The organism is Phycisphaerales bacterium (assembly GCA_016699835.1).
Lineage (GTDB): Bacteria > Planctomycetota > Phycisphaerae > Phycisphaerales > UBA1924.
The window spans coordinates 3,111,598-3,342,283 of record CP064987.1; the positions used below are offsets into that span (position 1 = coordinate 3,111,598).

At 65.0% G+C, this 230,686-nt stretch carries 187 protein-coding genes, 7 tRNA genes, 1 other RNA gene and 1 pseudogene (2 of these 196 running past the window's edge); 121 read left to right on the plus strand and 75 right to left on the minus strand.

Annotated features, from left to right (window positions below; genetic code table 11):
- On the plus strand, positions 1-531 hold the 3' end of the coding sequence (locus IPK69_12900) for a peptide ABC transporter substrate-binding protein (GenBank protein ID QQS08859.1). 1,416 nt of this gene lie to the left of the window's left edge; the window shows 531 of its 1,947 coding nt (coding positions 1,417-1,947); its start codon lies beyond the left edge, outside the window; the stop codon is at positions 529-531.
- Positions 532-823: 292 nt separating this feature from the next.
- Here the strand turns inward: IPK69_12900 and IPK69_12905 are convergent, their stop codons facing one another.
- On the minus strand, positions 824-1,282 hold the full coding sequence (locus IPK69_12905) for a prepilin-type N-terminal cleavage/methylation domain-containing protein (GenBank protein QQS08860.1): 459 nt from the start codon (positions 1,280-1,282) through the stop codon (positions 824-826).
- A gap of 529 nt (positions 1,283-1,811) precedes the next feature.
- Here IPK69_12905 and IPK69_12910 point away from each other — a divergent pair.
- A complete protein-coding gene (locus tag IPK69_12910; GenBank protein QQS08861.1) occupies positions 1,812-2,654 on the plus strand; it encodes a hypothetical protein in 843 nt (280 codons plus the stop codon).
- Positions 2,655-2,776: 122 nt separating this feature from the next.
- Here the strand turns inward: IPK69_12910 and IPK69_12915 are convergent, their stop codons facing one another.
- On the minus strand, positions 2,777-5,020 hold the full coding sequence (locus IPK69_12915; protein QQS08862.1) for a hypothetical protein: 2,244 nt from the start codon (positions 5,018-5,020) through the stop codon (positions 2,777-2,779).
- Positions 5,021-5,481: 461 nt separating this feature from the next.
- On the opposite strand from IPK69_12915, the gene IPK69_12920 reads away from it, so the two are divergent.
- The gene (locus tag IPK69_12920) at positions 5,482-6,060 is read left to right on the plus strand and encodes a response regulator (GenBank protein ID QQS08863.1); all 579 of its coding nucleotides are present in this window, start codon (positions 5,482-5,484) and stop codon (positions 6,058-6,060) included.
- 26 nt (positions 6,061-6,086) lie between these two features.
- Here the strand turns inward: IPK69_12920 and IPK69_12925 are convergent, their stop codons facing one another.
- Both IPK69_12925 and IPK69_12930 read right to left on the minus strand, forming a co-directional pair.
- Positions 6,087-7,145 (minus strand): LacI family DNA-binding transcriptional regulator, encoded by a 1,059-nt coding sequence (locus tag IPK69_12925; protein QQS08864.1) that lies wholly within the window; start codon positions 7,143-7,145, stop codon positions 6,087-6,089.
- Between the two features lie 51 nt (positions 7,146-7,196).
- Positions 7,197-7,745 carry a collagen-like protein gene (locus IPK69_12930; GenBank protein ID QQS08865.1) on the minus strand — a complete coding sequence of 183 codons (549 nt, stop codon included), beginning with the start codon at positions 7,743-7,745 and terminating at the stop codon, positions 7,197-7,199.
- A 229-nt stretch (positions 7,746-7,974) separates the two neighbouring features.
- Here IPK69_12930 and IPK69_12935 point away from each other — a divergent pair, with 229 nt between their 5' ends.
- Positions 7,975-8,505: a hypothetical protein gene (locus IPK69_12935; GenBank protein ID QQS08866.1), complete on the plus strand. Its 531-nt coding sequence runs from the start codon at positions 7,975-7,977 to the stop codon at positions 8,503-8,505.
- A 6-nt stretch (positions 8,506-8,511) separates the two neighbouring features.
- Here the strand turns inward: IPK69_12935 and IPK69_12940 are convergent, their stop codons facing one another.
- The 3 genes from IPK69_12940 to IPK69_12950 form a co-directional block, all read right to left on the minus strand.
- Positions 8,512-9,864: an FAD-dependent monooxygenase gene (locus IPK69_12940; protein QQS08867.1), complete on the minus strand. Its 1,353-nt coding sequence runs from the start codon at positions 9,862-9,864 to the stop codon at positions 8,512-8,514.
- Between the two features lie 44 nt (positions 9,865-9,908).
- Positions 9,909-10,745 (minus strand): hypothetical protein, encoded by an 837-nt coding sequence (locus tag IPK69_12945; protein ID QQS08868.1) that lies wholly within the window; start codon positions 10,743-10,745, stop codon positions 9,909-9,911.
- A gap of 275 nt (positions 10,746-11,020) precedes the next feature.
- Positions 11,021-12,346: a VCBS repeat-containing protein gene (locus IPK69_12950; GenBank protein ID QQS08869.1), complete on the minus strand. Its 1,326-nt coding sequence runs from the start codon at positions 12,344-12,346 to the stop codon at positions 11,021-11,023.
- A gap of 327 nt (positions 12,347-12,673) precedes the next feature.
- On the opposite strand from IPK69_12950, the gene IPK69_12955 reads away from it, so the two are divergent.
- A complete protein-coding gene (locus IPK69_12955) occupies positions 12,674-13,285 on the plus strand; it encodes a sigma-70 family RNA polymerase sigma factor (GenBank protein QQS08870.1) in 612 nt (203 codons plus the stop codon).
- Positions 13,286-13,323: 38 nt separating this feature from the next.
- Here the strand turns inward: IPK69_12955 and IPK69_12960 are convergent, their stop codons facing one another.
- Positions 13,324-14,826, minus strand: coding sequence for a family 1 glycosylhydrolase (locus IPK69_12960; protein QQS08871.1), 1,503 nt, complete (start codon positions 14,824-14,826; stop codon positions 13,324-13,326).
- Between the two features lie 189 nt (positions 14,827-15,015).
- Positions 15,016-18,327: a hypothetical protein gene (locus IPK69_12965; GenBank protein ID QQS08872.1), complete on the minus strand. Its 3,312-nt coding sequence runs from the start codon at positions 18,325-18,327 to the stop codon at positions 15,016-15,018.
- 119 nt (positions 18,328-18,446) lie between these two features.
- Between IPK69_12965 and purD the strand changes: the two genes are divergently transcribed.
- The gene (purD, locus tag IPK69_12970; protein QQS08873.1) at positions 18,447-19,901 is read left to right on the plus strand and encodes a phosphoribosylamine--glycine ligase; all 1,455 of its coding nucleotides are present in this window, start codon (positions 18,447-18,449) and stop codon (positions 19,899-19,901) included.
- A 36-nt stretch (positions 19,902-19,937) separates the two neighbouring features.
- Here the strand turns inward: purD and IPK69_12975 are convergent, their stop codons facing one another.
- From IPK69_12975 to dnaG, 4 genes and pseudogenes are all read right to left on the minus strand, one after another.
- Positions 19,938-20,408: a hypothetical protein gene (locus tag IPK69_12975; protein ID QQS08874.1), complete on the minus strand. Its 471-nt coding sequence runs from the start codon at positions 20,406-20,408 to the stop codon at positions 19,938-19,940.
- A gap of 281 nt (positions 20,409-20,689) precedes the next feature.
- A complete protein-coding gene (gene pdhA, locus IPK69_12980) occupies positions 20,690-21,853 on the minus strand; it encodes a pyruvate dehydrogenase (acetyl-transferring) E1 component subunit alpha (protein ID QQS10486.1) in 1,164 nt (387 codons plus the stop codon).
- Between the two features lie 203 nt (positions 21,854-22,056).
- Positions 22,057-23,931: pseudogene (locus tag IPK69_12985) on the minus strand (sigma-70 family RNA polymerase sigma factor).
- 105 nt (positions 23,932-24,036) lie between these two features.
- Positions 24,037-25,971 (minus strand): DNA primase, encoded by a 1,935-nt coding sequence (gene dnaG, locus IPK69_12990; GenBank protein ID QQS08875.1) that lies wholly within the window; start codon positions 25,969-25,971, stop codon positions 24,037-24,039.
- Between the two features lie 364 nt (positions 25,972-26,335).
- On the opposite strand from dnaG, the gene IPK69_12995 reads away from it, so the two are divergent.
- From IPK69_12995 to clpX, 5 genes are all read left to right on the plus strand, one after another.
- The gene (locus IPK69_12995; GenBank protein ID QQS08876.1) at positions 26,336-26,611 is read left to right on the plus strand and encodes an acylphosphatase; all 276 of its coding nucleotides are present in this window, start codon (positions 26,336-26,338) and stop codon (positions 26,609-26,611) included.
- Positions 26,612-26,684: 73 nt separating this feature from the next.
- Complete coding sequence (locus IPK69_13000) at positions 26,685-27,431, plus strand: HAD hydrolase-like protein (protein ID QQS08877.1); 747 nt, start codon at positions 26,685-26,687, stop codon at positions 27,429-27,431.
- A gap of 59 nt (positions 27,432-27,490) precedes the next feature.
- Positions 27,491-28,246 carry a hypothetical protein gene (locus IPK69_13005; GenBank protein QQS08878.1) on the plus strand — a complete coding sequence of 252 codons (756 nt, stop codon included), beginning with the start codon at positions 27,491-27,493 and terminating at the stop codon, positions 28,244-28,246.
- Positions 28,247-28,254: 8 nt separating this feature from the next.
- Positions 28,255-28,605 (plus strand): hypothetical protein, encoded by a 351-nt coding sequence (locus IPK69_13010; GenBank protein ID QQS08879.1) that lies wholly within the window; start codon positions 28,255-28,257, stop codon positions 28,603-28,605.
- A 239-nt stretch (positions 28,606-28,844) separates the two neighbouring features.
- Positions 28,845-30,161: an ATP-dependent Clp protease ATP-binding subunit ClpX gene (gene clpX, locus IPK69_13015; GenBank protein ID QQS08880.1), complete on the plus strand. Its 1,317-nt coding sequence runs from the start codon at positions 28,845-28,847 to the stop codon at positions 30,159-30,161.
- Positions 30,162-30,247: 86 nt separating this feature from the next.
- On the opposite strand, the gene IPK69_13020 is transcribed toward clpX, so the two are convergent.
- The 11 genes from IPK69_13020 to rpsU form a co-directional block, all read right to left on the minus strand.
- Entirely contained in the window at positions 30,248-31,447 is a 1,200-nt protein-coding gene (locus IPK69_13020; GenBank protein QQS08881.1) for a phosphoglycerate kinase, read from the minus strand.
- A gap of 20 nt (positions 31,448-31,467) precedes the next feature.
- Positions 31,468-32,076, minus strand: a complete 609-nt coding sequence (gene atpH / locus IPK69_13025; GenBank protein QQS08882.1) for an ATP synthase F1 subunit delta — start codon at positions 32,074-32,076, stop codon at positions 31,468-31,470.
- Between the two features lie 56 nt (positions 32,077-32,132).
- Entirely contained in the window at positions 32,133-32,738 is a 606-nt protein-coding gene (gene atpF, locus IPK69_13030) for a F0F1 ATP synthase subunit B (GenBank protein QQS08883.1), read from the minus strand.
- A gap of 75 nt (positions 32,739-32,813) precedes the next feature.
- Positions 32,814-33,104: an ATP synthase F0 subunit C gene (locus IPK69_13035; protein QQS10487.1), complete on the minus strand. Its 291-nt coding sequence runs from the start codon at positions 33,102-33,104 to the stop codon at positions 32,814-32,816.
- Between the two features lie 107 nt (positions 33,105-33,211).
- Entirely contained in the window at positions 33,212-34,177 is a 966-nt protein-coding gene (gene atpB / locus IPK69_13040) for a F0F1 ATP synthase subunit A (protein ID QQS08884.1), read from the minus strand.
- The gene (locus IPK69_13045; GenBank protein QQS08885.1) at positions 34,174-34,674 is read right to left on the minus strand and encodes a hypothetical protein; all 501 of its coding nucleotides are present in this window, start codon (positions 34,672-34,674) and stop codon (positions 34,174-34,176) included. Before IPK69_13045 ends, atpB begins: the two co-directional genes overlap by 4 nt.
- Before the next feature lie 133 nt (positions 34,675-34,807).
- A complete protein-coding gene (locus tag IPK69_13050) occupies positions 34,808-35,245 on the minus strand; it encodes an AtpZ/AtpI family protein (protein ID QQS08886.1) in 438 nt (145 codons plus the stop codon).
- Entirely contained in the window at positions 35,242-38,142 is a 2,901-nt protein-coding gene (gene alaS / locus IPK69_13055) for an alanine--tRNA ligase (protein QQS08887.1), read from the minus strand. Before alaS ends, IPK69_13050 begins: the two co-directional genes overlap by 4 nt.
- A gap of 119 nt (positions 38,143-38,261) precedes the next feature.
- Positions 38,262-41,084, minus strand: coding sequence for a sodium-translocating pyrophosphatase (locus IPK69_13060; protein ID QQS08888.1), 2,823 nt, complete (start codon positions 41,082-41,084; stop codon positions 38,262-38,264).
- Between the two features lie 192 nt (positions 41,085-41,276).
- Positions 41,277-43,814: a sodium-translocating pyrophosphatase gene (locus IPK69_13065; protein QQS08889.1), complete on the minus strand. Its 2,538-nt coding sequence runs from the start codon at positions 43,812-43,814 to the stop codon at positions 41,277-41,279.
- 310 nt (positions 43,815-44,124) lie between these two features.
- Entirely contained in the window at positions 44,125-44,319 is a 195-nt protein-coding gene (gene rpsU, locus IPK69_13070) for a 30S ribosomal protein S21 (protein ID QQS08890.1), read from the minus strand.
- A 170-nt stretch (positions 44,320-44,489) separates the two neighbouring features.
- On the opposite strand from rpsU, the gene IPK69_13075 reads away from it, so the two are divergent.
- From IPK69_13075 to IPK69_13085, 3 genes are all read left to right on the plus strand, one after another.
- Positions 44,490-44,900 carry a hypothetical protein gene (locus IPK69_13075; protein ID QQS08891.1) on the plus strand — a complete coding sequence of 137 codons (411 nt, stop codon included), beginning with the start codon at positions 44,490-44,492 and terminating at the stop codon, positions 44,898-44,900.
- Between the two features lie 74 nt (positions 44,901-44,974).
- Entirely contained in the window at positions 44,975-47,002 is a 2,028-nt protein-coding gene (locus IPK69_13080; protein ID QQS08892.1) for a hypothetical protein, read from the plus strand.
- The gene (locus IPK69_13085; protein ID QQS08893.1) at positions 46,999-48,192 is read left to right on the plus strand and encodes an HD domain-containing protein; all 1,194 of its coding nucleotides are present in this window, start codon (positions 46,999-47,001) and stop codon (positions 48,190-48,192) included. Before IPK69_13080 ends, IPK69_13085 begins: the two co-directional genes overlap by 4 nt.
- A 201-nt stretch (positions 48,193-48,393) precedes the next feature.
- On the opposite strand, the gene IPK69_13090 is transcribed toward IPK69_13085, so the two are convergent.
- Positions 48,394-49,530 (minus strand): citrate synthase, encoded by a 1,137-nt coding sequence (locus IPK69_13090; GenBank protein QQS10488.1) that lies wholly within the window; start codon positions 49,528-49,530, stop codon positions 48,394-48,396.
- 324 nt (positions 49,531-49,854) lie between these two features.
- On the opposite strand from IPK69_13090, the gene IPK69_13095 reads away from it, so the two are divergent.
- Together IPK69_13095 and IPK69_13100 are read left to right on the plus strand one after the other, a co-directional pair.
- Complete coding sequence (locus tag IPK69_13095; GenBank protein QQS08894.1) at positions 49,855-51,063, plus strand: rhomboid family intramembrane serine protease; 1,209 nt, start codon at positions 49,855-49,857, stop codon at positions 51,061-51,063.
- Entirely contained in the window at positions 51,060-51,695 is a 636-nt protein-coding gene (locus IPK69_13100) for a hypothetical protein (protein ID QQS08895.1), read from the plus strand. The genes IPK69_13095 and IPK69_13100 overlap by 4 nt, the downstream gene beginning before the upstream one ends.
- A 12-nt stretch (positions 51,696-51,707) precedes the next feature.
- Here IPK69_13100 and IPK69_13105 read toward each other — a convergent pair whose 3' ends face one another.
- The 3 genes from IPK69_13105 to efp form a co-directional block, all read right to left on the minus strand.
- A complete protein-coding gene (locus tag IPK69_13105; GenBank protein ID QQS08896.1) occupies positions 51,708-52,487 on the minus strand; it encodes a hypothetical protein in 780 nt (259 codons plus the stop codon).
- Positions 52,488-52,627: 140 nt separating this feature from the next.
- Entirely contained in the window at positions 52,628-53,173 is a 546-nt protein-coding gene (locus IPK69_13110) for a hypothetical protein (protein QQS08897.1), read from the minus strand.
- A gap of 49 nt (positions 53,174-53,222) precedes the next feature.
- Positions 53,223-53,777: an elongation factor P gene (efp, locus tag IPK69_13115; GenBank protein ID QQS08898.1), complete on the minus strand. Its 555-nt coding sequence runs from the start codon at positions 53,775-53,777 to the stop codon at positions 53,223-53,225.
- A gap of 284 nt (positions 53,778-54,061) precedes the next feature.
- On the opposite strand from efp, the gene IPK69_13120 reads away from it, so the two are divergent.
- Positions 54,062-55,213 carry a nitroreductase family protein gene (locus tag IPK69_13120; GenBank protein QQS08899.1) on the plus strand — a complete coding sequence of 384 codons (1,152 nt, stop codon included), beginning with the start codon at positions 54,062-54,064 and terminating at the stop codon, positions 55,211-55,213.
- A 22-nt stretch (positions 55,214-55,235) separates the two neighbouring features.
- Here the strand turns inward: IPK69_13120 and IPK69_13125 are convergent, their stop codons facing one another.
- Complete coding sequence (locus tag IPK69_13125) at positions 55,236-56,717, minus strand: radical SAM protein (protein ID QQS08900.1); 1,482 nt, start codon at positions 56,715-56,717, stop codon at positions 55,236-55,238.
- 127 nt (positions 56,718-56,844) lie between these two features.
- Positions 56,845-56,988, minus strand: a complete 144-nt coding sequence (locus tag IPK69_13130; GenBank protein QQS08901.1) for a hypothetical protein — start codon at positions 56,986-56,988, stop codon at positions 56,845-56,847.
- A gap of 81 nt (positions 56,989-57,069) precedes the next feature.
- Here IPK69_13130 and IPK69_13135 point away from each other — a divergent pair, with 81 nt between their 5' ends.
- Positions 57,070-58,995, plus strand: a complete 1,926-nt coding sequence (locus tag IPK69_13135; GenBank protein QQS08902.1) for a collagen-like protein — start codon at positions 57,070-57,072, stop codon at positions 58,993-58,995.
- Between the two features lie 3 nt (positions 58,996-58,998).
- On the opposite strand, the gene IPK69_13140 is transcribed toward IPK69_13135, so the two are convergent.
- From IPK69_13140 to IPK69_13150, 3 genes are all read right to left on the minus strand, one after another.
- Entirely contained in the window at positions 58,999-61,692 is a 2,694-nt protein-coding gene (locus IPK69_13140; protein QQS08903.1) for a serine/threonine protein kinase, read from the minus strand.
- Between the two features lie 220 nt (positions 61,693-61,912).
- A complete protein-coding gene (locus IPK69_13145) occupies positions 61,913-63,013 on the minus strand; it encodes an MCE family protein (GenBank protein QQS08904.1) in 1,101 nt (366 codons plus the stop codon).
- Positions 63,010-63,951: an ABC transporter ATP-binding protein gene (locus IPK69_13150; GenBank protein ID QQS08905.1), complete on the minus strand. Its 942-nt coding sequence runs from the start codon at positions 63,949-63,951 to the stop codon at positions 63,010-63,012. The genes IPK69_13145 and IPK69_13150 overlap by 4 nt, the downstream gene beginning before the upstream one ends.
- 254 nt (positions 63,952-64,205) lie before the next feature.
- On the opposite strand from IPK69_13150, the gene IPK69_13155 reads away from it, so the two are divergent.
- The 8 genes from IPK69_13155 (at position 64,206) to IPK69_13190 (ending at position 73,388) form a co-directional block, all read left to right on the plus strand.
- Positions 64,206-64,640, plus strand: a complete 435-nt coding sequence (locus tag IPK69_13155) for an NUDIX hydrolase (GenBank protein QQS08906.1) — start codon at positions 64,206-64,208, stop codon at positions 64,638-64,640.
- Positions 64,637-65,686, plus strand: a complete 1,050-nt coding sequence (locus IPK69_13160; protein QQS08907.1) for a hypothetical protein — start codon at positions 64,637-64,639, stop codon at positions 65,684-65,686. The genes IPK69_13155 and IPK69_13160 overlap by 4 nt, the downstream gene beginning before the upstream one ends.
- Positions 65,687-65,902: 216 nt before the next feature.
- A complete protein-coding gene (locus IPK69_13165; protein ID QQS08908.1) occupies positions 65,903-66,772 on the plus strand; it encodes a rhomboid family intramembrane serine protease in 870 nt (289 codons plus the stop codon).
- A 105-nt stretch (positions 66,773-66,877) separates the two neighbouring features.
- Positions 66,878-68,116, plus strand: a complete 1,239-nt coding sequence (gene tgt / locus IPK69_13170) for a tRNA guanosine(34) transglycosylase Tgt (protein QQS08909.1) — start codon at positions 66,878-66,880, stop codon at positions 68,114-68,116.
- Between the two features lie 254 nt (positions 68,117-68,370).
- Positions 68,371-68,877 carry a preprotein translocase subunit YajC gene (yajC, locus tag IPK69_13175; GenBank protein ID QQS08910.1) on the plus strand — a complete coding sequence of 169 codons (507 nt, stop codon included), beginning with the start codon at positions 68,371-68,373 and terminating at the stop codon, positions 68,875-68,877.
- Between the two features lie 93 nt (positions 68,878-68,970).
- Positions 68,971-72,423: a protein translocase subunit SecD gene (gene secD, locus IPK69_13180; protein QQS08911.1), complete on the plus strand. Its 3,453-nt coding sequence runs from the start codon at positions 68,971-68,973 to the stop codon at positions 72,421-72,423.
- Between the two features lie 34 nt (positions 72,424-72,457).
- The gene (locus IPK69_13185; GenBank protein ID QQS08912.1) at positions 72,458-73,084 is read left to right on the plus strand and encodes a LysM peptidoglycan-binding domain-containing protein; all 627 of its coding nucleotides are present in this window, start codon (positions 72,458-72,460) and stop codon (positions 73,082-73,084) included.
- A gap of 34 nt (positions 73,085-73,118) precedes the next feature.
- Entirely contained in the window at positions 73,119-73,388 is a 270-nt protein-coding gene (locus IPK69_13190) for a DUF5076 domain-containing protein (protein ID QQS08913.1), read from the plus strand.
- 234 nt (positions 73,389-73,622) lie between these two features.
- Here IPK69_13190 and IPK69_13195 read toward each other — a convergent pair whose 3' ends face one another.
- The 3 genes from IPK69_13195 to IPK69_13205 all read right to left on the minus strand — a co-directional run bounded on the left by IPK69_13195 (position 73,623) and on the right by IPK69_13205 (position 77,184).
- A complete protein-coding gene (locus tag IPK69_13195; protein QQS08914.1) occupies positions 73,623-74,630 on the minus strand; it encodes an alpha-ketoacid dehydrogenase subunit beta in 1,008 nt (335 codons plus the stop codon).
- A gap of 86 nt (positions 74,631-74,716) precedes the next feature.
- Positions 74,717-75,874 (minus strand): pyruvate dehydrogenase (acetyl-transferring) E1 component subunit alpha, encoded by a 1,158-nt coding sequence (gene pdhA, locus IPK69_13200; protein ID QQS08915.1) that lies wholly within the window; start codon positions 75,872-75,874, stop codon positions 74,717-74,719.
- A 197-nt stretch (positions 75,875-76,071) separates the two neighbouring features.
- Complete coding sequence (locus IPK69_13205; protein QQS08916.1) at positions 76,072-77,184, minus strand: hypothetical protein; 1,113 nt, start codon at positions 77,182-77,184, stop codon at positions 76,072-76,074.
- Between the two features lie 48 nt (positions 77,185-77,232).
- On the opposite strand from IPK69_13205, the gene rnpB reads away from it, so the two are divergent.
- From rnpB to IPK69_13230, 5 genes are all read left to right on the plus strand, one after another.
- An RNA gene (gene rnpB, locus IPK69_13210) (RNase P RNA component class A) lies at positions 77,233-77,694 on the plus strand.
- 164 nt (positions 77,695-77,858) lie between these two features.
- Positions 77,859-78,632 carry an SUMF1/EgtB/PvdO family nonheme iron enzyme gene (locus IPK69_13215; GenBank protein ID QQS08917.1) on the plus strand — a complete coding sequence of 258 codons (774 nt, stop codon included), beginning with the start codon at positions 77,859-77,861 and terminating at the stop codon, positions 78,630-78,632.
- A 251-nt stretch (positions 78,633-78,883) separates the two neighbouring features.
- On the plus strand, positions 78,884-79,108 hold the full coding sequence (locus IPK69_13220; protein QQS08918.1) for a hypothetical protein: 225 nt from the start codon (positions 78,884-78,886) through the stop codon (positions 79,106-79,108).
- Positions 79,090-79,350 carry a hypothetical protein gene (locus tag IPK69_13225; protein QQS08919.1) on the plus strand — a complete coding sequence of 87 codons (261 nt, stop codon included), beginning with the start codon at positions 79,090-79,092 and terminating at the stop codon, positions 79,348-79,350. Before IPK69_13220 ends, IPK69_13225 begins: the two co-directional genes overlap by 19 nt.
- A 269-nt stretch (positions 79,351-79,619) precedes the next feature.
- A complete protein-coding gene (locus IPK69_13230) occupies positions 79,620-80,483 on the plus strand; it encodes a hypothetical protein (GenBank protein QQS08920.1) in 864 nt (287 codons plus the stop codon).
- Between the two features lie 21 nt (positions 80,484-80,504).
- On the opposite strand, the gene IPK69_13235 is transcribed toward IPK69_13230, so the two are convergent.
- A complete protein-coding gene (locus IPK69_13235) occupies positions 80,505-82,025 on the minus strand; it encodes an aminomethyl transferase family protein (protein QQS08921.1) in 1,521 nt (506 codons plus the stop codon).
- 82 nt (positions 82,026-82,107) lie between these two features.
- Here IPK69_13235 and IPK69_13240 point away from each other — a divergent pair, with 82 nt between their 5' ends.
- From IPK69_13240 to IPK69_13250, 3 genes are all read left to right on the plus strand, one after another.
- Positions 82,108-82,656, plus strand: coding sequence for an EamA family transporter (locus IPK69_13240; GenBank protein ID QQS08922.1), 549 nt, complete (start codon positions 82,108-82,110; stop codon positions 82,654-82,656).
- Between the two features lie 150 nt (positions 82,657-82,806).
- On the plus strand, positions 82,807-85,854 hold the full coding sequence (locus tag IPK69_13245; GenBank protein ID QQS08923.1) for a DNA translocase FtsK 4TM domain-containing protein: 3,048 nt from the start codon (positions 82,807-82,809) through the stop codon (positions 85,852-85,854).
- Positions 85,855-86,156: 302 nt separating this feature from the next.
- A complete protein-coding gene (locus IPK69_13250) occupies positions 86,157-87,962 on the plus strand; it encodes a hypothetical protein (GenBank protein ID QQS08924.1) in 1,806 nt (601 codons plus the stop codon).
- A gap of 174 nt (positions 87,963-88,136) precedes the next feature.
- Here IPK69_13250 and rpsG read toward each other — a convergent pair whose 3' ends face one another.
- Positions 88,137-88,634, minus strand: coding sequence for a 30S ribosomal protein S7 (gene rpsG / locus IPK69_13255; protein QQS08925.1), 498 nt, complete (start codon positions 88,632-88,634; stop codon positions 88,137-88,139).
- A gap of 212 nt (positions 88,635-88,846) precedes the next feature.
- A complete protein-coding gene (locus IPK69_13260) occupies positions 88,847-89,224 on the minus strand; it encodes a 30S ribosomal protein S12 (protein QQS08926.1) in 378 nt (125 codons plus the stop codon).
- A gap of 422 nt (positions 89,225-89,646) precedes the next feature.
- On the opposite strand from IPK69_13260, the gene IPK69_13265 reads away from it, so the two are divergent.
- The gene (locus IPK69_13265; GenBank protein QQS08927.1) at positions 89,647-90,603 is read left to right on the plus strand and encodes a hypothetical protein; all 957 of its coding nucleotides are present in this window, start codon (positions 89,647-89,649) and stop codon (positions 90,601-90,603) included.
- 93 nt (positions 90,604-90,696) lie between these two features.
- Here the strand turns inward: IPK69_13265 and IPK69_13270 are convergent, their stop codons facing one another.
- The 5 genes from IPK69_13270 to IPK69_13290 form a co-directional block, all read right to left on the minus strand.
- Positions 90,697-91,143 (minus strand): SRPBCC family protein, encoded by a 447-nt coding sequence (locus IPK69_13270; protein QQS08928.1) that lies wholly within the window; start codon positions 91,141-91,143, stop codon positions 90,697-90,699.
- Positions 91,144-91,224: 81 nt separating this feature from the next.
- Complete coding sequence (locus IPK69_13275; GenBank protein ID QQS08929.1) at positions 91,225-91,653, minus strand: hypothetical protein; 429 nt, start codon at positions 91,651-91,653, stop codon at positions 91,225-91,227.
- A gap of 441 nt (positions 91,654-92,094) precedes the next feature.
- Positions 92,095-92,168 (minus strand) — tRNA-Val (locus IPK69_13280).
- Positions 92,169-92,410: 242 nt separating this feature from the next.
- Positions 92,411-94,123: a hypothetical protein gene (locus IPK69_13285; protein ID QQS08930.1), complete on the minus strand. Its 1,713-nt coding sequence runs from the start codon at positions 94,121-94,123 to the stop codon at positions 92,411-92,413.
- 246 nt (positions 94,124-94,369) lie between these two features.
- A tRNA-Phe gene (locus IPK69_13290) sits at positions 94,370-94,442 on the minus strand.
- A gap of 95 nt (positions 94,443-94,537) precedes the next feature.
- On the opposite strand from IPK69_13290, the gene IPK69_13295 reads away from it, so the two are divergent.
- Positions 94,538-95,386 carry an ABC transporter ATP-binding protein gene (locus IPK69_13295; GenBank protein ID QQS08931.1) on the plus strand — a complete coding sequence of 283 codons (849 nt, stop codon included), beginning with the start codon at positions 94,538-94,540 and terminating at the stop codon, positions 95,384-95,386.
- A gap of 8 nt (positions 95,387-95,394) precedes the next feature.
- Here IPK69_13295 and moaA read toward each other — a convergent pair whose 3' ends face one another.
- The gene (moaA, locus tag IPK69_13300) at positions 95,395-96,492 is read right to left on the minus strand and encodes a GTP 3',8-cyclase MoaA (protein QQS08932.1); all 1,098 of its coding nucleotides are present in this window, start codon (positions 96,490-96,492) and stop codon (positions 95,395-95,397) included.
- The gene (locus IPK69_13305) at positions 96,489-97,175 is read right to left on the minus strand and encodes an MOSC domain-containing protein (GenBank protein QQS08933.1); all 687 of its coding nucleotides are present in this window, start codon (positions 97,173-97,175) and stop codon (positions 96,489-96,491) included. Before IPK69_13305 ends, moaA begins: the two co-directional genes overlap by 4 nt.
- A gap of 87 nt (positions 97,176-97,262) precedes the next feature.
- Here IPK69_13305 and IPK69_13310 point away from each other — a divergent pair, with 87 nt between their 5' ends.
- The 4 genes from IPK69_13310 to IPK69_13325 all read left to right on the plus strand — a co-directional run bounded on the left by IPK69_13310 (position 97,263) and on the right by IPK69_13325 (position 101,460).
- Positions 97,263-97,949: a (2Fe-2S)-binding protein gene (locus tag IPK69_13310; protein QQS08934.1), complete on the plus strand. Its 687-nt coding sequence runs from the start codon at positions 97,263-97,265 to the stop codon at positions 97,947-97,949.
- Between the two features lie 78 nt (positions 97,950-98,027).
- Entirely contained in the window at positions 98,028-100,148 is a 2,121-nt protein-coding gene (locus IPK69_13315) for a xanthine dehydrogenase family protein molybdopterin-binding subunit (GenBank protein ID QQS08935.1), read from the plus strand.
- Positions 100,145-101,149 (plus strand): FAD binding domain-containing protein, encoded by a 1,005-nt coding sequence (locus tag IPK69_13320; protein ID QQS08936.1) that lies wholly within the window; start codon positions 100,145-100,147, stop codon positions 101,147-101,149. The genes IPK69_13315 and IPK69_13320 overlap by 4 nt, the downstream gene beginning before the upstream one ends.
- 32 nt (positions 101,150-101,181) lie before the next feature.
- Positions 101,182-101,460: a hypothetical protein gene (locus tag IPK69_13325; protein QQS08937.1), complete on the plus strand. Its 279-nt coding sequence runs from the start codon at positions 101,182-101,184 to the stop codon at positions 101,458-101,460.
- A gap of 21 nt (positions 101,461-101,481) precedes the next feature.
- On the opposite strand, the gene IPK69_13330 is transcribed toward IPK69_13325, so the two are convergent.
- Positions 101,482-101,964 (minus strand): methylated-DNA--[protein]-cysteine S-methyltransferase, encoded by a 483-nt coding sequence (locus IPK69_13330; protein ID QQS10489.1) that lies wholly within the window; start codon positions 101,962-101,964, stop codon positions 101,482-101,484.
- Positions 101,965-102,092: 128 nt separating this feature from the next.
- Here IPK69_13330 and miaA point away from each other — a divergent pair, with 128 nt between their 5' ends.
- Positions 102,093-103,073 (plus strand): tRNA (adenosine(37)-N6)-dimethylallyltransferase MiaA, encoded by a 981-nt coding sequence (gene miaA, locus IPK69_13335; protein ID QQS08938.1) that lies wholly within the window; start codon positions 102,093-102,095, stop codon positions 103,071-103,073.
- Here miaA and IPK69_13340 read toward each other — a convergent pair.
- The gene (locus IPK69_13340; GenBank protein ID QQS08939.1) at positions 103,057-106,224 is read right to left on the minus strand and encodes a hypothetical protein; all 3,168 of its coding nucleotides are present in this window, start codon (positions 106,222-106,224) and stop codon (positions 103,057-103,059) included. The two genes, miaA and IPK69_13340, sit on opposite strands and share 17 nt — an antisense overlap.
- Before the next feature lie 351 nt (positions 106,225-106,575).
- Between IPK69_13340 and topA the strand changes: the two genes are divergently transcribed.
- Both topA and IPK69_13350 read left to right on the plus strand, forming a co-directional pair.
- The gene (gene topA / locus IPK69_13345) at positions 106,576-109,446 is read left to right on the plus strand and encodes a type I DNA topoisomerase (protein QQS08940.1); all 2,871 of its coding nucleotides are present in this window, start codon (positions 106,576-106,578) and stop codon (positions 109,444-109,446) included.
- Positions 109,447-109,451: 5 nt separating this feature from the next.
- The gene (locus tag IPK69_13350; protein ID QQS08941.1) at positions 109,452-109,901 is read left to right on the plus strand and encodes a hypothetical protein; all 450 of its coding nucleotides are present in this window, start codon (positions 109,452-109,454) and stop codon (positions 109,899-109,901) included.
- Positions 109,902-110,073: 172 nt separating this feature from the next.
- On the opposite strand, the gene IPK69_13355 is transcribed toward IPK69_13350, so the two are convergent.
- The gene (locus IPK69_13355; protein QQS08942.1) at positions 110,074-111,003 is read right to left on the minus strand and encodes a prepilin-type N-terminal cleavage/methylation domain-containing protein; all 930 of its coding nucleotides are present in this window, start codon (positions 111,001-111,003) and stop codon (positions 110,074-110,076) included.
- Between the two features lie 804 nt (positions 111,004-111,807).
- Between IPK69_13355 and IPK69_13360 the strand changes: the two genes are divergently transcribed.
- On the plus strand, positions 111,808-112,269 hold the full coding sequence (locus tag IPK69_13360; GenBank protein ID QQS08943.1) for a RidA family protein: 462 nt from the start codon (positions 111,808-111,810) through the stop codon (positions 112,267-112,269).
- A 12-nt stretch (positions 112,270-112,281) separates the two neighbouring features.
- On the opposite strand, the gene IPK69_13365 is transcribed toward IPK69_13360, so the two are convergent.
- The 7 genes from IPK69_13365 to IPK69_13395 form a co-directional block, all read right to left on the minus strand.
- Entirely contained in the window at positions 112,282-114,273 is a 1,992-nt protein-coding gene (locus tag IPK69_13365) for a hypothetical protein (GenBank protein ID QQS08944.1), read from the minus strand.
- 55 nt (positions 114,274-114,328) lie between these two features.
- Positions 114,329-114,916, minus strand: a complete 588-nt coding sequence (locus IPK69_13370; GenBank protein QQS08945.1) for a hypothetical protein — start codon at positions 114,914-114,916, stop codon at positions 114,329-114,331.
- Positions 114,913-115,587, minus strand: a complete 675-nt coding sequence (locus IPK69_13375) for a hypothetical protein (protein ID QQS08946.1) — start codon at positions 115,585-115,587, stop codon at positions 114,913-114,915. The genes IPK69_13370 and IPK69_13375 overlap by 4 nt, the downstream gene beginning before the upstream one ends.
- 6 nt (positions 115,588-115,593) lie before the next feature.
- Positions 115,594-116,088, minus strand: a complete 495-nt coding sequence (locus IPK69_13380) for a hypothetical protein (GenBank protein QQS08947.1) — start codon at positions 116,086-116,088, stop codon at positions 115,594-115,596.
- A gap of 281 nt (positions 116,089-116,369) precedes the next feature.
- On the minus strand, positions 116,370-117,023 hold the full coding sequence (locus IPK69_13385; protein QQS08948.1) for a hypothetical protein: 654 nt from the start codon (positions 117,021-117,023) through the stop codon (positions 116,370-116,372).
- A 155-nt stretch (positions 117,024-117,178) separates the two neighbouring features.
- Complete coding sequence (locus IPK69_13390) at positions 117,179-118,672, minus strand: hypothetical protein (GenBank protein QQS08949.1); 1,494 nt, start codon at positions 118,670-118,672, stop codon at positions 117,179-117,181.
- Between the two features lie 50 nt (positions 118,673-118,722).
- Complete coding sequence (locus tag IPK69_13395) at positions 118,723-119,613, minus strand: 3-hydroxybutyryl-CoA dehydrogenase (GenBank protein QQS08950.1); 891 nt, start codon at positions 119,611-119,613, stop codon at positions 118,723-118,725.
- 129 nt (positions 119,614-119,742) lie between these two features.
- Here IPK69_13395 and IPK69_13400 point away from each other — a divergent pair, with 129 nt between their 5' ends.
- The 3 genes from IPK69_13400 to IPK69_13410 all read left to right on the plus strand — a co-directional run bounded on the left by IPK69_13400 (position 119,743) and on the right by IPK69_13410 (position 121,268).
- On the plus strand, positions 119,743-120,057 hold the full coding sequence (locus IPK69_13400; GenBank protein QQS08951.1) for a tetratricopeptide repeat protein: 315 nt from the start codon (positions 119,743-119,745) through the stop codon (positions 120,055-120,057).
- Positions 120,058-120,225: 168 nt separating this feature from the next.
- The gene (locus IPK69_13405) at positions 120,226-120,828 is read left to right on the plus strand and encodes a hypothetical protein (protein ID QQS08952.1); all 603 of its coding nucleotides are present in this window, start codon (positions 120,226-120,228) and stop codon (positions 120,826-120,828) included.
- Between the two features lie 2 nt (positions 120,829-120,830).
- Entirely contained in the window at positions 120,831-121,268 is a 438-nt protein-coding gene (locus tag IPK69_13410; protein ID QQS08953.1) for a rhodanese-like domain-containing protein, read from the plus strand.
- Between the two features lie 42 nt (positions 121,269-121,310).
- On the opposite strand, the gene IPK69_13415 is transcribed toward IPK69_13410, so the two are convergent.
- Positions 121,311-124,253, minus strand: a complete 2,943-nt coding sequence (locus IPK69_13415; GenBank protein QQS08954.1) for a hypothetical protein — start codon at positions 124,251-124,253, stop codon at positions 121,311-121,313.
- A 287-nt stretch (positions 124,254-124,540) separates the two neighbouring features.
- Here IPK69_13415 and IPK69_13420 point away from each other — a divergent pair, with 287 nt between their 5' ends.
- Positions 124,541-126,817, plus strand: a complete 2,277-nt coding sequence (locus IPK69_13420) for a DUF5110 domain-containing protein (protein ID QQS08955.1) — start codon at positions 124,541-124,543, stop codon at positions 126,815-126,817.
- 20 nt (positions 126,818-126,837) lie between these two features.
- Here the strand turns inward: IPK69_13420 and IPK69_13425 are convergent, their stop codons facing one another.
- Positions 126,838-127,896, minus strand: a complete 1,059-nt coding sequence (locus IPK69_13425; protein ID QQS08956.1) for a polyprenyl synthetase family protein — start codon at positions 127,894-127,896, stop codon at positions 126,838-126,840.
- 56 nt (positions 127,897-127,952) lie between these two features.
- Between IPK69_13425 and IPK69_13430 the strand changes: the two genes are divergently transcribed.
- The 20 genes from IPK69_13430 (at position 127,953) to prmC (ending at position 153,691) form a co-directional block, all read left to right on the plus strand.
- On the plus strand, positions 127,953-128,369 hold the full coding sequence (locus IPK69_13430) for a VOC family protein (GenBank protein ID QQS08957.1): 417 nt from the start codon (positions 127,953-127,955) through the stop codon (positions 128,367-128,369).
- A gap of 178 nt (positions 128,370-128,547) precedes the next feature.
- Entirely contained in the window at positions 128,548-129,519 is a 972-nt protein-coding gene (locus IPK69_13435) for an enoyl-CoA hydratase/isomerase family protein (protein QQS08958.1), read from the plus strand.
- Between the two features lie 438 nt (positions 129,520-129,957).
- Positions 129,958-131,244 carry a hypothetical protein gene (locus tag IPK69_13440; GenBank protein ID QQS08959.1) on the plus strand — a complete coding sequence of 429 codons (1,287 nt, stop codon included), beginning with the start codon at positions 129,958-129,960 and terminating at the stop codon, positions 131,242-131,244.
- A 66-nt stretch (positions 131,245-131,310) separates the two neighbouring features.
- A complete protein-coding gene (locus tag IPK69_13445; protein QQS08960.1) occupies positions 131,311-132,990 on the plus strand; it encodes a type II/IV secretion system protein in 1,680 nt (559 codons plus the stop codon).
- Positions 132,987-134,237 carry a type II secretion system F family protein gene (locus IPK69_13450; protein ID QQS08961.1) on the plus strand — a complete coding sequence of 417 codons (1,251 nt, stop codon included), beginning with the start codon at positions 132,987-132,989 and terminating at the stop codon, positions 134,235-134,237. The genes IPK69_13445 and IPK69_13450 overlap by 4 nt, the downstream gene beginning before the upstream one ends.
- An 18-nt stretch (positions 134,238-134,255) precedes the next feature.
- Positions 134,256-134,699 carry a type II secretion system protein GspG gene (locus IPK69_13455; GenBank protein ID QQS08962.1) on the plus strand — a complete coding sequence of 148 codons (444 nt, stop codon included), beginning with the start codon at positions 134,256-134,258 and terminating at the stop codon, positions 134,697-134,699.
- A gap of 25 nt (positions 134,700-134,724) precedes the next feature.
- Positions 134,725-135,285, plus strand: coding sequence for a type II secretion system protein (locus IPK69_13460; protein ID QQS08963.1), 561 nt, complete (start codon positions 134,725-134,727; stop codon positions 135,283-135,285).
- 11 nt (positions 135,286-135,296) lie between these two features.
- A complete protein-coding gene (locus IPK69_13465; protein QQS08964.1) occupies positions 135,297-135,767 on the plus strand; it encodes a type II secretion system protein in 471 nt (156 codons plus the stop codon).
- Positions 135,764-136,741 (plus strand): prepilin-type N-terminal cleavage/methylation domain-containing protein, encoded by a 978-nt coding sequence (locus IPK69_13470; GenBank protein ID QQS08965.1) that lies wholly within the window; start codon positions 135,764-135,766, stop codon positions 136,739-136,741. The genes IPK69_13465 and IPK69_13470 overlap by 4 nt, the downstream gene beginning before the upstream one ends.
- Complete coding sequence (locus IPK69_13475) at positions 136,738-138,108, plus strand: general secretion pathway protein GspK (protein ID QQS08966.1); 1,371 nt, start codon at positions 136,738-136,740, stop codon at positions 138,106-138,108. Before IPK69_13470 ends, IPK69_13475 begins: the two co-directional genes overlap by 4 nt.
- Positions 138,105-139,901, plus strand: a complete 1,797-nt coding sequence (locus IPK69_13480) for a PilN domain-containing protein (protein ID QQS08967.1) — start codon at positions 138,105-138,107, stop codon at positions 139,899-139,901. The genes IPK69_13475 and IPK69_13480 overlap by 4 nt, the downstream gene beginning before the upstream one ends.
- Positions 139,901-140,512 (plus strand): hypothetical protein, encoded by a 612-nt coding sequence (locus IPK69_13485; protein ID QQS08968.1) that lies wholly within the window; start codon positions 139,901-139,903, stop codon positions 140,510-140,512. Before IPK69_13480 ends, IPK69_13485 begins: the two co-directional genes overlap by 1 nt.
- Positions 140,509-141,300 carry a hypothetical protein gene (locus tag IPK69_13490; GenBank protein QQS08969.1) on the plus strand — a complete coding sequence of 264 codons (792 nt, stop codon included), beginning with the start codon at positions 140,509-140,511 and terminating at the stop codon, positions 141,298-141,300. Before IPK69_13485 ends, IPK69_13490 begins: the two co-directional genes overlap by 4 nt.
- A complete protein-coding gene (locus IPK69_13495) occupies positions 141,297-143,816 on the plus strand; it encodes a hypothetical protein (GenBank protein QQS08970.1) in 2,520 nt (839 codons plus the stop codon). The genes IPK69_13490 and IPK69_13495 overlap by 4 nt, the downstream gene beginning before the upstream one ends.
- A 92-nt stretch (positions 143,817-143,908) precedes the next feature.
- Positions 143,909-145,225: a hypothetical protein gene (locus IPK69_13500; GenBank protein QQS08971.1), complete on the plus strand. Its 1,317-nt coding sequence runs from the start codon at positions 143,909-143,911 to the stop codon at positions 145,223-145,225.
- Positions 145,226-145,307: 82 nt separating this feature from the next.
- Entirely contained in the window at positions 145,308-146,111 is an 804-nt protein-coding gene (locus IPK69_13505; GenBank protein QQS08972.1) for an SDR family oxidoreductase, read from the plus strand.
- 179 nt (positions 146,112-146,290) lie between these two features.
- Positions 146,291-147,841 (plus strand): histidine ammonia-lyase, encoded by a 1,551-nt coding sequence (gene hutH / locus IPK69_13510; GenBank protein QQS08973.1) that lies wholly within the window; start codon positions 146,291-146,293, stop codon positions 147,839-147,841.
- A 117-nt stretch (positions 147,842-147,958) separates the two neighbouring features.
- Positions 147,959-149,689 carry a urocanate hydratase gene (hutU, locus tag IPK69_13515; GenBank protein QQS10490.1) on the plus strand — a complete coding sequence of 577 codons (1,731 nt, stop codon included), beginning with the start codon at positions 147,959-147,961 and terminating at the stop codon, positions 149,687-149,689.
- Positions 149,690-149,711: 22 nt separating this feature from the next.
- Positions 149,712-152,678 carry a DNA polymerase I gene (gene polA, locus IPK69_13520; GenBank protein ID QQS08974.1) on the plus strand — a complete coding sequence of 989 codons (2,967 nt, stop codon included), beginning with the start codon at positions 149,712-149,714 and terminating at the stop codon, positions 152,676-152,678.
- A complete protein-coding gene (prmC, locus tag IPK69_13525; GenBank protein ID QQS08975.1) occupies positions 152,675-153,691 on the plus strand; it encodes a peptide chain release factor N(5)-glutamine methyltransferase in 1,017 nt (338 codons plus the stop codon). Before polA ends, prmC begins: the two co-directional genes overlap by 4 nt.
- Before the next feature lie 23 nt (positions 153,692-153,714).
- Here the strand turns inward: prmC and IPK69_13530 are convergent, their stop codons facing one another.
- From IPK69_13530 to IPK69_13540, 3 genes are all read right to left on the minus strand, one after another.
- Positions 153,715-155,160 (minus strand): PQQ-dependent sugar dehydrogenase, encoded by a 1,446-nt coding sequence (locus IPK69_13530; GenBank protein ID QQS08976.1) that lies wholly within the window; start codon positions 155,158-155,160, stop codon positions 153,715-153,717.
- Between the two features lie 208 nt (positions 155,161-155,368).
- Positions 155,369-156,934, minus strand: coding sequence for a hypothetical protein (locus tag IPK69_13535; GenBank protein ID QQS08977.1), 1,566 nt, complete (start codon positions 156,932-156,934; stop codon positions 155,369-155,371).
- A gap of 76 nt (positions 156,935-157,010) precedes the next feature.
- Entirely contained in the window at positions 157,011-158,432 is a 1,422-nt protein-coding gene (locus IPK69_13540) for a phosphomannomutase/phosphoglucomutase (protein QQS08978.1), read from the minus strand.
- 328 nt (positions 158,433-158,760) lie between these two features.
- On the opposite strand from IPK69_13540, the gene IPK69_13545 reads away from it, so the two are divergent.
- The 17 genes from IPK69_13545 (at position 158,761) to IPK69_13625 (ending at position 179,293) form a co-directional block, all read left to right on the plus strand.
- Positions 158,761-158,832, plus strand: a tRNA-Thr gene (locus IPK69_13545).
- Positions 158,833-158,974: 142 nt separating this feature from the next.
- Positions 158,975-159,057 (plus strand) — tRNA-Tyr (locus IPK69_13550).
- A gap of 233 nt (positions 159,058-159,290) precedes the next feature.
- Positions 159,291-160,457, plus strand: a complete 1,167-nt coding sequence (locus IPK69_13555; GenBank protein ID QQS08979.1) for a hypothetical protein — start codon at positions 159,291-159,293, stop codon at positions 160,455-160,457.
- Positions 160,458-160,537: 80 nt separating this feature from the next.
- Positions 160,538-160,822: a hypothetical protein gene (locus IPK69_13560; protein QQS08980.1), complete on the plus strand. Its 285-nt coding sequence runs from the start codon at positions 160,538-160,540 to the stop codon at positions 160,820-160,822.
- Between the two features lie 965 nt (positions 160,823-161,787).
- Positions 161,788-162,507, plus strand: a complete 720-nt coding sequence (locus IPK69_13565) for a hypothetical protein (protein QQS08981.1) — start codon at positions 161,788-161,790, stop codon at positions 162,505-162,507.
- Positions 162,508-163,330: 823 nt separating this feature from the next.
- Positions 163,331-164,263, plus strand: coding sequence for a DUF4236 domain-containing protein (locus tag IPK69_13570; protein QQS08982.1), 933 nt, complete (start codon positions 163,331-163,333; stop codon positions 164,261-164,263).
- Between the two features lie 3 nt (positions 164,264-164,266).
- Positions 164,267-165,037, plus strand: coding sequence for a protein phosphatase 2C domain-containing protein (locus IPK69_13575; protein QQS08983.1), 771 nt, complete (start codon positions 164,267-164,269; stop codon positions 165,035-165,037).
- Positions 165,034-167,052 carry a hypothetical protein gene (locus IPK69_13580; GenBank protein QQS08984.1) on the plus strand — a complete coding sequence of 673 codons (2,019 nt, stop codon included), beginning with the start codon at positions 165,034-165,036 and terminating at the stop codon, positions 167,050-167,052. Before IPK69_13575 ends, IPK69_13580 begins: the two co-directional genes overlap by 4 nt.
- Positions 167,053-167,118: 66 nt before the next feature.
- Positions 167,119-169,395 carry a TerB N-terminal domain-containing protein gene (locus IPK69_13585; GenBank protein ID QQS08985.1) on the plus strand — a complete coding sequence of 759 codons (2,277 nt, stop codon included), beginning with the start codon at positions 167,119-167,121 and terminating at the stop codon, positions 169,393-169,395.
- An 8-nt stretch (positions 169,396-169,403) separates the two neighbouring features.
- Complete coding sequence (locus tag IPK69_13590; protein QQS08986.1) at positions 169,404-170,789, plus strand: ATP-binding protein; 1,386 nt, start codon at positions 169,404-169,406, stop codon at positions 170,787-170,789.
- 14 nt (positions 170,790-170,803) lie between these two features.
- Positions 170,804-173,044: a DEAD/DEAH box helicase gene (locus IPK69_13595; GenBank protein QQS08987.1), complete on the plus strand. Its 2,241-nt coding sequence runs from the start codon at positions 170,804-170,806 to the stop codon at positions 173,042-173,044.
- Between the two features lie 815 nt (positions 173,045-173,859).
- Positions 173,860-174,111 (plus strand): helix-turn-helix domain-containing protein, encoded by a 252-nt coding sequence (locus IPK69_13600; GenBank protein QQS08988.1) that lies wholly within the window; start codon positions 173,860-173,862, stop codon positions 174,109-174,111.
- The gene (locus IPK69_13605) at positions 174,108-176,225 is read left to right on the plus strand and encodes a DUF3987 domain-containing protein (GenBank protein ID QQS08989.1); all 2,118 of its coding nucleotides are present in this window, start codon (positions 174,108-174,110) and stop codon (positions 176,223-176,225) included. The genes IPK69_13600 and IPK69_13605 overlap by 4 nt, the downstream gene beginning before the upstream one ends.
- Positions 176,225-176,488, plus strand: a complete 264-nt coding sequence (locus tag IPK69_13610) for a hypothetical protein (GenBank protein ID QQS08990.1) — start codon at positions 176,225-176,227, stop codon at positions 176,486-176,488. Before IPK69_13605 ends, IPK69_13610 begins: the two co-directional genes overlap by 1 nt.
- Complete coding sequence (locus IPK69_13615; protein QQS08991.1) at positions 176,485-176,982, plus strand: hypothetical protein; 498 nt, start codon at positions 176,485-176,487, stop codon at positions 176,980-176,982. Before IPK69_13610 ends, IPK69_13615 begins: the two co-directional genes overlap by 4 nt.
- A complete protein-coding gene (locus tag IPK69_13620) occupies positions 176,979-177,668 on the plus strand; it encodes a hypothetical protein (protein ID QQS08992.1) in 690 nt (229 codons plus the stop codon). Before IPK69_13615 ends, IPK69_13620 begins: the two co-directional genes overlap by 4 nt.
- A gap of 137 nt (positions 177,669-177,805) precedes the next feature.
- Positions 177,806-179,293, plus strand: coding sequence for a site-specific integrase (locus IPK69_13625; protein ID QQS08993.1), 1,488 nt, complete (start codon positions 177,806-177,808; stop codon positions 179,291-179,293).
- 44 nt (positions 179,294-179,337) lie between these two features.
- Here IPK69_13625 and IPK69_13630 read toward each other — a convergent pair whose 3' ends face one another.
- The 3 genes from IPK69_13630 to IPK69_13640 form a co-directional block, all read right to left on the minus strand.
- Positions 179,338-180,264 (minus strand): S49 family peptidase, encoded by a 927-nt coding sequence (locus IPK69_13630; protein ID QQS08994.1) that lies wholly within the window; start codon positions 180,262-180,264, stop codon positions 179,338-179,340.
- A gap of 12 nt (positions 180,265-180,276) precedes the next feature.
- On the minus strand, positions 180,277-180,486 hold the full coding sequence (locus IPK69_13635; protein ID QQS08995.1) for a hypothetical protein: 210 nt from the start codon (positions 180,484-180,486) through the stop codon (positions 180,277-180,279).
- A gap of 371 nt (positions 180,487-180,857) precedes the next feature.
- Positions 180,858-180,929, minus strand: a tRNA-Gly gene (locus IPK69_13640).
- A 243-nt stretch (positions 180,930-181,172) separates the two neighbouring features.
- On the opposite strand from IPK69_13640, the gene argH reads away from it, so the two are divergent.
- Positions 181,173-182,564, plus strand: a complete 1,392-nt coding sequence (gene argH, locus IPK69_13645) for an argininosuccinate lyase (GenBank protein QQS08996.1) — start codon at positions 181,173-181,175, stop codon at positions 182,562-182,564.
- Between the two features lie 142 nt (positions 182,565-182,706).
- Here the strand turns inward: argH and IPK69_13650 are convergent.
- Together IPK69_13650 and IPK69_13655 are read right to left on the minus strand one after the other, a co-directional pair.
- Positions 182,707-182,778 (minus strand) — tRNA-Gly (locus IPK69_13650).
- Between the two features lie 257 nt (positions 182,779-183,035).
- Entirely contained in the window at positions 183,036-184,919 is a 1,884-nt protein-coding gene (locus IPK69_13655; GenBank protein ID QQS08997.1) for a thioredoxin family protein, read from the minus strand.
- A 199-nt stretch (positions 184,920-185,118) separates the two neighbouring features.
- On the opposite strand from IPK69_13655, the gene fliM reads away from it, so the two are divergent.
- The 8 genes from fliM (at position 185,119) to IPK69_13695 (ending at position 197,123) form a co-directional block, all read left to right on the plus strand.
- Entirely contained in the window at positions 185,119-186,135 is a 1,017-nt protein-coding gene (gene fliM / locus IPK69_13660) for a flagellar motor switch protein FliM (GenBank protein ID QQS08998.1), read from the plus strand.
- Positions 186,136-186,651: 516 nt separating this feature from the next.
- A complete protein-coding gene (gene nusA, locus IPK69_13665) occupies positions 186,652-188,019 on the plus strand; it encodes a transcription termination/antitermination protein NusA (protein ID QQS08999.1) in 1,368 nt (455 codons plus the stop codon).
- Positions 188,020-188,102: 83 nt separating this feature from the next.
- A complete protein-coding gene (gene infB / locus IPK69_13670; protein QQS09000.1) occupies positions 188,103-191,030 on the plus strand; it encodes a translation initiation factor IF-2 in 2,928 nt (975 codons plus the stop codon).
- Between the two features lie 15 nt (positions 191,031-191,045).
- Positions 191,046-191,441, plus strand: coding sequence for a DUF503 domain-containing protein (locus IPK69_13675; protein ID QQS09001.1), 396 nt, complete (start codon positions 191,046-191,048; stop codon positions 191,439-191,441).
- Positions 191,438-191,848: a 30S ribosome-binding factor RbfA gene (gene rbfA, locus IPK69_13680; protein QQS09002.1), complete on the plus strand. Its 411-nt coding sequence runs from the start codon at positions 191,438-191,440 to the stop codon at positions 191,846-191,848. Before IPK69_13675 ends, rbfA begins: the two co-directional genes overlap by 4 nt.
- Positions 191,848-192,672, plus strand: coding sequence for a hypothetical protein (locus IPK69_13685; GenBank protein ID QQS09003.1), 825 nt, complete (start codon positions 191,848-191,850; stop codon positions 192,670-192,672). Before rbfA ends, IPK69_13685 begins: the two co-directional genes overlap by 1 nt.
- Positions 192,669-196,346 carry a hypothetical protein gene (locus tag IPK69_13690; GenBank protein ID QQS09004.1) on the plus strand — a complete coding sequence of 1,226 codons (3,678 nt, stop codon included), beginning with the start codon at positions 192,669-192,671 and terminating at the stop codon, positions 196,344-196,346. The genes IPK69_13685 and IPK69_13690 overlap by 4 nt, the downstream gene beginning before the upstream one ends.
- A gap of 39 nt (positions 196,347-196,385) precedes the next feature.
- Complete coding sequence (locus IPK69_13695; protein ID QQS09005.1) at positions 196,386-197,123, plus strand: YebC/PmpR family DNA-binding transcriptional regulator; 738 nt, start codon at positions 196,386-196,388, stop codon at positions 197,121-197,123.
- Between the two features lie 38 nt (positions 197,124-197,161).
- Here the strand turns inward: IPK69_13695 and IPK69_13700 are convergent, their stop codons facing one another.
- The 3 genes from IPK69_13700 to IPK69_13710 all read right to left on the minus strand — a co-directional run bounded on the left by IPK69_13700 (position 197,162) and on the right by IPK69_13710 (position 198,443).
- Positions 197,162-197,689, minus strand: a complete 528-nt coding sequence (locus tag IPK69_13700; GenBank protein QQS09006.1) for a hypothetical protein — start codon at positions 197,687-197,689, stop codon at positions 197,162-197,164.
- Positions 197,690-197,862: 173 nt separating this feature from the next.
- Positions 197,863-198,099: a hypothetical protein gene (locus tag IPK69_13705; GenBank protein QQS09007.1), complete on the minus strand. Its 237-nt coding sequence runs from the start codon at positions 198,097-198,099 to the stop codon at positions 197,863-197,865.
- A gap of 155 nt (positions 198,100-198,254) precedes the next feature.
- Positions 198,255-198,443, minus strand: coding sequence for a hypothetical protein (locus tag IPK69_13710; GenBank protein QQS09008.1), 189 nt, complete (start codon positions 198,441-198,443; stop codon positions 198,255-198,257).
- Between the two features lie 396 nt (positions 198,444-198,839).
- On the opposite strand from IPK69_13710, the gene IPK69_13715 reads away from it, so the two are divergent.
- The gene (locus IPK69_13715) at positions 198,840-199,832 is read left to right on the plus strand and encodes a hypothetical protein (GenBank protein QQS09009.1); all 993 of its coding nucleotides are present in this window, start codon (positions 198,840-198,842) and stop codon (positions 199,830-199,832) included.
- Positions 199,833-199,978: 146 nt separating this feature from the next.
- Complete coding sequence (locus tag IPK69_13720; GenBank protein QQS09010.1) at positions 199,979-201,889, plus strand: proline--tRNA ligase; 1,911 nt, start codon at positions 199,979-199,981, stop codon at positions 201,887-201,889.
- A 23-nt stretch (positions 201,890-201,912) separates the two neighbouring features.
- Here IPK69_13720 and IPK69_13725 read toward each other — a convergent pair whose 3' ends face one another.
- Positions 201,913-202,212, minus strand: coding sequence for a hypothetical protein (locus IPK69_13725; GenBank protein QQS09011.1), 300 nt, complete (start codon positions 202,210-202,212; stop codon positions 201,913-201,915).
- Between the two features lie 383 nt (positions 202,213-202,595).
- Here IPK69_13725 and IPK69_13730 point away from each other — a divergent pair, with 383 nt between their 5' ends.
- Entirely contained in the window at positions 202,596-203,111 is a 516-nt protein-coding gene (locus tag IPK69_13730) for a GNAT family N-acetyltransferase (GenBank protein QQS09012.1), read from the plus strand.
- 36 nt (positions 203,112-203,147) lie between these two features.
- On the opposite strand, the gene IPK69_13735 is transcribed toward IPK69_13730, so the two are convergent.
- Positions 203,148-204,044, minus strand: coding sequence for a hypothetical protein (locus tag IPK69_13735; protein QQS09013.1), 897 nt, complete (start codon positions 204,042-204,044; stop codon positions 203,148-203,150).
- A gap of 253 nt (positions 204,045-204,297) precedes the next feature.
- Between IPK69_13735 and IPK69_13740 the strand changes: the two genes are divergently transcribed.
- Positions 204,298-205,281 (plus strand): acetyl-CoA carboxylase carboxyltransferase subunit alpha, encoded by a 984-nt coding sequence (locus tag IPK69_13740; protein QQS10491.1) that lies wholly within the window; start codon positions 204,298-204,300, stop codon positions 205,279-205,281.
- Positions 205,282-205,342: 61 nt separating this feature from the next.
- On the opposite strand, the gene IPK69_13745 is transcribed toward IPK69_13740, so the two are convergent.
- Positions 205,343-207,319: an acyl-CoA dehydrogenase family protein gene (locus IPK69_13745; GenBank protein QQS09014.1), complete on the minus strand. Its 1,977-nt coding sequence runs from the start codon at positions 207,317-207,319 to the stop codon at positions 205,343-205,345.
- 211 nt (positions 207,320-207,530) lie between these two features.
- Between IPK69_13745 and IPK69_13750 the strand changes: the two genes are divergently transcribed.
- Positions 207,531-207,746, plus strand: a complete 216-nt coding sequence (locus IPK69_13750) for a hypothetical protein (GenBank protein ID QQS09015.1) — start codon at positions 207,531-207,533, stop codon at positions 207,744-207,746.
- 55 nt (positions 207,747-207,801) lie between these two features.
- Here the strand turns inward: IPK69_13750 and IPK69_13755 are convergent, their stop codons facing one another.
- Positions 207,802-208,284, minus strand: coding sequence for a hypothetical protein (locus tag IPK69_13755; GenBank protein ID QQS09016.1), 483 nt, complete (start codon positions 208,282-208,284; stop codon positions 207,802-207,804).
- 482 nt (positions 208,285-208,766) lie between these two features.
- Between IPK69_13755 and IPK69_13760 the strand changes: the two genes are divergently transcribed.
- Positions 208,767-209,321 carry a DUF1801 domain-containing protein gene (locus IPK69_13760; protein ID QQS09017.1) on the plus strand — a complete coding sequence of 185 codons (555 nt, stop codon included), beginning with the start codon at positions 208,767-208,769 and terminating at the stop codon, positions 209,319-209,321.
- A 16-nt stretch (positions 209,322-209,337) separates the two neighbouring features.
- Here the strand turns inward: IPK69_13760 and IPK69_13765 are convergent, their stop codons facing one another.
- A complete protein-coding gene (locus IPK69_13765; protein QQS09018.1) occupies positions 209,338-210,279 on the minus strand; it encodes a DUF1731 domain-containing protein in 942 nt (313 codons plus the stop codon).
- Positions 210,280-210,406: 127 nt separating this feature from the next.
- Between IPK69_13765 and IPK69_13770 the strand changes: the two genes are divergently transcribed.
- The 5 genes from IPK69_13770 (at position 210,407) to IPK69_13790 (ending at position 213,744) form a co-directional block, all read left to right on the plus strand.
- A tRNA-Met gene (locus IPK69_13770) sits at positions 210,407-210,480 on the plus strand.
- 531 nt (positions 210,481-211,011) lie between these two features.
- Positions 211,012-211,251 (plus strand): hypothetical protein, encoded by a 240-nt coding sequence (locus tag IPK69_13775; GenBank protein QQS09019.1) that lies wholly within the window; start codon positions 211,012-211,014, stop codon positions 211,249-211,251.
- A 26-nt stretch (positions 211,252-211,277) separates the two neighbouring features.
- Complete coding sequence (locus IPK69_13780) at positions 211,278-211,766, plus strand: DUF2924 domain-containing protein (protein QQS09020.1); 489 nt, start codon at positions 211,278-211,280, stop codon at positions 211,764-211,766.
- A complete protein-coding gene (locus tag IPK69_13785) occupies positions 211,763-213,352 on the plus strand; it encodes a recombinase family protein (GenBank protein ID QQS09021.1) in 1,590 nt (529 codons plus the stop codon). Before IPK69_13780 ends, IPK69_13785 begins: the two co-directional genes overlap by 4 nt.
- On the plus strand, positions 213,349-213,744 hold the full coding sequence (locus IPK69_13790; protein ID QQS09022.1) for a hypothetical protein: 396 nt from the start codon (positions 213,349-213,351) through the stop codon (positions 213,742-213,744). Before IPK69_13785 ends, IPK69_13790 begins: the two co-directional genes overlap by 4 nt.
- A 3-nt stretch (positions 213,745-213,747) precedes the next feature.
- Here the strand turns inward: IPK69_13790 and IPK69_13795 are convergent, their stop codons facing one another.
- Complete coding sequence (locus IPK69_13795) at positions 213,748-213,906, minus strand: hypothetical protein (GenBank protein ID QQS09023.1); 159 nt, start codon at positions 213,904-213,906, stop codon at positions 213,748-213,750.
- Between the two features lie 173 nt (positions 213,907-214,079).
- Here IPK69_13795 and IPK69_13800 point away from each other — a divergent pair, with 173 nt between their 5' ends.
- From IPK69_13800 to IPK69_13875, 16 genes are all read left to right on the plus strand, one after another.
- On the plus strand, positions 214,080-215,720 hold the full coding sequence (locus IPK69_13800) for an SAM-dependent DNA methyltransferase (GenBank protein ID QQS10492.1): 1,641 nt from the start codon (positions 214,080-214,082) through the stop codon (positions 215,718-215,720).
- A 612-nt stretch (positions 215,721-216,332) separates the two neighbouring features.
- Positions 216,333-217,814, plus strand: a complete 1,482-nt coding sequence (locus tag IPK69_13805; GenBank protein QQS09024.1) for a restriction endonuclease subunit S — start codon at positions 216,333-216,335, stop codon at positions 217,812-217,814.
- Between the two features lie 3 nt (positions 217,815-217,817).
- Positions 217,818-219,677: a type I restriction endonuclease subunit R gene (locus tag IPK69_13810; GenBank protein ID QQS09025.1), complete on the plus strand. Its 1,860-nt coding sequence runs from the start codon at positions 217,818-217,820 to the stop codon at positions 219,675-219,677.
- The gene (locus IPK69_13815; protein QQS09026.1) at positions 219,602-220,975 is read left to right on the plus strand and encodes a DUF3387 domain-containing protein; all 1,374 of its coding nucleotides are present in this window, start codon (positions 219,602-219,604) and stop codon (positions 220,973-220,975) included. Before IPK69_13810 ends, IPK69_13815 begins: the two co-directional genes overlap by 76 nt.
- 27 nt (positions 220,976-221,002) lie before the next feature.
- Positions 221,003-221,365, plus strand: a complete 363-nt coding sequence (locus IPK69_13820) for a helix-turn-helix transcriptional regulator (protein ID QQS09027.1) — start codon at positions 221,003-221,005, stop codon at positions 221,363-221,365.
- Positions 221,365-222,072, plus strand: a complete 708-nt coding sequence (locus IPK69_13825) for an ImmA/IrrE family metallo-endopeptidase (protein QQS09028.1) — start codon at positions 221,365-221,367, stop codon at positions 222,070-222,072. The genes IPK69_13820 and IPK69_13825 overlap by 1 nt, the downstream gene beginning before the upstream one ends.
- A gap of 66 nt (positions 222,073-222,138) precedes the next feature.
- Positions 222,139-223,314, plus strand: a complete 1,176-nt coding sequence (locus IPK69_13830) for a hypothetical protein (GenBank protein ID QQS09029.1) — start codon at positions 222,139-222,141, stop codon at positions 223,312-223,314.
- A 109-nt stretch (positions 223,315-223,423) separates the two neighbouring features.
- Positions 223,424-224,257 carry a hypothetical protein gene (locus IPK69_13835; GenBank protein QQS09030.1) on the plus strand — a complete coding sequence of 278 codons (834 nt, stop codon included), beginning with the start codon at positions 223,424-223,426 and terminating at the stop codon, positions 224,255-224,257.
- Between the two features lie 215 nt (positions 224,258-224,472).
- Positions 224,473-225,051: a hypothetical protein gene (locus tag IPK69_13840; protein QQS09031.1), complete on the plus strand. Its 579-nt coding sequence runs from the start codon at positions 224,473-224,475 to the stop codon at positions 225,049-225,051.
- Between the two features lie 76 nt (positions 225,052-225,127).
- Complete coding sequence (locus IPK69_13845) at positions 225,128-225,430, plus strand: hypothetical protein (GenBank protein QQS09032.1); 303 nt, start codon at positions 225,128-225,130, stop codon at positions 225,428-225,430.
- Between the two features lie 98 nt (positions 225,431-225,528).
- Positions 225,529-226,353 (plus strand): ATP-binding protein, encoded by an 825-nt coding sequence (locus IPK69_13850; GenBank protein ID QQS09033.1) that lies wholly within the window; start codon positions 225,529-225,531, stop codon positions 226,351-226,353.
- Positions 226,354-226,412: 59 nt separating this feature from the next.
- Positions 226,413-226,883: a DUF669 domain-containing protein gene (locus tag IPK69_13855; protein ID QQS09034.1), complete on the plus strand. Its 471-nt coding sequence runs from the start codon at positions 226,413-226,415 to the stop codon at positions 226,881-226,883.
- A 71-nt stretch (positions 226,884-226,954) separates the two neighbouring features.
- Positions 226,955-227,251, plus strand: a complete 297-nt coding sequence (locus tag IPK69_13860; protein ID QQS09035.1) for a RusA family crossover junction endodeoxyribonuclease — start codon at positions 226,955-226,957, stop codon at positions 227,249-227,251.
- A 274-nt stretch (positions 227,252-227,525) separates the two neighbouring features.
- Positions 227,526-229,217 carry a DEAD/DEAH box helicase gene (locus tag IPK69_13865; protein QQS09036.1) on the plus strand — a complete coding sequence of 564 codons (1,692 nt, stop codon included), beginning with the start codon at positions 227,526-227,528 and terminating at the stop codon, positions 229,215-229,217.
- A gap of 14 nt (positions 229,218-229,231) precedes the next feature.
- Positions 229,232-229,624 (plus strand): hypothetical protein, encoded by a 393-nt coding sequence (locus IPK69_13870; GenBank protein QQS09037.1) that lies wholly within the window; start codon positions 229,232-229,234, stop codon positions 229,622-229,624.
- A gap of 3 nt (positions 229,625-229,627) precedes the next feature.
- A protein-coding gene (locus tag IPK69_13875; GenBank protein QQS09038.1) for a DUF3987 domain-containing protein crosses the window boundary here: on the plus strand, positions 229,628-230,686 show its start. 1,128 nt of this gene lie beyond the right edge of the window; 1,059 of the gene's 2,187 nt are visible here — the first part of the coding sequence; the start codon lies at positions 229,628-229,630; its stop codon lies off the right edge, out of view.

Genomic DNA, 230,686 nt, shown 5'->3' on the forward strand with positions numbered 1-230,686 from the left:
GCGGACGCTGGGCACGCCAACGGCCAAGGCCTTCCCGTCATCGAGATCCTCCTCAACAAGCAGGGCGGGCACGAGTTGATCGCCCAGGCCGTGCAGCGGGATTGGCGTTCGATCCTGGGCGTCGAGGTTCGCCTGGAGGTGAAGGAGACGCGTGTCTTCCGCGACGACCTCAAAAACGGCAACTTCATGGTCAGCCGCGCCTCGTGGTTCGGGGACTATGGCGACCCGCAGACCTTCCTCGACATCAACCGGACGAACGACAACAACAACGATCGGCAGTATTCCAACCCGGCGTACGACGCGCTGCTGGTGCAGAGCGAGCGGGCGACGACGCTCCGTGAGCGGTACGACCTGCAATCCCGAGCCGAGCGGATGCTGGTGGAGGAGGAGTTCCCCCTCGCGCCGATCTTCCGGTACATGAACGTGCTGCTCTTCGACGCCCACGAGGTGCGGGGCGTGAGCGACCACGCGCGTCAGATCCAGGACTTTTCGCGGGTGTCGATCGACCGGGGCGAGGGACGCGAGGAGTAGGCAGGCCATAGGACGCGAGCCGCCTCGAACAGGGTTTAGGCTCAGGTGGTCCTATCGGACGATCTATCCGGATCGAGAGCCGCGTTCGGCGTGGTGGTGTCGTGAATGCGTGAGATTCATGTCCGCGACTCGGAGACGTAGTTGCGAGTCGAGCGGCCCACTCCCGCAGTCGGCGAATTCAAGGTGAGGTGGAACAGGATCCAGTCCGGGCGGCAAGTCCGACGATCGGCACGAAAGACAACCGGCCCCCGTGAGGAGGCCGGCTGCGAGAGACACAGAGTTGAGCACGAACTCAGTCGGTGGTCGTCGCGGAGATCGCGCCGGTGGCCTCGTTGAAGTTCGAGGCGTAGAGCTGGTTGGGAATCGGGGCCGTCGTGGCCGTAGCGGTGGAGAAGACCCAGGCGGTCGTCGCGGAGCCGGTGGCGTCGGCGACGGAGACCGAGGACCGGGTGCCGGTGCCGGTGAAGGCAGGATTATCCGGAGCCGACTTGACGTAGTTGCCGTTGATCATGTCGGTCCAGCCGGTGGTGGCGAACGCCGGATAGGCGTTGTTGTTGCGAGCGGCGTAGAGCTCGATCTGGTTCTGAAGGGTCTTGAGCTGGCTCTTGAGGTTGCCGGCCTGGGCGTCGTTGGTCGCGTTCGTGAACTGGGGCACGACGATGGCGGCGAGGATGCCGAGGATGACGACGACGATCAGAATTTCGACGAGGGTGAACGCCTTATTCAACTTACGAGAACGGAAACGCATCATGATGCTCCTTCGAAATGGGACCCGAAACGTGGCCCGTGCGACGCGTCCTTCTGGCCGCCGTTGCCACACACAATCACGACCCAAAGCGAACGCCGCGTCTGGGCCCAATCTCGGAATCGGGCGCTCTCGCGTCCGACCGACCAACGCCGCGGCGATGAACTCGCCCGGCGAGAGAAGAGATCGGTTGCGGGAGGCATGATTTCAAGCGATGGGGGATCGGGTAGCGTCCGGCGTGCGGGTTGTGCCGACTGGGCGGGGGTTGCGTGTCGCCCGTGCTGGAGTGTGGGGACGTTGGGCGGGATTCTCGGGCGTGGCACGCTAAGGCCAACTCGCCAGTATGACACCCGCGAGTAGACGCGGGCCAGGAAGTGTGGGGGAAACCCTTGGAATCTCTGGTCCCGCACGCGACAGGCCGGTAGACTGGGTCGCCCGGAAAACACACTCGTCTGGGCGTGCTTTGTGGGGATCCATGGTTCGGGCCACGTGACGGCTTCGTGCGCGGGGCTCTTATTGCGAAGGAGATGAAGAAATGAAGGGACTGGCTTTGGCGTTGGCGGTCGGGTTGCCCGTGGCGATGGCGGGGGCTGCGGAGACCGTGGTCTTCCAGAACAACTCGGACAACGGCTACTTCACGCCGTTCAACACTGGCAACGCGACGACTGTGACGTATGGCGACAGCGGGTGGCTCGGGTTCATCGGCGACGGCACACCGACCTTCACGTGCAACCGCATGGTTCTCGGGCTGGCGACATTTGGGAGCGACACGCCCGGCTCGGCGGAACTGGTCTTCACGTTCAACGACGGCGACCCGAGCGGGCTGGTCTTTGGGCCCGGAACGGAGTTCTACTCGACGACGATCAACATCGACCTTCCCGCGGCTCCGATCGCGGGCGGCCAGGCGACGTACTTCGATCTCAGCATCCCCCTGCCCTCGATCGTGACGTCGGCGGGCTTCAACAACATCGGTTGGAGCGTGTCGTTCAACAACTGGGTGTACGACGGTCAGTTCGGGTTCCAGGTGAGCACGGCCAGCGGGCAGGCCGTGGGGTTCTACACCAGCAACGCGTCGTTCAACGACGGCTCGTCGTGGAGCCTGTTCTCCTTCGGGCCCGACACCAACACGGGCGTGGCAAACTTTGTCGCGACGATCTACGAGGGGCAGGACTGCGTGGCCGACGTGGACGACGGCTCGGGCTTCGGCATCCCTGACGGCGGCGTCACGGTGGACGATCTTCTGTACTACCTCAGCATCTTCAACGTCGGCGACCTCGGCGCGGACGTGGACGACGGCAGCGGGACGGGCGTTACCGACGGCGGCGTGACAATCGACGATCTGCTGTACTTCCTCGTGCGGTTCAACGCCGGCTGCTGAGGCGGGCGAATCGTGTGTACAAAATGATGACGGCCCCGGGAGTGGATCCCGGGGCCGTTTGTGTTTGGTGAACCTTGAATAGAAGATTCCGGCTCGGAGAGCCAGCCTGCCCGTGGGCGTGGCTACTTGTTGAGGATGAGGGGGACGAGGTCGGTGTTGGGGACGTTGAGGGCGCCCATGAGGGCGGCGGCGGCGGTGCCCTCGTCGCCTTGGGCGTTGCTGAGTTCGATGGCCTGGCGGACGTGGCGCGATTCGAGCATGTTGCCGAAGCGGCGGGCGCTCTCGGCGGTCTGCGTGAGGAGGGCGACGCGCTCGTCGCCCGAGGCCTTGAGGGCGGCGTCCATCAGGGCGCGCTGGGCGCGGTCCACGTTGACGCGAGAGAGGATCTCGGCGACGTTCACGCGCGTGGTCGAGGAGACCTCGTCGTCGGTGAGGACGCCGATGAGCGTGGTGGTGGCGTCGGCGATGTTGAGGGTGGTGTTGCCGCTGATCGCGAGGTCGCGAAGGGCGGTGACGGAGCGGGCGGAGTAGGCCTTGGCCTCGTCGGCGGTGATGGGCCCGCCCGAGGCGGTCTCCATGAGTTGCGTGAGCGAGGCGGCGAAGTTCGAGGGCGCGATGGAGAGGGGACGCGACTGGACGAGTGGGTCGCTGCTGTAGCGCCGATTGAGTTCGATGTAGCCCTGGTTCGAGGAGAGCGCGAGCACGGGCGTCGCGACGAGTTTCACGTCGGCGCGGATGTTGCCCAGGAGGTCGGGCGTGCGGTTGGCGAGTTCGTCGTGAATCACGATGACATCGACGGTGGGGACCTCGGCAAGGCCCGCGGCAAGGTCGTTCACGGTGCGTCCCGGAGCAATCACGCGATAGCCGGCATCCGCGAGCATCTTGCGGAGGCTCTGCTGGGTCTCGGCGTCGGGCGCGAGGACCGCGGCGATCGGCTGGACCGTTTCGCGGATGGCCGACGCGAGCGTGGGTACGACGCGCTCGACCCCCGGGAAGGTCTGGGCGGGCTGCGTGCCGGCGATGGCGAGGGCGGCCTCGAACTGGACCCGGCGATTGGGGAAGGCGACGGCCTGGGCGAGGGGGAGGCCCTCGCCGGTGGTCATCGCCGAGGCGCCCGAGGTCTTGGCGAGCGCGTCGATGGATCGGCGGGCGAGTGGGGCGTTGCGAGCGGCCATGGCGCGGGAGAGGACTACCTGGTCGATCCGCGGGCCGGCGGCAACGGCGTAGTACATCGCGTCGCGCCGGGCCTTGTCGCCCGTGGTCGGGTAGGCCGGGTTGTCGTATCCCTCGGGGGACTGGATCTCGCGGCGGAGATTGGCGCCGACCCATTGGGCAACGGCGCTCTGGCTGTCGTGGTTCTGGTCGAGGGCGTGCTCGGCGAGGCGCATCGTCATCGCCTCGTGGAAGACGGGGGACTTGATCGCGGTCATAAGCAGGCCGGCGCGCGGGTCATAGGTCCAGAGGAGTTGGTCGTCCTCACCGGGGAAACTGGTGACCTCGGGGCGCTCGTCGTAGTAGAGGTCGGCGAGTTGGACGTAGAGGTCGCCGGCGGAGAGGCCGCTGTCCCCACCGAGTTTGGTGATGGCGCGGCGGCAGGCGTCGGCAACTCGGGAGTTGGTGGAGTTTGCCGCTACGTCGCTGAGGAAGGGGATGCTGTGGCGGTGGGGGACGGTGCCGAGGACGTCGGCGACGGTCTCCTGGTGTTCCGGGCGGAGGCCAAGGAGGGCAGTGGAAAGCGGAATAACCGCCTGGCGTCCCATCTCGGAGATGACCTTGCGGACCTCAAACTGGCGCTCGGGCTTGTTCGCGTCGAGGAGGGCGCCCAGGAGTTGGGGCATGGCGTACTCGCCGGCATACTTCAGACGGTCGATGGCGCGGAGTTTGCCCCGGAGGGAGCCGGTGAGGGCCTCGATGTTCTTGGCGACCTGCTCGGGGTCACGGGCCCGCTCGAGTTGGCCCTTGTCGTAGGACTTCTGGATGTCGCCGGCGACCGAGGCCAGTTTGGGGTTGCGTATGGCGCGGGCGACGGTGTTGTCGAAACGCTGGACATCGCCCAGGCTCTCGACGAGCGTGACCATCTCGACGTTGGAGAGTTTGCGGTCGAGGAGTTCCTGCCCATAAGCGCCGGCGGCGGCGTCGTTGTCGATCAGGACGAAGTGGAGGAAGTCGCTCAGGAGCGCCTTATTCGTTGGACGGGAACTCGACGAGGCGGAATCCTCGGTCGGGGCGTCGCCGGCGGCCTGGGCGAGCGTGGGGAAGGCGAGCCCGGCGCCGAGCGCCATCGCCAGCACCAGCGACATCGCGCCGCTTCGCTTGAGGCCCCGGGTCGTCACGCCGTCACGAGTGTTGTTGAGAGAACGATCCACGATGAACTCCTGGCTATCAGTGCGGTCTTCGGTCGCGCCCCGAGATCTGGCCCCGGGGTCGAGTGCGAGCGGCCTCATGCCGCGTGTGGTCCGATCGAACCGGTGCGAGTGGCGGGCGATGGAGCCCAAACACCCGACACGACCAGAACCCGTACGGCTGGCCGAGACTCTCCCTCTGGAGATTCGGGCAGCATGGTAGCCGGTCCATGGCGTGTTCTGGCGGAATGTACCGGACGCGGGCGGGTCCCGTCAAATGGGGAGGGGCCTGATGTCCGTGCAGACCTGTACCCGGGAAAGAGGCGATCGGTTCCGTGTCGGGCGGAAGTGGTCCCAGAACAGTAGTTGGGGCAATTGGCCGACTGTGCCGTCAAGTCGGGTTGCGCGAACGCCGATGGTGGGTTCGCGTCGGCCCCTTCGTTTCGGGCCGGGTTGGTGGTGTGTGTTGTCTTTGAGGTGCATCGATGGCCATTGAAAAAGAAGTTCTGACGACGGGCGAGGTCGCCAAGATCTGCAACGTCGCTCCTCGGACGGTTTCCAAGTGGTTCGACTCGGGCGCCCTCAAGGGATACCGCATCCCCGGGTCCCGCGACCGGCGCATCCCCAGCGGCGAACTCATGAAGTTCATGAAGGCCCACGGGATCCCGCTCGAAGGCCTCGCCTCGGGGCGCACGCGTGTCCTCATCGTCGACGACGAGAAGGACATCACGATGACGCTCGAACGCATCCTGACCGAGCAGACGAGTTACGAGGTCAAGACGGCGGCGGGCGCGTTCGCCGCCGGCATGGAGGCCGAACGCTTCCGTCCCCACGTTCTCCTCCTCGACATCCATCTGGGCGAGGGCGACGCGAAGCAACTCGCCGACCAGATCCGCCGCAACGAGCACCTCCAGCACACCAAGATCATCGCGATGAGCGGCAAACTCACCGATGGTCAGGCGCAGGGCCTCCGCCCCAGCGGGTACGACGGGTTCCTCAAGAAGCCCTTCCAGGTCCGCCAGGTGGTCGAGTCGATCGAGTCGGCAATGACGCTGGTCCGCTGAGTCGTCACGCGGGCGATCGAGAATCCTTAGAACGACATCGCGGTGCTGCTCTCGCGCACGATGAGACGCGTCGGCAGTTTCAGGAACTGCACGGGCGCATCGCGGTGCTCCATGCGCTTGGTGAGCATGTTGATCGCCGCCGCGCCGACCTCGACCATGGGGAGCGCGACCGACGACAAGCGCGGGCGGATGATGCTCGCGATGCGCGAATCATCAAACCCGACGATTCGGAGTTGATCGGGGACCCAGACGTGGGCGTCCTCGGCAGCCCGGATGATGCCACAGGCGATGGTGTCGTCGCCCGCGAGCACGCCCGCGCCCTGGAGGTTCCCCGTGCGGAGCGTCCGCAAGGCCCACTCTTTGCCCCACTCGAAGGTGTACTCGCCGCTGGAGATCTGGTCCGGGGTGACGCGCCAGCCGTGCTCCTGGAGCACCTGTGTGAATGTGCGGAGTCGCTGCGACGCGTCGAAGTTGTGCATGGGCCCGCCGACAAAGTGCAGGCGGGAGGGCTCGACCCAGCGGAGCAGATGCTCGACGGCCTCGCGCGTCCCCTTCTCGTTATCGAGGATCACGCTGTCGAGTTCTCGCTCGCGCATGTCGGTATCGATCACCACCGTGGGCAGGGGCGACTCGACGGCTTCCTTTGTGAATGGATCGCTCTCACTGGCGATGAGGATCGCGAGCCCATCGACGAGTCCCGCGCCGAGCATCCGCTGGCGTCGTACACCCCCAGACTGGTTGGGGGCGACGGTGGTGACGAGCAGGTGATACCCCAGGCGTGCGGCCTCGGCATCGGCGCCCTGGAGGAGTTCGGTGAAGAACTCCCCGTGGTAGGCCGGCAGCGCGAGACCGATGACACGGCTCTCACCGCTGCTGAAGGCCTGGGCGAGGGGACTTGGTGAGTATTCGAGTCGGCGTATGACCTCGAGGACGCGGGCCGCCGTGGCGGGCGAGACCGCCGCGGGGTTGTTCATCACGCGGCTGACGGTAGCGATAGAGACACCGGCGGCGGCCGCGACCTCCCGAATGGACGACGCGGGCTTGCCGCCCTCGTTCTTGGCCCGTGATTCCCCGGTCCCCGACATCGCGTCGATGGTAGCCGGGATTGCCGTTGGGGTTCGCCCTCGAGTCGGCGTTCAATCTTTCACGCCAAGATCGGTGTGCCCCTGCTCTTCGAGCGTGTGGATCTGATCGAGGGCCTTGGAGGCTTCGGCACCCTTGCCATCGATGATGGCGAGTTCGACCTCGGCCATGAGTTTCAGGCAGGTGGCAAGTTTCGTGCGGTACTCGCGTGCCCACTGCTCTTTCTGGGCCTCATCCGTCGCGTTCTCGAGAATGTTCTTGGGCAGGGGCTGGCCCTTGGCGTTCACGCAGTTGCGCTGGATGTCGTTGATGAGTCGGAGGTTCTCGTCCTTCTTGCTCGCGTCGGCGACCTGGTCGCGGAGGGTGCGCATCGCGCGGTTCATGCCCTTCATGGAGGACTCGATGCTCTGGCCGCCGGCGCGATCACCGCGGCCACGCTCACCGGGTTGACCACGATCACCTGGTTGGCCTCGCTCGCCGGCGGGGCGCTGGGGCGAGCGTGGTGACTCACCCGCGGGCTGCAAGGCGATGGCGGCCGTGAGGAACGAGCAGGCGAGAAGGCCGGCGGTCAGAGACGAGACGACGTGGGCGCGACGATTCATGGTCACCTCCAGAGTGCGCCCCGGATCGCACGAGCGTCCTGGGGCATATTGAGTTCGAGGCGATAGTACGGACGATCGCCTGTGAGGGGTTTCCCCTGCTCAGGCAACTTGAATGCTCACCTGTGAGCGGCCATATGGCAAGAATGGAGTGTAACTACCGAAGAAGGCTGATGCCGTCCGACGCGAGTTTGTTGATTGGCGGCGATGATCCGGCACCAAAGGAGAAGTCATGTTCCAACTTCCACCGATCCCGTCGTGGGACGCGCTCCATCCGATTGTGGTCCACTTCCCCATTGCGCTTCTGTTGTTCGTTCCCGTCTTTGTGGCCCTCGGGGTATGTGTGCCACGCTGGCGTGTTGCGATGTGGAGCGCGGCGTTCGTGACGCTGCTCGCCGGCGTTGCCTTCGCGTTCGTGGCGACGTCGACCGGAGATGCCGCCGAGAAGTTTGCCGAGGGCTCTCCGGCCGTTGACCGGCTGGTCCACGAGCACGAGGAACTCGCGGAGAAGGCGCGGAACGCGTTCGTGGTGCTCGTGCCGATGCTCGGGGCGTTGTTGGTATGGGCGTGGCGCGGAAAGAGCGCGAAGCGATGGCCTCTCGTGCTCGCGGGCGTGGTGTATCTCGCACTGCACTCAGGGGCGTCATTGATCCTGGCGAACGCCGCGCATCAGGGCGGGTTGCTCGTGCACGCGTATGGCGTGCGGGCCGATATCAAGGCGCCGCCGCTGCCGGTGTTCGACGAATCGATCGACGAGGACTGATGCCGACTATCGCCCCATGCTCAGGCCGAGGGCGAGGAGCGTGATCGCCGCAGCAAAGGCGATCGCGACGACCGTGCCGCGGATGATCGAGGATTGCTTTCGTGCGCGCGCCCTGGCCTTCGCGTAGGGAATCGTCGAGAAACTCACCATCGTGTAGAGCGAGCGGTAGACGCCGGGGAGGATCGCCTCAAGGGCGTGCTCGGCCTTCTTCTTCAGGCGGAACCAGGGCGAGGCGACCTTGTCGCGCATCTCGATGAAGTTCTCGAGGGCCATGTCGGCGATCGCGTCGGCATTCTGTTTCCGTGCGGCCTCGAATCTCGGCAGGACCTTCGCGAGGTCGCCCTGCTCAGCGTCGAGCATGTCGATCAGGCACGCCACATCCTCAAAGGCGCAGTTCATCCCTTGTCCATAGAACGGCACGATCGCGTGGGCCGCGTCGCCCAGAATGCAGACCTTGGCCGCGTGCCGCCACGGCCAGCAGCGCACCGTGACCAGCGAACTCGTGGGGTTGGAGATGAAATCGTCCACGAGCGTGGGCATCATCGGGACGGCGTCCTTGTACTCGCGCTCGAAGAACGCGCGGACCTCGTCTCGCGTCCGCAGGTTCGCGAAGGAGTGGGGCCCATCGAAGGGCCAGAAGAGCGTGCACGTGAAACTCTTGTCGGGGTTGGGGAGAGCGATCATCATCGACCCGCCGCGGGGCCAGATGTGCAGGGCGTTCGGCTCCATCGCGAACTCGCCGCTTGATGTCGGCGGGATGTGCAGTTCCTTGTAGCCGTGCGCGAGGTACGACTGGTCATAGTCGAATCGATCCTGTTTCTGCATCCGCGTGCGCACGGCGGAAAACGCGCCGTCGGTCCCGAAGATCGCGTCGGCGTGGACGGTCTCGAGACGAGTGCCGTTCGGGTCATCGACACTGAAGGTGGCGCTCGGCGCGTCGAGGTCCACGTCCTCGCAGCGATGGGCGAAGTGGAGCGTGACGTTGGGGTGCTTCTCGGCCTCGTTGGCGAGCGTGAGGTTCAGCCCGCCGCGGGAGATCGAGTTGATCGCGTCCTTGCCGTCTTTGCTATAGGCCTGGAAGGCGGTGCCGCCCAACGGATCGTGGAGGACGCGCCCGCGCATGGGGATGGCGTCCTTCATCACGACGCGATCAAGCCCGACGCGTTTGAGCGCGTCGATGCCGCGGACGCTAAGGGCGAGGTTGATCGATCGCCCGCCGATGAAGCCCTTGGCTCTTGGGTCGGGGCGGCGTTCAAAGACGCGGACGCGATAGCCTCGTTCGCCCAAGGCGCACGCGAGGAGCGCCCCGGCCAGGCCCGCGCCGACGATGATGATGGATTTGCCCTCGCCGTATCGCATGGGCGGGATGGTACGACCGCCGCCCGTTCGCGAGGCCGATCGTGTCAGCACCCGGCCTGGAAGTGGTCGAGGAAGAAGAGCAAATCGTTGATGTCAACGGCGTGGTCGCGGTGCCCGGTGCCGGTGCCGTCGTCGAGGTCGGCGTGGTTGTCGCCCTGCGCGAAGACATCGACAAAGTAGAGGAGGTCATTGATATCGACGGCGCCGTCCTCGTGCCCGTCCATGGTGCCGTCGTCGAGGTCGGCCTCGCAGACGAAGGGCGAGAGTTCAAACTCATACTCACGCTCGCTGAGCGATGCGGAGGAGGAGAGTTCCAGTTCGACGACGAAGCGGTACTGCGCCGCAGGGAGGTCGAGCGAGATGCTGATCGGCTCGAACGCAGATCGCCCGTTGGTGTAAATGATCTGGTTGGTCTGGGCGTTGGTGAGCGTCACCGTGGCGGTGTTGTCCGCGGCAGGCCCGAAATCGAGGGCCGAGCCGACCAGCGTGAAGGGGAAGTCGACGGGAAGGTTGAACGTGGCGTCAACGAGCGTCGAGGCGGTGCCCGCGACGACCGGGCCGCCGCCGCCGCCCGCGCCGCCTCCGCTCAGGCGGCACCCGACCTTGACGCCGTCGCCATCGAGCGTGCACGAGATCGACGCAACGGCTCGATTGATAGCTTCTTGCCCCCCGACGGTAACGGGAACCGTGCGCTCGACAATGGCAACAAAGGGACCAAAGTCGGGCGCGAGCGAGTTCACCCCCACACCGTCCGCAGTGGTTGCCGTGATGGACCGGGTCTGGTCTTGGAAGGTGACGACGGGCACCACACCCTGGGCGAGAGCCAAGGTGGATCCGGCGCACAGGCCGAGCGAGAGAACGATGGTGCGAATATTGGTCATGGCTTCACCTCGTTTCGTCTGGGCTTCATCGAGTCCTCATCGGGAGCGGTCTTCCACGGCTGGCCGGCCCCTTCAGTGTACCGTGCAATGCCTGTTGGGCCAAGGATTTGACGCAACTCATTCTCACACAGGCTCATAAGTTCATGCGGTAGCAGATTGCCGAGCATGTCAAGATTCTCAGGTACGAACAAAACACTTCCCAAGGTGGGAGCCTCGGGAAGTGCTCGTGGTGGACTCGTGGGCCAACTGGCCGCACGAAAAGGGGTGGAGGGAGATCAGCACCCGGCGCGGTAGCGGTCGAGGTAGTAGAGCAGGTCGTCGATGGTGACGCCGCCGTCGGGGGTGCCGGTGCCGCTGCCGTTGTCCATGTCGCTGGCGACATTGCCGCTGCGGAAGAGAGATATGTAGTAGAGGAGGTCGTCGATCGTGACGCCGCCATCGGGAGTGCCCGAGCCGGTGCCGTTGTCCACGTCGGCGGGGCACGTGGAGACGCTGGCGTTGTTGACGAAGAGCGAGACGTTATCGGAATCGCGGTTGGTGACGACGAAGTCCGGCGCGGTCGAGCCGGCGAAGTTGCCGATGGCGATCGTGTCGGGATGCGTGCCCGTCGCCATCAGGTTCGCGACGCCGAGGGTGGCGCCGAGGTTCTCGAAGATCGAGAGATTGTTCGAAGACTGGTTGGCGGTGAGGACGTCGAGGTCGCCGTCGCCATCGAGATCTACGAGGCGGGTGCTGTCGGGATCCTGGCCCAGTGTCGGGAAGTTCGCGGGTCCGGCGAAGGCGTTGCCCTGCGAGGTGAAGACGCTGATGAAGTGGAGGTTGGCCGAGTCGCCACTCGTTGCCACGGCGAGATCCGCCATCCCATCGCCGTTGAGGTCGCCGCCCGCGATTCCCTCGGGGCGGACCTGGCCGCCGACGCTGAGCGTGGTCCAGGTGGAGAACGACCCTGCAGTGTTGCGATAGACGGTGACCGAACGATCGCGGTGGTTTGTGGCGGCGAGGTCGATGTCGCCGTCGTTGTCGAAGTCGCCCGCGGCGGCGGCGCGCGGCTCGTCGCCGGTCGCCTGGGTCGTCGCGGTGAATCCGCCCGCGGTGTTGAGCACGACGCTCATCGTGTTCGAGTCGCGGTTTGCGACAGCGAAGTCGGGGCGGGAGTCGCCGTTGAAATCGGCGGAGACCAGCCCACGGGCGTTGCTGCCAAGCGTCGCCGTCGCGCCCTGGGTGAAGACGCCGGCGCCATTGTTCATGTAGGCCCGCAACTGGTTGATGTTGTGGAGGACGACGACGAAGTCCATCGTGCCGTTGCCATCGATGTCGGCGGCGGCGAGGTCGCGGGTTCCCGTCCCCGCACCCGTAAAGATCGTCATCGGCGCGCCGAAGCCGGCACCCGATCCAAAGTGCACGAGCACGCGATCGGGATTGTCCACGGAAACGATGAGGTCGGCGAAGCCGTCGGCATTGAAGTCGGCGATCGCCGCACCGGCCGGCCTCTGGAACGCCGCGAGCGTCCCGGACGAGGAAACGGTGACGGCGGCGCCGGCGGTCCCGGCGAGCACGAGCGAGGCGGCGAGCGAAAGAACGGCAGTCTTGGACGTGGTCATGATCGGGCTCCTGTCTTCCTGAGGGTTCGCAAGGGGCTGCATCGAATCGCCCAGGCTCCAAAGCCCGGGCGGGTCCCCAATGGGCGGCTATCGTGTCCTGCAAGGCCGGCTCGTGGGGGACATGGGGACATGCGGGGTCTATCGCCTCGGTGTGTCAGATTCGGACCCGGGAGGCCGAAAGTCGGGCGGAAATATCCGGAGACTCGGTGCTGAGCAACTCATGATGCCCATTCACCGGGTTGATTCCCTGCATCTGACACACGCGATGAGCCGCGTTCGCATGCACACGTAGAGGAGAGTGGAACCGCATCGCGAGGAGGACCCGCCATGACCGTCGATCCGACCAAGAACGTGACGCAACTCCTCGCGAGGGCGCAGAGCGGCGATCGCCAGGCGACCAACGAACTCTTCCCGGTGGTCTATGACGAACTGCGTCAGATCGCCTCGGGATTCATGGCCAACGAGCGCGCGGGGCACACACTCCAGCCCACCGCGCTCGTGAATGAGGCCTACATGCGCCTCGTCGGCCCGACCGAGGTGACGTGGGAGAATCGCGCGCACTTCTTCGGGGCGGCTGCCCGGGCCATCCGGCGCATCCTCACCGATCACGCCCGCGCCAAGGGGAGCCTCAAGCGAGGTGGGAACTTCGAGCGACAGTCCCTCGACACGATCGCCGACACGTTCGCCTCACACGAGCCGATCCCGGGAGAGGACACGAGCGTCGATGGGCTGGACCTTGTCGAACTCGATGCCGCCCTCACGCGCCTCGACGAGATCGACGAGCAGAAGGCGCGCGTGGTGGAACTCCGGTTCTTCGCGGGACTGACCTCCGAGCAGACCGCGGCCGCCCTTGGTGTGAGCCTCAGCACCGTCGCCCGCGATTGGCAGTTCGCGCGGCTCTGGCTCCACCGCGAACTCGAGAACGCCAAGAACGAGTGAAGCCGCGATTCAGTTCGCTGTCTCACTGATCGTTCACGTTAGCCGGTCCACGTGCGGTCGAGCGACGCCCCCCTCGAGCGGATCACCTCCGCGTACCACTTCGATGACTCCTTGGGCGTGCGCTGGAGCGTCTGGTAGTCCACGTGGATCAGGCCGAAGCGTTCCTTGAATCCCTGCTGCCACTCGAAGTTGTCGAGGATTGACCAGTGAAAGTAGCCCTGGATGTCGGTACCGTCGGCGATCGCCTGGCGGATCGATCGCAGGTACCGCCTCGTGTAATCGATGCGCCCAAAGTCGCGCACACGTCCGTCGGCATCGACCCAGTCCATCGACGAGAGACCGTTTTCGGTGATGACGATCGGTACCTTGTATCGCTCGTAGAGGAACTTCGGCCCGTAGTAGAGCGCGAGTGGCTCGATGAACCAGCGGATCGCCGTCTGCGGATGCCCCCAGGGGAAGGGCACGACCTCGATGCCGCCCGTCGCGCTCCGGCGGACGCGATCGGCGTCGTAGATATTCACGCCATAGAAGTCGAGCGGCTGACAGATCTCGCGAAGATCGCCGGCGTGGTGCAATCGATTGAGCACGCGCCGACCCGTCGCGGACTTCTCAAGTTCGGGCGTGTAGAGCGCCAGGCCGTCCGCTGGATACTGCCCGAGCACGACCGGATCGGCGAGCCAGGTGTTGTTCCAGAAATCACGCGATCGCACGCCCAGCGTCGCCTCGCGGGCGGCGGCCACGTCCTCGGGCCTTGGCTTCAACGTCGCGGCATCGAGCAGCCCATTGTTCGTTCCCGGCGGTGGAGCGGGGACCTTGATCCGACCGATCGGAGCCCAGCCGACCTTGGGCGTGGTCTTCGCGGCGGTCCTGATCGCCATCGCGCCCTGACCGTGAGCGCGGAGCGCGTTATGAGCCGAGATCAATCGCTCGGCGTGTCCCTTCCGTGCGTTTGAAGTCTGCAGCCCCTCGTGCTCACTCGGGCCAAGGAAGATGTGCGGCTCGTTGATCGTCATCCAGTGCGAGACGCGATCTGACAGCCGCTCGACCACGACGCGGGCGTAGTCGGCGAACCACGACGCGATGTCGCGATTCTGCCACGCGCCCTTTTCCCACAGCGTGAGCGGCATGTCCCAGTGGAAGAGCGTGATCCACGGCGTGATGTTCGCGGCCAGGAGCGCATCCACGAGCCGGTCATAGAACGCGAGACCCGCCTCGTTCACTGTGCCGACGCCGTCGGGCATCACGCGGGGCCACGAGATGCTCAGGCGATAGGCCTGCAGTCCCATGTCGCGCATCAGCCCGACATCTTCGGCGTATCGGTGGTAGTGGTCGCACGAGACATCGCCGGTCTGGTCCTGGAAGACGTTGCCGGGTGTCGAGACCTGTCCTGGGATGTCGCCCGTCGAGCCACGCGCGACGCGGTCATGGCAGAACGCGTCCCAGTTGCTCAGGCCCTTGCCATCGCTGGCGTGCCCGCCCTCGACCTGATACGCACTCGACGCGGCCCCGAAGACGAAAGATTCTGGAAATGCCTGCACCATGTGCTCCCTGCAGTCTCGTGCCAAACAACTACATACTTCTTGTGGCACAGGCGTCCCGCCTGTGTCTTCTCAATCTACATCTTCTCGTGGGGCAGGCGGCCCGCCTGCCTCTATTTTCTACTCTTTGACTCGTGGCACAGGCGTCTCGCTCGTGCACTCCAAACTTCCTCACCTGGCACTATCTCAAACTCAATACCGAATCTCAACTCGCACGCTGTTTCCCGACGGGATCGAGCCAATCACGATCGGCCGAGTCGCGTCCCTCTCCTCACCATCCACAAGTACAGATCTCGGCGGCGAGGGGTGGGGGAGTGCGAGTTCCAGGCCGCCCGGCGGCGACACGCCATTCTTCGAGAACACCGTCACGACCGCACGATCGCCTGTCGCGTCGGCGTAGTTCGCGGAGAGCACGCCAAAGTGTGTCGAGAGTTCGGTGAAACCGACGCCATCCTCGTTGCTCGCCCACTCGTGGGGCACACCCGCGAACAACACGAGCGATCCATCTGCCCTCGACTCGTTCTTCTCGTACACGAACATCGAGCGGAATGAGTTCAGGTAGTCCGACCCGCACCACGTGTGGGGCATGTCGCCGATGAACCTGGGCGTGTCGGCGTCGCGAAAGACGACCTCGGCCCAGTGGCGGAACCCCGGCGGGCGCTGGTGCCCCATGTACCAGCCCAGCACGCGGTTCGCCCGCACACGCTCGCCAAGTCGGACAAGGCTCCCGACATGACGGAGTTCGTAAGGCGTGTAGGCGTCCCACGTACTCGACGCCTCACGTTCCGTGAAGTTGTCCCAGTAGCGGTCGAACGTCCGCAGGTACGAGGGCCGGAGTGTCTCGTTCACGGCGTCGCACGGCCAGACCGCGATTGTCGTCGAGGTCGAGTCGAAATCGCCGAGTTCCACGCAACCGGGCACGTAGTCGATGCCATGCGCGGCTTGCACGAGTTGGATGGACGCCGTGAGATCCTTCTCGAAATCGTCGGCGAACGTATTCCACGCGCCGGCGGTTTCCTTCTCACCCACAAGATCGGCGATCCGTGCGGCATCACGCAGCCCGCGCAGCGTGAAGAAGTCGTCCCAGTAACTGTGCATCGGCTTTGACGAGTACCCCTCGTGCGAGATCGACTCGGGCACCAGCCCGCGGAACGCGCGCACGGGCACGGCAGGTTTGCCGGGCTCCTGCCTCGTCGCGTCGGACTCGAACTCGGGCGTGAGCCGGGTCGCGCGGATCGACTCGATATGCCCCACGACCTTTCGAACCTTGGGGAACATCCGCTCCAGAAATGCCTTGTCGCGGGTGTACTGGTAGTCATCGAGGATCGCGAAGATGAACTCACCATGCGAGTCGTTCTCGGTCACCGGCTCAGGCCCGCGACGATCGACGACGCAGGGCACCTTGCCGGATTCGAAGAGGTGATCCGCGTACCACTCGAGAAACTCGCGCGTCTCGTTGTGGAAGCCGAACGCGTGCAGCGCCGCCGACGTGAGGCACCCGTCGCGAATCCACGATCGCTCGTAACTCCGTGATCCCGGCTGGATCGCCGGCCCGTCGCGGTTGATGAGGATGAAGGCGAGTTGGGAGTACGCCGTGTCCACCAGTGGCTGCGCAGATTCGGGGACGATGAACTTCACCTGCTCGATGCGATCTTTCCAGGCCGCGGACATTTCGTTGCGTGCCGCGATGTACTCGTTCGCGGTGATCGCACGCGACTCTCCGCCGGCAACCATGGGCACAGTGATATACACCTCGAACGCGCCAACCCGGCTGGTCCTGCGGCGCCACATCGCCGCCAGTGATGCCGCTCCGAGTTGGTCATGAGTGCTTGTCGACGAGTGTTCGACCGATGTCGGCGGCTCCACCCCGACTTCGCCCGAGGCCAAGGCACGCATCACGACTTGATCCGGCGGTGGTGAGACGCGGAATGCCCAGCCTTGGTGCGAGTCCTCGACGTTCACTCTGAATTCGTCATCGCCCTCGCGCTCTATCGACGACACCTTCGCGGCCCCGCCTGGGTTATTGAGAAACTGCCACGGCGGATTCACCTGGAACGGCCGGAGCGCGAGCGCCGGTGTCACGACCGCATGGTCACGGGCGGCCATCTCGAACTCGTACCGCGCCATGAGCACGGGCGTCGTCGCGTGGGGAGTGACAAACGCTTCGATATGGATCGTGTCGCCCTCATCGCTCGCGAGCGTCACGCTGGCGATCGGCAGATGACCCTCGGCCAACGTCGCGGCCTGAGGATGGAACGCGACCATGTGAGCACGCTTGCCCTCGTCGGGGCCTTCCTCCACGAACAGCACCGGCTGCAGCGACGGACCCAACTTGAACGCCTCGATCCGACCATCCGTCGCGATGAGCGCCTCGTTCTCATGCTCGGGCGCGCCGAGCACGGTCCAGTACGTCTGAACTCCACTGCACGCCGCAGGGAGTGTGCCCGCGGGCACGTCACGGGCGACACTCGCCCAGAAGGCGTTCATGGAGACGCCATAGTCCGGTTCGCGCACGCGGATCGCCCGGATCGAAGGCCGTGTTTCACCCAGTTCCATCACGAGCCGCACACCCTCGGCCTCGCCATCCTGCATAGGAGTGCGCGTCGTGGAGTTCGCGAGCAGATCCGCGTACGTGCCCACAATCTCCCATCTGGCGTTCTCACCAACTCCAACGCTCGATGTCTCGACGCGGACCGACTTTGGAGGGGTTTCCCACTCGATCTCCACCCCGCCGAACTCGCGCGTGCCACCGAAGTCGATCGTGACGATGGGCGATCGATCCTGTGGTGCAGGCTGCCAGGCCTCGAACGGTCCCTGCCCGGCATGCTTGACATTGAGCACACGCTGCACGAGCGACACCATCCGGTGGGTGCTCGATGCTGTCGCGCGCATCGCCGGCGGGTTCGGATTCGTCGGCGGCAACTCGCGAAAGGTCACATCATCCAGCCACACCGATCCCCGGCCGCCCTCGGCCGAGGCAATCGCGAACTGGATTCTGGAAACGTTTTCAGGTCGCAGCGTGTGATTCGGCCCCCACGCGAACTCAAAGCGCCTCGCCTTGTAGCGCAGCGTCGTCCACTCGCGCGGGAACTCGAACCGGCGCTTGTTCACCCACCAGACGCTCTCGCTCTCGGGTGTGCCGTGCTCGCCCGGCTCGATGTCGAGGAGTTTGAACTCCAGGTTGTTTGCCGGTGCATCTCCGCGGAGGCGGGCTGTGAACTCGAAGTTCTCCGGAAGGGCGCGCGCAAAGTCGCGCTGCACGATGCAGTATCCACCCCCGGTGACAAAGTTGAAGTCGAGGCGCAGGCACCGCCCGCTCGGCGCGTCGTCGGCGTGGACCTTCAACTCGACGCCCTCGGCCGTGATCACCTTCCACGTCGCGGGGTCGTCGCAGGAGTCCACAACAATGGGCTCGCCCGCGCGCGCGACGCCGGCGAGGACGACCGACATCGTCACTGCCGCGGTCATGGCCCGCCATACCACCGAGACCTTCGGAATTCGCATGGTCCACGCCTCCGCCTTGGCGACCCTCGCGGCTCACGCCGGGCAAGATTGCCGCTAACGGTTGAGGTTAGGAGCCACCCTCGTCTCCTGCCGACGCTCTCCAGGCGGTACCATCGGGGATGCCAAACCCGTCGGCGCTCCCGCACTCTCTCAATGTCCTCCTGATCGGTGGCGGCGGGCGCGAGCACGCGCTCGCCCGCAAACTGGTCCAGTCGCCACGCCTCGGCACGCTCTGGATCACCCATCCCGACAACCCGGGCCTGCGCGAACTCGGCAAGCCCGTCGATGTTCCCGTGAGCATCCGCGAGATCTATCGCCTCGAGCAGTTCTGTACGCGTGAACGCATCCATGTCGCCATCATCGGCCCAGAGGATCCGCTCGCGGAAGGATTCGCCGACAAACTCCGCGGCGTCGGCGTGCTCGTCTTCGGTCCCGGCGCCGAGGGCGCCCGCCTCGAGGCCGACAAGGCGTGGGCCAAGCAACTCATGCGCGGGGCCTCCATTCCCACGGCCGAGGGACGCTCCTTCACCGATCCCGAGGGGGCGAGGCGGTTTTTCGAGTCACGCATCCAGGCCGACGACGACACGCTCGCCGCGCTCTGGTCCAAGGCCGATCAGTATCGAGATCCCGCCGAGCGTCGCGCGTTCATCAACCAGCAGATCGAGCGGGAGAGCGCGATCCGCAAGGCGTACCAACTCGCCCGCCCGGACCTCCCCGTCATCAAGGCCGCGGGCCTCGCCAAGGGCAAGGGCGTCATCGTGCCCGGCACTCTTCTTGAGGGTCTCCGCGCGATCGAGGACATTGGCGTGCGCAAGGTCTTCGGCGAGGCCGGGCGACAGATCGTCGTCGAGGAGCGACTCGCCGGTGTCGAGGTCTCCGTCCTTGCGATCACCGATGGGCGCACCATCCTCGTGTTGCCTCCCTGCCAGGACCACAAACGCCTCGGCGACAACGACACAGGCCCCAACACCGGCGGCATGGGCGCCTTCTGCCCCTCACCGCTCATCGATGACGGACTTATGTCGCGCATCGAGGGCGAGATCCTCGTGCCAAGCGTCGATGCCCTCCGGCGCGAAGGAATCGACTATCGCGGCGTGCTCTACGCCGGCATCATGCTCACGCCCGCTGGACCCAAGGTCCTCGAGTTCAACTGCCGCTTCGGCGATCCCGAGTGCCAGCCGCTCATGGCCCGACTCACGAGCGACCTTCTCGAACTCGTCGTCGCGACATGCGAGGGAAGGCTCGACGAGTGCGAGGTCACGTGGAACGCCGCGAGCGCCTGCTGCGTGGTCCTCGCGAGCAGCGGCTATCCCGAGAAGCCCCGGCTCAATATCCCCATCCACAACATCGACAAGGCCGAGGCCCTCCCGGGCGTCGCTGTCGATCACGCCGGGACCAGACTCAACGAGCGCGGCGAGGTCGTGACCGCCGGCGGTCGAGTCCTTGGCGTGACGGGCCTGGGCCCAACGCTCGAGGCGGCCCGCGCCAAGGCGTATGCCGCCTGCGACCTCATCGAGTTCGAGGGGAAAGTGATGCGTCGCGACATCGGCGCGCCCTCACGCGTCACGCGGTAAGCCTTCCGACTCGCCGGGCAATCTGGTCGGGACGCTTTAGTCCTTCTTCTTGGGCTTGGGAAGCGACTTGGCCCCCGAGACGCGCGCGCCCAGCATCACGCCCAACCCCGCGATGCACGAATCGGCGAGCATGAACCAACCGGGCTTCGCGGGCTGGTCCACCGTGTCGATCACGCCCGTCTTCTCCGCGATCATCGTCGTCGAGGCGTGCGCCTGCGAGACCATCGGCGGGAGATACCGCTCACCCAGGCTCAGCACGACAACGAGCGCCGCGAGCGCGATCGCCGCCTTCGGCTGCTTGGTGATCGCCGCCACGATGATCCCGCCAATACATGCGGCGATCAGCGAGACGATCATGCTCGCCGCCATCCACGCATTGGACGCGATCCCCGCACCGTCGGCCTTCATCGACTCGGGCATCACCTGCCCCGCGATAGCCATCGCCACCGCCGCAATCACGCTGATCACAAAGACGCTCACGAGCACGCCCACAAGGTTGCGAACCATGATCGATTCCTCCCACTCGCGGTCGATCGCGTCTCCCAAGGAGTCGGGAACACGCCGCCGCTTCCCACGGTCATCGACCCCGACATGGCCCCAATCCGATGCGAACCCCCAATCACGGGCCGCCGAGTCGCGCACGCTTGCCCTACTCGCTCGGCTCAACGTCCGGAAACGCAGAGAACCACACGCCGCTCACATGAGTCCGAGAAGGTCGAACCACGTGAAAGTTGGAGATTCCGCACAGGAATCCCGGCCATGAACGTCCGGGACGAGAGCGCCAAGACTCAGAGCAGCGGGTTCTTCGAGCCGTGCGTGTACTCGCCCATCGGGCTCATGTTGGGCATCGGGTTCAGCAGCACGTCGGTGTACAACTCGCTCATGTCAGGCACCGGCGAGGCCTCGGCAAAGTCCACCGCCTTCTTGGCGATCTCCTTGAGTTCCGTCTGCATGTCCATGAACATCGCCTCGGAGAGGACGGGCCGCCCGTCGGATCCCTTGCGCTCGCTCATCAGGTGGTGCGCCAGGCGATCGATCGAGTCCCGCGATTTGAACTCGTCGACCTCTTCCTTCGTGCGGTACTTCTGCGGGTCCGACATCGAGTGCCCGAGATAGCGATAGGTCTTGAGATCGACAAAGGCCGGCTTCTGGTTCTCGCGGCACCAGTCGGCGAGCGGCCTGAAGTCGTCGTAGAGGTCCATGATGTCGAGCCCGTCGATCGTCGCGCCACGGATGCCATACGCGTCGGCCTTCTTGGTGAGGTCGTGCGCCATGGTCGTTCCGCGGGCGATCGCCGTTCCCATCGAGTAGCCGTTGTTCTCGACGATGAAGATGACGGGGATGTCCCAGAGGCCCGCGAGGTTCATCGCTTCGTGGAGCGCGCCCTGGTTGAGCGCGCCGTCGCCGAGGAACGCGAGCGCGACCTTCTTCTTCGCGGGCCCGCCGTGCACGCCGGTCTTGAGGACCTCGAGTTCATACTTGGCGGCAAAGGCGAGGCCCAGGCCGACGGGCGTCTGGGCGCCGACGATTCCGTGCCCGCCGAAGAGCCAGTTGGGCTTGTCGAACATGTGCATCGACCCGCCCTTGCCCTTGGCGCAGCCGGTGATCTTGCCATACATCTCGGCCATGCACGCGCCGGGGTCCATGCCGCGCGCCAGGGCGTGCCCGTGGTCGCGATACGCCGTGATGATCGGGTCGTCGTGGTTGATCGAGGCGACCGTGCCGACGGCGACGGCCTCCTGCCCCGTGTACAGGTGGCAGAACCCGCCGATCTTTGCGTGTTGGTATGACTGAGCGCAACGGTTCTCGAACTCGCGGATGAGCAGCATGTCGCGCAGCCATTTCACCAGCGTCGCGGGGGGCAGCAACGACGAGGGGCGACGCTCGGCGTCGGGAATCCGACCCGGGTCCTTCAGCGGCACCCCAGCGGAACTGGCTTTGGGATCGGACATGGCGGCTTTGATGCTCTGGGTCATGGGGCGTCCTGCGCCCGTCGGCCTTCCTCGTGCAAACGCTTCCAGTATGCACATCGACCGAACGGACGAGAAAGTCTAGGGAAACCCCTAACTCCCGGGCCATGGTGTTAATACAGAACGGGTTCCGTTAGGGGCATCTGCGCGTCCCCATGCCAGAGTCCGTGATCAGGCTCGTTCGATCACATCTCGCCGTTCGGGGTGTCCGACGGTGCCGCCGCCTTCGATCGCGTTCTACGGACCGTCACCTCGACACGGACCACTCGCGAGGTCGCCTGAGGATCGGAGTGGACGAAGCCCTCGAGTTTCCGCGCTCGCACTGGGTGCTGGAGCTTGCGGATCGCCTTGGCCTCGACCTGGCGCACACGCTCGCGCGTGACCTTGAAAATCCGCCCGACTTCCTCGAGCGTGTAGGTGTATCCATCGCCGATGCCATAGCGCAACTTGATGATCTCGCGCTCGCGATAGGTCAGCGTCTTCAGCACGGCCTCGATGCGACCGCGGAGCATGTCCTGGGCGGCGACATCGGCCGGCGTCAACTGCCGATCGTCCTCGATGAGTTCGCCGAAGGAACTGTCCTCGTTCTCGCCCATCGGACGATCGAGGCTGACGGGGTGCCGGCTGATCTTCAGGACGCGCCGGGTCTCCGTCGCCGAAAGCCCGGCCTTGTCGGCGAGTTCCTCGACCGACGGCTCGTGCCCGAACTCCTGCAGGATCGCCTTCTGGATGTTCCGCAGTTTCGTCATCGTCTCGATCATGTGGACGGGGATGCGGATCGTCCGCGCGTGGTCGGCGATAGCGCGCGTGATCGCCTGGCGGATCCACCACGTCGCGTACGTGCTGAACTTGTAGCCGCGCTTGTACTCGTACTTGTCCACCGCGCGCATAAGCCCTGTGTTCCCCTCCTGGATGACGTCGAGGAACGACAGCCCGCGGTTGCGGTATTTCTTCGCGATCGAGACAACGAGGCGCAAGTTGCCGCCGGACAAGTCTCGCTTGGCCTGCTCGTACTCCCAGAAGACCGTTGCGATCTCGCGGATGCGCCGCACGAGGGTCGCGGGATCATCGAGGACGAGCGAGCGCATCCCCGCGAGTTCCTCGCGCAGGACCTCGATATCCTCGGGCTCGTACTGCTTCTGGAGGCGGGCGAAGCGCCCCTTGGCGCGGGCTTTGCCCGTGGCGATGCGGATCTCCTGCTCGAGATCGACCATCTTCTTCGCCATCGAGCGCAGTTTGCGCATGAGCGGGATGATCCGCCCGGTGCGCACGCAGAGTTCCTCGCTCAGGATCGCCATGCGCCCGCGACGCGACGCTATCCGGGCGGCGATCTGGCTCACGCCCTTCTCATCGCCCGCGGCACGGGAGTTCTCCAGATTCGTCCAGTCGTCGCGATTCGCGGCAAGGAGGAGATCGATCGTCTTCAGGTTCTCGGGGAGACGCTTGAGAATGCGATCACGCGAGTTTTCTTCGGAGGACGACAGCCGCATCGTTCGATCGAACGGCAGCCGCCCCTCGAGCACCTGGCGCGCGATGTCCGCCACGCCCGCGATAATGTGGTCGCATTCGAGGCATCGCCGACGGAAGACCATCCGCGTGAACTCGATCTTCTTCGCCAGTCGCACCTCCTCGTCGCGCGAGAGGAGAGGGATCGAGCCCATCTGCGAGAGGTACATCCGCACGGGATCGTCGAGGCGCGTCCCCGCGACCTCGGTGGCGGCCTCGATCAACTCGCGGTGCAACGCGGCGGCCTCGGCGTCCTCCTTGCTCTCGGGCTCCGGGCGCGTCGCCGCATGGAGTTTGGCGCGCAGGGCGGCCGACTCGCCCTCGCGCTCGCCGCCGGCGACGGTCATGGCGCGCTGGCCCTTGGCGTTCGTCGCGTCCCCGGCCATCTCGCGCGACGCCCGGAAGGCCCGAGCGCGATACTCCAGTTCGTCGACCAGTTCGATGCCCACGTGGTCGAGGACGATGAGCAGGTCGTGGACGCGCGCCGGGTCGACCATCGCGTCGGGCATCGCCGCGTTGAGTTCCTCGTAACTGATCCAGCCGCGCGAACGCCCGGACTCGATCAGGCCGTAGACCGTTGGATGGAGATTGCCGATCACGTTCCACTCCTCTTCCACTGGCACGCACACACCACACCGACCCACACATCGCAAACACACTCACACCCTTGGCTTGGGAAGCACGCGTCGATCGCCGCCGATCTCCGTGTGCAATCGCCTCTGCTCCTGGACCCGCGCCTCCAGCGCGGGCTTCAACTCCGCCTCGCCTCCTGCGGGATTCCCCGACGCCCGATCGAGCCGCAGCCTCGTCCGGCAAGCCTCGAAATGAGCCAGCAACTGCTCGGCATTCCCCAGCGTCTCCGAGTCCATCCGGGTCCGCAGCGAGATCGCCGCGTCCTTCAGTTCCAAATCCTCCGTCGCCGAGAGCACGTGCGCCAGCGTCGGTTCGTCCCCGGCCAGCCCGAGATCGTGCACCGTCCCCGCGAGCCGCGCCACAGTCGGATCGGCAAACGTCGGCGGCGAGAGCCACTCGTGCTCCGCATCACTCATTCGCGACCACAGCGCGCCATCGCACAGCACGCACCCAAGCATGTGCTCGCCCGGCGTGAGCGTCCCGCGTGAGAGCCTCGCGAGCGAAAGCCGCCGAGATTGCTCCTGCGCATCCGGGCCATCGCTTGCGGTAGTTCGCTTGCCTCGTCCCATCGGGATGGCGCGCCGGATCGTGGATTCGTCCAGCCCCGCGAGCCCGGCGATCTGCCGCACGATCAACGCCTGACGCACCGGCGGCACATCCGCAAGTCCCAACTCCGCGAGTCGCGCCAGTTCCTCGTCGATCGCCCGCGACAACGCCGCCACCCCGGCCCCATTCAACCGCTCGCGAAGCCGCGCGAAGCGGAACGTCAGCAGGTCCTGAGACGCCGCGATCGCACGCTCGAACACCTCGCGACCCTCGGGCCGCTTCAGCAACTCGTCCGGATCCTTCGCGTCGGTGAACCGGTTCAGCGTGCAGATCTTCACGTCCAACGGCTCGGCAAAGAAGACCTCCACCGCGCGATCGGCCGCCCGCTGCCCAGCCTCGTCGCCATCGAAGAGCAGCACCACGCCGTCGCACAACCGCCGCAGGATCGCCGCGTGCTCGCGCGTGAGTGCCGTGCCCAGGGTCGCGACGGCGTTCGTGAACCCGCCCTGGTGGCAGGCGATCACGTCGGTGTACCCCTCGGTGATGATCGCGATGCGTGTCTGCTGGATCGACTTCGCCGCGTGGTGCAGCCCATAGATCGTCGCCGACTTGCGGAAGACGCGCGTTTCGGGGGAGTTGAGATACTTCGGCTCGTCCTCGTCGTCCACGCGTCGCCCGCCGAACGCCACCACGCGACCGATCTGGTCGTGGATGGGGAAGATCAGGCGATTCCGCAGCGTGTCGTAGCGCCCGCTCCCGTCGTCGCGCGTCTTGATGAGCCCCGCGTCGAGAAAATCCTGCGGATCAAGCCGCAACTGGGAAATGCGAAGGCACAGCCCGTCCCACCGATCCGGCGCGAGCCCGACCTGGAACTGCTCGACCATCTCGCTCGCGATGCCCCGACGTTCGATGAGGTCCCGCCCCGCCTTGCCGTGGTTCGCGTCGCCAAGGATCGTGCGGAAGAACTTCAGGGCCGTCGCGTTCGCTTCGTACAGGTCCGACCGGCTCGGACCCTGCGGTGTGGTCCCTTCACGCGAAGACACCGGCGTCAACTCCACGCCGAACCGCTCCGCGAGATACATCAGCGCCTCGCGGAACTCCATCTTGTGGAACCGCTGCACGAAACTGAAGACATCGCCCCCGGTGCCGCAGACGAAGCAGTGGAAGATCCCCTTCGCCGGCACGACGTTCATCGACGGCTTGTGGTCGTCGTGGAACGGGCACAAGCCGACAAACTCTCGTCCGCGCGCCTTGAGCGAGACGTGCTCGCCCACCACGCGCACGATGTCCGCCGCGTCGCGCACACGCTCACGATCCGAGTTGTCGTGGAAATGCCCCGGCACAAATCGTCCCGTCGCCCCGCCACTCGGACGCACCTCTCGCGAGGATTCCGACTGGTCGAGACCACCACCCACGCATCTGGAATTGTGTTCAACGACCGAGAACGAGCCACGACCTCTGGACGGCCAATCATGCGGGCGTCCGAACGACGGCCCGCTCACATGCACCTTGCTCTTCCGAATCGCCCTTCGGCGACGCGGCGTGTCCAGAGGACGGGATATCCACAGGCGAGGTCACGAATCTTCTGCGGGGCTTTATTGGCCGAGCCTTTGCCCTTGCGCAGCACGGAGGCGCCTGCATCCGGTCCACTAGAAACGTAGCACAGGATTCGCCGAGTGCCAACAAATCCGTCAACTTTCGCCCACTCAATTCTTTTCGGACCACTCGATTCGCCCATCTTCACCCCGATCAACACCATCGATTCGCCAACAATCCGCCATGCATCGTCGCCGAGCCGTCTACTTTGGTCGCGTCCAGGGCGTCGGCTTCCGGGCCACGACCAGGGACCTTGCAAATGGGTTCGCCATCGCGGGCTGGGTCCGGAACGACCCTGCACCTGACTTCTCGGTCACGCTCGAAGCGCAGGGCGACGAGGCCGAGGTCTCGCGATTCCTCGCCCGCCTGAACGAGGTGCTCGCCCGCAACATCTCGACCCAGCACCACGCCCCGATCCCAGTGGTCGAAGGCGAAACAGGCTTTGTGATTCGCCGGTAGGTCAATACTTCACCGCCGTTCATCGTCCCAGATTCACCAACACCAATCCACGCACCGCACGACTCCATTCGCCATGCACCTGCTCCTCTTCGACATCGACGCCACCATGCTCAAGTCCCAAAGGGCGGGCCTCCGCGCCATGCACGCCGCGGGGCGCGAACTCTTCGGCGACACCTTCGAGATCGATGGCATCGACTTCGCGGGCCGTCTCGATCCGCTCATTCTGGGGGACATGCTCGAACGAAACTCCCTTGACGCGTCGCCCGCGAACATCCATGCCATGCGCGGGGCGTATCGCCGCCACCTCGAACCAATGCTCAAAGCCCCCGGCTCGGCCTACGCGCTCGCGGGTGTGCTCGAACTTCTCACACTCCTGCGCGCGCGACACACCGAGTCGGTCCTGGGCGTCCTTACCGGAAACTTTCCTGAGACAGGCCGCCTGAAACTCCACGCCGCGGGCATCGATCCTTCGTGGTTCCCCGTGCACGCCTGGGGCGACGACTCGCCCCATACGCCCCCCGACCGCGAGCATCTCCCGCCCATTGCCACGGCCCGAGCCAAGTCCGCAGGATTCGGCGTCACGCGAACGACGATCATCGGCGACACACCGCACGACGTCCGCTGTGCGCGCGCTCATGGGCACCGTGTTCTGGGCGTCGCCACGGGCGTGCACACCACCGCCGACCTCCACGCTGCCGGGGCAGACCGCGTCGTCGAATCGCTCGCCGACGCCCGTGATATCGCGTCGTGGCTGCTCGACGCATCCCCGCTTGACAAGGCTCACGCCACCCGAACACCACCCCGCGCCGCGGCGACCTAAAGTCCTTCCCACGCCGCCACCATCGGCGCCACGAATGCCCTCCACGAGGAGCCTCCTCGATGAGTTCCGACAGTTACAAGGCCCTGTGCACCGATTTCTACGTCAACCAGAAGTTGAACGTGAAACTCGAACTCCCCAAGACACGGGAGACGGTCCTCGAGTTCTTCGAGCGCATCCGCCGCCAGTTCTCGCACATGGCGAGTTTCCGCCGATTCCGCGATGAGCTCGCGCTCGAGTCGCCCCAGTCCGACATGCCGCACCGTTGGCTCGCCTGCCGCGCCGCCAACATCCGCTCGGGATGCGTCAACCCCGCCACCCTCGCCGAGGGCTACGCCCTCCACAAGAGCGTCCTCTCCCTCGCGCCGGTCTATCTCTCCGTGACGGCCCTCGACGTGGACTACATCGAACTGATGTATGGCTTCGACCTCGCCGCCGGCGGGAACCACGACGCGATCGTCCTCGAAGCCCTCATTCCCGGCTCGCCCCTCGCGACGCTGCTCGATGTCCCCGGCGCGATGCCGATCGATTGCCAACCCATGATCGGGTTCGCCCTTGGCAGGCCCGGCGATCTGGAGGTCCACTTCGAGGTCAAGACCAGGCCCTCGCCCTCGTCTCAACCGAAGGACCCCGCGGACGGGCAAGACCCGATCTCGGTCTATCTCACGCTCCGAAAGTTCGGGCCCGTGAACGACGTCGCCGACCTCCCCAAGATCTTCGACAAACTCTCGGGGATCGGCGAGGAGTTGCTCGAGACGCGCGTCGTCCCCGGGTTGCTCCTGCCCATCCGCGAGGCGATCGCCTCGGGCAACGCCTGACGCCGACCATGATCGGGACACTTCTCGCGAGCCAGACCCACGCGCCCTCCCAGTGGCTCCTCTCGCCAACGCTCGCGGTGCGCGACGAGACGAAGGTGCTCGAGGTCGCTATGTGGCTGGGCGTCACCATCGTCCTCGTGCTCGTGGGTGCTGGGATAGGCTGGTGGATCGTCCGACGCGCCAAGCGCGGCCTATCCGAGTCCGGCGATCACGGGATCTTCGAGGATCTCCGCCGAATGCGTGACCGGGGCCAGATCACGCCCGAGGAATACGACGCGACCCGCCGGGTGATGGTCGAGCGGCTGAAGAACTCTGGTTCGGGAACCAACGCTTCCTCAGAAACGAAACGGACCCGATAGGAACGCCGCCCACTCGGTCGGCGAACGTCCGGGTGTCTGATAATGGTCGAGAAGCAGCGACGATTGTGCCGATGAGGCGGTCCCTGCGGACGAAACGTCTTGACGCCGCCTTTGCGCGACGCGAGGATGCAGCCTGCGGGAGCGTGCGTCGATAGACTTGCAGCAGTTCGGCGGGCGCAGCCGAACCTACTTCCAGGCCCCCATGACCGGGGCAACACTCCTTGGGATGAGAGGCGAGCATGGCGAAGCGGACGGACGGGAATGACGGCGGGGCAAACGGCGGCGACGCGGGCTCCTTCCGCGGGCGGAAGGTCACGACCTGCTCGTTCTGCGGCAAAACCAGCCGTGACGTCGGGCCCATGGTCGAGGGACCCAACACCGTCTATATCTGCACCCACTGCACCGAGTTGTGCCAGAACATTTTCCGCCAGGAGAAGCGCCGCGTCTCCTCGGTCAGCCACTCCCTCCGCGAGATCCCCGCGCCGCGTGAGATCAAGGAATACCTCGATCAGTACGTGATCGGCCAGGACCTGGGCAAACGCTCCCTCGCCGTCGCCGTCCACAACCACTACAAGCGACTGCTCCACCTCGAGTCCGCCGAGGCCGGGTCCGTGGAACTCGACAAGTCCAACATCCTCATGATCGGGCCGACCGGCTCGGGCAAGACTCTCCTCGCCAAGACGATGGCGAAACTCCTCAAGGTCCCCTTCGCCATCGGCGACGCGACGACCCTCACCGAGGCCGGCTATGTCGGTGAGGACGTCGAGAACCTCCTCCTCAAACTCCTCCAGGCCGCCGACTTTGACCTCGAGGCCGCCCAGCGCGGCATCATCTACATCGACGAGATCGACAAGGTCGGCAAGACCTCCAACAACGTCAGCATCACCCGCGACGTCTCGGGCGAGGGCGTCCAGCAGAGCCTCCTCAAGATGCTCGAGGGCACCGTCAGCAACGTCCCCCCACAGGGAGGCCGCAAGCACCCCGAGCAGCAGTACATCCAGATGGACACGACCAACATCCTGTTCATCTGCGGCGGCTCGTTCGTCGGGCTCGACGACATCATCCGCCGGCGCATCGGCAAGTCACGCATCGGCTTCAGCGTCACCCAGCGCGAGACCGACGACGGCGTCGAGCAGGCGAAGATCCTCGGGCAGGTCACCCCGGACGACCTCATCGAGTTCGGCATGATCCCCGAGTTCGTCGGTCGCCTCCCCGTGCTCGCCCCGCTCATGCCCCTCTCCGCCGAGGCGCTCGTCAGCGTGCTCACCGAGCCCAAGAACGCGATCGTGCGTCAGTACCAGCACCTCTTCTCGCTCGAGGGTGCGAAGATCACCTTCACCAAGGGCGCCCTCCTCGCGATCGCCCAGAAGGCCGTCGCCCGCGACACCGGCGCCCGCGCCCTCCGCTCGGTCATGGAGGAACTCATGCTCCCCATGATGTACCACCTCCCCGACATGGACAACGACGGCGTGGAATATCGCATCGACGCCGACGACGTCGAGAATCCCAAGCCGCTCACCGACCTCCGCGTCGCGAAGCGCAAAGAGTCCGCATGAGTTCATGGACCATCCCTGAATGAACAACGCCGCGTGAGTGTCTCTCACGCGGCGTTTGTGTAATAGCAATCGTGTGTTCGCGTGCCCTACGCGTCGAGCAGTTCAACCGACTCGAACTTGTGCCCCTCGAGCATTTCCAGGCTCGCCCCGCCGCCCGTCGAGACGTGGGACATCGAGTCGGCGAGGCCGAACTTCTCGACCGCCGCCGCCGAGTCCCCGCCGCCGACGATCGTCGTCGCGCCGAGTTTCGTCGCCTCCGCCATCGCCTTCGCGACGGTCTTGGTGCCCACGGCAAAGGGGGCCCACTCGAAGACGCCCATCGGCCCGTTCCACACGACCGACTTCGCCGCACGGATCGCCTTGGAGAACGCGGCCTGCGAGTTCGGCCCGATGTCCAGCCCCATGAACCCGTCCTTGATCGTCTCCTGCACCTCGATCGTCCCCGAGAACTGATCGAACTGCGTCGAGCAGACGTGATCCGTCGGCAGCAGGAGTTCGGCCTTGCGCGTCGCGGCGAGTTCGATGATCCGCTTCGCGTCGTTCAGGCGGTCGGTCTCGACGCGGCTCGTGCCCACGTGCTGCCCGAGCGCCTGCAGGAACGTGTACGCCATCGCCCCGCCGACGATCACCGTGTCGGCCTTGGGCAGGAGGTTCTCGATCGCGGGCAACTTGTCCGAGACCTTTGCACCGCCCAGCACCACCACAAACGGGCGCGCCGGGTTCGCGATCGCCGACGAGAGATACTTGATCTCCTTCTCGACGAGGAACCCGCACACGCGGGGCTTTCCCTTCATCGCGTTCGGGACGGCGACCATCGACGCGTCAGGACGGTGGCACGTGCCGAAGGCGTCGTTCACGTACACATCGGCCAGCCCGGCGAGTTTCGCCGCGAACGCCGGATCGCCCTTCTTCTCCCCCTTGTGGAAGCGGAGGTTCTCGAGCAGGACCACCTCGCCGGGCTTCATGCCCTGCACGGCCTGGGCCGCGGCGGCATCGGTGCAGTCGTGCGACGGGAATCCGACGGGCCGCCCCAGGATCTTGCTGAGGTGCGCGGCACAGGGCTTCAGCGAGTGCTCGGGCTCAAAGCCCTTCCCCTCGGGGCGACCTAGGTGCGAGACGAGGATCGCCATCCCGCCGCGCGAGGTGACCGAGTCGATCGTCGGGACGGCCGCCTGGATGCGACGGTCGTCGGTGATCGTGCCGTTCTCCAGCGGGACGTTGAAGTCCACGCGGATGAGGACGCGCTTGTTCTTGACGTCCACGCTGCTGATCGTCTTCTTCGCCATGAGTGGGTCCAAACTGGCGATTAGTCGCCGAGGATGCGGTCGAAGTGGGCCCGGAGCGAGGCTCCGCCGTCGCGGGCGATCTGGTCCTTGAGGGTGCGGAGTTTCGTCGCGACGGAGCCATCGACGAGTTGGTCGCCGATGCGCAACTTCACGCCCCCGATCATCGACGCGTCCACGTAGGGATGCGTCACGACGTCCTTGTGCAGCGCCTTGGAGAGGCGGTCGCGGATCTGTCCGAGGTCATTCGGCGAGAGCGGCTCGGCCGTGAAGACATCGACCTCGACGCGCCCGAACTTCTCCTGCACGATCGCGTCGAACGCCGTCGCGATCGCCGGCAGGTTGGGCAGGCGCCCCTTCTCGTTTAGCACGTGGATGAACCGGAGCACGAGCGGCGAGACGCGACCCTTGAAGATCGAGTCGAGGCTGGGCGAGCGCGTCTTGGCGCCCAGGGCCTGCGACGAGAGAAACTCGGCGAACCGAGGGTTCTCCCGCGCCAGTTCGAGGATCTCCTCGATCTCCGCGAGCGTGGTCTCCACGTTTGAGCGCCCGCCGGCCTTGTCCGCCAGTTCGTACAGGCTCTTCGCGTAGTTCTGGGCGACGGTGTCGGGCTGGGCGGCAGAGAACGGCATGGTCGGGCCTCGGGTTTCTGTTCTACAGCGGTTGGGACTCGCGAAACACACGCCGATCAGCGGCCGGCCGTCTCGAGTTGGCGGATCGACTCCTCCACCAACGACTGCGTGTCGCCCGAGTTGATCGAACGCTTCAGCACCTTGCCCGCGACTGTCGACGCGAGCGACGCCGTCTGCGAGTAGACCTCGGCGATCGCGGCCCGCTTGGCGGCCTCGATGTCACGCATCGCCTTCTCGCGCATCTGCCCGAGTTCGGCGTCGGCCTTGGTCTTCAGTTCCGCCGCGATCACCTGCGCCTGGGCGCGGGCCTTGTCGATCTCCTTCTGCGCCTCGACGCGAGCCTGGGCGAGCGACTGCTGGTACTGCTCCAGAGCCTCCTTCGCCTGCACCTTCGCCTGCTGGGCGGCGTCGATCTCGTCCTTGATCTTCTTCGCCCGCTCATCCAGACCCCTCGCGATCGTCGGCCAGACCTTGACCGCGAGCACCGCAAAGACCACGAGGAAGATCACGACCGCCATGATCCCCGTGATCGTGCCCTCTGGAATCCCGGGCATCGCCTCGAGCGGCTTGTGAGCGGCGTGAGCATCACCGGCGGCGTGCCCAGCCTCGGGCTCAGCCATAGCGAGCATCACGTTCGCGAAGAGTGTCGGAGAAAGCATCATCGGTTCGACTCCGTGAGTGTTGATTCGATCGCGAGAAACCATCGGCGGGCGCGCTTACGCCCGCCGAGGATTGGATTACTTGGCAAGGAAGCCGGCGGCGACGGCGAAGAGGGTCGCACCCTCGATAAGGGCGGCCGCGAGGATCATGTTGATCTGGATCTTGCCGGCGGCCTCGGGCTGACGGGCGATCGACTCGACCGCGCCCTTGCCGATCAGGCCGATGCCCAGACCGCCACCAACCACCGCCATGCCCGCACCAAGCACGGCCAGGCCCTTGCCCGTGCTGGAGGCGGCGGCCGCCTCGCCCGCCTGCGCGAGCACGTCGGTCGACGTCGCAGCAAGAGCGGCGGCTGCGGTGAGGAACATGGCCTTGGAACCTGCGAGAATCTTCATTTCAAATCGTCCTTTCAATCGTCACGGGCGGTTGGATCGCTCCTCGGAACATTCCCCGAAGGAGCAGTGGGGGCCGTTATTCACGCGTGGGCGTGCTCGTGCCCGTGGGCATGGGCGTGCCCGTGGTCGTGCCCATGCTCCGAATGTTCGTGGGAATGGTCGTCGTGGTGGTCCATCAGCGAGATGAAGACGGCCACGAGGAACGTGAAGATGAACGCCTGGAGGAAGGCGACAAAGAGTTCGAGGAAGAAGATCGCCATCGCCGCGAAGAAGGCGATGATCGAGACGCCCCCCTTGATCGGGGCGCCGACGCTCTCGACGTTCCAGATGGAGAAGAAGCCCAGCAGCGTCGCGAGCAGGATGTGCCCCGCCGTCATGTTCGCGAAGAGACGAAGCGCCAGAGCGATCGGCTTGATGAGGATCTGCCCGGCGAACTCGAGCACGAAGATGAGCGGGGCCACGATGAGCGGCGCGCCGCCCGTCAGGTGCTTCAGGTACCCGCCGATCCCAAGGCGGGCGATCGCCGCCACGTTGAAGACGATGCACGCGAGGATCGCCAGCGCGCCCGTGACCCAGATGTTCTGCGTCGCGGTGCCGCCGATCGGCGTGATATGGGCCTCGGCCCAATCCTTGTTGAGCAGGTGGACCACGTCCATGATCGGGAGCAGGCCCAGCAGGTTGTTCACGAGAATAAAGAAGAAGAACGTCCACAGGATCGGCATGTACGTGCTCGTTCGGTCGTGGAGCAGCGGCTTCACAACGTCATCACGCATGTACACACAGATCACCTCGATCATGTGCGCGAATCGACCCTTGGTGACGTAGCGATCCGTCCCCTGGCTCTCGGGTCCCGTCTTCACCTTCGACGCGACATACAGCCCGACGACGATCAGAATGATCCCGCTGAGGACCAGGTTCCCCATGTTCCCTGACCACATCCAGCGCCCGTCGTGCCCGATCCTGAACGGATGGTCATACACGTGCTGCGAGGGGTCCGCGGCCAGCGTGGCGTTCAACAGAATCGATTGGATCGCGTGCGATATCACGAGTGAACGCTCCCGCTCAAGGTTCGAACGCCCGGGACGCTCCGCGATGCCGCGAACGCCCGCCGGGCCTTGTCCATCCGCGACAGCAGATACACCGCCGCGCCCGACTCGATCACCAGAAAGATCACCAGGCCCACGACCAAAGGCAGCCACAGCGTCTCATCACGGATCGGCCGGTCCGCCAACATGGTCAATCCGGCCGCCCCGCCCATGACAATCATCGCCCGCACCATCGACGTCGCGAGCACGATCATGCCCCACGATTCCCCGCTCCCGCGGATCACCACCGGCGCAAACGACACGAGCACCCCGGCCCCAAGCGCAATCAGCATCACCGACCGGGTCGCCGCGCTCGTCGGCTCATCGAGCACCCGAGCCATGAGCACCGCCGCCCCGAGAGCCAGCAACCCCGTGACAAGCACCACGCACGCATACAGCCCGCGAGGCGGACGGGCCGCGTCGGGCAGAGGCCGGGATGGAGCGATCACGTCGGGCATGACTTCAAAGACTGCGGTGTACGGAACTTGGCCGGATTTGGTTGGGCCGGGTTTGGGAGGTCCAAACGTGGGCGAAAGGATAGCCCTCGGCACGCCAAAACGCCACGCCCGTGATCACCGTTTCTCCTCGGAATCACCACTTGCCACCGCCGCCATCGCCCCTGTTCCGCCGCCGCTCTTCCGTGGCTTTCCGATCCTCCCGGATGCTCGCCCGCACGATCCGAACGAACGCCATCACAAACCCCGCGCCCAGCCCGATCATCACGCCCCAGGGCGAGGTCTTCGCCCAGCGATCAACCAGATACCCCACGACCACACCCCCCAGCACCGTCCCGACGAAATCGAACGCCGCGCCCCATGCCTTCGCCGCGTCCGCCCACGATCCCTTGGATTCCCCCGTCGCCATCGGTGCGGGCGTGGGCCTCGTCAGCACCTCGGGAATCTTCAGCCGAGGATCCTCCTCGGGCGTGTCCGCCGGATCGGGCACGCTCGGCCAACGCTCACCCGGCTGATCCCCCGCCAGATCATCCGGCTGCACATCGCGATCCTCGAACCGCTCTCGCTCGCTCATGTCAGCATCCGGAAACCCGCGGCCCGCGCGGTGGTGACCGCCTCCTTCACCTTGCTCACGTCCGTCCCGCCGCCCTGCGCGTTATCGTGCTTCCCGCCGCCCTTCCCGCCCACGACGCTCGCCGTCTCGCGCACCCATTGCCCCGCGGTCAGCCCACGCTTCACGAGCGCGTCGGGCACCGACGCGTGGATCGCGACCTTTGCATCAGGCCCATCGTCCGCGCTGATGAGCATCACCGCGCTCGAGGGACACTTGTCGCGCACGAGTTTCACCGCCGCCTGGATCGCCGCGCGGTCCTCGCCCACGTCGAGCGTCCCGACGATCACCGGCTCGAGCGACGTCGCCGCTATCTCCGCGATCTGCCGAGCCTGGTGGATCGCCTGCTCCCGCTTCGCCTCGGCCACGGCCTTCCCCGCCGACTTCAACCGCTCCTGCAACTCGCCGATCATCGCCCGCGCCCGCGACTTCTCGCTCACGGGCATCACGATCTGATCCAGTTGCGTGAGGAGCGCCGACACCTCGGGCGCCAGGGCTGAGTCGGGTAGGAGCGACGACGCGCTGATCTTCGCCAGCACCAGCTCGCTCGCCTTCATCGCCTCCGCCGCCGCCTCGCCCGTGAGTGCCACAACGCGCCGCACGCCCTTCGCGACGGCCTCTTCCCCGATGATCGCGAACGCGCCGATCTCTTTCGTCGATTCCACGTGCGTCCCGCCGCAGAACTCGATGCTCACCTCGCGCCACGCCGGGTTGTCGGGCGACGCCAGCAGATCATCCACCGGCTGCCCGATGCTCACGACGCGCACGGGGTTGGGATACGTCTCGCCAAAGACCGCGCGCAGCCCGCTCACCTTCCTCGCCGGCTCCAGTTCCGCGAGTTGCGCGTACACCGTGAAATCATGCCGAATCTGATCCCGCACGAGCGACTCAACCCTGGCGAGTTCCTCGGGCGACACGGGAGAGTTGTGCGAGAAATCGAAGCGAAGACGATCCGGCGCGACCAGCGACCCTTTCTGGTGCACGTCCTCGCCCAGCGTCGCGCGAAGGCCCAGGTTCGCCAGGTGCGTCGCCGTGTGGTTCGAGGCGATCGCCCCGCGCCGCTCGCGATCGATGTGCAACGACACCACGTCGCCAACGCCAAGGTCGCCCCGCGACAGGTGACCGATGTGCAGCACGTACCCGCCGAACGTCTGCACGCTCTCGACGATGAACTCCCCGCCCCCGGATCGCTCATGCACGGCCGACTTGGCCATGCTCTCGACGCGCAAACGCCCGGCGTCGTGCTCCTGCCCGCCCTGCGTCGCATAGAAGTTCGTCCGCTCGAGCACGATCCCGATCGGGTGCGACTTCTGCGCAACGGTGGGCCGCGACAACTGGTCGAACGTGTGCCCATTCCAGATCGCGCGGACATGAGCCGTGACGTCGTGCGGCGTGTACTTCAGCGAGTCGTCCGTCGTGTCCACGCCCATGTGCGACAACTTCGCGACTTGCTCCCCCGAGAGTTCCAGTTTCGGCGTGGCCCCCGCGCCCTTCGCCCCGCCCGATCGCGAGAGTTCCTCCGCTTCCTTGCGCTTCGCCTCATACCCTGCCATGTCCACCTTCAGCCCCTGCTCCTCGGCCATCAGCGTCGTGAGGTCGATGGGGAAGCCGTAGGTGTCGTACAACTTGAAGGCGTCTTCGCCCGAGACGGTTTTCTTCGAAGAGTTCGCCGCGACCTCAGAGAAGAGTTTGATCCCGCGATCCAGCGTCCTCCCGAAACTCTCCTCTTCATCGAGGATCACGTCGATCACCTTCTGCGGGTTCCTCTTGAGTTCCGGGAACGCCTCGCCAAAGCGATCGACCACCACCGGCACGAGTTCCGCGAAGAACCCCGTCTTCGCCCCGAGCATCTGCCGCCCATACCGCACGCCGCGTCGCAGGATCCGGCGCAGCACATACCCGCGCCCCACATTGCTCGGGACGGCCCCATCCGTCAGCGCAAACGTCAGCGTCCGGATGTGGTCCGCGATCACACGATACGCCGTGTCCACGCCGCCCTGGTCGTGCGCGCCGAGTTTGCCCATGTACGGGCGTGCCCCGGTCAATCGCTCGATCGCCCCGAAGATCGGCGTGAAGACGTCCGTGTCATAGTTGCTCCGCTTGTTCTGCAGGATGCTGACGAGCCGCTCCAGGCCCATCCCCGTGTCCACGTGTTTCGCGGGGAGCGACTTCAGCGTGCCATCGCTCTCGCGATTGAACTGGATGAAGACGTTGTTCCAGATCTCGATGACGTCCGGATCGCTCGCGTTCACGAGCGACGCCGCGTCGCGCCCGCCGATGCGATCGAAGTGGATCTCTGAGCAAGGCCCGCACGGCCCCGTGTCCCCCATCTCCCAGAAGTTGTCCTTCATGTTCCCGGGAAGGACGTGCGACGCGGGCAGGTGCTTCCGCCATAAATCCCGCGCCTCGATATCCGGCTCAAGCCCCGCCGCCGGGTTCCCCTCGAAGTACGTCGCGTACAGCCGCTCCCTCGGCAGGTGGTACACATCGACGAGCAACTCCATCGCCCAGTCGATCGCTTCCTGCTTGAAGTAATCGCCGAAGGACCAGTTGCCGAGCATCTCGAAGAAGGTGTGGTGATACGTGTCCTTGCCGACGTCGTCGAGGTCGTTGTGCTTGCCGCCGGCGCGGATGCACTTCTGGCTGTTCGCCGCACGCTTGAGGCCCGCGAGCGGGCTCCCGGGTTGGACCTGCCCGAGAAAGATCGGCTTGAACTGGTTCATCCCCGCGTTGGCGAACATCAGCGTCGGGTCGTCGTGCGGGATCGTCGGCGACGACGCCACAAACGTGTGCCCCTTCGATTTCACAAAGAAATCAATAAACGTGCGGCGGGCCTGATCGACAGTGAGGAAGTGCGACATGCGTGGGAAAAGCGTAGGTGACAACCCCGCCACATCGGCGAATCGTCCGCGCGACAGGACCTACCCACCCTCGTGGCACAGGCGTCCCGCCTGTGTCTACTTCCTCGACCGCCTTCCACTCATTCAAACCCAAGCATCGCACCCACCGCCGGCCCGAACTTCACCACAAACCCGGCAAAGACCACCGCCACAATCGACAGCAACTTGATCAGGATGTTCAGTGAAGGCCCCGAGGTGTCCTTGAACGGATCGCCCACCGTGTCGCCGACCACCGTCGCTTTGTGGTCGTCCGAACCCTTGCCATACACCCGCGTCGAGCCTTTCCCCAGCGCCCGCAGTTCCTCCGCCCGCGCGAGCAGCGTCTCGCGCACCTCTATCGGCAACTTCTCGCGCATCGACGCGTCTGTCACCAGGTCGTCCGCCGTGATCTTCCCATAACTCTCGATGAGTTTCTTCGCGTTGTCCCACGCCCCGCCCGCGTTCGCCATGAACACCGCCACCGCGAACCCGCTCGTCAGCGCCCCCGCTAGGAGCCCGATCACCCCCGGCACGTTCAGCACCACGCCCACACCGATCGGGATCACGACCGCGAGGATCGAGGGCAGGATCATCTCCCGCTGAGCACCCGCCGTCGCGATCGACACGCACTCGGCATAGTCCGGATACTCCTTCCCATCGTGCTGGATCCGCTTGGGCCACATCTCCGGGTTCGAGATATCCCCCTCACTCATCCCCTGCCCGCGCAGCGCCTTGCGGATGATCGCGAACTGCCGACGGCACTCGCCCATCATCGCGTACGCCGCCCGCCCGACCGCCGACATCGTGAGCGCACAGAACAGGAACGCCACCATCGCCCCAAGGAAGAGCCCGCCCAGCACGCGAGGGTTGGTGAGCGTCACGTCATAGAACTCCAGCACGTCCTTCACCGTCGCGTTGTTCGTCGAGACCACCGAGAACTTCAGCGTGTGGTCGTGCTCGCCATGCCCGATCGTCGCCCGAAGGTCGTACTTTCGCGCTCGCTTGGGTTCCGGATCGAGTTCATCCCCCGTCGCGTGCAGCCCCGTCACAAAGAAGTGCTGCCCCGGTGTGAGCACATCATCCAGATGCTCCTCGCCCTCCAACTGTCCCATGTCCACCAGCAACGCACCGTCGGCATAGTTGATCTCGTGCCCCTGGTGCATCGGATACACCACGCGGAACCGACCGTGTCCGCCATAGAACGCATACGGCACAATCTCGTTGCTCACGACCGCCTCGCCCTGCTTGATGTCCAGGCACTGGCTGTGCAGTTGCGTCTGCACCACCTGCACGTACGCGGCGAGGAGCGCCATCGCCGTCAGCGCCGCCGACCCGATCGCGAATCCCTTGCCCGTCGCCGCGGTCGTGTTCCCCAGCGAATCGAGCATGTCCGTCCGCTGCCTCACATGCGGCGGCTGCCCGGACATCTCCGCGTTCCCGCCCGCGTTGTCCGCGATCGGCCCATACGCGTCGGTCGCCAGCGTGATGCCCAGCGTCGCGAGCATTCCCACCGCCGCGATCGACACGCCATACAGCCCCAGAAGGAAGTTCTCGTTCCCACCCGCCGCCACGAACGCCACGAGGATCGCCACGACCACCGCGAGCAGTGACGCCCACGTGCTCTTCATGCCTTCAGCGATCCCCGCGATGATCACCGTCGCCGGGCCCGTCATCGCCTGCGTCGCGATTCTCCGCGTCGGTGGATGCTCATAACTCGTGCAATACTCCGTCCACTGCGCGATCACCAGTCCCGACACCAGCCCCGCGACGATCGAGATCCCCAACCGGTACCACGGCACCATCCCTGGAATCGACGCCTCGCCCAGCAGCAGATACGGAATCCCAAACGCCGCGAGTATGATCACCGCCGACGCGACGTACACCCCGCGGTGCAGGCTCTTGAGCAGGTCGCTGAACGACGCGCCCTCCTTCGTCCGCACGACGAAAATGCCAAGAATCGACGCGAGAATCCCCGCTCCCGCCAGCGCGAGGGGGAGTGCCGCCAGCGAGATCCCGTGCTTCACCATCTCGCTCGGCGAGAGGTGGTGCATCGCGAACGTCGCCGCCGTGCCCAAAGCCGCGGCCGCGAGGATCGAGCCGTAGTACGACTCGTAGAGATCCGCCCCCATGCCCGCGACGTCGCCCACGTTGTCGCCCACGTTGTCCGCGATGGTCGCCGGGTTGCGCGGGTCATCTTCGGGAATGCCAGCCTCGACCTTGCCCACAAGATCCGCCCCGACGTCCGCGGCCTTGGTATAGATCCCGCCACCCACTCGTGCAAAGAGCGCCTGCGTCGACGCCCCCATGCCGAACGACAGCATGATCACCGTCATGTCCTGCAGGCCGCTTCGAAGCCCGAGCGTGTCGCCGATCGACAGCAGCACAAAGAACCACACGCTGACATCAAGGAGCGCGAAGCCCACGACGTTGAGCCCCATGACCGCGCCCGATCGGAAGGCGACGGTGAGCCCCTCATTCAGTGACTCCTTCGCCGCCGCCGCCGTCCGCGCCGAGGCCGACGTCGCCATGCGCATGCCGAGCCACCCGCAGATCCCCGAGAAGAGGCCCGCGATCGGAACGCCGATCATCGACAGCCAGTGTTGCAAGCCCAGGAGATATAGAACGCCCAATGCCGCGATCAGCATCACGAACACGATGCCGACGACGCGATACTGCCGGGCGAGGTACGCCATCGCCCCCTGCCGCACCGCCGCCGCGATCCGGATCATCTCGCTGTCGCCCTCGGGCTTTTTCAGGACTGACGCCCCGATCAGCCTCGCCGCGACGAGCGCCACCACCGCGCCCACCGGCGCCAGCCAGTACGCGCTCGGCACCTCGCCGAACTTCCCCAGCGTCGGTGTGATCGCGAGCGTGAACTCGCCCGAGGCGAACATGGTCATCAACGGCGTCGGCATGTCGAACATGGAGCGACTCCTCAAAAAATTACGGCAACGTATCGGCGACTCGCGAACGCCCGGCGCTCGCTTGGAAACTACATGAAGGCCCATCGTACGTCCCGCTCACGCGAGATTCGACACGCATCTTCTCCTACAAACGAAAACGCCCCGCCGAATCTCGACGGGGCGCGTGAGTGCTGAGAGAATCGAGATGCCGACTTACTTCTCTGCGCCGATCCGCATCCCGTAGAACGAACGCCACACGAAGAATGCCGAGACCAGGAAGAAGACCCCGGCCAGAACGTGCGTCAGGTGCGATCCATCCTTCGACAGGCTGATCGCCAACTCGACCGCGAGCAGGCCGAAGAGCGTCGAGAACTTGATGACCGGGTTCATCGCGACCGACGAGGTGTCCTTGAAGGGGTCGCCGACCGTGTCGCCCACGACCGTCGCCGCGTGGAGTTCGCTCCCTTTGCCCTTCCCGGCCTTCTTCAGCCCAGGGTCGGTCTCGACGATCTTCTTCGCGTTGTCCCACGCGCCGCCGGCGTTGGCCATGAAGATCGCCTGGAAGAGCCCGAATAGAGCCGTCGAAACCAGGAAGCCAATGAAGAAGAACGAGTCATAGAACGCGAACGCGAGCGTCGCGAAGAAGACGCCCAAGAAGATGTTGAACATGCCCGCCTGCGCGTACCGCGTGCAGATGTCCACGACGCGCTTGCTGTCCTCGACGCTCGCCTTCGTGGTGCCCTCGAGTTTGATGTTCGCCTTGATGAACTCCACCGCGCGATACGCGCCGGTCGAGACCGCCTGCGTCGAGGCCCCCGTGAACCAGTAGATGATGCAGCCGCCCGCCAGGAGACCCAGCAGGAACGGCGGGTGCATCAGGCCCAACTTGTCCATGTCCTGCGTCAAACCGTGCGTCAAGCCGACGATCAGCGCGAAGATCATCGTCGTCGCGCCCACGACCGCCGTCCCGATGAGCACGGGCTTCGCCGTCGCCTTGAACGTGTTGCCCGCGCCGTCGTTCTCCTCGAGGAAGGCCTTGGCCTCCTCGAACTTGGGCTCGAAGCCAAACTGCTGCTGGACCTCGTTGCGGATATCCGGGATCGTCTCGATGGTCGACAACTCAAAGACACTCTGCGCGTTGTCGGTCACCGGGCCATAACTGTCCACCGCGATCGTCACCGGGCCCATGCCCAGGAACCCGAACGCGACCAGCCCGAACGCAAAGACCGCCGGCGCCACCATGATCCCGCCCAGGCCCATCTGCGCGATGTAGTACGCCACGCCCATAAGGACCATGATCGCGATGCCCAGCCAGTACGACGAGAAGTTGCCCGCGACAAACCCCGAAAGGATGTTCAGGCTCGGCCCGCCCTGCTCCGATGACGTCACAACCTCACGCACGTGCTTGCTCTCGGTCGAGGTGAAGACCTTGACCAGTTCGGGGATGATCGCCCCCGCCAGCGTGCCACAGGTGATGATCGTCGACAACTGCCACCACAGTTCCTTGTTCCCGTAGATGTCCGGGATGAGGAGGTACGACGCGATGTACGTCGCGACGATCGAGATCCCCGAGGTCAGGAAGACCAGGACCGTCAGCGGCTTCTCGAAGTTCATGTGGCTCGCGTTCCCGTACTTCGCCTTCGCGAGCGCCTGATTCACAAAGTACGCTCCCGCCGACGCGATCACCATGATGATGCGCATCGCGAAGATCCACACGAGCAGTTGCACCTGCACCGTGCTCGCCGCCGCCGTCGCCGCCGCGGTGTCCGTCGCCCCGTTCAGGAACTTCGGCATGATCGCGAGCATGATGAACGAGATCAGCGCGACGCCCGTCACGCCATACGTCTCAAAGCCGTCCGCCGAGGGGCCGACCGAGTCGCCCGCGTTGTCACCGACACAATCGGCGATCACGCCCGGGTTCCGCGCGTCGTCCTCCTTGATCTTGAAGACGATCTTCATGAGGTCCGAGCCGATGTCGGCGATCTTCGTGAAGATGCCGCCCGCGATACGCAGCGCCGCCGCCCCCAACGACTCGCCGATCGCGAACCCGATGAAGCACTTCCCCGCCACCGCGTTCGGGAGGAACAGCAGAATCACCAGCATGATGAGCAGCTCGACCGAGATCAGCGCCATGCCGATCGACATGCCCGCCTTCAGCGGCACGTCATAGCAGGGCCACGGCTTCCCGCGGAGCGCCCCGAACGCCGCCCGGCTATTCGCGAACGTGTTCACGCGAATCCCGAACCACGCCACGCCGTAACTCCCGGCGATGCCGATCAGCGAGAAGATCGTGATCATCACCATGTCGCCCCACGCCACGTGACGCAGGAACTTGAAGTACACCAGCATCGCCGCAGCGACGAACGCCCACAGGATCAGCAGGAACTTCCCCTGACGCAGCAGGTACGCCTTGCACGTCTCATAGATCAGTTCCGAGATGTCCAGCATCGACCGATGCACAGGCATCCCGCGGAGTTTCATGAAGATCCACATGCCGAAGACCAGCCCCAGCCCGCAGACCACAAGCCCGACCATCAGCAACTGGTGCCCCGAGTACCCGCCCAGGAACTCCGCCTTCACGGTCGTGTTCGTGAAGTCGGGCATCACGATGTCCAGTTCGCCGCCGCCCGCGTGGGCCTCCTCGGCCGCGACCGCGCTCGGCGCAGCCACGAACATCGCCACAATCAATGGCAACGCCAGAACCAGACCTCGCGTCAATCCTTTGACCAGCCGGTTGAAACCAAACGCCATGGGGTGATCTCCAAGTTCTGTCCGTCAAGTCCTGCCCGTGTCTCGGGCGTGATCGGCAAACCCTCGCCGGGCCGCCGTCGATTCGTTCTCTTGATGCCACAATGGCAACCACAGCCAGCGCCAACCCGCGACGCCATCCATGGGGGAGGGGGGGCAAGCCTGTCGGGCGACTCCGCCCGGCCCTCGCCTGTCCAACTCAAACACAGTGGGGCGCGTCCCGCGCTCCCGCACACGGCAGGCCAGTTCTCTCCAAAAGGCCCACCAATCAGAAAAAACCGATGTGACCATCAAGTCACATCGGAATCACGCCTTACTTGATCGGATCGCCTTTCAAACGGCGATTCAGGCTCTTGCGGTCCGCACGCCGACGACGCTCCGAGGGCTTCTCGAAGAACTCGCGACGCTTGATGTCCTTGGTGAGACCCTCGCGGTCGCACAACTTCTTGAACCGCCGCATCATCCCCTCGACGGACTCCCCGCTGCGCGCCTTCACCCGAATCGCCATGAATACCTCTCGATCGTCTCTGGTGTCGTCGGCCCAAACCATGGACCAACCCCTCATCCCAGGGCCATGGCCCCAATGTGAGGGCAGTAGTAAAGGGCACTCCCCACCAAGGATCAAGCATCACGCCCCGACCTGACGTACCATCCGGTGCAAACACCGGAGTCCCCACCATGCACGGATGCAAGGCCCTCGTTCTCACGTCCATCACCATCGCGACATTGACTGCGCTCGGAGCATGCGCCCCCCAACCCCAATACCAGGGCAACTCCGGCCTGATTGCTACGTACAAAACCAGAACGCTCGTCGCCGACCTCCCGGCAAGCGCCAGCGTCCCTGCCGTCATCGCCGCCGCACAAGATAACTTTATCGGACGCGGATACTCCATTCCAACGTCATCCACAACCGACGATGTTGGGATGGTGGTCGGTATCCCACCCCGAACCAGCGATTTCCCCCGCGTCGTCGTCCGGGCCACCGCCCAAGGCGACCATACCCACGTCGAGATCATCAACGAGCCGCTCCCCGACCAGTCGCTCGCCCGCTCGGTGCTCGATGGCATCCTCGAGCAACTCGGCCTGTAGTTCCATGACTCCTGCTCAATCGGGCCCACGATCTCACCGATAACCCGAATAGGCGATGAATCGCCATCGGGACCATGGATCAGAACGCCCAGAATCCTCCCACACCTCTCGCCGACCTCGCGCGGGCGTGGTTGCTCGCGCTCCTGCGGTGCGCGCAGTCGATGCGCCTCTACGACAAAGACCACGCGGCCACACGCCGTGCCGTGGACGATGTCATGGCGACGCTCGACGTGATGCGCGCGCACCAGGAACTCACCATCCGCTGCGTGGACTCGGCCTTCAAAGTCGCGTCGGCAACCAGCGCGGAACAGGCGATCAACGAATCCAAACTCGCCGATCTTGCTGCCAGGCTTGGCGCGGCCAACATCACCGCGGTTCGTGTCAAGACCGACCTCACCCCGGGCGAAATCCCCGTGCTTGCGGAGGTGCTCGACCGACTCTCGACCGGGAAACTCTCGATCGCCGACGCGCGCACACGCCTGGCCGACGCGTCGGGCGCCAAAGTCCAGATCGTTGCGGTGCGCGATGGCGATGTGGCGCTGCGCGAGTGGGATGGCACGGTCGACCAGGCCGACGACTGGAGCCGGGTGCTCGAGCGATTGGCCTCGGGCGTGGCCGACACCGCCGAGATGGCACGCCGTGTGGAAGCCGGTATCGGTGCGGCGTGGTCGTCGGGATCCTCGGCCGGGTCGCCGCTGGTCTCGGCGGCCGAGGCGCTCCGAGCGGTTCCCGAGGAGCAACGCGCCGTAGTGATGACACAGTTCGGCGCGCTCGTCGGTGAACTCGACCCCGCCGTGCGAAAGAAGATGTTGTGGATGGCCGGCAAGGACGCGAGCCACACGCGAGCCGTCGCGGACCTCGCCGAAGTCCTCCCGGCCTCCGACGTTCTCGACGCGATCAGCAGCGGCGGGCTCCCCCAGGGCGGCACCGCACGCCACTCCCTCCGCGTGCTCTCGAAACTCGTCCAGACCGAAGGGGCGGCCACGCAGACGGGCGCCCGCCTCCACAACGTGCTCAGCGAGTGGTCCAACCAGGCCGAGAGCATCTCGGGAACCGATGAGCAACTCCGAGCCGCGGTGGCCGTCCTCCTCAAGGCATCGGAAGGCTCGCCCTTCAATCCCGATGACTATGAGGTCACGCTCAACCAGATCGCGTCGACAGGCTCTGGTGAAGAGTCCACGCTTCGGGCGATCGTTTGGGACGATCTCGGGGAGCACGTGCTCTCGATCGCGCGATTCCTCGCCACGACGGAGATGGATGTCGAGAGCATCGGCGCGCTCGCCGTCCGAGTCGCGCCGCGCGCCGATCGGCTCCTTGCCGAAGGACGCTTCGATCTCCTGCTCGAGGCCATGGCCATGCCACGGAGCGGCGAGACCACGGACGAGTTCAATCGATCCCGCGAGATGCTCCGGGCTGCGGTTGCGTCGCGTGTCGATTCGCTGATGCAACTCGTGTCGCACGAGGGGCTGACGCGGGAGCCCGCGCTCGAACTGCTCTCACGCATCGAGCCCCGGATCGTGCTCGCCCACGCCGTTGCAAGCGACGCGAAGATCCAGGTTGTCATCATTTCGGCCCTGCGCGACGCGGGCACGGACTGGATGCGGCTGGGAGAGGCGGTCGCGAAAGAATCGCCCACGGTCGCGCTCCTGGCCTCGCGAAGTGGAGCCTTCCACGACGACGAGGTGCTCTCGCTTGTCAGCGGCGTCGTGCCACACATACCGGCCAACGTCCGGCGCGACCTGCTCCTCGAACTCGACATCGCGCATGACCACTGGCCCCTTGCGCTCATCGGCTGGGGCATCCGGACCGACGACGAGGTCCTCCAGTCGCGGATGATCGATCGGATCCGTGAGACGCATTCCGATCGTGCGGTCCCCATTCTCGAGCAGTATCTCCGCGAGGACTTTGGTGTTGAGGTCTCGGGCACAAACTTCGAACTCGCCGCGAAAACACTCGCGGAATACGGCGAGGCCGGCGCGGTCGCGCTCGAGTCCATCGCCGATCAGGTCCGTTCGCGATTCGGCCTGTGGTTCTACACGCGCGTGTTGCGCCTTCGAAAACTCGCGCGCCAGGCGCGGGCCGCGGGAAGGAAGGCCGCATGATCGATCGCGCCGATGCCGCCCTGAGCGCCCTCCAGGCCGTCGCCGAGTCGCGCCTGCTCTATGGCTCCGACCACAAGGTCTATGGCGAACGCCTCGAGAGCGCTCGGGTCGCCCTCGAGACCTGGCTCGCCGAGGGAGCCGCGACGGCGCTCCTCTTCTCCGATCGCGTCGTGGTGGGGGAGGCGTCGATCCCCTCGGGCACTCGGATTCTTGCGGGAGTCCTTGGTCGACTACAGCGACTCGGCGTCGCCGCGGTGACGTTCCTGCCCGGCGTCACCCAGGCCGAGATCGAGTCCCTGATCGTCAGTGTCGAGACGGCCACCGACTCCTTCTTCCGCGGCTCGGCCCACGTCCACCTGCGCTCCATCGCCGCGGGAGTGCCAGCCAACGAGCCCGGTCAACGCACCAATCTCACCTCACCGCGAGGAACTTCCACACTCGCCAACGACAACGCATCTGGCCCCATCGGCACGATCGATGAATCCACACGAGGCGCCTTCGTCCCCGAGAACGTTGCCAGCACCCTCCAGAACGTCATCGTCCCCCTCGCGCAGAGCGGCGAGCTCGACGCCGGCGGCGTCACCAACCTTGCCGCGAGCCTCGCGGGCGAGATCGCCAACAGCCGGACGACGATGATCTCCCTCGCCGCGGTCCGCAACCACGACGAGTACACGTTTGTCCACACGATCAACGTCTCGATGATGTCCGCGGGGCTCGCCGAGGCGATCGGACTGCGACCGGACCATGTCCACGACATCACCTGCGCGGCGCTTCTCCACGACGTGGGGAAGCAGCGCGTGCCGACCGAGATCCTCAACAAGGCCGGGAAACTCAACGACGAGGAACTCGCGATCATCCGACGCCACCCCATCGACGGGGCCAAGATTCTTCTCGGGCGAAAGGACGTCCCCGACGTCGCCGTCGCCGTGGCGCTCGAGCACCACATGCACCGGACGGGGGGTGGGTATCCGAGTATGCCCGAGGGCTGGACGATGCACGTCTCCAGCCAGATCGTCCAGGTCGCCGACGTCTTCGACGCGCTGCGGACGCACCGCCCGTATCGTGCCGCGCTGCCCTTGCATGAGTTCAAGGAACTCATGCTGAAGGACTCGCCCCGGATCTTCGATCCCGAGCTGCTCAGCGTCTTCTTTGAGCGTGTCGCCTCGCGAACCTCACGCGAAGCGGCCTGAAGGCGAGCACACGAACACGGATCAATCAAAGACGCCCACTCAATCGCGTGGCATGGGCGTCTTGCCTGTGTCTGCATCTCTTCCACGCACCTAGTCCCTATTCCCAAATGGCACCACGCGGAGCGTGGTGGTACCCGGAACAGAAAACGCCGCCCGCATCAAACGGACGGCGTTCAACGTTGATTCAGTTGTGATCGCGTCTTAAAAAGGCCGCTCGCCCATCGGCGTGTACCGAACACCGTGCGGCCCGACGTACTCGGCCTTCGGACGATACAGGCGATTGTCGCTCAACTGCTCGATCACGTGTCCCGCCCAGCCCGCGATGCGAGAGAGGGCGAACATCGGCGTGAAGAGATCCAACTGCAGCCCGATGCAGTGATACGTCGTCGCGGAGTAGAAATCGACGTTGGGGTAGATCCCCTTCGCCGCCTTCTCGCGGAGCATCACCTGCTCGATCGCCTGGCTCTTCTCGTACAGGCTCTGGTTGCCCGTGTCCGTCGCCAACTGCTTGGCGAGCGTCTTGAGATAGGTCGCGCGCGGGTCGTACGCCTTGTACACGCGGTGCCCGAACCCGGCGATCTTCGCCTTGTTCGCGAGTTTGTCCTGGATGATCCCCTCGACCGACTCGACGCTGGGGATCTGGTTCAGCATGCGCATCACGTCCTCGTTCGCCCCGCCGTGGAGCGGCCCACGCAGGGAGCCGATCGCCGCCGTGATCGCCGAGTACATGTCGCTCTGCGTGCTGCTGACCACGCGAGCCGCGAACGTCGAGTTGTTGAGCCCGTGGTCGGCGTGCAGGATCATGCACGCGTCGAACGCGCGGACCATCGTCGGCGTCGGCTCGGTGCCGTTGAGCATGTACAGGAAGTTCGCCGCGAAGGAGAGATCCTTCCGGGGCTGTACTATGGGTAGCCCGCGGCGAATGCGGTCGTACGCCGCCACGATCGTCGGCGTCTGGGCCAGGATGTTCAGGGCCTTGTTCCGCAGGGCGGGAATGTCGATGGAGTTCGGCTCGGCATCGTGCAGCGCGAGCGACGAGACCATCGTCCGCAGCATGTGCATCGGCTGGGCCGTCTTGGGAATCGTCTGGAGGCGGGCCTCCATCCCGTTGGGGAGGTCATACCGCGAGCGGAGATCGCTCGAGAACGCGTCGAGTTCGCTCTTATTGGGCAGGCGGCAGTTCCATAGAAGGAACGTCGTCTCCTCAAACGTCGAGTTCCGTGCCAGGTCGTCGATCGCGATCCCGACGTACTCCAGCACGCCCTTCTCGCCGTCGATGAACGACATCTTCGTTTCCGCGGCGACGACGCCTTCCAGTCCCTTCGAGTAGTTCCCCATCGTCTTCTGCTCCGCCATGGTGGTTCCTTTGCTCTCGCGTGTGCAATTCCGCCCCCAGCGCCCTTGGATCCCGCTCGGTGGTTCCCCGAGAGGGCGAATGGTCGTGTCTCGGTCGCGGCCGAGGTGAGACGGAGAGGGCGACCTACACAGGCCCGCCATCCCGCTCGATTCCAGCATCGGCACGCCCAAGGTGGCGCGTTGGTCCCGAGAAACCCATCTACCCGAGGGTGTACCGACTATAGGAAGGTGGTGGGGTGCGGCGGGCGCGGAGGGCATCACTCAGGCCCGAGAACCGTGATCGGGCCCGTGCCCATAGCATCGTCGGTGATCATTCCGATCGGGACAGATCGACCTCTCAAGCGGCGGACCTTCGTCACGTACGCCCTCATCGCCGCCAACATCGCCGTCTTCGCGGTCGAGTTGACCCAGCGCCACGCGAACTCGGGGAGCCTGAACGAGGTCAACTGGATGCTCGAGCAGTTCGACCTGGGGCGTGAGACCCGCAGGGACTTCTGGCGATTCATCACCTACCAGTTCCTCCACGATCCCTACGGCTGGATGCACATCGTCGGGAACATGCTCTTCCTCTTCGTCTTCGGGCCGAATCTCGAGGACCGCCTCGGTCGCCTGGGGTTCCTTGCGTTCTACCTTGTCGGTGGGATTCTTGCCGGGCTCGCCCATATTGCCGTCTCGCCTCATCCCGTGCTCGGAGCGTCGGGAGCCATTGCCGCCGTGACCGGGGCGTATCTTGTCCTCTTTCCAAAGACCTCGATCAAGATTCTGATCTTCTTTTTTCTGATCGGGATCTACGAGGTCCCCGCGTGGGCCGCGGTGGTCTTCGCGATCGGCCGCGACATCCTCACCGCGACCTCCGTCGATCCCGACGTCTCGTGGCAGGCCCACCTCGGCGGCTACGCCTTCGGCATCGTCGTCACCCTGCTCCTCACCGTCACCAAAATCCTCCCGCGCGAACGCTGGGACCTCATCGGGCATCTCGGCCACGCCGCACGCCGGCGCGAGATCCGCGACGCCGCCCGCACCTACGAGAACCGCCAGAACCACGTCAAGGCAAAGGAAACCCCAGAAGACCCGCGCGTCGAACTACTCGCGGCACGAAGGGCCGAGGTCTCCACCTTCCTCTCCAGCAACGACGTGTCCGCGGCTACCGACGCCTACGCCAGACTCCTCGTCGAGTTTCCAGACGCCTCACGCAACGCCACCCTCACACGCCAGAACCAGATCCTGATCGCCAACGAGTTCTTCCGTGCGGGGCGATATGCCGAGGCGCTCCGCACATACGAACTCTTCGCGAGCGCCTACGCGAGAGACCCGCAAACGCCGCACGTCCGCCTTGTCGCGGCTCTTATCCGCGTGCGATACCTCTCTCACGAAACCGACGCCGCTCGGCTCGCGGCCCACTCGGCCGCGCGCGAAGATTTGCGCGCCGCCGCATCCAGACTCGACGCCGACGACGCCGAACTTGCCCGTCAACTCGAAGCCGAACTCCTCCCCATCCCGGAATCCAAGCCATGAGCAGCAGGCCGCGCGTTCGTGTGAAAATCTGTGGCGTCCGCGACGCGGACGAGGCCTGGGCCGCCGTCGATGCCGGCGCCGACGCCATCGGGTTCCACTTTGTCGAAGGCCGGCCAACCTCGATCGATCCCGTCGAGGCCTACGAGATCATGGCCGATCTCCCGCCCTTCGTCTCCAGCGTCGGCGTCGTCGAGAACTGCGCCATCGACGACTTCTCCGACATCGAGGAAGACTGCCCCACGGCCCTCTCCCAACTCGACGGCGTCGAGAACCCCAAACTCGTCATGCAGTGCGGCCCGGGCGTCATCAAACGCGTCCGCTGGTCCGAACAACCCGCCATCGGTGAATCCGAGGACGCCGACCCGATCTCCACCTGGGACGAACTCGACGAGGTCGACGCGATTCTCGTGGTGCCCGAATCAGAATGGACCAACGCCGCGATCGATCGCCTCGCACAGCGCGTGCAGTCGTGCGCCAAACCGGTCCTGCTCGGCGGCTGGACCGCGTACTCGTTCAAGCCAAAGTATGTTCGGGACGCCATCGCCCGCGTTCAGCCCTTCGCCGTCGATCTCGTCCTGGGTGAAGATGACCCCGACGCCACGATCGAGCGATTCATCGAGGCCGTGCGCTAACTCCATCGCGGCCTATGGCAGCGTGACGCCCTTCGCCTCGACCGTGAGCGCCCGCGTCTCGAATCCGGTCCGCAGGTCGAACACGACCGTCGCGTCTTCCTTGGGTTTCCCCGGGAACATGAACGTGCACGTTCCCATGCCCCACATGCTTCCCTGAGATTCCATCGTCTCGCCGTCGCTGACAAACGCGACCTCGGCGATGGAATCATGGAGCGACTCGGGCTTCATCTCGATCTGCACCGAGTTTCGCGACATTTTCACGCGGGCCTTCGCCCCCGAGCCGAACGTTTCCGACGGCAGATCGATCCACTCGCTTCCGGTCGCCGTCAGCCCGGCCACCGTGACCTTGCTCACGTCGCGATACAGCGTGATCTCGGAGGTCATCGAGAGATCGAACGTCGTCGCCGAACGGGCCGCAGGAAGGAGCACGATCGGCACCTCGCCCTTCTGCTTGTCGTCATCGAACATCATGCCCATGTACTGGGCCTTGCCATTGAACCCTGGTTCGACCTTGGTCAGATCCGTCCCGCTGTTGTCAACGGCCTTGATCGTGGTCGGCTCCTCGACGTTCAGCACCTTCATCCCCGCGGGCACGTCGAACTTCAGCGTCAGGGTCAGGCCCGGCTTGTCGAACATGTTGAAATCGTCCTCGCCCTTCTTCGCCGTGGCGTGCACGCGAACTTCCTTCAGTCGGACGATTCGAGCGGTCATCGACTCCGCCGTCGAGGCGAGAAGTGACGCGGGCTTCGGAGCCATCGCCAGCCCGCCGGCGGCGATCAGCAAGAGGCTCAACGACACATTCAGAATCGTGCGGCACCGTCGTGTGTGAAGACCGAGAGTGGGGGAGGTGTTCATACCACACCCATCGGCTTGTCACGAGGCCCTCATCCACTCGGAGAGTGTTCAGAGTCCGTGCAATGTGTGACACGGTCCTAGGTCGCGCGAGCCTCGGCCGCTTCCCACGCCTCCAACACCACGAGCGTGACCCCAGCGACCGGTCCCTCGGCATCAACCACGACGTGGGCCAAGGTCCGATAGAGCCCATCACGCTGCTGGTACACCTCGTGGACCTCACCGATCGCGTCCACGCCGAGGATCGCCGGGCGAGTCTTGATGTCTGTTCCACGCAACCGCTCACAAAGCGTGTCGGGACTCGCGTGGAGGTACACCAACAACGCCCGGCGATCGTCGCGCCAACGAGTCAGTCGTGCCGAGGCCCCGGGAGCCGTTGGGGTGCCGCCGCCGAGGGACAGCACGGATCGATCGTGCGCCAGGACCGCGTCCGCCATCGCCTCGCACTCGGCAAGGCGGAAGGCCTCCCACCCACGCGTCGCGATCGCCTCCGCGGCATCGACAGCCTGAAGCCGAACCGCGGTCAGCATGTCCAGATCGAGAAATGGCACGCCCGAGCGTCGGGCAATGGCAGAGCCCACAGCGCTCTTCCCCGAGCCTCGAAGCCCAAGCAGGACGAGTATCACGCCACGCTCTCCGAGGACCTTGGATACAAGAACGAATACAGGACGGTGGTCAGGCCCGCGACTGGTACGAGCCGTCTGCTGTGCTGATGCGCAGCGCCTCGCCCGGCTTGATGAACGCGGGCACCCGCGTCACGAGCCCCGTCTCCATCGTCGCGTCCTTTGTCTGATTCGAGACCGTCGCGCCCTTCACTTCGGGCGGGCAGTCCTTCACCGTCAACTCCACCGCGGGAGGAAGTTCGAGCGTCACGGGGTTGCCATCGTGGAGCAGCACGATCGTCTGCGCGTTCGGGCGGAGGAACTTGAGCGCATCACCCAGCACGTCCTCGGGCATCACGAACTGTTCGTATGACTCGGTGTCCATGAACGTCGCGCCCGTGGAGTCGGAGTAGAGATACTCCATCGTCCGCCGATCGAGATCGATCACCTCGATGTCGTCCGATGAGCCAAGGCGACGCTCGAGCGACTTGCCCGAGAGGATCTCCTTGTACTTGATCTGGATGAACGCGCGGAGGTTCCCGGGCGTGCGGTGCTCGACGCCCGTCAGCACCGCGAGTTTGTTGTCGATCTTCACGCCAAGGCCCTGTCGAAGTTCGGTCGCTTTCATGCTCGATCCCACCTCATGGTTCGTGTCAACGTCGCGTGTTCGTATCTCGTTCGTGTCCGGGCCGATTGCAAATGCCGGTCCAGGTCGTTCCGGCGATCAGTATCGAGAAATCGGCTCGGGGAAACGGCCCCAAGAATAGGCGCGAGTATGCCGAGAAGGCTTCGACGATTGCCTCGCGCCTCCATCGCCTTGCAGACTTTCCCCCGCGCGGTACACTGGTTGCGGATGTGAAGAAGGAGCCGTCGTCCCGGCCGGGTGTGTCCGTGTTCACGGAAGAAGCCCAGATGCCCTCCACACGCACGCCAGATCCACGCAGCGCCGACGCCGGACTTTTTCTCGACTCGGCCCCGCCTGCCAAGCGACTCCACTATCTCCTCAACTACGCCATCATGGCTCCGAGCGCGCACAACGCGCAGCCCTGGAAGTTCAGAGTCGCCGAGCACCATGTCGAGTTCCACCACGACCACGAGCGCATCCTCCCCGTCGTCGATCCGCACGGACGCGAGAGCCTGATCTCCGTCGCCTGTGCCGTGGAATCATTCCGGATCGCGATGCGGCGCTTCGGGCTTTCTGATCAGGTCGAGTGGAATCCCAGTGCCGCGCCTCATGAACCTGTCGCCATCGTCCGCATGGAAGGCCGGCACACTCCCTCGGCCCAGGAACTCCGCCTCTTCGACGCCATCCCCAACCGTCGCACCAATCGCATGGCATTCGATCCCAGGCCTGTCGCCACCAGCGAACTCGACGCCCTGCGAGCCATCGTGCACGGGGCGCACCACGACGGCGCGCCCACGACGGTGCGCCTCGATGCGACGAGCGACGCCTTCGCCAAGCACGAGATCGCCGAACTCGTCGCCCAGGCCGACCGCGTCCAGTTCGCCGACGAGAAGTTCCGCACAGAACTCGCCTACTGGATGCGACCCAACGACACCGACAAAGGCGACGGCCTCCCCGCCTACGCCCAGGGCATGTCCGGCCGCGTCTGGGACATCCTCTCCCACGCCGGACCCTTCATCATGCGCACGTTCGACGTCGGCAAGGGCCGAGCCGCGAAAGACCGCCAACTCGCCGAAGGCTCCCCCGCCCTCGCCATCATGCACACCGACGCCGACGATCACGCCGCCTGGCTCGCCACCGGCGCCGCCATGACCAGACTCCTTCTTGCCTCCACATCCATGGGTATCTCCGCCTCATACCTCAATCAACCCATCGAGGTCGAGACTCTCAGGCCGAAACTCTCGGAACTGATCGCCACGCGTCTCTCGGGACGCTCGATCAAGAATGACTTTGAGGAGGAGAGCGATCTGCCCGACGCGAATCAATCGCCGACGATCAATCCGCAGATTCTTCTGCGTTTGGGCTATGCCGACTACACCCCCGCCACGCCTCGCCGCCCTCTCGCCGACTTCATCATGGATGGCAGCGAGATCGAGTGATCGGCAACATATTGCAGTGAACTCACGTCGCCCCAACCGTCAGCGTCGCGGGCCCACCAGCCGTTGATGCCTGCTCGGTCTTTGATTCACGGTGCAGCCGCCGCGCCCGGTGCGTGGACCAATCTCTCACCTGCAAGTCCGGTGATTCCGCCCCTGCCTGCACCCGCAGCACGTCGTACGAGTTGTCCCGTTGCGCCGGCACAAACCCCGCATCCCGGATCAATCGGCACAACACCGCCTCGTCCAGGCAATACGTCGTCCCCGCCGACGACACCACGTTCTCCTCCATCATCACGCTCCCCATGTCGTTGGCGCCATAGAACAGCCCCACTTGCCCGACATGCGGCCCCATCGTCACCCACGAACTCCCGATCGAATAGACATTGTCCAGCACCAGCCGCGAGAGCGCCTGCGTCCGCAGATACTCGGTCGCCCCGCTCATCCGCACGCGCTTGCCAAACAGCGACGCCGTCGGATACGTGGTCCGGTCCATCTCGTCGAACGCGAAGACATCCGCCGCTCGCTTCCCTGCCGGCTGCGCGCCTACGCCACGGCCAAAGTCCCACGCCCGCGCGACCGCATCGCCCGGGAACTCCATCGAGAGTTCACGCGCATCCGCGCCCCAATCCGGCACCCGACCGAGCGGCGTGTTCTCCCGCTGGAACGGCCACGAGATGAACGCCTTGTAGTGCCCCGCCCCGTTCACCCCCTCGCGCAGCGCCTTGTCCTGCCACTCGCGCACCAGCAACATGTGGTGCACGCGATCGGCGTACCCCTCCACGTGCCCGAACATCATCGTCGCGCTCGTGAACATTCCGAGCGTGTGCGCGACATACATCACCGTCAGCCAACTCTCCGCGTCGCACTTGCCCAGGCCGATCTTCCGCCGCACCGGGTCCGCAAAGATCTCGCCACCGCCGCCGGGCAATGAGTCCAGCCCCGCGTCGCGCAATCGCGACAACACCCACCTCACCTTCGCCTCGAACGTCGCACCAGGCGGATTGAAGAAGTGCACAAACTCCACCATCTCCGGCGGGCTGAACGCGTGGATGTGCACCCCCGGGAACTTCTCCTTGATCGATCGCAACAGATCGATGTACCACTCCAGAGGCAGGTCCGGATTCATCCCGCCCTGCATCAGGATCTGCGTCCCGCCGATCGCCACGAGTTCCGCGATCTTCTCGTGGATCTGCTCTTTGCTCAGCGTGTAGGCGTCGCTCTCGTCGCCATCGCGCCGGAACGCGCAGAACGTGCACCTCGCGTTGCACACGTTCGTGTAGTTGATGTTCCTGTCGATGATGTATGTTCGCAGACGATCGCCATGGATCACGCGGCATCGCGCGTCCGCCCAGCGCCCGATCTCGTGCAGCGACGCGCCATGCCACAGCGTCATCGCCTGCTCCGTCGTCAGCCGAGCCTCTCCCATCGCCACACCGCGAAGAAATCCCTCGTCGCGCGCGTCGTGGTGGGGGAGTTCCTTCGGTGCGGTGTACAGCGCGCCCATGGGCAAGAGTCCTTCCAATGTCGGGGCCGAATATCGCCCCATGAAGACCGCCATGACCCGGGCTTGCCCCCCAATCTCCAGCCACGGGTCACGGAACTTTCAGAAAACATTGAAATCGTACCCGCCCCTAGGCCTTCTGTCGCCCGGTGGGGTCGCCAATGACGCCCACGTTCATCTCCAGTACGCCCATGGCGAGTCCCCGCACCGCCCGCACGATCGGAATCTCCCGCCATCGAGTTATCGCCCGCGGCTCGACCCATGGCCCGCTCACGCCGATGCCATCCGTACCGGGCAGAGGTTGCCCCAGTTCGGTTCGTTCGCCTGTTGAGAACTACAGACCCGGAGTCCACCCATGCACGCCCGCGTTTGGTGTCGTCTCGCTGCCATCCTTTGCCTCGCCGCCCTCCCGCGTCTCGCCCACGCCGCTGAACCCGTCTCCACCGAGTTCACCTACCAGGGAGTCCTCGGCGTCGGCATCTCCCCAGCCAACGGCTTCTGCGACTTCCGATTCACGCCCTACTCCAGCGCCACCGGCGGCTCACCCTTGCACGCCGCCGTCGAGGCTACTGGAGTCCAGGTTCGCCAGGGCGTCTTCTCGACCAAGATCGACTTCGGCACAGGCGTTTTCACCGGCAACGCCATCTGGCTCCAGATCGACGTGCGCAGCCCCAGCGGCGCCGGCGGCTACACCAGCCTCACGCCCCGCCAACCCGTCAACGTCGTTCCGTATTCCCTCTACGCGCTCAACTCACCCGCTGGCGCCCAAGGCCCCGTCGGTCCCGCTGGACCACAAGGACCACAAGGCCCCGCCGGTCCTATCGGCCCGACCGGTCCCGCCGGCGCGCAAGGCACACAAGGTGCGCAAGGACCTCAAGGCCCCGCCGGCGCGCCCGGACTACCAGGCCAATCCGGTCCCGCAGGCCCGGCTGGACCGGCCGGCCCTTCCGGTCCATCCGGGTTCAATGGCATCCAGGGTCCCGCAGGCCCCGCCGGTCCCGCGGGTTCCGCTGGCCCCATCGGCCCGACAGGCCCGCAAGGCCCACAAGGTCCCGTGGGAGCGACCGGTCCCGCCGGGGCTGCCGGCCCCGCGGGGGCCTCGCCCTTCGTCCTCACCGGAAACGACGCCCATTTCACCCAGGGCAAAGTCGGCATCGGCGTCAACCAGCCCCAGCACCCGCTTCACGTCATAACGAGCGAGGCCCGCGCAGGCGTCTTCGAATCCTCGCTCGCCAGCGGCGTTGCCCTCTCCCTCGCCGGCAAGTCCGCCAGCAACGCCGGTGTCGGCATCCTCGGCTGGGCCAGCGCCACCTCGGGCGAGACCTATGGCGTGCACGCGCAATCAGACTCCACCGGCGGACGCGCGATCCTCGGATGGGCCACCGCTACCACAGGCGACGCCTGGGGTGTCTATGGCCGCTCAGACAGCACCGCCGGCACCGGCATCGACGGCTACGCCACCGCTCAGACCGGTCTCACGACAGGCGTCCTTGGAAGAAGCGATTCCTCCACCAACGACGCCACAGGTGTCTATGGCGTCGCCGCTGCTCTGTCCGGCAACGTCATCGGCGTCTGGGGAGCCGTGCAAAGTCCCGCCGAGGGCGCCACCGCCGTCTACGCCACCAACTACGCCGAGAACGGCCTGGGCTTCGGCATCTTCGCCGCCTGCGCCAGCGTCGAGGGATACGCCCTCTATGCCGACGGCGACATCGGAACCTCCGGCAACAAGGCCTTCATGATCGACCACCCGCTCGACCCCGAGAATCGAATCCTCATGCACTACTGCAACGAGGGCCCCGAGCCGACCAACACCTATCGCGGCAACATCGATCTCGACTCCTCGGGCGAGGCAACCGTCGAACTCCCCGACTACTTCGAGGCCATCAACCGCGATCCGACTTTCCAACTCACACCCGTCGGCGCACCCATGCCCACGCTCTACATCGCCGACACTGTCCGCAACAACCAGTTCCGAATCGCCGGCGGCGTTCCCGGCGCCTCCGTCTCGTGGACCGTCACCGCGACACGCAACGACGCGTGGCAGAAGTATCGCGGAGCGCCGAAGGAGATCGCCAAGCCCGACGCCTGGAAAGGACGACTCCTCTCGCCCAGGGCGTGGGGCCAGTCGCCAGAGCAAGGCATCAACGCGCGCCCGCGCCGCGTCCTCGACACGCCACGCCCGCAGCCCCAGCCCGCCGCCGCGCTCGTCCCCGAGACGCCAGCGGACGATCCCAGCACGTTCCCCGCGGTGATCATGCAGCCCACCACAGAGACGCCCTGATCGTCAAGCCGTTCGAGGCCGCGGCCCGCTGAATCCCATCGCCAGCCCCAGCGCACCGATCGCCACGACCACGCCGAGGAGCGAGATCGTGCTCGAGAAATACCACGCGCTCGCGTCGGTCGTGATCGGAAACGTCGTCAGCAGGAAATACACGAACATCCCCACGATGAGCGCCACCAGCCCGAACCGCGTCAGCACGTGCATGCACGCCGCCGCGACAAGCGTCGCATACACAAAGTCGATTACGGCCATGGACCACAAGGGGCCTCCCGCCTTGGCTTCAACGCTCCCGATCGTCGCAACCACGACCCCGATCGATAGGACCACAATCCCGATCGCCAGCCACGTCCGACGAACCGCCAGACGCACGCCCACGAACGCGATCAGCAGCAGCATCGCGGCGATCAGCGATCGCAAGAAGAGCGTCGCCCCCAGCCCGATCGACTGCCGCGCACCGGCGAGCGCGTCACGAAGGAGATCGCTCGACCCGATCAGTTCCGGCTCGGGAAGTCCCGAGAGCATCGGCACAATGTGACGCAACTGCGTCAGCACCGTCACGCCCACGCCCGCCGAAACACCCACAACCAGGTTCACCCCCAACTGCGAGTCACGCCAGCGACCCGCGAGCAGATGCGACCACGCCACCATCGCCTGGGGCCAGTGCCGCCGGACATACGGTTCGGCCGCCACATAGAACACCCAGAACGTCAATGCCGTCACCGACCCCACACGCCCGCAGCGCGCGAGCAACTCCGCTAGCGCGACCGAGTCGAGCATCGGGTCCGACAGCATGAATCGCGCAAACGCCGCGATGAAGAACGCCGTCACCGACATCCGGATTGCCCCGCGACGATCCGCAAGCCCACCGTTCACATTTCGCCACGCCAGGATCGCCCCCACGACGAGCCCCGCGGCAAGGAGAAACGGCCCGGCGACTCGCGCAGACCGAAACACACGTGGCATCCCCCCGATCTCCTCAAAGAACACCGATGCCGACGCCCACTTGAGTTCCACGATCCGAAACGACGTGATCTTCCCCTCGTACGACGAGATCGCCACACGGACCCGCTCGTCGGGCAACTCCGGATACACCCCCATCCACGCCCGCCGAAGATCCGAGTACGTCGCCGGCTGTCGAACCGGTTGAACCTCCGTGAATCGATCAATCTCCAACCCGGCGCTCTCGAACGCCAGCGCCCAGTTCGCCTCTCTCGGCGCGGCCGATACCACCGGGCGCGCCTCGCCCACGGCATCCAGATCCAGCAGCGTCGTTAGCCGGAAAAAGTCCCGCAATCGACCCGAAGCGTCGAGCCTGACCGACGTGTCCCCAGACACCTCGAACGGCGGGTCACGCATGTCCACACGTTGACGCTCGTTGTTCGTCACCAGCGGCAAGTCCCGCTCGCGATACCAGAAGTCCACAGGACTAGGCCGCGCGCGCTCGAGGATGTCCCATCGCGTCGCGCCCCGATCATCCCGCGCCATCGCGCTCACCAGTTCCTCGTAATAGTCAAAGTGCCCCACCGAGTACGCCTCGGGTGTGTACCCAAACGAGGCGATGATCTCGCGAGCGCGATCCACCAGCACCTCGCGAGGCTTGGGCAGATGGACCCGTGGCATCAGCATCGTGTTCCCCGCCAGCGTCACGACCACCACCAGCAGCATCGCCGTCAGAACCGATGTCAGCAGGAGCGCCGTCCGCTCCAACACACCCGGCGCCCGCGCCCGCGCCAAGAGATCCGGCGAGGGCATCAACCCCGCGCCCACCGCCGCCCCCAGGATGTCCCCTCCGGGAAGCATCGCCGCCACCTCGAGCGCGCCCGCCGGCCGATGCTCCGCATCCCGATCGAGGCACTCCAGAATCACACGCTCCACGCCGGTGTCCAGCGTTGGAGTGCCCAAAGACGGTGCCGCGATGGGCCGCTTCTGCAACTCGCGCAGTTCCGAGATCGTCTTGGGCGAGTACACCGCCCTCCCCGTGAAGATCTCGTGAAGCACCAGGCCAAGTGAATAGATGTCCGATCGCACGCTCGGCGGCTTGCCATCCAGTTGCTCGGGCGCCATGTACGCCGGTGTCCCCGTTCGTCCATAGACGTATCGCAACTCGTCCGCAAGGCCCGCCAGCCCGAAATCCGTGATCTTCACCTCGCCCTTGCTGTCGATCATCACGTTCGCGGGCTTCAAGTCTCGATGCAGCACCCCCTGCGCGTGCGCCGCCGCCAGACCAAAGCACACCTGCTTCGCCGCCGTCGCCCCCTTGTCCGCCGGCAAACGCCCGATCTTCGCCAGCAGTTGTGCGAGCGTCTCGCCATCCACATACTCCATCGAGATGAACGTCCGACCACGATACTCCCCTATGTCATGCACCCGGCACACATTCGGATGGCTCACACGCCGCGCGAGGCGCACCTCGTTCAGCATCAACTCCCGCGCCCGCTCGTCCGACGCCGCGGGAAGAAACTTCAGCGCCACCGTCTGCGACAGCGTCCGGTCGTCCGCCCGGTACACCTCGCCCATCCCGCCCGTGCCCACGCGCGACACGATCCGATACCGACCATTCACGAGCAATCCCGACGGCAAAGGCTCATCGAGCGACACCGTCGGGCGAGAATGTTGGTCCCCTTCGTCGGGCATCGGGAGCGCCGCCGACTCGTCCATCGCCGGGTCAACATGATCCTGCTTGCTCAGCCGGGGCAAGGGCGTCTCGCCACGAATTCTCTCGGCGCTATCACCCAGGCCACCCACCCCGGAATCAAGCAACGCGCCGCACGAGTTGCAGCGCACAACTCCTGGCACAATCACGCTGTGGCATTTCGGGCACAAACTCGTCGAGGCCGTCACGGCGTGAGCATAGCCCGATGTCCCACACGCCCTGTTGCGTCCACGGATTCTTCACAAACGTGACCGAAATACGGGACTACACGCCAACCTTGATTCCCTCGGCCTTCAGCTTCTCGACGAGCAACTGCACCTCCACCAGCGTCCGCTCCAACTGCGCCGACGCCGACCGCACCGAGTTGTACAGATCCGGGTTCTTGACCAGTTGCCCCGCCGTCCCCTCACCCGCGTTCACGCTCGAGAGCAGCGTCGCCAACTCGCCCGAGGCGGCGTCGATCCGCGACAGCGTCCCACGCAACGTTCCCAGTGTCTCGCCGGCATCCTCCCGGATCGTCGCTACCTCTCGTCGAAGCGATTCGCCCGTCCTGCTGACCTCGCTCCCGATGTTCGTGGCCGCCGTCTCGACCGATTCGCCCGCCTTCTTCCACGACGCGATCACGCCCTCCATCTCCTGAAGGCTTGCCTGGGCGCGTTCCAGGATCTCCACAGTCCTGGACTTCAGGCCGCTCTCCTCGCCGATCCAATCATTCGTGTTCGCGAGCGCGGCATCGAGTCGGGCAACGACCGTCGCAATATTGGGAGCCTTCCGCGCTGCCGGATCCACCGCGTCCACCTCGCTCGGCATACGCGGCGCCAGCAGATCATTCAACCGCTCGCCCACCTCCGTATACGCCAGCGCCATCCGATCGATGTTCCGTGCCGTCGCCGTCAACTGCTCCAGCGGATCCTGAACCGCACCAGTCAAGTCGCCAAGCAGCGAGCGCACCCGGTCGTACCGCTTCACCTCGTCCTTGGGGTCCAGGGTCGCCGCCAGTTCCGCCTCGGTCGCGTCCAGCGGAATCACGAACTCCAGAGAGGCCTCGCCGACAAACGACCGCTCGATCGAAGGAAGCGCCGCCGCCGGAATCCGCGACGCCTTCTGCACGCGCAGCGTCAACTCCACGCCGCGCTCCGGAAGCGAGAGGTTCTTCGTCCGAACGATCTGACCGACTTTCACCCCGCTCACCGTCACCGGAGAGGTCTCACGCAGTCCCCCGGCCGTCGGAACAATGACGCGCACGTCGTACGTCGGCTCCGCGAAGTTCGCCAGCGTTCCAAACAGCATCAACATGATCGCGAGCCCGCTCAGGCCCACGATCGCCGTCAACCCCGTCAACAGGTCCCGTGTCCGTGCGTTCATCGTCTCTCGCTCCCCGAGTTCGGCTCGCCGCCGCCCGTTCCATCGTCCTCGATCGGTTTGTAGGCCGCCTCCTCCACCCGCACACGCACCGACGCGACGTCCGCCGGCGTCGCCACGTCCTCGTCGCCATACCGCCCGGCCAGAAACTGCTGCACACGCGGGTTCGACGAGGCTTCCAGATCGGCAAACGTCCCTTGCGCCGCGATCGTCCCTCCATGCAGCATCACCACATGGTCCGCGATCTTCTTCGCCGATTGCAGATCATGCGTGACCACGATGTTGGTCACGCCCATCTCCCGCTTCAACTTCAGGATCAACTCGTTGATCCCGTCCGATCGGATCGGGTCCAGCCCCGTCGTCGGCTCATCGAAGAGCACCACCTCGGGGTCCAGCACCAGCGCCCGCGCGAGCGCCACACGTTTGCGCTGCCCCCCCGAGAGTTCTACCGGCAACTTCGTCTGCGTCCCATCGAGGTCGACTGTTTGCAACGCCCGCGCGATCCGTTCACGCCGCTCGTCGGTCCCGAGCCGCGTGTGCTCGATCAGCGGGAACTCGATGTTCTGCGCCACCGACATCGAGTCAAAGAGAGCCCCCATCTGGAACAGCATCGCCACGCGCAGCCGGATCGACGTCAGTGCCCGCTCGTCGAGTTGGTCCACCCGCGTCCCAAGCACATGCACCTCGCCCGAATCCGGCCGAAGCAGCCCGATCAGATGCTTCAGCAGCACCGACTTCCCGCACCCCGATGGACCGAGAACCACGGTGGTCTTCGCCCGCTCGATCGTGAGGTTCAGTCCGTCGAGAACCACCTGAGAACCAAACGATTTGTGAACGTCGACCAACTCCGCAACCGTCGAGTCCGCGTTCAAACACGCAGCGACACTCGAGGCCCGTGCCTCGAGAACTTCATCCGTGCGTTCTCCAATCCCTCGGCTCATGACAGGTCCTTGGACGCAATACTTCTGTACCATTGATCGTGATGAACCCGCGGCCCGATGCACAAGCCCGCACACACGTCGGCCCACAAGCCCGCGCACAAGTTAGTGCCCGTGAGCATAGGCCCACGCTGGAACGCACTCTCCTCATTCGCGACGCCAAGTTCGATGTCGAACGTGTCGATTACGTCTCATCACGAGGCGATCCCATCTCGCGAACCGTCGTTCGCCATCCCGGGAGCGTCGTCCTCGTCCCCATGCCCACGCCCGATCGCGTGGTCCTCATACGCACGTATCGCCCCGCCCTTGACGCATGGAACTGGGAGTTCCCCGCAGGAACGCGTGGGCCCGACGAGCTCTACGACGACTGTGCCCGCCGAGAACTCGCGGAAGAAATCGGGGCCGCGGCCGCAACCCTCACCGAGATCGCCCGGTTCCATCCTGGTCCGGGGATGACCGATGAGTTGATGAAGGTCTATCTCGCCACCAGCATCACCATGGGGAGCCAGCACCTCGAGCCGGACGAGGACATCCGCCCCGTGGAGATGAGCACGCACGACCTCGAACGCATGATCGACACCGCCGACATCATCGACGCCAAGACGATCGCCGCGTGGCACATCACGCGCCGATACCTCGATCGTCATCGCCACGACGGCCCACGCGCCACGCCGGGGAGTGTCGCCCCATGAACTCGCACGCGCAGAATGCCACCTCCGTCTCCAAGCCCCGCGCTCACGCGCCCCTGTACAGCGGCTGGGACGAGTTCCTCGGGTGGATGGTCCCCCTCGTCCCCATCAAGGCCGGCTGGGTCGGCGTCCACATCCTCGTTCTCGCTTGGATCGCCACCGAAGCCGCCGTCGCCGCCCTCACGCACGGCGCCGCCGGCGCGGCCGAACAACTCCTACTCCTTGGTGCATGGATGGGCGTCGTCCTCGCAAGAGAGGTCGCGCGCGCCATTGTTCTCCGACTCATCGGCGGCATCGAAACCAACTGCGCCATCTGGCCCCTCGGCGGCCTCGCCCTTCCCCTCCCGGGCCTCTCCGCACGCCCCATGATCGCCGAATGCGGCGGCGTTGCCTTCGGGTTCCTCATGATTCCCCTGATCGCCCTCTGGGCCATCAGCCTCGGTCTCGACACGCGTCTCCTTCTCACCTGGCCCACCGATCCGCGGGCCGCGGGACTCGTCGGCTGGCCGAAAATCGTCTGGTGGCTCCATGCCGCCAATCTCAGCGTGCTGGCCATCAATCTTTGCATCCCCATGCTCCCCCTCGACGCAGGCCGCTGGCTCCACGCCTGGCGCTCCCGTCGCGTGACCACCGCCGAAGCCGCGATGACGACCGCCCGCGCCACGTGGATCATCGCCTCGCTCATCTTCATCGTCGCCGCCGTCGCCGGCGAGACCCGAGTCCTCCTCGTCTCCACCATCGCCGGCCTCGCCGGTGCCGCCCACTGGCGCCGCGCCCTCTTCTTCGCCGAGGGTCTCGGCTCCCCACACCCAACCCGTGATCACACACTCTCGGACGATCCAGATTCCTTCCACACCTTGTCGGATCACTGGCTCGATCAATCGAGTTCCGATCTCGAGCCAGGCACGCTCCCCGAGGTCGACGCCGTCCTCCGGAAAGTCTCCACGCAAGGCCTCGCCGCTCTCTCCCCCATCGAGCGCCGAGTCCTCGAGGCCGAGACCACCCGCCTCCGCGCCGCCTCACAGGAACACCAGGCCCCAAATTCCTAAAGTACTCCGCAAGGGAACCGGTTCTCCGCCCGCGGCATCAAGGCCTCGCTCGCGTCCGGCCGATCATCCCTCAGTTCTTGACACGAACGCACCTGTTCGACCGCGCAAGGAGGCGCTCGCGACCACATGGGCATCGCCGAACGAAACTACGACCAACGCCCAGGAGGCAAAGGACCATCCATGATGTGGGGAGGTCCGGGCCGTCGACCCCTCTCCATGACCGTCTGGATCATCATCGTCAACGCCGCCGTCTTCTTCGGCTCCGCTCTCCTGGGACCACGGGCCGTCGATCTCTCCAGGGAATACGGCGCCTTCTCCACCCACACCTTCCTCAAACTCGAAGTCTGGCGCCTCCTCTCCTTTCAGTTCCTCCACGCCGACATCACCCACATCCTCTTCAATATGTTCGGCCTCTGGATCTTCGGGGCCATGGTCGAGGAATACCTTGGGCGAAAAAAATACCTCGCTTTCTACCTCGTCTGCGGTATCTGCGGCGGCCTGATGTTCCTCCTCCTCAATCTCGGAGGCGTCCTCTTCACCAAAGCCGGCTTGCACCCACTCCCCGGTCTCCTCGTCTACAAACTCCAGTCCCCCCTCATCGGCGCCTCCGCCGGCGTCTTTGGCGTCATCATCGGCGCCGCCTACATCCGACCCAATGAGCAGATGCAACTCCTCTTCCCGCCCGTCACCCTCCCCTTGAAGTGGCTCGCCTATGGCTACGTCGCCATCGCCGCCATCAATCTCCTCACAGGCTCCGCCAACGCCGGCGGCGAAGCGGCCCACCTCGGCGGCGCCCTCGCCGGGTTCATCTTCGTCCGCAACAACCACCTCCTCCGCGACTTCTTCGACATCATGGAGGACTCACGCAAAGCCCCAGACTCCCGCTCCACCTCCTCTCGCGATCCAAGCCGCAAAGGCGGCCTCGCCTCATCCCTCAAGAAACTCGTCGGCGCCAAGGAAATCACCCAGCAGGAAGTCGACGCCATCCTCGACAAGATCAAAGAACATGGCATGGGCAGCCTCTCCGACGCCGAGAAGAACAAACTCCGCAAGTTCAACGAGCAGGGCGGCATCAAAAACGGCTAACGAGGCCTCATCCCTTACCAACTCTCGTGGCACCGGCGTCTTGCCGGTGTCTCCTCCTTCTACATCTCCTCTCATGATCCGCACTCCGCGCCGTACCCTCCCCGCGTGACCGCCCTCTCCTTCTCCATCCAACATCGCTCCGCAACCACAGGCGCCCGACACGCCCGCGTCACCACGCCCCACGGCTCCTTCGACACCCCCGCCTTCATGCCCGTCGGCACACGCGCCAGCGTCAAGGGAATCCTCCCCGAGCAAGTCGCCGCCACGGGTGCTCAGATCCTCCTCAACAACACCTACCACCTCATGCTCCGACCCGGCGCCGAACTCATCCAGCGACTCGGGGGCGTCCACACCTTCATGAACTGGAACCGCCCCATCCTCACCGACTCCGGCGGCTACCAGGCCTTCTCCCTCGCCGACACCAACTCCATCGACGACGACGGCGTCACCTTTAAGTCCGTCGTCGACGGCTCGACCATTCGCATGGCCCCCGAGGACGCCATCCGAATCCAGAACCAACTCGGCGCCGACATCATCATGGCCTTCGACGACTGCCCCCCCTCCGAGAACGCCCTCGAGGATGGCCGCCCAGATCCCTCCGCCGACCCACGCCTCACCTCCGCCGTGAGACGCGACACCAAGCGGGGCCGATACGACCACGCCGAGCGCCTCGACATCGCCAACGAGCGCACCGTCCGCTGGCTCGAGCGATGCAAACACGCCCACGCACGCTCCACCGACCAATCCCTCTTCGGCATCGTGCAGGGCGGCACCGATCTCAACCGTCGCACATGGTCCGCCACGCGCATCACCAACATCGATCTCCCCGGCTACGCGATCGGCGGCGTCGCCGTCGGCGAAGACTCCGACGACATCGCCCGCGTCGTTCGCCACACCGCGCCCCTCCTTCCCGAAGACAAGCCGCGATACCTCATGGGCGTCGGCTACGAGCGAGACCTCCTCGCCGCTGTCCGCGCCGGCGTCGACATGTTCGACTGCGTCCTCCCCACTCGAAACGCGAGGAACGCCAACGCCTTCACAAGCACAGGCCAGATCCGTCTCCGAAATCAGAAATACGCCGATGACCAATCCGTCCTCGAACCAGGCTGCGACTGCATCGCCTGCACCGGCGGCGAGAACCCCCTCGCCGCCCCGCGCGGCTTCTCCCGCGCCTACCTCCGACACCTCTTCCAGACCGGCGAGATGCTCGGGCCCATCCTCATCACGCTCCACAATCTCCGCCATTTCCAACGCTTCATGCGCGACATCCGCCAAACCATCACGACCGATGACTGGCAGGCCCTCGTCGCCCGCTGGCCCATCGCCGCCGACGGCCTCCGTTGACCGTTCGACTTCCGTACGGCATTCTCAAGATCCCGGGTCGTCTTTTGGTCTGTGCCCTCGAACAATGCAGGCCCACCGGGATCCGACCCAAGGCCCCCTCGTCACGCCGACGCAGGGTCCTCGCGGTTGTTCCTGAGTGGTGCATTGGATGTTGCGCCGCGTCTGAATCTCTCAGCGTCGGTTGAGCCACGCGATCCATGTTCTGTTGTCTCGTTCCTGAAAAGTGAAGTGCCCGTAGAAAGGTGGATGTTGGAATGCTCGATCAGGTGACCGGTCTCTCTTCCGCATGGCTGGCGCTTGCCCAGGATGCTCCCTCCGGAGGCGCCAACGCCGTCGGCATGCCCGGCGCAACCGCACAACCCGCCGGACCCGCAACGACCACACCAGGCGCCGCGCCCGGCACGGGCGCGCCCACCGGCGGCGGAACCTCCACGCCCTCCAGCCCCTTCGGCGGCATCTTCCTCCCGATGATCGTCGTCCTCGGCGTCATCATCCTCATGCAGGTCTTCGGCGGCCGCAAGCAGAAAAAACAACGCGAACAGTTGATGGCCAATCTCAAGAAGAATGACCAGGTCTTCACCACCGCCGGCATCATCGGCACCATCGTGAAGATCAACGAGAACGACGTCGTCCTCCGCGTCGAGGATGGCCAGATCAGGTTCTCCAAGTCCGCCATCCAGGGCGTCATGTCCTCCTCTCCAGGGGCCAAGGCAGACACCACCGCCGAACTCAAGCCCGAAAACTCACACGCCAACGCCTGATCGCTACACCAGCCAACAAGGCCAGACCCGCCGGCGACGACTGCTCCGCCGACTCTTCGCGTCACCCACACGCTCGACCATAAAGCCTGCCCCATGAACAAACTGATCACCAGAGTCCTCATCGTCGCCCTGGTCCTTACCTTGTGCGTTCTCTCGATCCTCCCCGTCGAGAAGAAACTCAAGACAGGCAAGGACCTCGCCGGCGGCGTCACGCTGACCTACGGCATCCAGATCGGCCCGGGCGAAGACCGCCAGGCCGTCCTCGATCGCACCATCGAGACCCTCAAACGCCGCATCGATCCCCAGGGTCTCATGGAAGTCTCGATCGTCGCCGCCGGCGACAACCGCATCGAGATCACCATGCCCCTCCCCAACGAGCGGGTGAAGGGACTCAAGAAGGCCTACGACGAGAAACTCACCACCCTCGGCCTGAGCGCCATCGACGCCGGACGACTCAATCGCGCCCTCGCCCTCGACAAGCCCGCGCGCGACGCCGAACTCGCCTCCATGTCCAAGGACGACGTTGCCATGGCCGGCCGCCTCCAGAAGGCCGCTGATACCTACGACAAGGTCCAGCGCCTCCGCGCCGAACTCGCCCCCCTCACCGACCCCGCTCAGATCGACACCAAGGCCCTCGAAATCGCCGCCGCCGAGATCGAACTCGACGCCGCGCGCAACGAGGTCCTCAAGAGCGTCATCAGCCCGCGTGAGGTTCGCCGAGCCCTCGCCCTCTCCAACAAGGAGAGCCAACTCCAGGCGCCCGATGGCACCTTCGTCCGCATCCCCAGCCCGCGCGAGGCCGCCATCACGCGCCTCAAGGCTGACCACCCAGGGGCCACCACTTCTCTCGAGACCATCATCGCCGCCCACGAGGCCTTCGCCGCCGAACGAACCACGCTCGACGATCCCTACGAACTCGTCCGCCTACTCAAAGGCTCAGGCGTGCTCAGTTTCCGCATCTCCATCAAGCCCGATACGCTGACCGAAGAGTCCCGCCTCCGCCAGGAACTCCGCGAGCGCGGCCCGCGAAACGTCCGCTCCACCAACGCCGTCTGGCTCAAGATCAACGAACTCAAGGGCTGGTACAACGACTACCCCCAGTTCCAGGCCATCCAGGCCGACCCCGTCGGGTTCTTCAAGTCGCGCGGCTACGTCGTCGAGCCCTACGACGGCGAGTACTGGATGCTCGTCTCCGACGCCTCCGCCGACAAGATCTCCACCGCCGATGGCTCCTGGCAGGTCGCCGCAGCCGGCGAAGGACGCGACGAGCGAGGCCTCCCCAACATCACCTTCCAGATGGACGCCATCGGCGCCCAGAAACTCGGAGCCCTCACCAGCAAGCACGTCGGCGACCAGATGGCCGTCGTCCTCGACGACCAGATCTACACCGCACCCAACATCAACTCCGCCATCTCCACCAGCGGGCAGATCCAGGGAAGTTTCACCTCAGAAGAGATCCAGTACGTCGTCCGCGTCCTCTCCGCCGGTTCCCTCACGAGCAAACTCACCGAGGATCCACTGAGCATCGAGTCCGTCGGCCCCGAACTCGGCGCCGACAACCTCCGCCAGGGCTTCCGCGCCGGACTCATAGCCCTCCTCATCGTCGGCGGATTCATGATCTGCTACTACTTCCTCTCCGGCATCGTCGCCGTCATCGCCCTCGTCTGCACCTCCATCATCATCCTGGGCATCATGGCCCTCAACCACGCCGCCTTCACCATGGTCGGCATCGCCGGCGTCATCCTCACCTTCGGCATGGCCGTCGACGCCAACGTCCTCATCTACGAGCGCATCCGTGAAGAGCGAATGGCCGGAAATGACCTCAAGACCTCGGTCCGACTCGGGTTCAGCAAGGCCCTCTCCTCCATCGTCGACGGCAACATCACCACCCTCATCGTCTGCATCGTCCTCGCCGCCAAGAGCCTCTCCACCCAGGAGGTCCGGGGCTTCGGCATTACCATGGGCGTCGGCGTCCTCGCCACACTCTTCAGCGGCCTCTTCGTGACCCGCGTCGTCTTCGACGTCCTCACCAACGTCCTCAACATCCGCAAACTCCCGATGCTGCCCACGATTGTTCCCGCCCTCCAGCGGGTCCTCACTCCCAACATCGACTGGATGAAGTTCCGCTTCTTCTTCTACACGCTTTCCACCATCCTCGTCGGCACGGGCGTCGTCATGGCCATCACGCGCGGCTACGACATGCTGGACACCCAGTTCCGCGGCGGCACCGCCGTCACGCTCGATCTCAAGGGCGGGCAAGACGGCCAGCCCATGACCATGACCCGCGCCGAGGTCGAAGGCCGCGTCCACGTCCTTGGCGAGGGGAAGTCCAAGGACGACTCTCTCGCCCCGCTCTCCACCGCGAGCATCGCGCCGATCAACCCCGCCGCCGACGGCGTCACCTCCAACCGCTTCAAGATCACCACCTACGCCACCGACCAGAACGCCGTCATCGATTCCGTCGTCAACGCCTTCTCCGACGTTCTCGACATCAAGCCCGCCCTCGAGTTTGTCGGCTCCGACATCAAGGACGCCGCCCGGGCCCCGGTCTTCGTCGTCCAGCGCCCCGGCGACCTCGGCTCGCTCATCAATCGCCCGGGCCTCTCCACCGACCTCTCGCCATACGTCGGCGGCGTCGCGATCGTCATGAGCGATCTCTCGCCCAGCCGGCCGTACGCCTCGCTCCGCGACCGCTTCGAGGCCGCGCGCCGCGTCGGCGACTATTCCGACACCCTCTCGCGCCAGCGCGAACTCGTCATCATCGACGGCGATACGGCGAGCGTGAAATCCGCGGTGCTCCTCGTCAAGGATCCCTCCGCCAGCCCCTTCGACGACGCCCAGCGCTTCGAGACCGAGGTCGTCGAGCGCGAGTGGACCTTCGTCCGCGAGACGCTGACGACCCAGCGCACGCCCGCGAGCGTCCAGAGCGTCGGGCCGGCCGTCGCCAGCGACTTCAAGGCCAAGGCCACCGCGTCGATCTTCGTGAGTTTCATCGGCATCACCATCTACATCTGGATCCGGTTCAAGAGTTTCCGGTACTCCCTCGCCGCCCTCGTCGCGCTCCTGCACGACGTGCTCAGCGTGCTGGGCCTGATCGCCCTCGCCGAGTTCCTCGTGACCAATCCGTCCACGAGCGCCTTCGCGACGAAACTCGGGTTGATGGAGTTCAAACTCGATCTGAACATGGTCGCGGCGATGCTCACCGTTGCCGGGTACTCGCTCAACGACACCGTGATCGTCATGGACCGCATCCGCGAGAACCGCGGCAAGTTGCCCTTCGCGACCAAGTCCATGATCAACCATGCCATCAACCAGACGGTCAGCCGAACGATCATCACCTCGGGCACGACGATTCTCGCTGCAGCACTCCTGTATCTCTTCGGCGGCGAGGGCGTCCGGGCGTTCAGTTTCGCGCTCTTCTGCGGGATCTTCGTGGGGACCTACTCATCGGTCGCTGTCGCCTCGCCGCTGGTCTGGTCGTCGCGGCAGGACCTCGAGTATCAGCGTGGCCTGGATCGGGGAGAGACGGCGTCACCGACGGCCTGATCCCGTGCGTTGAGTTCGCGGCTATGGTCTTCCCATGCCCGCCTCGGGACGAGTTGCGATTCTGCTCCTGACGCTCATCGGCGTGTGGACGCTGGTGTTCTGGTTGTGGGAGCCCAGCCGCCCGAGGGTGACGGCGGCGAGCGGTGAGGCGCCCGTCATCTCGAACGTGAGTGGCGAACTGGTCGCGCGCAACGGCGAGTCGATCGCGCCCGAGCCCTTGGATCTGTCGCGGCCGCAGGCGGTGGTCCCGCCCTCGATGCGTCGGCACGTGATCCAGAAGGGGGAGACGCTCGCGACGATCTCGAGGGGGTATTTTGGGAGCGAGTCGTACGCCGAGGCGATCGCGCGGGCGAACCCGACGCTCAGCCCGCCCGATCTCAAGGCCGGTCGCGAGATCCTCGTGCCGATCGAGCCGTCGAACATCCGCGGGCGCGTGCTCGACACACAGACGACGCGCGAGGCTTTGGCCAAGGACGAGTCGCCGGCTCCGATTCCGGAGTATGTCGTGCAATCGGGGGACAGCCTGTCCACGATCGCGAAGAAGGTGTACGGCAGTTCGCAGCACGCCGAGTTCATCTTTGAGCAGAATCGGGACCGTCTCCGCAACCGGAACATGGTGCGTGCCGGTATGACCTTGAGGGTGCCCGCTCTGAGGCCGTAGGTGTGCACGTCTGTGCACGTTGGAGGTCACGATCATGTCCACGAACGACGCCCTCCCGATCCCCGACGCGGCGAAGGAGGACCCGAAATCACTCGAGTTGATCCGGATCTGGATCGCCAAAGGCGATCAGGAGGTGATCCTCCGGCCCGATGTGTGGGAGGCCGGCGCACTGGGGGATCATGCTCTGCGATCTCATGCGGCACCTCGCGAACGCGTACGAGGAGAGCCATGGGTACAACCCGGTGAAGACGTTCGCGCGGATCAAGGAGATGCTGGATCTGGAGTTCGCCTCGCCGACGGATGAGCCGATGGGGGGGCTGGTGGACGAGGACGAGTGATCGCGTGTGGAGGGGCGCGGCAGGGCGGTGGTGAGGGATGGGTTGAGGTTGTGGGAGAGAGATGGAGAGTAGAAGAACGTAGAGGCGGACGGGTCGCTGCTCCATAAGAAGTGGGTAGAAATGAAGGCACCGCTCTAGAGATCGGTGCCACCCAAGACCATGCCACCAACGAACCGCATGAAGAGAGGCGGGCTACCAAACTAGTACGCGAGGCACTGCGTGACGGCCTCGGCGACTTTGTCGGCGTTGGGGATGTAGTCGAGTTCGAGTTTGTAATACGGCATGATGACGTCGAAGCCGGTGACGCGCTGGACGGGGGCGCGGAGGTGGAGGAAGCAGTTCTCCTGCAGGCGTGTCGCGATCTCGGCGCCCAGGCCACAGGTCTTGGCGGCCTCGTGGACAACGACGCAGCGGCCGGTCTTCTTGACGCTCTCGATAATGGTGTCGGTGTCGAGGGGGGAGATCGTGCGGAGGTCGATGAGTTCGACGCTGACGTCCTCGGGCATGGCGTCCATGGCCTTCAAGCACTGGAAGACCATCGCGCCCCAGGTGACGATGGTGATGTCGGTCCCCTCGCTGATGACCTTGGCCTGGCCGATGGGGATCTCGTACTGCTCCTCGGGCACCTGCTCGCGGAAGGAGCGGTAGACGTGCTTGGGCTCGAAGAAGACGACGGGGTCGGGGTCTCGGATGGCCGCGGTGAGCATGCCCTTGGCGTCGGTCGGTGTGGAGGGGCAGAGGACCTTGAGCCCCGGGCTGTGGGCGTAGATCGCTTCGGGGGAGTCGGAGTGGAGTTCGGGCGCGTGGATGCCGCCGCCCCAAGGGACGCGGACGACCATGGGGATGGTGATGGCGCCTCGGGTTCGCGTGCGGAAGCGGGCGGCGTGGTTGACGAGTTGGTCGTAGGCGGGCCCAAGGAAGCCCTCGAACTGGATCTCGCAGACGGGGCGCATGCCGTTCATCGCGAGGCCGATGCTGGTGCCCATGATGCCGGACTCGGCGAGGGGCGTGTCGATGACGCGCTGGGGGCCGAAGAGTTTCTGGAGGCCTTCGGTGACGCGGAAGACGCCGCCATTGAGCCCGACGTCCTCGCCGAGGACGACGACGCGGTCGTCACGCTCCATCTCTTGGGCGAGGGCCTCGTTGATGGCGTCGACGAGGGTGAGGCCATCGGTGGATTGCTTTTCGGTGCGGGTGTGCTTGGGCATGGTGGGGTCCTGGAGTTGGGAGCGTGTGAAGAAAGAGGAGGTTTGGTAGACACAGGCGGGACGCCTGTGCCATGAGAGGGAGTAGGTCAGTGCTGGTGGACGGGGTGGTTGAGTTGCTCGGCGCCGATCCCCTGGCCGAGGCTGTGGGTGCGGAGGGTTCGCTTCTGGAGTTCGAGTTCTGCGGGGAGCGCGGCGTACATGCAGTCGAACATCTCGTCGGTGGTGGGCTTCTCGATGCCCTCGGCCTGCTTCACGACGTCGGCGACCATGGCCTTGGCGTGCTCCTCGAGTTCGGCCTGCTTGGCGTCGGTCCAGAGTTTCTGGGCCACGAGGTACTTGCGGAGGCGGATGATCGGGTCCTTGGCGACCCAGGCGTCGACTTCCTTCTGGTCGCGGTAGCGGCGGGCGTCGTCGGCGGTGGTGTGGTCGGCGAGGCGATAGGTCACGGCCTCGATGAAGGAGGGGCCGCCGCCGGAGCGGGCGCGGTCGAAGGCGTCCTTGCTGGCCTTGTGGACGGCGAGAAGGTCGTTGCCATCCACCTGGATCGTGGGCATACCGTAGGCGATGGCTTTTTGCGCGACGGTCTCGCTGTTCATCTGCTGCTCGCGTGGGACCGAGATCGCCCACTGGTTGTTCTGGCAGAAGAAGATGCAGGGGACCTGGAAGGCGCTGGCGAAGTTCATCGCCTCGTGGAAGTCGCCCTCGCTGGTGGCGCCGTCGCCGAAGTAGGTGATGGCGCACTTGGGCTCGTTGCGCATCTTGAAGGCCCAGGCGATGCCGGTAGCGTGGAGCATCTGGGTGCCGATGGGGATGCAGAGGGGCGTGATGTTGACGCCCTCGGGGATCTGGTTGCCGCGTTCGTCGCCCATCCAGTGCAGCAGGATGTAGTGCATGGGCATGCCATGCATGAACAGCGCGGCATTCTCGCGATAGCAGGGGACGAGCCAGTCGTCACCGCGTTGGGCGGCGAAGGCGGAGCCGATGGCGCAGGCTTCCTGGCCCTTGTTCTGGGGGTAGGTGCCCATGCGGCCGGAGCGTTGGAGTTTGAACGCGATCTCGTCGAGGGCGCGGCAACGGATCATGAACTGGTAGAGTTCGAGGATCTCGTCGTTATTGAGCAGGCCGTGGTGGCCGAGGCCTTTGCCCTGGCCGATCTCGTCGACAAGGGCGGCGTCGAGCGTGCCGTGCTCGTCCATGATCTGGAGATAGTCGATGGCCGCGGAATAGACGGTCTTTCTGGGCATGGTGATACCTCTCGCTTTGGGGCCGGGATTGTAGGGAGTGGGGGCGGGATGGGCCGAGCGTGCCAGAGGCACTCTGCGTGATGGAGTGGCAAGCAGCCCGACCGTGAGGGAGGGCTTTCAACAGTCAGCATCGGCGCATTGAGCCCTCCCTGACGGTCGGGCTACATGTTTCGACACGTCATGTGCCGGCGATCGACTCAGGGCTTGGAGAGCAATCGGCGCACGCGTTCGGGGCTTTCGGCGTGGCCTGTGCGCATGCTGAGGAGCGCGGCCTGCGTGATGGGGAGGACATTGGCGAGATCGGGGGATTCGGAGGGGCGTGAGGTGTCGAGCATTCGCGCGAGGGATTCGGCGAGGAGTGTGGTGGAGGTGCTCGGGTGATTGTCGGCGTCGGCAGGTGAAGGTGGCGCGTCGTCTCCGGGTCTGATGTGGAGTGATCGTGGTGTGAGGTGCACTTCGGAGGTGGTGGTGAGGATGGTGGCGTGCCAGTCGTGGGTTTGGGCCATGTTGCTGGCGTGGATGGTGGCCGTTGCGCCGTGGGGAGTTCGTGCGAGGAGTGTGGCGTCGCCGTGGAGGGTGAGGAGGGAGTCGCCGCTGGCGAGGTGGAGGGGGGCGCGTGCGGAGTTGGAGGACGTGGTGGAGTGTGTCGTCGGCGATGGCGGCGTGTGGAAGGCGATGGTTTCTTCGGGCTCGCCGAGGATGGCGCGGAGGAGGTCGAGGGCGGCGAAGAGGAGGGCACCGGCGGGGGCGTGCGTGGGTGGGGCGTGGATGGTGAGGCTGAGGCTGCGGATGTGGCCGAGATGCTCGTCGGCGAGGGCGTCGAGGAGGGCGCGGGCTGTGGAGGTGGCGTGCGGCATGCCGAGGACACGCGGCGGACTCGGCGGGATCGGCTGCATGAGCGTGCCGGGGATGGGGAAGGTGCTGACGCAGAGGCAGTCGCGGGCGGAGATGAGATCGAAGGCGGGGCGTGTGGCGGGTGTGTGGAGGGAGTCGGTAGAGAGGAGGAGGACGAGTCCAGAGGGAGTGGCGGGTGAAGAGGACGGCGTGGATGATGGCTCGAGTGCAGAGGTGAACTCGGCGAGGCCGGCGCGGAGGTCGTCGAAGCGTTTGGTGGAGTGGAAGAGGTCGGCGATGGGCGTGGCGGCGCGCGGGGCCGGGGGCGTGCCGAGGTGCGTCACGCGCAGGGCGATGTTGAGCGCGGCGTGATCGCGGGCGAGGATGGTGTTGGTGTGCTCGACGAGCGCGGCGGCGAGGGTCGCCTGACTCGGGTCGAGCCAGAGGGCGACGGGGATCTCGCGGGGAGTCGGCACGTGGGAAGCGTAGTGGGGAGGTGGGGCGATGAACCTATGATCGGTCGGCCCGCGTGGTGAGGCGGCCGCGGCGGAAGGAAACTTCCGACGAGGAACGTCCGAGCACGGCAGGACACGGTGGTGGGTAACGCCCACCCGCCTTGGGCCTTGCCGGTCATCGAGAGGTGGCCGTCGAGCGACGGGGCGAGGGACAGTGCCACAGAGAAGAGACCGCCGATGGCCCGCGATTCGTCGCGGGATCAGGCAAGGGTGAAACGGTGGAGTAAGAGCCCACCGCTCTCGCGGCGACGCGAGGGGCACGGCAAACCCCACCGCGTGCAAGGCCAAGCAGTTTCCTCCGGGGTGCACTCGAGAGAGCCACCTTTGGGCGCTCGTCCGGCGTGATCGCAAGATCGGGGAACGGGTCGGCTGCTCCTGATCCCGTCGGCAACGCCGGGGCGAGAGAAATGGCCGCCACCGGTCGTGTGAAAGCGATCGGGACAGAACTCGGCGTACGGCCACGCGTCGTCTATCGCGGGCCCCGGTGAACAAAGCCGGGGCCCGCGGCCGTTTTGGATGAAGATTCTTCTCTTTCCGGCCGGATTCGGTTGGCACTTTCCGAATCCTGGTGCACATTCCTCTCGGTGAGACTGCCTGATCCCACAACCCGCCCCCGCCTGTGCCTTGTCCTTGTCATGGGCCTCGCCGCCGTCGCGCCGGCATGGGCCGTTCCCCCCGCCCCCCCCACGCCCTTCACCGACCCCAACTCCGGCATCGAGTTCGTCCGCATCGACCACGCGAGCAACCCGGCCTACGACGGGTTCGATCCCTTTGGCAATCGCGTGCGGGGCCGTGGCTCGGTCTCGTACGAGTACTCGATCGGGAAGTACGAGGTCACGAGCGGGCAGTGGGCCGAGTTCTTCGACGCGGCCCTGAACCGTGCCGACGGCCCCATTCCCTGGGTAACGGCCCCCTTCACGACGGGTGGCACGGCCAACCCCATGCTCCCCACCGGCGGGATCACCTGGCGCACGGCGGCGGTCTACTGCAACTGGCTGACCAACAACAAGAGCCTCGACCGCTCGGCCTTCATGAACGGGGCCTACGACGTGAGCACCTTCGGCTACGTCGGGCAGACCTTCACCGATCAGTTCACGCACAACGAGGGCGCGACCTACTGGATCCCCACGTGGGACGAGTGGCTCAAGGCCGCTCATTACGATCCGTGGCGGGACAACGGCGATGGGACGACGGGCGGGTGGTGGCAGTACTCGACCTCGAGCGATGTCGCGCCGATCTACGGCCCGCCGCCGGGGTTCGTGAATGGCAGCCCGCTCAATCAGGCCAACGCCGGGTTCCTCGCGGCCAATCTCTCTGATCAGTTCCGCATCCCCCTCGGCGCCTACGACGTCACCAGCCCGTGGGGCCTCTACGACACGGCGGGGGCGACCATCGAATGGACAGAATAGGTTGGTGGTCTCTCATCATCAACCGGTCTTCTTGTACGTCTCAACGATGGTTCTTCATGGGGAAATCTTGGAAATCTCGCCGCGGACGTGATCTGGTCTGCCGCTGGTTCCGTGCCAAGCGAAGTGGGTTTCCATCACGGTTTTCGTATTGCCAGTTCAATCCCAAGTCCCTCAACGATTCTTGTGCTCGGAGCATCAGGAATCTTCATGACGCGTCGAGGGAGACGGTTCACACAACGGAGTGGATAATCATGAGAACTCGTTCTAGATGTCTGATCGCAGGTGTCGGCATGCTGATCCCGGCGGCACTGGCAACCGCACAGCCCATCGCGGTGCGGATCGGCGATCTCGTCCCGGGTGGATGCGGAAGCGACGTCGTCATCGACCCGAACAATCCGGGGCTTTCCAACTTCGCGTCGGGCGGGTGGCGTGGGACGGGCGCTTCGCCCGCCCCACGATGGGGCACCCGGCTCTGACGCAGGGCTCCCGCGCTCGTTTGCAGACCTGCGGCGCTCTGGCGCAGGCCTTCCGCGCTCCATGGCAGGGCTGCGGGACTCTCGCGCAGGTCTACAGCGCTCTCGCGCAGATCTCCCTCGCTACTTTGCAGGACTGCGGCGCTCTGGTGCAGATCTCCCGCGCTCCGTTGCAGGACTGCGCCGCTCTCGCGCGGGCCTGCGGAGGTGTCGGGCGAGCCTCCTTTGGGGTCCGGGACGCGTGAAGAACGGCCTTTCTGGCGTTCCATCGCGTGTTTTGGGCTTTGGATGGGTATGGGTGTGGGAGGGCTCTGATTCGGACGTAGGTGCCGCGAAATGCTCACCCACCTCCTCTCCCCCCCCCCCGAGTCGGCCCACCCCATGGCTGATCTCTCCGCCCGAGGCGATGGCTCAAGGCAGCCATCTCTCGGGGCGCCCATCCCAACTTGCAGAGTTTCATGTATGTGGTAGGGTGATGGGGCCGGGCTGACGCTCGGCCACGAGGAGAACAGAGATGCAGACGACACGGCACGCGCGGCTGGTGGTGGTTGCTGGTGGGCTGGCGATGGCGGGTGTGGGGTTGAGTGCGGAGGGGGCGCTGACGCTGCTGCCGCTGGGGCCGCAGTTGGGGACGCACGCGGGGAACCTGGTGACGGGTGGGAGTTTCGAGGCGGGGCCGCCGAGTGCTGTGGTGCTGTGGGCGACGGGGACGACGGGGACGCCGTTCGCGGTGCCGCCGGGATGGACGTCGTCGGGCGGGCCCTCGAACTACGCGCGGTGGGGGCACGACTCGACGTCGCCCTTGAACATCGCGAACTCGGCGGTGATCCCCGACGGGGTGAAGGCGCTGTACTTTGGGAACGCGCAGGGCGGGATGGTGAACATGCTGCCGACGTTCACGCCGGGTGGCGAGGTGACGTTCGCGGGAACGCCGACGGTGGGGACGTCGTTTGGGCCGCCCGTGGTGCTCTCGCAGACGATCAACACGCACCTCTCGCCGGCGCCGAGTTATCTGTTGAGTTTCTGGGTCTCGGGCGAGAACGCGATCGGCGGCGGGGCGTACGACGGGATCTTCGGGCTTCGGGTAACGAACACGCAGGCGGGGGACCCGATGCGGTACTTTGCGGCGCCGGCGGGTGGAGGTTTGAGTCTGTATGGGGACCAGTTGCGCCTGGAGTTCAACTTCACACCTTTGAATCCGTCGCTGCCTGTGACGGTCGAGTTTTACAACTGGGGGCACTTCTCGCTGCCGTGGGGCGGGACGACGGAACTGGTGCTGGATGATGTGATCGTGAACGCGATCCCCGCGCCGGCGTCGGCGGTGCTTGTGGGGGCGGGGGGCGGAGTGCTGGCTTTTGGTCGGCGGCGTCAGAAGTAGAGTGGTTGGCGTGTGGGTGGATCAGGATCGTGTGCCGTTGCTGGCCGGCCAGAATCGGAGCGTCGCCTGGACGTCGCCGATGGTGGGGGTTTCGTCGTTGGCTTCGGCCGCGAGGGTGGCGAGGCGCGTGCCTGCGGAGGTGTGCGTGGCCTTCACCTGGGCGAGGGCGATGGGGGCGGCGCCGAGCATGGGGCTCACGGTGGAGGAGGTGATCGTGCCCACCGCCCCGGCCCCCCCTCGTGCGGACTTGGCGGAGTTCTCCGCGGGGAAGAGGGCGTCGCCGGCCATCGGGAGGTGCGGCTGGGCCATCGAGGCGGTCGGGGGGGGGGGCGACGGCACGTCGATGGATGGAACTGACATTGGTGGGAGAGATGGGGAGGGGGGGGGGGGGGGGAACTTGAGCGCGACGAGCGTCTGCTTCATCGCGCCGCGGGCGTGCATGCGGGCGACGACCTCCTGGCCGAGGTAGCAGCCCTTCGTCATGCTCACGCGCGTGGCGAGGACGCCGGTCTCGTTGGGGAGGGACTCTGGGCCGAAGTCGATGTTGTAGAGCGGCGTGCCCGCCTCGATGCGGGCGATGTTGAAGGCGTGCCACCCGGCGGGCTTGAGGTGGATGCGAGCGGCGTCGGATGAGGATGCCTCCACTCCCCGGATCGCGCGTTCGAGGCCGGCGCCCTCTTCGCCAATCTCGAGTTCGCCATCGATCGGAAAGGGTGGTGCGATCTCGAGGGCGCGCTCGTGGAAGGCGAGGGCGGCCTCGACGGGGACGAAGAGTTCGACGCCGATCTCGCCGGTGGTGTCGGCGCGGATGGCGACGACGCGGGCGGGCGCAGCGGACTTTGGGGGTGTGAAGTCGAAGGTGATGGCCTTCATTTCGCCGGTGCGCAGCGGGGCGATGGGGCTTGTGTCGATCTCTTCTTCGTCTTCTCCGGCCGCGCTTCTCGCGCCAGGGGTTGCGTCGGCGAGCCGTTCGAGGAGATCGAGGGAGGTCGGACCGTGGAGGGCGAAGCGGTGGAGGCGTTCGCTGAAGTCGATGATCTCGGCGTCGTCCATGACGATGTAGGAGCGGAGGGCCGCGGCGGCGCGAGAGGCGGCGTGGATGTCGACGTCGAGGAGCACGACGCCGTCGCCCGAGTTGACGCCGGCCTTGTTTGCTTCACACCACGGCCTGCTCGCGAGGTTGGCGAGGAGCAGGTCCGCGTCGACGCGCCCCTTGCGATTGAGGACGAAGGAGCGTGCCGCGGCGTTCGTAGGGAAGGCCGCGGGGCGGAGGTCCTGCGTGAGCATTCGGTTGAGGAAGTCGAGCCGGTCGGCGCCCGTGACCATGAGCACGCCGCGGTGGGGAAGGTCGAGGAGGACGCAGCCGCGTCGGAGGGCGGCGTACTCGAGTTCGATGCGGCCGAAGGTCTCGACGACGAGGATCGGCTCGGACGACGGCCCGATACTCGACGGGGCAACAGCGGATTCCGCGGGCGGGCCGTAGATCGCGAGGGAGGCCTCGCGCTCGACGTGGAGAGAGTGGATGGGGCTGGTGCGGGCCATGAGTGTTGAGGGGGACGCGTTTGGTGTCCTTCGGCAGAAGATAGCCGTGCTGGGCGGATCATGAGGTGTGCTACGGTCGGTAATGCGAGCGATTCTCTTTGCGGTTCTGGCTGGGCTTTCGTGGGGCGTGGGGGAGTTGTTCACCAAGAGCGTTCTGAAGACGGGGCAGGTCGGGCCGATGGGTGTGCTGCTGGTGCGGGCACTGGTGACGGTGCCTTTGGCGATCGCGGCGTTTGTGATCGCGACGCGGGTGATGCATGCCGAGACGCAGGCTGATTTCTGGAAGACGGCCGAGTCGCTCACGCTGCGCAAACTCGCGCTCGGGTCGGCGGTCTTCGCGGGGTTCCTGGGAGTGTTCTTTTTCTACCTCGCTCTGGCCCAGCCGGGCGGGGACATCTCGCGGGTGAAGCCGATCGCGTTCACGCTGGCGCCGGCGACCGCCGTGCTGCTGGGGTGGCTGGTGCTCGGTGAGTCGGTGTCGCGAGTCCAGTGGTTCGGCGTCGCAATGGTTCTCGGGGGCGTGGTGCTGGTGACAGTGGGGCACAAGAGTGGGGCTGGTGCCGCCACCACGCAGAGTTCAAGCGGGCAATCCGTTCGGTCTTTGGACCCATCGGCGAGGGTTGACCCCTAGTTTCCAGCGAACAGGGGCGACCTGCCGATCTAGGAAACGATGGGAAGCGCAAGAAAAGCAGTGGCCGCGCGCGCGTCCGGCTCTACGAAGGGAGCCGGGCGAAGGGCGAGGTCGTCAACAGTTGGTGGGGGCGGGGTTGATTGGAACCTCGTGGGCCAACGGCTGTTCCTGATCGCGCTCATTGGGGCGTGGGTCTTTGTCGTCGGGAGCCTGATCGGGTTCAATGCCGGTGATCCGCCGACGCATCTGGTCTCGCCCGCGAACAACCCGGTCAAGAACTGGTGCGGCGGCGTAGGGGCGTGGACCGCGTATCACATGATCTGGGTGCTTGGTGCCGGGGCGTATGTGCTTGTGGGAGTCGTGGGGATCGGGCTGTTCTGGGCGCTGGTCTCGGAGCCGGGGCGCGGGTTCTGGCGCGAGATCGCGAACGTGGCAGTGCGGGCGTTGGGATTGTCCTTGATGGTGGCGGCGGTGGCGTCGGCGCAGGCGCTGCTCTTCCCGAGTAGCGGGCCTTTCCCCGGGCTGGCCGGTGGCAAGGTCGGCGTGGTGGCGATGGCGGAGTTGGTGCAGCGGTTCGGCACTTTGGGCAGCGGGATCATCGCGATGCTGGCGCTCATCGTCGGCGCGGTCGTGTGCCTCGATCAGTGGATCATCGCGCTGGCCTCGTGGGGATGGCGTGTGACGCGCGAGCGCGGGGCGCCGGCGTTGGCGGCGGGCGCTTCGACAGCGGGGACGATGGGCGTCCGCGCGGGTGCGGTGGCGATCAATGCCGGTGGACGTAGCGCGGGCGGATTGTGGAAAGGCTTTACGAGTCTCTTCGCGGGGCGGAAGAGCCGCTCGCCGCTGCTGGTTCGCACGGATGATCTGGATGACCAGCGTTCGCTGGCGAATGGCGTGGGCGCGCCTACGCGACGCCGACGGGGCAAGTCGCTTGATGATCTCGTCTCGACGATCCAGGGCACGGACGAGGTGGATGAGGAAGAGACGCTCGACCGCGATGAGATCGGCGAGGCGCGAGTGCCGCACGATCTCCGTGAGGTGTCGGTTATGGCCGACGACTCCGACGAAGAGAGCCATGACGACGCCGATGGGGCCGAGGAAGCATCGAGCGATACGGCTCCCGCGGCCAAGGGGACGACGACGGAGGAACTCCGGGCGAAGATCGCGAAGTTGCCGGTGGTCTTCGGGCAGAAGGACAAGCAGATCGCGACGGATGCGGATCTGTCTGGGCTGAGGTCGCAGGACGGCTCTGAGGAAGAAGCGGGCGAGCAGAACGCGCCGGCTGCGGCGATGGCGCAGCGAGCGCAGGACGAGAATGCGACGCCGGTGCCTCCCGCGCCGCCGCCGAAGCCGTATCAGTTCCCAGGGCTGGATCTGCTGGAGAACCCGGAGGAGAACTTCAATCTGAAACTCGAGGAGTACGTCCGTGAGCAGGCGGCGGCCTTGGAGTCGGCGCTGGAGCAGTACCGCATCGATGGCAATGTCGTCGGCATCGAGTCTGGCCCGGTGATCACGCTGTTTGATGTACGTCTGGCGCCCGGGACGAAGGTGGCGCAGATCCAGGCCGTCAGCAGCGACATCGCGCGGGCGCTCAAGGCGATCAACATCCGCATCGTGCCGAACCAGGCCGGGCGCGACACCATTGGCATCGAGGTTCCCAACGCGCACAAGGAGAAGGTGCGTCTCAAGGAACTCATGAGCCAGACGGATCTGACGGAGAAGATGCGTCTGCCGATGTTCCTGGGGAAGGACGCGAGCGGGCAGCCGCTGATCGCGGACCTGACGCAGATGCCGCACATGCTGATCGCGGGCACGACAGGCTCTGGCAAGAGCGTGTGCATGAACACGATCATCATGAGTTTCCTGTACACGAAGAAGCCGAGCGAACTGAAACTCGTGCTGGTGGACCCGAAGATGGTCGAGATGTCGCAGTTCCGCGACATCCCGCACCTGATGTGCCCGGTCGTGACGGAGATGGGCAAGGCCGCGGCAATTCTCGAGTGGGCGACGGTGAAGATGGATGAGCGGTACGAGTTGCTCGCCGAGGCGGGATGCCGGGACATCGCCTCGTACAACGACCTTCCCTTCGACGAACTCAAGGAGCGGCTGGGCGTCACGACTCCCGAGCAGGAGGCGAAGGTCCCTCGCAAGTTGCCCTACATGGTCTTCATCATCGACGAACTCGCCGATCTCATGATGACGGCGAAGGAGGTCGAGAGCCACATCATCCGCATCGCGCAGAAGGCACGAGCGGTGGGAATTCACCTGATTCTGGCGACGCAGCGTCCGCAGGCGAACGTGGTGACGGGGCTGATCAAGGCGAATATGCCTTGTCGCATCGCGTTCAAGGTGGCGAGCGGGATGGACTCGCGGATCGTGCTCGACCAGAAGGGCGGCGAGTTGCTCTTGGGACATGGCGACATGCTCTTCCTCTCGCCGCGCTCGAGCAAACTCACGCGGTCGCAGGGGACGCTGGTGGACGATCTGGAGATCCGGCGCGTCGTGCGGTTCATGCGGGACATCGCCGGGCCTTCATTCGAGCGGCAACTGTTGCAGATTCGTCGCAGCGAGGACGGCTCGGGCCTGGGCAACCTCAACGACGAGGACCGCATCCTCCAGAGCCAGAACAACTCGTCGGCGTCGCTGGCGGCGGCGCAGGAGGATCCGCTCTTCCCGCGGGCCGTGGAGATCGTGCTGGAGACGCGTCGCGGGAGCGTGAGTTTGCTCCAGCGGCGGCTGGCGATCGGATACACACGGGCGAGCCGCCTGATCGACCTTATGGGGATCGCGGGGATCATCTCCGATCACAAGGGGTCGGTCGCGCGGGATGTGCTGATCACGATCGACGATTGGGAGACGATGAAGCGGTTGGCGAAGGAGCAGGGCGGTTCGCTCGAGGCCGACGGGCCCGACAAGAACGCGAGGCTCTTTGACGATTCATCCTCTGGTTCGGACGACGCCGAGGCGGCCATGGAAGACGATTCGGTTGAGGACGAGGAGGAAGTCGAGGCCACGATCGACGACGAACACGAATCGGCGGAGATCGAGGACACGGACGACTCCGGCTCGGATGATGGGGATGAGGAGTCGGAGGAGGACGCCGACGAGGAAGATGGGCCGGAGTTTGTCTCTGAGGACGAGGAGTACGAGTACGGCGAGGAGGAGGAGGAGACTCCTCTTGGGCGAGATCGAGAGTGAGGCGAGGCGGTGGCGTCGATCGGGGTTGGTTTGGTATTGGGGCGAAGATATGGGATTGGTGGAATCGTTGCACGCGTGTCACCAAGTAGGTGATTGGAGTCCGCGAGCGAGAAGCGTGTTGCTGGCGTGAGCGGTGTGTTGGCGCGGCCTTTGGAACAGCCCAGAGTGTTTTGAGGACACTTGGCTCCCGGCGGCGACTACTGTTGACTGAATGCTTCGTGATGCGGGCGCATCCGCATGCTCACGACGGACGCTTTGCCCTCTTGTAGGGCTTCCAGAAAGGGACGGAACAGATGATCGGTATGCGAACGAACTCGGGATTCTCGATGAAGTTGGCGGTTGTTCTTGGGCTGCTCTCGGGGGCGAGTTGTGGTCTTGCCGACCTTCCCAAGGCGTTGGACCTTGTCCCTGGGGACTCGCCGATCGTGCTGAGCGTTCGGAACGTTGGGCAGTTCAAGGATCGCGTGCAAGGGCTGATGGAGACACTCAAGGTCCCCCAGGATGAACTCGACGGGTTCGGCGATCTGGAAGAGGCGATGGCGCTTCCGGGGATTCATCGCGGCGGCTCGATGGCGATGGTCATCTATCCACCCGAGAAGATCGCGAATCCTGAGGAGGACGGCATGGTCGAGGATAAGGCGCGGGCCTCGTTTATCCTCATTCCCGTGACCGACTATGCGGCGTTCGTGACGGCCGGCGGAGGTGATCCGAACGCGGCGACGAGCGAGATCACGTTCGGTGAGTTTACGTCGCAGATCCGCAAGGCCGGTGACTCGTTCGCGGTGATCTGCGACAATGCGGAAGACCTGGCGAAGTTTGTTCCGGCGTCGGGGCAGATCGGGGTGCACGGCACGACATTGGGGCGCGTGGGGATGCGGATCGCGGACGCGAGCGACGCGTTTGTCTATGCGAATATGGGACCACTCCGCCCGCTTCTCGAGAAGGGCATCGCCGAGGGGCGACAGGCGATGAAGGAGCAGGCCGAGAATCCGGAGATGGGCGAGATGATGGCGGGCGGGGTGGACATGGTGGAGATGATGGGGTCGGTGTTTGATATCGGTGAGACGCTCGTCCGTGACGCCCAGGCGGCGGTGATTGGGATGAAACTCACGGACGCGGCCGGGGCGATGGACTTTGGCATCCAGTTCACGACAGGCTCCGAGACGGCCGGATTTTTCAACAGCGCGGGTGACTCGTCGTCGCTGCTGGGGATGCTGCCCAACCAGCCGTTCGTCGCGGCATACTCGATGGACATGCACGACGCGAACCTCAAGCGAGCGATGACCAAGTGGCTCGAGTTCAGCCGGCAGTTTCAGGGAGAGGTATCGGCGCTCTCGTTCGGCTTTGGGCCCGAGATCATCGCGCTCGCCGATGGTCAGGCCGCCACGCTCGGGACGGTCGATCTTTCCAATGGGCTATTCTCCAAGTGGAGCCAGATCTACGTCTCCAAGGATCCGAAGGCGCTCCGCTCGGCGTTCATGAACGTCGCGAAGCAGATGGACGGCGCGACCCAGCAGGGCATGACGTTCAGAACCACCTATTCCGCCGAGACCAAGGAGATCGCCGGTCGCATGGCCGACGTCTGGACCATGGGCATGGACGTGGACCCCGAGAGCGAGATGGCGATGGCCATGCAGATGGTCGGGCCGATGCTCTTTGGGCCCGAGGGTCAGATGAAGGGGTACGCGGCGACGTTCAAGAAGGGGCTGGCCTTCACGATGTCGCCGAACACACCCCTGCTCACCGCGACCATCGAGGCGGCCGAGGGCGGCCCGGGGCTGGGCCTCAATGCCGACGTCGCGAAGGTCGCAGAGATGCTTCCCAAGGGGCGCACGATGGAGATGTACCTCGGCACGCGTGAGATCACCCAGTCCATCCACGACGCGATGATGGCGTTCATGGGCGAGGCGCCCTTCGAGGTCCCCGAGAAACTCTCGCCGGTTGGGTTCGGCGCGACCACGAATGACGGCGGGATGCACATGCGGATCGTGTTGCCCAGCGACGTGCTAGCCTTCATGAGCGAGATGATGCAGCAGTTCGACGGGCCTGGGATGGAGGACGAGATGGACGCCGAGCCGGCCGAGCCCGCGGGCGCGCCGAGGTTCTGAACCCTACACCATCTCGTGGGGCAGGCGGCCCGCCTGCCTTCTACTCAATCTACATACTTCACCTCTTCACGACAGCACATCACCAACGAAAAACGCGGAAGCCAACCTCGCTTCCGCGTTTGTTTTTTGTGCGGCGCGTTCCCTGAACCTTTCGGTTTGGGAATCGGTCTCGATTCAGTTCGCGAAGTGGGCGAAGGCGCGGTTGGCCTCGGCCATGCGGTGCGTCTGCTCGCGGGTGTTCATGGCCTTGCCTTCCTTCTTTGCCGCGTTGTACAACTCGTCGGCAAGTCGGGCGGCGACGGGGCGGCCTCGCTCGCCGCGGACGGCCTCGAGGATCCAGCGGAAGGCCAGCGACTGCTGACGCTTGCGGTTGACCTGCATCGGCACCTGGTAGTTCGCACCGCCGATGCGCTTGCTGCGCACCTCGACGAAGGGCTTCACGTTCTCGATCGCCATGCGGAAGATATCGATCGCCTCCTTGGGGGCGGCGGGGTCGGTCTCCTTGGCGAGTTTGCCCTGGATGTTCTCGAGCGCGTCATAGACGACTCGCTGGGCGACGGATTTCTTGCCGTCGTACATGATGCAGTTGATGAAGCGGGAGAGGACCAAATCGCCGTGACGGGGATCTGGCTTCAACTGCGTGGGAGCGGCGGTAAAACTCTTGCGGCCCATTCTCGAAACTCCTTGGCTGGGCGGGGTGGAAAATTCCATCCCGCGTCACTGTTCACCGCGCCGGTCCGGGCTCCCATTGAAGTGGGGGAATTCGGTCGCGATTACTGCCTCTTGGCCCCGCCACGTCGGCGAGACCTCCGATTGTCGAAACTCGAAACTCAGCGGGCGATCGTTTCCGACCGCCCGTGATTGGATGCTGTGTGTTTGAGGGCTTAGCTCGCCTTGCCGCGCTTCGCGCCGTACTTCGAGCGTCCCTGCTTGCGGCCGTCGACGCCCTTGCAGTCGATGGCGCCGCGGACGATGTGGTAGCGAACACCGGGAAGGTCACGCACGCGGCCGCCTCGGACGAGGACGATCGAGTGCTCCTGCAGGTTGTGCCCTTCGCCACCGATGTACGCCGAGATCTCCTTGCCGTTGGAGAGGCGGACCTTGGCGATCTTTCGGAGGGCCGAGTTGGGCTTCTTGGGTGTGGTGGTCTTGACGACGAGGCACACGCCACGCTTCATCGGGGCGAGATCGAGTTCACGCACCTTCGACTTGGCGGTCGAGGCGGAGCGTGGCTTGCGGACGAGTTGGTTGATCGTGGGCATGGTCGGTTCTGGCTCAGGCTTCTGTGGATCAGGGACAGATCGATCGGGGCAACCGCCCGGCAACCCGAACACGTCGGGGCAAGCCGGGTAGGGTCGGAATAGTAGCGGTTCCCGGCGGGAGGGCAATGGCGGGTGAGAGCACGAGATCGACTACACGGTCACGGTTTGGGCAGAGTTAGGGTGTCGGCTTGCCATCAGTCCAAGTTCTTGAACCTCTGCCCCGTTTCACCAAAAGTTAATCCTTTCCTCAGTGTCCGTTCTTCGCCGCCTACCAGACTTTGGTGCCTTTCGGCGTAAAAGGTTGAACGGGCGTTCGGGCCACAAGATGCCCCACATGCTGAAGTCCGGCGAAACGGAGTAGGGGGCGGGTTTCGGCGGCGCGAGTTCAGCGCCATGCCCCCATTCAACTGTACGATCTCGATATGACCTTCAACGGCCAACCCGTGTCTCTCACGCCCTACAAAATGATTGCCGTTGGCATACTCGTTTTCTCGCTCACCGCGTGGCTGATCCACGACGAACGAACCGGGTCACTTCTTGCCACGATGACGCCGGCATCGTTCGAGGCTTCATCAGGTACCGGTGAGTATTCCGATGCTGGACACGAGGCTCTGCTCAACGGGTTGTCCAATGAACATGATGCGGCACCCATGGCGTCGACGCTCCGTCTTCTCAGGACGCGTGAGTCTCGACAATCGTTGGAGAACGACGCGCCGCTCGAGGCGACGTTCGTCGGTACCGAAGGAGGCCCGCCGCACGGCAACTGGCTCGCCATGGACCTGACGCTCGAGAACGTGCCCGCAAAATCTCGACTTGTGAGCGTGGAGATCGTCTCGGCGAGCGTCATGGACGACATCGGCACAGATCTCCTTGCGGCGATGGTCAAGGATGTGGGCGCCAACCCGAAATCGTGGACCGATCGCTCGCTCCTGATGCACGACACAGCACCCTCGGTTCGATGGTTTGTCGCTGTGCCGCCGCGTCGGGCCCGCACGATCGACGCGACGCTCATCGTGAGGATGCGAGTCGCGGCATCAAAGGAGACCATCGTGCTGGCACCGACGAGTACATGGACCAAGATCGAGAGTCCATCGCTCGAAGGATTGAGCGCGGAAGCACGCTGGTCCAGCCCGTCTGGCATGGGACCATATTTGGATATTCGTCCGCGCGGCGTTGAAGAACTGGTCTACTTCATCGCTCCACGCCCGCCGCAGTTCAGGGGTAGGGCCCACTACACGAGCGCCGATCGAATCGGGACGCAGTTCCTCCTCGCCAAGGGCACTCCCGAGGGGGCGGATGTTACTCTGCAGATTCTCGCCGACATCACGACCGTCGAGGCGACGCTCACGCTTAACGGGCACGCACTTCCGGGAGAGTGAGCGGTTAGACGATGCGGATGTGCGCCACGTGTTCCGAGTCAGGATTGCCACGGACCCGGTCGCGTCGTCGATTGGACTCGCGCCGCCCGCTGCCTACTCCACCTCCGCCTCCACCAGCCCCGCCAGCATCTCCAGCGATTCCTGCCATCCCAGTGTGCAGATCTCGACCGGGATGATGCTGGGGATCTTTTCTTGCGTGATGATGACTTCCGTCCCGCACGAGACCGGCCGCAGCGTCGTCGTCACGCGCATCTCGCCGGGAAGGTTGGGGTCGTCGAAGCGGTCGGTGACGACGATCTTCTCGTTCTCGACGAGTTCGACGTACGTCCCGCCGAAGGAGTGCGTCATGCCGGACCCGAGGCTGGCGAAGGACATGCGGTAGGTGCCGCCGACTTTGGCCTCGTGCGAGTGCACCTCGCCGACGTATCCATGCGGCGGCATCCACTTCACCATCGCTCGCGGATCGATGAACGCCTTGTAGACGCGCGACGCCGGGGCCTTGAGGACGCGGTGGAGGCGGACGGTGTTGCCGGTGGTCATGAGGGGAGGGTAGGGGTGGGGGGAGTGAGCAGGTGAAGAGGTGAAGAGGAGAGGACTTGACGTCGACTGTTTCGTGTGTGTTTAGCCGCAGCCAAGATCCATGATGAAGTCGGATTCTGGCCGTACACGCTCCAAGGGCAGTGCCAGTTCTTTCGCGACGAGCGCCCGGGTTTCTTCCAGTATGCGAACTTGGGCGAGGAGTCTCTCGCCGGCGCTTGTGCATCCGTTGTGTGTGTAGACTGGTGCGACGGCTCGTGCGAGGTCGTCCAGGGTCTCGATCCCGAGGGGAAGATGCGTTGAGAGCCTCGCGTTGGCAATGCACAAGGCCGCGATCCAGATGAGCAGAACAGAAATCGAGAATGAGAGCGAGGTTGCCCCAAATGCGACCCATGACGCCACAAAGAACAGTACAAAGAGAAACACGGAAACTCCTGAAACCCAGAGCATCACCCCATCAACTCGAGGGCTGGCGATCAGTGTCGGGATTCTCCGGTTGGATTTTCGGAGCACCTTCCACGCTCGCCGTCGTCGAGATGGGAAGACCTCGTCAACACGCGTTCCGGGCCGAATGTTGCGGCGCCCGAGCCCCGTCATGGTGGCGATCTGACGTCGGAGTTCGAAGAACTCGTGCATGGTCGGGCACACGCTGGAGGACCGGGGAAGTCGCGACCAGATCAGGGCCGAGAGATCCGCGACCGTTCGCACGTGCTCGAGTTCCGCATCCGGCAGCGAGACACCGAATCGGTCCTCGGCCTCCATGACCATCTCGACGACTTCGAGCCCCATGCGTTCATGGTATCGCCGAGTGCTCAACGTCCGCTGCCACTGTGCACCAACGATTCGCTCGCACGGATGGGCGTTTCGTCGTTCGATGTGTTTGGAGGGCCTGCTTCGCGGTAACCAGGGTTGTTCCACGAGGAAGAGCGTGGAAGCCGGCGGAGAACGGGCAAGTGGGCGATACTGGACTCGAACCAGTGACCTCTTCCATGTCAAGGAAGCGCGCTAGCCAACTGCGCTAATCGCCCGGGTTGTGGCCGACGGTCTTTGGTGTGTGGGTGCCAAGCAGGGCAGGGCAAAGACACACGCCTTGGATCGGCGGGGCGGATTATACCGCTTCTGGGTCGGCATGCCAGAGGCGTGTTGTTGGTCCATGGAAGGGCGGGCGGACCTCCAAGAATACCGGCGTTCCCCGTGAAGGAAACGCCGGTGAAGGATTCGTTGGCATGCACCTGCGCGGAGTCAGGCGGTGCATGTCGAAGGTTTCGAGTTAGCGGCGACGACGCGCCGTGAGGAGACCGCCGAGGCCGAGGAGGGCCAAGGCACCGGGGGCGGGGATCATCGTGCGGACGACGATGCCCTGATTGGTGCCGGTAGCGCCATTGATCGTGAAGGAGGCCCAGCCCGCGTCGGAAAGGGCGTTGTTGCCTCCCTCGCCGTTGGCGGACAGGTTCTGGTTGAAGCCGGAGGCGGTGAGGCCGAAGTAGGAGTCTCCCTCGCGGCAGACGAGCATGAGGCCCTCGACCGGATCCCAGGCCCAGAGGCTGCGATCGCTGGCGGTCGTGACGCCCGCACCTGTCATGGTGGAGACAAAGAGGATCTGGTTCTGGTTGTTCATGACGACGTTCTGGGGCGTGCCGAAGAACGCATCGGTGATGCCCGGGACGGCCATGCCCTCCTGAACGATCAGAGAATCGGAGGCGCCGCTCACGTCGGAGAGCCAGAGGCCCGAGTCGTTGGCGGCGGTGATGCCGGCGAGGGCATCCTGGACGAGCGTGCCGGCCCAGGCGACCTTGTTGTTGTTGTTGATGTTGAAATCGTTGATGGAGAATGAGTTCAACGCCGCGCCCGCGACGCCGGGGGCCGAATCGCCCTCGCGCTTGAAGATGGACGTGGTGCTGCTGCTGCTGTCATAGGCAAAGACGGCGGTGTCGTTGGTGGTGGTGACGCCCGTGCCGGCGAGTGAACCCGCGGGGAAGAAGATGCCGACGCCGTTGTTGTTGAGGGACTGGCGGCCCGTGGAGAAGATCGGGAAGAGCGTGCTGGTGGAGACGGGGTAGGTGAGGTCGCCGACACCTGTGGCGCCGCCCTCGCGAGCGAAGGTCGTGAGGGACGAGCCGTTCCAGAAGTTCATGATGCCGTCATTCGACGTCGTGACGGAGCCGGTGACCTTGAGGCCGCCGATCTGCATGACTTGGCCCGAGCCGTTGAGGAAGGCGGTGCCGATAGAGTTGTGCTGCTCGCCGCCGCCGAGGCCCGCGTCATCCCCGCGACGCATGATGAGTGTGGCGCCGGTGGGGCTCATGACGTACATGCCGGAGTCGTTGGTGCCCACGGCCCCGGTGTCGCCGACGTTCGCCGTGAACGACGAGTTGACGAGGGTCTGGCCCGCGTTGTTCATGCGGTTCATGCTCCCGGAGGTCGAGTCCGGGGCCGAGGAGAAGACGGCGCCGGCAGTGCCTGGCGCGGTCTGGCGCTGACGCGCGGTCAGGGCGAGGGAACCGGCGGGGCCCGTCCAGATGAAACGGTTGTCCGAATTGGTGCCGCTTGAGGTGATCGTGCCGCCGGTTCCGGTCCCGCCGAGCCAGAGATTGCCGTTGGGGCTTGTGGAGAGCGAGTTGGTTTGGAACGTGGTGACGATGGCGCCTGGGCCGCCGGAGTTCGAGTTGTCGGGGGTGGCGCTGACGCCCTCGCGGACCATAAGGCTGACCGAGCCAGGGCCGCCGAAGAAGTAGCCCTCGTCGTTCGAGGTCGCCGTGACGACGGTTCCGTCGTTATTCATGCGCCCGCGGAAGGAGACCATGCCGTTGTTGTCGATGGTCGGGGCCTGGAAGCCCGAAGTCGAGGTGAACCACGTCGCGCCAGCGACACCCGGAACCGCGTCGCTGGTCCGCATGATCTGATCAAGGAAAATGGGGCCGGCGTGGGCGAGACCGCTCGCCATGCCAACCACGCCGATCATCGTCGCGATACGAATCTTCATTACGTCTCTCCTCCCGGCCGTTCTGTGGCCGTTGTCATTTGGGCGGAACCGCCCAGGTCATGTCTCTCGAGGCCGTTAGACCTCACGTCATCAAAATCGTACAACAAGTTTCCGAATGGCACAAGAGCAATGTGGAGTTTTCTCTAGAGAAAGTGTGGCCTAGTGAAAACACTGGGCTGGCTCGGCGATGTGGATATCACCGCACCTAGGGCGAAAAACAGAGTCTCGATATCAATTTGGGGGAAATGGGCAGAGCCGGACTTGAACCGGCGACCCTCGCATTTTCAATGCGATGCTCTACCAACTGAGCTACCTGCCCGGCTAGGAGGCGTGGCCTCGAAGCGGTCCCAAGCGTAGGCGAGGCCGAACGCCCGTCAACCCCGCCATGGTTGATCGGGTCGGCTAGCATGGGTTGTGACGCCCCATCCAGCCGCGCTTCTCGACGTCAAGGACCTCAAGACCCATTTCCCGATCCGCTCGGGCGTGCTGCAGCGCGTGACGGGGTGGGTGAAGGCTGTGGACGGCGTGTCGTTCGAGATCGAGCGGGGCGAGACGTTGGGTCTCGTCGGCGAGTCGGGGTGTGGGAAGACCACCGTCGGGCGATCCATCCTGCGTCTCATTCCGCCCACTGGCGGCGATGTGCACTTTGATGGGGAGGATGTGCTCTCGTCGCGTGGACCGCGGCTCAAGGCGCTGCGGCGGAAGATGCAAATCATCTTCCAAGATCCTGGGTCTTCGTTGAATCCGCGGATGCGCATCGGATCGATCCTGGCCGAGCCGTTGATCGTGCACGGGATGGGCGGGCCCAAGGACGAACTGCGGCAGCACGTCGAGGAGTTGCTTGTTCGATGCGGCATGCCGCGTGCGGCGGCGGACCGGTATCCGCACGAGTTCAGCGGCGGGCAGCGTCAGCGGATTGGCATCGCGCGGGCGCTGGCGCTCAAGCCGAGTTTCATCGTGTGCGACGAGCCGACGAGCGCGCTGGATGTGTCGATCCAGGCGCAGATCATCAATCTCTTGTCGGATCTGCAGAATGAGTTCGGATTGTCGTACCTGTTCATCAGCCACGACATGAGCGTGATCCAGCACGTGTGCAAGCGGATCGCGGTCATGTACAAGGGCAAGATCGTGGAGATGGGCGAGCGCGACCAGATCCTGCACGACGCGAAGCATCCATACACCAAGGCGCTCCTGAGCGCGGTGCCCGTCGCCGATCCCAGGCGCACGCGTGAGAGGATCGTGTTTGAGGGGATGGCGAGTTAGACGCGTCTTCAGCCGCCGATGGCGGACATTGGGCGGGTGGGCTGTTTGAACGACGACGATCGGATGCCGTGGCCGGGTTGCTTGCGCCACGTCGCGTCGAGGAGGATCGTGGCGAGATCGTCGTCGGATGCGCCCGCGCGGAGGGCGGACTTCAGGTCGTACTCGGTGGTCGAGAAGAGGCAGGGGCGGACCATGCCATCGGCGGTGATGCGGAGGCGGCTGCACGCGCCGCAGAAGGCGCGCGTGACCGGAGCGATGACGCCGACGGTGCCTGTGTTTGACGATGGAGCGTCGGCGAAGGCGTAGCGCTCGCTGGTGGCGCTGTCGCACTCGCGGTCGATGGGGACGAGCGGCCAGACTCGCGAGACTCGTTCAAGGATCTCATCGGCGGAAACGAGACGGGATTCATCCCAGGCCCGGGCGGAATCGAGGGGCATGGCCTCGATGAAGCGGACATCGATGGGGTATCGGCGGGCGAGGGCCGCGATGTCGGCGACCTCGTCCTCGTTGAATCCGCGCATCACGACGGCGTTGACTTTGACCGGCGTAAGCCCGGCGTCGATGGAATGCTCGATCCCCCGGAGGATGTCATCAGGAGTGCTCGTGCTGCGTGTGAGCCTTGCAAAGCGATCGGGGCGGAGGCTGTCGAGGCTGATGGTGATTCTGGACAAGCCGGCCGACTTCCACGCGGCGAGCGAGCGAGGCGTGAGAAGCGAGCCGTTGGTGGTGATGGCGATGTCGCGAACGCCGAGGGAGGCGATGCGGGAGATGATCTCGGTGAGTCGTGGGTGGACGGTCGGCTCGCCTCCGGTGAGGCGTATTTTGGTGACGCCGAGGGAGACGCAGACGCGGGCAACGCGTTCGAGTTCTTCGGGGCTGAGGAGCGTGGAGGCTAAGGCGAAGCGAACATCCGGCTCCATGCAGTAGACGCAGCGGAAGTTGCAGCGATCGGTGATGCTGAGGCGGAGTTCGTGGATGGTGCGGCCATGGGAGTCGATGAGTCGATCCCGCTGGAGAGGCCTCGAATGAGATGGGCTATCTACGTTTGGATCAATGTCCGAACGCGTGAGGCGTGACTCATCCAGAAGAGGGAGGGCGTAACTCATGACGCCTTCCCGGCGGCGAGTTCTTCGCGACGCTGTTCGAGCCAGGTCCGCCACTTGGGGCTGAGCGATCGGCACTCCAGGGCGCGAGCGATCCGCTCAGCGTTGTCGTTCTCGAAAAATCGGATGCGGACCACCTCGGCGACGCTGAGATGGGCGGCGTCGGCACGAGTCTGGCGGATGGTATCGCCGGCGCGGACGCGGCCCTCTTGGATCACCCGGGCGTAGAACCCGACGTGGTGGGACTCGAGGAATCGCTTGGGGAACTCCATGTCGCCCATGGCGATCCCGAGCATGGAGCAGGGTGTGCGCGGCATGCTGACCTCGATCTCGGCGCCTTCGGTGCCGACCGCGAATCGATCGCCGATGTGGACCATGGTGTCGCTCATGCCCTCGAGCGTGAGATTCTCGCCAAAGATGCCCGGCGAGAGATGAAGAGGCGTGCCGATGGACGCGGGGAGCGGCGCTCCGGATTCCCATCGCTCGTAGACATCGCGGTCGATGCAGTAGACCGCCATTTCGGGGCCGCCGTGGTTTTTGGTGTCGGCGACATAATCGCCCTCGACGCCTGTGGCGGTGAGGCGGACGGGATTGGCGGTGGGTTTCTTGAAGATCCCGGTGGATGTGGGCTTGCCGCGCTGCTCGACGGTCTTGGGGACGGCGATATTGACGGACACAACTCGCATGGCGCACTCTGCTCGAAAGGACAGTATACTGAACGTGTGCGGGCCGCACGCGAATCGGCGGGCGACCCGCGAGTTGGAGGTGCCACGATGGGGAACGAGAAGGACCTGGGGCATTCCCATGATTCGGCTCCGCGTAACGACGCCCATGGCGTGTCGCGGCGCTCGTTCATGAAGACACTGGGGCTGTCGGCGGCCGGGGCATCGATCGCGGGAAAGGCAACGGCCAGGCCAGGTGGGCCGGCGAGTGCCGCCGAGGGGGACGAGATTCCGATCAATGGGCCGGGACCGGTGTCGGTGACGCTCAAGGTCAACGGCGGCGAGATGAAGACCAGCATCGAGCCCGCGACGACGCTGCTCGAGACGCTTCGAATGAACCTCGGGCTGACGGGGGCGAAAGAGATCTGCGACCGCGGCTCGTGCGGCGGGTGCAGCGTCATGGTCGATGGGAAACTCACCGCGTCGTGCATGATGCTCGCGATAGACGCGATCGGGAGCGAGATCACGACCGTCGAGGGGCTGGCCAAGGGTGACCGGCTCGATCCGGTGCAAGAGGCGTTCATCAAGCACGACGCCCTGCAGTGCGGATTCTGCACGCCCGGGTTTGTCGTAGCGTGCCGGGCGTTACTCAATGAAAACCCCAAGCCGACGCTCGACGAGATCAAGCATGGGATCAGCGGGAACATCTGCCGGTGTGGGACCTATACGAACATCTTCAACGCGTGCCTCGAGGCGTCGGGGCAGGCCCCGATTTTGGATGGGCCTGTGAACGGTTGACCGACGCCCGATTTGTTGTCTTGCTGCTCACCCGTGTTTCCGATCTTCGCATTGAACTGGCGTACGAAGGAATCAGCCATGTCCGAGACGAGCCAACCCACGGTGATGCCCACCACGAACCGTCCGCAGAACGCGAACGCCGCGATCAACGCGGACACGTCGCGTCTGGACGGCGTGGCAAAGGTGACCGGGCGGGCGAAGTACAGCCGGGATTACTTTCTTCCCAACGGCCTCTTCGCCGCGTTCATCCGATCGCCGTATGGCAAGGCGACGCTGGTCGATGCGGACGAAGCGGCGGCGAAGGGTGTGCCCGGCGTCGTCGAGGTTGTGCTTGACGATCGCAAGGAGGCGAAGTATCAGGGACAACCGGTCGGGTATCTGCTGGCGGACTCGCCCAACGCGATGAAGCGAGGGCTGAAGGCGCTCAAGGCGAAGTGGGAGTTCGAGGCGAAGCCCGGCTCGTGCCTTGAGGAGGTCGAGAAGATCCGCCCCGCGATGGAGAACGACTCGGCGAGCGGCACGTTCGAGAAGGCCGACCATATTCTCGAAGCCGAGTATTCCACGCCGATCCAGACGCACGTCTGCCTCGAGACGCACGGGAGCGTGGCGGACCATCGCGGCGAGAGCGCGACGGTGTACACCTCGACGCAAGGGACCTACGCGGCCCGCGACGGACTGGCGGGAGCGGTGGGCTTGAAGGAATCCGAGTTCGAACTCGTCTGCGAGTACATCGGCGGCGGATTCGGATCGAAACTCAACGGCGCGGGCAAGGAGGGTGCCCAGGCCGCGAAACTCTCGGCAAAGCACAAACGACCAGTGTACCTCTTCTGCAACCGCAAGGAGGAACACCTGGACACGGGCAATCGCCCCTCGAGCCACGTGAGCGTGAAACTGGCGATCCAGAAGGATGGCACGATCCTCGGCGGACAGATCCACTCGTGGGGCGGTGCGGGCGCCGGTGGTCGCGGAGGCGGTACATCGATGCCCTCGGGTCGCTATCGCTTCGGCAGTCGCGGCGATCTCGAGCGGACGCACGAGGATGTCGCGTTTGCCGGTGGCGCACCACGACCCATGCGGGCGCCGGGCGCGCCGCAGGGGGCGTTCGTTGAGGAACTGATCCTCGACGAGGTCGCGACGATGTGTGACATCGATCCGATCGAACTTCGCCTGAAGATCGGCTCGAACAGCGAGGATCGCGGCGACATGATGAAGGAGGCAGCCCGGCTCATCGGGTGGGACAGGCGCGTGAAGACGGGTTCGCAGATCGGCGTGATCCGACGCGGATTTGGAATCGGACAGTGCAGTTGGCACCAGAGCCCCGCGACGGCCGACGTCGAGGTCATCATCAATCGCGACGGCTCGGTCGTGGCGAAGTCAGGAAGTCAGGACATCGGGACGGGGACTCGGACGGCCGTGGGCATCGGCGCGGCCGAGGGGCTTGGTGTGCCGCTCGCGGCGATCTCGGCGATGGTCGGACGATCGTCGTATCCGATCGGGCCGAACTCCGGCGGCTCGGTGACGCTGGCGAATGTCTATCCCGCGTCATTCCGCGCCGGCGAGGACGCCCGCGATAAGTTCCTCGCGTTCCTTGGCTCGTCGCTGGGTGTCGAGGCCGGGCTGCTCTCGATCAAGGGTGGCGAGGTCTTCAACGATGGAAAGAAGATCCTCTCGTGGAGCGACGCGTGCGCCAAGATCGGCGACGCGATCGTGGGCCGCGGACACAACGATCAGCGCACACGAAGGGCCGACGAGGGCGACGGGCACAGTTCGGGGGTCCAGGCCGTTGAGGTCGAGGTCGACACAAGCACGGGCGTCGTTCGGGCGAAGCGCGTCGTCGCGATCCAGGCGTGCGGGCGGGCGGTCTTCCGCAAGGGGGCCGAGAGCCAGATCATGGGCGGCGTGATCCAGGGCCTGAGTTTCGCGCTCTTTGAGTCCAAGATCATGGATCGCTCAACGGGCACGATGGTGAACCCGAACATGGAGCAGTACAAGATCCTGGGGCCCGACGACATGCCGCACATCGTGCCGGTGCTGTGGACGAAGAATCAGACCAGTCCGCGATCGCTCGCCGAGCCGCCGGTGGTGCCGACGGCCGGGGCGCTGGCGTGTGCGGTCTTCAACGCGATCGGCGCGCCGGTGCGGTCGCTCCCGATCACGCCCGACAAGGTTCTGGCCGCGCTCCGCGGAGGTGCCCAGTGAACGAGTTCTCCTTCGCCACGGTCCGGTCGTATGAGCAGGCGGCAACGCTCCTCAAGGACAAGCGATTCTCCCTCCCCATGCTCAAGGGCGGCGGGATGGACATCGTCGATCACCTGAAGGAAGGTCTCGCCGAGCCGGACCTGCTCATCAATGTGAAGCGAGTTCGAGATGGCGAGCCGATCACGCTCTCCACCAAGGCCGGGAAGCCGGTCCTGCGGATCGAAGCGTCGGCAACGATGGCCGAGATCGCGAGCAGCCCGATCATGCTCGAGCACGCGCCCGTGGTGGCGAACGCGGTGGGCAAGGCCGCAACACCCCAGGTCCGTAACGCCGCGACCGCCGCGGGGAACCTCTTGCAGCGACCGCGCTGCTGGTACTACCGCCAGAGCGAGTTCGATTGCCTGAAGAAGGGCGGCTCGCGCTGCTTCGCCGCCGAGGGCGAGAACAAGTATCACGCGATCTTTGGCGACGGGCCCTGCCACATCGTCCACCCGTCGAATCTCGCCCCCGCGCTGCATGTCTGCGACGGCGTGGTGCACCTTGCCAATAGCACGCGAGAATCCATCCGCGTCTCCGAGTTGTATCACATGCCCGACCGCGGCATCCGTGACGAGCACAACCTCCAACCCGGCGAGATCATCACGCACATCACGCTCACGCCGCGCCCCCGCAGCGGGTTCTACGTCGTGAAAGAGAAGCAATCGTTCGACTGGCCCCTGGTCTTCGCGTGCGTAGCGATCGAGTCCGAGAACGGCTCGACGAAGTTCTCGTCCGCGCGGGTCTGCGCCGGGGCCGTTGCTCCGACGCCGTGGCCCATGCCGGAGGTTGAGAAAGCCCTCATTGGCGTGGACGCGAAGGACGACGCGGCTCTTGCCAAGGCCCTCGCCTCATCCACTCGTGGCGCCAAGCCCATGACCCAGAACGCGTACAAACTCGATCTGCTTCCCGTTGTTCTCGCGCGAGCCACGCGACTTGCCGCTGGTTTGTCCGCCCTTGCCTGATCTCGAATCGTGTCCAACCCGGAGCGTCGCCCATGCCGAACGCCACATCGAACGCCACGCCGCTCTTTAGGCCCGTGCAACTCCAGGTCTCGTGCCGGAACCTTCGGCACAAGATGATGTACTGCGACGAGCGCCAGTCCTCGCCGGGCCTGATCGACGACACGTCGGACACACGCGTGTTCTTCTGCATCAAGACGTTCGACGCGCTGGGCCCTGATCACGAGCCGGTGTGCCCGAAGTCGTGCACGCACTCTCGGGCGTGTTATCACGAATCGCCGGCGGCATCGCCAAACGCCGACAACATCGCGTGATCTCGCCAACGCGTTCGAGATTCACGACCACAAAGGGTCCAACGCGCCCTCGTGCCGGAGCAGCCATTCCTTTCGCCACACGCCGCCGCCGAACCCGGTGAGTGTGCCATCGGCTCCAATGACGCGGTGGCAGGGGACGATGATGGGGATGGAGTTCGCGCCGTTGGCCGCGCCGACCGCTCTCGAGGCGTTCACGTATCCGACACGCCGGGCGAGTTCGCCATAGGAGATCGTCGTGCCGAAGTTGATGGTACGAAGTTCTCGCCAGACGGATTGGCGGAAGAGCGTTCCAGCGGCGTCCACCGAGACCTCGAACTCGCGCCGCGTGCCACCGAAATACTCGTGGAGTTCACGTGTCGCCTGATCAAGGACTCGCCGCGCCAAGTCGTTGCCACAAGGTGTGGGATCTCCCGGCGTGGCGTCGAACTCGATCGCGATCACGCCGCGAGCCGATGCACGCACCAGTAGCAGTCCGATTGGTGTCTCGATCGTCTCGGACGCCACCGACAACGCTGGTTCGACGCCGCGTTCGATACCGATAGATCGTGCCTCGATGCGTATCTTCGCCGGTGCGCTCTCCATCGCGTCTCCTCCAACAATCCATCGTGCCGAACGAATCGCCAATACTCCCCGTGATCATTGGCCCCACGGCGTCGGGAAAGTCCGACCTTGCCGTTGAACTCGCGTTGCACTTCAATGGGCGCGCCCGTCCGGCCGAGATCCTCTCCGCCGACTCGGTGCAAATCTTCCGCCACCTCGACATCGGCTCGGCCAAGCCCACTCTCGACGAACGCCGCGGCGTGCCGCACCACCTGATCGACCTCGCCGAGCCGACCGAACGGTTCACCGTCGCCGATTGGCTCGGGGCGTGCAACAGGAGGATCGATGAGTGCCGCGCTCGCGGCGTGATCCCCATCGTCGTCGGCGGGACGCATCTCTCGATCAAGGCCCTGGTCGATGGGATCTTCGAGGGGCCGGCGGGCGACCCCGAGTTGCGCGCGCGCCTCGCCTCGCTTCCAGCCGAGGAACTCCGCGCCAAACTCGAGGCCGCCGACCCGGACGCGGCCGCACGCCTCCACCCCAACGATCTCCGCCGCACGATCCGGGCGCTCGAGGTGCACACGTTGACCGGTCGCCCGATCTCGCGGCAACAAACACAGTGGGACGAGTGGACTCCACGAGAGACAAGTTCCGAAGCCGACACGCCGCAGACGCCCGGCGCCCGTCGGCGTGAGGCGCAACTGATCATCCTTCACTGGCCGACGGAACTCCTCAATCGCCGCATCAACGCACGCGTCAAGGTGATGATGGAGCGTGGCCTTCTCGACGAAGTCCGATCGCTCCACGAGCGGGGACTCTTCGGCCCGCAGACGTGCGAGGCTTTGGGATACAAGCAACTCCTCTCCCACCTGCGTGGCGAGTGCCCGATCGAGGACGCCGTCGAGAAGATCAAGATCGAGACTCGCCGCTTTGCGAAGAATCAGCGGACGTGGCTTCGCCGCTTGTCGGCCCCAACTCCGGGCGCACCGAGACCGATCGTGATCGACGCAGAGACCTTGCCCCGCGATCGGTGGCCTGAACTCGTGCTCGATTCGCTCAGCATCCGGCGTTGAAGCGGGTGATGAAGTAGAGCAGATCGTCGATCGTCACGGCGTCGTCCATGTCGCCGGTTCCCGTGCCATTATCGACGTCGGCCTCGACATTGCCGGCGTTGAACAGACCCAGGTAGTGGATGAGGTCGTCGATGGTGACGGCGCCGTCGGGAACTCCCACCCCCAAGGCATTGTCGACGTCGGCGGCGCAGACCGGTGGATATGGCGGCTCGTCGACCAAGACGAGCTCCTGGGCGATGAGACCCGAGTCCTGGAAGACGAGATAGCGTGCACGCTGAGCGAGGAGTTGACGCCGCTGGTGGGCCGAAAGCGTTGGCTCGAGCCAGGGATCGACAAGAACGGTCAGCCCAAAGTTGTGATGGTGCGGTGTGCCGGTGAGGGCGTCGGTGTTGTGGATCACGATGGGCTGTGTGGTGACACCGGTGATGGTGGCCTCGCCAAATCCGACGACGGGAGCGGTGTACCCGGCGACAATCTCCGCGGGTGCACCGCGGAGTGAGAACGTGGTGTCGATGGTTTCACCGCCGGCCGCCGTCTCGTTCCAAGGTGAGAACGAGAGGGGTTCGAGTTCGCGGACCAGCCCGAGGCCGACGCCATCCTCCAGCGTGGTGTCGAGGCCTTCCCAGGTGAGAATGGGCTTTGGTGTAGAGTGTCTGACACCCAGCCCGAGGACTCGATGCCCGCCGCTGGTTCCATGGCCAAAGTCCGAGGCGAGGACGATGGGGCCCTGTTCGACGCTGCGTCGGAGGGGGACATCGGGAATGGTGAGCGAGTAGACGCGATCCTGGACGCGCCAGGAGTGTGTGGCCGTGAAGGTAGTTGGGGTGAGCGTGCGCGTGTATTGAGCCTCGGGGAGCGTGGCGAAGTGGCCATCGATGTGCGAGGCGCCGCTGTTGGTCTTGAGGTCGCCCGTGATGGAATGGAGAAGGCCACCCTGGTTCACGACCTCGTCGGTGAGCCATTGTGATTTGACGGCGATGTCCAGGCGCGTCTTGAGGCGATGCCTTCCCACCGCGTCCCAGCCCTCGCCCTCATAGGTTCGATACGCCGTCGGCTCGCCCAGCATGAACGGCACCAGCGTGGGCGTCGTCGAGGCCTGGGGAAGCGGCCTGACCTGCTTGATCTCTAGGCCCTCGACGCCCGGCCCGCCGGCGATCGTGGTCTTCTTGAACTCGAAGTCAAGGTGATGGTCGGCGGGGCCGCCCTCCTGCACGAATCGTGCAGAGGCTTCGGCGAGAAGATCCGCGAGGCGGGTGTAATCCGCCGGATAGTCCATGACCATGTGCCCGAGTTGGGTGAGGTTCGAGTAGGCACGAATATTGGTGTACGTGCCGAAACTCAGTCGATCGATCTCGACTTCCTCGGGGATCTGGCCCGGTTCGGGGTTGGTGACGGAGTTGGCGCCGGGCTGGAGCGTCACGCGGATGCTGACGCTGCCCGCGAGCCCGCCACGGCGTTCGACGATGGCGACGCCATTGGCAAGCTCGGTGTCGTCGGGGAAACTGTGATGGACGAGGACGCCCATGCCGACCTCGTGCTCATGGACCCCCAGACGCAGACGCTGCACAAAGGCGTTGTCGTTGTAGAACGAGGCGTAGACACGTTTGATCGCCCGGAAGACGCCACGCTCATTGGCCTCGGTGGGGTCGCACACGCTTGGGCCGACGGTGTCGGCGTCGAGGTCGTCCTGGAGACACCCGGAGTACGAGTCATAGAGGCCCGCGCCGGTGTACGACGCCGAGTCCTCAACATTGGTCGAGGAGCGGAACCGGATCTTGGTCTCTGGGTCGAGTTCATAGACGGGGCTTTGGAGCGTGGTGATAATTGCGTTTCGCAGCGCCGGCGAGAAGTCGGTCTGGCTGCCACGGATGAGGTCGCGAATGCCCGAGAGCGTGGTGGCGAGTGAGGCCGGCTCGGGTGGCCATGAGTAGCCGCTGAGCCGATCGTCGATCTCCTGGCGGAGAGTTCGTCCATTGTCGAGCGTCTGAGCCATGAAGGCGTTCCAGAGGTCGAATGTGAACGCGAGGCCCGGGCGTGTGGATTCGGGGATGGAGCGTCGCAGGAGGCCGTAGTTCGCGGCCTTGCCGCCGACGCGCGCGATGTCCGCCGGCGTGAGCAGATCGACGCCCAGCGCAACGGCGCCGGTGGACTGCATTGGGGCATATTGGAGCGGTGTGACGGCCTTGAGTTCGAGGAGTTCCGCCCACTGGACCTCGGTGATCGACGCGCCGGAGACCACGTCCACTCGAGGTCTGCCGAAGTCTTCGCTGGTGCGAAGGACCACACGCGTCCCGACTTTGGCCATGGCGGCCTGCTGAGCGGCGGGATCGATGATCGCAGCGAAGGGGGTGCCATAGGTCCGCGCGAGGATCGCGACATGGGAGTTTGGCGTGGCCGGTGCAAGGCTCACGATTCCCGCCAGGAAGGGCAACTCGGCGGGAACACCGTCGGTGATGAGGATGTCATCGGGTCCGATGTCACCACGTGCGTAGGCCTCGCCAATGTCGCTCGCGGCGACGTGCTTGAGCGTACCGATCGCCCAGCCCTTGGTGTAGACGCGATTTCCCGAGGCCCAGCGCGAGATGCTGGAGACGGGGAAGCCGTTCGCGGCTAAGAATGCCGCGTCCTGTTCGGCGGCGGCCTGCTGCTCGAACGCGGGCATGTAGAACGCGAGGCGATCAGGAAGATCGAGACTCGCGGCGACGGCCTGGAGTTGGGCGAGCGCCTCCTCCCGCGTGTACGCATCGCGACGCACGAGTTGGATGCCATATTCCGGAGTGCTCCAGTTCCGGCCGGTGGGGAAGAGCACGGCGCCAATCATCGCCTGCTGACCCGTCGCGTGGAGAGTGGCGGCGTCGTACTGCGCGCGCGTCATGCCAAGCAATGGGCGCAGCCAAGCCGAGCCGAAGTCGTAGTGGAAACGGATGTCGCGCGAGTTCTGGTAGTAGACGGTGCGGTGCGTGCCGGGTGCGGGCGTCTCGCAGGCGAGCATGGTGAACTTCACCCACTGGGCGTCGGCGCCTGGCTCTCCATAGACGACGAAGCTGTCGAACGGATCCGACAGAACGGATTTCCACGCGGAACCGGCGATCGCGCCGCACTGGCCCATCGTCTGGGCGCACCACATCACAGCGGCCAACGCGACAATCATCCTCGACAAACGCATCATCGCTTTGCCTCCCGGGCTTCGAGCCTGTTCCCCACGATGCGTCGTCCGCCGGCTTCGACCACTTCATGGTCGAGGCTCTCACCCCCTGCCAGTACGCTCAATGGCGTCTGTCAACACGGACACTCTCAGCCTAATCGAACTTGCTTCATGGTGCCAACGGTCATGCCGCAGAACTCACTGATTGTGACAATCCCAATGCACGAATACCGTACGTAATACGAACACATCGGACTTTCCTTGACATTCTGCCACACGCTCCCTTTCCTGTTCCCGCCGGTGGCATCATCTATATGTGTTCGCTGTTGCCGTACCCAGCCTTGACAAGCATCCCCTATGGCCAAGAAACCTGCCTCGAAATCACCCTCGCGCACCAAGAAATCGGCCGCTCACAAGGCGGAAGGTTCGGCGACCGCCGCGACCAAGGCTCCCACGAGATCGGCCGCTCGAGGGCGACGGCGCGGGCCGGCCCGCGGGACGGGCTTCAGCACGGGCGACGCCAAGAATCGGCACCTGGTGATCGTCGAGTCGCCCTCGAAAGCGAAAACCATCAACAAGTACCTGGGCAAGGACTACCTCGTCCTCGCCTCGGTCGGGCACGTCCGAGACCTTCCCAGCAAGAACCCCAAAGGCGTCAAGGCCCCGGTCCCGGGCGTGGACCTGGAGCACCGCTTCAAGCCGACGTATGTCGTCAGCGAGGACAAAGAGAAGGTCATCAGCGATCTGAAGCGGGCGGCGAAGGAGACACTGTCCTCGGGCCGCGAGGTCTGGTTCGCGACCGACTTGGATCGCGAGGGCGAGGCGATCGCGTGGCACCTGGCGCAGGAACTGGGGATCAGCGCCAAGACGGCGAAACGCGTGATCTTTGCCGCGATCACCAAGGGCGAGATCGAAAAGGCCTTCAGCAATCCGCACCCGATCGATGAGGATCGCGTGAACGCGCAGCAGGCGCGACGGATCCTGGACCGGATTGTGGGATACCAGGTCTCGCCGCTGCTCTGGAAGAAGGTCGCCCGCGGTCTGTCCGCGGGGCGCGTGCAGTCGGTTGCCGTACGACTGGTCGTCGAGCGCGAGCGGGAGATCCGGGCGTTCATCCCCGACGAGGAGTGGTCGATCGGCGCGAACTTCGCACTCACGCAGAAGGACGCCGAGAAACTCGGCCCCGGGTGGCGGGCGTTCCTTGCGACGCGCGACGAGAAGAAGAATCCACCGACGGTCAAGGCCCAGAACGCGTGGCTGTCGGACCACCACGCCATCCGCGCCGACCTCGTCGAGTACAACGGGAAGAAGTTCGATTCATCGATCCGCATCGACCAACTCCTCGGCTCGATCGCGGACTTCACGTCGGACGCGATCCGCGACCGGCTCGAGCGTGCATCGGCGGAGTTCTCGACCCCCGAGAAGCACGATCTGAGCAAGGCCATCACGAGAATCGCGGATTCGCTTGGCCTGCGCGACGCGCGCGCCACGCTGCGCGACGAGCCGACCGGTCGCGGGCCGGCACGATGGGTCCGCACGATCACGGGCAACCCCGACCCATCGCTCAAGTGGCTGGTCGATTCGATCGAGACCAAACGCACAAAGGTTCGCCCCGCCCCGCCCTTCATCACGTCCACGTTGCAGCAGGCCGCCTCGAGCCGCCTCGGATTCGGCGCCCAGCGCACCATGCGGGCCGCCCAGCAGTTGTACGAGGGCGTCGACATCCCCGGCGAGGGTCCCGTCGGCCTCATCACCTACATGCGTACCGACTCGACGCACCTCTCGGGGGATGCCCTCTCGATGGCGCGGACATACATCGGCTCGACCTTCGGCGACAAGTACCTCCCCGAGAAGCCCAACTTCTTCACCAGTTCCAACAAGGCCGCACAGGAGGCCCACGAGGCGATCCGCCCGACCAATCCCGCGTACACGCCCGATCGCGTGCGCAACTCGCTCTCGCCCGACCAGGCGCGCCTCTATCAACTGATCTGGGAGCGATTCGTCGCCTGCCAGATGACGCCCGCCGAGTGGGACTCGACGACGGCGCTTATCAAGGGCGGCAAGCCCGGCACGACCGCCGTCTTCAAGACCTCCGGTCGCGTCCTCATCTTCGACGGGTTCTATCGCGTCTCGGGCGTGCCCAAGGGCGACGACCTGAACCTCCCCGCGCTCTCGACCCAGCAGCCGCTGCACGCCTTCGACATCCAGCCGAGCCAGCGGTTCACCTCGCCACCGGCCAGATACTCCGAGGCCTCGCTCATCAAGGTGCTCGAGGCCGAGGGGATCGGGCGGCCATCAACGTACGCGTCGATCATCTCCGTCATCCAGGACCGCAACTACGTGGAGGCGCTCGAGCGGCGCTTCTACGCGACGGACCTGGGCGAGGTCGTGACCGACAAACTCATCGAGGCCTTCCCCAACATCCTCGACGTCGGCTACACGCGCGAGATGGAGTCGCAACTCGACAAGGTCGAGGAAGACCACCTCGACTGGGTCGACATGCTCGCGCGGTTCTATGGCCCGTTCAAGCGATCGCTCGAAGAGGCCGAGACGACGCTCAAGCACGCGAAGGCGGAGACGACGCCCGCGCCCGACGAGTACAAGTGCCCACAGTGCGGCAGCCCGCTGGTCTATCGATTCGGAAAGAACGGGCGGTTCCTCTCGTGCTCGACGTACCCAGAGTGTAACTACGCCAGCCCCGTCGATCGCGAGGGAAAGCCGCGCCCAGCCGCCGAGACGGTCGATGTCGCGTGCCCGAAGTGTGGCAGCGCGATGACCAAACGTGTCGGTCGTTTCGGGCCGTTCCTCGGCTGCTCGAAGTATGGCGACAAGACGGCACCCTGCGACGGCATCCTGAATCTCGATCGCAAGGGTCGCGTCGTCGCGCCCTCGGCCCCGGCGTACGCCACGGACATCCCCTGCCCGACGTGCGAGAGCCCGCTGCATCTGCGCACCGGGACGCGCGGGCCATGGCTCGGGTGCTCGCGGTTCCCCAAGTGCCGAGGCCGCGGGAAATGGAACGATCTCCCCGAGGAGAAACGCGAGGAACTCCTCAAGGCGCTCCAGGCCCACGAGAAGGCGAACCCCGTGCCGGTGATCAAGACCATGTCGGGGAGGGCGCTCACGGACTCGAATGGCAAGCCCTTGCCCAATGCCGAGCCGATCGGGGTCAAGCCGGATGAGGAGCCAGCCGAGATGGAAGACGCGGCGGAGGAGACGGCGGCGTAATCGAGGTGTCACCCCTCCAGATCACCATCCTGGTCATCGCGTTCGTGGGCACTGACCTGCTCGTCATATCCTTTGTACTCTGGAGCGTGACCGGACAGATCCGCGAGTTGGCTGGGCGATTCCCCGCGCGCGACGCTTCGCCCGATGCGGTCACGCGCCGGTTCCAGTCCTTCCGCTTCGGGAGCGTCAGCCTCGGCGGGAGTTTCCACGTTGGCGTCGATGAAGCGTTTCTGCACCTCCAACCCACGTGGCTCGCGCGTCGCCTTGCGATTCCGGCGATGAGCATCCCATGGGATGAGATCCGACTTCGCGATGCCACGCCTCGGAAGTTCAAGGGCATCCTCGGCCTTCGGGCCACCATCGGGACCGGTCCGGGTGCGATCGACCTCAGCGGGCCGGCGTGGTGCCTGGAGTTTGCCGAGGCGGGCAAGCCGGCTCCTCGCGAAACTCTCTGACGGCTTCACTGGGCGCGCCTCACGATCAGCAACCATCAATCGCAAACGCCGGGTTCGCGATCGGCCGGAGTGCCAGCAGTCTCCATGACTTCGTGGTCGGCTTGCAGACAAAAAGAAGCACCCCGCCTTTCGACGGGGTGCCTTGAAGTGCTTCGAAGTTCGCGTAATGCGATTAGTCGATGAACTGGGTGACCGTCAGGGTCGTCGTGCCGGTGACGGAGACGATCGGACGGATCCAGTTGTTGCGCTGGGCGAGGGCGTTGGCCGCGGTGGCTTCCTGGACGGTGGTGGAGGCCTCGTTCTCGCTGACGAAGAGGTTGTCGGCGCGGCTGGTGCTGGTCGTGCCCGTGCCGAAGGTGTAGGTCTTGGTCTCCGGATCAGGACGGGTCTCGAAGATGACGGAGTTGTCGTTGTAGGCGATGTTGCCCTCCCAGGTGTTCTTGCCGCCGTGGATGGTCAGCGTGTTGGAGGGGGTGGTGGTGGCGGTGAGCTGCCAGACCTGTCCGGAGAGGGTGTAGGTCGGACCGCGGTTGCCGATGATGGCGTCGGTGGAGGAGAAGGAGTCCGTCCACTTGGGGAGGCGGTTGCCCATGAAGACCATGGTGCCGTAGGAGCAGGATCCAACACCTGCGGTGGCGCCAGCGCGGAGCGGGCCCGTCTCGGCGCCAGGTGTGGCGCGGAAGGTGGGATCCCACAGGGCGTTCTGGACGTTGGCGGCGCCGACGGGGTTGTTGTACTGGTAGCCGCTGTCCACGCGGATGGAGCCATTGGACTCGGCGGGGCTGACGCAGAGTTCGGGGCTGAAGAAGGAGTTGAAGATGAGGTAGGAGATGACGTTGCTCGTGGTGTTCTTGTTCTGGGCGGCGACGTTGAGGGTGGTGTTGCCCTTGTCGAGGTCGCTTGGGATGGGGAAGTTGCCGCTGTTATTGCCGGCGCTGGTGGCCATGCCCTGGTGGATGCCGCGGATCTGCGTGCCGTCCTTCAGCTGGCGAGCGGTGGCGCGCGCCTTGCCGAGGGCCGGGAGGAGCAGACCGATGAGCAGCGCGATGATCGCGATGACCACGAGCAGCTCGATGAGCGTGAATGCCTTGCGATTCTTCATTGAATACTCCTGAGTGTTCATTCCGGCGTTCGCACCGTGCGAAGACCGGTATCCCTACCAACCCTCCGACCCCACGTGGGAGAAACTGGGAGGGAACCCGACGATCTGTTGCGTGGCGGCCGTGGATTGCTGGGCCTGACTCGTGTTCCCCCGCGCTCGCGACGCGGCAGGTGCAACGGTTCAGGGGGCAGTCCCGGCCGACCATCGGCCCGACCTCACCTTGGCCCGTGATTCCGAAGGGAATCGCGTTCAAGGCGACCTGGGTGGAAACTCCAAGAACCCCCGGCCGATCGTCGACGCCGGAGTTCAGATTGGGAGGAGTCCCCATCCATTCCAATTTGTCGGCAGGTTCCCGTTTCTCTCGAGCGTGGATCATTCGGCGGCCGTGAAACCGCCCATGAGTGCGTCACGATTCGTTCATATCGCTCGAAAAGTCCCAAGAACCTCCACAGACGCGAACCAGACGAACAAGATTTCCTGAACCCAGCCAACGAGACCCGTGATCCTCATCCCGAGTCTCGATCGTCAAGGCTCACTCTTCCCCACGCTCCTGTGCCTCCGGTCGCGAGCCGTGTGGTCCAGGGAGATGGGTAAGGTACACGAATCGATACGCCTGTCAACCACGGCGGTTGCCGGAATCTGGGACCCATCGGGGATCCGGCCAGACCGTGAGGAAGGCCGCGGACTCGATCCATATCCTTGTTCTCGGCCTGTGAAGGATGTGAAGTTGGGAAATTCGGCGAGAACCTGCACCTAACTCGCTGTGCCGAAACGACCTGCGAACGATTTGCGAACGGAGGACCCATGAGCACGATTGAGACACGACTGGCGGAACTTCATGTGACCATTCAGTCACCTGGTGCGCCCGCCGGTTCGTATGTTCCGGCGGTTCGTACGGGGAATCTGGTGTTTCTGTCCGGACAGATCCCGAAAGTGGGGGGGCAGATGCTGGCGAGCGGGGCCGTGCCGTCGAAGGTGAGCGTGGAGAAGGCGCAGGAGTGTGCGCGCGCGTGCGTGGTGAATGCGCTGGCGGTCTTGAAGGCGGAACTCGGCGACCTCGATCGGATCCGGCGGATCGTCCGCGTCGGCGTGTTCGTGTGCAGCGATCCGGGGTTCACGGATCAGCCGAAGGTCGGGAACGGGGCGAGCGATTTTCTGGTGAGCGTTTTTGGGGAGCGGGGCAAGCACGCCCGGGCGGCGGTGGGAAGCGTGGCGCTGCCGCTGGGGGCGCCGGTGGAGGTGGAGATGATCGTGGAGGTGGAGTGAACTGAAGGCGAATCATGGCGAGTTTGGCATGGGGTAGAGGGGCCAGTCGTCGACGGCGTCTTTGTGATCGATGAAACTCCTGATCGCGGCGTCATCGAAGGGTGTGGCGGCGTGATCGTCGATCTTGTTCGGGCCGATGGAGTAGAGCACGTATGGATGCTTGGTGTTGGTGGAGCGGTGATAGCCGAAGGTGACGCCGGTGTTGGGATCGATGGGTGCCTCGGTGAGGAACGCGGGGACGAGTTCGGCGAGGGTTTCTGGGTAGGAACCGTGGGCGAGGCGGTGGCGTTCGAGGGCGATCTGGACGAGGAGGGTGTCGCGGGCGAGGTGGGCCTTGTCGGCCGTGGCGAGGTTCGATGGCTTGGCGAACATGGCGCTGGGGTTGGTGAGGACGAATCGGCTCGCGTGATCGATGGCGGCATCGAGCGGCGTGAGGTCCCGTTCAAAGGCTCGGGTTTCGGAGGCTCGTGTGAGTTCGGTGATGAGCGTTTGCATCGCCTCCATGTTGCTCCAATAGGTGCCGAGGCGAGTTGGTTTTGTCATGGCGGAGAGCGACCAGCCGAGATCCTCGGCTCCTTTGCCATAGATGCCGAAGCGTGCCTTTGCCGGCGTGGAGAAGAACTCGGCGATGTAGTCTTGCATCCATGGATCGAGAAGGGCCGGTGTGGGTTCAACAGCGGAGGGGATCAAGAGTCCTTGGCGGTTGTGGGCGGCGAGAATCGCATCGAGCGTTGTCTCGTCGGGCGCGAGTGTGGGGAGGCTTTCGATCAGGATTTCCAGTGCGGGGGAATCGAGTGCGGCTTGGAGGATGACGGAGTAGGAGCCGAAGAGTCGCTTGAGGAGAAGGTGGTGCTCGTAGGCTTGAAGGAAGGTGGGGAGATCGCGATCCGTGGCCGCGAGACGGAGGCGTGCGGGGACGATTCGGACCAGATACCAGGCGGTTGTGCGAGTTGTGGATGAGTAGTTGACGGTCTTCTCGGGATTCGCTTCCAGTATTCCGGTTGACTTGGGGCGCAAGGCGGCTTCGTCAAGCAACGTCCAGATCTCGGCGTGGTCGTAGGCCTTGAGGAGGCGGAGGGCCTGGTCTCGCATGAGAACCTGATCGGCGACCGGCCAACTCCCTTTGTCCCAAAGAGATTGATGAATGCCGACGTAGGCGAACTCTGGAGTTGCCGGCCGGCCGTCGCTGAGCCTCGCGACCTCAGTTGAGGGTGACGCGTTGATATCTTCGATTCGCGCGAGGGCGATGAGAATCGAATCCCACGCGTCGGGTTGGGTAGTGTCGGCCTGGATCGGGTCTGCGGCTCTGATCGCCTTGAGGAGATCGGCATTGGTGACTCGATTGGCGCGAGCGACCGAGGCCTGATATCGGAGGAAGATCTCGTAGAGGCCCATGCCGACACCGGGGAGGAGGACGAAGAGGACGAGGAAGGCGATCGCGGCTCGCTTGGTGAACTTTTTTCGTGCCGGCGTCCAGAACTCACGGGCGGAGACGGTGGAGGCGTCGGGATTGAACTGGACGTGGCCCTGGTCGTTGGTGACGAGTTCGCCGAGGGAGGGGTCGACCTCGGTGAGCGTGCCGCACTCTGGGCAGGCGACCTCGTGTTTCGCGTTGACGGCGAGGCCGAGGAGGGAGTAGGTGCAGTTGGAGCATCGGCCTCGGCTTCTGAGGACTTTTCGGACTCGGAGGCGGAGGAGGAGATCGCGGGCGATGATGCCGGCGAAGGGGCCGAGCACGACTGCGAAGATGAGCGTGGAGTAGACGGCGATGTCTTGACGATCCATCGCGTTGGTGTTGCTGCCGTAGACCTCTGAGAGGATGTACATACACAGTGTGGCCGACCCGATGAGGGTTGCCACGCTCAGGAGCACGACGAGGACGATGCGAACGGACCGCACGACGGGCGTGCCGACGGCGGCCTTGAAGAAGCGTTGGCATTGCTCGTCGGTGTAGGGATCGAGTTCGGGGAAGGCTCGCCAGATCTTGTTGCGGAGGAGTCGCATGGTCCTGATGGTACAGGAACCCGGAGTATGAGGTTGAGGGGGCTTTCGGCGACGCTCACGCGTGGTCCGTGTCGGGGTGATGGATGCTCATGTTGCACTTGGGACAGCGCGTGGTGCCGACGGCGTCGATGATGAGGCCGACGAGGGAGACGCCGCAGTGGAGGCACTTGGTGTGGATGCGTGGGTTGCGGACGAGGGCGTAGAGGGAGGGGTCAACCTTGGAGCGTGTGCCGCACTCTGGGCAGAGGACCTTGCCGCTGGTGTCGATGGGGAGTCCGACGAGGGAGTACTGGCAAGCGCCGCAGGTTGCTCGTTCGTCGAGGAGTTTGCGGATGAGGATTCGGAGGGTGATGTCGCGGGTGATGAAGCCGCCGAGGGCGAAGAGGAGGATGCCGAGAATGATGGAGGCATCGAACGCGAAGTCGGATCGGACGTTGCCGGCGTCGAGGAGGTCCTTTGCGAGAACAAGTGCTCCGACGAAGAGCGCGCCGCCGAGGACGATGTACAGGATGGCAGCGCCCGTGAAGATCCAGACGTTTCGGCCGGATCTTGATGCCTGGTCGACGAAACGCCGCGCCTGATCGTCCGGGTATGGATCGAGTTCGGGGAAGGCGCGGTGGAGTTTGAGGCGGAGGAGTCTCATGGGTGCGTGGGATTGTTGTCGGCGGGCTGTTTGGGCGAGGGGGCGATGAGTGTCGATTCCGGTTCGAGGGGAACAACTGTGCCGCACTCGGGGCAGAGGATCGCGTCGCTGACGGTGGGTGTGAGTCCGGCGAGGGCGTACCTGCAGGCTGGGCAGTGGCTCGGAGGTGTGGGCGGGCGTGGGCGTGGTGGGGGGATGTTGATCATGCCGCACTCGGGGCAGATCTCTTCGCCGCGTTCGTTGATGGGGACGCCCACGAGTGGGTATTTGCACTCGTGACATAATTCGGAGTGGGCGAGCACGGCGTCAATTGACTCGCGGAGGATCTTGTTTCGCATCGCAAGAGCGAGAAGCGTTGGTACGCCGACGAGAATACTCATATATATTGAGAGTTTGAAAGCAGCAAACCACCACACGGGGCTCGAGAAGTTCCAGACTCCCTCGTTTGGCGCGAGATTTGCAAGCCCTGGGCTGTGAATGGTTGGTCGCGTGATGGAGTCGATGAGGACGTTGAAGTAGGCGGTCAGCAGCAACCAGACCAAGAGTGGGAAGGCCCGCCGCATGATTCGGCATTCTCTCGCCGCGACGTTGATGACGTGTTGGCGCTGGTCGGGTGGAAGAGCCTTGATCTCATCGAAGTAGAGCCACGGGTTGGAGCGGGGGAAGTGCATGGCGGGTCAGGTGATGAATCGGGTGAGCGGGGTGCCGCATTCGGGGCAGGTGACGAGGAGCTGATCGTCGGGGATGAGTCCCTTGAGTGAGTACTGGCACTGCGGGCATTCGCGGGGTGGTGGAGTGGTGGGTTGATCGATGCCGAGGACTTGCTTGATGGCGCGGTAGTGGATGGCGTTTCGGATGGTCAGGCCGAGGAGCGCGGGGCCGCCGACGAACACGGTCACTCCTGTTGACAGCGCGAACGCCGCGAACCACCAGTCCGGGTTGCTGAAATCCCACTGGCCGTAGGACGTGATCGGGCATCGCGAACACCCAAACTCTGGCAGGATGAGCACGGCCAGCATGATCCATGTGAAGCCGGTGACGATGGACGGCACGAAGAATCGACTCGGCGTGCACAACTTCGCGGCTTGCTGGATCACGTTCTGCTGCTCCTCGGGCGGGAGGGTCTTGATCTCGTCGAAGATGAGCCAGGGGTTGGAGAGGGGGAGGAGCATGGGGACCTCGGTCCATGGGACGTCCGCCGGGCGTGGGTCCGTCGTGTTGGCCCTCTCGAATGGGTGGAGAGGAACGGATGTCGGCCGCCGCGTCGGGAAGGGCGGGGGGTGCGGGGGCAGAAGAGATGTTCGAACCCTCACGAGCCGCGTGCACGCGGGAAGAGACTGGCGTGCACGGCACGAACTCACACACGAACACCTCACGATTCGCGTGTGGCGGCGGGGCGGTTGCCGGGAGTTGTCACGGCTGGGTCACGCGGGAAGACGCGTGGTGTGGGTGTTCAGGCGTTGATATCGCCCACGCCGAGTCTGTAGGCGGACATGATGGCGAGGAATCCCCAGAGGATGTCGAAGAGGCCGAAACTCTGGAGGAACGCGGAGACGGTGAGGGTGGAGGAGAAGTCCTTCCACGACTTGAGGCTCTCGTCGCGGGCCGTGGCGATGGCCTGTTCCTGCTCCTCGGGCGTGAGCGCGCTCCAGCGGTCGTTGGCCTTCTTCTGGATGTCGGGCGGGAAATCGGTGATGGACTCTGCGTCGTCGGAGGACTGGATGCCGTTGCGCCAGGCGACGGGCTTGCCATTCTCCTCGATCTCGACGGCGAGTTCGTAGGCGTAGTCGAGGACCATCGACTCGGCGTTGGTGCCCTCGGTGATCGACTGGACGACGTTGGCGTTCATGGTGTGTTGCATGGCGGCAACGGCGCCGTACTTTCCCAGGACGATGGCGGCGACGGCGATCAACGCGGCGAGGATGCCCGTGGCGGAACTGCGTTCTTCCTGGGCGCCGAAGTGCATCGCGAACCCGACGGCGAAACCGATGCCCCACGCGAGGATGCCCCACTCGGAGTTGGCCTTCCAGGAGATGACGGCCCAGAGCGCGGCCCCGGTAAGCCCGGCGAGGACGGCGAAGATCGTTCCTTTGGTGATTCCGGACATGGATGGACTCCCGTGGGGGGGCTTGGTGCAGTCGAATGGCAGTGATGGTACCGCAAGTCCGGGTCTCGTGCACAATTCTGTATGGGTCATCCCGAACTGGAAGAATGGGGAGTTCGGCGGTGAGGGATGCTTAGAACATTTACGAATGGCTTGGGCTACTTCGTCTCGAATGTGAAGTCGAATCCCGCGCCGGAGTACTCGAAGAGATCGATCACTCCGGGCTTGATATGGGTTGTTCCCTCGTTGTCGATGCTGTCGCTGCCGACGGACCAGATTCGGAACGCATCGATTCGGGGCTCCCCGCCGGTCGTGCGCGTGAGGGGGAGGTAGCGCATCGGTCTTCCCGACCACGGGTCGATGGGGATCGCGTCGATCCAGGCGGGAACGAGTTCGGTGAGGTCCTTGGGAAAGTGCCCGTTCCGTTGTTCGAAGCGATGGAGGGCCAGGGCGAGACGCGTGATCCGGCGGCGAGCACGGGCCTCGTTGAGTTTCTGCACGAAACGTGGAGCGATATCTGCAAAGTCGAGGATGAGGCGCTTTGCATCTGAAAGATCCGGCGCACGATCCTCGAATGACCCCTTCTCATTCGGCCACGCATCGAGCGTGCTCCAGGCGATGAGCGCGTCCACTTCGGCGTTGATGGCGGCAATATTCTCGCGATAGGCACCAAGGATCGAAGTCGAGCCTTCGTCCTCTCCGCCGATGTTCTCGATGTCCACGAGTTGCTCGATGGCGGGGTCGTCCATGCCGCGTCGGACGCGAGAGAGGTCGGCGAAATGGTTGGCGACCATGAGTTGCATGGAGGTCCTCAATCCGTTGAGGATGACGGCCGAGTCGGCCTCGGGTAGGCGGTCGATCTCGAGAGCCACTGCGTCGAGGAGCGCGGGTGAAGGCATTGCCGCGGCGATCTCGAGTGCAGCCTCTTGATTCTGCCTGATCATCGAATCGGTCACGAGTGCGGCAAGAAAGTTGGGGATCGAGTTGGCTGCCTCGATGAGGGCGACGTTCGCGAGGAGAGGATCGAGGATCTCGCGGGTGTCGAGGGAACCGGACCGGCTCCGGGCCGCCTCATCGATCGCCATGCTGATCCGCGCCCGGTTCACGCGGGGGAGTTTCCGCAGGAGCGAGAAGTGGCTCAACGATTTCGAGAGGTCCGTGACGCTGTCGGCGAGTTCAACTCCGCGGCTGGTGATAGGGGCCTCGCCGATCGTGACGAGGTCGCGAAGGAAATCCTCGGTCTTCAGCGTCTGCATGAATCCGAGGGCGAGCGCTCTCGACATCGCGTCCATCGCACGCTGCTCGTCGTCGGCGTTCGCTTCGGGTGATCGAGTGAAGATCGATGAAGGGTCGACGTAGACCTCGCGGCCACCGGGCGTTCGCGCCGAGTGCGTCTTGGTGTACTCGGCAAGGATGGAGTCGTACCGCGTGCCGAGATCCCTGAGTCTCGTCCATCTTGTGATCTGGCCGGGCAACGGCACAGGGGCGAGGGCGTCGCACTGGGCGATGAGATCCGCGCGGAACCTTGGCAGGTCGGCCTTCGCCCGGGCGACCTGGCGGCGGAGCGAGATTTCATGGGAGCCGAAGTAGGCGCCTACGCCAGAAACAGCGAGAACAGCAATGCCGATGAGTAGCCGGTGTGTTCGTCCCATGAACAATGATTGCGGGGCGAGGGGAGCGAATGACTGGATCACCCGAATTTCTACTTCTTCGCCGGATACTCGAAGACCCCGCGGCCCGCCTTGTCGCCCAGGCGGCCTGCTGTGACGAGTTGCTTGAGGAGGGGGCAGGCGCGGTAGCGGTCGTTGTTGAGGCCGTCGGCGAGGACGTTCATGATGTTGACGCAGGTGTCGAGGCCGATGAAGTCGGCGAGGCGCAACGGGCCCATGGGGAAGTTGCAGCCGAGGGTCATGATGCCGTCGATGGCCTCGGGCTCGGCGACGCCCTCCATCCAGGCGTAGAAGGCCTCGTTGATCATGGGCATGAGGACGCGGTTGCTGACGAAGCCCGCGCGGTCGCTGGCCTTGAGCGGTGTCTTGCCCATCGCTTCGGCGAGGGCGATGGTGCGGGCCGTCACCTCGGGTGAGGTTTGCAGGCCGGGGATCACCTCGACGAGTTTCATCAGCGGCACGGGGTTGAAGAAGTGCATGCCGACGACGCGGTGGGCGGTCTGCCCCGCAGCGGTGGCGATCTGGGTGATGGAGATGGAACTGGTGTTGGTGGCGAGGACGACGCGCTCGTCGGGGAAGATCGCGGCGAGTTTATTGAAGAGTTCGTTCTTGACCCGTGCGTCCTCGACGACGGCCTCGACGACCCAGTCGCTGCCACGCAGGGCGTCGAGATCGGTGACGAAGGAGATGCGCTTGAGGGCGGCGTCGGCGGTCTCCTGAGGGATCTTGCCCTTCTCGACGAGTTTGGCGAGGGAGCGCGTGTGGACGGCCTTGCACTTTTCGATGGCGCCGGGGAAGGCGTCGAAGACCTTGACGGCGATGCCGCTGGTGGCGGCGACCTGGGCGATCCCGCCGCCCATCTGGCCTGCGCCGAGGACGGCGAGTGTTTTCACGTTGTGGTTGGTGGTCTGATTCGTGGTCATGGCGGAGTTTACGCCCTGGGTGTGCGGGTGGTGACGGGGGGTAGGGGGGTGGCATTCGTGTAGGTGCGTGTGCAGGCCCTCCCTTACGGTCGGGCTTCATGCTTGCGGGGGTTGCACTACGATGGTCGCGTGCCGAGTATTGAGCAACTTGAGCGACTGCTGAAGGTGGATGAGAACGACGCCTTTGTGCACTATGCGCTGGCGATGGAACACACGAAGGCCGGTGAAGGGAGTCTTGCTCTGGCGATTGAGCACTTTGACCGGTGTCTGGCGATCGATCCGAACTACCTTTATGCGTACTACCACAAGGCGCGGGTGCTGATCGAGGCCGGGCGGAACGGTGAGGGGGCCGAGATTCTGCGGGCGGGGTTGGCGAAGGCTCGCGAGGCGCGGGACGGGAAAGCGATGGGCGAGATGGAGGGTCTGCTCGACTCGATCTCGTGAGATTGCCACGCCGGTGGGATGTGGGTGGAGGTTCAGGGCAGGGGACGGAGCCGGGCGATGCCGGCAACATGTGGTGTGGCGGCTGCGAACAATGACTGGTGCCTGCCCGAGGGCCACGTCTGACGGGCGGACTCTGTGGGGCCTCTTGAACAGTTGGATCATGCGACGATGAAGAGTGTGATGATGAACTCGACGACACGGCTTGCCCTCACGTCCGCGAAGCGCACGGGCGTGATTCTGGTGGCGGTTTCCATGCTGGGTGGGTGCCTGGCGGACAACGCCGGGGCGCTCGGTGGGCGGCGTGAGTTGCTGGTCATGCACGATCGGGCGGCGATCGCCGGCGTGGACGATCCCGCGGCGTCCGTTCCCACTGACGGCGTCTCGGTGACGGGCCTCTCACGCGACAACTGGGCGATGATGGATGTTGTCGTGCCCGTGGATCGGATCCGGCGCATGCCGACGTACACGTCGGTGCCGCCGCATGAGGTGACGTCCACCCGGGCGGCGTATGCGTTCCCGACGGCGGGGAGCGCGATCGAGAATCCTGATGCGTTGACGTGGACGAGCGTGGACGAGGCGCTGATGAGCCCGGTCTATGCGTTGTGGGATCTGGTGCGGATGCCGTACGCGATGTACAACCGCTCGCCGGGGCGGATTGATCCGCGTGGGGCGAATCAGGGGTATTGGCGGGCGCCGGTGACGGATCCGTCGCGGGCCTCGGACGCCTCGAAGAAGCCAGGGACTGCTTCGACACCGATGGAAGGACTGTGACCATGGCGACTGCTCGACCGAAACTTCAAACCAATGGCCTTCCGATTGGTGAGAGCCTGCGCGAGGGGCTTGAGATCGCGCCGTGCGACTTCGCGGAACTGATCAATCACTCGGCCACGCGCGTGGCGATCGTGGATGTGCGACTCAAGGAAGAGTTCGATGCGGCGCGCGTGCCGGGGTCGATCCATATTCCCGTGGACGAGATCGAGCGTCGGGCCGACGAGGTGCGTGAGTTGGAGGCCGATGTCATCGGGGTGATGTGCCATCATGGCGTGCGGTCGCTGCGTGCGGCGAGTGCGCTTCAGGCGCTGGGCGTGCCCCAGGCGCGGTCGATCTATGGCGGGATTGATCTCTGGTCGTGGGCGGTGGACCAGGGCGTGCCGAGGTATGAGCGCAATGGAGCACGCGTGTGGCTCGTGGATCCCGCGACGCCTCAATGATGTTTCTCACACGGGCGTATGGACATCATCGGAGGAGTGGGCTCAGCACCCGGCGTTGAATCGGGTCAGGTAGTAGAGCAGGTCGTCGATGGTGACGCCGCCGTCGGGAGTGCCTGTGCCGGTGCCGTTGTCCACGTCGGCGCCGATCGCGCCCGCGTTGAAGATGCTGAGGTAGTAGAGGAGGTCATCGATGGTGATGCCGCCGTCGGGCGTTCCCGTGCCGCTACCGTCGTCGACGTCGGCGGGGCAGAGGTTGACGAAGATCTGGAACTCGGTGGCGCAGACGCGGGCGTTCTCCTGGACGGCGAGGACGACGATGCGATTGGTGCCGTGGACCAGCCCGGTGACGGCTCGGCTCCACTCCTGGCGATCGACGCGAGTGGCGGCGTTTGAGGTGGCGACGAGCGTCGTGGGATCGAACGCGGGGTTCGGATTCACGAGGACGTGGACGCCGGGGGAGGAGACGCTTCCGACGACCGCGGGGAGAACGGTGCCATCGACCGATCGAATTGTGGCCTGGAGCGTCGTGGTCGTGTACGGCCCGGGGGGAAGCGCGAGTTGGACGGTGGGGCACTCGCGGTCGATGTAGACCACCTGGCGGAACTCGCGGAAGAGCGGGGCCTCGTTGCCGCTGCGCTTGCGGAAGGCGATGACCGAGATGTAGTTCATCCCCTCGGGGAGTTGCGTCGCGTCGATGGTCTGGGCGTATTGGCCCATTGTGTTGGCGGTGTTCGCGAGGGGCTGGTGGAGCGTGACGAACTGCTCATACCCCGGGACGACGGCGTTGGTGTGGTCGATGTCCACGCCGCCTGAGTTGTTCCAGTCCTGATAGCCCTGATTGATGCGGAAGACGGCGTTGTCGTCGGCGTTGTCGTTGTTTGCCGCGCCGGCGTCGCCGTTGGTGGTGGTGAGTTGGATCTGGAAGGAATCGGCGGTGATGACGGGGACGGAGGTGAGGCGACGGCGTCCGACGGCTCCTGTGGTTTCGGAGGAAATGGTTGACGCGACGTTGGTCACGCTGAGCGTGCCGTTGGGGATGGCCGGGGCATAGACGACGAAGCCGAGATTGTGCTCGCCGGCGCTGCTCGTATTGCGGGGGACACGGAACTGGACCTGTCCTGTGGGCCCTACGACGAGCACGTCGGCGATGTCGTTGACGGGATCGACGGTGCTGCTTGTGGCGTTGCCGGTGAGTTCGATGAGGCGTGTGCCCGCGGGGAAACTGGTGTTCACGGTGCGCTGGTCGTATCCCGAGTCGTACCGGTCGCTGGCGCCGACGAGGCAGTTGCCCGAGTAGTTGCCGCCGCCGAGGGGCGTTCGGCGTTCGAAGATCATGACGTCGCCGTCCTGCCAGCGGGGCGTGAACTCGCCTCGGCCGACCATGTTGGAGAGTCCGACGAGGTTGGTGAGGACGGGATTGAGGGCGCTGGCGTTCTGGTCATAGCCGAGGGCTATGGGTGTGCCCTCGCGCGGGTAGAAGCCGGATCCCGTGCGCCCGACGAGTCGTGCGTTGTGATAGACGATCGACTGGCCGGTGCGCATGAGGAGATAGGCATGGGCGAACCAGCCCTGCTGGCGCGAGGTGGGGACGCTGGGGACGGAGGAGCCGTTGCCCTGCGAGCCGTTGTCGTGGCTGAAGACGTGGTTGACGCCGACGGATCCGTTGTTGAAGCCGTCGTCGATGGTGTCGAGATGCGAGCCGGTGATGTCGGTCCAGGTGCCGAAGCCGCCGGCGTTGATGAGATTGCGGAGTGAGCCAGCGCCGGAGAGATCGAGGGCGTCGCGATTGCCGAAGGCGTCGCCCGCGACGAGTCGGCCGCTCGTGCGTCCGTTGGGCTTACGGATGTAGCGGTCGAAGATGAAGTCGTTGCCCGCGACGCACTCGCCGAAGGAGAACGCCGTGACCTGGCGCCCGTCGGGCGTGATGCGGGCGTTGTGCATCACGGAGTCGAAGTATGAATCCCAGAACCAACTCGGGATGTGCTTGGCGGCGTCGAGACGGAAGCCGTCGACCTTCTTGACGTCGAGCATCCACTGGGTCCAGCGCATGAGGTAGTCGGTAGCGTTCTCGGGCTCGGGGTCGCCGGCCGTGGCGTTTGCGATGTTGAACCGTCCTCGTGTGTAGGTCGTGGATGGCTCGTTGCGTGCCGGGACATCACATGGGGGGGTGTACGCACCCGTGGTGAGCGCCCCGGCGAAGGACATGCCAGGGTTCGAGACAGAGTCGGTGCCTAGCGCGGAATCGAAGTAGAACCGTGCGTTGTTCGGGTCTGGGTTGTTGAAGTAGGTACCGCCGGGGAGGTTCAGTGGATTGCCGGCTGCGACGGGCTGGCGGATGAACATGTTGTTCGAGGCCTGGTTGATGTCGATGAGCGCGACGAGGTCGCCGCTGAGCAGGCAGTAGTTTGGATCGTTCTCGTTGGTGGATTGCGGGTAGCCCTGCGCGTTGCCCGGGTTGAAGTCACCCCAGTTCGACGTTGGAGATTTGTTCGTCGCGGGCGTGGTGGGGGCCATCCAGAAGCCGGGATATCCGCCGTCGTTCTGGAACCCCGAGCCGGTCTGGCGAGCGGCGTTGTGGTTCAGAATCGAATCGACGTAGAACTCTCCATTGGCGCGATGGATGGCCTCGACAGCGGCATCGAAGCCGGCCTCTGTGCCGTAGGCCGTGCGGGCGTTGGGCTTGCCGAGGTCGAAACGATCGAAGACGTCGTACCCGGGCGAGGTGGCGTTCTGGTTTGAGGAGCCGGGCCAGATATAGGGTCGAGAAACAGGTGGAACCCAGACCGAGCCGTAGCCAGCCATGAAGAAATCGGGGGCGCGGTGCTCCATGTCGTTCCAAGGGCACTCGAACCACTGGAGCATCACCGGGGGATTCTCGTTCCAGTCGGCGAGCGCCACGCCGGAGCACGCCGAGAGGGCGGCGGCGAGGAGCAGCGACGAGGTCACGAGACGATGTGGGGAATGCAGACGCAGGGTCGTGGGCATGGTGTGTTCCGTCATTACGGGAAAATGGAGTCTCTTCAAGTATCCCGCATCTTCGACTCCATGCCAACCCTGGTTTTCGGGCAATGTAGAGAATTGTGCATCATCATCGGTGAATGTGGCGGCTTCTCGGGCGTCATGTGTGGGTGTAACCGTTACACAGCGGGTCCTGGCATGATCGGCGGGATGTCCCGGCGTGCGATTGGCTTTGGTTTCCGCTACGCTCACACCACACCGATTCCGCCTGAAGTGAATCGGCATTGACCCCGGAGACCACGCCTATGTTGACGATGTCAGCACTCCTTGCTTCGACCGTTCTCGCACTGTTGGACCCAACACCCGCGCCCGGCGTCGTGGTCGAGCGATTGGGAGATCACACGGTTCGTTACTTCGCCAGCCCCGACGCGCGCGAGAACGCCTTGCCGTCGTACGCGATCGAGAACGACCAGCCGGGCCAACTCGGTGCTGAGGCGGGCGCCGTGCAGCCCGTCTTCCTTCGCATCGACGAGAAGCCGGCCGTTCGTATTGAGATCTCGCCCGACACTTCGCTTTATGGCACGGGTGAGGTCCCCGGGCAACTCCGGCGCAACGGGCGTCGCACGACGTGCTGGAATACCGACGCGTATGGGTACGACGACGATGCGCCATCCTTGTATCAGTCACATCCCTGGGTTCTTGCGGTCCGCGCGGATGGAACGTCATTCGGTGTGCTGGCCGACACGACCTACCGCTGCGTCGTGGACACGGGATATGCCGATCCGTCGCACATCGAGTTTGTCGCCGAGGGGCCGGAGTTTCCGGTTGTGGTGATCGAGGGTGAGACGCCGCAGGATGTTCTGAAGTCTCTTGCGGATCTCACGGGGAAGATGCCCATGCCACCCAAGTGGGCCCTTGGGTATCACCAGTGTCGGTACTCGTACTACCCCGACAGCCGCGCCCGCGAAATTGCGCGCGGTTTCCGCGAGCGGGATATTCCGTGCGATGTGCTCTGGTTTGACATCGACTACATGGAGGCCTTCCGCGTCTTCACGTTCGATCGCGGCTTCTTCCCCGACCCGAAGGCGCTCAACGAAGAACTGCTGTCGATGGGGTTCCACAACGTGTGGATGATCGATCCGGGGATGAAGTCGCGGACTGATCGAGGTCCGGCGGATCGCAAGGAGGCCGACCTTGCGAAGGAGTCGCAGGCTGCGCGCGACGCGAGGGCGAGGGAACTCGAGACGTTCGCGTCGATCATGGCCTCGGGGAGGGCCGCGGATGTCTTTGTCAAGCGGGCCAATGGTGAGGTCTACGAGGGCGAGGTCTGGCCTGGTTGGTGCCACTATCCCGACTTCACCACGCCTCACGTGCGTCAGTGGTGGGCCGGGTTGTACACCGATTTCATGGCGAACGGCATCTCGGGCGTCTGGAACGACATGAACGAGCCGGCGGTCTTCAATGTTTCGTCGAAGACGATGCCCCTGGACAATCGTCACGCGGGCGACCCCGCGATGAAGCGGCCTAGCGGTCCTGCTCAGGGAGATGCCGCATCGGGCGATCACGCGCGGTACCACAACGTCTATGGCATGCAGATGATTCGCGGCACGCGCGAGGGGATCGCTCGGGCCAACCCCGAGGTTCGCCCCTTTGTGCTGAGCCGAGCGAACTACATCGGCGGGCATCGATACGGCGCAACCTGGACCGGCGACAACACCGCCAACTGGTATCACCTTGAGTCGTCGATCCCGATGGTGCTGAATGTCGGGCTTTCCGGGCAGCCGTTCAGTGGGCCCGACCTCGGCGGCTTCGCGGGCAATGGCGATGGTGCGCTCTTCGCTCGCTGGATGGGATTCGGGGCGTTGCTCCCCTTCGCCCGCGGGCACACCGGCAAGGAGAACATCGACAAGGAGCCCTGGGCGTTCACGCCAGATGTCGAGGAGGCGTGCCGGCTCGCGCTCCAGCGTCGGATGCGGCTCATGCCGTATTTCTACACGCTCTTCCGTGAGGCGCACGACACGGGCCTTCCTGTGGCGCGCCCGACGTTCTTCGCGGATCTCAAGGACCCGGCGTTGCGTTCAGAGGACGACTCGTTCCTCCTCGGGAGCGATCTGCTCGTTGTCGCGAATGTGATTCCCGACTCGTCGCGCGCGGTCGTCATGCCGCGAGGATCATGGCGTGAACTGAAGTTCCAGGTGCCCACGAACACGAAGAACACGACCAAGGGCTGGGACGATCACAAGGACGTGCCGCGACTCTTTGTTCGGCCTGGCGCCATCATCCCGACCGGACCGGTGATGAACTTTGTCGATGAAAAGCCCTTGACCGAGGTCACACTGATTGTGAATCTCGACGACACCGGCGCCGCGACCGGCACGCTGTATGAAGACGCCGGCGACGGGCATGGCTGCGATCATGGCGAGTTCAGGAAGACCACGCTCCGCGCGACGAAGGAGGGCGGCGAGGTCAAGGTGCGAATCGTGAAGACCGAGGGGTCGTTTGCTGCACCCGAGCACACGTACAACGTCCGCATCCTCAATGACGAGCAGGGAGCACCGAGTGCACCGACAGGTCTACGCGTCGTGCCATAGAGGTCCATTTCTTCGCGTGATTAATGTTGGCGGGTCACGACAGCATCGGCGAGCATCTCGAGGACGTGGCGAGCGCCGCTCGCGGGGAGTGGCGTGAGTTCCGCTTTCGCTTCGTCGATGTAGGCTTTGGCACGTGATTGCGCGAAGGCGACGCCGCCGGCCTCGATGAGCCGCTCGCGGACGCCGCTGCCTCCGCGTCCCTGGGCGTGGGCCGCTCGATCGAGTAGTTCGAGGATCTCGCCTCTGGTCCACGCGTCGGCGTCATTCAAGGCGGCGATGAGTGGGAGCGTGGCTTTGCCCTTCGCGGCGTCGACGCCGAGTGATTTTCCGACGACCCGCTCGTCGCCCACGAGATCGAGGACGTCGTCCTGGATCTGGAACGCCCGGCCCACGAGCCGGCCGAAGCGTTCGAGTCGGTCGGCGTGCGAGAGACGCGTTGAGTCCATCGGGCCCGAGGCGATCACGCCGAGTCGGCACGCCGCCGCGATGAGGGCCGCGGTTTTGCGATCGATGATCTCGATGTACGTCGCCTCGTCGAGCGAGAGGTCATTTCGGCGGCTCAGTTGGAGGAGTTCACCCGTGCAGGTGACGACGCTCGCCTTGGCCACCACGCGTGCGGCATCGGGCGTGGGGAGCGTGGAGCACAGCGCGTAGGCGCTCGCGATCAGGAGATCGCCCAGGATCACCGCGGTCTCGTTCCCTTCGAGCGCGTTCACCGTGGCGGCCCGGCGGCGTGTGTCGGCCTCGTCGAGCACGTCGTCGTGCACGAGTGTTGCCATGTGCACCATCTCGACGACCGCGGCGACCGTGATCACGTCCTCGGGCGTGCCAGCATCGTCGTGTTGGGTGTTGTCACGCGTGGCGAGCGAGGAGAGGATCGCCAGCGTCGGGCGGAGCATCTTTCCGCGGTATCCCTCGACATGGCGCACGAGGCGTTCGACGGCGGGCAGGTCGCTCTCGAGTGCTCCGTCGAACCTTTGGATCACTCGCTCGATTTCGCGTGAGACTACCTTCGCGACGTTCGCGATCCGGTCGCCGTTCCCCGAACCAACCTCGTCAAAGACTCCGCGCACTTGCATCTCCAGGGCTTCTCAGTCAGAATAGCGCACGTTCACGATCCACACAGGAGGTCCATATGTCCACCGAATCCCAGCCTCAGGAATCACCACTGCAACGCCCCGGGAGCATCGCGTGGGTGGACCTCACGGTCCCCGAGGCGACGCCCCTGCGGGATTTCTACACACAGGTCATTGGCTGGACGCACGTGGACGTCGGCATGGGCGACTATGCGGACTATGCGATGGTGCCCGTGGGAGCCGGGTCGCCGGTCGCCGGCGTCTGTCATGCCAGGGGCCTCAACCAGGACCTTCCTCCCGTGTGGCTGGTCTATGTCGTCGTCGAGGATCTCGCCATGTCGATCCGGGCCGTCGAGGTTGGAGGGGGGCGGGTGGTCTCGCCGCCGAGGACAATGGGTGGCGGTCGCATGGCCGTCATCGCCGACCCGACCGGGGCGATGATCGGGCTGTACCAGTACGTGGACCAGACCGCGTGAACGCCAAGGCGAACGCAGAGGACGCCGAGGAGAACGAGAGGAAGTCAGCGGGAGGAGATATGCAAGGGCAATGCCGCATCTCTCTCAACTCGATCGCCTCAGTCGCATTTCCTATTCTCCTCTGTATTCCTCCTCTTGACGTTTGTCTTCCTTTGTGTTCGCCTTCGAAGGGTCCGACATGTCCACACCCGCGCCATTCTCGATTCACATGGACGCCTCCGGCCCGCACGCCGGTGTTGCCGTCTTCCATCTTGAGCCCAACGTCGGCCCGATGGTCGTCCTCGATGACGTGCTCATCCAGCGTCTCGAGGCCACGCTCCGCGAACTTCCGCGCAACGCCATCGGGCTGGTGATGGCCTCGGCGAGCCCCCGCGTCTTTGTTGCGGGCGCCGACCTCAAGACGATCGCCGAACTGAGTGACGCCGATCTCGCACGGTATCTCGCCTTCGGGCAGCGCGTGTTCGGCATGCTCGCCGACCTGCCGTATCCCACCGCTGCCGCGATCCACGGTGCGGCTTTGGGGGGTGGGCTTGAGGTCGCGATGCATTGTGACGCCCTTGTCGCCTCGCCTCCCGCGCCGACGATCAAGGATGGGCAGACGATCCCGCCCAAGCCGTACCCCGTCGGTCTCCCCGAGGCCGGCCTTTCTATATGTCCGGGGTGGGGTGGCACGAACCTCCTGCCCGCACGTATCGATCCCGAACGGGCGATTCGAGCCACGTGCACCGGCGGCACGTTCACGTTCGACGAGGCCAAGGCTCTCGGCCTCTTCGACGTTGTTGCGCCCTCCAAGGACACCCTGCTCGACACGGCCAAGGCCTGGATCCGGGATCGTGTGAAGGCCAACCCTGGCTCGGCAAGTCTCACTCGCGACGGTGCGCCCTCGCGATGGATCGGGCGGGGTGATTGTGCCGCCAAGGTCCTTGCCGCCGTCGATGTTGTTCGCCGGGATCACGCCTTTGATCCCAGCGGTTCCTCGGCGACGGACTCCACCAAAGCGGTCATCGAGGCCATCGACGCCGGACTCAGTGGAGGCACCGGTGGGAGCACCGGCTGGCGGAGCGCCCTCGCCGTTGAACTCCGCCAACTCGTCCGCCTCCGGTCCCTCCCTGCCGGGAAGACGGCGATCGAGAAGTTCTTCGCCAAGTAGCGCGATCACCACTCGTCAAACGGTTTGTGACGGCTCCGCGCCCCGTTCGCATCCACATGGGGCATGGCCGGCGTCACGAGCGCAACTGGTGCGCAACGGCCATGCCGCAACCCTGGGGCCTTCCCTCCCAACAAACAGGCATGAACGAACGCCGCTCGATGCCGACTCGTACCTTCCGCCGTCTGGACACGCGGTCCACGCCACGCCGGGCGGTTTATACTCTGTCAGCCTATCCAAACTGACTCCACACGCTCGCAGGGGAGACTTGCTGAAACCATGGACCGTGATGCGTTCTGTTGCTTGACCAGGCTTGTCGCACGCATTTCGTCCACATGTGCGCCGAACGCCCCTTGCGTGAAGTTCATTGTCCCGATCCAGTACTGAATCCTCGGCGAGCCTGAATCCCACGCTCGCCCGACTCTCGAATCAGGAGCCGATATGAACACCGAACTGAGAAGTCATGTAGCACGCTTCACCGCACGGCTTGGGGCGTTCGCCCGTACCGGGGTGGCCTCGATCGCCATCGCGATTGCTGGAGCAGCCGCGATCGTGGGTCCGGCGCCAACCGCCTCGGCCCAGTTCCTGTCAGGTGGCATGAACATGGGGATGGACATGTCCATCTCGCGTCGGAGCCTGGATTCGTACGCGAAGATCCTGGACCTGACCGACGACCAGAAGACGGCCGCCCGGGCGCTGCTCGAGGGCCAGCGGGCTGCCGCCAAGGATCTCGCGAAGGAGATGCAGACCAAGATGGAGTCCATGATGGAGGAGGCTCGCGAGTCTTCCGACTGGACCCAGTTCCAGAAGAAGTCCATGGCCATCCAGGAAGAGATGGAGAAGAAGGCCACCTCGCAGGAGAAGGCCTTCTATGAGGATGTCAAACTCCTCCTGACCCCGGAGCAGGAAGCCCAGTGGCCGAAGATCGAACGCCACCGCCGGCGCGAGACCATCATGCGGTTCGGCATCGTCGGCGGCATGTCCGTCGATCTCTACAAGGTGCTCGATCAGGCCAAAATCGAGCCGGGTTCGGTTGAGGGTCTCGTCGAGATCCTTGATCGCTACGAGACCGATCTCGACACCCGCCTCAAGGACTTCGAGCGCATTGGCAAGGAAGCGCAGAAGAGCGCGGTGGGCGAGGGCATGATGGACTTTGAGGCCCAGCGCAAGGCGATCAAGGACGTTGAGGCCCAGGGTCGCATGATTCGCGACATCAACCGCGATTACACCCGCCGTGTGCTTGCCGTCATTCCCGAGGATAAGAAGGCTGAGGTGGAGTTGCTCATCAACCGCCGCATCCACCCGCGAGTGTACAAAGAGACCTACGCCGAGAAAGCGATGGCCGCGGCCCTTTCGATGAAGTCCCTCTCCGACGATCAGCGGTCCTCGCTCGCGGCCTACCAGACCACCTTCATGCGTGACCTCGCCAACGCGAATGACAAGTGGGCCAAGGCGAACGACGAGAAGGAAGAAAAGGCCGGGGGCAAGATCTCGGCAATGATGGACGGTTTCATGGGAGGCATGGATGGCATGGGCGGTGAGAAGGACACATCTGTCACCGATGCCCGAAAGGCACGCAAGGAAATCGAGGATCGGGCGTTAGACCGTCTGAAGTCCGTCCTTTCCGAGGAGCAGTACACCGCCCTCCCGGAGAAGAAAGCCGACCCTCGCGGGCAGATGGGCTTCATTGAGGACATGGGCATCATGATGGAGGAGGACGAGGACTAGCCGCCGTGGAGAAATACAAGCGATGTAGGACCGGTAACACCAAGGCGATCGACACCACGAACTCGCATGCCCAACAACACCCCTTCGAGCAATGGCACCGTGATCGACGGCGGCAACCGCCCGAGCGTGGCGGTTCGCTCTGCATCCACACCACCAGTCCTTGAAGAAGTCCCCAAGGTCGATCCGGCCGCCTCGGCCCTGCTCAACGCCGAGCAGGCCGTCCGCCTTCGCGCCGTTCCCTTCGCGATCCATGGCTCGCGGGTCCACGTCGCGATGGTCAACCCCGAGGAGACCGAGGCCCTCGACGAACTCTCGATCCTCACGCGCAGGCCCGTCACCGGTGTGGGCATCGCCGAGGAGCCCTTCGCAGAACTCCTTCGCTCAACTTATGGCATCACCGCCGCCCAGATGGCCGCACGTCTCGGCGGTCAGGCGGAGGAATCCGACGATCTCATCGCCAACCTCGAAGCCATCCAGGCCGAGGATCTCCACCGGATGGCCGAGCAGCCGTCCCTTATCAACCTCGTCAACCTGATCATCCTCGAGGCGATCCGTGAGCGTGCGTCGGACATCCACGTGGAGCCGTTCGAGCGGCACCTTGCGGTGAAGTATCGTGTCGATGGCGTGCTCGTGGAGCAGGACTCGCCGCCCAGGACGCTCCAGCCCGCGATCACCAGCCGCATCAAGATCATGGCGGGGATGAACATCGCCGAGCGTTACGCGCCGCAGGACGGGCACATCACGCTCCGCTTCGAAGGCCGAAAGATCGACATCCGCGTCAGCACCGTCCCCACGATCTATGGCGAGTCGGTGGTCATGCGTGTGCTCGACAAGGAGGCCATCCGCCTCGACCTCGAGACGCTCGGCATGCGTGAGCCCGACCGCGCGTCGATGCAGAAACTCATCGACCTGCCCCACGGCATGGTCCTTGTCACCGGGCCCACCGGATCGGGAAAGACCACCACGCTCTACGCGGCGCTCACCAAACTCTACGACCCGAGCCTCAAGATCATCACCATCGAGGACCCCGTCGAGTACGAACTCAACGGCGTGAACCAGATCCCCGTCAACCCGAAGCGCGGGCTCACCTTCGCGAACGGCTTGCGGTCCATTCTGCGCCAAGATCCCGACGTGATCATGGTGGGCGAGATCCGCGACGCCGAGACCGCCGAGATTGCCGTGCGTGCCGCGCTCACGGGGCACCTCCTCTTCTCGACGCTCCACACCAACAGCGCGATCAGCGCGCCGGGTCGCCTGCTCGACATGGGCATCGAGCCGTTCCTTTTGTCCAGCGTACTCGAGGGAATCCTCGCGCAGCGTCTTGGCCGAAAGATCTGCCCGCACTGCCGCGCCGCTGCACCGCTTCCCGAGGAACTCCTGCATCGCTTGTCCGAGGTCGAACTCGCGATGTTCCCCGGGCGCCGCGGGTCCAAGGGCGTCGGGTGCGAGAAGTGTGACGGCACGGGCTATCGCTCGCGCATCGGGTTTTATGAGATGATCCTCACCAACTCGCCCCTTCGCCAGGCGATCTCGCAGCGTCAGAGCGCCCACGAGATGGTCCGCGCTGTTGGGCCCGGGTTTGTCACTATGCGCCGCGACGGGATGATCAAGGCTGCCCAGGGGCTGACCACCGTTGATGAAGTCCTCCGCGCCACACAGGATGCCGAGGATCTCCCGGGTCTCCTCTCGGCGAATGCGACGAGTGGCGGCGGTGTGAGTGGGAGTGGTGGGGGAACGACCGCGTGACGACGTTCGCGTACAAGACGCTCGCCTCGCGCGAGATGCAGACGATCGACGCCCCCGATCGGGCCTCGGCCTTGCGTCTGCTCGCTCGCATGGGCGTCACCCCGGCCTCGATCGCGTCGGTGAACGAGGCCCAATCGATCGCGGTCGCCGCGTCGGGAGATCCCACCCACCGGCGTGAAGAGGCCGCCGCGTTGCGCCGCGCCCACAGCATGTCCGGCGCCAATCTCGCCGCGCTCGTCCGTGAGATCGCGACGGCCCTCTCTGCGGGGCTTCCGCTCACGACGGCTCTTCGCGCGTGCGCCGGAAGGAACACGACCTCGCGACGGGCCGTCATCATCCGCGCCCTTGTCTCCCAGATTGAGCAGGGGCGCAGTTTCGCCGACGCGATGGAGCAGTTCGGGCGTCCGTTCACGGAACTCCTCGTGAACCTCGTCCGTTCCGGCGAGGCCTCGGGCAAACTCCCCGAGACGATGGAGCAGTGCGCCGACCTTCTCGATCGCGACGTGAAACTCAAGCGGTCGATCGCCGGCGCCACGCTCTATCCCGCGATTCTCCTCGTGCTCATCGTGATCGCGATCGCGATCGTCGTGCTCTTCATCGTGCCGACGCTCCTGAAGAAGACGGGCCTGAGCGTCGCGCAACTTCCCCTGCCCACAAGAATCCTCAACGACATCGCGATGTTCGTGAAGGTCTATTGGCCATATCTCGTCCTCGCGCTCGGCGCCGGTTTCTTCGTCCTCAAGGCCACGCTCGCCAAGCCCGACGTTCGACTGAAGGTCGATCGCTTCCTCCTGCAAGTCCCGCTCCTGGGGCCGGTGTTGCGCGATGTCGCCGTGGCCCGGTTCACGCGCACGCTCGCGACCCAGGTCGGTTCCGGGCTTGGGGTGCTGACCGCCCTTCGCATCACCAAGGGCACGCTGGGCAACAAGGCGATGGAGTCCGTCATCGAGCAGGTCTCCGACGACGTCGCCGGCGGCAAGACCATCGCCGAACCGATGGAGAAGTCGGGCTACTTCCCCGAGATGCTCGTGCAGATCGTTTCGCTCGGCGAGAAGTCTGGGCGTCTCGATGAACTGCTCAAGCAGGCCGCCAAGTCCTTCGACGATCGCGTCGAGGTCAGTCTCAAGGTCTTTACCGCCGCCCTCCCGCCCATCCTCGTGGTGATGGGCGCCTTGGGCGTCGGGTTTGTCGTGCTCTCCATCCTCCTCGCGCTCCTCGAGGCCCAGAACGCCACGGGAATCCGCTAGCCCTCAGGAACCAGGTCCATGCGCCATACACGTCGTCACTTCCGCCGAAGCGCCTTCACGATCATCGAGGTCCTCGTGATCGTCGCGATCATCGGGATCATCGCAACGGTCATCGTCAGTCGCCTCGGCACCACACTGGGCCAATCCAAACGAAAGATTGCGCAGACCAATGCAACCGCTCTCGCCAGCGCGATCAAACGATTCACCATCGATTGCCGCAGCCTCGAGCCGGGCGACACCCTCGACATCCTCCTCGAAGCACCCGGCGGCGACACGGCCAAGGGATGGCAAGGTCCCTACATCGATAACGCCGACGTCCTGCTGGACCCCTGGGGGCGACAGTTCGTCCTCATCGTCCCTGGCAACTTCAACACCGACTTCGACGTTGTCTCCTATGGCTCCGACGGCGTCGAGGGCGGCGAGGGCGAGGCCGCCGACGTCATCCATGGCAAGCGAGACTGATCCACAAAAAGGAGACCTCTTCTCCATGCGTCGCGGCTTCACCATCATCGAGGTTCTCGTCGTCGTCGTCCTCATCGGGCTGATGGCGGCCGTGGTCGTACCTCGCCTCACGGGCACACGCGCCGATCTTGTTTCGGAGGCCCAGAGCGTCGCCAATCTGCTTGAATCCGCCGCCCTTCGCGACCAGGTCAGCAGCCAGAGCCTCGCGATCTCCTTCACCAACGATACGTTCTCTGTCCTCTCGCTTGCCGCGCCCGATCCCAAGTCCAACGACCTCTCCTCGCATCAGTGGCAGGACGACCGTCTCGCCTCGCCGGTCCACCTCGAACGCCTCATGTTGAAAGTTGCCCGGGCCGATGGCGTTCCTCTCGACGAACGCACGTTCCGCGTCGAGTTCTCTCCCACGAGCATCCGCCCGGAACTGATCCTCACCCTCGTGAACCCTTCGAACTCCGACAACGACGCCTGGACACTCACGCTCGCGCCCTCGGGCACCACCGTTGTGGTGACCGAGGGGCTCGAGCCGCCCGACCACACCACCGTTATCGACCTCGACGCCCAGGGTTCCGCGAACACGCCGTTCTGATCGTTTCACCCATGCACCTCACGCCGCGACATCTCCCGATCACGCACACACGCCGCGGCGTGCTCCTGATCGACACGCTCGTCGCTGTGGTCATCATGGGTGTCGCCCTTGCCGTGCTCATCGGGATCGCGTCTTCTGCCCTTCGCGCCCAGCAGCAGGGTGAACGCCTCCAGATCGTTGCGATGCTGTTGGACGAGAAACTCGCCATGGTCGTCGCCGTCGGTCCTGACACGTTCGCCCGCGAGTTCGACGAGGCCGGCTTGTGCGACGCCCCTTTCCAGGACTACCGCTACACGATCGACGTCTCCTCGACCACCGATGGCGATCCTTACTCCGTCGTCGCCACCATTTTGTGGAACGAGTCAGGCCGTGAGCGATCCGAGTCCATGGAGGCCCTGATCGCGCCGCGACTGGGCGATGATCCAGACCCCGATCGGCGCCCGCAGGAATCCGTCGAACGCACCTCGGAGAACGCGCCATGAAATGCACGCGCGTTCACCATCGCCCCGCGTTTACGCTCGTGGAAGTGCTCGTTGCCCTCGTTCTCTGCTCGCTCGTCGCCGGCGGTGCGGCCACCGCGCTGAGCGCCCTCGCCCGATCCCGTGCGACCTCACGCTCGCATCGTGAGGCGTTCGCCTCCGCCCAGGCCGGCGTCACGCGGATCGCCCGCGATCTGCAATGTCTTTGCCGCGATGCGGATCTCCTCCAGACTCACCTCACCATCACCGATGGCGGCGCCGACATCGAGGCCCTCGATGGTGGCTCGGGCGCCGATTCCATCCTCGTCCGTTCACGCTCTATCCGACCTCTCCGTGATCCCTACACCGCGCCCGACGGCGGCGAGCAGATCGTCGAGTATCGCGTCGGCGGCGATTCCCTCGACAATCCGTTCCCCACGCTCTGGCGCCGCGCCGAGATGGCGCTGGGTTCCAAGGCCGACATCGGAGGCCTCGCCTGGCGCGTCGCGCCCGGCATCGAGACGCTCGCCATCGATGCCTTCGACGGCTCCGAGTGGTTCCCCGAGTGGGACACCGACCACGACGGCATGCCCCACGCTGTTCGTATCTCCATGACCACGCGCTCCAGCGATGGACTCGCCTCCGCGACCTATCGAGCCGTCGTGCCCGTCGATCGCGTGCCCATTCCGTTCACGCCCGAAGCCGAGACCACTGACGAGACCGACTCCGGCAACCCAACGACGCCATCTCCAAACGCCACCACTGGCACCGGAGGCACTGGGAATGACTCCGGTGGCTCTGGCGGTGGAGGCGGATTCATACGTGAAACTCCCACGACCGGCGGCGGCGGTGGTGGAGGAGGTGGAGGTCCAACAACCGGCGGCGGCGGCGGCCGAGGCACCGGCGGCGGGAACACCGGTGGAGGAAACGGCGCAGGCGCGGGTGGACCACGCGGCGGCAGCACACCACCGGGCGGTGGGGGAGGTGACCGCCCATGATTCCCGCAATCACACGCCGCTCGGTCCTCATTCCACGCACGCGCCGCGCGTTCGCGCTCCTGCTCGTCCTCTGGACGTTCATGCTCTCGGTGGTTGTCGTCGGCTCCATCCAGGCGACGGCCTATGCGCAGGCCGTCGGCGGGCGTGAGGCCCTTGCGCGCACGCGTGCCTACTGGGCCGCCCGCAGCGGCGTCGAGGCTACGCTCGCCCGCGTCGAGAATGCCACGCTCGACTCCGATCAGTCCAACGCCTTCCGCGTCTTCGATGATGCCGCCCAGGTCGCCGAGGGGGCGATCGACCGCGCTGTTTACACTGTCGTCCACTCCACACCCACCGGCGAGGTCCTCGGCCCCGCCGACGCCCACGCCAAACTCAACATCAATCGCCTCACGCCAGAGCAACTGCTCAATATCGAGCCGCTCATGTCCGAGGACATTGTCGCGAGCATCGTGGACTGGATCGACGAGGACGATGAGTCCCTCGCCCTGGGCGCCGAGTTCTCGTACTACAACTCGCAGACCACGCCGTATCAGCCGCGGAACGCGTTCTTCCGCTCGATCCAGGAACTCGAGCTCGTCGCCGGAGTTGCGGTCGATGAGGTCCGCGGCGAGGACTGGAACCTCAACTCGCTCCTCGACCCCAACGAGGACGATGACGACGCCAGCCTTCCCTGGGACAACCGAGACGGCACGCTCGACCTGGGCTGGGCCGGCGTGTTGACCGCCGCCAGCGTCGAGAGCCACTTCACGTCCACCGGCGAGGAGTATGTCGATCTCAAGACTGCCGCGACCGCCGACCTCACCAAACTCATCGGCGTCGAGGACGATCAGGCGCAGATCATCATCGACCACGCGAGCGAGAGCGGCGCCACGATGGCCGACTACATCCGCACCACGCTCCCCCAACTCCAGTCCCAATCCGGCACCGGCGGCGACACCAACTCCTTCGGGTTCAACTCTGCGCCCCAGGTCGCTCCCCTCACCGACGAGCAACTCACCAAACTCCTCGATACCTGCTCCATCGGCGTCATTCCCGCGGGTGTCATTCCCGGGCGACTCAACATCAATACCTGCGAGCGTGAGACCCTCGAGATGCTCCCGGACATCCCGCCGGAACTCGTCGACGAGATCATCGCCGAGCGGGACACCCGCCCCGATGGGTTCGCCTCGATCGTCGAACTCGCCGAGGTCCAGGGAATGTCCCGCACCCGCCTCGCCCAGATCTACGATCTGCTCACCGTCCGATCGAACGTGATCGAGGCCACCGTCCGCGGGCGCGACGTCACCACCGGCATCGAAGTTGAAATCGTCGTGACGATCGATCGTTCATCCGTCCCGGCCGTCATCAAGGAGTTCCGAGTTCAATGACCGCGACGGTGGAACCCAAACCCAACGCCCTCCGAGCCGCGCCCGCGTCCCGCGCCAAAGGCCCCGTGCGCGTGGTCGCGGCGATACACGTCCAGGGCGATACGGTCGTCGCCCTCATCGTCAAGCGCAACGGCAAGCCCGAGATCCTCGATTCCCAGGAACTCCCCAAGGCCCAACTCTCCGCGTGGCTCGCCAAGGCCGCCCGCCAGCACGAGTTCAAGGACATCATCGAGATCGCGCCCGGCGGCAGCACCATCGCTCGGTCCGTCCCGATTCCCCAGGCGAGCGATGCCGAGACACTTTCCGCCCTGGAACTCCAGGCCGAGACGCTCCTTCCCGAGTCGCTGCCCTCGCATCGCCGGGCCGTCGGCATGCTCAACCCAACATCGACTGACGCCCGCACCGGCCTCTTGACCGCCCTCGTTGCCGATCACCCGCACGGTTCATGGTCGCCTCCCAAGGGCACACGGGCAACATTCATCGCCCCGATCTCCGCCCTTGCCGCGCTCCGTCTCGAGGCCCAGGCCGCTGGCCTTACAGACCCATCCGACGACCTGTATGCCTTCGCCGATCCCGCCGATGGCAGCATCGCCCTCATCCACAAGAACGGCAAGGGCCTCGTCGCGCGGTCTCTCGTCGAGGACACCTCGACCACCGACGCCTGGGCCGACGCCGTACGTCGCGCGACCCAACTCGTCACCAACGTCACCAAGTCTGCTCCCTCGCTCGTGACACCCGAGGGCGCGCCCGCGTCGTTCGCTGAGTCCATCGCCGGCGCCCGCGCCAACGACATGTGGCTGCGCAAGAATGCCCTCGCGCTCGGCGGGGCGCTTGCGGCACTCTCGACCGTTCCCACGGTTCGCTCCTTCGCGGCCCTCCACGACAAGGCGCCGAAGATCGAGGAGCCACTGCTTCTCCGCGCGTCGACCTCGCTCTCTTCCACGAGAACTGCCGTCATTGCGGTCCTTTCCGCCGTCGCCCTTGCGATCGCGATTCCGTGGCTCACGGCGCTCGCACGGTCGGCCCTTATGCAGAGTAAGTCCGAGTCGCTCAAGGTCCAGCAGGCGCGGCGTGAGGAACTCAACAAGCGATCCAGCATCTACCAGGAACTCTCACGCACGCGCTGGCCCATGACCAAGATCCTCGCCGAGATCTCCGCGTCCACGCCCGTCGGCGTCACGATCACGAATCTCACCATCGTCCCGGGCCAGCCCATCCAACTCCAGGGCCAGGCCGACAACCCGGACCTCGTCGCCGCCCTCGTCACCAATCTCAACAACTCCAAGCACTTCTTCGCCCAGACCAAGCGCACGGAATCCCGCACCGGCGAGACGACCACCTTCGACATCGCGGCCACCGTCGCTCAGCCACACGCCTCGTTCTCGCTCCCGACCGCGCCCGAGGGCGAGCCTCCCGTTGATTTCGATTTCTCCAAGACGCCCCTTGCCGAGCGTCTCTATCCGGGCCAGAACGCCTCGAATACCGCCGTGGAGCCCAAGGCCGACAAGCCCACGCGAACTTCCCGCTCCTCATTCGGCGGCTCCAGCGGCGCATCCACGCCCGGCGCCAATCGCTCGACGGGCTCGAGTTCGCTCCCCAAGGAAGCCCCCGCTCCGATCGTCGATGCCGATATTGCCGCACTTGATCAATCGGGAACCATGAAAGAGTTCTCCACACGCTCCGCGTTCCTGACCGCCAACAAGAAGGACCTCGACAGCGCGACCAAACAGCGACTCGAGAGCGAGGTCTCCAAACTCAAGGACCGCCTCCGGGCCCTGAAAGGCGGTGGCTAATGGCCGGCATGCTCGCCTTCTGGAACCGCCAATCCCCCGTCATCAAGGTCGCGCTCGGCGCGGTCCTCGTCCTCGCGCTCTACTTCGGCGTGGTCGAGCCTGTGATCAACAAGACCAAATCCATCAACAACACGGCCGACGCCAAGGCCACCGAACTCGTCCGATTCGAGGCTGAACGCCAGGCCCGTCTCTCCGCCGACCAGGACGCCACCATCGGCGTCACCCGATTCGGAATCGTCGATGGCCCGGGCGAGCGCGTCGCCCGATCCGAGGACGTCAACCGCGCCATCAGCAAGATCCTCGCGGAGAACGACGTCCAGCCACTCCTGACGACGCGCGAGGTCCCCCTCGGCAACGCCAAGTCACCCCTGACCGCCTTCGCGAAGGACAACGAGCAGGTCCAGCGCCTCCAGATCGAGATCGCCTTCGATTCCTCGCCGGAGCAACTCGCCCGCGTCCTCGCCGGTCTCGAGCGCGAGCCCAAGATCGCCGTCATCAACCGCCTCCAGACGCGCATCGCCAGCACCGATCGCACCTCACGCGTGCTTCGGTCCACCATCAACGTCGAGGCGTGGCAGATCATCAAGAAGGCCGCGAGGACCCGCCCATGACCCTCTCCGACACGATCGCCATCGTCTGGCAACGTCTCGGCTGGCCGGGACGGATCGCCACCGCAGCCCTCCTTGGCGCCGCCGCCATCGCCGCGAACTCGGGCGTCGCGATCGTTCGCGCGATGACCGTTCCCGCCGCGACCCCACTCGGAGATGCCAAGAGCGAGAAGGCTCGCGACGAGAAGTACAAGGAACAGTTCGAAACTCTCATCGCCCACATCGACGGTCGGACCGTCTTCTTTACCCCCGCCGCCCCGCGCCCGCCCGAGGTCATCGCCGACGAACCACCCATCGACACCGGCCCGCCGCCCAAGCCCACGTACTACGGCGGCCCAACCCTCGTCGGCATGATCAACGGCGTCGCCTGGTTCGACAACGGCACGAAACTCAAAGTCGGTGCGGATCCGGTGGACGATCTCAAGATCACACGCCTCCTTCCACCGTGGGAGGCTGTCGTCGAGTGGAAGGGCGTCGAGTTCACCGTCGGCCTCTTCAAACGCGACGAACTCATCATCCCCGGTCGATTCACCAGGGCGAGTGTCCCCGCCACGAGAATGGCGACCGACGACACCCCCTCGCTCCCCAAGCCGCTCACCTCCAAGCCCGTCGCGACCACACCCACACCCGAATCCACCAGCGTCGTCATCGGCGACGGCGAGATCACCGTCATCCACGAGAGCGACGATTCTCCTCCGCCGCCCCCGTCCGAGCCTGCGCCCGCCCCGTCAGCCGAGAATCCGCCTCCTCCGCCATCCAATCCACCCCCAGACGACCGGAGCCGTCCATGACCCACGTGTCGTTCCGCGCCGCCCGAGTTCTCATTGCCGCCGTCGCCATCGCCGCGCTCTCGCTCGCGACAGTCGCTCGCGCCCAGGACGATCCGAGCGCCGACGAGATGAAGGCCGCCGTCGATCGCGCCCTCCAGAATCTCGACACCCAGCCCACCGATGCCCACGCCCCCGATCACGCCGACACACCCCCGGACGCTCCGGGCGAAGTTCTCGACGGCCCCGACACCACCCTCGCCTTCAAGAACGTCACCGTCGAGGAGATCATCCCCTTCATCGTCGAGGCCACGGGCAAGGTCGTCCTCCCCCAGTCCGACATTTTGACCCGCCGCGTCACCGTCCTCAACGATCGCCCCATCCCGCGCCGCAAGGCGCTCGACATGGTCTTCATCGCCCTGCTCCAGAACCAGATCGGCGTCGTCATCCGCGATGGCACGATCACCCTCCGCGACCTCGCCGAGATCCAGCGCCAGGACGTCCCCGTCATCAATCCCGACGAGTCCGTCCTCGAACTCCACGACTCGGGGTACATCCTCGAGAAGGTCTACTCCCTGCGTTACGTGACGAGCAAGAAGTTCGGCGACGCCATCAAGAACAGCCTCCCCGAATATGCCAAACTCACGATCGACGAAGAGTCCAACCAGATCACCGTCCTCGGCTCGGTCACGCTCCTGAAGCGCGTCGAGCGACTCATCGCCGCCCTCGATCGTCCCAGCGCCGGGGCCGTCGTCACCGAGACCTTCCGCCTTCGATACGCCGACGCGACCGTCGTCTCCCAGAACATCCAGGAACTCTTCCCCGAGGGGAACCAGCGCCGCAGCACCACGCAAACCAACCAGAACAACCGCCGACAGCCGAACAACCAGCAGCAAGCGCAGAGCAACACCCAGATCCGCGTCACCGCAAACACCCAGCAGAACAGCGTCACCGTCGTCGCCGACCCCGAGGTCATCTCCCAGATCCGCGAACTCGTCGCCAATCAGTGGGACCTTCCCCTCCCGGATGAGGCTGTCATCCCACGCACCTACGACATGAAGAACTCAGACCCCGTCAAGGTCAAGGAACTCCTCGAGGGACTCTTCGGCAAAGCCTCAACCACCACCGGTAACAACCGTAACAACACCCAGTCCCAGGGCGTCGGCCGACTCGCGGGCCAGTTCTCCTTCGAGGCCATCCCCGAGTCCGGCCGCCTCGTGGTCGTCGCCAAAAGCCCCGACAACCTCACCGTCATCGACGAGATCATCCGCGACCTCGACCAGCCGCAGACCATCGGTCTCCCCGTCATCATCGAACTCAAGCACGCCTCCGCCGAGGACCTCGCCGAGCAGTTGAACGCCCTCCTCGCCCAGGATGGCACACCCGCCACCGTTCGCCGATCCGTCCAGGGCCTTTCCGACGCCAGCCTCTCGGGCTCCAGCCCTTTCGCATCGACGTCCTCCACCGCGAATGCCAACTCCGACGCGAACTCCGCCGCCCAGACCATCTCCTTCTGGTGGCAGCGTGCCCGCCAGCAGGCCGATCAAAGAGCCGCCTCGAATCTCGTCGGCAAACTCCGCATCGTCCCAGTCTGGCGTCAGAACGCCGTCATGGTGATCTCGCCCCCCGAGTACCGCTCCTCCATCACGCAGCTCGTCTCCCAACTCGATCAGCCCGGTCGTCAGGTGCTCCTCTCCGCCATCGTCTGTGAGATCTCCCGCGACGACGCCACCGAACTCGGCTTCCGCTGGTCCAGCAGCAATATCTCCGCCACCAACACCGACAACAACATCAGCATCACCAACAACGCCTCGGGTACCGCCAACAACACCTTCGCCGGCAACCTCTTCGACACCACCGTCCTCAACTCCTCCATCAACCTCAACTTCCTCCTCTCCGCCCTCGCCCAGAAGACCAAGGTCAACATCCTGAGCGAGCCCAAGATCTTTACCAGCGACAACGAAGAGGCCGAGTTCTTCGATGGCCAGGACATCCCCTTCATCACCGATAGCCAGACCAACACCCAGGGCAACCTCGTCCAATCCTTCGATTACAAGGCCGTCGGCATCCAACTCCGCGTACGCCCACGAATCACTCCGAAGAAGGACGTCGATCTTCGCGTCAACCTCGAACTCTCCTCCATCGTCCAGGGCCAGACCCTCTTCGGCGGCTTCGTCGTCGATCGCCGCGAAACCACGACCCAGATCATCGTCCGAGATCAGCAGACCATCGTGATCTCCGGCATCCTCCGCTCCGACGATTCCGACGTCGTCCGCAAGGTCCCTCTCCTGGGCGACATCCCGCTCCTTGGATACCTCTTCCGCAGCCGCGACAAGCGTCAGACCACGACCGAACTCCTCGTCTTCATCACTCCCGTCGTCGTTGAGAATCCCGAGGAAGTGGACCAGATCAACGCCCCGTATCGCGACCGCCTCATGCAGCGCATGGATGAACAGGACCCCGATTCCACGCTCCGCACCACGCCCAAGCCCATCACCAACGAATCCCAGTCCCAGCAGCAACCCCAGCCCCAGCAGTGATCAAACACGTGTTGAAGTCCCAACCCACCCTCGTGGCACAGGCGTCTCGCCTGTGTCTACTCCTCCTACCTCTTGTTTCACTCTCGGCCTGCGTGGTTGAAGAATCGCCGAGCACGAACACCAAACGTCCCCTCTTCGCTCCTTCGACAACGACTTCTGCGCCCGCCAACATCCCCACAGGCTCCGTCGCCGCCCGCGATCCCTCCACACAAACCTCCGCCTCGCGCGTCCAGGCCATCCTCCAACCCCTCGGCGGCGTCACCTACGACGCCCAGGTCCTCCCCGTCATCTCTCCTGATGGACTCAAACTCGCCGTCGAGGAGGGCCTCGCTCCGGACTGGCCAACGCTCCTCGCGCTCCCAGACGCGGTCCCGTCACCGGGAACGCGCGTCGCCCTCTACGACATCTCCTCCTCGCCCCCAAAGCGAATCGATCTCGCCGACGATGTTCCCGCGGGCCTCCTCCTCGGCCGATCCGCCGACCACGCCGGCGTCCTCGTCGAGCATCCGCGTGACGACGGCTCACGCTGGATCGGTAAACTCCGCTGGGCCTCGGGCGCTATCGAGTGGCTCATGAAGTCTCCACCGGGAGTCATCAACGCCCACGCCATCCTCACACCCGCCGGCGACCTCGCCTTCACTCGCTCGACCATCGCCTCACCGTTGCGCGATCTCGTCCTCCTCCGCCCCGATGGCGTCGAGTTCACCCGAGCCGCCGGCAGTGGGGGGGCAGGGTCGTACGAGTTCCCCCTCGCCTCCGACGATCCAAACATCCTCTACGCGCTCGCGCGTGTCGCCGACGCCCTGGAGATCGAGGCCATCCGCCTCGCCCCCGATTCATCTTCCGCAACAAAGGTCCGTCTCGGCTCCACGATTACCCGCCGACTCCTCGCGGGACAAGTTTCTGATTCGACGGCCTACCAGGTCGCCGCGAGCGTCGCCTCGCCACTCCCCGCGCCTCCGAGAACATCCAACGCGCTCGTCAACGCCCCGCTCCCGCTCGCCCTCCTCCATCCCGTCCTGGGGCGAATGGTGATCTACGACCTGCAGCGAAACGCCCTCGTCCCACTCGCCGCGGACTCCTACGCCGCCATTCCCTATGCCACGATTCCCGCCAATCGAAACGAAACGGCTGACGGTTACTTCTGCGCAACCGCTCAGGGCCTCGCCTTCGAGCCGGTCCCGGCCGCCACGCCGAACTCGTCCTTCACCGCCGTCCGCGTCGTGGCCGGCGCCGTCATGCCCCGCCGCGCTATCGGTTCGCAGCCCGTCGCGTTGACGCTAATGAGTGGGGGGGCCGCCCCGCCCCGCAGCATCATCGCCTTCTCGCCCTCTCGCGCCGATCCCCAGCGCCTCGAGATCACCGCTATCACCCTGGGCACCCAGGGCAAAGACCCACTCGCGCCGTGATCACGAGGTGCATCACTGCTTTGGTGGCATCGCACTCCAGAGCGGTGGCCGGATGGACGCCCCAATCCGTCTACCCTCTCTCATGGCACACAACCCAGTCGATCTCTCCCTCGCCAACAAAACCGCCGTCGTCTGCGGCTCAACCTCCGGCATAGGCCGAGCCTGCGCCAACACCCTCGCCGCCCTCGGCGCTCGCATTCTCCTCATCTCACGTGACCAATCCAAACTCGACGCCGTCAAGGCCGAGTTGCCGACCTCCCACGCGCAATCTCACGCCACCCTCGCCGCCGACTTCAGCAAGCCCGCCGAACTCGACGCCCTCCTCGCCGAACGCGTCTCCAAAGGCCTCGCTGTTCACATCCTCATCAACAACACAGGCGGCCCCCCCGCAGGCCAGGCGATCGACGCCGCACCCGACGCCTTCCGTGCCGCCTTCGAGGCCCACCTCATCTGCAACCACATCCTCGCGACACGCCTCGTCCCGGCCATGAAGGCCGCGAAGTATGGCCGGATCATCAACATCATCTCGACCAGCGTGAAAGCCCCCATCCCGGGCCTGGGCGTCTCCAACACCATCCGCGGCGCCGTCGCCAGTTGGGCCAAGACTCTCGCCAGCGAACTCGGCCCCTTCAACATCACCGTCAACAACGTCCTCCCTGGATTCACGGCCACCGAGCGACTCACCTCCCTCGTCGAAGGCCGAGCCAAGAAGGCCAGCAAGACCAACGCCGAGATCGAGGCCGACCTGAAAGCCACGATCCCCCTCGCCCGTTTCGCCGAGCCAGCCGAGACCGCCGCCGCCGTCGCGTTCCTCGCCAGTCCCGCCGCGGGCTACATCTCCGGCATCAACCTCCCTGTCGACGGCGGCCGCTTGCCGACGCTCTGACCTTCCGGCGGTGTCGGATGACGCAGAGAACCCTGAATCGGCGTCCATGAATACGACCGGGATGCCCCAGAATCAGGTCTACAGGAGTGTATTTAACATAACCTATCTTATAGGACGTTGTATTTCGACCGAGGTTCCTCGGTTTTCGACTCTCCAAGGCCCCTCGCCAACACTTCGCCATGCCGCCAACGACCCAGCCGCCTGTTCGTCTCGATTCCTCGGCCCTTGCCATCGACGACGTCCTCAGCGTCGCCCGCCACAACCGGGCCGTGGAACTCACCCCGGACGCCCAGGGCCGAGTCCGCGAGTCGCGCCACGCCCTCGAGGAATGCCTCTCCGACGGCCAGCCTCACTACGGCATCAACACCGGCTTCGGCTCCCTCGCCCGCCAACGGATCGGTGACGCCGATCTCGCCACACTCCAGCGCAACCTCATCGTCAGCCACGCCGCTGGCATCATGGAGCCTTTCCCGGACGATGTCGTGCGCGCGACCATGCTTCTCCTCGCCGCCTCGCTCGCCAGGGGGCGATCCGGCGTCCGTGTCGAACTGGTCACACAGATCGTCGAGATGCTGAATAGGGGCGTGACGCCGATCGTGCCCAGCGTTGGTTCTGTTGGCGCGTCCGGCGATCTCGCCCCGCTCGCCCATATCGCCCAGGTCGCCCTGGGTGAAGGCCGCGCGCGCGTCGCCGGTGTTGAACTCTCCGGCGACGAGGCCCTTGCCAGAGTCGGCCTCTCCCCCATTGTTCTCGCCGCAAAAGAGGGCCTCGCCCTCATCAACGGCACGCACCTCATGGCCGCTCGTACCGCCCTGCTCCTCGCCGATCTGGACAATGTCCTCGACGCTGCCCTTATCGCCACGGCGATGTCGATCGATGCCGCGCGCGCGACAGACGCGTTTCTCGATCCGCGTCTCCACGAGGCTCGCAATCAGCAGGGCCAGCAGCGTGTCGCCAGCGTGCTCGCCGCACTTCTCAAGGGCAGCACCATCATCACGTCCCACCGCGAGAACGACACCCGCGTGCAGGATCCGTACTCGTTTCGCTGTGCGCCCCAGGTCGTCGGTGCTGCACTCGACGCGATCACCCACGCGCGCGTGATTGTGGAACGCGAACTCGGTGCTGTTACCGATAATCCGCTCGTCTTCGACAAGGACTCCATCCTCTCGGGCGGGAACTTCCACGGCATGCCGATGGCGATCCAACTCGATTGCCTCGCGATTGCCCTTGCTCATATCGCCGGGATTGCCGAGCGTCGGCTCTTCTGGATCCTCTCGGCGTTCGACAAGGACGCGGGCCTGCCCCCCTACCTCGCTCCCGCCGGTCGTGCGGGTGTGTGCTCGGGGCTGATGATCGCGCAGTACACGGCGGCGGCCTGCGTGAACGAACTTGTCGGCCTCGCGAATCCCGCCAGCGTCGCCAACATTCCCACCGGCGCTGAGATCGAGGATTACAACTCGTTTGGGCCTCGCAGCGCGGCGAAGGCCACACGTGCGTTGGATCTCGTTCGTCACGTGGTCGCGATCGAACTCATGACGGGGGCCGAGGCGATCGAGCGTCATGCCCCGCACACGACCAGCGATGCCCTTCGCCGAGCGATCGGTGTCGTTCGCACCCACGTCGATCCCTGGGCCGACGACCGATCGCCGGCACCCGACATGTCGCGTCTGGCGAGCGCTATCTCCCGGGGCGAGTTTGCCGCACTCCAACTCACGCCTTCGCCTCTCTAAAGAAGGCAGTCATTCAGCCCCCCCACGCCCAACCGCCAACAATGCGGTGTGGCATCACCAAAGACCAAATCCCGTTCGTCGAGTCCCACGACTCCCAAGCCCCCCCACTCCCAGGCCTTGTCGGCTCTTGATCACGCCGATCGCGTCGTCCGCGCGCCGCGCTCCACCACGCGGACCTGCGCCACGTGGACGATCGAGGCCGCCCGGCGGATGCTCATGAACAACCTCGACCCCGAGGTCGCCGAGGATCCGTCGCGTCTCGTGGTCTATGGCGGACGCGGGCAGGCGGCACGCAACTGGAAGAGTTTCGACGCGATTCTCGCGACACTCGAACGCCTCAAGCCCGATGAGACGCTTCTCGTCCAATCGGGCAAGCCCGTCGGCGTCGTCCGCACCCACGCCGACGCTCCTCGCGTCCTCATCGCGAACTCCAACCTCGTCCCCCACTGGGCGACGCAGCAGCATTTCGATGAACTCGCCGCGAAGGGCCTCATGATGTACGGGCAGATGACCGCGGGATCGTGGATCTACATCGGAACGCAGGGCATCCTGCAGGGGACGTACGAGACGTTTGCCGAGTGCGGGCGGACGGAGTTCAACGGCTCGCTCAAGGGGCGACTCTGCGTCACCGCAGGTTGCGGCGGGATGGGCGGCGCGCAACCACTCGCCATCACCCTCGCTGGCGGGACCGCACTCATCGCCGATGTGGACATCACGAAACTCGAACGTCGACGAAAGGACAAGTACCTCGACGAGATCGCCCCGGATCTTGACGCCGCCATCGATTCGGCGCTCCGCTATTCGCACGCGGGCGCGCCGATGTCGGTTGGTGTCCACGCGAACGCGATCGAACTCCTCGAGCGTCTTCTCGAACGCGACATCACGCCCGATGTCCTCACCGACCAGACGAGCGCCCACGATCCGCTCTTGGGGTATGTCCCCGTCGGCATGACCGTTTCCGAGGCCGCGGAGGTTCGCGTCTCTGATCCCGACGGCTACCAATCCCAGAGCCTCAAGTCCATGGCGCGACACGTCCGCGCCATGCTCGAACTCCAATCCCGGGGCAGCATCACCTTCGATTATGGCAACAACATCCGCCAGCGTGCTCTCGATCAGGGAGTGAGGAACGCCTTTGACTTCCCGGGCTTTGTGCCGGCGTACATTCGGCCGCAGTTCTGCCTGGGGCGTGGGCCGTTCCGCTGGGTGGCGCTCTCGGGCGATCCGCGCGACATCTACGTCACCGATCACGCGATCCTCAAGGCCTTCCCGAAATCCTCCGGGCCCTATGGCGAGCGACTGCACTCCTGGATCCTCGGGTGTCACAAGAATCCCGACGCGCTGCTCGCGGGGGACTTTGATCGCTGCGAGCCGAGGTTTGCGTTCCAGGGCCTGCCCGCGCGGATCTGCTGGCTGGGTCTGGGCGAGCGTGACAAGGCCGGGCTTCTCTTCAATGACCTTGTTCGTGATGGCAAGGTCAGCGCCCCGATCGTGATCGGGCGCGATCACCTCGACTGCGGGAGCGTCGCGTCGCCAAATCGGGAGACCGAAGCGATGAAGGACGGCAGCGATGCCATCAGCGACTGGGCCATTCTCAATGCCCTCGTCAACACCGCGAGCGGCGCCTCGTGGGTCAGTTTTCATCACGGCGGCGGCGTCGGCATCGGATACTCCCAGCACGCGGGCCAGGTCATCGTCGCGGATGGCACGCCCGAGGCCGCACGCCGGCTCGAGCGAGTCCTGCGCAACGATCCGAGCATGGGCGTCTTCCGCCACGCCGACGCCGGGTATGACGATGCGGTTGTGTGTGCGAAGAACCTCCACGCCGACATCCCCATGCTCGACGCCTAGGGACGAAATCTCGAACATCATCATGCCCACGCTCTACCTCATCGACGGTTACGCCGCCTTCTTCCGCTGCTACCACGCGATCCGTACGCCTATGACCAGCCCGGTCACGAAGGAACCCACGAACATGACGTTCGGGTTCGTCGGGCTGCTGCTGAAGCTCCTGCGTGGCGACGGTCTGGGTGCGCCGCTCGCCCCCGACGACATGATTGCGGTGGCGCTCGACGTCTCCGGCGATCGCGGCACCTTCCGCTCCGAGTTGTATCCTGACTACAAGGCGACGCGTCCCCCACCGCCGGAGGATCTGTTTCCCCAGGTCGAGCGATGTCTGGCGATGCTGGGCGAGATCGGTATTCCGGTCATCGGGGCCGAGGGGTTCGAGGCGGACGATGTTTCCGCGACGCTCGTTCGGCAACTCCTTCTTGCCCACAAGGATCTTCGCATTCGCCTGGTCTCCAAGGACAAGGACCTCAAGCAACTGCTCGATGATCTCGGCCGGGTCGAACTCTTCGATGCGCACACGGCGACCGCGTTCAGTGCCGAGACACTCAAGGAGCAGACCGGCCTCGCGCCAACCCAGATCGTGGACATGCTCGCCCTCATGGGCGACACAGTGGACAACGTCCCGGGCGTCACCGGCGTCGGCGAGAAAACCGCGATCGCCCTCCTCAACGAGTGGGGCTCGATCAAGAACGTTCTCGCCCACGCCGACGAGATCAAGGGCAAGCGTGGCGAGAACATCCGTGCTGCGGCGTCGCTCCTGCCGCTCTCGCAGCGCCTCGTGACGCTTCGCGATGATGTCCCCGTGGAACTTGATGATGCCGCCGCGAGGGTTCGTGCGTTCACGCTCGACAAACTCATTCCGATCCTCAAGGAACTCGGCTTCAACCGGTATCAGGACGATGTCCGAGCGATCCTCGGCCTCGCCCAAGCCCCAACGACGAGAGATTCGAACGCATCGTCTTCGACCTCGCGCTCCAACACCCCCCCGCCACCGCCGACCCAGACGACACCGACGAAGCGATCCTCACGCAAGAACGAGGATACCTACACCGCGGGTCTCTTCACCGATGCCAACGCTGCCGTCGCCACGCTCATGCCCCAATCCGGCGAGTACACCGCCATCACAACCGCCAAGGCCCTGAAGGAACTCGTCACAAGGCTCGAGCGTGCACCTGTCTTCACCTTCGACACAGAGACCACGAGCCTCTCGCCCATCGACGCGAAACTCTGTGGACTTTCGATCGCCATTGAGCCGGGGAAGGCGTGGTACATTCCTGTCCGATCGCCCTCGCCGGGCGAGCACCTCGATGAGGCGGCGGTGCTCAAGGCGTTGCGTCCGATTCTCGAGGATAACAGCATGCCCAAGGTCGGGCACAATCTCAAGTACGACGCGCTGGTTCTTCGCAGCGCCGGAGTCATGCTCCGTGGGTTCACGACGCCACCCGGCGGCGACAGCATGGTCGCCAGTTACTTGATCGACGCCTCCCGATCGTCGCACAGCCTCGACGCCCTCGCCCTTGCCCTGCTCAACCGCACCAATATCTCCATCCACGATCTCATCGGCAGCGGCAAGAACCAGCGCAGTTTCGAGACCGTTCCCGTCGATCAGGCGACGACCTATGCCGCCGAGGACGCCGACGTCACGCTCCAACTCTTCTCGATGATGGCTCCGCAACTCAAGGCCATGGAACTCGAGTCGCTCTTCCACGGCGTCGAGATGCCCCTGGTCGAGGTGCTCGCGGAACTGGAGTTCAATGGCGTGCGCGTGGACGCCGACGAACTCTCGCGTCAGGAGGCACGCCTTGTCACGCGACTTGGCGAGATCCGAAAGGAACTCGACCGGGTCTCGGTCGAGACAATCGGTCGCACGTTCGAGCCCGATTCGCCCAAGCAGTTGGGCGTGGTGCTCTTCGCTAAAGCCACCGACGATCCGCCGGGCTTGGGTCTCAAGCCGCTCAAGAAGACCAAGACCGGGCATTCGACCGACGCCGAGGTCCTCGAGAAACTCGCCGAGGATCCGGACATTGAGACACCTATTCCCAGCCTCATCCTTGAGCATCGCCAACTGAGCAAACTTGTCTCGACATACCTGGTGGCTCTTCGTGAGGCCATCAACCCCAAGACCGCCCGCGTGCACGCGAGTTTCCACCAGACTGTCGCCGCCACGGGGCGCCTTGCGAGCAGTGATCCCAATCTTCAGAACATTCCCATCCGCACGGACATTGGGCGGGAGATCCGCAAGGCGTTTGTGGCGGACACGGGCAACGTGCTCATCACGGCGGACTACTCTCAGGTGGAGTTACGCCTCTTGGCGCATCTCTCGAAGGATCCGGCACTCATCGCCGCCTTCAAGGCCGATGAGGACATCCACACCGCCGTCGCCGCCCAGATCCACCAGGTGGCGCCGGATCAGGTCACGCGCGACCAGCGCAGCGGCGCGAAGATGGTCAACTTCGGCATCGTCTATGGCATCACCGCCTTTGGGCTTGCGCGCCGGCTCAATATCCACGAACGCGACGCCGCCGAGATCATCACCGGCTACAAGAAGCGGTTTCCGGGCATCACGACCTTTCTGCAGGAGTGCGTCGCCCAGGCCGAGCGAAACGGTTTTGTCGCGACGATGCTCGGCCGGCGTCGCCCGATTCCAGACATCCACAGCACCACCCCCGCGCGGAAGGCCCTCGCCGAGCGGCTCGCGATCAACTCCGTGGTGCAAGGGTCGGCGGCGGACCTCATCAAACTCGCCATGGTCGATCTCCACAAGCGTCTCGCCGAGTCGGCCTCGCACTGGCGCGGTGGGAAACCACCTGAGATTCCCGGGGTGCGCATGCTTCTGCAGATCCACGACGAACTCGTCTTTGAGACCAGGAGCGACGTTGCCGAGAAGGCCCGCGCCCTCATCGTCTCCCGTATGGAGGGCGCAATGGATCTCCTCGTGCCGCTCAAGGTCGGGTCGTATATCTCCTCCAACTGGTACGATGGCAAGTGAGCACCCACCGTCCCCATGCCGGGCACCAGCCCCCCCCACCGCCGCACCCCACGGGCCGAGCCGCCGCGGAGACGCTTCCCGGCATGCGGGGCGAATCACCGTGGACGACGCGCCGACTCCTCGCGTGGATGGGCGAGGCCTTCACCGCCAAAGGGCTCGACTCGCCTCGGCTCTTTGCCGAGATCCTGATGTCGCACGTCATCGGTTGCGAGCGACTGAAGTTGTACACGGATCCAGACCGCCCCGCGAACGCCGACGAACGGACGCGACTCCGCGATCTCGTCGCCCGTGCCCTCAAGCACGAGCCGGTCCAGTACCTTGTCGGCGAGGCGTGGTTCTTCGGCCTTCAGTTCCATATCGATTCGCGGGTCCTCATCCCACGTCCCGCCACCGAGGTCATTCCAGAGACGATTCTCCAACGTGCCCAATCCACCCACGGCGTCGGGTTCGATGGCGGCGGCCTGCTCATCCTCGACGTTTGCACCGGCTCGGGGTGCATCGCGATCGCCACCCTCAAGAAACTCAAGGCCGCCCGTGCCGTCGCCACCGACATCAATCCTGACGCGATCTCGCTTGCGAGTGAGAACGCCGCCCGGCATGGCGTTGCGGATCGGGTCGAGTATGTGCAGGGCGACATGCTCGTCGCGCTCCACAACCATCCGATCGCCGGGCGCGAGAGCACCTTCGACTATGTCGCGAGTAATCCGCCGTACATCCCCGACGACGAGTGGGACGCCGTCGCTCCCAATGTGAAGGACCACGAGCCGCACAGTGCCCTCCGCGGCGGGTCCGACGGGCTCGATTTCGTCCGCCAACTCCTGACGCCGACGCCGCCCACAATCCCCGCGCCGCGACTCCTGAAGCCGGGCGGCATGCTCCTCATCGAGGTCGCCGACTCGCGCGCCGAGATCGCCAGGGAGATGCTGGCCGCCGATCCGCTCCTCGAGAGCCCGCGCGTTCTCAAGGACCACGAGGGGCTTCCCCGCGTCATTGTCGCGACGCGGCGCGAGTAGTCATCAGCATTGCACGGTCTGATCTAACACCCCGCGGCAAAGCGTCCCAGGAAGAAGAGCAGGTCATCGATCGTCACCGCGCCGTCCACGACGCCCGAGTCTTCGGCGTCGCTCTGATCCGCCGCGAGTAACCCCGTGAGGAATGACTCGAGATACTCGGTGAGGTCATCGATCGTCACGGCGCAATCGCCCGTCACATCGGCCCGGCATGGCATCACCCCCGTCGCGCACGAGTCCACCACGCCATCGCCATCGCAATCGCGCCCCAGCCCGCCGCCGCTCGCCGCCGGCTCCAACTTGTAGATCTGCCCGCTGATATACCGCGCGAAGTAGACCTCGCCACGTGCGTCCTGCCCGAAGACCGACGTCCCGTTGATCGAGTTTGTAGCCAGCCCCAGGTTCGCGCTCGACCGGAGCGAGACCAGCGACGCGCGCGCGGCCGCTGTGCCCACGCCATCGAGCGTGTCGCCCGGTCGCAACATCCCGATCCAGTCGTTCGTGAAATCGGCGAAGAGGAAGAGGCCGTGGAACTCGGACATTGCGCACCCGCGATAGACCACACCGCCGATCACTGTGTTTCCGCTGGGTTCCTCGCCGGTCCGCAGATAGTCGAACATCGGCATGCGGAAAGCCGGGTTCTCGCACGGCGGATAGGGTGACATCGGCACGATCGTTCCCTCGCACACCGGCCAGCCGAAGTTCACGGCCGGCGCATCCGGCTCCAGGCGATCGATCTCCTCGCGTTGGAAGTTTCCCACGTCCCCGATCCACACGTTCCCGGTCGTCACATCGCGCGAGCATCGATAGGGATTCCGCAGGCCCAGCGCCCAGATCTCTTCGAGATATCCGTCGGTGTTTCCCACGAGCGGATTCGATGGCGGGATCGAGTAGTTCCGGTTCGCGTCGTCTGGGAACTGATCGTCGTCGGTGTTTCCGGGGATGTTGTCCAATCCATCGACATCGAGGCGCAGCATCTTTCCCGCGTAGTTCGCGGCGTTCTGCGACGGCGCGGTCCCCGGGCCCATCTGGTCCCCGGTCACCATGAGGAGGTAGCCATGTGAATCAAACCCGATCCACCCGCCGGTGTGCTGGGACGCCTGGTCATCGATAAAGAGCACTGTCGTGATGCTCGACGCGTCGGCGACGTTTGTGTCGGTTGCGCTCACCACGCCCGTGATCAGCCGCACCTTCCCTGTCGTCTCCTGCGTCGAGATATAGAACCGTTCATTCGTCGCGAAGTCTGGATGGAACGCCATCCACAAGACGCCGTTCGCCCCGCCGGCGTTGGGGACCGTCAGGAAGGGTTGATCGAGGAACTGTTCGTCGGGCAGTTTCAGGATTCGGATCGGTCCGCGGTTCGACCCCACGAAGAGCCGCGTGGCATCGCCCGGCGCCGACACGATCACCGTCGGGTTCGAGGTCGTCCCGATGAGCCGCGCCCGCATCGCTGTCCCCTGCGCACTGGCCACGCCAGCCAAGCATGTCACACAGGCCAGACCGACAGCCAAAGAGTGCCTTTTCATGGTCCACCCTATACCACGCAACCACGCCCCCTGATCCATCCGAGTCGACCGATGATCGGCCAAATCATGGCGTGACCCGTCACCCAGGCCCGGATCGTCGGGGCATGGCGTTTACACCAGCAAACTGGAGAGATGGGCAACCCCAGGACCCGCTTCAGCCGGGCCTGATTCCCCGATACAGCGCTTGCACCCGGTCCACTTCCTGCTTGCGGACCGTGTCGAGGATCAGTTTCGGGATACGCCACTGCTCCTCCGCCCGCGTCACGTTCGAGCAGTGCTCTGTCACGCAGCGGTACAACAGTTTGAAGGCGTCGCGTGGCTGGTGCATCTGGTCGAGGGTGTCCACCAGATCCTGGCGCGTCACGTCCTCGGCGAAGATGTCCAGCAGGGACGCCGGTCCACCGGCCGCATCTTCCCGGCACGCGTTCAGGCGCGACTCGCAGAGGTCAAAGAGCATCGCCCCCGACCACGTCAGCCGCTCCACGAGGCTCTGCTTGTCCAGGCGAGCCTCCTGGAAGAACGCCGACGACTCGCGGAAGAGCATGTATCGCAGTTCCACCGGGAGGAGCAACTTCACCCCAAGCCCCGGATGCTGCAGGAACTTGTTATTCAGCATCGGCCACACGAGCGCCCGCATCCGGTCCGGATCGCCATTGACAAGCGTCGGCTCGTCCACGCGATCCACGACCACCATCACGCCCGTGTACCCCAGCGGCAGCACGACCCTTCGCAGCATTTCCAGAGCCTGGAAACGCGTCTCGTCAGTGTCCGTCACGGGGAGAGCCATCGCCGGTCGCAGTCGTGGCGAGAGTTGCAGGAGCGACCGCACCAGCGACCGCTGCCCGCGGCCCAGCGTTCGCAACTGCCGACGGATCTTTCGTGCCGTTGAGGCGAGGACGCCCCGATCCCATGCATAGTGCTTCACGAGTAGCACGCCGCACGCCGCGGTGATCCCCGCGAGCACCCACCACGCCCACTCGGGCTTGAACCGCGCCGGCGCGAAGAACAGTCCATAGACCGCCGCCGCCCCCACCGCCGCCAGTCCGAAGAGCGCCACCGCGTTCGTCAGGATCGCGCCCCAAGGCGGTCCGATCCGCAGACGCGACCGCAACTCACGCGTCCGCGAATCCGCCACGGTCGGGCGGTCATACAGCGCCTGCAACAGCAGCAACTCCTGACGTTGGCGAAGCGAGAGTTTCCGCACGGCCTTGCGCGGATCCGCCCCAAGGTCGAAGGCGAGCGAGTCGGCGGGCTTGCCCAGGAGCGCGTCCACCAGACGGACCACCGCGTTGTGCAGGAGCGCGTCGATGTGGTCGACAAGGCGGATCTTCTGGACCGTCTCCAGCGGCGACTTGCTCCCGTGGAACTCGTGCAGCGGACCGAGCACGCCATTGAGATCGTCGTACGAGATCAGGAGCACCTTCTCGTTGGGGTGCTGGGCGTTGTGCTCGTGGACGCGGCGTGTGATCTGCAGGCGGATCGCCGTCTTGCCGCTTCCCTTCTCGCCGAAGACCACTGACGCCGAGGGGCGGCGCAGATCACCCACGATCTTCTCAAAGTCCGAGTGGTGCAACTCGAAGGATCGCGACGTGGGCGTGGCCACGCGCTCGGCGGGCTGGTTGTGGCCCATCCGCGCGAAGACCGCGTCGGTGCGTGCCTCCTCGCCCCGGAAGGGGTTCTCGATCAACCGATGGTGCTGGAGAAACTCGTTCAGCGTCATGCCAGATCTCAGGACTTATCCACACGTCCCATTCCAAAGTTCCCAATGCCCAGTGCCTAATGCCGAGTGCTTCTTGCTAGTGATCCACTTTTCGCCCAAGCCCTGGCGAGATCTTCGCGAGCGCCTTCTCCAGCGTCTTCTGATCCTTCGCCTCGAGATTCAGGCGGAGCAGCGGCTCGGTGTTGCTCTTGCGGATGTTCGCCCACCAGCCGTCCTTCGCGAAACAGTCGATCGTCACGCCATCGAGTTCGTCGATCGTCGCGTGCTTCCCGGCGTACTCCTCTTTGAGCGTCGCCAGCGCCGCGTCCTTGTCCTCGATCTGGAAGTTGATCTCCCCGGACTGCGCATACCGCGCGATCGGCGAGATCAACTGGCTCATCGTCTTGCTGCTCTTCGCGAGGATCGAGAGCGCCACGCACATCGCGATCGCCCCGCTGTCCGCGTTGAAGTTGTCCTTGAAATAGAAGTGCCCCGACAACTCCCCGCCGAAGACGGCCTGGTGCTCCGCCATCGCCCCCTTCAGGAACACATGCCCCACCCGCGCCCGCACCGGAGTCCCCCCGGCCTTGGTCACTTCCTCCGCCACGGCCTTGGTCGAACGAAGGTCATAGACGATCGACGCCCCGGGATTCTTTGAGAGGAAGTGCTTCGCCATCAGCGCCGTCAGGTGATCGCACCCGACCGCCTTGCCCTTCTCATCGATCAGCACGCAGCGGTCGGCGTCGCCATCGAAGCACACGCCCAGATCCGCCTTGTGATGGAGCACCGCCTCCTGCACCTGCTTGAGGTTCGCCGCCACCAGCGGGTTCGGCTCGTGCGCGAAGGTGTTCTTCGTGTTCTCGAAGTTGATCTCGATCACGTTCAGCCCGGGCGCCGCGCCCATCGGCCCCTGCTTCCCGAAGATCTTGGGGAACATCGTCCCCGCCATCCCGTTGCTCGCGTCGACCACGATCTTCAGCGACTTCCCGCTGGGGATGTCGAGGAATGACCGCACGTGCTTCGTGTACGCCGGCCAGAGATCGCGTGACTCCGAGCGACCCGACGGCTTCTGCACCGAGTGCTTGTCCACCATCGCGGCGAACTTCCGCACGTCCGCCAGGCCAGACATCTCCCCCACCGGCTTGGCTTGGCGCTTGGAGATCTTGAACCCGTTGTACTGCGGCGGATTGTGGCTCGCCGTCACCATCACGCCCCCGGCACAATCCAGGTGGTTGATCGCGAAGTAGATCATGCTCGTGTCGCACAGGCCCAGGTCGATCACGTGCCCACCCTGCTCGTTGATCCCCAGGATCAGTTGCTTGGTGAGCGACGGGCTCGACGACCGCATGTCCCGCCCCACGACGATGTTGTGCATCATCGGGCTGGTCTCCCCAGCCGCCGCCGCGTCGGCGATCAGGAACCTCGACACGCCGAACCCGATCTGCCAGGCCATGGTGTCATTGAGAAGATCCGGGTAGGTCCCGCGGATGTCGTACGCCTTGAAGATCCGGCCAAGCATGAAGTCCAGGCTCCTGTCCAGAAGTGGATCGCCGCACACGGAGGCCCGGCCCAAAGCCTGAACAATCCGATACGGGCGAAACGTGAAGGGTAGGGTTCCACACTCCCAAAAAGCCCCCGAACATCATCGCGCTCCGCGACTTTCTGCTCTCCGTGGGGACTCGCCGGAGGGGGCTTTGGGGCAAGGGGCTCGCTGTTCGCCACAGGCTCGACATGCCTCGCCGCCCGGCGAAGGTGCCGAGCGATCGCCCTTCACGCACTACACTCTACTGCGACATCGGTGCGGCCCATCGCCGCCGAGCCATGCGGCCCCGCCCGGTCCACAAGTCGCCACCGTAGCTCAGTGGTAGAGCAGTGCTTTTGTAAAGCACGGGTCGTGGGTTCAAGTCCCTCCGGTGGCTCTTCCTTCACGAACGCGAGAACCACGGCCCACGGTGCGCCGTTTCTGCCGTGCCGCAGACCGAAGGTCGTTGCCCGTTCGGCCCTCCCGGGCTAAACTCGCCTCCCTCGCGTCTCGCTCCCTCAAGGAGAGCACGCCGCGACGGGCGTGTACCGAAGTGGCCAAACGGGGCAGACTGTAAATCTGCTGGCTTACGCCTTCGCTGGTTCGAATCCAGCCGCGCCCATTCACCCTTCCCGACCTCCAAGCCCCCGTCGCAGGCGTTCGGCGCGTTGTCGCGTTCCTCTCCGGCGGCTTGGTCCCACGATCGGCACCCCACTCTCCAGGTTCCTCGCGAGTTCCGAGCGTTTTCGGCGGATTCTCCCCGGATTCTGCTTGATTCTTCCGGATCTTGGTGCAGATTCCTCCTATGACGACCCCCTCCCCCCTATCGATGGGCGTCCGTCCTCGGAGTCGGCCATGCATCCACGAATCCCGAACTCGCCCGCCACGCTGCCCAGACCCCTCGCGCTCCGGCGGGCTATCCACGCCGTGGCCCTCGGTGGGATCGTGCTCACCACGCCCGCCCTCGCCCAGACGCCGAGCCTGCGGTTTATCCAGCCGAGTCCGGGATATAGCCGTCTCTGGCTCGAAGACATCGCCGACGATGGCACCGTCGTGGGGATGAGTTACAACGGTGAGTTCCTCGGCTTGACCGAACCGGTCTTCCGAGAGACGCCCGCGGGCGTGCGAACGGAGTATGGCCATGGGATCTACCCGCGCATCTCCGGCGATGGTCATGTCGTGGCCGTGTATCGATCGGGGCCAAGCCTCCTGCCCATGCTCTTTGATGACGATGGTTCGGTGTACGAAACCCCGACGACGACCTTCTTTGGGGTTCAGTCCAGAGGCCAGATCATCAACCTTGATCATGACGGCAGCGTTGCGGTGATCGGCACCAGCGGCGAACTCGCCCCGGGTGTGCCGACGGAGGGAACGTTCGTCTGGAACCGCGACGACGACACTGTGCGACGAGCACCCTTCCCCATTGAGAGCGCCTGGGAGCGGCACGGCTCGATCAGTTCCGATGGACGGTTCATCACAGGACAGATCGGGCCGTCCCTCTTCGGGCCTGTCTTAGCGTATGTCTGGGATATGACCCAGCCGGCCTTTACACCCATGTCTCTTCCCGATGGATCCCCGCTGATTACAACGGACGCGCCCGTCATCAGTGGCGACGGGCGAACGATCTTCGCCCAATGGACGAGCACGGTGATGATCCACGACGGTGTCTCGACGTACTGGAACCCGGGCGGACCACTTGGAACTCCCACACTCTTGCCGGAGTTCGTCTCCAACGACGCGAGCGTCGCGGTCGGATTCTCAGGCCTGTTTGGCGGATGGATCTGGACGGAAGAGACCGGGGCCATGCTAGTCGTGGATTACATGAGATTTCTGGGAATCGATCTCCCGGCAACAGCACGATCGGGCAGACCATTGCTCTCTGGTGACGGATTGCACATCGCGGGCACGCTGATCGCCGAAGGAAGCGGCGGGAAGTTTATCCTCACGATCCCATCGCCCGGTGTCTGGGTTGTGCCCGTTGCAATCGGTGTTCTTGCAACCCGCCGACACCGACGACAATAATCGTATTCGATCTACTCGTGTCTCACTTTGAAACGGATGGACGTCACTGTCCAATTTCATTGTCACAAAGGAGTGTGTGCATGCGATCACGGACTGTCTCTCTCTCATCGTTATCCATCGCGTCAGTTCTTGCCGGATCCGCGCTCGCCCAGCCCGAGCCCTTCTATCCGCGCGTGAACCTGACCGGCTGGCCCCACCCCGGCGGGTGCAGCGCCAACTACACCGACAGCACCATCTTCAACCCCTTCTGGGCCGACGAGCACCGCATGGGCGTGGTCGTCAAGCCGGGTGCCGGGTGGCATGCGGGGTGCCGCGTTGATGGCGGTCGGCATGGAACGCCGCCCACGCGACGGAGTCTTCTCTGATCGTCCATCGTTCTCGGCCCTGCCCGCGGGCGTGATCGGACCTCACTCTTCCGCGCGCGGGGCGGGCTTGTCCGCGTGATGGGCGGGCGGGCGAACTCTTCCTACGCCCGCCGAAGGTCGTGCGGCGTCCACGGGAACTCCTCCGGAGCCCGCCGGAACTCTTCCGGAGCCCTCGAGAACTCCTGCCGAGCCAGCCGGAACTCTTCCCCGGCCCTCGGAAACTCCTCCGGCGTCCGCCGGAAGACCTCCGGAGCCCGCCGATGTTCCATCGGAGCCCGCCGGAACGCTTCCGGAGCCCGCCGGAATCGTTCCCGTTTTCGATTCGGACGTTGCCGTGTTCTGGGCGGGGCCACGCCGCCATGAAAGAACCGCGGCGGACCCGAACATCGCGCTCCGATCGGGCCCGAGAACGACGCACTCGGCACCTTCCACACTCAACGGGCCTGGGCATGGCTCTCGGACCGTCGAGTGATCCCCCCTCCCCACCCAGCCCCACCCCGCCCCGATCATGGTGCGGGCATCTTGCCCATCGGATCTGTCGTGACGCGGCGTTCGAGGCGTGGGATGTCGCGTGGCCGCTCGTGACGCCGCCGTGGATGGGGCGGTCGCGTTGTCCAACATGGCGGGCGCGATCGCCGCACTCTAGGGGTATCGTGACGGAGCCGGGATCGCGGCGGCTCCTGCACGACCAACGAACAAACCCTGCGATTGCAGGGCTCATCGCATGCTCCAAAGGACTCATGAAAGCAAAGCGGGCGAGGACGATCGAACTCCCGACATTCAGCTTGGGAACGCCCGGGCTACCGGGGCTGCATGACGTTCGATAACCCACATTGGACTGCCCATCTATCCACCAGTGGTTGTGGGTTGGCATCGCTTTCTGCGGACCGGCGTGTACACTTGGAATGCCATGGCAGCGGGCCGTGGCGGGTCAAGAGGCGGGCGGAAGCCCGAGGAGAGAGAAAATGACTGCCAAGATGATTCTGCGCGTGGGCGCTTCCTGCGTCGCCGGCTGTGGACTGTGCGTTTGTGCCGACGCGTCGATAACGTCGTTCACGCCGACTTCAACCGCGAGCGCCAGCCACAACAGCGGCCTGTACGCGACGAGTCAGTCGGCCCCCTTGTTCGTCTGGGATGCTCCCTACACAACAAGTAGTACCCCCTTTGGCTTCTGGGAAACGCGAGGCCGCCTGACCACCACACTCCCGATCAGCACCTCCACGCAGGTGCGCATGGAGGGAAACTACTTTGGGTTCGCGGGCATCACGACCACGCAAAACGTCGGCGGCTTCGCCGGAAGCGGCGTTCAGACGTCTGGGCAGCTCGTCTTCACCGTCGATACAGCCAGCGTGGTCACGCTCTCCTCGTTCAACACCGTGACCTCGGCAAGTGGATTCGGCGAGATCACGGCCTTCGGCGAGACGTTGGGCAAGCTCCGCTTCGAAGGGGTTGACTACATCTCCAACGCCGCGGACGCGAGCTTCACATTCAACGTGGGGCCCGGGACCTACACCGCGGAGTTCTTGACCAACACCGCCGCCGTAGTGTACACGGCCCCGAACTCGCAGTGGTTCTCTGAGCAAACTCAGACGTTCCGCATCGATGTTGTCTCACCTGTCCCCGCGCCGGGCGCGGCGGCACTGTTGGGCATTGGTGGGCTGATGGCCGTCCGTCGCCGCCGCTGATTCTCCTCTGAGCACGAGCCTGCTTCGCACCACTTTTTGCTGCAAGCGTCATCCACGACCCTGGCACTCAACACGCCGGGGTCGCTTTGCGTTGGCGAATCGGCAGCCTCTTCCCCACCACACCTTGCACACCCGCTTGTACCTGCGCTTGCACACGCGAGCGTCCGTCCAGGTCATTTCCTGTCATCGTCTGGCTGTTGGTCCCGATCCTGCCGTCCCCGCCAGCGTCGGAAGAACTCGCGGAATCTGCGGGCCAACTTGAAAGTGGGTCAACAAAAAGCCGCCGGTGTCATCGTGTGACATCGGCGGCCCTATATCGATCCAGAAAGCGGGCGAGGAGGATCGAACTCCCGACATTCAAGCTTGGGAACACCGGGGCTTGGTCTCGAACGCTTCGCGATTCTAGCCGATTCCGACGCGCCCCGCGACCGCTTGCACACGCGCTTGCACAAGGCCGCGCAAGATGGGGATTCTCGCTTCCGCGCCTTCCCCGCCACGTTCGCCCACGGGCGGCCCGGCCCGGCGCTGGTCCCGATCCCCGAGCCACGCCATGCGGCCGCACGTCGGGCCAACGTGGCGCGACGTGGGCGTCTACGCGTCTACGCATACAGAATCCGCGACGATGCCGTCGTTGGCGGGGTTTCTGTAGACGTAGACGCCCCACCGCCGCGTAGGTACTCCGCCGGGGGCGGACCGGTCTCGAAAGGCCTACGGGAACAGCCGCGCGGGGAGACAGAGTTTGTTTCGGTCTGGTGTGGGTACCAAGAACTCTCAGACGATGCCTTTCCCTCTTTCTGGTGCCATGCCCGAATAGACTCAAAGAATGGGCTGGCGATGGCGAAAAACCATCGGACGTGGACCGTTCCGCTGGACGCTGTCCCGGCGGGGCGTCGGCTGGAGTTTCGGTGTACCCGGACTCCGGTACGGGCACTCTCCGTCAGGACAGCCCTACGTTTCGGTCGGAATCCCAGGAACGGGACTGTATTGGATAAAGTACTTCAACGGTCGCGGTTCGGCATCCCGCCAGGGAGGGCGGTTTGGAAAAGGAAACCCAATGAACCAAGAGCCCTATTCCGGATTCAAAGTCACTGAACAGGAGTTTGCGGACAATCCAGATCCGCGTGTACCGTGCGTGCTGCTCTTGGACACTTCGGCTTCCATGTCCGGTGAGCCGATCGCAGAACTCAACGTGGGGCTACAGCAATACCGTGACGAACTCCTGATGGACAACCTTGCGTCACGACGCGTGGAGGTCGCGATCTTCCGGTTCGGCGGTGACGTGGGGCTAGAGCGAGACTTCGTCACTGCTCGCCAGTTCGACCCCCCAGCACTACAGGCGAATGGTCACACCCCGATGGCAGAAGCCATCATGCGGGGTATCAAACACCTTGAGGAACGGAAGGCGACGTACCAGTCGAACGGCGTCGCCTACTACCGGCCTTGGATATTCCTTATCACCGACGGAGAACCAACGGACGGCGACGATGCATGGCGGGTGGCTTGCGAGGCCGTCCGTCTTGGGGAACAACAGAAGAAGTTCACATTCTTCGCGGTGGGAACTGGTGCAGCCAACTACGACAAGTTGCGGCAGTTGTCCCCGACTCGCCAACCGCTTCGACTCAAAGGCATCGCCTTCCGCGAGATGTTCCGGTGGCTCTCAAACTCGCAGACACGAGTCTCGCAGTCGCAAGTCGGCACCCACATCGCGCTCCCGCCGGCAACTGGCGATGGCGGATGGGCCGATGTCCCAACCTGAATCATGCGACCGTGGCGTGTAGCACAGGCAGCCGCACTGGGCACCAGCCACCTTGCCGACTCAGTCCCGTGCCAGGACTCGCACCTGGTGGACTTCGTGGTCGCAGGTGAGCGGGCGAAGTGGCTACTCGTCGCCGTGGCTGATGGCGCGGGCTCGGCTTCGCTGTCCCACTTGGGCTCGCGCTTAGCCTGCACGACGGCGATCCTGCATCTGAAATCGAATGCCGACGCCCTCGCCAATGTCGAGACGGCGAAGGAGTGCGTCCGGCGGTGCTTCGCCTCCGCTGTCCGCGAAGTCGAGGATCTCGCCGAGCGCGAAGGGGCTTCCGTGCGGGAGTTTGCGACAACGCTGCAAGTTGCTGCCATTGGGGATCGGCATTCCGTCTTCGGACAAGTGGGAGATGGCGCTATCGTCTGGGGAGAGCCGGGCGAACTTCGCGTGGCGCATTGGCCCGACCAAGCGGCGCTCAACCTGACGGACTTCATCACCAGTGCCCCGCTTTCGGAAACGCTGCACATTGCCATCGCGCCTTCCACGATTCGCCGCGTCGCGTGCATGACCGATGGGCTTGCTCCGTTGCTACTCGACTTTCGCACGAAGGGCCCTCATGGTCCGGCGTTCGAACGGCTGTTCGCCACATGCACAGCCGCGCCCGACCCGTCGGACCTATCGGAGGACCTCGAAAAGTTCCTGGACTCACCACAGGTAAACCACCGCACAGATGACGACAAGACGCTCGTGCTCGCCGTGCGCGACGAGGAGGATGCTGCGTGACTCTGGCTCGCCTGAGCAGCGGGCAGGAACTCTCCCTTGGCCGCAAGCTCGCGGAGGGCGGCGAGGGGAGAATTCACGAACTCAACGGCACTGGCGATCGCCTTGTAAAGTTGTACCACAAGCCCGTGGACGACCTTCGGCACCGCAAGTTGGTCGCGATGGCGCAGATTCGCACTGCTGCGCTCGAAGCAGTCGCCGCCTGGCCGATCGACGTCGCATATGACGCACATGAGGACTGCATCGGCTTTGTGATGCCTCGCATCAGCGGCCCGGGCATCATCGACAAACTCTCGCACCCCGCAGAGCAGCGCATCGCGTTCCCAACGATCGACTACGGGTTCCTTGTACATGTGGCGATGAACCTGATGCGTGCAGCTTCGACCTTGCATGCTTCCGGCTGCGTAATCGGAGACGTCAACGAGAGCAACGTCTATATCCTTAACGATGGCACGGTGCGGTTCATCGACGTTGACTCCTTCCAGGTGCAGCATAAAGGCGACGTTTTCCCGTGCAACGTCGGCACCCCGATCTATACCCCACCTGAGTTGCAGGGCGCGACCTTCCGCGACGTGACGCGTACCCCCATCCACGACACCTTTGGGCTCTCGGTGCTTGTCTTCCAGCTTCTTGTGCAAGGCTGTCACCCCTTCGCAGGCGTACCTCGCGACGGCCGAGGGCGCACGATCGAGGAAGCGATTCGTGAAGGTCTATACGCCCACTCGGTTCACCGGCGGGACCGAGTGTCGCCACCACCCGATCGCCTTCCGTTGTCAGCGCTCGGCGAACTGGCCGACTTGTTCGAGCGATCATTCTTGGGATGCCAACGCCCGACGGCGGCAGAGTGGATGAATGCGCTCGACCGTACTCGCAGTAGACTCCGCCGTTGTGCAAAAAACCCTCGGCACAGCTTCGTGCATGATTGCGGCGCGTGCCCGCTTTGCCGACTGCCCCGCGACCCGTTCCCGCACTACGGTGAAGACGAGACAAACCCGATCGATCTGGGCGGACTCTCGATCGGCGACTTGATTCGCCAGGCCGGGCAACTACCCACGCTTCGGCCCCTTTCAGAGCGGTGCGGCGAGCCCGACATTCTCGCTTATGAGCGCTCAGTACCAACGACCCCGCCGAGTCTGCCAACGGCTGTATCGCCCATTCCGCAGTCCAAGCGGGACTCGGGCATCGGTACAGCGGGCGGGTGGTCCCTCTTCATTGGGTTCGTACTGCTCTTCATCTTCCCGCCTGCCGGCATCGGTGGCATCATTCTCGGAGTGATACTGCTCGCCGTAGCGAGCTCGCAAGCGAACGCAGAAGCGAGGGTCCGTGCCGAGGCACTTGCCCGAGCCGAAGCCGAACTCAAGGCTCGGCAGGACGCGGCCAAACAGGCATACGAACCGCTTCGCCAGGCCGCCCTGTTGGCGATTGAGAAGTTGGGGCCGATTGAGGCGCGGGCGCGGGAAGTAGATCGTTCAGCGAGCGCAGCGCTGCAGCCGATGGCGAAGGCGGCCGCGGAGGCGCGCGAGTGGTTGTCGAGCGCTGACCATCGGCTGCAGGCCGAACTTCGGAGCGCTGACGATGCATACCGAAAGCAACGGCTCACCGAGTACCTAGAACGGCAGATCATCGCCCATGCCTCCATCCCAGACATTGGGACGTCGCGGAAAGCTGTGCTCGCGTCATTTGGTGTTGAAACCGCCGCGGACGTAGAGCGGTATGCGATCCAGCGCATCGCCGGCTTCGGACCACACCTGACTGATCGCCTGTTGTCGTGGCGGCGCGGATGCGAGCAGAAGTTCTCCCCTCGTGGCGAGGTGAAGGCGCCTCCCGACTGGTTGCACCGCATCCGCCAGCAGCACAACGCCGCAGTGGCAACCAACGCCACCCGACTTCGAGGTGTACTTGCGGAGTATCGTGGTGTTCACTCGTCCTACGACAGACAACTTGCCACAGCCGCAGTTGAGTTGGACCGGGCTCGCCGCGAAGCGCGAGCTGCCCTGCACGCTGTCAAAACCGCATAATTCATCACAACTGCGTCGGAACCCGTTCGTATCCTTGTTGGACATTGACATCAGTGAGACTGCAGCATGTGGATTGTCGCCGTCATCATCATCGCAGTCGTCCTGTGGTTAGCCCTGCGCACCACCGGCAACAAGCGGAAGACGGCGAAGAAGAGTAGCTCGACCCCCTCGTCATATGTAACTCCGCGGCCGCTCGCCGATGTTCGTGCAGTCCCGCCACCGTCGCACCCGCGCTCCCTGCCCGAAACCGCCAACATGCAGTGGCACGGGAAGGGCACAACGCTTGATGTGGCTGGGATTCGGTTGCGGGATCCCCATGTCTATGCGTCCGCCGGCAGGCGGGGCAGCTACGACTGGGCAACCGACCCGTCAGAGATTCTCCTGAATGCCGATGTTCGGCGTCCGCGCGGCGTCGTGCCAGAGATGGGGTATTGGCCGTGGTACTCCCGCATCGAGCCCGAACACCGGTTCCTCTACCTCGATTGGCTCGCGAGCGGCAAGACGGCCCTCCCACCGGCCGAGGGTCTGCTGTTCCTCTATTACTATGGCATCGAACGGCGACTGCTTGTAGACCAGCAGGACAAGGAATGGGCGCTCAGGGAGATCGTTCGGCTGCGAAAGCTCGATGAGCCAAGAAAAGGCACCCGCGACGGCCGGTCGTTCAGGCTTTATTCGTCTGCTCTGCTGTGGTTCGAAGTAGCGCGGGCACCCGAACTCTTCAACGAGCGGGCCTTCGGAACCGTGTGCGATCTCACAGAGGCATGGAACGAGGCGATGATGCCCGCGCCGCTTTCCTGGCTCGCGCGGCACGACCGCCCGCTATCCGGTGATCTCGCGCTGCGGGTCGCCCGACTCAACCCCAGGTCGGTCCAAAGCGTTGTGACCAAGCGCGTGAGCGAGCAATTTGGCGATCTGTTCCGAAAGCGATACACCGAGAAGTTCGGGGCAGGGCTTGATCTAAGGGTATCAAAGCGCCCGCGCCGTCACACCTACCGTCCCGCCAGCGGCGGACTCGAGGAGGTTGCATGCACGATCGGCGATCCGACTGGGGTTCCGAGCCAGTTTGAACCTCTGGCCGACCTGTGGAATCAGTGTGTAGAGGACCTGCGCGGCCTGTCGCGGGTCGCCGCGGGCGTTGATGGCACGCTGACCGTGCAGGCATGGGAGGCAATGCCGATCGAACTCCGAGAGGGCGTGGACCATCCGCTGGCTCACGCCATTCAGAGCGTCGTTGCGAATGCTCGTCAGAGCGACATCAAAGATCATCAACACGCGACGCTCGTCTCGGCCGGTGCGCTTGGAGCGGCGATCGGGATCGAGCAGCGACCGAAACTGACTGCCTCGCAGAGTCGCCGCGTGGCGGACACCATTCAACATGCCGGATTTGCGATCGAACCGGACACGCGAATGACCGCTCGTGCCTACGCGTGGGATGATCGCGTCGCGGTGTTCCTGCCGAGCGATGCCACGCATTCCGATCGTTCACGGTACCTCGGCGCGGCGTGCTTCCTGCAACTCGGGCTGACCATTGCGGAGGCTGACGGCGTTGTCGATCCTGAGGAGTTGCGACGCTTGTCCGAGAACATTGATGCCGTGTTTCAACTCCCCGCCAGCGAGATGCAGCGTCTTAACGCCTTGCGCGCCGTCCTTCTGTCGTCCGGTGCCGACCTGGGCGCGGTGTCCAAGCGCCTTGAGACACTGCTCTCGCCAGATGCGCGTCGGCAGGCGGGCCGACTGCTGGTCGCAATCGCGGCGGCGAGCGGCAACATCGATCGCAAGGAGCTCACAGCGCTTCGTAAGTGCTTCCGAGCACTGGCTCTTCCCCCAGAACAGCTCGATGAGACCGTCGCCCAGATCCTGCCGCGGGCGGGCACCGACTTCGTCACGGTTGCTGCCGGCCAGTCCGGCGCGGGCGGGGAACCAATCCCGCCTCAACACGCGCTCCGACTGAATCGAGAAGCGATCAGCGCCATATTGGCCGAAACGCGCGAGGTCGCGACCCTCTTGGCCACGGCGATGAGCGAGGAATCGGAGAATGAGCAACCCGCGTCCGAGGTCACGGCCGTCGTTGTCACCGCTGAGCGAGTTTCCGCTGAGCCCATGGCGTCCCCCGCTGGTGCCGCCGCGGATTCTGGCTTGCCAGCCAGGTACGCTCCCTTCCTGTCTGCCCTGCGGGTCCGGCCCAGGTGGAATCGAGAAGAAGCTGTCGCGTTGGCTCGCGAGCACCGCGTGATGCTGGACGGCGCGATTGAGGCAATCAACGAGTGGGCCCTTGAATCCGGCGGGACTCCCTTGGTCGATGAAGTCGATGGCGTGCTGCTCGTCGACCTCGCGCCACGATAAACTACGCCATGTCCATCCCGATTCGCGAGAAAGAACGGTCTGCAATTCTGAGTTCCCTCGGGGCGGGGGTCGTGCCGTCAATCGGCCTTCAGCACGTCCAGGTCGGACGGAAGGCCGAGGTGAACGCGCTGCTCTCGGATCTACAGCGCGTGGAAGGTGGCGGCGCGGCGGTCCGCTTTGTCATCGGCCGATTCGGAGCGGGCAAGAGCTTTTTCATCAACCTGATTCAGACCGTGGCGCTCGAGCGTCGGCATGTCGTTGTTCGTGCCGACATCACGACCGACAGACGGCTCAACGGTTCGGGAGGCGTCGCCCGCGCGCTCTATGCCGAACTGATGAAGAACATGGCGACTCGCTCAAAGCCCGAGGGCGGCGCGATGGGGAGTCTTGTCGAGCGGTGGGTCTCGGAGGTGGCCCACGAAGTGACGGGCCGCGGTGGCACGGACGACGAAGTCCATCGCACCATCGCCGATCGCCTGAAACCACTCCAAGAACTTGTCAGCGGGTACGACTTTGCCGCCGTGCTGTCGGCCTATTACCGTGGCTTCTCAGAGCACAAGCCAGAGTTGCAAACTGCGGCGATCCGTTGGTTGCGTGCCGAATACTCAACCAAGACAGAGGCCCGTCAAGATCTGGGCGTCCGCTCGATCATTGATGACGACTCCTTTTACGACTATCTGAAGCTCATGGCGGCCTTTGTGCGCATCGCTGGCTACAAGGGCCTGCTTGTCTGCCTGGACGAACTCGTCGTGCTTTCGCATCGCCTCAACAACCGGCAGGCGAGAGATCGCAACTACGAATCCATCTTGCGCATTCTCAACGATTGCCTGCAGGGCGGCGTCGAGGGGCTCGCCGTCATCTTCGCCGCCACCGATGACTGCATGACAGACAAGCGTCGAGGCCTGTTCAGTTACGAGGCCTTGGCAACACGGCTCGCGGCCAACCGCTTTGCGAGTGAGCAGCTGGTAGACCTCTCTGGCCCGGTCATCCGCCTCGCCAATCTGACGCCCGAGGACTGTTTCGTGCTTCTCCACAACATTCGGCGAGTCTTTTCACGCGGCCAGAACGAGGAGACCCTCTTGCCCGAGGACGGCATCGTCGCCTATCTCGAGAGCTGTCAGAATCGCATGGGGGCGGCCTACTTCCAGACCCCCCGAGAGACGATCAAGGACTTCGTCGGTCTATTGAACGTGCTCGAACAAAACCCTGGCACCAACTGGCGGCAGTTGGTTGCGGCAATCAGCACGACTGCTCCCCAAACCCCAGACACTGACGCGGTACCCGATGAGGTGGCGGCTCCGGTGACGGCCGCGCCCCCATCAGCGCCGGAAACAGGCAAGGCCCCGTCAACTCGGGCGGCACTGGACGATGACCTGACGTCCTTCCGGATGTAGAGAATGGATTGTCCATGACGTCGTCGCCGCCTGATGCCGAGCCGCATGCATTCACCCTTCTTGCGGCGGGGGTACAACGTCAACTCTACTCAATGGGCTGGCGGGAGCTTCGGGCAATTCAAGCCAAGGCGATCCGAGCCTATGTCGGGACCGATGCCGACTTGCTCATCATGGCGGAGACTGCCGGAGGCAAGACAGAGGCGGCATTCCTGCCCGTGCTATCCGCTATCTCAACCGAGCCGAGCGGATCGGTGCGCGCCATGTACATCGGTCCTCTGAAAGCCTTGATCAATGATCAGTTCGGCCGTCTTGAAGATCTGTGTACGCACCTCGACGTCAAGGTGCATCGCTGGCATGGCGACGTGTCGGCAAGCCAGAAAGCCGCACTGGTCAAAGAGCCCAGCGGCGTTCTTCTCATCACGCCCGAGTCGCTTGAGTCACTGCTGATCAATCGTACCCGCCACCTTGGGGATCTGTTCGGAGGCCTGCGGGCGATCGTGGTCGATGAAGTCCACGCGTTTCTCTCCGGAGAGCGAGGGTTGCACCTCGCGAGCCTCCTCTCGCGCGTCAGGCGGTATGTGCGGCAGGATCAGCGGAGACCGCGAATGCTCGGGTTGTCGGCCACCGTCGGCGATCCGTCTGCGGCGCAGCGCTACCTCAGCCCACACGATGCTGGCCATGTCAGCATCATCGCTGATGACGGACCTGGAAAGGAGATCAAGTTTCGCATCCACGGCTACATCAAGGACACGGACGGCGAAGTAGGTGTCCGAGACCAGGGTGTGGTAGGTACCGATCCGACGCCGGCGCCGGACGCTGACCTAGTGACGATGCAACGCATCGCTCAGGATCTCGCCGAGCATTGCCGTACACACAGTAACCTCGTGTTCGCCAACGCGAAGGGCGACATCGAGTTGTACGCCGACATGGCCAATGAGTGCTGCCGGACAGATGGCCTGCCCGAGGCGTTTCTCGTTCACCACGGCTCGCTGGCGAAGGAGGTACGAGAAGACACGGAGGTCACGATGAAGGGCGGGCGGCCGATGACGACCGTGTGCTCCAGTACGCTCGAGATGGGAATCGACATCGGCTCTGTCTGGATGGTGGGTCAGATCGGCGCGCCGTGGTCGGTAGCGTCCTTCAAGCAGCGCCTTGGGAGGAGCGGACGCAAGGACGGTGAGCCCCGCCGCCTGCGGGGGTATGTGATCTGCGAGTCCAGCACCAACGAGAGAGATCCGTTGTCACAGCTCCCACTGGAGCTTCTGCAGACCGTCGCCATTTGTGAACTCATGCTCCGGCAATGGGTCGAGCCGCCCGCGCCTTCCTCATTGGATCTGAGCACCCTCGCGCACCAGATGATCAGCACGGTTGCCGAGACGGGCGCGGTGGACGCAGCGACGCTGCATCAGCGGCTCTGTCGTGATGGTCCGTTTGTGCACTTTGACAAACCGATGTTCGCCGCCGTGCTCCGAAACCTGGGCGCTGTGGACGTTTTAGAACAGGGGCCTGATGGCAATCTCATCCTCGGCCTTGAGGGAGAGCGACTTCGGGCGCAGAAGGACTTCTACGCAGCGTTCGCCAGCCGCATCGAGTTCGCGATTATCGCGGGTGATCGTACACTGGGGTCGCTTCCAATCGACACGGTCCCCAAGGTCGGCGAGCACTTGGTGTTCGCTGCGCGGCGCTGGCAGGTTACCGATGTCGATGCCGCCCGAATGAGTCTGTATGTGACGCCCGCAAAGCGCCGGCAGCGTCCAGTCTTCACTGGCGGGTTGGGTGACATTCATCCGACGGTTCGGGATGAGATGCTCGCTGTGCTCGCTGGCCATACGACGTTTGCCTACCTTGACCCGACGTCCGCAGAGGCTCTGGATCGAGCACGTCACGCTGCCCGTTCTCGAGGCCTCGGTCGACGTGCCCTAGTCGACCTGACATCAGAGCGCTGCCTGTGGTTGACCTGGACTGGTACGCGGCAGCATCGAACGTGCCTCGCCTTCTTGAACTGGGCTGGCGTAGACGTTATCGACCGGCAGGTAGCTATCGAGTGCCGTGCCAGCACGGAAGCTGTGCGACGACTCTTGAAGGAGGCAATCAAGGCGCCGCCTGCCCTCCGAGACCTCGCGCAGATGGTTGCGCCGAAGCAGTTCAGAAAGTTCGACCATCTTTTCGCTGAAGACCTCCTCAATGAGTCCATCGCAGTGGACAGACTGGACGAACGCTGGACGGACGTTTTCGCGGCGATCGCGAACGACTGACGTGTTCTGCGAGGGAGCCTGTGGTCATGGCCACTCCCAGGATGGGATTCGTCGAGCCGTCGTGAACCCAAAGTCCTGCGTGCGAGATGACCAGTGGGGACTCGGCGCGCCTCGGGCCGCTCGGTAGCCAGATTTTCCGGGCAGATGGCCCTTTGGCTGCATAGGGAACACACAGGGGGGCATGCGATGACCCCGCACCGACCCCTGCCACCCCAGCCCGAATCGGCCGAGCAGGCCGGACAGGGAACCGCGGCACGGCGTATGTAGCCGGGAGGGTTCACTGTGTGTTTCGCGGCACAGCCCAGGCCGGAAATGCATAAAGGGATGCAGGGAGACCCTCGCGGACCAGCCATGACAGGAATCTGCAATAAAACGCTCCGAGCCTTCGGGAAACCGCCCGCAAACGGGTTAGATGCTCTATGGCGGAATGCACCTGTGGCACGCGTTGGCCGGTTCCGCGCGACAGATTGCCGAGAACGACAGAGGGGTACGGGAGCTCAGGTCATGACGCACGACGACAGAAGCACGATTCCGCGCGACACTCTTCGGAGGTCGTGCACATATAGGGAGTACCGGGGCCCTCAACGTCCCGGCAAATCCTCCCAAGTCTTCGCCACTCCGAGTGGCTTTCGCGTAGATGGGTGAGGTGCAGCCTCACTCGCCTGCGCGCACAATCCAACCAGCCACCCAGCCCAACCAGCCAACCTGACCCGATCCATCACCAACCCGCCCCGCCGCACGGTGCGCCGGGGTTCCCGTTGTCCTGCGCCTGCTGGCGGGTTGAACCCGATCGCGGCGGCATTCTGGGTGCATTCATGGACGAACTGCAAGTACGGAAGACGGATGTCGCGGTGATCAACGTTCGCGAGGTCGCGGAACTCCTCGGTGTCAACGCTCGCACGATTTGGCGGATGGCCCAGAGGGGCGAGCTCCCCGCCCCGATTCGGCTGGGGGATCGGGTCGTCCGCTGGCGGCTCTGCGATCTGCGCGAGCACCTGGACCGCAAGGCGACGGGCGGCGTTGCCGTGTCCCGGGCGACGTCGGGGGGGCGGGGGGCCCGTCGATGAGCGAGGGGCTCGACGCGAACAACCTGCCCCCGGGCACGGGCGCTCACGGCTGGCTCGCCATCGGCGGCGAGCGGGTCGAGGGCGGCTGGCGCTATCCCGAGCGGAACGCCCAGGGCGAGCGGATCGGCACGCTCACGCGCTGGGACGCCCCGGCAGAGGGCTGTCCTCGCTACGCCGCCGCCAAGGGTGGCAAGCGCGGGCTGATCTTCCCGGCCGACGGCCTGCCCGCCTATGCGGGCACGAGCCCGCGTGATCCTGTCCTCATTGCCGAGGGCGCGAGCGACACGGCGTGCCTGCACAGCTTTGCCTTCACGGCGGTGGGCGTGCCGATGGCGGGCCAGGCGGCGGGCGAGTTGGCGTCACTGCTGCGAGACCTCCATGTCGTCCTCATCGGCGACAACGATGACGCTGGTCGGAAGAGCATCCAGACCCTGGCCGCCGCGCTCGTCGGCGTCTGCGCCTCGGTGCGCTTCACGTTTCCGCCGGACGGTCACAAGGACGTGCGGTCGTGGGTCGCCGACGGCGGGGCGGGTGATGCGGACATCGCGCAGCTGATCGAAGAGGCTCAGCCGTATGCACGGCCAGCGCCGGAGAAGGCCGACCGGCCGCCAGCGCCCGAGTTCGAGCCCTTCCCGACGGACGCGCTGCCGAAGGCCGCGGCCGACCTCGTGCGGGCCGGCGCGGTGTCGATGCAGGTGGATCAGGCGATGCTCGGCCCGCTCGCCTTGGCGGCGATGGCATCCGCGGTCGGGAATGCTCGCACCATCGCGCTGCACGCCTCCTGGCATGAACCCGCGGTTCTGTGGGTGGCGGTCCTCGCCCCCTCCGGCGCGGGCAAATCACCAAGCCTCGCACTTGTCACCCGCCCCGCCGAGCGCCGCGATGCTGCGGCGCTTCGCGAGCACAAGGAGGCGATGAATGAGCACGCCGCTGCGCTTGCCGTTCACGAGAAGGCGATGCGGGGCTGGGAGCGGGCGTCTGGTAAGGGCAACCTGACCGCGACACCGCCCGCAGCTCCGGAGGCACCGGTATGCGAGCGACACCTCACCAATGACGTCACGCTCGAGGGACTCGCGGCCATGCTCGCCGCCAGCCCTCGCGGGTTGCTGCTCGCGTGCGACGAACTGGCCGCGTGGTTCGGCTCATTTGGGAGATATGCGGCGAACAGTCGCGCCGCGGGCGAGGCCTCGCGCTGGCTGCCGCTGCACCGAGCAAGCTCGCTCCGAGTTGATCGTCGCACCGCGCCGCCACTGCTCGTTGAACGGGCCGCCGTGTGTATTGCGGGGATGATCCAGCCATCGGTTTTCGCCGCGGCGCTCACGGGCACGGACTTCGACTCGGGGCTGGTGGCCCGGCTCCTGCTGTCGATGCCGCCAGTTCCGACCCGGCGCTGGCAGCCCGGTGGGATCCCGCCCATCGTCGAGGGGGCGTACAACGCGATGGTCGAGCGGTTGTACGCACTCGATCTCGATGCGGATGAGCATGGCATCGCGATGCCCCGAGCCCTCGCGCTCGATGAGCAGGCTAGCGAACTGTGGGCCAACTTCTACGACTCCCTGAACGCAGACATGGCGGGCCAGGACGAGCGGGCTCGCGCGATGATGTCCAAGATCGAGTGCGCGGCCGCGCGCCTGGCACTCGTCATCCACCTCGGCAGGGTCGCCGCTGGCGAAGGCGCTATCGCCAATGTCATCGATTCCGAGTCGATGGATCGAGGCATCCGGCTGGCGAACTGGTTCCGCCGCGAGGCCGAGCGGACTTACTTGCGCCTCGCCGAGGGCGATGACGACCGTGAGGCTCGGCAGTTGCTCGACCTGGTCCGTCGCAAGGGCGGCAGCGTCAGCGGGCGGGAACTCGTCCAGTCGTCGAGGTCGTTCAAGACCGTGAAGGACGCCGAGGCCGCGCTGTCGCGGCTGGTCGATGCGGGGCACGGGAAGTGGATGTACCTGCCCCAGCGCGGGCCCGGCGCGCCCAAGGCCCGCAGGTTCGTGCTGCCCGGCGCTTCCGGCGATCCCGTCTACAGAAACCACGCTGGCGGTGTCGCGGAAGGGGATTCCGTTTGTGTAGACGCTGTAGACACGCCCACCACCGGCACCGCGGGAGGTGCCGAGTGATGCGATGGAGTGCCTACTGGCTGAAGGCCTTCAACGAGGGGCGGCACATCGACGGCCGCCTCAACGGCGAGTACGTCGCCCGAGTCATCGCCATCGAGCGGCTCTCGGGCATGCCCATCATGCCGCACAAATGCGGCCGCCAGCGCCGGCTCTACCTCGCGATGGCGTGCCTGCGAGGGGAGTGGGTGATCGTGGGTGTGTACGGCACGTCATGGTCAGCAAAGCGGGCGTGCGAGCGCACGCTCGAAGAGGCAACGTCATGAATCGATGGCAACGCAGTCTGCACGAGGCCGGTCGCGTGGTCGCGGCCTATGTGCTCAGCAGTCACAAAGCCGTGGCGAAGGTGTATCACGATGGCGGCGCGTGCTGGCCGTCGCGAGAACTCAGCCCAATGAACCGGGAGATCGTCCTGGCCATCGGGCCCCTGGCCGCGGCCATCGCCCAGCGAGAGCGTGAGCCGGAGCTTCCGCCGCACCTGAAGAACAAACCCATCGAGCTGCAAGCCGTAGGCCAAGTCGACATGTTCGACCACCAGTTCTGCGACTTCCGGGCAACCTCGGACCTCGCGCTAATCGCCGACTTCTGCATCGAGAGCCCGGATGACCAACCACAGCGGTGCTCCCAGAGCGGGGAGTTGGCAGGCTCGACCGCCGAGCAGCTCGTCAGCCAGCACCACGCACTCATCGTCAAGGCCGCGCGGGAGCTGTTCCTGCACGGCATCGTCACCGTCCCCATTCCCGAAAGGAAAGAGTCATGATGTCACTCACCCAGATCGCCCAGAACAAGAAGCAGCAGGCCCGCACCGCGTTCATCAACGCGGCGTGGTCGGAGGAGCCGCCGGAGCGCCTCGCGGAACTGGCCAACGAAGCCGGGATGGAGCTCGCGGCCGCGGACGCCATCCTGGCCCGCATCGCAGACGTTCGCAACGACATGGACGCTGCCGACAGCGTCATGCGTCTGCGGCGTGCAGCGAGCAAGGCCAAGGCCCACTCGGATGCGGTTGCTGCGCGGACGCAGGCCGCGATCGAGAAGCTCGAAGCGGAGGCGGAAGCGGCGGCACTCGAGACTGGCAGCGCGTTGCGCGAGGCTGGTGACGCTGAGTCCGCCGCGCGGCGGGTGCTGGCCCTCTACGCCGACGGGCTCATCCCTGTGTCCCGCCTGCCCAAGGACGTGGTCGCGATGCTCGAGCGTGAAGAACTGGAGGTCAAGGTCAACCAGGCCCACGCCGTGGTCATCGCCGCGACCAACAAGCGCAACAGCCTCCGCGAGGATGTGCAGCGGCTGGAGCGCGAACTGCAGTACCTTCCCATCTCCCGCGACCGGCAGGAGCAGGAGGCCCGGCTGAAGGCGGAGATCGAGCGGGCCAAGGCCGCCCTCGCGGCTGCGGAGACCCGGCTCAGCGACGCCGAGCGGGCGCACGCCAAGGCCCGTCAGGGCCTGTAGGCCCCGCACATCCCCACATGTCTCGCCCCCCGGTATAGCCGCCGGGGGGCGACTTGACCCGTGCCACCGGCGAGCCCTGACTGTGACCCCCAACCCCGGCAGCCCGCCGAGGTCGGAGCGATGGAGACCTCCGCCCGATGGGCACCGTGTTCCGCAAAGCCTGGACCGCACCTCTTCCGCCGAACGCGGAGATCGTCGTGCTGCGGGGCAAGCGGATGGCCCGCTACCAACTTCGCAACGGCAAGGTCCGCACCGCGGAGGTGTTCACCGCCGCCGACGGCCGCGAGCGCATCCGCGGCGAGACGAAGTCGTACATCGCCAAGTTCCGCGATGCGGCCGGGTACTGGGTCGAGCGGCCGACCGGCTGCACCGATGAGACCGCCGCGCGGGCGGTGCTCGCCCAACTCCAGCGCCGGGCAGAGCTCGTGAAGGCGGGCGTGATCACGCCGGAGGAGGACGCCGCCTCACGGCACGGTGCCGAGTCGATCGAGACCAATCTCGACGCGTGGCGCGACCACCTGCGGCTCAAGGGCAGCACCGAGCATTGGTACACGCAGGCCCGCCGCCGGGTGGCCCGCGTCGCCACTGACCGGGGCGTGAAGCGCCTCCGCGACTTCACCGCCGCGATGGTCGAGCGCTGGCTCCGGGATCAGGCCGACACCGGCATGTCCGCGGGCACGCGGAACGGCTACCGGCAGGCGTGCGTGACGTTCATCAACTGGTGCGTCCGCGCTGGACGGCTCACGCACAACCCGCTGCTGGCCGTCGCGGTGGCCGACCAGCGGGCCGACACGCGGCGGCAGCGCCGGGCGCTAACCGAAGAGGAACTGGCCCGCCTGCTCGACGCCGCGCAGCGTCGCCCGTTGGCGGACGCAATGACGGTGCGTCGCGGCAAGGCCAAGGGCAAGCCGCTGGCGAACCTCTCGCCGGAGACCCGCGAAGACCTTCTGCGAACTGGACGCGAGCGGGCGCTGATCTACAAGTGCTTGGTTCTGACCGGCCTTCGCAAGGGCGAGCTGACCAGCATCACGGTTGGCCAGGTGGATCTTGACGGCCGCGTGCCATGTCTCGTGCTGCACGCCCGCGACGAAAAGAACCGGCGCGGCTCCGAGATCCCGCTGCGGGCGGACCTCGCTGCCGACATCCGCTCCTGGCTGGCCGACCGGCTCGTGTGGGCCCAACAGGCCGCCCGCGAGGCGGAAGACCCGATACCGGCGGCGCTCGCGAACGACGAGCCGCTCTTCGACGTGCCGGAAGGGCTCATCCGAATCTTCGACCGCGACCTGGTCTTCGCCGGGCTGGCCCGCGTCGAGACCCGCAGCGGCAAGGAAGTCGTCGTCAAGACGGACGATCGCGGCCGCACGATCGACATCCACGCGCTGCGCCACACCTTTGGAACCCACCTCTCGAAGGCCGGTGTCCCCCTGCGGACGGCGCAGGCGGCCATGCGGCACAGCGACCCGAGCCTCACGGCCAACGTCTACACCGACCCGAAGCTGCTCGACGTGGCGGGGGCGGTCGCGAGCCTGCCGAATCTGCCGCTGGGAAGAACAGAGACGCCCCAAACTCCAGCGCTTCATGCGCAGCCATCACCCCCGAAGCACTTCGCTGATTGCTCAGCATGAAGCGAGAGCGGGAGCGTCGTGCGTGTGGATGGATGCTGAGTACGTCAGCTGGCAACCTGAATCGTCGGTTGAGCGAGAAGGATGTGAGCAGTTCCCTGCTGATTCTCGATAATCTTGAACGCGGCAGTTGACTGAAGCGTCAGGACGCAGGCATGGTGAACGGTGAGAATCGCGTCTTGGAGCGTGTCTGGCTTCTCGATGTCCACTATTGTCAGTCCAAGATCGCGTGCTTGGTCTCGCGTGATGTGACGCGAATGCGACAGGGTGAGCGCGTGACTGCCGAGTTCCTTGATGACTTTTCTGGCAGTCTTCTTCGCGGCAGACTGCGACTCATCTTTCAGCATGCCGGTGAGCAGCCACTTCTCGACCATCTCCTCCGACCATTTGATCGCTTTCTCACACTCGCCAATCAGAGTCGGGTGGTACCTGGCGATGATCGGCTGCCACACAGGAATCGCCTTTGGATCGGCCGCGATCTCCTTCTTGGCTCTCTCGAATTCCTCGACGATTCCGTGAGCAGGCAAGCCGCCGAACTGCGGATCGATCGGTCCGAGGTTCGAGTGCTTGCCCATGAGGATGGCTTTGCACGAACACGCGATCATGGTGCCCGCCGACATGGCGATCTGCGGAATGATCGCTCGAATGTCGTCCTTGAACATCTGCCTCAGGTAGTGGACGAGCGACTCGGTAGCCGCGATCTCTCCGCCGGGTGTGTGCAGAACCAAATCGAGACCTTTGGCACGATCGAGACCGTTGATCGCGGCCATGAAACCGTTCTTGTCGGAATCGTTGATGTCGAAACCCTGCACGCCCCGCTTCGCGAGTTCCGGCTTCTGCAACCATCCGGAGTAGTACACGATCACGTTGCGCTTGGTCTCTTCTGAGAGCGCGCGAATGGCTTCCCTACGGACCACATCGTGGGCCGAACCAGTAGCCTGAATCTTGCTCAGGACTTCCTTCCAGTTTGGCATGCGAACTCCCGGTCAGAGCAACGTCGATCCTGAAAGGACAATACGGTAGTGAACCGTGTGCTCCGAGGCGGGTGTGTACAGCTGGCGGACGCTCTGGCGGGACGCATCGTCGCCGATACCGAGCTTGTCAAAGACCTTCTGGATCTGCTTGACGCGATGAATAGACGGCTTCTTCGATGAACGACTTGGCTTCTTCCGACTCGCCTTTTCACGCTGTTTCATCGTGGAATCCTCGATATCGGAAGAGTAGCACGATTTGCGCTCCGCTGCAATCGGCTACAGGAGCCCTAGATCGGCGAGCATTATCGGTGCCAAGACTCCCAGTCCTGCAGCCATCGGGAACGCTCCCGCTCCGCCCGCACGATCACCCGCCGATCGGCAGCCTCATTGCCGCAACACCTTGCACACCCGCTTGCACCTGCGCTTGCTCAAGCGCTTGCACAAGCGAGCGTCCACCCAGGTCATTCCCTGTCATCGACCGGCTGTCGGCCCCGATCCCACCGCCCTCGCCTGCCTCGCCGGAACTCTCGGATTCTGCGGAGTTTGCCAACGAAAAGCCGCCGGTGTCATCGTGTGACATCGGCGGCAGACAAAGCGGGCGAGGAGGATCGAACTCCCGACATTCAGCTTGGGAAGCTGACGTTCTACCGCTGAACTACGCCCGCGGCCACGCACCACGGTCGTGCGTCTGCCTGCATCGTACACAGCACACCCCACCCTCGCCATCTCGACCCGTCGACGCCACCTATGCCGCTCTGCGTCGCACCCCAAGTCGCGCCACCCGCGTGCCCCCTTGGGCTTCGTGCGCCACACCTCGCCGCTACGCTCGATTGGCGAACACTGGCCGCCAATCCGTCGGCCACCACCACTCGCCGCACCACGCCCTTCCGCACGAGAAAGGAGCACCCATGGCCCTCTGGGGTGGACGATTCGAATCAGGTCCCGACGCCATCTTCCGCGAGATCAACGACTCGCTCCACTTCGACGCGCGACTCGCCCTCTGCGACATCGATGGCTCTATCGCCTGGGCCAACGCCCTCGCCCGCGCCCACGTCCTCACCGACGATGAAAACGTCCGCCTCCGAAACGCGCTCCTCGCGATGCGCGCCACCATCGCCGCCGATCCCCAAGTCCCTCTTCGCGACGGGCTGGGCAAGGACGAGGACATCCACACCTTCGTCGAGCGCCGACTCACCGAATCCCTCGGCCCGCTCGCCAAGAAACTCCACACAGGCCGCAGCCGAAACGACCAGGTCGCCACCGACCTCCGCCTCTGGACACGCCACGCCATCGACGCTCGCCTCGCCGAACTCAAGGCCGCCCGCGCCTCGCTCCTCGACCTCGCCGCCCGCGAGCGCACCACCGTCATCTCCGGCTACACCCACCTCCAACGCGCCCAGCCCCTCCTCCTCGCCCACTGGGCCCTCGCCTACGAGGCCATGCTCGCCCGTGACTCCGTCCGATTCAAGGACGCCCGTGCCCGCGTCAACCTCTGCCCCCTCGGCTCCGGAGCCCTCGCCGGCACGGCCTATCCCATCGACCGCTACGCCCTCGCTCAGGACCTCTACTTCGCCGCCCCCACCACCAACAGCCTCGACGCCGTCTCCGACCGAGACTTCGTCCTCGAAACCCTCGCCGCGATCGCCATCACCGCAACCCACATCTCGCGCCTCGGCGAAGACCTCGTCCTCTACGGCTCGCAAGAGTTCAACTTCTTTGAGTTCGGCGACCAGGTCTCCTCCGGCTCGTCGCTCATGCCTCAGAAGAAGAACCCCGACGCCGCCGAACTCATGCGAGGCAAGGCCGCCCGCACCATCGGCTCGCTCGTCACGCTGCTGACCGCTGTCAAGGGTCTCCCCCTCGCGTACAACAAAGACCTCCAGGAGGACAAAGAGCCGCTCTTCGACGCGATGGACACGCTGAGCCTCATGCTCCGGGTCACCCCCGTCGTTATGCGCACGCTCAAGGTCCGCGTTGATGTCTGCCGCAAGGCTGCCGAAGGTGGGCACTCCAACGCTACCGACCTTGCCGATTATCTCGTCGAGAAGAACATCCCCTTCCGCGAGGCCCACGATCTCGTCGGCAAGGCCGTCCGCCGCGCTCTCGAACTCGATATCTCCCTCGACCGCATGCCCCTGGACGAACTCCGAGCCATCTCCCCCGTCATCGCCCAGGACGTCTTTTCACGGCTCACGATCGAGGCCAGCCTCAACCGCCGCGAGGTCCTCGGAGGCACAGGCCCCAAGGTCGTCCACACCGCCTTGACCAAAGCCCAGGAACAACTCAACGCCGAGCAATAGCCCTCTTTGGTGGCACCACTCTCCAGAGTGGTGGCATTCAATTTGGTGGCACCACGCTCCAAAGCCGTGCTCGACCAACCCCCACTCGTAAAAACAAAGACCCCGCACCAAAGCACGGGGTCCATTCCAACACACATCTCAAAGCGGGTGAAGGGACTTGAACCCTCGACTTTCACGTTGGCAACGTGACGCTCTACCACTGAGCTACACCCGCGACTTGTCAACCCACAGAACCGGTCCGCGAGCCAAAGCCCACCTCCCGATTCACCGGGAGAGAAACGTAGCCGGGAGCCTCCGCCCTGTCAACGCCATTGCCCCATACTCCCCCGCCAACGCCCCCATCGCCCATGTTCCCGGGCCTCGATCACGAGGCCCAGACATTGCGAGCCTCACGAATCGACCTACCCCATCTCGTGGCACAGGCGTCCCACCTGTGACTACTCCTTCTACTCCCACACGCAGCACTCCTCGCTACGGCCCCACACTCGCAGACTTCCTCGCCACCACCACCCCCGCGTCATCCAGCGCGTCCCGCACCATCCCGATCGTGTATCCATCCCCCATCAACGTTGGCCCCTCGCTCGATCCCTTCGAATAGATCGCCAGGAGCGGGATCCCCGCCCACCCCAGGTCCTTGAGAAACGTCTGCCCAGCCGCGTTGTTCCCAGTCAGGTCCACACGTAGAGCCGTTACACCCGGCGCGTTGATCCGCGTGAAGATCTCCTCCCGATGCAGGACCCCCTTCTCCAGCGCATGGCAGTTCAGGCACCACTCCGCAGTGAAGTCCACCACGATCACATCGCCCCGCGTCTTCGCCTCCGCCAATCGCTCGGGCGTGTATCCCTTCCAATCGATCGGCCCACGCTCGTTGAACGACTTCGCGATCAGAACGATGCCCGCGGACGCCATCAGAGCAAACCCCACCACCACGATCTTCACCCACGTCCGCGCGTGATGGCGGAAGACCGCCACCATCGCCCACACCATCGCCGCCACCGAGATCGCCGCGATCAGCCACCAGTACCACCGGTTCGGCGGATCAACCGGGTTCCGAAGCAGCGCATCCAGCCCCGTCCCGATAAAGAACACACTCACGGCCGCGAGCAAAAGCCCCAGGATCTTCTTGAGCACCTCAGCCCCAGGCCCGGCCTTCGGCAGGTGCTTCAATAACCCCGGCCACATCACCAGCACCAGATACGGGAATGCCATCCCCACCCCGATCACCGCCATCGTCCCGATCGTCAGCGACTTGTCCGACTGCTTCGCCGCCCACGCCGACGCCGATGCCATCAGCGGAGCCGTGCATGGCGTCGAGAGCACCGCCGTCATCACGCCGAACATGAACGCCCCGCCCGTCGACTCCCCCGTCGGATTGATCGCGTAGACCCACTGGGGCAACTCCGTCGTGAACAACCCGAACATCCCGAGCGCAAACACAAAGATCAGAACCCCGATCGTCAGCGAGAACCAGTTCGTCTGAAACAGACTGCTCACCGCGTTGAACCCGCTGATGAATGAGATCGCCAGCCCCATCGCAAACCAGAACGCAACAACACCCACGCTCATCACCACACCCAGATACAGCAATCGTGCCGGGTTCCCCGCGTGCTTCTGCAGGCTCAGAATCTTGATCGGAATCACCGGCAGCACACAGGGCGTGAAGTTCAGCAGCAACCCACCCGCAAACGCCACCAACGCCAGAAGCGCCAAGCCACCAGCGTTCGACGGATCAATCGTGAACGAGTACTTCCCGAGTTGTACATTAATGACATCCCGCTTCTTCACCCCCACCGTTGCAAACGCCGTCGCGTCAAAGTTCGCAAACAACGGATCCGACGCCGTCACCACAGCCGTCGGATCGATCGTGATCGAGATCGTGTGCCGTCCATCCGACGAGTCCCCACGCACCGGCATCAGGCACGACGACTCATCACAACTCTGAAATCCAACGCCGAGCGTGAGCGTCGCCGTCCCCGTCGCCCCCGGCTCAATCGTCACGGGCAGATACGCCACGGCTCGAGCCTCGAACACGCCATAGGCCTCTGGCTTCCCCGTCCCACCAAGATCCAGTTCAATCATCACCGGCTTGGGCCACTGCACCGCCCCATACTTCAACCCCTTCGCCTCCACCACCTCGATCGTCGTCGGGATCGCGTCAAAGTCCCCCCATGATGCCGGCACCTTCGGCGCGTTGGTGTGCGAGTGCCAGTGCTCCTCATGATCCAGCACCACCGCCACCGCGAACTGTGCTCCCGGGGCTGCGGTCGTTCGTTGGGCCACCACCTCCACCTTTACCCGGTCCGCCGACGAGAACTGACCCAGCGCCCGCTCGCCGCACCCGACCCACACAGCCAATGCGACCACAATCCGAACGAACCACACTGGCCACACCCCCGCCTCAGACTTCGTTGCGCTTGATTCCATGGTGCATGATTGGATGCCTCCAACCCCCCGGCGATCCACCACACCCCGTCCTCTATAGCCAACACCACCAGCCAACCGATAACCGAATGTCCAGGGTTCCACACCGGGAGCGTCGGAGCACGCACACACCATGGCCGATGTCCTTGAACAAAGTGAGGTCGACGCCCTTCTCGCCGCCGCCGCCAGTGGCAGTGTCGAGGAGGAGCAACTCGAGGCCCAGGTCTTCACCCGCCTCAAGCGAGACCCGGGCTCCATCGAGATCAAGGACTACGACTTCAAGCGTCCCGAGCGCGTCAGCAAGGACCAGATGCGTGCCCTCCAGACGCTCCACGAGTCCTTCGCCAGAAACTTCGGCGCCTCGCTCTCGGGCTTCCTTCGAACCATCGTCGAGGTCAAAGTCGCGACCTGCGAGCAGATGACCTATTCCGAGTTCATCTCCGGACTCCCCAACCCGACCTCCTTTAATCTCATCGATTCCGACGGACTCGAAGGCCAGATGTGCTTCGAGATCAGCCCCCTCATCATCTATCCCATCATCGATCGACTCCTGGGCGGCACGAGCCAGGAACTCTTCATCCCCCAGCGTCCCATGACGCTCATCGAGACCCGCCTCATCAGCAACGTCACCAACCGAGGCCTCGACGCGCTCAGCGAGGCCTGGGCCAGCATCAAGCCTCTCACCTTCAAGATCTCCGCGTCCGAATCCAACCCCCAACTCGTCCAGATCGTCCCGCCAAACGAGGTGGTCATCGTCGTCGGTTTCGAACTCAAGATGTCCAGCCGCGCCGGCACGATGAACCTCTGCATCCCCTACAACGTCATCGAACCCGTCATGGAGCAACTCTCCGCCCAGAACTGGTTCAACTCGCTCAAGAATCAGAAATCCAAGGAACTCGAGAAGCGTCTGACCGGCTCTCTCAGTCGTGCCCCGCTCCTGATCACGGGCCTCCTCGCCGAATCCACCATCACCGTCCAGGACCTCGCCGACATGAAGCCCGGCGACGTCATCTCCACCGAACGCCTCGCCAACAAGCCCGTCGTCCTCTGTGTCGAGGGGGAGCGAAAGTTCGTCGCCCAGATCGGCCAATACCGCGGCAAGAGAGCCTTGAAAATTCTCAAAGCCCTCCACATCGGCGAACGCGTCTAATCACTACCTAATCACGTGGACTAGGCGGCCCGCCTGCTTCTCCATTCTCTTCATTTCCAGCCTCAACACATCCTCGATCCCCCGCATCCGCCCCGCTGGATGCCAATCCCCCAACACCCTATCATTCCCCGTCTTGCCAAAGCGCTCGTGCGCCCACACAAGACAGAGACATCGACCGGCCAAAGTCGACACACGGGTGCCGACCTCAACCGGACGGAGTATCGAATGCACGTGGTTACTCGCCATGCACGCTAATCGGCCGAGGTTGAGCGAAAGCTCGACGACTCGTCCGTGGGTCGCCCAGGCGCAAGGCCCCTCCACTTCGGAGGTGCCCATGCTCTAGGGATCGTCCCAAAGGGCAGGCGGGTGCGGCACGACCCTACAAGGTCACGCCGCGCGACGGCGTCGGGTCCAACCCCGGCGCCAGGCGACCACGAGCACCAACTCGTGGTTTTTCGTTTCACGCAAAGGTCCGCACATCCAGGCAACCCGACAATCAGACATCAAGGACAACCCATGAACACCCAGGAAATGCTCCGCATCATCGATTCCATCGCTCGCGATCGAAACATCGATCGATCCCTCCTCCTCAATGACCTCGAGCAGGCCATGGTCTCTGCCGCACGAAAGTACTTCAACACGCTCGACCTCGAAGAGTTCACCTGCACTGTCGATCCCATGGACGGCAAGATCGCCCTCTTCCGCCATGGCGAGCCGATGGAGATGCCCCCCGAAACTTTCGGCCGCATCGCCGCCCAGACCTTCAAGCAGGTGATGATCCAGAAGTTCCGCGAGAACGAGCGATCCAGCATCTTCGAGGAATACTCCAAGCGCATGGGTGAGATCATCACCGGCACCGCCCAGCGATACGAGGGCGGCTCTCTCGTCATCCAACTCGATGGCCGAGCCGAAGGCTTCATGCCCCGCAGCGAGCAAATCCCCGGCGAGCAGTTCAACGCCGGCGATCGTGTACGCTGCCTCATCCTCGACGTCCGCGACGCCGGGAGCCAGGTCAAGATCGTCCTCTCTCGAGGTAATCCCGATCTCATCAAGCGACTCTTCGAGGTCGAGGTCCCCGAGGTCGCCGAGAAGATCATCGAGATCAAGGCCATGGCCCGCGAGGCCGGCTATCGAACCAAGATCGCCGTCGCCAGCCTCGATAGCAAGGTCGACGCCGTCGGCGCCTGCGTCGGCGTCCGCGGTAGCCGCATCAAGAACATCGTCGACGAGCTCAACGGCGAGAAGATCGACATCGTCCGCTGGAACGAGTCCAGCCAGATCCTCATCCAGAACGCCCTCAAGCCCGCCGAGGTCGCCGAGATCTCGCTCTGCTTCGAGCTCGGCCGCGCCACCGTCGTCGTCCGCGATGACCAACTCTCCCTCGCCATCGGCAAGCGTGGACAGAACGTCCGCCTCGCCGCAAGGCTCACCGGCTGGGACGTGGACATCCTCACCCCCGAGGAGTTCAACAAGGGCCTCGAGGTCATGAGCCAGACCCTCCAATCCATCGAGGGCGTCACCGAGGAGATGGTCGACAAACTCGGAGCCATGGGCATGGTCAGCGTCTTCGATATCGAAGAGGTTGGGCCCGAAGTCCTGGAGCAGGAACTCACCATCGACAACGAACTCGCCGAGCGCATCGTCGAGACCGCCGCCACCCGCGCCAAGGAAGTCGCGATCGAGCAGCAGAAGGCCAAGGAGGAGAAGGAGCGTCTCGCCCGCGAGGCCGCCCTCGCCGGGCCCGTCGAGGCCGGCGAGCAGGCCGCTGACGCCATCCTCGGCGCCACGTCCCCGCCCCCCGAGCCTGCCACGGAATCCACCACCGAAACCAAGCCCGATGCCGACGCGGATTCCAGAGCCGCGGACATCCTCGGCCAGGGCTGATGCTCTTCATTCACCTCCCCACACCAACACCCCATCCACGCACACTGTTGAGTTGAGACCACGACCGTCCGGAGTAACGCCCTTTGGCAAAACGCGTATTCGAGTTGGCGAAAGAACTGGGAATCGATTCTAAGGCCATCGTGGCCAAGTGCCACGCCGAGGGAATCTCCAAGGACACCATCAAGGGTCACATGTCCAGCATCTCCGCCGGACTCGAGATGACCATCCGTGAGTGGTTCTCCGAGGCGACCCACGGCACGACCGCCGTCGAGAACGCCGCTCCCGTGGACCTCGAAAAGGTTCGCGTCGCCAAGCCCTCGCGTCGGAAGGCCGCCGCCAAGAAGGCCGACGAGGTCGATGCGCCGGAATCCGTCGAATCCGCAGTCGCCGTCGAAGACGCACCCGCTGCTCCAAAGTCGCGTTCTCGCACCAAGACAACGCCCATCTCCTCCGACGGCGCTCCCGAGCCACACTCGCAGGCCAATGCAGATCCAAAGCCCGAACTACCCAAGCCCGAAGCCCCCGTCGAAGTCGTCGATCCAGGCACGCTCGCGGCCACCAAGATCATGCCCACCATGCCGGTCTCGGAGCCAAAGGCCCCCGAAACCAAGGCTCCCGAAGCCAAGCCCGCCGAGACCACGGTCCGTCCTGCCGCCGTCGCCGACAAGCCGGCAACCACTCCTCCACCACGAGATGGTGGCTCCGCCGCGCCAACTCCAACACGCAAGACACCATCGGCCCCGCCTGCGCCCATGAATGTTCCGCGTCGGCCCAAGGTCATCGCCCCTGCGGGACCGCAACTCGAAGTCCGCTCTCCCGTCAAACTCGCGGGCCCCAAGATCGTCCGCGTTGAAGCGCCGGAACAGATCGAAGCCCCGCGCCCACGCCGCGCACCCGCGGGACCTGGCGGTCCCTCGCGAGGCCCGCGCACCGGGGCGGGCGCCGGCGGCCCGGCCTTTGACGATGACTCAGGCCGCAACTCCCGTCGTCGGGGCGCTGGTGCCGGTGCAGGCGCCTCAGGCCCCAACAACAAACGCTCCAGCGGCACAGGCGTCCCCGACAAGCGCCGAGGCCGCTCCGGCACAGACTGGGTCGGCTCCACCCAGGGCATCTTCTCCGAGCAGGACCTCATCGAGCGCGAGGCGCGCCTCGCCCGCGCCGGCGGCTTCGTCAAGAAGCACAAGCAGGACCTGCGTCGTCCCGGCCAGGGCATGCGCGACGCCGGCCCCAAGGACACCAAGGTCAAGATCGCCGCACCCTTCACCATCAAGGACCTCTCCGCCGCCACAGGCGTCAAGGCCGCAGAGATCGTCAAGAAACTCTTCCTCCAGGGCGTCATGGCCACCGTCAACTCCGGCATCGACCCCGTGAAGGCCCAGGAGATCATGATCGACTTCAACCTCGAACTCGAGGTTGTCGAGGCCAAGACCGCCGAAGAAGCCGTCAGCGCCCAGTACGAGAGCCGTGACTCCGTCGACCAGAGGCCCCGCGGCCCCGTCGTCACCATCCTCGGGCACGTCGACCACGGCAAGACCAGCCTCCTCGACAAGATCCGAAACGCCAACGTCGCCGCGGGCGAGGCGGGCGGCATCACCCAGCGCACCAGCGCCTTCCGAGTCCCTCTCACCGTCGCCGGCGAGCAGAAGGAAGTCGTCTTCCTCGACACGCCGGGCCACGAGGCCTTCACCTCCATGCGCTCTCGCGGCGCCAACATGACCGACGTGGTCGTCCTCGTGGTCTCTGCGCCCGAGGGCGTCATGCCTCAGACCATTGAGAGCATCAGCCACGCCAAGGCCGCAGGCGTCCCCATCGTCGTCGCCCTCAACAAGATCGACCGCCCCGACGCCACCGAGGCCCAGATCCAGAAAACCCTCGGCCAACTCGCCGAACATGGCCTCAACCCTGTCGATTGGGGCGGCGACACCGAGGTCGTCAAGACCTCCGCCACCACAGGCCAGGGCATCCCCGAACTCCTCGAAACTCTCGACTACCAGGCCCAACTCAAGGAACTCAAAGCCGACTTCGGCGGGCACGCGCGAGGCACCGTCATCGAGGCCCGCACCGAGGAAGGCCGGGGCACCGTCGCCAGCCTCCTCGTCCAGGATGGCGAACTCAGCGTCGGCGACTTCGTCGTCGCCGGGCGCGGCTTCGGCCGAATCCGCGAGATCCTCGACGACCGCGGCACGCGCATCAAAGCCGCCACGCCGCCGATGCCTGTCCTCATCTCCGGCATCGACGAGGTCCCCGACGCCGGCGATAAGTTCTATGTCGTCGACTCCCTCAAAGAGGCCCAGGAAGCCGCCGACCAGCGCCGCCAGCGCGAGCGTCAGGCCCGCCTCGCCCAGCCCAAGGTCACCCTCGACTCCCTCTTCGGGCAGATCGCCGACAAGGACATCAAGGAGATCCTCGTCGTCCTCAAGGTCGCCGAGCAAGGCACCGCCGACGTCCTCAAGGCCGAGTGCGAGAAGGTCAAAGGCGACGAGGTCAAGGTCCGCGTCCTCCACGCCGCCGTCGGCGGGATCACCGAGAGCGACGTCGTCCTCGCCGACGCCTCCAAGGCCATCGTCATCGGCTTCAACGTCATCCCCTCGGGCAAGGCCCGCTCCGTCGCCGAGCAGAAGGGCGTTGAGATCCGAACCTACCAGGTCATCTACGAGATCGTGGACGACCTCAGGAAGGCCGCCGAAGGACTCCTCACCCCCGAACTCCGCCAGGAGATCCTGGGCCACGCCGAGGTCCGAAAGGTCTTCAAGGTCACCAGGGTCGGCAACATCGCCGGCTGCTACGTCACCGACGGCACCGTCCAGCGCGACGCCTTCATCCGCGTCACCCGCAACGGCGTTGTCATCGAGAACGACCGCAAACTCGCCCAACTCAAACGCGTCAAGGACGACGCCAAGGAAGTCCGCGCTGGCATGGAATGCGGCATGAAGATCGACGGCTACGACGACATCAAGGAGGGCGACGTCCTCGAGTGCTACAAGCGAGTCGAGGTCAAGAGAACGCTCTAATACCCGCGAGTGGGAATGCTCATCGCCATCCTCCAGTTCGACCTCCTCATCCATGGCTCCACGTCCCTCAAGGACAAGCGCCGAGTCGTCTCCTCCGTCAAGGACCGCCTCCACCGCGAGCACATGGCCGCCGTCGCCGAAATCGGATCGCTCGAGAGCCACTCCGTCGCCCGCCTCGGACTCGCCCTCGTCGGCAGCGACGAAAAATACCTCGCCCAGACCCTCGACCGAATCGCCCTCAAACTTCGTGCTCTCCACGACGCCGAACTGGGTGATTGCCGCCGAGACATCATCGCCGGCCGCGAGCCAGACGAAATGGACCCCGTCGAGATTGACCTGCCCGACCCCTTCCTCGCCCAGGAACTCCTCCGCCACGCCGACTCAACCAACTCGGACCACAAAGCCCCGTGAGCCACAGACCAGAACAACTCGCCTCCAGCATCCACCACGCCATCCAGCAGGTCCTCGCCAAAGGCCTCAGCGATCCCCGCGTCTCCGGCCTCATCACCATCACCAGCGTCAAAGTCTCCAAAGACCTCCGCGACGCCACGATTCTTTTCTCCGTCCTCCCCGAAGATCGCCAGGATCTCACGCTTCATGGCCTGCGCAACGCCGAACGCCACATCCGTCGCCAGGCCGGCGAACTCATCGACATCCGCCAACTCCCCGCCTTCCACTTCAAACTCGACGTCACGCCAAAGAAGCAGGCCGCCGTTCTCGAAAGCCTCGAGCGCGTCCGCGAAGAGCACAACTCTCCGACCGCCCCGGGCTTCTCCTCCACGCCCCAGCCGGATCCAGACCGCGGAGCCACCCACTGATGGACACCGCGGGCCACAAAGCCCTCGACGCCCTCCTCGCGCGTCTCGCCAAAGACTTTGGTGATTTCCCACACCCCGCGCCTCCGCTCAACGACACCATCCCAAAGGGACTCGCGCTCGTCCACCACCTCCTCTACGACCTCCTCCTCTTCGAGGCCTCCATCGCCCAGGCCGATGCCGCCTATCCGAAACTCGTCGCCGGCGTCGTCTCGCTCAACGACCTCCGCGTCACCACCCCCGACGAGATCCACGCCCTGCTCGGCGACAAGTACCCACTCGGCCTGGAGCGCGCCACCAGAATCCGCTATGTCCTTTGGGACATCCACAAGCGCTTCCACGCCATCGACCTCGCGCCGGTTCTCGAACTCCCCAAGCGCGACGCCCGAGCCCTCCTCGAGTCGCTCGAGGGTGTTCCCCCTTTCGTCGCCCACCGCCTCGCCCTCCTCCGCCTCGACATCCACGCCTTTCCCGTGGACGATCGCCTCGCCACGCTCCTCCATTCCAACAACGTCATCGACGACGCGCACGCTCCGCTCGACAAGGCCTCCTCCTTCCTCGAGCACCACATCCGCGCCGCCGACGCCACCAAGGCCCACGCCCTCCTCCAGGCCTGGTCCGACCGCGACGGCAAAGCCCCTCGCGGCGATCGGGGGCTCGCCATACGCCCGCTCTTCGAACTCGAACAGGTCGACCACGCGGTCGCTCAGTCCGCACGGACGTCCTTGAAACGCACCAACAACGCCAAGTCCAAGCACGCTCCCCAATCCCAACCCAAGCCCCAGTCGCAGTCCCAGTCGCCATCACGCCGGAGGCCAAAGCCGTGACCACACGCCAAGGCCTCCAACCCACGCGTGTCGCTGTCTCCGCACTCGTCCTCCTCGTGCTTGCCTCACTCCTCTCGATCCATCTTGTCATCACTCCTCGACTCACACATGCGAGCACGCGCGCCGCAGATCCCATCGCCGACATTCGCGCGTCCGCGCAGCGCGAGCACGAGTTGCCAATCACACCCGTCAACATCGAACCACCGCCCATCATCGACCCCGCGGACATCAAGCCCGTCGCACCCGACGACCCCCGCGCCCACGTCCCTGCCGACGATGCCCTCGCCGAACTCTCGCGCGATCTGCCCGTCCCCTCCGTGGAACGATCCACTACCGCGCCGCGCGACGCCCTCCACCACTACGTCGACGCCCGCCTAGCCCTTGTCGAGCGCCGCACCCAGGACGCCATTGCGGAGTTTCAACTCGCCGCAAAGGCCGATCCCAACGCCCCCGAGATCTGGGCCTGCCTCGCCGACGCCTACCGCGCCGCCTCGCGCGAGAGCGACGCCGCCCGCGCTCTCTCTCGCGCCGTTGAACTCGGTCTCTCTACGCCCAACGCCCACTGGTTCCTCGCCAAGGACGCCGCCATCGCGCGCATCGTCCCCCTCGCCGCCCACCATCTCCTTCGCGCGCGCGAGTCGCTCAAGCCCGGCAGCGATCCCGCCCTCTCCCACCTCATCGCCTTCGACGCCGCACAACTCCTCGAAGGCCAGTCCTACCTCGCCGCCGCACGCGACCAACTCTCCCTCGCCCTCGATCTCCCGCCCCCGGCCCAGTTCCGCACCGAGTTCCGCCCCGAGATCGCCGAGGTGTATCGACGCTCCGCCGAACTCACCGTCCGCCAGGGTGATCTCTCCCTCCGCCTCGGCGATCACGCCGATGCCCTGAACGCCTACGCCAAAGCCGCCACCACGCCGGGCCTCGATCAAGGCCAGGCCCTTCCTCGCCTCGTCCTCGCCAACCTCCGCGCAGGCCGACCCAACAGCGCCGCCATCTCCCTCCTCGACAGCATCACCACTTCCAACAGCCCCATCACCGATCGACACGAGGCCCTCGCCTTCTATCTCGCCCGGCACGTCCCTGATACCGAGACCTTCGCCAACGCCATCGCCCAGGCCGCACGCGACAGCCAGTCCACACCCAACGCCAAACGCTCAGCCAGCGCGGCGGCCCGTGCCGACATCCTCGCTGCCGCCGTCGCCTCACGGCCCCAGGCCTCCGCCATCCTGAAGATCGCCCTCATCGCAAACCCCGACGACCCCGCTCTCGCCGTAGCGTTCCTCCGTCTCCACGCCGTGGACGACTCGTCTCTCGTCTCCGCCGCCGCCGCCGATCCCGTCGCCATCGCCGATGATCTCGTCGCCCTCACCAAGTCCTCGCCAGAGCACGCCCCGCTCTACGCCTCCATCACCGCCGTCCAGGGCGTTGCCCTCGAGTCCATCCTCCGCCAACTCCAGTCCCGCGATTCCGACGACGCCGCGGCCCTTTCCCGACTCTGGCTCCTCGACGCCCTCGCGATGGACCGTCTCGCGCTCGACGAGGCCCTCGCCCGCGACTGGTCCAAGCTCTTCTCCACCGCCGCAACCTATGCCCAGGCCCGCCTCGCCGACAACCTCGCCGAGCGCGACACCCGCGCCACGGCCATCGACAAACTCAAATCCATCGACACGCCGGCTGGTCGCCGCCTCCTCGCCCAGATGCTGCAACGCCGCCGCGAGTTCGCCGCCGCCGCAGACGCCGTCAAACCCCTCGCCGAGCGCGACGATCCCGCCCTCGCCGATCTCCTCATCTATTCCAGCAGCCTCGCCCTCGACGGCAGCACGAACGACGCCAAAGCCGCGCTCAACCGCGCCATCGCCCTCGACCCCGCCGACGATCGCCCGCGCGAGGCCCTCATCACCATCCTCTCCACGCCCGCCACCCAATCCCAACTCTTGGACGCCGCCCGCGACCTCCGCGCGGCCTCGCCCTCCAGCAGGCTCCTCCGCCTCCTCACCATCCGTGATCTCATCTCCCGCAATCTCGTCGACCAGGCCGAGCAACCACTCTTCGATCTCGCCGCCAGCGACCAGGCCACGCCCGGCGTCTACGACCTCCTCGCCTCCCTCGCCGCCAAGGCCGCGCGCCCCAGCCCCGCCATCCGCGACCGCGCCGAACTCTTCCTCCGCGACCTCCGCGCCCGCCGCCCCGACTCGGCCCCCATCACCAGCGCCCTCGCCGTCACACTCGCCGCAGACTCCACGGACGCCGCCAAGGCCCGCGAGGCCGAGTCTCTCCTCGCCGACTTCACCGCGCGATTCCCCATCCCCGAACTCCAGCGCCTCCGCGAGCGGATCATCCGCGATCGCCTCGCCGACTCCGCCGCCGCCGACGCCCTCCAACTCGAGCGCCTCACCCACGCGCCCCCCACCACCGAGAACACCCTCGAGCACATCGATCTCCTCGTCCGCACCAACCAACTCAAGGACCTCCCCGCCGTCGTGAGCACCGCGCTCGCCGATCGCGACGCCCTCGCCCCGGCCCAACTCGCCGTCCTTCGCTCCCTCATTACCAGAATCCGCGTCTTCGAGGGCAAAAAGGCCGTCCTCCAACCCGCCCAGGCCGCCGCCCTCGCCGACGCCCTCGATGCCCTCGCCGCCGATGGCCTCTCCCGCGATGCCGAACTCCTCCGCCTCCAGGCCACCGTCGTTGGCCATCCCGACGACGCCAAACGCCTCGTGACCGCCATTCACGCCGCCGCCATCGCGATTCCCGATCTCCCCGAGGACACCCTCGCCGAGTTCGTCTCCCAGGCGCTCCTCTTCCAGTCCAAATCGAGATCCCTGCTCGACTTCGCCCAAGCACTCTTCGAAGCCGAACCCACAAACGAGACTCGTCTCTATATCTGGTTCAACGCCATCGCCACCGTCGGCGACCACACCGACGCCAAACGCATCGCCGACACGCTCTCCGGCGAGATCCTCACCACCGCCGCCACCCTGGCCCAGGCCACACCGGGCGATGCCAAAGTCCTGTCCACCGTCGATCAGCGTGCCGAAGTCGTCTATGGCCTCGCCCGATTCATGTTCGCCAACACTCGAGAGCAGGCCGCCCTCGACACGCTCCGCCTCGTCCTTGAGTACAACCCGCGCCACGCCCTCGCCCTCAACGATCTCGGCTACAACCTCCTCGAATCCAAAGAGCATCTCGACGAGGCCGCCGATGCCATCGAGCGCGCTCATGCCGCATCTCCCAACGACCACCACATCGTCGACTCGCTCGCGTGGCTGCGCTACCACCAGGGCCGCCTCGCCGACACGCCCGAAGGCCCGGGCGCGATCACGCTCCTCCGCCGTGCCGCCAAACTCGCCGAGGACGAGAACGAACCAAACCCCGAAGTCCTCGGCCACCTCGGCGACGCCCTCTGGCGCTCCGGCGAGAAGGACGCCGCGATCAAGGCCTGGCGCGACGCCGCCAAACTCGCCCAGCCGTACATCTCCATGTTCGAGGCTCCGCTCCCCGACCCGATCGATCCCGACCCGGAGCAGCAGAAACTCGTGGACATGGAACGCGCCCGCCGCAAGAAGTTTCTCGAGGAGTACCGCGCCCACGCCCTCAAGGCCGCCGACGCACAGGCCGGCCGCGAGCCCCAGCTTCCGCCGCAGATCCTGCTTCCGAAAGCACCGTCGCCATAATCACACATTTCGTTCAAAGATTGCATGGAGGTTGTTTCTTTGGCCGGCCACAACAAATGGAGCAAGATCAAGCACCGCAAGGCCGTCGTGGACAAACGCCGCGGCAAGGTGTGGACCAAGATCGCCAAGACCATCATCGTCGCGGCGAAGAACGGCGGCGGCGACCCGGACTCCAACCTCGCTCTCCGCTACGCCATCGACGAGGCCCGCTACGCCAACATGCCGCGGGACACCATCGAGCGCGCCATCAAAAAGGGCGCCGGCGGCGGCGACACCTCGACCTACGAGACCATCCGCTATGAGGGCTACGGCCCCGGCGGCGTCGCCATCATCGTCGACGCCCTCACCGACAACCGCACGCGCACCATCACCGACGTCCGCACCACCTTCACCAAGTTCGACGGCAACGTCGGCGCTTCCGGCTGCGTGGCGTACATGTTCCAGCACCTCGGGCGGATCTCCATCGACGCGAAGGGCGTCGACGAGGAGCGCCTGATGGAGGTCGCGCTCGAGGGCGGCGCGACGGATGTTCTGCCGCCCGATGATCCCGTGGAGGATCAGCCCGCAACGTGGACGGTGATCACGCCGGCGCAGGCCTTCCAGGAGGCGAAGTCGTGTCTGACCGCCGCCGGATTCGGCATCACCGACGCCCTACTCGCGATGGTCCCCGACACGACGACGGCCCTCTCCGCCGACGCCGCGGCCGACCTCGAATCGCTCGTGGAGATGCTCGAGGACCTCGACGACGTGCAGGCGGTCTTTACCAACGCGGAGTGATTCCGTTCGTCGAGCCGCGGATTCTTCGTCCTGCACGATCAGAGTATTGCAGACAGGACTACGACCACCAATAACAACAGCACACAAAGGAAACCCAAAGACGCTATTGCCGTCAAGGTGAACAGGGTGGCGAATCGCGAGATTCGGTTCGAACGTCTCTGTGTCTGACGCAGTGCGAATCGCAGGTTGAACACGAGAAGTGGATAGCCGACAAGGATTCCCGACGGGACGTAGAGAATCAAGACGAAGAACACGACGCTCGCCACGACCGTGGTTGTGTCGGAACTCAGGATGGTTTCGATGTTCATTCCGAGTGTTGCGAGACCGATGAGGACAACGGAGGTCGCGGACCACCATGCGCCGAACCACGCAAGGCTGGCATTGATTTCTTCTCGCTTCGCGGAAACAGGTCGCGTGCCCGGGGTGTTGGCCCATGACTCGGTGCTGGCCGGGTTGAAGTGTCGGCCGCATTCGGGGCATCTGTAGTTTCGTGCTGCGGGGTCTCCGGACGCATCCTCGACTGGTTCGATGCCGACGAGGTTGTACGCGCAATTGAGGCAGTACATCCGACCATCGTACCGTATAAATCTGAATTCATGCCGCCAATGTCTCTCGCTCGAAGACCTCGACGACGTGCAGGCGGTCTTTACCAACGCGGAGTGATCACGAGGGGCCGCCTCTGCGGGCCGGCCTCTTTCGCTCCTCCCCGCCCCTCGACAGATCGACCGCTCGCCGCACGCTACAGAATCGTCTTCATCACCATCACAAACGCCACCCACGCGACCATGACCCCCAGCATCACCATCCACCCCGGCACCCGCCCCTCCCGCTCCGCGTGCCGAGCCCGAAAGTAGTTCCACGTCCGCGGATCCTCCGGCCCAAACTCCCGCCCGCACTCCGGGCACGTGGCCCTGCCATCGGCCCGCCGCGCCCCCTCCAGCCCCCGCAACTTGTATCCGCAGCCCTTGCAGTACATCGAATCATCGTACCGCGACACGCCGCCCTCACGCCGCGGCCATCTCGCGATCGTTCGTCTCCGTGATCCGCACCGGCGAGACCACTCCAACGCCCCCGGCCATCCCGCCCCCCATCCCGCCCCCCACCCCCCCACCGCGCCCCTGAACCACACCGTCAGCACCGCCGACGCCGCCCCACGCGCCGCCCCGAGCGGGCGGTCACCATGTACTCCACCTGCATCGCCCCGGCGGGGATCGTCGCGTCGATGAACATCCGTTCGCCCACCGTCGCGATCGAGGCGAATCCATCGGCGGCCGCTACCATCCCCCCCGCGCCCTCGACCGCCGTTCTTCCATCCGCCATCAACATCTTGCCACAACGCGCGGGCCTGGTCAGTTCTGACGAGGCCGCTGCGTTCCGGGCGCCACTCGTGTGTCCCCCCACGCTCCGTGAGACTGGGTACTTCTTTACGCATACCAAACGCCTACCGATTCCCGCCCCTTCCACCCCGCGACCCTTATCCGAACTCACGCAACCCGTATCCACCTGGGCATTTCTGAAATATCTTCGTTCCACTGACATTCGTCCCCTCCCCTTCTCGCATGCACTCCTGAACCCACGCCGAAGGGGCATTCCGCCCCAACCGCGTCGGGTCGGGATCTGGAAGTGAGCACCCTGGACCGTGCCGTTTCCCAGGCGGTCGCCTTGGAGCACGAACGTCCGCCCTCTTCAGATCACCGTCGTGGAAAGGAGTGTCCCATGCTCGTTCGCGTTTCCAGTCCGTGCACCCTGTTGGCCCTCGGCCTCGCCGCCCTCACTGCCTCGTCCGCCCTCGCCCAGGTCGAGAACGCCGACCTGCGCATCCGCGCTCCATTCCGCACGCCCAACAACGGACAGTGGGGCGCCCGCGAGTCCGTCGGCCACGCCGAGTTCCGGATCGTCTCCCGGTTCATGCAGGTCTACTACGGTGGCGTCCTCCGCGCCGACGAGTACAAGTTCACCGTCCAACTCGATTACACCGGCATTTCCGGCTTCGACACCAACTATGCCGCCAGCCCATACAACGCCGACATGGACGTCTACATCAACAACGGTTTCGTCGGCCGAGTTCTCGCCAACTCCTCTACCTTCGGCATCGGCGAACTCACCTACGACAGCCGCCACGCCGAACTCCCCGATCTTCCCCTCCCCGCGGCCTTCCCCGATGTCGTCAACGTCGGCGACACCGTCCGCGTCTTCTTCGCCGGCGCCCTCCTTCCCTCCATTGGCGATCCACTCCCCACCGGCACCGCACTCTTCACCTCGCCCCTCGAAGAGCGCGACGCCCGCGGCGATGTGAACCAGGATGGCCACGTCGACGAGGACGACTTCGTCTACCTCTCCAACAACTACGACCCCTATCACCGCTCCAGCAACCACGTCGGCCCCGCCAACGGCGACTTCACCGGCGACAACCTCTGCGACAACGCCGACTTCGTCCTCTTTGTCACCAACTGGACCGAGAGCCAGGACGCCCCGGCCGAGCCGGCCGCCGTCCTCCCCCCATGCCCCGCCGACGTCGACGACGGCACCGCCAGCGGCATCGCCGACGGCGGCGTCACCATCGACGATCTTCTCTACTACATCAGTGAGTTCAGCCTCGGCCTCCCCGCCGCCGACCTCGACAACGGCACGGGCCTGGGCATCAAGGACAACGGCGTCACCATCGACGACCTCCTCTACTACCTCCAGCACTTCGCCGCCGGCTGCTGATCCACGCACGCACATCCAAATCTCGGCACGGCGCGCGGCCCGGGTTTCGTTCTACCCGGGCCGTCGCTTTGCGCGCCGCACGTCCTGCGTACCCCCACGCTCCGCGTGGGGTGCATTCACAAAGATCCACCCTACACTCGCCTCCCATGTCCACAACCGCTATCAATGCCGCAAAGCCCGCCCATTTCCCCCTCACGCCCGCCATCACCCACCGCTGGTCGCGGACGCTCATCCCCACGACCCGCGAGGCCCCCAACGACGCCGAGACCGCCAGCCACATCCTCCTCCACCGCGCGGGGTTCATCCGCCAGGTCGGCGCCGGCATCTACGACTATCTCCCCCTCGCTTGGCGCGTCCTCACCAAGGTCTCCCAGATCGTCCGCGAGGAAATGGACAGCGGCGGAGGCACGCCCCAGTGCGCCGCCAGCGAGATGCTCATGCCCGCCCTTGAGCCCTTCGAACTCTTCGAGGGCACCAAGCGCGACCAGGACTATGGCGACAACCTCTTCCGCGTGAAGGACCGCAAGGGCCGCATGAATGCCCTCGCCCCCACACACGAAGAGGTCATCACCGAACTCATGCGCACCAGCGTGAGCAGTTACAAGCAACTCCCGCTGAACCTCTACCAGATCCAGACCAAGTTCCGCGACGAGGCCCGCCCCCGCGCCGGGCTGCTGCGCTGCCGCGAGTTCATCATGAAGGACGCCTACTCCTTCCACACCATCGTCGATGGCGCCGGCGGCCTCAACGAGACCTACGACGCCATGTACCGCGCCTACACCAACATCTTCACACGCTGCGGCCTCACCTTCGCCGCCGTCGAGGCCGAGAGCGGGCCCATCGGCGGCTCCGCCAGCCACGAGTTCATGGTCATGTGCGAGAGCGGCGAGGACACGATCCTCACCTGCCCGAAATCTGGCTACGCCGCCAACGTCGAGAAGTGCGAGATCGGAAAACGCATCGCCAACCTCGCCGACGTATCAAACGCCCCCGACCTCTCCGTCATCACCACGCCCGGCCTCCCCGGCATCGACGACGTAGCCCGATTCATGGGCGTCAAGCCCGCCGACATGCTCAAGGTCGTCGTCTTCCAGAACAAATCTCTCGCCAAGGTCCTCCGCGAGCAGAACAAGGACCCCAAGGCCTGGGATATTTCCAAACTGCCCCCCGGCCCGCTCTTCGTCCTCGCCGTCGTCCGAGGCGATCACGACGCCAACGAGGGCAAGGTCCGCGCCGCTGCCGGCTTCGCCGTCGAGATGGCCGAACTCGCCCTGATGGAGAAGTTCCACTTCGCCACCGGCTTCATCAGCCCCGCCGTCATCAAGAACGACTCGGCCAATCGGGTCCTCCTCCTCATCGACCACGACGCCGCCCCCCCCCAGCCCAAACTCTGGGTCACCGGCGCCGACACCCGCGACCACCACGTCAAGAACTTCTCCTGGCGCCGCGATGTCGGCCCGATTCTCGACGACACCAACCGCTGCCGCGTTGCCGAGGTCCGCAACGCCGTCGTCGGCGATGCCTCCCCGCGCGCCGAGGGTTCCACGCTCGAGGCCGCCCGCGGCATCGAGGTCGGGCACATCTTCAAACTCGGCACGAAATACTCCGACGCCATGGGCTTCGCCGTCCTCGACGCCACGCAGAAGAAGCAACCCGTCATCATGGGCTGCTACGGCATCGGCGTCAGCCGAACCATGGCCGCCTGCGTCGAGATGTCCCACGACGACAACGGCATCCTCTGGCCCGCCGCCATCGCGCCTTACCACGTACTCATCACCCCCTTGAAACCCGACGACGAGCGCCAAAAGACCCTCACCTCCGACCTCGCGAAGCAACTGAACGCCCTCGGCCTCGACGTCCTCATCGACGATCGCGACGAACGCCCCGGCGTCAAGTTCAAAGACGCCGACCTCGTCGGCATCCCCGTCCGCATCACCCTCGGCGACAAGGCCCTCGACCAGAACAGCGTCGAGATGAAGGCCCGCAAGGACCCGGGCAAGGGCGACCTCGTGCCTATAGCCGACGCGACAAAAAAGGTTCTTGAGTTGCTTCGATAACCGCCATCGCCGACGAAACGCATCTACCAGATCGTTTTCGTCGCCATGCTCAACGCCGTGAGAAACGCATCAAGGAACTCGCGAGATCGTCCGTCGCGCGCTTCCTGCAGCCGCCGTATCGCCTCGGGATCGTGCAGCAACGTCTCCATGTTCCTGGGGATGCTCTCCCCGCCAAACTCGAGCAGGATGTGCCTCGCGACCGCGGGCCATTCGTCAACATCCACCCAGACAAACCCGCACGCCTTGCATCGGTCGATGATGACCCATTCGTCAATGCCGATCGCATGGCATCGTCCACGGCATCTCGCACACGAAACGGGCATCTGCGATTCGATGTCATGAACGCGCCCCTCGCGAACTCGGGGTGGCCCGTCACGCCAAGCAAGATTCACAGCCTTCCGAAGATGCCCGGCCTCAAACCCCACGCCGTAGCATCTCGTGCACGTCCACGACCGGCATCGCTCATCCACATCCAGCCGCAACGCCACGATCTCGTGCCCACGAGACCAGCATCTCGGACACATCGGCACGGTCTTGGAGACAGCCTCGCCGCACTCCGGACACGGACCATCAACCGCAAGCCCGCGAAGGTTGTAGCCGCACGACCGGCACGCCACATCCGTGGGAACCTCCTCATGCATTCTGTCGCGTGGTGCGCCCGTGTCGGCCATATGCTCACTCCGGCAATCAAAGAGACCACAACCAGATGCACGATATCCGCATTGCCGTCACGACCGACGATCTCGCCGCTATCCGCGAACTCTTCCTCGAGTACGCCCGCGCCCTCACCGTCGGCACCGACGAGACCTCCGCGGGTGTCCATATGAGCCTCCACCAGCAGGGTTTCGAACGCGAACTCGAGACCCTCCCAGGCCGATACGCTCCGCCCACAGGCACGCTCCTCCTCGCCACGCTCGACGCCACACCCGTCGCCTGCGGCGCGCTCCGTGAGATCCCCACGCTCCCCACCGACCGGGGTCGGGTCTGCGAACTCAAACGCATGTACGTTCGCCCCTCCTCGCGCGGCAACGGCCTCGGCCGAGCCATCGCCACCCAACTCCTCGACTTTGCCAGAACCGCCGGTTACGCCATCGCCAAACTCGATACCGAGCCGACCTTCGTCGAGGCCGTCACGCTGTATCGCTCCTTGGGCTTCACCGAGACCGACCGCTACAACGACGACCCGGTCCCCTGCACCATGTTCATGGCCAAAGAGTTGTGAACACCACGGAGCGTCGGATTGACTCGCAATCATGAACTAGGAGCGGGCGATTTCCTTTGCTCTCGCCGTGGCGGCAGCGATGGCGGCGTGGATGGTGGATGGAAGATGGGCGCAAAGCATGGTGTCGATCGCGGCGGCGGTGGTGCCGCCCTTGCTGGTGACGGCGGCGCGGAGGGACTCGGGGGATTCTTGTGATTGGAAGAGAAGTTCGGCGCTGCCGCTGAGGGTCGCGCGGGTGATGGCGTCGGCCTGGTCCTTGGGGAGGCCCTGCTTGATGGCGGCGTCGCGCATAGCCTCGGCAAGGAGGAAGAGGTACGCCGGGCCGCTGCCCGCAAGAGCGGTGAAGGGATCGAGAAGGGACTCGTCGAGATCGACCACGAGTTGGTGGTTGATGCCGAGGAGGGCGCGGGCAATGGTGCGGGCGGATGGGGACGCGGATCGGGGGGCGGATGAGGGGGCGGATGAGGGGGGGGCGTGTTCGACTCCCCCACTGCTCGCGGCGCGGGCGGTGGTGTTGGTGATTGGATCGATCGCGAGCGCGGAGACTCCTTTGCCAATGCGGAGGGCGAGGTTGGGCATGGCACGGGCGATGTCGTGGCGTGCGTGCGGCGTGTCAAAGAGAGTGTGGAGACGTGCGAGGGGGGTGCCGGCGAGGATGCTGATGATGCGACGCGAGTGGTGATTGCTCGCGGGGGAAACGAGGGGCGTGATCTCGCGTGCGACGTCGTCGAGCATCTGGGGCTTGATGCAAAGGACGAACGCGGCGTCGCTTTGTGTGAGGGCGAGGGCCTCGGCGGCGGTGGGCGCGAGGCGGAGGGCGGGGTTGAGTTTCGCGAGGCGTTCGCGGGCTTCTGCAGATGGCTCGGCGATGGTGGTGGTTGACGCGTCGAGGAGGTGGTGATCGAGGGCGCCCGAGAGGATGGCATAGCCCATGGAGCCGGCGCCGATGAAGAGGCAGGGCGGGAGCGGGGTGTGATTGGTGTGGGGTTGGGGGTTTGGAACGGGAGGGGGAGCGGGGGGCATGATGCAGCGTACGGGCGTGGTTCTCGACGAATCAGGGGCGTTGCCGATACACTTCAGAATGGCAGCCTTTTACCAGTTGGACTTTGAGAAGCCGCTCCTTGAGATTGATGCCGCGATTGAGGCAGCGGAGGGGCGGTTGAAGGAACGGCTTGGTGGCAAGCCCATGGGGCCGGGGACGCCGCCGGGAGTGGAGCCGTTGCCCGAGGAGCCGGCGACGGGACCTGCGGCCAAGGGCGAGCGCGACACCGAGGTGGGCGTGATCCGCAAGGAGATCGAGGATCTGCGAGCGAGGCACGCGGCGATGCTGGCGGAGGTGTACGGGAAACTGACGGCGTGGCAGACGGTCCGTGTGGCGCGGCATCCGCAGCGACCCCAGACGCGGGACTACATCTCGATGATCTGCCGGGACTTCGCGGAGTTGCACGGGGACCGGCGGTATGGGGATGATCCGGCGATCGTGACGGGGTTCGCGCGGATCGGGCACACGAAGGTGATGGTCGTCGGGCACCAGAAGGGAAAGGAGACGGCGGAGAAGATCGCGTGCCACTTCGGGTGCGCGCATCCGGAGGGGTATCGCAAGGCGCTGGCGAAGATGGAACTGGCGGCGAAGTACGAGGTGCCGATCGTGACGTTTGTGGACACGCCGGGGGCGTATCCGGGGATCGGGGCGGAGCAGCGCGGGCAGGCCGAGGCGATCGCGGTGAACATGATGGAGATGAGCCGTCTGCGGACGCCGATCGTGAGCATCGTGATCGGCGAGGGCGGCAGCGGCGGGGCGCTGGGCATTGCGGTGGCGGACAAGGTCGGGATGCTGCGGCACTCGTGGTACTCGGTCATCAGCCCCGAGGGGTGCGCGGCGATCCTGTGGAAAGAGGCCAACGAGCAGACGAACACGGCGGCGGCCAAGGCGCTGAAACTCACAGCGTCGGACAACCTGGAACTGGGCATCATCGATGAGATCATCGAAGAGCCAGTCGGCGGGGCCCATCGCAACGCCCAGCAGACGGCGGCGAACCTGCAGGCGTGGATCCTGGGGCAGTTGTCAACGCTGAAGCAGACCCCGATGGACGAGTTGCTCGAGGCGCGGTATCAGCGATATCGGAAGATGGGGGTGTATCTGCAGCAGGAAGCGGGGACTGGGGTCTAGGTTTGGAGGCGAGGGAGAGGGGTTAAAGAGGGAGCACCACGCGGAGCGTGGTGGTACCCGGTCAGTGCGATGTCGCCTTGGCTGCTGGTTCGCCTGGGAACTGCTTGATGCCTTCCTGGTTTGGGGTCTTGCCCGTGCCCCTGGATGTGGGGCTTTTCTCGGGGATGATAAACTCGGAGTTGGGGAGGGTGTCGTTGTGCTTCATCGCGGTGTCGGCGGCGGCGAGCATCGTCTGGTCGGCGTTCTCATAGAGTTCGCGCCAGTTGGTGCGGATCTCGAGTTCGGCGAGGTCGAAGAAGTGGATCGCGGCGGCCTTGTCGCGCTGGAACTCGGCGTCGTTGCCGTTGCCCGCGTGGGCGGCGAGGTCGGCGTCGAGTTTGGCGAGGGTGCAAGCGAAGGCGTGCATGAGCAGCGCCGTGTTCGCGAGGCGGGCCTGCATGGTCTGACGCTCGAGCATCTTGACGTCGAGACGCTTGCTCCAGGCCTTGAACTGGTAGGTGTGCTCGCGGGCGAGTTGGGCGAGGCGATCGGCGAAGGGCCTGAGTTCGGCGGCACGGACGCGGTTGAGTTTCGTGGGTGAGCGACGGATCCCGCCGAAGACCTCGAGGCCCAGGGGGATCGCGATCTTCATGATGCGGGTGTTGAAGGAGTTCTTGATCGCCTTGGCGAGGAATCCGCCGACGGACTCGTCGGGGTCTTTCATGAGAGCGTTCTTGACGCCCAGCATCTGCTCGGCGAGTTGCTTGCCGCCGTAGCCGAAGATGTAGGCCTGCATGACCTCGTTGGCGCCCTCAACGATGATGTTGATGCGTGAGTCGCGGAAGACACGCTCGATCTCGTTCTCGGTCATGTAGGACTCGCCGCCCATGATCTGGACGGCGTCGTTGACGGCACGCCAGCCCATCTCGGAGCAGAAGACCTTGCACACAGCCGTCTCGACCTGGATGTCCTCGTCGTGGCGGTCGAGCATCCCGGTCGTCATGTACAGCACGGCGTCCATGGCATATGTGAGGGCGGCCATGCGCGCAATCTTCTGGCGGACGAGTTCCTGCTTGGCGAGGGGCGCCTGGAACTGGAAGCGGGTCTGAGCCCACTTGATGGACTGGTCCATCGCCTTGCGGGCGCCGCCGAGCATTCCTGCGGAGAGGGTGCAACGCCCGTAGTTGAGGCAGGAGAGGGCGATCTGGAGGCCGCGGCCTTCCTTGCCGAGGAGGTTGAACTTGGGGACACGCACGCCGTGGAATCGGATGCGGGCCTGCCACGTGCCGCGGATGCCGCACTTGCTGCGGTTCTTCTGGTAGATCTCGACGCCCTGCATGTGGGGATGCATGACGAGGGCGGAGATCTTGCCCTTCCCGTCGGGGGTCTTCTCACGGGCCATGACGGTGAAGAGTCCGGAGAGGGCGCCGCTGGTGGCCCACTTCTTCTCGCCGTAGACGACGTAGTCGTCGCCATCACGTTCGAAGTAGGTCTCGGCGCCGCCAGCGTCGCAGCCGACGTTAGGCTCCGAGAGGCAGAAGGCGCTGAGCCAGTCCTTGGCGAGGTGCGGGAGCCACTCGCGCTTCTGCGAGTCGTTGCCGAAGAGCATGACGGCCTTGCAGCCGATGGACTGGTGGGCGGAGACCATGACGGCGGTTGAGCCGCAGGAGTGCCCGATCATCTCGAGGACGCGGTTGTAGGAAGTGATGCCGAGACCGAGGCCGCCGAACTCGCGGGGGATGGTCATGCCGAGGACGCCGAGTTGGAAGAGCCGATCAACGACCCAGCGGGGGATCTCCTGCTCCTGGTCGATGGCGATCGCCGGGTGTTCGGTCTTCAGGTATTCATCGAGGCGGGCGAGCAACTGGTCGCACTCGGCCTGCTCCTTGGCGTCGGTCCTGGGATAGGGGAAGTAGTAGTCCTCCTTGACGCGCCCCCAGAAGAAGTTCTTCATCGGGCCCATCTTGGTCGGCTCGGCACCAAGCCATTCCTCGGCCTGCTCGAGGAGTTTCTTGTCGGCGTCGGAGATGCCCTTGAGATTCTTGAGGTCGGCGGACATGGTCGGCTCCCGTGGAGAGGGTTGGAGTGGGTCGTGCACGCGATGGAGGACTCGGAGCGGGGCACGGCTGCGATAGCCATGCGAGGCATCGCCCCAAAGAAATACCAAACGCACGCAGTGTACTTGAGTTTAGGATCGAAAGACGCACCAGGCGGTCCCGAGGACATTCCGAACGTGGCTAACTGCCTGTGGGCACTATGGTGTTGGAATCATGCCGATCGAGAGCCTCTTGGCCATCTTCACACACACGATCCAGACGGGCACGGTGACGCTCGCCCAGTCGGCCACAGGCTCGGCACAACTTGGACGAGAGATCGCCCAAGAGGCGTCGAAACGCGGACTGTACCCACTGGTGCTGATCGTGGGCGGGATCCTGCTGATCGCGATCCTATGGATCGGCGTGAAGTACTCTGCGCGGGAGGATTAGTTCCTCGCAGCCTCGGATGCTCACGACGCTGCCGACTCATGAGAAGTCTGGTGACTCACCTCCCGACGTGCCCGCATTCGGGGCACGGAGCGAGGCGATCGAGACCCTTGAGGTCATAGGCGCATCTCGTGCAACGCCCTGACGCGCTGCGGCGGTGGCGGAGAATCACGCGGTCGAATCGAAGAACTCCCGACGCGGCGACGCCCGTGCTCGCTCCGAGGAGCCAGAGGGGGATGTTCAAGACGAACGAGCAGATGGTGTATGGGGTCGGGCTCGACGGCGCGGCGAACGCGAGCGTGCCCCGTTGCCAGTCGTGCCAGTTGTGAAAATAGGTCGCACGTTCGCGGAGGGGGACCGAGGCGACGGGGTGGCCGACGCCGCGCGCCGGGAAGGTGAAGGCGTCGAGTCGCCACGCGGCACCGAAGAGGCTCGGCGACCAGTCGATCGTGCTGTCGTGCGTGATCCGGCGATGGGAATAGAGAACACCGTTCTCGATGACCACCATCCATCGCTGGTCTGGCGGGAAAAATGTTGGCATGCCTCCTCCCCACCCGATTCCCCAGATACTTATTGGGATTCCACTTGGGCGACCCACACACTCTGTCGCGGTAGAAGGCTGCGAGGCCTCAATCCATACGGCGCGTCGCCAGGAGATCGGCCACATCACGAGCGATGCGGCACTGACGACGAGAAGAACGCCTCCGGCGCAGCGCCGCATGAGCACCAGCCCCGCGAGAATCCACGAGCCTGGATGGCGCGTGGTTTCGTGCGTGTCGGAAGAAGACTGCGACTGCTCCTCGTGTGATCCGACGTGGGCCATGTGAACGTCTGACGCGGGACGTGACGCGTGGTTCCGGCATGTCATGCGGACGATGTGTGCCATCACTGCTTTTGCTACGAGAGCCTGATGATCTCGCAGGGCGCCAAACGCCAGCGAGCCGCCCGCTTCTCGCGTGGTATAGGGTTTCGGGACATCGGCACGACCAGCGCGCGAGCGCGGAGCGAACCCGGAGGAATGACATGGCGAAGGCGGCGAAGAAGAAGGTCGGGTCTGGGCGTTCCGTAGGGAAGGCGACGGCGTTACCGGCGTTGCGGCCAACGGGTGCGGGGCATGCAAAAACCAAGGCCAGGGGTGCGAAACTAGCAACCGTGAGCAACGGCCCGCGTCTCCTCGCCGGCGGCAATCCGCAGATCGCGAAGGGCGATGGAGCGGGGCCTGTGCGGGCGTTCATCGACGCGATGCCCGGGTGGAAACGCGACGTCGGGCGGCGGCTGGACGCGCTGGTTGTGGAACTCGTGCCCGATGTGAAGAAGGCGGTGCGTTGGAACTCGCCGTTCTTTGGGGTGGAGAAGGAGGACGGCTCGATCGGATGGTTTATGAGCCTGCACTGCATTACGCGCTACGTGAAAGTCGCGTTCTTCGATGGAACGCGGTTGGAGCCAATGCCGGCGGAAGAGTCGAAGAAGGAAGGGATTCGATATTGCCACATCTTCGAGGATGTCGGCCTGGATGAGATGCAGATGCGATCGTGGATCATGCAGGCGGCGCGGCTGCCTGGCATGAGTTGGTTCTGATGGGCGGCATTGCCGATCAGGACTTCGCGACCAGCGAGGCGATGGCGGGCGCGAGGTGCGGGAACTCGAACTGGAAGCCCTCGTCTTCGAGGCGTTTGGAGACGAGGTATCGGCCATAGAGCGCGAGTTCCGGGTCGGTCTTGAGGAGGAGTGTGGCGCCGAGGCGGACCATCCATGACGTCGCTGGAAAGCCGATGGGCATCCCGATGGCTCTGCGGAGCGTGCGCATGAACTCACGCTGAGAGACGGGGTTCGGCGCGGTGGCGATGTAGGCGCCATGCATGGTGGCGTCGGTGATCGCACGCTCAAAGAGGCGATTCATGTCGGCCTCGTGGATCCAACTCATGCCTTGGGTTCCCGTGCCCACGGTGCCGCCGAGGCCGAGTCGTGCGAGAGAGATCAGTCGAGCGAGTGCCCCACCGCCGGCGCCACGATCGCGCCCGATCACGAAACTGGTGCGGAGGACGGCCTGCCTTTGTGTAGGAAGGACGCTCTGTGCAAAGGCTTCTTCCCAGGCGCGCCCGACGGTTGGGGCGAAACCGAGGCCGAATGGTGAATCTTCGTTACAGAGGACATCGGGAGGATCGCCGTAGATGTGGGCCGTGCTCATCTGGACCCAGACGGGCGGCGGCGATTCGACGAGTCGCATGGCCTGGCCAAGAACTCGCGTGGCCTCGATGCGAGAACGGAGGATCTCGTCCTGGTGATCCGGGGTCTTGATGCAGTCGACGGAGCGGCCGACGAGATTGACAAGGGCGCGTGCGTTGTGGAGTTCGTGGTGCCAGTGGTCGAGCGTTCGCGCGTCCCAGGCAACGTGCCGCCAAGGGCCGGTGGGCTTTGGGGCGTGACGAGAGAGGATGACGACGGTTGCCCCTTTGGCGGCAAGGTGGTGGGCGAGGGAGACGCCGAGGTATCCGCTCCCGCCGGCGATCACGATGGTGCCGGTGATGGGGCCCATGGGATGATGGTACTGGCGAATGGGCGCAGAGACTGATGCAAGGAAGCGGCTGAAATGGCGGGGTATTGTGGCGAAAAGTGGAGATTATTGACTGTGATTGTGGTTGGCGCTATTCTTCGCCCCTGATTGCGGGGTAGAGCAGCCTGGTAGCTCGTCGGGCTCATAACCCGGAGGTCGTAGGTTCAAATCCTACCCCCGCTATTGCCCGGGTCGTCCAGAAACTGGCCGACCCACCCGTTAGAAGTGAACGCCCCGACCGCAAGGCCGGGGCGTTTGCGTTTCCGGGCCGCGTTTTGCCGAGTCTCTCGACATGCCCCACCGCGGGAAGTCTCACTGACTTGCGCCGTGAGACTCACGGGGCGCGGCATCTGGCATGCGGGGACGCGTCCAAACCCCAAAAGTCTCAGAGTCTCTGCGTCTCACCCTGCACGCCGTTATAGCCGTGACCCGACAGCTCGTGGGTCGGCAACACATGGCGAGTTCGGCAGGGGCGACGGCGATTTCGAACGCAAACTCGGTTGGTGTGATGCCGACGCATCGGCTCGCTTCGCGTGGGCGTTCCAGCGAGCGTGCTGGCGAAGCTGCCACACGAATCGAAACCAGTTGTGCGTTCACATGCCCAGTGCGGACAGCCCGCCTCCGCGTGGCGTATGTAGCCGGGGAGAAGGCATGCCTTGCCTTCTCGCCCCCACGCCACCTCAATCGTCCGACGACGAGCCGGGAGCACCACCGATGGTTGCCAATGACGATGACGCCAATCTGTCCGCCGACCAGCGCCGCCGCGAGGTAATCGCCATCCTCGCGACCGGCGCGATGCGATGGCACCGGCGTGCCAAGGCGACGGGCCTTGTTGTTGGCACGGTTGAAGCTGCCACACACGCCCCGACACCGCAGCATCAAGAAGAAGCGGACATCGAACTTGAACTGGGCGAGGAAGCCGGCCTCAGTGTGTCTGACCGTACCGCGCGTTAGCGGTGCGGGCATCTGGAGACTTGCCCATGACGATAACCGTTTCGAAGGATCTCGCGGCGCTGGAAAAGATGACGATCGGCGAATTGCACGATCGCTACGCCGAGCTCTTCGGCGAGCGGATTCAGAGCCGCCACCGCATCTACCTCGTCCGCCGCATCGCGTGGCGCATCCAGGCCAACGCCGAAAGTGGCTTGTCCGAACGAGCCCGTGTCCGAGCGGCCCAACTCGCCAACCCGACCGACGTGCGGCGTACGCCGCCCAAGTGGGCCACGCTCGGGGAGGCCCCCAAGGACGCCAAGAAGGTCGCCCTCGCCGCCACGGCGGACCCACGGCTACCACCCGCGGGAACGGCGATCGTCCGGGACTACCGGGGCCAGACGGTGCGGGTCGTGGTGCTGGCGGACGGGTTCGAGTTCGAGGGTGAGCGCTACCGCTCCCTGTCGGCGATCGCCAAGGCGGTCACCGGATCGCACATCAACGGATTCCGGTTCTTCAACCTGGAGGGCCGTCGATGAGCAGAGGCACCCAGAACGGAAAGCACGCCGCCACTCCGCCTCCGCAATGTCGCTGCGCGATCTACACCCGAAAGTCGAGCGAGGAGGGGCTCAAGCAGGAGTTCAACTCCCTCGACGCCCAGCGTGAGGCGGCGGAGGCGTACGTCGCCAGCCAGCGGAACGAGGGATGGTCAGCGCTTCCCGATCGATACGACGACGGCGGATTCTCGGGGGGCAACGTCGATCGGCCTGGCCTCAAGAGCCTGATGGCCGACATCGAGGCGGGCAAAATCGACTGCGTGGTGGTCTACAAGGTGGACCGTCTGTCCCGGTCGCTGATGGACTTCGCGCGCCTCATGGAGGTCTTTGATCGCCACAAGGTTTCGTTCGTCTCGGTTACCCAGCACTTCAACACGACTCATTCGATGGGCCGGCTCACGCTCAACATCCTCCTGTCGTTCGCCCAGTTCGAGCGTGAGATCATCGGCGAGCGCATCCGGGACAAGATCGCGGCAGCGAAGAAGCGGGGCAAATGGGGCGGCGGTCCGCCGCCGTTCGGGTACGACGTCGACCGCTCGAACGGAAGCGCACGCCTCGTCGTCAACCCGGCTGAGGCGTCGCGGGTTCGCCACATCTTTGAGCGGTACCTCCAACTCGGGTCGTTGCTGTCGGTCGGTGAAGATCTCTGCAAACGCGGCTGGAAGACCAAATCGTGGCGAACGAAGGCGGGCGTGGTTCGCGGAGGCGTGGAATGGGACCGGCACTCGGTGTACTGCACGCTGACGAATCCGATCTACATGGGCAAGGTGGTCCACAAGGGCGAGACGTACCAGGGGCAGCACGAGGCCATAGTTGAGGAGGAGACGTTCCGGCGTGCTCACGTGCTGATGCAGAAGAATTCACGGACCCGCGGCAACGAACTGCGGAACCAGTTCGGGGCGCTCCTGCGCAAACTGCTGTACTGCAAGGGGTGCGGCAGCGCGATGGTCCACACCTTTACCCGGCGTGGGAACAAGGCGTATCGGTACTACGTCTGCTGCAACGCCATCAAGAAGGGCCGCGCTCGTTGCCAGAGTGGTTCGCTGCCCGCCCTTGAGATCGAGAAGGCGGTCGTCGAACAGATCCGGTGCGTCGGCCAGGACCAGAGCGTTCTGGAGGAGACGCTCTCGGCATCGCGGGCTCAAGCAGACGCGGCCATCGAGCAGTTGGACGCCGAGCTGCGCATTGTCAACCGTGGTCTGGGGCGCAATCACGCCGAGATCCGCCGCCTGGCAACCACCGAGCCAGCGTCCTCCAGGTCCGCGGGCCGCATCACCGACCTCAACGACCAGATCCGCGAGGCGGAGCGGCGGGCCAGCGACATTGGGGCCGCCGTAGAACGCCACCGAGCGGAAGTGCTCTCAGCCGAAGACCTCCACGCGGCGTTTGCCGACTTCGACAACGTCTGGACCGCGCTCGCGCCCCGAGAACAGGTCCGGATGCTCCAGTTGCTGATCAACAAGGTCGTCTTCGACGCCCTCGACAGCAGCATCGAGGTGTCGTTCTACCCGTCGGGCGTGAAGGCGCTGGCGGGCGGGAACGTGGAAGGACCGGAGGCCCAGGCATGATCACCGTCAAGACGAAGGTCTTCTTCAACCGCGCCGCACACGGGCGCAAGACGATCGACACGAAGCCCGCCGCTCGCGTGGCCGTGGACCCCGGCCGCGTGCCGCGGATCTCCCGCCTGATGGCGCTGGCGATCCATTTCGACGAGATGATCCGCGCCGGCAAGGTCGCCAACATCTCCGAGATCGCCCGGCTGACGCACGTCACCCAGCCTCGGATCACGCAGCTGATGAATCTCTGCCACCTCGCGCCGGATATTCAGGAGGAGATCCTGTTCCTGCCGCTGGTGATGAGTGGGCGCGATCCCATCCACGAGCACATGCTGCGCGACGTGGCCTGCGTGATGGACTGGATGGAGCAACGGCGGCGATGGGGATCGCTGCCACGCCGCTGACAACTACTTCTTCTTGTTGTCGTAGCGACCCGTGTCGCCGTTCCCCTTCTTGGGCATGACCTCGACTGACGACCCTCGGGGGTTGGCCTTGGCCTGATCGACAGACTTCAGGCGGCCCGTCTCATTGTCCCGACCGATCTTGAATCCCTTGGACTTCGACATAGCGTCTACTCCATTTTGACGCGGGCTGTCGGATCTACCCTGATCCGCTGGCTTTGACCCGCTGGTTATGATACCCTGTCCACGTTCACTGAACATGGACGGAGTACAAAATGGCCAAGCGGACCGCGAAGAAGCCGAAGGACGAAGCCCCGCAGAACGGGACGGCACAGCTCATGAAGGAGCTGTGGCAGGCCGCCGTGAACCTGCGCGGCTCCATCGAGCCCGCGGACTACAAGCGGTACGTCTTGCCCATCATCTTTCTCCGGTTCCTCTCGCTCCGCTACGAGCGCCGCCGCGAGGAGTTGGAGGGGCTGCTCGCTGACCCGAAAAGCGATTACTTCACCAAGGACGCGAAGGCCCGCGCTCGCATTCTGGCCGACGCGGACGAGTATTGCGCCGCGGGTGCATTCATCGTCCCTGAGAAGTCGCGCTGGTCGTACATTCTCCAGCACGCCCAGGCGGACACCATCAAGAGCATCCTCGACGACGCCCTCGAACTTCTGGAGAAGACCTACCCCGACAAGCTCCGCGGCCTGCTGCCCCGCATCTACGCCGGCTCGAACCTTGACCGCGAGGGCGTCACCGGGCTCATCAATCTGTTCTCGAAGGACATCTTCAAGCAGGACCACGGCGGCGAGGATCTGGTCGGCCGCGTCTACGAGTACTTCATCGGCGAGTTCGCCAACAGCGAGGGCAAGCGCGGCGGCGAGTACTTCACGCCCGTCTCCATCGTCCGCACGCTCGTCGCCATGCTCGAGCCCGAGGGCGGCGTCGTGTACGACCCCTGCTGCGGCGCGGGCGGCATGTTCGTGCAGTCGGATGTGTTCACGAGGCACTCGGGCCGCCTGTCATTCATCGGCCAGGAAAGCAAGGACTTCACGTACCGACTGTGCCGGATGAACCTCTTCATCCACGGCATCGACGGCAACATCCAACTCGGCAGTTCGTACTTCAATGATCTGCACGCCGACACGAAGGCCGACTACGTCATCGCCAATCCCCCCTTCAACGACGGCGCGAAGGGCGAGGACGGCTGGGGCGCTCACCGCATCACGAGCAAGGACCCACGGTTGGACTTCGCCAAGCGTGCTGGCGCGAACGGGACCACCACCAACGGCCTCGCGGCGGGCCAGCCCATGCCCCTCTCGCCCCGCAACGCCAACACCATGTGGATGATGCACTTCCTGCATCACCTGCGTGATCCGGATGGAAAGAAGTACTCGGGCGGTACCGCCGGGTTCGTCATGGCCACCGGCGAACTCTCCAATGGCGAAGTCGCGCGCCTCGAAGTCCGTAAGGCGATGGTCGAGCACGGGTACGTGGACTGCATCGTGCAGCTCACGGGCCAGCTCTTTGCTAACACGCAGATCCCGTGCTGCCTCTGGTTCCTGTCAAAGAACAGAGGCGGCGGAGGCGGCTTCCGCGCGCGGAAGAACGAGATCCTCTTCATCGACGGCCGCAAACTGGGCGTGCTGATCCCCGGCTCGCGGAAGCAGAAGCAACTCTCGGCGGAAGAGGTCGAGAAGATCGCATCCGTCTACCGCGAGTTCAAGCGCACCGGCACGCCCGCGGAGGTCGCGGGCTTCTGCAAGGCGGCCACACTCGACGAGGTCCGCGAGCACAACTATGCCCTGACGCCGGGCCGCTACGTCGGCGCGGCCGAGAGCGACGATCCCGACGAGCCGTTCGAGGACCGCTTCCCGCACCTGTGCGCGACCCTGGATGAGCAGTTCACGCAGTCGGCGGCGCTGGAGAAGCAGATCCGGCTGAGCCTGGCCGAGGTGGCGGCGGCGATGGGAGCCACCGCCAAATGAACTTGTCAGGAATGCTTACAGGATGGGCTGGCGGGCAACTCTCCGGTATGTCCGGATGGTTCGCGCTGGCCCCCGCCGCGCAGATTGTGCCCTCCGGGCACCGTGCCCGCCACGCGACAGGTCACTTGGCGGACGCGACGGATGAGTTGTCGCGTCCGCCGGGTCAGTTGGAGAACGCTCCGGGCGGGCCGGAGCACGCGCCGGGTCGCCTGTCGCGTTGTCCGGGTCATCCGTCGCGTTCTCCGGGTGAGCCGGAGAACGCTCCGACTCATCCGGAGCGTCTTCCGAGTGAGCCGGAGGGAAGCGGCGCAGCGCGCCGGGACTCCGTGGCGGCGCGTTGGGAGGGATTGGAAGCGCCCCGGAGGGGAATGGCGGCGCGCCGGAGGCCCGCCCCCGCGCCCGGGAGCCCAGCGGTAGCGCGCCGGGAGGGAGTGGCCGGCGCACGGACGGGATTGCACGGCCCACGGAGGCCCGGCGCAGCGCGCCGGGGCGGCGGGGTTGTCGCACTGGCCCGCGCGGGTGGTCGTCTCTTCTCAGCCGGGGAGGTGCCGGAGGGGCGGCACGCCCCTCTGGCATCAGCGGACCTGCACGCGGGCGGATCGGGGGTGCGACGTGGGTGAACACTCATGGGAATCCGTGCGGCTCGGCGACCTGGTCGGCATCAAGCACGGCTGGCCATTCAAGAGCGACCTGTTCAGCGAGGATTTGACGGGCCGCCCGATCGTCGTCGCGGTCGGCAACTTTCAGTACACCGGCGGCTTCCGTTTCGACTCGACGAACGTGAAGGAATATCTGGGCGAGTACCCAGCCGACTACGACCTCTCGCCCGGCGACGTGTTGCTCGTGATGACGTGTCAGACATCGGGCGGCGAAATCCTCGGCATCCCGGCCCGCGTTCCCAATGACGGACGCCGCTACTTGCACAACCAGCGCTTGGGCAAGGTTGTGGTCAAGCAGCCCAAGCGCGTCTCGCTGGACTATCTGTACTGGTTGTTCTTGTGGAAGGACTTCAACACGGAACTCGTCGCGTCGTCGAGCGGGACGAAGATCGTTCACACCGCGCCGACGCGCATCGAGGCGTTCCGGTTCGACCTCCCCCCTCTCTCCGAGCAACGCGCCATCGCGCGGGTGCTGGGGGGGCTGGATGACAAGATCGAGTTGAATCGGCGGATGAACCGGACGCTGGAGGACCTGGCGCGCGGGGTGTTCCGGTCGTGGTTCGTGGACTTTGACCCCGTGCTGCGGCCCGCCCCAGGCCCACCTTCGCGTCCACCTGCACCACCGCCTGTACCCCCCGCCCGCCGCGGCGGCCCCGCCTCCCCCGCGCCCCGCTCGGCCCCCGCGGCCCCCGCCCCCCCACACGCCCCCTGGCCCACACGCCTCACCGATTCCCCCCTCGGCCCCATCCCCGAGGGGTGGAGGGTGGGGACGGTGGGCGAGATCGGCACCAACCCGCGCCGCGGCGTGCTGCCCTCCGAGGTGGACGCGACGACGCCCTACATCGGACTGGAACACATGCCCCGGCGGTGCATCGCGCTTGACGATTGGGGCACGGCGGCGGACGTGTCGAGCGGCAAGTCCCGCTTCGCGCGCGGTGAAATCCTCTTCGGCAAGTTGCGCCCGTACTTCCACAAGGTCGGCGTGGCCCTGATCGACGGAGTGTGTTCGACGGACGTGATCGTCGCGGCTCCGAAGAAAGAGTGCTGGTTCGGCGTGCTGCTCGGCCACCTCTCGTCCGATGAGTTCATCGACTACGTGGACGGCGCATCGGGCGGCACACGGATGCCCCGGACCAGTTGGGGCGACATGGCCCGCTATCAGATCGTGATCCCGCCGGAGCCGATCGCGGCTTCCTACTCGGTGTGGATGCGGCAGGTGGCCGACATGCTGCGCATCCACGCGCACGAGTCACGCGCGCTCGCCGCGCTGCGCGATGCGATCCTGCCGCAACTGCTCTCGGGCGAGATTCGCTTGCGCGAGGCCGACCGGGCCGTGGATGCCGCGCTCCGATCCACCGGGACATCCACACCACCCGCCCGGCCCGCTCGCCCGGGCGCGGGGACGGTTCACGCGGGCGCGAAAGCGAGGGCCTGACGCATGGGCTGGCACGGCTCCGAGTCCGAGTTCGAGTACACCACCATCGAGCGGCTCAAGTCGCTCGGGTATGTCTATGTCCACGGGTCGGAACTGCTGGCGATGCGGGGCGGCGATGAGGCCGAGGTGGTGCTCAAGGACCATCTGCGCGCGTTTTTGACGCGACGGTACGGGCGGACAGTCACCCGGCCCGATGGGCTGCCGGAGGCGGCCATCGAGCTCGCCATCGCCAAGTTCGCCCGGCCCGAGGGGGTGGACACGCTCCGCCGCAACGCTGGTCTGCACGCCATGCTGCGCGGGGGCGTGGAGATCGCGGTCGAGGAGCCGGCGACGAGGACAACGCCCGCGAGCAAACGCATCGCGCACATCTACGCCGTGGACTGGGAGACGCCGGAGCACAACGAGTTTTTGGTCGTGAACCAGTTGGCCGTGCGCGGGGTGCGCGAGGATGCGGGCATGGCCGGGGGGAACGACCGCCGGCCCGACATCATCGTGTACGTGAACGGGCTGCCGCTGGTCCTGTTCGAGTTGAAGAACCCCTACGACGAGCACCCCACGGTGGCGGATGCGATCAACCAGATCGGCCACTACCGCCACGAGATCCCGCAACTCTTTGACCACAACGCGCTTTGCATCGCCTCTGACGGCGTGACCACGCTGCACGGCATGTGGACCGCCAGCGCGGAGTGGTACGCGCCGTGGAAGAGCATTGATGGCACGAGCGTCGAGCGGGGAACGACCGGGAGTATGAAGACGCTGGTCGAGGGGCTGCTGCCCAAGGACCGGCTCTTGGCGTACATCCGCGACTTCATCGTGTTCGAGACCGTTGGAGCAGCCGGGGGCAAGATCATCAAGAAGGGCGGGAAGTACCACCAGTTCTTCGCGGTGCGGATCGGGGCGCGGAAGATCCTGGAGTCGGTCGCGAGCGCGAGCGCGGACAAGCGGCCCAGCGAAGCGAACAAAAGATTGGGCGTGATCTGGCACACCACCGGCTCGGGCAAGTCGCTGTCGATGTGCTTCCTGGTGGGGATGCTGCGGCGGGAGCCGTCGCTGAACAACCCGACCTTCGTGATTCAGGTCGATCGGACGGACCTGGACCAGCAACTGCACGACCAGTTCGTCGCGGCGCGGTCGCTGGTGGGCGACGTCAAGCACGCCAAGAGCGTCGAGGATCTTCGCGGCCTTCTCCAAACGCAGGGCGGTGAGGTGATCTTCACCACGATCGAGAAGTTCGCGCTGCGGGAGGGCGAGGCCGAGCATCCGGTGCTCTCGACGCGAGACAACGTCATCGTGATCGCCGATGAGGCGCACCGGAGCCAGTACGGGTTCACCAAGGGCTTTGCACGATGGCTCGGGGCAGCGCTCCCGAATGCCCGCCGGCTGGGGTTCACCGGCACGCCCGTCTCCTTCAGCGGGGCCGACACCGTCGAGGTCTTCGGTGACCTGGTCCACGTCTACGACATCCGCCAGAGCCAGGATGACAAGGCGACGGTGCCGATCTTCTACGAGCCGCGGCAGATCAAGCTCCATTTGAACAAGACGGATGTGGATGGGGCATTGGCGGAGATTGTCGAGGATGCGCCGATTGACGAGCTCGAGAGAAAGAAGGGCCAATGGGCCGCGCTGGCCAAGGCGGCGGGCGCGAAGGAGCGGATCGACCAGTTCGCGGCGGATTTACTCGCGCACTTCAAGGACCGGACGGCCACGCTCAAGGGCAAGGCGATGGTCGTCTGCATGATCCGCGAGAACTGCGTACGGCTCTATGACGCACTGCGGGCATTGCCCGGATGCCCCGAGATCAAGGTGGTGATGACCGGCGACCTGGGCAGGACCCCGAGGCGTGGAGCAAGGCCGGGCATCTGACTACCAAGCAGCAGCGCGAGGCGATCAAGAAGCGGATGATCGACGCGGACGATCCGCTGTCGATGGTGATCGTCTGCGACATGTGGCTCACGGGCACGGACATCCCATGTCTGCACACGCTGTATGTGGACAAGCCCATGAAGGGGCACACGATGATCCAGGCTATCTCGCGTGTGAACCGCGTGTTTAGCGACAAGCCGCACGGGCTGATCGTGGACTACATCGGCATCGGCGATGAGCTGCGGGCAGCGACCGCGAAGTATGCTGGAGGGGGGGCAGCGGGTGGAGAGGATCACGGGAAGCCCGCGGGCGGGCTGGATGAAGACGCCCGGCCGCTGTTCGTGGCGGCGCTGGCCGAGGTGCGGTCGTTCCTGCCCGAAGGTGCGGGGGGCGTGAACTACGGCGACTGGCGGCGGCTCTCGCCGATCGCGCTGGAGGACCGCTACGCGGCGGTTTATGGGCATCTGACCAGCGACGATGACCTGCGGGACCACTTCTTGGACGCTGAGCTGAGGCTCACGAGCGCGTTCCTGCTCGTCAAACACCTGGATGACTGCCGCGCCAGCGCCGACGAGGTGATCTTCTGTCAGCGAGTGCGCAAGCAACTCCTCAAGACGATCCGCGGGCGTGGACCAACCAGAGACATCGAGAAGGCGGTGCGGGACCTGGTGGATGACACCGTCGAGAGCGAGGGCGTCGTTGACATCTTCAAGGCCGCGGGGATCACGCGAGCCGACATCTCGATCCTCGACGACAACTTCCTTCAGACGTTCAAGGATCGGCCGCTGCCGGACCTTCGGCTCAAGTTGCTCGAGAAACTGCTCGCCGACGAGATCCACATGCGGGCGAAGAAGAACCTGGCCAAAGCGAAGACGTTCCGTGAACTGCTCGAAGCGACCCTCCAGAAGTACCACAACCGGCTCATCGACGCGGCGGCGGTGATCCGCGCCATGATCGAGATCAAGAAGGACATGGAGGCCTCGGATCAGCGGGCCGGGCAGTTGGGCTTGGCGGAGGATGAGCTCGCCTTCTACGACGCCGTCGCCATCAACTACGAGAATGTCTACGGCGTGGACTTCCTGAAGGGCTTGATCCACGACGTTGTGCAGAGCATCAAGCGAAACCTGAAGGTGGATTGGACCGAGCCGCATCGGGAGGACGTGAAGGCCGCAGTGAGAGCGGCGGTGCGGCGTGTTCTGACGAAGCAGGGCGTGAAGGCTGAGGACTTTGATCGGCTGATGCCCGTGCTGATGGCACAGGCGGAGGCGTTGTACGCGGAGTGGCCGATCGCGGCCTGAGGAGTGATTTGTGAACGGACGCCAGACATGAGCAAGAAACAACCAGCCTTCGGCGAGCTCATCCGCGAGAAGCGGCTCGCCAAGGGTCACAGCCTGCGGAAGTTCGCGGAGCTCATCGACGTGAGTCCAACCTATCTCTCGCTCGTCGAGCAGGGAAAGGTTGAGCGCCCGCCGACAGTGGAGCGGGTCCGTCGCATGGCGGAAGTCCTGGGCGAAAAGGCCGACGAACTGATCTCATTGGCCGGGCGCATGCCGGAAGACCTGCCGGGGATTATTCAGAACGAACCGACTGAGATGCCCGAGTTGCTCCGCGCTGCCAAGGGGCTCACCGCCGATCAGCTCAAGGCGCTCGCTGAGCATGCAAAGAGGCTTCAGAAGGAGGGGCAGTGATGGCAAAGCCGCCCGCCAAAGCTGAGCGTGTACCCTGGTTGAGCGACGGCAGCATCGAGGCTGAGGCCGAGACGCTTTTCGGGCTGTGGCAGAAGGAACACGGCGAGGTCTCTGAACCCCCGGTACCCGTCGATGAAATGATCGAGCTGCAGCTCAAGCTGCGATACGAGATGGATGACCTTCAGAAGCGTTTCGGTCACGCGGATGTGCTGGGTGCGATCTGGTTTAAGGAACAGCTCATCCGAGTTGACCGGAGCCTTGATCCGGTCGAGCACCCGCGCATGCTCGGACGCTACCGGTTCACGCTCGCACATGAGATTGGTCACTGGCAGCTTCACCGGAAAGTCTTTCTCCGCGACGAGACCCAGATGTCCTTGACGGCCATATCGGATGCGCCCGCATTTGTGTGCCGCTCGACCGACCAAGCGCGTGAAGAAGTACAGGCAAATATGTTCGCCGCGTTCCTGCTCATGCCGCGTGACCTGATTCGCCGGGCGTGGATCAAATGGAGAGGTACTGACGACGTGGTGTGTGTGCTTGACCGCTTCGCGCCCACTTCAAGCGGACATGTGAAGGCACAGCAGGACGCTGCGATGCAGCGTTTCTCGAAACCGTTCGCTGAGCAGTTCCATGTGTCTGCAGAGGCCATGAGCTACCGCCTGGAGGCGCTTGGGCTGCTCACTCGTGATCGATCCTTGTTTGGTTGAACCCCCAGTGTTCTTGTGCGCAGTGCGTTTACTGTTCACGGAACATGGACAATTGGAGGCCCTGAAATGGCCAAAGACTTTGATCCGCGTCGCATCCTCCGCAAGATTTCCAACTCGCTCACCCGCGTGTGCTTCGAACGCGCCGGCGTGGTCGAAGGCATCCCTTGGGATGACCTGGGCGAGACCCAGGTCGAGCCCATCTTCGCCGCGTGGCAGAAGATGCCCGACGACAAGCGCCGGCTCATCCAGCTCGTGCTCCAGGACATCAACGAACTGGCGGACGAGCGCGGCGTGAAGGTGCTGGTTGAAGAGATCCAACGCGTCGCGCCCGATCGCCTCGCCGAGTTCGAGGCGATCGTCGGTCAGGCCGACCGCGCGATGTGGACGTACCTCAACGTCAGGATGGCGTTCGTCGTCGCCGCCTACTTCGCACGGGCGGAGGCCCTCTCCACGGGCCGCTACTGGATCACGCGGAACAGCCTACCGAAGGAGGCGATCGCGGTGGATGATTCCCACAAGGCGGCGCTGAAGGCGGCGCTGGCGGAGTTCTACTGGGATCGCCAGCTGCGCGGCAGGATCTGCGAGATCGAGCACTACACGAGGATCGGCGGCAGCGAGTACTTCTTTGCCTATCTCGATGACTACCCCGATGACCCGGTGGTCTTCGACGACACCGGGCATCTCGTGCGGAGCAAAGAGCGGCGCGTGTTCGACAACGTCTTCGTGTTCAACCCCAGCGATGGGACGCTCGATGTGTACGCCAAGGGCGGGAAGAAGGTGTACGAGCCCCTCCAGCAGAGGTTCTGCAAAGCCGTGCTTGGCGTTGACATCGGGCCCGGGGACCCAAAGCGCCCCGCGTACGCCCTTGATCACCTGCTCAAGCCGGACAGGAGGCTGCCCACCGATCCCAAGGATCGCATCGTCGCGGTTACGATCACCCGCGTGCGGATGGAGCCGATCGACCGCCCCGGCGAGTACATCGAGCTTGGGCTCAACCCCGAGCGAGGCATTCACCGGATCGATCAGGCGATTGCCGAGTACTTGAACACCCAGCGGCTGACGCCCGACCGGCTGCGCGTGAAGCAGATGTCCTTCGAGTTGCGCTTCTCAGCGGACGCGCGCCCCCGCCCGCTCAGGTTTAGCGTCAGCTGCCCCAACTCCTGCGACCTCAAGAGCAAGCCGGACGAGCTGCGCGCGATCGGCGAGCGGTGCCTGCGGCTGTGGGAGGTGACCCATGGGTGATTCTCTCTGCCGCCTGTGGGCATGCTTCGACAGCACTGAGCCGCTCTTTTCAGCCCGTGAGGTGGCATCATGGCCGGACGGGCAAGCCCGGTGGCTCCAAGAGCGTGGGGTGCTCTGCGCCACGACGTCCGCCTCGCGCGTGGGCTGTCCGTGCTGCGAATCGGAGCATGTCGAGGAGGTGCTCGAGGTTCCCGACGCCGACCCGCCTCGGTTCTTCATTGCGTGCCCGGAGTCGGTCACGGTCGAGGTCGATCCTGACGCCCTGCGGCAATGGACGATTGACGGAGACGCTGTCGCTTCGCTCATCGCGGCGGCGCTTGGTCTTCAGGGACGCCCCACTCCGATCGAATCTGGCCGTGTGTGGCGACTCGGCACAACCCGATGGCAGCAGACTTCCCGTGAGGTGCTGCTGGCCCGGGGGCTCGGTGCCGAGGATGCTGCCCGCATCGCAGCCCACGCGGGTCAGGCAGGTCGGCCCATTGTGCTGGTCAGCGGCCTGGAACCCCCATCCCACGTCTGGCCAGGCCGGCCGCCAGCATGTGTCGCACTGTCGCGGGTGATGTCGCAGGATGCGACAGGGCTGCATGCGGATGTCGTCCTGCTTCACGACCTGGTTCAGAAGGCTGACGAGCTTCAGGCGCAGGTGGAGCTCTTGCCTCTGGATGCGGCCGGCAAAAGGCGTGTCCTGCGCCGGCAGGCCCAGGCTGCGGCAGCATCACACCAGCAGGACGAGGTACTGGTCGGCGCGTACCAGGCATGCCTCTCGTACCGCGAGGCAGCCAAGGTGCTCTCGGCGCGCCTGAAGACCAAGATCACCAAGGACAAGGTCAAGCGCGCCGTGGACCGCGCGGGCGGCCCAGCCGTCGTGATCAACGGAGCCAACAGCAACTCGGTGGTGCGGACTGTCGCGTCGCACCGACGCGACAAAGGTGGGAGATTCTGAAAATCGTGCAGGTGCCGTGAAAACAGGCCTCTGCGCGTTGTTCGACATCGATGGCGTAGGTCGCGGGGCGTTCAGAACCGCGACACCGGCCGGTGGGTCCGAGGGCCACGAGGGCCATAACCCGCCGGTCGCTACAAGCTCGTGAATGTCTGCGGCGTGCGCCGCGACGCGAGATTGGCACGGACGGGTGATGGCTCCGGCCCCGGAGGTCACCCGTGACCAACGGCGCATCACTGAACGACCAATACATCCGCACACTCATCCTGATCAAGGCCCGCAGCCTGATGAAGTCCCCGGCCTTCCGGGGCGTCGAACGCGACGACGTTCTGCGGGACCTGACGCTCATCCTCGCCAAGCGGCTCGGCCAGTTCGATCCCGAGCGGGCCCAGCTTCGCACGTTCGTGTCCCGCGTTCTGGACTCAGCCGCGATCACCCTGCTTCGGGCTCGCCAGCGTGAGAAGCGCTCCGGCGACCACGGCATGGCATCCATCGAGAGGCTCCGGGAGAGCCAGACCACGGATCCGGTCACCGGCTCGGCAGCGGTCGGGGAGGCCGATGGGGCTCGCCGCCTTGGGCGTGAGGTCCGCTCCCCCATCGATGAGTTCCATCTCAATGACTCGATCCGCGAAATCGTGGCGGCGCTGCCCCCCGATCTCGCCGACTTGTGCCGTGCGCTGCAGGAAGACTCCGCAGTGTCGACCGCTCGCGGCCTGGGCATTTCCCGTCGCCAGCTGCGCAATCGCCTCGCCGAGCTCCGCGTGCGGTTTGCCGCCGCGGGCTTCAAGCCAATGTGACCAAAGCGGACAGCGGCCCTGCGGACGGCGTATGTAGCCGGGGAGCAGCACCCCAGTTTGCAGCGAGGAGTTCACCATGACCACCGGCGTGTACCGCTTTACCTTCGACAAGGACATTGCCCTCACCGACGCGGAAGCAACGCTGCACCTGGCGATGATCGCCGCCGAGGGGCTCTTCGGCAATGCCATCGTCCGAATGGACGTCAGCTTCGCGGCGGACCAGGCGGGTCGAAGCCTGAGCGTCGACGGCACAACGCCGGTGGGCGCAGCGGTCGTCCGAATGTTCACCTCGCTGATGCTCCGCGAGTTCGGCGAGGACGCCTTCACCGTCCGACGCGTGAAGGCGTCCTCGGCCGAGCCCACGGCGGCCGCCGCGTGATCACACCACTTCCGCTCGTCCGCCTCGGCCAAGGCGCATTCACCCGCGACATCTGGCCTGAGGACATCGATCCCACTTTCTGCAATCACGGAGATTCCATGCCCACAACCGCAACCGCAACCCCCCACACCCTCATGAACCAGATCAGCAAGGGCCGCAAGGCGCGCCCCCGCCGCGTGATGCTGTACGGCACGCACGGCATCGGCAAGAGCACCTTTGGCGCGATGGCCGAGAAGCCCATCTTCGTTCCCACCGAAGACGGCCTGGCCGACATCGACTGCGAGTCGTTCCCGCTGGCCCGCAGCCTCGGCGAGGTGATGGCGGCGCTCGAGTCCCTGTACTCGGGCGACCACGACTACCGCACAGTCGTCATCGACAGCCTTGATTGGCTCGAACGCCTCATCTGGGGCGAAGTCTGCGCCGACGAGAGCGTCGAGAACATCGAGAAGATCGGGTATGCGAAGGGCTTCGCCTTCGCAGTCGACAAATGGCGGGCCGTGCTCGGGGCGCTCGATGCGCTCCGCAGCGATCGCGGTATGACGGTGGTCCTCATCGCGCACGCCAAGATCGAGAAGTTCGAGAATCCCGAGACCGTGCCGTACGACCGCTACTCGCCGCGCCTGCACAAGCTCGCGTCGGCGCTGGTGCAGGAGTGGGCCGACGAGGTGCTCTTCGCCACGTACAAGGTCCACACCATCAAGGTCGACGAGGGCTTCAACAAGGCCAAGCACAACGGCGTTTCCACCGGCGAGCGGATCATCCGCACCGTCGAGCGTCCGGCGCACGTCGCCAAGAACCGCTTGGGTCTGCCCGAGGAGATCCCGCTGGACTACCGCGTCTTTGCGGCGCTCGTGCGCGGCGAGGACCCTTCCGCCGCCGTCGCCACCCCTGCCCCCACCACCGACAACGCCGGCGCGGCCTGAGCGCCGTTGCCGTTGCCCATCCCTCATCCGTCCATCACCAATCGCAAAGGAACTGACTCATGGCAACTCTGAACAACTTCGACGCAAACCAGGTTGACCCGTCCGTCGCTCTCGATCCGCTCCCCGCGGGCAAGTACCTCGCCGTCGTCTCCGAGTCGGAGCTCAAGCCGACCAAGACCGGGGGCGGCAAGTACCTGCAGCTGACCTTCCAGATCATCGACGGCGAGTTCAAGGGCCGGCTGGTCTGGGCCCGCCTCAACCTCGAGAACAAGAGCGAGATGACGGTCAAGATCGCCCGCGGCGAGCTCTCGGCCATCTGCTGGGCCATCGGCGTCATGCAGCCGAAGGACTCGGTCGAGCTCCACAACGTGCCGCTGGAGATCAACGTCGGGCTGAAGAAGCGCGACGACAACGGCGAGTTCACCAATGTCATTAAGGGCTACGCCAAGAAGGGCAGCGGGGGCTCGCCGGTGAGCGCCCGCGCTCCGGTCGGCGTCGGCCCGGGGAGCACGCCGCCCTGGAAACGCTGACCCCCCCAAGTCCATCCGGTCGCGTCCTCGAGCTCCCGTACCCGCCCAGCGTGAACCACATCTGGCGGCGCATGGGCTCTAGGACCGTGCTGAGCCGCGAGGGCCGGCGCTACCGCGTGAGCGTGTGCGCCGCCCTCGCGGCGAGGCGGGTAGTGCGGCTGAACGGTCGGCTGGAGGTGCGTGTCACCGTCTGCCCGCCCGACAGCAGGCGGCGCGACCTCGATAACGTGCAGAAGGCGCTGCTCGATGCCCTGGCCAGGGGCGGGGCGTACCGAGACGACTCGCAGATTGATCGGTTGATTGTCGAGCGAGGCCCGGTGACACCGAGCGGCAAAGTGCTGGTGGAACTCACAGAGATCAAGCCATGACTGTCCCGTGCCCACTCTGCGGCAGTACTCATCCACGCTTCGGCTTCTGCTGTGCTCCGTGCCATGCACGCTACATGGCGGAGCAGCGCAAGAAGTGGAACGCGCCGGCAACAGGCGTGCATCAGCCCGAGCGCGTTGGTTGCTTCTCTCCGAGCACGGAGGCTCGTGCTTGGTCATTGTCCCGGCCAGGCCGCCCCGATCCATGCTGGGATAGCGATGAGCAGGTTGGCTTGTGGTCGGTCTGCGTGCGAGCGCTCGAGGAGGCGGCGTGCTAATGGAGCTGCGACCGTACCAATCCGAAGCCATCGCCGCGGTGTACGAGCACCTGCGGACCCGCGATGACAACCCCTGCGTGGTCATCCCGACCGGCGGGGGCAAGACGCCGGTCATCGCCACGATCTGCCGCGACGCCGTCGGCCACTGGGGCGGCCGCGTCGTGCTGCTGGCGCACGTGAAGGAACTCCTCGAGCAGGCGGCCGACAAGCTCCGCGTCATCGCGCCCGACGTGCCGATGGGCATCTACTCGGCTGGACTCAAGCGCAAGGACCTCGGCTACGCCGTCACGGTCGCGGGCATTCAGAGCATCTGGAAGAAGGCGTGCGACCTCGGCCCCGTCGATCTCATCATCGTCGATGAGGCGCACATGGTCCCCGCCGAGGACGACGGCATGTACCGCCAGTTCATCGCCGACGCGAAGGTGGTGAACCCGAACGTCCGGATCATCGGCCTGACCGCCACGCCGTACCGCATGAAGTCCGGCTCGATCTGCGCCGCCGAGAACATCCTCAACCACGTCTGCTACGAAGTCGGCGTCCGCGAGCTGATCGTGCAGGGATTCCTGTCGCCGCTCAAGACCAAGGCGGGCCTGCAGAAGATCAGCACCGACGACCTGCACGTCCGCGCCGGCGAGTTCGTCGCCAGCGAGGTCGAGGACCTCATGGACAAGGAGGGGCTGGTCGAAGGGGCGTGCGCAGAGATCGCCGAGCACACCAAGGACCGCAGCGCCACGCTGATCTTCTCGTCGGGCATCCGCCACGGCCAGCACATCGTCGATGTGCTCAAGACCAAGCACGGCATCGAGTGCGGCTTCGTCACCGGCGACACGCCCGACGGCGTGCGTGCGGCGATCCTCGGCCGCTTCCGTTCGGGCGAGCTCAAGTACCTGTGCAATGTGAACGTGCTGACGACCGGCTTCGATGCACCGCACATCGACTGCGTGGCGCTCGTGCGCCCGACCATGTCGCCGGGTCTTTACTACCAGATGGTGGGCCGAGGCTTCCGGCTGCACCCCGGCAAGAACGACTGCCTCGTGCTCGATTTCGGCGGCAACGTGCTCCGCCACGGCCCGGTCGACGCGATCCGCATCGCCACCGACGATCGCGGCGACGGCGAAGCGCCCGCCAAGGAGTGCCCGAACTGCCAGGCCCTCATCGCTGCGGGCTACCAGACCTGCCCGCAGTGCGGCCACCAGTTCCCCGAGCCGAACCGCCAGCAGCACGAGGCGAAGGCCAGCACGGAGGGCATCCTCTCGGGGCAGACCACGCGCGAAGAGCACCGCGTCAGCGAGACGACCTACCACGTGCACTACAAGCGCAGCGACCCGTCAGCGCCGCTGACCATGCGTGTCGAGTACCGCGTTGGTTTCAACCGCTTCTTCCGCGAGTGGGTCTGCTTCGACCACACCGGATACGCGCGGACCAAGGCCGAGGCCTGGTGGCGGGCACGCTCGGTCGAGCCGGTGCCCGGCGGCACGGAGGAGGCGGTCGAGATGGCCAAGGCGGGGGCGCTCGCGCCGGCGCTTGCGATCACCGTCGAGAAGAAGGCCGGCGACCAGTTCGCGCGCGTCACGCAGCACGTGCTCGGCGATAAGCCACCGCACTCTGACAGCGAGGAAGGCCTGCCGGACCGGCCGCCGGAGCCCGCGGGCATGACGTACGGCATCCCCGACGACGAAATCCCCTTCTGAACAAGGAGTACCGCATGATCACGATCACGATCGAAGAGACCGACAAGGACGGGCAGTTGCTCGGACGCCACGTGGCATCCGCGCCCATCGACAAGAACGACACCAAGGGCATCGGCTCGCTGCTGGCGCGGAGCGTCGGCGGCCTGATGTACCACACCGAAGCCCGCGCGGAGATTCCGCTGCTGATCGCGGCCGCTGGCACGCACCGGGCTAGCTCGTGCACGCGGGCGATCGGCCACGCGGCGGGCCTGGCCACAGGGACGTACGGATTCGACCTGGCGATCAAGCCCGTGATCGAGATCGACCGCCTGCTGGACTACCGCGCCAGCAAGCGCGACCGCGAGACCGCAGCGCAGACGCTCAAGATCATGGGCGCCACCATCCGCCGCCGCGAGGACAACGAATAAGCGATGAGCGATGGCCCCTCCATTCTGCTCGAGTCGGCGCGCACGTACCTCGCCCGCGGGTACGCGGTGATCCCCGTGCCCGCGCGGAAGAAGATCCCCGTGCTCAAGGGGTGGACGGACCTGCGCCTCTCCGAGAGCGACCTGCCGGCGCACTTCAACGGCACCGGCAACATCGGCGTGCTTCTGGGCGAACCGAGCGGGTGGCTGGTGGATGTCGACCTCGACTGCGAGGAGGCGGTGGCGCTTGCGCCCAAGTTCCTCCCGCCGACGGGCGCGATGTCCGGGCGGCCGGGCAAGCCCGCGTCGCACTGGTGGTACGTGTGCGAGGGGATGAAGACCCGCAAGCACCAGGACCCGGTGTCGAAGAAGATGATCGTCGAGCTGCGGAGCACCGGCGCTCAGACGGTCGTCGGCCCGAGCATCCATCCCAGCGGGGAGCCGTACGACCCGCTCGACGGCGAACCCGCTGTGGTCGACGCCGGGGAGCTGGCCACCGCCGTCATGGCGCTGGCCGACGCCGTGACCGAAGCGCGGCACGGGCGCAAACAAGCGGGCGTTCACGTCCAGCCCTCATCCCGAAGCGATCTCTTCCCAGCGGGCGACGCAGTGCTCAGCCGCGCCGCAGCGTACCTCGACCGCATCCCGCCCGCGATCTCCGGCGCGGGCGGACACGGCCAAACGTACGCGGCGGCCACGGCGATGGTGCACGGCTTCGGGCTCGATCCCGAGGCGGCGTTCTCGCTGCTGTGGGATCGGTACAACTCGCGGTGCCAGCCTCCGTGGTCGGAGAAGGAACTACGCCACAAGGTGACGGACGCGGCCAGCAAGCCGCACGAACGTCCGCTCGGCTGGCTCCGCGATGCTCAGAAGGCCGAGGATCTGGGCGGCGTGGACCTGTCGGGATTCATGGCGGCGCCGGCGAAGGCGAGCGACGACACGGCAGCCCCGGACGAGGACACGCCGGTCGATCCCGGCCCGCTTCCCGAGCGGTACCTCGCCGTGCCGGGGTTCATCTCCGAGGTCATGGCGTTCAACAGGGAGACGGCCCACCGCTGGCAGCCG

What these genes read in the sequence shown, in the direction of transcription:
- IPK69_12905 (QQS08860.1), bottom strand. Translation starts at nt 1,282, where the DNA reads ATGATGCGTTTCCGTTCTCGTAAGTTGAATAAGGCGTTCACCCTCGTC.
- IPK69_12910 (QQS08861.1), top strand. Translation starts at nt 1,812, where the DNA reads ATGAAGGGACTGGCTTTGGCGTTGGCGGTCGGGTTGCCCGTGGCGATG.
- IPK69_12920 (QQS08863.1), top strand. Translation starts at nt 5,482, where the DNA reads ATGGCCATTGAAAAAGAAGTTCTGACGACGGGCGAGGTCGCCAAGATC.
- IPK69_12925 (QQS08864.1), bottom strand. Translation starts at nt 7,145, where the DNA reads ATGTCGGGGACCGGGGAATCACGGGCCAAGAACGAGGGCGGCAAGCCC.
- IPK69_12930 (QQS08865.1), bottom strand. Translation starts at nt 7,745, where the DNA reads ATGAATCGTCGCGCCCACGTCGTCTCGTCTCTGACCGCCGGCCTTCTC.
- IPK69_12935 (QQS08866.1), top strand. Translation starts at nt 7,975, where the DNA reads ATGTTCCAACTTCCACCGATCCCGTCGTGGGACGCGCTCCATCCGATT.
- IPK69_12940 (QQS08867.1), bottom strand. Translation starts at nt 9,864, where the DNA reads ATGCGATACGGCGAGGGCAAATCCATCATCATCGTCGGCGCGGGCCTG.
- IPK69_12945 (QQS08868.1), bottom strand. Translation starts at nt 10,745, where the DNA reads ATGACCAATATTCGCACCATCGTTCTCTCGCTCGGCCTGTGCGCCGGA.
- IPK69_12950 (QQS08869.1), bottom strand. Translation starts at nt 12,346, where the DNA reads ATGACCACGTCCAAGACTGCCGTTCTTTCGCTCGCCGCCTCGCTCGTG.
- IPK69_12955 (QQS08870.1), top strand. Translation starts at nt 12,674, where the DNA reads ATGACCGTCGATCCGACCAAGAACGTGACGCAACTCCTCGCGAGGGCG.
- IPK69_12960 (QQS08871.1), bottom strand. Translation starts at nt 14,826, where the DNA reads ATGGTGCAGGCATTTCCAGAATCTTTCGTCTTCGGGGCCGCGTCGAGT.
- IPK69_12965 (QQS08872.1), bottom strand. Translation starts at nt 18,327, where the DNA reads ATGCGAATTCCGAAGGTCTCGGTGGTATGGCGGGCCATGACCGCGGCA.
- purD (QQS08873.1), top strand. Translation starts at nt 18,447, where the DNA reads ATGCCAAACCCGTCGGCGCTCCCGCACTCTCTCAATGTCCTCCTGATC.
- IPK69_12975 (QQS08874.1), bottom strand. Translation starts at nt 20,408, where the DNA reads ATGGTTCGCAACCTTGTGGGCGTGCTCGTGAGCGTCTTTGTGATCAGC.
- pdhA (QQS10486.1), bottom strand. Translation starts at nt 21,853, where the DNA reads ATGTCCGATCCCAAAGCCAGTTCCGCTGGGGTGCCGCTGAAGGACCCG.
- IPK69_12995 (QQS08876.1), top strand. Translation starts at nt 26,336, where the DNA reads ATGCATCGTCGCCGAGCCGTCTACTTTGGTCGCGTCCAGGGCGTCGGC.
- IPK69_13000 (QQS08877.1), top strand. Translation starts at nt 26,685, where the DNA reads ATGCACCTGCTCCTCTTCGACATCGACGCCACCATGCTCAAGTCCCAA.
- IPK69_13005 (QQS08878.1), top strand. Translation starts at nt 27,491, where the DNA reads ATGAGTTCCGACAGTTACAAGGCCCTGTGCACCGATTTCTACGTCAAC.
- IPK69_13010 (QQS08879.1), top strand. Translation starts at nt 28,255, where the DNA reads ATGATCGGGACACTTCTCGCGAGCCAGACCCACGCGCCCTCCCAGTGG.
- clpX (QQS08880.1), top strand. Translation starts at nt 28,845, where the DNA reads ATGGCGAAGCGGACGGACGGGAATGACGGCGGGGCAAACGGCGGCGAC.
- IPK69_13020 (QQS08881.1), bottom strand. Translation starts at nt 31,447, where the DNA reads ATGGCGAAGAAGACGATCAGCAGCGTGGACGTCAAGAACAAGCGCGTC.
- atpH (QQS08882.1), bottom strand. Translation starts at nt 32,076, where the DNA reads ATGCCGTTCTCTGCCGCCCAGCCCGACACCGTCGCCCAGAACTACGCG.
- atpF (QQS08883.1), bottom strand. Translation starts at nt 32,738, where the DNA reads ATGATGCTTTCTCCGACACTCTTCGCGAACGTGATGCTCGCTATGGCT.
- IPK69_13035 (QQS10487.1), bottom strand. Translation starts at nt 33,104, where the DNA reads ATGTTCCTCACCGCAGCCGCCGCTCTTGCTGCGACGTCGACCGACGTG.
- IPK69_13045 (QQS08885.1), bottom strand. Translation starts at nt 34,674, where the DNA reads ATGCCCGACGTGATCGCTCCATCCCGGCCTCTGCCCGACGCGGCCCGT.
- IPK69_13050 (QQS08886.1), bottom strand. Translation starts at nt 35,245, where the DNA reads ATGAGCGAGCGAGAGCGGTTCGAGGATCGCGATGTGCAGCCGGATGAT.
- alaS (QQS08887.1), bottom strand. Translation starts at nt 38,142, where the DNA reads ATGTCGCACTTCCTCACTGTCGATCAGGCCCGCCGCACGTTTATTGAT.
- IPK69_13060 (QQS08888.1), bottom strand. Translation starts at nt 41,084, where the DNA reads ATGTTCGACATGCCGACGCCGTTGATGACCATGTTCGCCTCGGGCGAG.
- IPK69_13065 (QQS08889.1), bottom strand. Translation starts at nt 43,814, where the DNA reads ATGGCGTTTGGTTTCAACCGGCTGGTCAAAGGATTGACGCGAGGTCTG.
- rpsU (QQS08890.1), bottom strand. Translation starts at nt 44,319, where the DNA reads ATGGCGATTCGGGTGAAGGCGCGCAGCGGGGAGTCCGTCGAGGGGATG.
- IPK69_13075 (QQS08891.1), top strand. Translation starts at nt 44,490, where the DNA reads ATGCACGGATGCAAGGCCCTCGTTCTCACGTCCATCACCATCGCGACA.
- IPK69_13080 (QQS08892.1), top strand. Translation starts at nt 44,975, where the DNA reads ATGGATCAGAACGCCCAGAATCCTCCCACACCTCTCGCCGACCTCGCG.
- IPK69_13085 (QQS08893.1), top strand. Translation starts at nt 46,999, where the DNA reads ATGATCGATCGCGCCGATGCCGCCCTGAGCGCCCTCCAGGCCGTCGCC.
- IPK69_13090 (QQS10488.1), bottom strand. Translation starts at nt 49,530, where the DNA reads ATGGGGAACTACTCGAAGGGACTGGAAGGCGTCGTCGCCGCGGAAACG.
- IPK69_13100 (QQS08895.1), top strand. Translation starts at nt 51,060, where the DNA reads ATGAGCAGCAGGCCGCGCGTTCGTGTGAAAATCTGTGGCGTCCGCGAC.
- efp (QQS08898.1), bottom strand. Translation starts at nt 53,777, where the DNA reads ATGAAAGCGACCGAACTTCGACAGGGCCTTGGCGTGAAGATCGACAAC.
- IPK69_13120 (QQS08899.1), top strand. Translation starts at nt 54,062, where the DNA reads ATGCCCTCCACACGCACGCCAGATCCACGCAGCGCCGACGCCGGACTT.
- IPK69_13125 (QQS08900.1), bottom strand. Translation starts at nt 56,717, where the DNA reads ATGGGCGCGCTGTACACCGCACCGAAGGAACTCCCCCACCACGACGCG.
- IPK69_13135 (QQS08902.1), top strand. Translation starts at nt 57,070, where the DNA reads ATGCACGCCCGCGTTTGGTGTCGTCTCGCTGCCATCCTTTGCCTCGCC.
- IPK69_13145 (QQS08904.1), bottom strand. Translation starts at nt 63,013, where the DNA reads ATGAACGCACGGACACGGGACCTGTTGACGGGGTTGACGGCGATCGTG.
- IPK69_13150 (QQS08905.1), bottom strand. Translation starts at nt 63,951, where the DNA reads ATGAGCCGAGGGATTGGAGAACGCACGGATGAAGTTCTCGAGGCACGG.
- IPK69_13155 (QQS08906.1), top strand. Translation starts at nt 64,206, where the DNA reads ATGCCCACGCCCGATCGCGTGGTCCTCATACGCACGTATCGCCCCGCC.
- IPK69_13160 (QQS08907.1), top strand. Translation starts at nt 64,637, where the DNA reads ATGAACTCGCACGCGCAGAATGCCACCTCCGTCTCCAAGCCCCGCGCT.
- IPK69_13165 (QQS08908.1), top strand. Translation starts at nt 65,903, where the DNA reads ATGACCGTCTGGATCATCATCGTCAACGCCGCCGTCTTCTTCGGCTCC.
- yajC (QQS08910.1), top strand. Translation starts at nt 68,371, where the DNA reads ATGCTCGATCAGGTGACCGGTCTCTCTTCCGCATGGCTGGCGCTTGCC.
- secD (QQS08911.1), top strand. Translation starts at nt 68,971, where the DNA reads ATGAACAAACTGATCACCAGAGTCCTCATCGTCGCCCTGGTCCTTACC.
- IPK69_13185 (QQS08912.1), top strand. Translation starts at nt 72,458, where the DNA reads ATGCCCGCCTCGGGACGAGTTGCGATTCTGCTCCTGACGCTCATCGGC.
- IPK69_13190 (QQS08913.1), top strand. Translation starts at nt 73,119, where the DNA reads ATGTCCACGAACGACGCCCTCCCGATCCCCGACGCGGCGAAGGAGGAC.
- IPK69_13195 (QQS08914.1), bottom strand. Translation starts at nt 74,630, where the DNA reads ATGCCCAAGCACACCCGCACCGAAAAGCAATCCACCGATGGCCTCACC.
- pdhA (QQS08915.1), bottom strand. Translation starts at nt 75,874, where the DNA reads ATGCCCAGAAAGACCGTCTATTCCGCGGCCATCGACTATCTCCAGATC.
- IPK69_13215 (QQS08917.1), top strand. Translation starts at nt 77,859, where the DNA reads ATGGGCCTCGCCGCCGTCGCGCCGGCATGGGCCGTTCCCCCCGCCCCC.
- IPK69_13220 (QQS08918.1), top strand. Translation starts at nt 78,884, where the DNA reads ATGAGAACTCGTTCTAGATGTCTGATCGCAGGTGTCGGCATGCTGATC.
- IPK69_13225 (QQS08919.1), top strand. Translation starts at nt 79,090, where the DNA reads ATGGGGCACCCGGCTCTGACGCAGGGCTCCCGCGCTCGTTTGCAGACC.
- IPK69_13230 (QQS08920.1), top strand. Translation starts at nt 79,620, where the DNA reads ATGCAGACGACACGGCACGCGCGGCTGGTGGTGGTTGCTGGTGGGCTG.
- IPK69_13235 (QQS08921.1), bottom strand. Translation starts at nt 82,025, where the DNA reads ATGGCCCGCACCAGCCCCATCCACTCTCTCCACGTCGAGCGCGAGGCC.
- IPK69_13240 (QQS08922.1), top strand. Translation starts at nt 82,108, where the DNA reads ATGCGAGCGATTCTCTTTGCGGTTCTGGCTGGGCTTTCGTGGGGCGTG.
- IPK69_13250 (QQS08924.1), top strand. Translation starts at nt 86,157, where the DNA reads ATGCGAACGAACTCGGGATTCTCGATGAAGTTGGCGGTTGTTCTTGGG.
- rpsG (QQS08925.1), bottom strand. Translation starts at nt 88,634, where the DNA reads ATGGGCCGCAAGAGTTTTACCGCCGCTCCCACGCAGTTGAAGCCAGAT.
- IPK69_13260 (QQS08926.1), bottom strand. Translation starts at nt 89,224, where the DNA reads ATGCCCACGATCAACCAACTCGTCCGCAAGCCACGCTCCGCCTCGACC.
- IPK69_13265 (QQS08927.1), top strand. Translation starts at nt 89,647, where the DNA reads ATGACCTTCAACGGCCAACCCGTGTCTCTCACGCCCTACAAAATGATT.
- IPK69_13270 (QQS08928.1), bottom strand. Translation starts at nt 91,143, where the DNA reads ATGACCACCGGCAACACCGTCCGCCTCCACCGCGTCCTCAAGGCCCCG.
- IPK69_13285 (QQS08930.1), bottom strand. Translation starts at nt 94,123, where the DNA reads ATGAAGATTCGTATCGCGACGATGATCGGCGTGGTTGGCATGGCGAGC.
- moaA (QQS08932.1), bottom strand. Translation starts at nt 96,492, where the DNA reads ATGAGTTACGCCCTCCCTCTTCTGGATGAGTCACGCCTCACGCGTTCG.
- IPK69_13305 (QQS08933.1), bottom strand. Translation starts at nt 97,175, where the DNA reads ATGCGAGTTGTGTCCGTCAATATCGCCGTCCCCAAGACCGTCGAGCAG.
- IPK69_13310 (QQS08934.1), top strand. Translation starts at nt 97,263, where the DNA reads ATGGGGAACGAGAAGGACCTGGGGCATTCCCATGATTCGGCTCCGCGT.
- IPK69_13315 (QQS08935.1), top strand. Translation starts at nt 98,028, where the DNA reads ATGTCCGAGACGAGCCAACCCACGGTGATGCCCACCACGAACCGTCCG.
- IPK69_13325 (QQS08937.1), top strand. Translation starts at nt 101,182, where the DNA reads ATGCCGAACGCCACATCGAACGCCACGCCGCTCTTTAGGCCCGTGCAA.
- IPK69_13340 (QQS08939.1), bottom strand. Translation starts at nt 106,224, where the DNA reads ATGATTGTCGCGTTGGCCGCTGTGATGTGGTGCGCCCAGACGATGGGC.
- topA (QQS08940.1), top strand. Translation starts at nt 106,576, where the DNA reads ATGGCCAAGAAACCTGCCTCGAAATCACCCTCGCGCACCAAGAAATCG.
- IPK69_13355 (QQS08942.1), bottom strand. Translation starts at nt 111,003, where the DNA reads ATGAAGAATCGCAAGGCATTCACGCTCATCGAGCTGCTCGTGGTCATC.
- IPK69_13360 (QQS08943.1), top strand. Translation starts at nt 111,808, where the DNA reads ATGAGCACGATTGAGACACGACTGGCGGAACTTCATGTGACCATTCAG.
- IPK69_13365 (QQS08944.1), bottom strand. Translation starts at nt 114,273, where the DNA reads ATGCGACTCCTCCGCAACAAGATCTGGCGAGCCTTCCCCGAACTCGAT.
- IPK69_13370 (QQS08945.1), bottom strand. Translation starts at nt 114,916, where the DNA reads ATGAGACTCCTCCGCCTCAAACTCCACCGCGCCTTCCCCGAACTCGAT.
- IPK69_13375 (QQS08946.1), bottom strand. Translation starts at nt 115,587, where the DNA reads ATGCACTTCCCCCGCTCCAACCCGTGGCTCTACTTCGATGAGATCAAG.
- IPK69_13380 (QQS08947.1), bottom strand. Translation starts at nt 116,088, where the DNA reads ATGCTCCTCCCCCTCTCCAACCCCTGGCTCATCTTCGACGAGATCAAG.
- IPK69_13385 (QQS08948.1), bottom strand. Translation starts at nt 117,023, where the DNA reads ATGTCCGGAATCACCAAAGGAACGATCTTCGCCGTCCTCGCCGGGCTT.
- IPK69_13390 (QQS08949.1), bottom strand. Translation starts at nt 118,672, where the DNA reads ATGGGACGAACACACCGGCTACTCATCGGCATTGCTGTTCTCGCTGTT.
- IPK69_13395 (QQS08950.1), bottom strand. Translation starts at nt 119,613, where the DNA reads ATGACCACGAATCAGACCACCAACCACAACGTGAAAACACTCGCCGTC.
- IPK69_13405 (QQS08952.1), top strand. Translation starts at nt 120,226, where the DNA reads ATGAAGAGTGTGATGATGAACTCGACGACACGGCTTGCCCTCACGTCC.
- IPK69_13410 (QQS08953.1), top strand. Translation starts at nt 120,831, where the DNA reads ATGGCGACTGCTCGACCGAAACTTCAAACCAATGGCCTTCCGATTGGT.
- IPK69_13415 (QQS08954.1), bottom strand. Translation starts at nt 124,253, where the DNA reads ATGCCCACGACCCTGCGTCTGCATTCCCCACATCGTCTCGTGACCTCG.
- IPK69_13420 (QQS08955.1), top strand. Translation starts at nt 124,541, where the DNA reads ATGTCAGCACTCCTTGCTTCGACCGTTCTCGCACTGTTGGACCCAACA.
- IPK69_13425 (QQS08956.1), bottom strand. Translation starts at nt 127,896, where the DNA reads ATGCAAGTGCGCGGAGTCTTTGACGAGGTTGGTTCGGGGAACGGCGAC.
- IPK69_13430 (QQS08957.1), top strand. Translation starts at nt 127,953, where the DNA reads ATGTCCACCGAATCCCAGCCTCAGGAATCACCACTGCAACGCCCCGGG.
- IPK69_13435 (QQS08958.1), top strand. Translation starts at nt 128,548, where the DNA reads ATGTCCACACCCGCGCCATTCTCGATTCACATGGACGCCTCCGGCCCG.
- IPK69_13440 (QQS08959.1), top strand. Translation starts at nt 129,958, where the DNA reads ATGAACACCGAACTGAGAAGTCATGTAGCACGCTTCACCGCACGGCTT.
- IPK69_13445 (QQS08960.1), top strand. Translation starts at nt 131,311, where the DNA reads ATGCCCAACAACACCCCTTCGAGCAATGGCACCGTGATCGACGGCGGC.
- IPK69_13455 (QQS08962.1), top strand. Translation starts at nt 134,256, where the DNA reads ATGCGCCATACACGTCGTCACTTCCGCCGAAGCGCCTTCACGATCATC.
- IPK69_13460 (QQS08963.1), top strand. Translation starts at nt 134,725, where the DNA reads ATGCGTCGCGGCTTCACCATCATCGAGGTTCTCGTCGTCGTCGTCCTC.
- IPK69_13465 (QQS08964.1), top strand. Translation starts at nt 135,297, where the DNA reads ATGCACCTCACGCCGCGACATCTCCCGATCACGCACACACGCCGCGGC.
- IPK69_13470 (QQS08965.1), top strand. Translation starts at nt 135,764, where the DNA reads ATGAAATGCACGCGCGTTCACCATCGCCCCGCGTTTACGCTCGTGGAA.
- IPK69_13475 (QQS08966.1), top strand. Translation starts at nt 136,738, where the DNA reads ATGATTCCCGCAATCACACGCCGCTCGGTCCTCATTCCACGCACGCGC.
- IPK69_13480 (QQS08967.1), top strand. Translation starts at nt 138,105, where the DNA reads ATGACCGCGACGGTGGAACCCAAACCCAACGCCCTCCGAGCCGCGCCC.
- IPK69_13485 (QQS08968.1), top strand. Translation starts at nt 139,901, where the DNA reads ATGGCCGGCATGCTCGCCTTCTGGAACCGCCAATCCCCCGTCATCAAG.
- IPK69_13490 (QQS08969.1), top strand. Translation starts at nt 140,509, where the DNA reads ATGACCCTCTCCGACACGATCGCCATCGTCTGGCAACGTCTCGGCTGG.
- IPK69_13495 (QQS08970.1), top strand. Translation starts at nt 141,297, where the DNA reads ATGACCCACGTGTCGTTCCGCGCCGCCCGAGTTCTCATTGCCGCCGTC.
- IPK69_13505 (QQS08972.1), top strand. Translation starts at nt 145,308, where the DNA reads ATGGCACACAACCCAGTCGATCTCTCCCTCGCCAACAAAACCGCCGTC.
- hutH (QQS08973.1), top strand. Translation starts at nt 146,291, where the DNA reads ATGCCGCCAACGACCCAGCCGCCTGTTCGTCTCGATTCCTCGGCCCTT.
- polA (QQS08974.1), top strand. Translation starts at nt 149,712, where the DNA reads ATGCCCACGCTCTACCTCATCGACGGTTACGCCGCCTTCTTCCGCTGC.
- IPK69_13535 (QQS08977.1), bottom strand. Translation starts at nt 156,934, where the DNA reads ATGACGCTGAACGAGTTTCTCCAGCACCATCGGTTGATCGAGAACCCC.
- IPK69_13540 (QQS08978.1), bottom strand. Translation starts at nt 158,432, where the DNA reads ATGCTTGGCCGGATCTTCAAGGCGTACGACATCCGCGGGACCTACCCG.
- IPK69_13555 (QQS08979.1), top strand. Translation starts at nt 159,291, where the DNA reads ATGCATCCACGAATCCCGAACTCGCCCGCCACGCTGCCCAGACCCCTC.
- IPK69_13560 (QQS08980.1), top strand. Translation starts at nt 160,538, where the DNA reads ATGCGATCACGGACTGTCTCTCTCTCATCGTTATCCATCGCGTCAGTT.
- IPK69_13565 (QQS08981.1), top strand. Translation starts at nt 161,788, where the DNA reads ATGACTGCCAAGATGATTCTGCGCGTGGGCGCTTCCTGCGTCGCCGGC.
- IPK69_13570 (QQS08982.1), top strand. Translation starts at nt 163,331, where the DNA reads ATGGGCTGGCGATGGCGAAAAACCATCGGACGTGGACCGTTCCGCTGG.
- IPK69_13575 (QQS08983.1), top strand. Translation starts at nt 164,267, where the DNA reads ATGCGACCGTGGCGTGTAGCACAGGCAGCCGCACTGGGCACCAGCCAC.
- IPK69_13585 (QQS08985.1), top strand. Translation starts at nt 167,119, where the DNA reads ATGTGGATTGTCGCCGTCATCATCATCGCAGTCGTCCTGTGGTTAGCC.
- IPK69_13590 (QQS08986.1), top strand. Translation starts at nt 169,404, where the DNA reads ATGTCCATCCCGATTCGCGAGAAAGAACGGTCTGCAATTCTGAGTTCC.
- IPK69_13595 (QQS08987.1), top strand. Translation starts at nt 170,804, where the DNA reads ATGACGTCGTCGCCGCCTGATGCCGAGCCGCATGCATTCACCCTTCTT.
- IPK69_13600 (QQS08988.1), top strand. Translation starts at nt 173,860, where the DNA reads ATGGACGAACTGCAAGTACGGAAGACGGATGTCGCGGTGATCAACGTT.
- IPK69_13605 (QQS08989.1), top strand. Translation starts at nt 174,108, where the DNA reads ATGAGCGAGGGGCTCGACGCGAACAACCTGCCCCCGGGCACGGGCGCT.
- IPK69_13610 (QQS08990.1), top strand. Translation starts at nt 176,225, where the DNA reads ATGCGATGGAGTGCCTACTGGCTGAAGGCCTTCAACGAGGGGCGGCAC.
- IPK69_13615 (QQS08991.1), top strand. Translation starts at nt 176,485, where the DNA reads ATGAATCGATGGCAACGCAGTCTGCACGAGGCCGGTCGCGTGGTCGCG.
- IPK69_13620 (QQS08992.1), top strand. Translation starts at nt 176,979, where the DNA reads ATGATGTCACTCACCCAGATCGCCCAGAACAAGAAGCAGCAGGCCCGC.
- IPK69_13625 (QQS08993.1), top strand. Translation starts at nt 177,806, where the DNA reads ATGGGCACCGTGTTCCGCAAAGCCTGGACCGCACCTCTTCCGCCGAAC.
- IPK69_13630 (QQS08994.1), bottom strand. Translation starts at nt 180,264, where the DNA reads ATGCCAAACTGGAAGGAAGTCCTGAGCAAGATTCAGGCTACTGGTTCG.
- IPK69_13635 (QQS08995.1), bottom strand. Translation starts at nt 180,486, where the DNA reads ATGAAACAGCGTGAAAAGGCGAGTCGGAAGAAGCCAAGTCGTTCATCG.
- argH (QQS08996.1), top strand. Translation starts at nt 181,173, where the DNA reads ATGGCCCTCTGGGGTGGACGATTCGAATCAGGTCCCGACGCCATCTTC.
- fliM (QQS08998.1), top strand. Translation starts at nt 185,119, where the DNA reads ATGGCCGATGTCCTTGAACAAAGTGAGGTCGACGCCCTTCTCGCCGCC.
- nusA (QQS08999.1), top strand. Translation starts at nt 186,652, where the DNA reads ATGAACACCCAGGAAATGCTCCGCATCATCGATTCCATCGCTCGCGAT.
- IPK69_13675 (QQS09001.1), top strand. Translation starts at nt 191,046, where the DNA reads ATGCTCATCGCCATCCTCCAGTTCGACCTCCTCATCCATGGCTCCACG.
- IPK69_13685 (QQS09003.1), top strand. Translation starts at nt 191,848, where the DNA reads ATGGACACCGCGGGCCACAAAGCCCTCGACGCCCTCCTCGCGCGTCTC.
- IPK69_13700 (QQS09006.1), bottom strand. Translation starts at nt 197,689, where the DNA reads ATGTACTGCCTCAATTGCGCGTACAACCTCGTCGGCATCGAACCAGTC.
- IPK69_13705 (QQS09007.1), bottom strand. Translation starts at nt 198,099, where the DNA reads ATGTACTGCAAGGGCTGCGGATACAAGTTGCGGGGGCTGGAGGGGGCG.
- IPK69_13710 (QQS09008.1), bottom strand. Translation starts at nt 198,443, where the DNA reads ATGGCGGATGGAAGAACGGCGGTCGAGGGCGCGGGGGGGATGGTAGCG.
- IPK69_13715 (QQS09009.1), top strand. Translation starts at nt 198,840, where the DNA reads ATGCTCGTTCGCGTTTCCAGTCCGTGCACCCTGTTGGCCCTCGGCCTC.
- IPK69_13720 (QQS09010.1), top strand. Translation starts at nt 199,979, where the DNA reads ATGTCCACAACCGCTATCAATGCCGCAAAGCCCGCCCATTTCCCCCTC.
- IPK69_13725 (QQS09011.1), bottom strand. Translation starts at nt 202,212, where the DNA reads ATGCCCGTTTCGTGTGCGAGATGCCGTGGACGATGCCATGCGATCGGC.
- IPK69_13730 (QQS09012.1), top strand. Translation starts at nt 202,596, where the DNA reads ATGCACGATATCCGCATTGCCGTCACGACCGACGATCTCGCCGCTATC.
- IPK69_13735 (QQS09013.1), bottom strand. Translation starts at nt 204,044, where the DNA reads ATGGGCTATGCCATCCTCTCGGGCGCCCTCGATCACCACCTCCTCGAC.
- IPK69_13740 (QQS10491.1), top strand. Translation starts at nt 204,298, where the DNA reads ATGGGGCCGGGGACGCCGCCGGGAGTGGAGCCGTTGCCCGAGGAGCCG.
- IPK69_13745 (QQS09014.1), bottom strand. Translation starts at nt 207,319, where the DNA reads ATGTCCGCCGACCTCAAGAATCTCAAGGGCATCTCCGACGCCGACAAG.
- IPK69_13750 (QQS09015.1), top strand. Translation starts at nt 207,531, where the DNA reads ATGCCGATCGAGAGCCTCTTGGCCATCTTCACACACACGATCCAGACG.
- IPK69_13755 (QQS09016.1), bottom strand. Translation starts at nt 208,284, where the DNA reads ATGCCAACATTTTTCCCGCCAGACCAGCGATGGATGGTGGTCATCGAG.
- IPK69_13760 (QQS09017.1), top strand. Translation starts at nt 208,767, where the DNA reads ATGGCGAAGGCGGCGAAGAAGAAGGTCGGGTCTGGGCGTTCCGTAGGG.
- IPK69_13765 (QQS09018.1), bottom strand. Translation starts at nt 210,279, where the DNA reads ATGGGCCCCATCACCGGCACCATCGTGATCGCCGGCGGGAGCGGATAC.
- IPK69_13775 (QQS09019.1), top strand. Translation starts at nt 211,012, where the DNA reads ATGGTTGCCAATGACGATGACGCCAATCTGTCCGCCGACCAGCGCCGC.
- IPK69_13780 (QQS09020.1), top strand. Translation starts at nt 211,278, where the DNA reads ATGACGATAACCGTTTCGAAGGATCTCGCGGCGCTGGAAAAGATGACG.
- IPK69_13785 (QQS09021.1), top strand. Translation starts at nt 211,763, where the DNA reads ATGAGCAGAGGCACCCAGAACGGAAAGCACGCCGCCACTCCGCCTCCG.
- IPK69_13790 (QQS09022.1), top strand. Translation starts at nt 213,349, where the DNA reads ATGATCACCGTCAAGACGAAGGTCTTCTTCAACCGCGCCGCACACGGG.
- IPK69_13795 (QQS09023.1), bottom strand. Translation starts at nt 213,906, where the DNA reads ATGTCGAAGTCCAAGGGATTCAAGATCGGTCGGGACAATGAGACGGGC.
- IPK69_13800 (QQS10492.1), top strand. Translation starts at nt 214,080, where the DNA reads ATGAAGGAGCTGTGGCAGGCCGCCGTGAACCTGCGCGGCTCCATCGAG.
- IPK69_13810 (QQS09025.1), top strand. Translation starts at nt 217,818, where the DNA reads ATGGGCTGGCACGGCTCCGAGTCCGAGTTCGAGTACACCACCATCGAG.
- IPK69_13815 (QQS09026.1), top strand. Translation starts at nt 219,602, where the DNA reads ATGCCCCGAGATCAAGGTGGTGATGACCGGCGACCTGGGCAGGACCCC.
- IPK69_13820 (QQS09027.1), top strand. Translation starts at nt 221,003, where the DNA reads ATGAGCAAGAAACAACCAGCCTTCGGCGAGCTCATCCGCGAGAAGCGG.
- IPK69_13825 (QQS09028.1), top strand. Translation starts at nt 221,365, where the DNA reads ATGGCAAAGCCGCCCGCCAAAGCTGAGCGTGTACCCTGGTTGAGCGAC.
- IPK69_13830 (QQS09029.1), top strand. Translation starts at nt 222,139, where the DNA reads ATGGCCAAAGACTTTGATCCGCGTCGCATCCTCCGCAAGATTTCCAAC.
- IPK69_13845 (QQS09032.1), top strand. Translation starts at nt 225,128, where the DNA reads ATGACCACCGGCGTGTACCGCTTTACCTTCGACAAGGACATTGCCCTC.
- IPK69_13850 (QQS09033.1), top strand. Translation starts at nt 225,529, where the DNA reads ATGCCCACAACCGCAACCGCAACCCCCCACACCCTCATGAACCAGATC.
- IPK69_13855 (QQS09034.1), top strand. Translation starts at nt 226,413, where the DNA reads ATGGCAACTCTGAACAACTTCGACGCAAACCAGGTTGACCCGTCCGTC.
- IPK69_13860 (QQS09035.1), top strand. Translation starts at nt 226,955, where the DNA reads ATGGGCTCTAGGACCGTGCTGAGCCGCGAGGGCCGGCGCTACCGCGTG.
- IPK69_13865 (QQS09036.1), top strand. Translation starts at nt 227,526, where the DNA reads ATGGAGCTGCGACCGTACCAATCCGAAGCCATCGCCGCGGTGTACGAG.
- IPK69_13870 (QQS09037.1), top strand. Translation starts at nt 229,232, where the DNA reads ATGATCACGATCACGATCGAAGAGACCGACAAGGACGGGCAGTTGCTC.